Annotated in this window: 217 protein-coding genes, 1 tRNA gene and 2 pseudogenes (1 of these 220 running past the window's edge); 116 read left to right on the top strand and 104 right to left on the bottom strand. The window is 64.5% G+C overall.

What is annotated here, in order from left to right; genetic code table 11:
- A protein-coding gene (locus GLR48_RS01375) for an EAL domain-containing protein (RefSeq protein WP_237058029.1) crosses the window boundary here: on the top strand, nt 1-77 show its end. Its footprint begins 2668 nt before the window's first position; only the last 77 of its 2745 coding nucleotides appear in the window; its start codon lies off the left edge, out of view; its stop codon occupies nt 75-77.
- Nucleotides 78-89: 12 nt separating this feature from the next.
- On the opposite strand, the gene GLR48_RS01370 is transcribed toward GLR48_RS01375, so the two are convergent.
- Nucleotides 90-677 carry a hypothetical protein gene (locus GLR48_RS01370; protein ID WP_237058028.1) on the bottom strand — a complete coding sequence of 196 codons (588 nt, stop codon included), beginning with the start codon at nt 675-677 and terminating at the stop codon, nt 90-92.
- Nucleotides 678-1195: 518 nt separating this feature from the next.
- Here GLR48_RS01370 and GLR48_RS01365 point away from each other — a divergent pair.
- Together GLR48_RS01365 and GLR48_RS01360 are read left to right on the top strand one after the other, a co-directional pair.
- Nucleotides 1196-3394: a retron system putative HNH endonuclease gene (locus GLR48_RS01365; RefSeq protein WP_237058027.1), complete on the top strand. Its 2199-nt coding sequence runs from the start codon at nt 1196-1198 to the stop codon at nt 3392-3394.
- A gap of 730 nt (nt 3395-4124) precedes the next feature.
- Nucleotides 4125-4313 carry a hypothetical protein gene (locus GLR48_RS01360; protein ID WP_237058026.1) on the top strand — a complete coding sequence of 63 codons (189 nt, stop codon included), beginning with the start codon at nt 4125-4127 and terminating at the stop codon, nt 4311-4313.
- 87 nt (nt 4314-4400) lie between these two features.
- Here GLR48_RS01360 and GLR48_RS01355 read toward each other — a convergent pair whose 3' ends face one another.
- The 5 genes and pseudogenes from GLR48_RS01355 to GLR48_RS01335 form a co-directional block, all read right to left on the bottom strand.
- Nucleotides 4401-6245 (bottom strand): ATP-dependent nuclease, encoded by a 1845-nt coding sequence (locus GLR48_RS01355; RefSeq protein WP_237058025.1) that lies wholly within the window; start codon nt 6243-6245, stop codon nt 4401-4403.
- Nucleotides 6246-6254: 9 nt separating this feature from the next.
- Nucleotides 6255-7016, bottom strand: coding sequence for a hypothetical protein (locus GLR48_RS01350; RefSeq protein ID WP_237058024.1), 762 nt, complete (start codon nt 7014-7016; stop codon nt 6255-6257).
- Nucleotides 7017-7276: 260 nt separating this feature from the next.
- A complete protein-coding gene (gene istB, locus GLR48_RS01345; RefSeq protein ID WP_237058022.1) occupies nt 7277-8071 on the bottom strand; it encodes an IS21-like element helper ATPase IstB in 795 nt (264 codons plus the stop codon).
- Nucleotides 8061-9593, bottom strand: a complete 1533-nt coding sequence (istA, locus tag GLR48_RS01340; RefSeq protein WP_237058020.1) for an IS21 family transposase — start codon at nt 9591-9593, stop codon at nt 8061-8063. The genes istB and istA overlap by 11 nt, the downstream gene beginning before the upstream one ends.
- 119 nt (nt 9594-9712) lie before the next feature.
- Nucleotides 9713-10663 (bottom strand): annotated as a pseudogene (locus GLR48_RS01335) (DEAD/DEAH box helicase family protein); the annotation flags it as partial.
- Nucleotides 10664-10899: 236 nt separating this feature from the next.
- On the opposite strand from GLR48_RS01335, the gene GLR48_RS01330 reads away from it, so the two are divergent.
- Together GLR48_RS01330 and GLR48_RS26025 are read left to right on the top strand one after the other, a co-directional pair.
- A complete protein-coding gene (locus tag GLR48_RS01330; RefSeq protein ID WP_237058016.1) occupies nt 10900-11469 on the top strand; it encodes a recombinase family protein in 570 nt (189 codons plus the stop codon).
- Nucleotides 11470-11774: 305 nt separating this feature from the next.
- Entirely contained in the window at nt 11775-11993 is a 219-nt protein-coding gene (locus GLR48_RS26025; protein WP_442915824.1) for an ATP-binding protein, read from the top strand.
- A 146-nt stretch (nt 11994-12139) separates the two neighbouring features.
- Here GLR48_RS26025 and GLR48_RS01320 read toward each other — a convergent pair whose 3' ends face one another.
- The 10 genes from GLR48_RS01320 to GLR48_RS01275 form a co-directional block, all read right to left on the bottom strand.
- Complete coding sequence (locus GLR48_RS01320) at nt 12140-13702, bottom strand: tyrosine-type recombinase/integrase (RefSeq protein WP_237058014.1); 1563 nt, start codon at nt 13700-13702, stop codon at nt 12140-12142.
- A gap of 78 nt (nt 13703-13780) precedes the next feature.
- The gene (locus tag GLR48_RS01315; RefSeq protein WP_237058012.1) at nt 13781-13993 is read right to left on the bottom strand and encodes a MerR family transcriptional regulator; all 213 of its coding nucleotides are present in this window, start codon (nt 13991-13993) and stop codon (nt 13781-13783) included.
- Between the two features lie 91 nt (nt 13994-14084).
- Entirely contained in the window at nt 14085-14735 is a 651-nt protein-coding gene (locus GLR48_RS01310; RefSeq protein WP_237058010.1) for a hypothetical protein, read from the bottom strand.
- 14 nt (nt 14736-14749) lie between these two features.
- On the bottom strand, nt 14750-15889 hold the full coding sequence (locus GLR48_RS01305) for a tyrosine-type recombinase/integrase (RefSeq protein WP_237058008.1): 1140 nt from the start codon (nt 15887-15889) through the stop codon (nt 14750-14752).
- Nucleotides 15890-16071: 182 nt separating this feature from the next.
- Nucleotides 16072-16161, bottom strand: a tRNA-Ser gene (locus GLR48_RS01300).
- Nucleotides 16162-16590: 429 nt separating this feature from the next.
- Nucleotides 16591-17358 (bottom strand): hypothetical protein, encoded by a 768-nt coding sequence (locus tag GLR48_RS01295; RefSeq protein WP_237058006.1) that lies wholly within the window; start codon nt 17356-17358, stop codon nt 16591-16593.
- Entirely contained in the window at nt 17355-19310 is a 1956-nt protein-coding gene (locus GLR48_RS01290) for a DNA gyrase/topoisomerase IV subunit B (RefSeq protein ID WP_237058004.1), read from the bottom strand. Before GLR48_RS01290 ends, GLR48_RS01295 begins: the two co-directional genes overlap by 4 nt.
- A gap of 59 nt (nt 19311-19369) precedes the next feature.
- Nucleotides 19370-19744 (bottom strand): type II toxin-antitoxin system death-on-curing family toxin, encoded by a 375-nt coding sequence (locus tag GLR48_RS01285; RefSeq protein ID WP_237058003.1) that lies wholly within the window; start codon nt 19742-19744, stop codon nt 19370-19372.
- A complete protein-coding gene (locus GLR48_RS01280; protein ID WP_237058001.1) occupies nt 19741-19989 on the bottom strand; it encodes a hypothetical protein in 249 nt (82 codons plus the stop codon). The genes GLR48_RS01285 and GLR48_RS01280 overlap by 4 nt, the downstream gene beginning before the upstream one ends.
- A 60-nt stretch (nt 19990-20049) precedes the next feature.
- On the bottom strand, nt 20050-21333 hold the full coding sequence (locus GLR48_RS01275; protein WP_336886609.1) for an alpha/beta hydrolase family protein: 1284 nt from the start codon (nt 21331-21333) through the stop codon (nt 20050-20052).
- Nucleotides 21334-21419: 86 nt separating this feature from the next.
- Between GLR48_RS01275 and GLR48_RS01270 the strand changes: the two genes are divergently transcribed.
- From GLR48_RS01270 to GLR48_RS01255, 4 genes are all read left to right on the top strand, one after another.
- Nucleotides 21420-22370, top strand: coding sequence for a D-2-hydroxyacid dehydrogenase family protein (locus tag GLR48_RS01270; protein WP_237057999.1), 951 nt, complete (start codon nt 21420-21422; stop codon nt 22368-22370).
- Between the two features lie 12 nt (nt 22371-22382).
- Entirely contained in the window at nt 22383-23267 is an 885-nt protein-coding gene (locus tag GLR48_RS01265) for an NAD-dependent epimerase/dehydratase family protein (protein WP_237057997.1), read from the top strand.
- Between the two features lie 137 nt (nt 23268-23404).
- On the top strand, nt 23405-24778 hold the full coding sequence (locus tag GLR48_RS01260) for an MATE family efflux transporter (protein WP_237057996.1): 1374 nt from the start codon (nt 23405-23407) through the stop codon (nt 24776-24778).
- Between the two features lie 18 nt (nt 24779-24796).
- Nucleotides 24797-25405: a DedA family protein gene (locus GLR48_RS01255; protein ID WP_237057995.1), complete on the top strand. Its 609-nt coding sequence runs from the start codon at nt 24797-24799 to the stop codon at nt 25403-25405.
- Here the strand turns inward: GLR48_RS01255 and GLR48_RS01250 are convergent.
- Both GLR48_RS01250 and GLR48_RS01245 read right to left on the bottom strand, forming a co-directional pair.
- Nucleotides 25402-25827 carry a hypothetical protein gene (locus tag GLR48_RS01250; RefSeq protein ID WP_237057994.1) on the bottom strand — a complete coding sequence of 142 codons (426 nt, stop codon included), beginning with the start codon at nt 25825-25827 and terminating at the stop codon, nt 25402-25404. The genes GLR48_RS01255 and GLR48_RS01250 overlap by 4 nt on opposite strands.
- Before the next feature lie 62 nt (nt 25828-25889).
- The gene (locus tag GLR48_RS01245; protein WP_237064288.1) at nt 25890-27092 is read right to left on the bottom strand and encodes a pyridoxal phosphate-dependent aminotransferase; all 1203 of its coding nucleotides are present in this window, start codon (nt 27090-27092) and stop codon (nt 25890-25892) included.
- A gap of 81 nt (nt 27093-27173) precedes the next feature.
- Here GLR48_RS01245 and GLR48_RS01240 point away from each other — a divergent pair, with 81 nt between their 5' ends.
- From GLR48_RS01240 to GLR48_RS01230, 3 genes are read left to right on the top strand one after another with little or no spacing between them, the layout of a single operon-like run.
- Entirely contained in the window at nt 27174-27560 is a 387-nt protein-coding gene (locus tag GLR48_RS01240) for a helix-turn-helix domain-containing protein (RefSeq protein ID WP_237057993.1), read from the top strand.
- 2 nt (nt 27561-27562) lie between these two features.
- Nucleotides 27563-27838, top strand: coding sequence for a succinate dehydrogenase assembly factor 2 (locus tag GLR48_RS01235; protein ID WP_237057992.1), 276 nt, complete (start codon nt 27563-27565; stop codon nt 27836-27838).
- Between the two features lie 58 nt (nt 27839-27896).
- Entirely contained in the window at nt 27897-28418 is a 522-nt protein-coding gene (locus tag GLR48_RS01230; RefSeq protein ID WP_237057991.1) for a MarR family winged helix-turn-helix transcriptional regulator, read from the top strand.
- Here GLR48_RS01230 and GLR48_RS01225 read toward each other — a convergent pair.
- The 5 genes from GLR48_RS01225 to GLR48_RS01205 are packed head-to-tail and all read right to left on the bottom strand — an operon-like array spanning nt 28412 to nt 32775.
- On the bottom strand, nt 28412-29125 hold the full coding sequence (locus GLR48_RS01225; protein WP_237064286.1) for a DUF1194 domain-containing protein: 714 nt from the start codon (nt 29123-29125) through the stop codon (nt 28412-28414). The genes GLR48_RS01230 and GLR48_RS01225 overlap by 7 nt on opposite strands.
- Entirely contained in the window at nt 29122-29826 is a 705-nt protein-coding gene (locus GLR48_RS01220; RefSeq protein ID WP_237057989.1) for a DUF1194 domain-containing protein, read from the bottom strand. Before GLR48_RS01220 ends, GLR48_RS01225 begins: the two co-directional genes overlap by 4 nt.
- A gap of 1 nt (nt 29827) precedes the next feature.
- Nucleotides 29828-30250: a VOC family protein gene (locus tag GLR48_RS01215; RefSeq protein ID WP_237057987.1), complete on the bottom strand. Its 423-nt coding sequence runs from the start codon at nt 30248-30250 to the stop codon at nt 29828-29830.
- A 60-nt stretch (nt 30251-30310) separates the two neighbouring features.
- Entirely contained in the window at nt 30311-31732 is a 1422-nt protein-coding gene (locus GLR48_RS01210) for a surface lipoprotein assembly modifier (protein ID WP_237057985.1), read from the bottom strand.
- Complete coding sequence (locus tag GLR48_RS01205) at nt 31729-32775, bottom strand: hypothetical protein (RefSeq protein WP_237057983.1); 1047 nt, start codon at nt 32773-32775, stop codon at nt 31729-31731. The genes GLR48_RS01210 and GLR48_RS01205 overlap by 4 nt, the downstream gene beginning before the upstream one ends.
- A 176-nt stretch (nt 32776-32951) precedes the next feature.
- Between GLR48_RS01205 and thyX the strand changes: the two genes are divergently transcribed.
- Nucleotides 32952-33875, top strand: a complete 924-nt coding sequence (gene thyX / locus GLR48_RS01200; protein ID WP_237057982.1) for an FAD-dependent thymidylate synthase — start codon at nt 32952-32954, stop codon at nt 33873-33875.
- A 122-nt stretch (nt 33876-33997) separates the two neighbouring features.
- Nucleotides 33998-34810, top strand: coding sequence for a GIY-YIG nuclease family protein (locus GLR48_RS01195; protein ID WP_237057981.1), 813 nt, complete (start codon nt 33998-34000; stop codon nt 34808-34810).
- A 36-nt stretch (nt 34811-34846) separates the two neighbouring features.
- On the opposite strand, the gene GLR48_RS01190 is transcribed toward GLR48_RS01195, so the two are convergent.
- A complete protein-coding gene (locus GLR48_RS01190; protein ID WP_237057980.1) occupies nt 34847-35053 on the bottom strand; it encodes a cold-shock protein in 207 nt (68 codons plus the stop codon).
- A 137-nt stretch (nt 35054-35190) separates the two neighbouring features.
- Between GLR48_RS01190 and GLR48_RS01185 the strand changes: the two genes are divergently transcribed.
- Nucleotides 35191-35514 carry an arsenate reductase family protein gene (locus GLR48_RS01185; protein ID WP_237057979.1) on the top strand — a complete coding sequence of 108 codons (324 nt, stop codon included), beginning with the start codon at nt 35191-35193 and terminating at the stop codon, nt 35512-35514.
- A 69-nt stretch (nt 35515-35583) separates the two neighbouring features.
- On the opposite strand, the gene thrS is transcribed toward GLR48_RS01185, so the two are convergent.
- Nucleotides 35584-37536, bottom strand: coding sequence for a threonine--tRNA ligase (gene thrS, locus GLR48_RS01180; RefSeq protein WP_237057978.1), 1953 nt, complete (start codon nt 37534-37536; stop codon nt 35584-35586).
- A gap of 199 nt (nt 37537-37735) precedes the next feature.
- Between thrS and GLR48_RS01175 the strand changes: the two genes are divergently transcribed.
- The 5 genes from GLR48_RS01175 to GLR48_RS01155 all read left to right on the top strand — a co-directional run bounded on the left by GLR48_RS01175 (nt 37736) and on the right by GLR48_RS01155 (nt 42228).
- The gene (locus GLR48_RS01175) at nt 37736-37972 is read left to right on the top strand and encodes a hypothetical protein (protein ID WP_237057977.1); all 237 of its coding nucleotides are present in this window, start codon (nt 37736-37738) and stop codon (nt 37970-37972) included.
- Nucleotides 37959-39251 carry an MFS transporter gene (locus GLR48_RS01170; RefSeq protein WP_237057975.1) on the top strand — a complete coding sequence of 431 codons (1293 nt, stop codon included), beginning with the start codon at nt 37959-37961 and terminating at the stop codon, nt 39249-39251. Before GLR48_RS01175 ends, GLR48_RS01170 begins: the two co-directional genes overlap by 14 nt.
- On the top strand, nt 39244-39990 hold the full coding sequence (locus GLR48_RS01165) for an alpha/beta fold hydrolase (RefSeq protein ID WP_237057973.1): 747 nt from the start codon (nt 39244-39246) through the stop codon (nt 39988-39990). Before GLR48_RS01170 ends, GLR48_RS01165 begins: the two co-directional genes overlap by 8 nt.
- Nucleotides 39991-40093: 103 nt before the next feature.
- Nucleotides 40094-41440, top strand: coding sequence for an MFS transporter (locus GLR48_RS01160; protein ID WP_237057971.1), 1347 nt, complete (start codon nt 40094-40096; stop codon nt 41438-41440).
- A 74-nt stretch (nt 41441-41514) separates the two neighbouring features.
- The gene (locus GLR48_RS01155) at nt 41515-42228 is read left to right on the top strand and encodes an alpha/beta fold hydrolase (RefSeq protein ID WP_237057969.1); all 714 of its coding nucleotides are present in this window, start codon (nt 41515-41517) and stop codon (nt 42226-42228) included.
- Between the two features lie 448 nt (nt 42229-42676).
- On the opposite strand, the pseudogene phaZ reads toward GLR48_RS01155, so the two are convergent.
- Nucleotides 42677-43981 (bottom strand): annotated as a pseudogene (phaZ, locus tag GLR48_RS01150) (polyhydroxyalkanoate depolymerase); the annotation flags it as partial.
- Nucleotides 43982-44049: 68 nt separating this feature from the next.
- Here phaZ and GLR48_RS01145 point away from each other — a divergent pair.
- From GLR48_RS01145 to GLR48_RS01130, 4 genes are all read left to right on the top strand, one after another.
- Nucleotides 44050-45846, top strand: a complete 1797-nt coding sequence (locus GLR48_RS01145; RefSeq protein WP_237057967.1) for a PHA/PHB synthase family protein — start codon at nt 44050-44052, stop codon at nt 45844-45846.
- 171 nt (nt 45847-46017) lie between these two features.
- Nucleotides 46018-46467 carry a Phasin gene (locus GLR48_RS01140; protein ID WP_237057965.1) on the top strand — a complete coding sequence of 150 codons (450 nt, stop codon included), beginning with the start codon at nt 46018-46020 and terminating at the stop codon, nt 46465-46467.
- Nucleotides 46468-46604: 137 nt separating this feature from the next.
- Nucleotides 46605-47150 (top strand): polyhydroxyalkanoate synthesis repressor PhaR, encoded by a 546-nt coding sequence (gene phaR / locus GLR48_RS01135; protein WP_237057963.1) that lies wholly within the window; start codon nt 46605-46607, stop codon nt 47148-47150.
- Between the two features lie 12 nt (nt 47151-47162).
- The gene (locus GLR48_RS01130) at nt 47163-48341 is read left to right on the top strand and encodes a hypothetical protein (protein WP_237057961.1); all 1179 of its coding nucleotides are present in this window, start codon (nt 47163-47165) and stop codon (nt 48339-48341) included.
- Nucleotides 48342-48345: 4 nt separating this feature from the next.
- On the opposite strand, the gene GLR48_RS01125 is transcribed toward GLR48_RS01130, so the two are convergent.
- From GLR48_RS01125 to rlmJ, 10 genes are all read right to left on the bottom strand, one after another.
- Nucleotides 48346-49650, bottom strand: coding sequence for an NAD(P)/FAD-dependent oxidoreductase (locus GLR48_RS01125; RefSeq protein WP_237057959.1), 1305 nt, complete (start codon nt 49648-49650; stop codon nt 48346-48348).
- Nucleotides 49647-49769 (bottom strand): hypothetical protein, encoded by a 123-nt coding sequence (locus GLR48_RS25620; protein WP_272911357.1) that lies wholly within the window; start codon nt 49767-49769, stop codon nt 49647-49649. The genes GLR48_RS01125 and GLR48_RS25620 overlap by 4 nt, the downstream gene beginning before the upstream one ends.
- Nucleotides 49762-51114 (bottom strand): glutamine synthetase family protein, encoded by a 1353-nt coding sequence (locus GLR48_RS01120; protein ID WP_237057957.1) that lies wholly within the window; start codon nt 51112-51114, stop codon nt 49762-49764. The genes GLR48_RS25620 and GLR48_RS01120 overlap by 8 nt, the downstream gene beginning before the upstream one ends.
- Nucleotides 51111-51794, bottom strand: a complete 684-nt coding sequence (locus tag GLR48_RS01115; RefSeq protein ID WP_237057955.1) for a type 1 glutamine amidotransferase — start codon at nt 51792-51794, stop codon at nt 51111-51113. The genes GLR48_RS01120 and GLR48_RS01115 overlap by 4 nt, the downstream gene beginning before the upstream one ends.
- Before the next feature lie 68 nt (nt 51795-51862).
- The gene (locus GLR48_RS01110) at nt 51863-52669 is read right to left on the bottom strand and encodes an ABC transporter permease (RefSeq protein ID WP_237057953.1); all 807 of its coding nucleotides are present in this window, start codon (nt 52667-52669) and stop codon (nt 51863-51865) included.
- The gene (locus GLR48_RS01105; RefSeq protein ID WP_237064285.1) at nt 52666-53550 is read right to left on the bottom strand and encodes an ABC transporter permease; all 885 of its coding nucleotides are present in this window, start codon (nt 53548-53550) and stop codon (nt 52666-52668) included. The genes GLR48_RS01110 and GLR48_RS01105 overlap by 4 nt, the downstream gene beginning before the upstream one ends.
- Before the next feature lie 89 nt (nt 53551-53639).
- Nucleotides 53640-54362 (bottom strand): transporter substrate-binding domain-containing protein, encoded by a 723-nt coding sequence (locus GLR48_RS01100; protein ID WP_237057952.1) that lies wholly within the window; start codon nt 54360-54362, stop codon nt 53640-53642.
- Between the two features lie 103 nt (nt 54363-54465).
- On the bottom strand, nt 54466-55245 hold the full coding sequence (locus tag GLR48_RS01095) for an ABC transporter ATP-binding protein (RefSeq protein ID WP_237057951.1): 780 nt from the start codon (nt 55243-55245) through the stop codon (nt 54466-54468).
- Between the two features lie 55 nt (nt 55246-55300).
- A complete protein-coding gene (locus GLR48_RS01090; RefSeq protein WP_237057950.1) occupies nt 55301-55735 on the bottom strand; it encodes a tellurite resistance TerB family protein in 435 nt (144 codons plus the stop codon).
- Nucleotides 55736-55780: 45 nt separating this feature from the next.
- Nucleotides 55781-56563 (bottom strand): 23S rRNA (adenine(2030)-N(6))-methyltransferase RlmJ, encoded by a 783-nt coding sequence (gene rlmJ, locus GLR48_RS01085; RefSeq protein ID WP_237057949.1) that lies wholly within the window; start codon nt 56561-56563, stop codon nt 55781-55783.
- A gap of 104 nt (nt 56564-56667) precedes the next feature.
- Here rlmJ and GLR48_RS01080 point away from each other — a divergent pair, with 104 nt between their 5' ends.
- On the top strand, nt 56668-57450 hold the full coding sequence (locus tag GLR48_RS01080; RefSeq protein WP_237057948.1) for a MipA/OmpV family protein: 783 nt from the start codon (nt 56668-56670) through the stop codon (nt 57448-57450).
- 136 nt (nt 57451-57586) lie between these two features.
- On the opposite strand, the gene GLR48_RS01075 is transcribed toward GLR48_RS01080, so the two are convergent.
- Both GLR48_RS01075 and secG read right to left on the bottom strand, forming a co-directional pair.
- The gene (locus tag GLR48_RS01075; RefSeq protein ID WP_237057947.1) at nt 57587-59230 is read right to left on the bottom strand and encodes a CTP synthase; all 1644 of its coding nucleotides are present in this window, start codon (nt 59228-59230) and stop codon (nt 57587-57589) included.
- Between the two features lie 164 nt (nt 59231-59394).
- Nucleotides 59395-59997 (bottom strand): preprotein translocase subunit SecG, encoded by a 603-nt coding sequence (gene secG / locus GLR48_RS01070; protein ID WP_237057946.1) that lies wholly within the window; start codon nt 59995-59997, stop codon nt 59395-59397.
- Nucleotides 59998-60245: 248 nt separating this feature from the next.
- Here secG and GLR48_RS01065 point away from each other — a divergent pair, with 248 nt between their 5' ends.
- On the top strand, nt 60246-61541 hold the full coding sequence (locus tag GLR48_RS01065; protein ID WP_237057944.1) for an adenylosuccinate synthase: 1296 nt from the start codon (nt 60246-60248) through the stop codon (nt 61539-61541).
- Nucleotides 61538-61777 carry a DUF2842 domain-containing protein gene (locus tag GLR48_RS01060; RefSeq protein WP_237057942.1) on the top strand — a complete coding sequence of 80 codons (240 nt, stop codon included), beginning with the start codon at nt 61538-61540 and terminating at the stop codon, nt 61775-61777. The genes GLR48_RS01065 and GLR48_RS01060 overlap by 4 nt, the downstream gene beginning before the upstream one ends.
- Before the next feature lie 71 nt (nt 61778-61848).
- Here GLR48_RS01060 and GLR48_RS01055 read toward each other — a convergent pair whose 3' ends face one another.
- Nucleotides 61849-64437, bottom strand: coding sequence for a hypothetical protein (locus tag GLR48_RS01055; protein ID WP_237057940.1), 2589 nt, complete (start codon nt 64435-64437; stop codon nt 61849-61851).
- Between the two features lie 139 nt (nt 64438-64576).
- Here GLR48_RS01055 and GLR48_RS01050 point away from each other — a divergent pair, with 139 nt between their 5' ends.
- Nucleotides 64577-65239: a thiamine diphosphokinase gene (locus GLR48_RS01050; protein WP_237057938.1), complete on the top strand. Its 663-nt coding sequence runs from the start codon at nt 64577-64579 to the stop codon at nt 65237-65239.
- Here the strand turns inward: GLR48_RS01050 and GLR48_RS01045 are convergent.
- The 6 genes from GLR48_RS01045 to GLR48_RS01020 are packed head-to-tail and all read right to left on the bottom strand — an operon-like array spanning nt 65154 to nt 70810.
- A complete protein-coding gene (locus tag GLR48_RS01045) occupies nt 65154-66089 on the bottom strand; it encodes a DMT family transporter (protein WP_237057936.1) in 936 nt (311 codons plus the stop codon). The two genes, GLR48_RS01050 and GLR48_RS01045, sit on opposite strands and share 86 nt — an antisense overlap.
- The gene (locus GLR48_RS01040) at nt 66086-67060 is read right to left on the bottom strand and encodes a DMT family transporter (RefSeq protein WP_336886608.1); all 975 of its coding nucleotides are present in this window, start codon (nt 67058-67060) and stop codon (nt 66086-66088) included. Before GLR48_RS01040 ends, GLR48_RS01045 begins: the two co-directional genes overlap by 4 nt.
- Nucleotides 67061-67099: 39 nt before the next feature.
- A complete protein-coding gene (locus GLR48_RS01035; protein ID WP_237057934.1) occupies nt 67100-68473 on the bottom strand; it encodes an L-serine ammonia-lyase in 1374 nt (457 codons plus the stop codon).
- Nucleotides 68473-69141: a glutathione S-transferase family protein gene (locus GLR48_RS01030; RefSeq protein ID WP_237057932.1), complete on the bottom strand. Its 669-nt coding sequence runs from the start codon at nt 69139-69141 to the stop codon at nt 68473-68475. The genes GLR48_RS01035 and GLR48_RS01030 overlap by 1 nt, the downstream gene beginning before the upstream one ends.
- A gap of 53 nt (nt 69142-69194) precedes the next feature.
- Nucleotides 69195-69713: an isoprenylcysteine carboxyl methyltransferase family protein gene (locus tag GLR48_RS01025; protein ID WP_237057930.1), complete on the bottom strand. Its 519-nt coding sequence runs from the start codon at nt 69711-69713 to the stop codon at nt 69195-69197.
- A complete protein-coding gene (locus tag GLR48_RS01020; RefSeq protein WP_237057928.1) occupies nt 69710-70810 on the bottom strand; it encodes a type III polyketide synthase in 1101 nt (366 codons plus the stop codon). The genes GLR48_RS01025 and GLR48_RS01020 overlap by 4 nt, the downstream gene beginning before the upstream one ends.
- 155 nt (nt 70811-70965) lie before the next feature.
- Between GLR48_RS01020 and rpiA the strand changes: the two genes are divergently transcribed.
- From rpiA to GLR48_RS00990, 6 genes are all read left to right on the top strand, one after another.
- On the top strand, nt 70966-71754 hold the full coding sequence (gene rpiA / locus GLR48_RS01015) for a ribose-5-phosphate isomerase RpiA (RefSeq protein ID WP_237057925.1): 789 nt from the start codon (nt 70966-70968) through the stop codon (nt 71752-71754).
- Nucleotides 71755-71842: 88 nt separating this feature from the next.
- Nucleotides 71843-73144: an Nramp family divalent metal transporter gene (locus tag GLR48_RS01010; protein ID WP_237057923.1), complete on the top strand. Its 1302-nt coding sequence runs from the start codon at nt 71843-71845 to the stop codon at nt 73142-73144.
- Nucleotides 73145-73236: 92 nt separating this feature from the next.
- Complete coding sequence (locus tag GLR48_RS01005; RefSeq protein WP_237057921.1) at nt 73237-74733, top strand: FAD-dependent oxidoreductase; 1497 nt, start codon at nt 73237-73239, stop codon at nt 74731-74733.
- 76 nt (nt 74734-74809) lie between these two features.
- Nucleotides 74810-75982, top strand: a complete 1173-nt coding sequence (gene hflK, locus GLR48_RS01000) for an FtsH protease activity modulator HflK (protein ID WP_237057919.1) — start codon at nt 74810-74812, stop codon at nt 75980-75982.
- The gene (gene hflC / locus GLR48_RS00995; protein WP_237057917.1) at nt 75982-77028 is read left to right on the top strand and encodes a protease modulator HflC; all 1047 of its coding nucleotides are present in this window, start codon (nt 75982-75984) and stop codon (nt 77026-77028) included. The genes hflK and hflC overlap by 1 nt, the downstream gene beginning before the upstream one ends.
- Before the next feature lie 199 nt (nt 77029-77227).
- Nucleotides 77228-78811, top strand: a complete 1584-nt coding sequence (locus GLR48_RS00990) for a Do family serine endopeptidase (RefSeq protein ID WP_442915735.1) — start codon at nt 77228-77230, stop codon at nt 78809-78811.
- Nucleotides 78812-78861: 50 nt separating this feature from the next.
- Here GLR48_RS00990 and GLR48_RS00985 read toward each other — a convergent pair whose 3' ends face one another.
- The gene (locus tag GLR48_RS00985; protein WP_237057915.1) at nt 78862-79371 is read right to left on the bottom strand and encodes a peptidoglycan-binding domain-containing protein; all 510 of its coding nucleotides are present in this window, start codon (nt 79369-79371) and stop codon (nt 78862-78864) included.
- A 142-nt stretch (nt 79372-79513) separates the two neighbouring features.
- Here GLR48_RS00985 and GLR48_RS00980 point away from each other — a divergent pair, with 142 nt between their 5' ends.
- Nucleotides 79514-79837: a 2Fe-2S iron-sulfur cluster-binding protein gene (locus GLR48_RS00980; RefSeq protein WP_237057913.1), complete on the top strand. Its 324-nt coding sequence runs from the start codon at nt 79514-79516 to the stop codon at nt 79835-79837.
- Nucleotides 79837-80610, top strand: a complete 774-nt coding sequence (locus tag GLR48_RS00975; protein ID WP_237057911.1) for an FG-GAP-like repeat-containing protein — start codon at nt 79837-79839, stop codon at nt 80608-80610. The genes GLR48_RS00980 and GLR48_RS00975 overlap by 1 nt, the downstream gene beginning before the upstream one ends.
- A gap of 69 nt (nt 80611-80679) precedes the next feature.
- On the opposite strand, the gene cobS is transcribed toward GLR48_RS00975, so the two are convergent.
- Nucleotides 80680-81447: an adenosylcobinamide-GDP ribazoletransferase gene (cobS, locus tag GLR48_RS00970; protein WP_237057909.1), complete on the bottom strand. Its 768-nt coding sequence runs from the start codon at nt 81445-81447 to the stop codon at nt 80680-80682.
- An 80-nt stretch (nt 81448-81527) separates the two neighbouring features.
- On the opposite strand from cobS, the gene cobT reads away from it, so the two are divergent.
- On the top strand, nt 81528-82541 hold the full coding sequence (gene cobT, locus GLR48_RS00965) for a nicotinate-nucleotide--dimethylbenzimidazole phosphoribosyltransferase (protein ID WP_237057907.1): 1014 nt from the start codon (nt 81528-81530) through the stop codon (nt 82539-82541).
- Here the strand turns inward: cobT and GLR48_RS00960 are convergent.
- Nucleotides 82538-84457, bottom strand: coding sequence for a monovalent cation:proton antiporter-2 (CPA2) family protein (locus GLR48_RS00960; RefSeq protein ID WP_237057905.1), 1920 nt, complete (start codon nt 84455-84457; stop codon nt 82538-82540). The two genes, cobT and GLR48_RS00960, sit on opposite strands and share 4 nt — an antisense overlap.
- Nucleotides 84458-84544: 87 nt before the next feature.
- On the bottom strand, nt 84545-87388 hold the full coding sequence (locus GLR48_RS00955; RefSeq protein ID WP_237057903.1) for a hypothetical protein: 2844 nt from the start codon (nt 87386-87388) through the stop codon (nt 84545-84547).
- Nucleotides 87389-87534: 146 nt separating this feature from the next.
- Here GLR48_RS00955 and GLR48_RS00950 point away from each other — a divergent pair, with 146 nt between their 5' ends.
- A complete protein-coding gene (locus tag GLR48_RS00950; RefSeq protein WP_237057901.1) occupies nt 87535-88233 on the top strand; it encodes an SIMPL domain-containing protein in 699 nt (232 codons plus the stop codon).
- Nucleotides 88234-88275: 42 nt separating this feature from the next.
- Here GLR48_RS00950 and GLR48_RS00945 read toward each other — a convergent pair whose 3' ends face one another.
- Nucleotides 88276-89568: an O-acetylhomoserine aminocarboxypropyltransferase/cysteine synthase family protein gene (locus GLR48_RS00945; protein ID WP_237057899.1), complete on the bottom strand. Its 1293-nt coding sequence runs from the start codon at nt 89566-89568 to the stop codon at nt 88276-88278.
- 78 nt (nt 89569-89646) lie between these two features.
- Here GLR48_RS00945 and GLR48_RS00940 point away from each other — a divergent pair, with 78 nt between their 5' ends.
- Nucleotides 89647-90060 carry a VOC family protein gene (locus tag GLR48_RS00940; RefSeq protein WP_237057897.1) on the top strand — a complete coding sequence of 138 codons (414 nt, stop codon included), beginning with the start codon at nt 89647-89649 and terminating at the stop codon, nt 90058-90060.
- An 87-nt stretch (nt 90061-90147) separates the two neighbouring features.
- Here the strand turns inward: GLR48_RS00940 and GLR48_RS00935 are convergent, their stop codons facing one another.
- The 4 genes from GLR48_RS00935 to GLR48_RS00920 form a co-directional block, all read right to left on the bottom strand.
- Entirely contained in the window at nt 90148-91149 is a 1002-nt protein-coding gene (locus GLR48_RS00935) for a hypothetical protein (protein ID WP_237057894.1), read from the bottom strand.
- 112 nt (nt 91150-91261) lie between these two features.
- Nucleotides 91262-91774 (bottom strand): gluconokinase, encoded by a 513-nt coding sequence (locus tag GLR48_RS00930; protein ID WP_237057892.1) that lies wholly within the window; start codon nt 91772-91774, stop codon nt 91262-91264.
- Nucleotides 91771-92538 (bottom strand): SDR family oxidoreductase, encoded by a 768-nt coding sequence (locus GLR48_RS00925; protein WP_237057890.1) that lies wholly within the window; start codon nt 92536-92538, stop codon nt 91771-91773. Before GLR48_RS00925 ends, GLR48_RS00930 begins: the two co-directional genes overlap by 4 nt.
- Complete coding sequence (locus GLR48_RS00920) at nt 92535-93440, bottom strand: NAD(P)-dependent oxidoreductase (protein WP_237057888.1); 906 nt, start codon at nt 93438-93440, stop codon at nt 92535-92537. Before GLR48_RS00920 ends, GLR48_RS00925 begins: the two co-directional genes overlap by 4 nt.
- Nucleotides 93441-93788: 348 nt before the next feature.
- Between GLR48_RS00920 and fnrL the strand changes: the two genes are divergently transcribed.
- The 9 genes from fnrL to ccoS all read left to right on the top strand — a co-directional run bounded on the left by fnrL (nt 93789) and on the right by ccoS (nt 102320).
- On the top strand, nt 93789-94511 hold the full coding sequence (gene fnrL, locus GLR48_RS00915; RefSeq protein WP_237057886.1) for a transcriptional regulator FnrL: 723 nt from the start codon (nt 93789-93791) through the stop codon (nt 94509-94511).
- A 120-nt stretch (nt 94512-94631) separates the two neighbouring features.
- On the top strand, nt 94632-96242 hold the full coding sequence (ccoN, locus tag GLR48_RS00910) for a cytochrome-c oxidase, cbb3-type subunit I (RefSeq protein ID WP_237057884.1): 1611 nt from the start codon (nt 94632-94634) through the stop codon (nt 96240-96242).
- Between the two features lie 11 nt (nt 96243-96253).
- Nucleotides 96254-96979: a cytochrome-c oxidase, cbb3-type subunit II gene (ccoO, locus tag GLR48_RS00905; RefSeq protein ID WP_237057882.1), complete on the top strand. Its 726-nt coding sequence runs from the start codon at nt 96254-96256 to the stop codon at nt 96977-96979.
- Between the two features lie 9 nt (nt 96980-96988).
- Nucleotides 96989-97219, top strand: a complete 231-nt coding sequence (locus GLR48_RS00900) for a cbb3-type cytochrome c oxidase subunit 3 (RefSeq protein WP_237057880.1) — start codon at nt 96989-96991, stop codon at nt 97217-97219.
- Nucleotides 97212-98075, top strand: coding sequence for a cytochrome-c oxidase, cbb3-type subunit III (gene ccoP / locus GLR48_RS00895; protein ID WP_237057878.1), 864 nt, complete (start codon nt 97212-97214; stop codon nt 98073-98075). Before GLR48_RS00900 ends, ccoP begins: the two co-directional genes overlap by 8 nt.
- Nucleotides 98076-98147: 72 nt before the next feature.
- Nucleotides 98148-99602 carry a cytochrome c oxidase accessory protein CcoG gene (gene ccoG, locus GLR48_RS00890; RefSeq protein WP_237057876.1) on the top strand — a complete coding sequence of 485 codons (1455 nt, stop codon included), beginning with the start codon at nt 98148-98150 and terminating at the stop codon, nt 99600-99602.
- Nucleotides 99599-100054, top strand: coding sequence for a FixH family protein (locus GLR48_RS00885; protein ID WP_237057875.1), 456 nt, complete (start codon nt 99599-99601; stop codon nt 100052-100054). The genes ccoG and GLR48_RS00885 overlap by 4 nt, the downstream gene beginning before the upstream one ends.
- Entirely contained in the window at nt 100051-102156 is a 2106-nt protein-coding gene (locus GLR48_RS00880) for a heavy metal translocating P-type ATPase (protein ID WP_237057873.1), read from the top strand. The genes GLR48_RS00885 and GLR48_RS00880 overlap by 4 nt, the downstream gene beginning before the upstream one ends.
- Nucleotides 102153-102320, top strand: a complete 168-nt coding sequence (gene ccoS / locus GLR48_RS00875; protein ID WP_237057871.1) for a cbb3-type cytochrome oxidase assembly protein CcoS — start codon at nt 102153-102155, stop codon at nt 102318-102320. Before GLR48_RS00880 ends, ccoS begins: the two co-directional genes overlap by 4 nt.
- A 2-nt stretch (nt 102321-102322) precedes the next feature.
- On the opposite strand, the gene GLR48_RS00870 is transcribed toward ccoS, so the two are convergent.
- Both GLR48_RS00870 and GLR48_RS00865 read right to left on the bottom strand, forming a co-directional pair.
- Nucleotides 102323-103240 carry a sugar kinase gene (locus GLR48_RS00870; protein ID WP_237057869.1) on the bottom strand — a complete coding sequence of 306 codons (918 nt, stop codon included), beginning with the start codon at nt 103238-103240 and terminating at the stop codon, nt 102323-102325.
- Nucleotides 103237-103962 (bottom strand): GntR family transcriptional regulator, encoded by a 726-nt coding sequence (locus GLR48_RS00865; protein WP_237057867.1) that lies wholly within the window; start codon nt 103960-103962, stop codon nt 103237-103239. Before GLR48_RS00865 ends, GLR48_RS00870 begins: the two co-directional genes overlap by 4 nt.
- A gap of 134 nt (nt 103963-104096) precedes the next feature.
- On the opposite strand from GLR48_RS00865, the gene uxaC reads away from it, so the two are divergent.
- From uxaC to GLR48_RS00800, 13 genes are all read left to right on the top strand, one after another.
- Nucleotides 104097-105503 (top strand): glucuronate isomerase, encoded by a 1407-nt coding sequence (gene uxaC, locus GLR48_RS00860; RefSeq protein WP_237057865.1) that lies wholly within the window; start codon nt 104097-104099, stop codon nt 105501-105503.
- A 28-nt stretch (nt 105504-105531) separates the two neighbouring features.
- On the top strand, nt 105532-106512 hold the full coding sequence (locus GLR48_RS00855) for a TRAP transporter substrate-binding protein (protein ID WP_237057863.1): 981 nt from the start codon (nt 105532-105534) through the stop codon (nt 106510-106512).
- Nucleotides 106513-106573: 61 nt separating this feature from the next.
- Entirely contained in the window at nt 106574-107098 is a 525-nt protein-coding gene (locus GLR48_RS00850; RefSeq protein ID WP_237057861.1) for a TRAP transporter small permease, read from the top strand.
- Nucleotides 107099-108379: a TRAP transporter large permease gene (locus GLR48_RS00845; RefSeq protein WP_237057859.1), complete on the top strand. Its 1281-nt coding sequence runs from the start codon at nt 107099-107101 to the stop codon at nt 108377-108379.
- A gap of 10 nt (nt 108380-108389) precedes the next feature.
- Nucleotides 108390-108695 carry a cupin domain-containing protein gene (locus GLR48_RS00840; RefSeq protein WP_237057857.1) on the top strand — a complete coding sequence of 102 codons (306 nt, stop codon included), beginning with the start codon at nt 108390-108392 and terminating at the stop codon, nt 108693-108695.
- Nucleotides 108696-108711: 16 nt separating this feature from the next.
- Entirely contained in the window at nt 108712-109536 is an 825-nt protein-coding gene (gene kduI / locus GLR48_RS00835; protein WP_237057855.1) for a 5-dehydro-4-deoxy-D-glucuronate isomerase, read from the top strand.
- Complete coding sequence (gene kduD, locus GLR48_RS00830; RefSeq protein WP_336886607.1) at nt 109533-110273, top strand: 2-dehydro-3-deoxy-D-gluconate 5-dehydrogenase KduD; 741 nt, start codon at nt 109533-109535, stop codon at nt 110271-110273. Before kduI ends, kduD begins: the two co-directional genes overlap by 4 nt.
- Complete coding sequence (locus GLR48_RS00825) at nt 110251-111684, top strand: mannitol dehydrogenase family protein (protein ID WP_237057854.1); 1434 nt, start codon at nt 110251-110253, stop codon at nt 111682-111684. Before kduD ends, GLR48_RS00825 begins: the two co-directional genes overlap by 23 nt.
- A complete protein-coding gene (uxuA, locus tag GLR48_RS00820; RefSeq protein ID WP_237057852.1) occupies nt 111681-112865 on the top strand; it encodes a mannonate dehydratase in 1185 nt (394 codons plus the stop codon). Before GLR48_RS00825 ends, uxuA begins: the two co-directional genes overlap by 4 nt.
- Nucleotides 112858-114381 carry a UxaA family hydrolase gene (locus GLR48_RS00815; RefSeq protein WP_237057850.1) on the top strand — a complete coding sequence of 508 codons (1524 nt, stop codon included), beginning with the start codon at nt 112858-112860 and terminating at the stop codon, nt 114379-114381. Before uxuA ends, GLR48_RS00815 begins: the two co-directional genes overlap by 8 nt.
- Before the next feature lie 121 nt (nt 114382-114502).
- Nucleotides 114503-114964: a MaoC family dehydratase gene (locus tag GLR48_RS00810; RefSeq protein WP_237057848.1), complete on the top strand. Its 462-nt coding sequence runs from the start codon at nt 114503-114505 to the stop codon at nt 114962-114964.
- Nucleotides 114965-115007: 43 nt separating this feature from the next.
- On the top strand, nt 115008-115799 hold the full coding sequence (locus GLR48_RS00805) for an IclR family transcriptional regulator (RefSeq protein WP_237057847.1): 792 nt from the start codon (nt 115008-115010) through the stop codon (nt 115797-115799).
- 3 nt (nt 115800-115802) lie between these two features.
- Nucleotides 115803-116222 (top strand): PaaI family thioesterase, encoded by a 420-nt coding sequence (locus GLR48_RS00800; protein ID WP_237057846.1) that lies wholly within the window; start codon nt 115803-115805, stop codon nt 116220-116222.
- On the opposite strand, the gene GLR48_RS00795 is transcribed toward GLR48_RS00800, so the two are convergent.
- From GLR48_RS00795 to GLR48_RS00785, 3 genes are read right to left on the bottom strand one after another with little or no spacing between them, the layout of a single operon-like run.
- The gene (locus GLR48_RS00795) at nt 116210-117268 is read right to left on the bottom strand and encodes an acyl-CoA dehydrogenase family protein (RefSeq protein ID WP_237057845.1); all 1059 of its coding nucleotides are present in this window, start codon (nt 117266-117268) and stop codon (nt 116210-116212) included. The genes GLR48_RS00800 and GLR48_RS00795 overlap by 13 nt on opposite strands.
- 1 nt (nt 117269) lies before the next feature.
- Nucleotides 117270-118457 carry an acyl-CoA dehydrogenase family protein gene (locus GLR48_RS00790; protein WP_237057844.1) on the bottom strand — a complete coding sequence of 396 codons (1188 nt, stop codon included), beginning with the start codon at nt 118455-118457 and terminating at the stop codon, nt 117270-117272.
- Between the two features lies 1 nt (nt 118458).
- Nucleotides 118459-120537 carry a 3-hydroxyacyl-CoA dehydrogenase NAD-binding domain-containing protein gene (locus GLR48_RS00785; protein WP_237057843.1) on the bottom strand — a complete coding sequence of 693 codons (2079 nt, stop codon included), beginning with the start codon at nt 120535-120537 and terminating at the stop codon, nt 118459-118461.
- Between the two features lie 162 nt (nt 120538-120699).
- Here GLR48_RS00785 and GLR48_RS00780 point away from each other — a divergent pair, with 162 nt between their 5' ends.
- The 4 genes from GLR48_RS00780 to GLR48_RS25915 are packed head-to-tail and all read left to right on the top strand — an operon-like array spanning nt 120700 to nt 125820.
- Nucleotides 120700-122226 (top strand): class I adenylate-forming enzyme family protein, encoded by a 1527-nt coding sequence (locus tag GLR48_RS00780; RefSeq protein ID WP_237064277.1) that lies wholly within the window; start codon nt 120700-120702, stop codon nt 122224-122226.
- On the top strand, nt 122223-122585 hold the full coding sequence (locus tag GLR48_RS00775) for a Zn-ribbon domain-containing OB-fold protein (protein WP_237057842.1): 363 nt from the start codon (nt 122223-122225) through the stop codon (nt 122583-122585). Before GLR48_RS00780 ends, GLR48_RS00775 begins: the two co-directional genes overlap by 4 nt.
- 2 nt (nt 122586-122587) lie before the next feature.
- Entirely contained in the window at nt 122588-123739 is a 1152-nt protein-coding gene (locus tag GLR48_RS00770; protein ID WP_237057840.1) for an acetyl-CoA acetyltransferase, read from the top strand.
- Nucleotides 123736-125820, top strand: a complete 2085-nt coding sequence (locus tag GLR48_RS25915) for an acetate--CoA ligase family protein (protein ID WP_237057838.1) — start codon at nt 123736-123738, stop codon at nt 125818-125820. Before GLR48_RS00770 ends, GLR48_RS25915 begins: the two co-directional genes overlap by 4 nt.
- A 52-nt stretch (nt 125821-125872) precedes the next feature.
- Here the strand turns inward: GLR48_RS25915 and GLR48_RS00760 are convergent, their stop codons facing one another.
- Entirely contained in the window at nt 125873-127060 is a 1188-nt protein-coding gene (locus tag GLR48_RS00760; protein WP_237057836.1) for a CaiB/BaiF CoA transferase family protein, read from the bottom strand.
- A 135-nt stretch (nt 127061-127195) separates the two neighbouring features.
- Between GLR48_RS00760 and GLR48_RS00755 the strand changes: the two genes are divergently transcribed.
- From GLR48_RS00755 to GLR48_RS00745, 3 genes are read left to right on the top strand one after another with little or no spacing between them, the layout of a single operon-like run.
- A complete protein-coding gene (locus GLR48_RS00755; RefSeq protein ID WP_237057834.1) occupies nt 127196-127792 on the top strand; it encodes a TRAP transporter small permease subunit in 597 nt (198 codons plus the stop codon).
- A 5-nt stretch (nt 127793-127797) separates the two neighbouring features.
- The gene (locus GLR48_RS00750) at nt 127798-129099 is read left to right on the top strand and encodes a TRAP transporter large permease (protein ID WP_442915823.1); all 1302 of its coding nucleotides are present in this window, start codon (nt 127798-127800) and stop codon (nt 129097-129099) included.
- A 3-nt stretch (nt 129100-129102) separates the two neighbouring features.
- Nucleotides 129103-129864 carry an enoyl-CoA hydratase/isomerase family protein gene (locus tag GLR48_RS00745; RefSeq protein ID WP_237057830.1) on the top strand — a complete coding sequence of 254 codons (762 nt, stop codon included), beginning with the start codon at nt 129103-129105 and terminating at the stop codon, nt 129862-129864.
- Here the strand turns inward: GLR48_RS00745 and GLR48_RS00740 are convergent.
- Nucleotides 129861-131036 carry an acyl-CoA dehydrogenase family protein gene (locus GLR48_RS00740; protein ID WP_237057827.1) on the bottom strand — a complete coding sequence of 392 codons (1176 nt, stop codon included), beginning with the start codon at nt 131034-131036 and terminating at the stop codon, nt 129861-129863. The genes GLR48_RS00745 and GLR48_RS00740 overlap by 4 nt on opposite strands.
- A gap of 102 nt (nt 131037-131138) precedes the next feature.
- Here GLR48_RS00740 and GLR48_RS00735 point away from each other — a divergent pair, with 102 nt between their 5' ends.
- Entirely contained in the window at nt 131139-132239 is a 1101-nt protein-coding gene (locus GLR48_RS00735) for a C4-dicarboxylate TRAP transporter substrate-binding protein (RefSeq protein ID WP_237057825.1), read from the top strand.
- An 89-nt stretch (nt 132240-132328) separates the two neighbouring features.
- Here the strand turns inward: GLR48_RS00735 and GLR48_RS00730 are convergent, their stop codons facing one another.
- From GLR48_RS00730 to GLR48_RS00655, 16 genes are all read right to left on the bottom strand, one after another.
- Nucleotides 132329-134947: an AAA family ATPase gene (locus GLR48_RS00730; protein WP_237057823.1), complete on the bottom strand. Its 2619-nt coding sequence runs from the start codon at nt 134945-134947 to the stop codon at nt 132329-132331.
- Nucleotides 134944-136074, bottom strand: a complete 1131-nt coding sequence (locus GLR48_RS00725; protein WP_237057821.1) for a metallophosphoesterase family protein — start codon at nt 136072-136074, stop codon at nt 134944-134946. The genes GLR48_RS00730 and GLR48_RS00725 overlap by 4 nt, the downstream gene beginning before the upstream one ends.
- Nucleotides 136075-136225: 151 nt before the next feature.
- Entirely contained in the window at nt 136226-138625 is a 2400-nt protein-coding gene (locus tag GLR48_RS00720; protein ID WP_237057819.1) for a ligase-associated DNA damage response DEXH box helicase, read from the bottom strand.
- Nucleotides 138626-138664: 39 nt separating this feature from the next.
- Nucleotides 138665-139975: an ATPase gene (locus GLR48_RS00715; protein WP_237057817.1), complete on the bottom strand. Its 1311-nt coding sequence runs from the start codon at nt 139973-139975 to the stop codon at nt 138665-138667.
- 115 nt (nt 139976-140090) lie between these two features.
- Nucleotides 140091-140540, bottom strand: a complete 450-nt coding sequence (locus tag GLR48_RS00710) for a prepilin peptidase (protein WP_442915822.1) — start codon at nt 140538-140540, stop codon at nt 140091-140093.
- Between the two features lie 49 nt (nt 140541-140589).
- Entirely contained in the window at nt 140590-141435 is an 846-nt protein-coding gene (locus GLR48_RS00705) for a tetratricopeptide repeat protein (RefSeq protein ID WP_237057813.1), read from the bottom strand.
- A 29-nt stretch (nt 141436-141464) separates the two neighbouring features.
- Complete coding sequence (locus GLR48_RS00700; RefSeq protein ID WP_237057811.1) at nt 141465-142022, bottom strand: tetratricopeptide repeat protein; 558 nt, start codon at nt 142020-142022, stop codon at nt 141465-141467.
- A gap of 4 nt (nt 142023-142026) precedes the next feature.
- Nucleotides 142027-143010 (bottom strand): type II secretion system F family protein, encoded by a 984-nt coding sequence (locus tag GLR48_RS00695; RefSeq protein ID WP_237057809.1) that lies wholly within the window; start codon nt 143008-143010, stop codon nt 142027-142029.
- A 9-nt stretch (nt 143011-143019) separates the two neighbouring features.
- Complete coding sequence (locus GLR48_RS00690; protein WP_237057807.1) at nt 143020-143985, bottom strand: type II secretion system F family protein; 966 nt, start codon at nt 143983-143985, stop codon at nt 143020-143022.
- A 6-nt stretch (nt 143986-143991) separates the two neighbouring features.
- Nucleotides 143992-145452, bottom strand: a complete 1461-nt coding sequence (locus GLR48_RS00685; protein ID WP_237057805.1) for a CpaF family protein — start codon at nt 145450-145452, stop codon at nt 143992-143994.
- Nucleotides 145453-145467: 15 nt separating this feature from the next.
- The gene (locus tag GLR48_RS00680; protein WP_237057803.1) at nt 145468-146715 is read right to left on the bottom strand and encodes an AAA family ATPase; all 1248 of its coding nucleotides are present in this window, start codon (nt 146713-146715) and stop codon (nt 145468-145470) included.
- A gap of 251 nt (nt 146716-146966) precedes the next feature.
- Nucleotides 146967-147587, bottom strand: a complete 621-nt coding sequence (locus GLR48_RS00675; protein ID WP_237057801.1) for an OmpA family protein — start codon at nt 147585-147587, stop codon at nt 146967-146969.
- Nucleotides 147588-147616: 29 nt separating this feature from the next.
- Nucleotides 147617-149038 (bottom strand): type II and III secretion system protein family protein, encoded by a 1422-nt coding sequence (locus tag GLR48_RS00670; RefSeq protein WP_237057799.1) that lies wholly within the window; start codon nt 149036-149038, stop codon nt 147617-147619.
- A 221-nt stretch (nt 149039-149259) separates the two neighbouring features.
- Nucleotides 149260-150126: a Flp pilus assembly protein CpaB gene (cpaB, locus tag GLR48_RS00665; RefSeq protein ID WP_237057797.1), complete on the bottom strand. Its 867-nt coding sequence runs from the start codon at nt 150124-150126 to the stop codon at nt 149260-149262.
- Nucleotides 150127-150198: 72 nt separating this feature from the next.
- The gene (locus tag GLR48_RS00660) at nt 150199-150381 is read right to left on the bottom strand and encodes a Flp family type IVb pilin (protein WP_237057795.1); all 183 of its coding nucleotides are present in this window, start codon (nt 150379-150381) and stop codon (nt 150199-150201) included.
- Nucleotides 150382-150528: 147 nt separating this feature from the next.
- Nucleotides 150529-150705 (bottom strand): Flp family type IVb pilin, encoded by a 177-nt coding sequence (locus GLR48_RS00655; protein WP_237057794.1) that lies wholly within the window; start codon nt 150703-150705, stop codon nt 150529-150531.
- A 353-nt stretch (nt 150706-151058) separates the two neighbouring features.
- Here GLR48_RS00655 and GLR48_RS00650 point away from each other — a divergent pair, with 353 nt between their 5' ends.
- Entirely contained in the window at nt 151059-151889 is an 831-nt protein-coding gene (locus tag GLR48_RS00650) for a lytic transglycosylase domain-containing protein (protein ID WP_442915734.1), read from the top strand.
- Here the strand turns inward: GLR48_RS00650 and GLR48_RS00645 are convergent.
- The 6 genes from GLR48_RS00645 to tldD form a co-directional block, all read right to left on the bottom strand.
- Nucleotides 151886-152173: a GNAT family N-acetyltransferase gene (locus tag GLR48_RS00645; protein ID WP_237057792.1), complete on the bottom strand. Its 288-nt coding sequence runs from the start codon at nt 152171-152173 to the stop codon at nt 151886-151888. The genes GLR48_RS00650 and GLR48_RS00645 overlap by 4 nt on opposite strands.
- A complete protein-coding gene (locus GLR48_RS00640; protein ID WP_237057790.1) occupies nt 152163-152792 on the bottom strand; it encodes a 3-oxoacid CoA-transferase subunit B in 630 nt (209 codons plus the stop codon). Before GLR48_RS00640 ends, GLR48_RS00645 begins: the two co-directional genes overlap by 11 nt.
- Entirely contained in the window at nt 152792-153496 is a 705-nt protein-coding gene (locus GLR48_RS00635) for a CoA transferase subunit A (RefSeq protein WP_237057788.1), read from the bottom strand. Before GLR48_RS00635 ends, GLR48_RS00640 begins: the two co-directional genes overlap by 1 nt.
- 80 nt (nt 153497-153576) lie before the next feature.
- Nucleotides 153577-156294 carry a type I DNA topoisomerase gene (topA, locus tag GLR48_RS00630; RefSeq protein WP_237057787.1) on the bottom strand — a complete coding sequence of 906 codons (2718 nt, stop codon included), beginning with the start codon at nt 156292-156294 and terminating at the stop codon, nt 153577-153579.
- 155 nt (nt 156295-156449) lie between these two features.
- The gene (gene dprA, locus GLR48_RS00625) at nt 156450-157508 is read right to left on the bottom strand and encodes a DNA-processing protein DprA (RefSeq protein ID WP_237057785.1); all 1059 of its coding nucleotides are present in this window, start codon (nt 157506-157508) and stop codon (nt 156450-156452) included.
- 160 nt (nt 157509-157668) lie between these two features.
- Nucleotides 157669-159087, bottom strand: a complete 1419-nt coding sequence (gene tldD / locus GLR48_RS00620) for a metalloprotease TldD (protein ID WP_237057783.1) — start codon at nt 159085-159087, stop codon at nt 157669-157671.
- A 209-nt stretch (nt 159088-159296) separates the two neighbouring features.
- On the opposite strand from tldD, the gene coxB reads away from it, so the two are divergent.
- From coxB to GLR48_RS00565, 11 genes are all read left to right on the top strand, one after another.
- On the top strand, nt 159297-160127 hold the full coding sequence (gene coxB, locus GLR48_RS00615; RefSeq protein ID WP_237057781.1) for a cytochrome c oxidase subunit II: 831 nt from the start codon (nt 159297-159299) through the stop codon (nt 160125-160127).
- 93 nt (nt 160128-160220) lie between these two features.
- A complete protein-coding gene (gene cyoE / locus GLR48_RS00610; protein ID WP_237057779.1) occupies nt 160221-161165 on the top strand; it encodes a heme o synthase in 945 nt (314 codons plus the stop codon).
- 2 nt (nt 161166-161167) lie between these two features.
- Complete coding sequence (locus GLR48_RS00605; RefSeq protein WP_237057777.1) at nt 161168-161401, top strand: hypothetical protein; 234 nt, start codon at nt 161168-161170, stop codon at nt 161399-161401.
- Nucleotides 161401-162012, top strand: coding sequence for a cytochrome c oxidase assembly protein (locus GLR48_RS00600; protein WP_237057775.1), 612 nt, complete (start codon nt 161401-161403; stop codon nt 162010-162012). Before GLR48_RS00605 ends, GLR48_RS00600 begins: the two co-directional genes overlap by 1 nt.
- Nucleotides 162013-162045: 33 nt before the next feature.
- A complete protein-coding gene (locus GLR48_RS00595) occupies nt 162046-162846 on the top strand; it encodes a cytochrome c oxidase subunit 3 (protein WP_237057773.1) in 801 nt (266 codons plus the stop codon).
- A 124-nt stretch (nt 162847-162970) separates the two neighbouring features.
- Entirely contained in the window at nt 162971-163645 is a 675-nt protein-coding gene (locus GLR48_RS00590; protein ID WP_237057772.1) for an SURF1 family protein, read from the top strand.
- Nucleotide 163646: 1 nt separating this feature from the next.
- A complete protein-coding gene (thrC, locus tag GLR48_RS00585) occupies nt 163647-165032 on the top strand; it encodes a threonine synthase (RefSeq protein ID WP_237057770.1) in 1386 nt (461 codons plus the stop codon).
- Entirely contained in the window at nt 165029-166291 is a 1263-nt protein-coding gene (locus GLR48_RS00580) for a M16 family metallopeptidase (protein WP_237057768.1), read from the top strand. The genes thrC and GLR48_RS00580 overlap by 4 nt, the downstream gene beginning before the upstream one ends.
- Nucleotides 166291-166875, top strand: a complete 585-nt coding sequence (locus GLR48_RS00575) for a GNAT family N-acetyltransferase (protein ID WP_237057766.1) — start codon at nt 166291-166293, stop codon at nt 166873-166875. The genes GLR48_RS00580 and GLR48_RS00575 overlap by 1 nt, the downstream gene beginning before the upstream one ends.
- Before the next feature lie 66 nt (nt 166876-166941).
- The gene (locus tag GLR48_RS00570; protein WP_237057764.1) at nt 166942-167835 is read left to right on the top strand and encodes an alpha/beta fold hydrolase; all 894 of its coding nucleotides are present in this window, start codon (nt 166942-166944) and stop codon (nt 167833-167835) included.
- A 78-nt stretch (nt 167836-167913) separates the two neighbouring features.
- The gene (locus tag GLR48_RS00565; protein WP_237057762.1) at nt 167914-169335 is read left to right on the top strand and encodes an FAD-binding oxidoreductase; all 1422 of its coding nucleotides are present in this window, start codon (nt 167914-167916) and stop codon (nt 169333-169335) included.
- A gap of 173 nt (nt 169336-169508) precedes the next feature.
- Here the strand turns inward: GLR48_RS00565 and GLR48_RS00560 are convergent, their stop codons facing one another.
- Together GLR48_RS00560 and GLR48_RS00555 are read right to left on the bottom strand one after the other, a co-directional pair.
- A complete protein-coding gene (locus GLR48_RS00560; protein WP_237057760.1) occupies nt 169509-170039 on the bottom strand; it encodes an adenine phosphoribosyltransferase in 531 nt (176 codons plus the stop codon).
- Nucleotides 170036-170929, bottom strand: a complete 894-nt coding sequence (locus tag GLR48_RS00555) for an S-methyl-5'-thioadenosine phosphorylase (RefSeq protein WP_442915821.1) — start codon at nt 170927-170929, stop codon at nt 170036-170038. Before GLR48_RS00555 ends, GLR48_RS00560 begins: the two co-directional genes overlap by 4 nt.
- Before the next feature lie 115 nt (nt 170930-171044).
- Between GLR48_RS00555 and GLR48_RS00550 the strand changes: the two genes are divergently transcribed.
- The 4 genes from GLR48_RS00550 (at nt 171045) to GLR48_RS00535 (ending at nt 175323) form a co-directional block, all read left to right on the top strand.
- Nucleotides 171045-172664, top strand: coding sequence for a SulP family inorganic anion transporter (locus tag GLR48_RS00550; RefSeq protein ID WP_237057756.1), 1620 nt, complete (start codon nt 171045-171047; stop codon nt 172662-172664).
- Between the two features lie 119 nt (nt 172665-172783).
- A complete protein-coding gene (locus GLR48_RS00545; protein ID WP_237057754.1) occupies nt 172784-173782 on the top strand; it encodes an ABC transporter substrate-binding protein in 999 nt (332 codons plus the stop codon).
- Nucleotides 173783-173785: 3 nt separating this feature from the next.
- The gene (locus tag GLR48_RS00540; RefSeq protein WP_237057752.1) at nt 173786-174568 is read left to right on the top strand and encodes an ABC transporter ATP-binding protein; all 783 of its coding nucleotides are present in this window, start codon (nt 173786-173788) and stop codon (nt 174566-174568) included.
- Nucleotides 174565-175323: an ABC transporter permease gene (locus GLR48_RS00535; protein WP_237057750.1), complete on the top strand. Its 759-nt coding sequence runs from the start codon at nt 174565-174567 to the stop codon at nt 175321-175323. Before GLR48_RS00540 ends, GLR48_RS00535 begins: the two co-directional genes overlap by 4 nt.
- Here GLR48_RS00535 and GLR48_RS00530 read toward each other — a convergent pair.
- Nucleotides 175320-175940, bottom strand: coding sequence for a flavin reductase family protein (locus tag GLR48_RS00530; RefSeq protein WP_237057749.1), 621 nt, complete (start codon nt 175938-175940; stop codon nt 175320-175322). The genes GLR48_RS00535 and GLR48_RS00530 overlap by 4 nt on opposite strands.
- Before the next feature lie 74 nt (nt 175941-176014).
- Between GLR48_RS00530 and GLR48_RS00525 the strand changes: the two genes are divergently transcribed.
- On the top strand, nt 176015-176506 hold the full coding sequence (locus GLR48_RS00525) for a GNAT family N-acetyltransferase (protein ID WP_237057747.1): 492 nt from the start codon (nt 176015-176017) through the stop codon (nt 176504-176506).
- 54 nt (nt 176507-176560) lie between these two features.
- Nucleotides 176561-177349 (top strand): EcsC family protein, encoded by a 789-nt coding sequence (locus tag GLR48_RS00520; protein ID WP_237057745.1) that lies wholly within the window; start codon nt 176561-176563, stop codon nt 177347-177349.
- Here the strand turns inward: GLR48_RS00520 and ptsP are convergent.
- On the bottom strand, nt 177325-179589 hold the full coding sequence (ptsP, locus tag GLR48_RS00515; protein ID WP_237057743.1) for a phosphoenolpyruvate--protein phosphotransferase: 2265 nt from the start codon (nt 179587-179589) through the stop codon (nt 177325-177327). The genes GLR48_RS00520 and ptsP overlap by 25 nt on opposite strands.
- A gap of 451 nt (nt 179590-180040) precedes the next feature.
- On the opposite strand from ptsP, the gene GLR48_RS00510 reads away from it, so the two are divergent.
- The 4 genes from GLR48_RS00510 to GLR48_RS00500 all read left to right on the top strand — a co-directional run bounded on the left by GLR48_RS00510 (nt 180041) and on the right by GLR48_RS00500 (nt 183948).
- The gene (locus GLR48_RS00510; RefSeq protein WP_237057741.1) at nt 180041-181492 is read left to right on the top strand and encodes a hypothetical protein; all 1452 of its coding nucleotides are present in this window, start codon (nt 180041-180043) and stop codon (nt 181490-181492) included.
- 334 nt (nt 181493-181826) lie between these two features.
- On the top strand, nt 181827-181961 hold the full coding sequence (locus tag GLR48_RS25605) for a hypothetical protein (protein WP_272911355.1): 135 nt from the start codon (nt 181827-181829) through the stop codon (nt 181959-181961).
- Nucleotides 181962-182830: 869 nt separating this feature from the next.
- Nucleotides 182831-183340 (top strand): plastocyanin/azurin family copper-binding protein, encoded by a 510-nt coding sequence (locus tag GLR48_RS00505; protein ID WP_237057739.1) that lies wholly within the window; start codon nt 182831-182833, stop codon nt 183338-183340.
- A 221-nt stretch (nt 183341-183561) separates the two neighbouring features.
- A complete protein-coding gene (locus tag GLR48_RS00500) occupies nt 183562-183948 on the top strand; it encodes a DUF302 domain-containing protein (protein WP_237057738.1) in 387 nt (128 codons plus the stop codon).
- A 571-nt stretch (nt 183949-184519) separates the two neighbouring features.
- On the opposite strand, the gene GLR48_RS00495 is transcribed toward GLR48_RS00500, so the two are convergent.
- Nucleotides 184520-185035 carry a hypothetical protein gene (locus tag GLR48_RS00495; RefSeq protein WP_237057736.1) on the bottom strand — a complete coding sequence of 172 codons (516 nt, stop codon included), beginning with the start codon at nt 185033-185035 and terminating at the stop codon, nt 184520-184522.
- An 87-nt stretch (nt 185036-185122) separates the two neighbouring features.
- Here GLR48_RS00495 and GLR48_RS00490 point away from each other — a divergent pair.
- Nucleotides 185123-186275 (top strand): IS3 family transposase gene (locus tag GLR48_RS00490; protein WP_442915733.1). Its coding sequence is split into 2 segments (ribosomal slippage): nt 185123-185391 and nt 185390-186275, totalling 1155 coding nucleotides; the frame shifts between segments, so codons are not numbered across the junction.
- Between the two features lie 61 nt (nt 186276-186336).
- Here the strand turns inward: GLR48_RS00490 and GLR48_RS00485 are convergent.
- Entirely contained in the window at nt 186337-188604 is a 2268-nt protein-coding gene (locus tag GLR48_RS00485; RefSeq protein ID WP_237057732.1) for an adenosylcobalamin-dependent ribonucleoside-diphosphate reductase, read from the bottom strand.
- Between the two features lie 136 nt (nt 188605-188740).
- Between GLR48_RS00485 and GLR48_RS00480 the strand changes: the two genes are divergently transcribed.
- Both GLR48_RS00480 and GLR48_RS00475 read left to right on the top strand, forming a co-directional pair.
- Nucleotides 188741-189172: a DUF1489 family protein gene (locus tag GLR48_RS00480; RefSeq protein WP_237057730.1), complete on the top strand. Its 432-nt coding sequence runs from the start codon at nt 188741-188743 to the stop codon at nt 189170-189172.
- A gap of 170 nt (nt 189173-189342) precedes the next feature.
- Nucleotides 189343-190902: an AMP-binding protein gene (locus GLR48_RS00475; protein WP_237057729.1), complete on the top strand. Its 1560-nt coding sequence runs from the start codon at nt 189343-189345 to the stop codon at nt 190900-190902.
- Nucleotides 190903-190921: 19 nt separating this feature from the next.
- Here the strand turns inward: GLR48_RS00475 and GLR48_RS00470 are convergent, their stop codons facing one another.
- Nucleotides 190922-192895: a bifunctional DedA family/phosphatase PAP2 family protein gene (locus GLR48_RS00470; RefSeq protein WP_237057727.1), complete on the bottom strand. Its 1974-nt coding sequence runs from the start codon at nt 192893-192895 to the stop codon at nt 190922-190924.
- Nucleotides 192896-193226: 331 nt separating this feature from the next.
- Here GLR48_RS00470 and GLR48_RS00465 point away from each other — a divergent pair, with 331 nt between their 5' ends.
- Nucleotides 193227-195434: an OmpA family protein gene (locus tag GLR48_RS00465; RefSeq protein WP_237057725.1), complete on the top strand. Its 2208-nt coding sequence runs from the start codon at nt 193227-193229 to the stop codon at nt 195432-195434.
- Nucleotides 195435-195884: 450 nt separating this feature from the next.
- On the opposite strand, the gene infC is transcribed toward GLR48_RS00465, so the two are convergent.
- Complete coding sequence (gene infC, locus GLR48_RS00460) at nt 195885-196400, bottom strand: translation initiation factor IF-3 (protein ID WP_237057723.1); 516 nt, start codon at nt 196398-196400, stop codon at nt 195885-195887.
- 224 nt (nt 196401-196624) lie between these two features.
- Between infC and GLR48_RS00455 the strand changes: the two genes are divergently transcribed.
- Nucleotides 196625-197359, top strand: coding sequence for a hypothetical protein (locus tag GLR48_RS00455; protein WP_237057721.1), 735 nt, complete (start codon nt 196625-196627; stop codon nt 197357-197359).
- A 90-nt stretch (nt 197360-197449) separates the two neighbouring features.
- On the opposite strand, the gene GLR48_RS00450 is transcribed toward GLR48_RS00455, so the two are convergent.
- From GLR48_RS00450 to cysG, 7 genes are all read right to left on the bottom strand, one after another.
- Nucleotides 197450-197800, bottom strand: coding sequence for a nuclear transport factor 2 family protein (locus tag GLR48_RS00450; RefSeq protein WP_237057719.1), 351 nt, complete (start codon nt 197798-197800; stop codon nt 197450-197452).
- A gap of 149 nt (nt 197801-197949) precedes the next feature.
- Nucleotides 197950-198792 carry a ferredoxin--NADP reductase gene (locus GLR48_RS00445; protein ID WP_237057717.1) on the bottom strand — a complete coding sequence of 281 codons (843 nt, stop codon included), beginning with the start codon at nt 198790-198792 and terminating at the stop codon, nt 197950-197952.
- Between the two features lie 59 nt (nt 198793-198851).
- The gene (locus GLR48_RS00440; protein WP_237057715.1) at nt 198852-199259 is read right to left on the bottom strand and encodes a DUF934 domain-containing protein; all 408 of its coding nucleotides are present in this window, start codon (nt 199257-199259) and stop codon (nt 198852-198854) included.
- Between the two features lie 49 nt (nt 199260-199308).
- Nucleotides 199309-200049, bottom strand: a complete 741-nt coding sequence (locus tag GLR48_RS00435; RefSeq protein WP_237057713.1) for a phosphoadenylyl-sulfate reductase — start codon at nt 200047-200049, stop codon at nt 199309-199311.
- The gene (locus GLR48_RS00430) at nt 200039-201709 is read right to left on the bottom strand and encodes a nitrite/sulfite reductase (RefSeq protein WP_237057712.1); all 1671 of its coding nucleotides are present in this window, start codon (nt 201707-201709) and stop codon (nt 200039-200041) included. The genes GLR48_RS00435 and GLR48_RS00430 overlap by 11 nt, the downstream gene beginning before the upstream one ends.
- Nucleotide 201710: 1 nt before the next feature.
- Nucleotides 201711-202010, bottom strand: a complete 300-nt coding sequence (locus GLR48_RS00425; RefSeq protein ID WP_237057710.1) for a DUF2849 domain-containing protein — start codon at nt 202008-202010, stop codon at nt 201711-201713.
- Entirely contained in the window at nt 202010-203407 is a 1398-nt protein-coding gene (gene cysG / locus GLR48_RS00420) for a siroheme synthase CysG (protein ID WP_237057708.1), read from the bottom strand. The genes GLR48_RS00425 and cysG overlap by 1 nt, the downstream gene beginning before the upstream one ends.
- A gap of 136 nt (nt 203408-203543) precedes the next feature.
- Here cysG and GLR48_RS00415 point away from each other — a divergent pair, with 136 nt between their 5' ends.
- Nucleotides 203544-204005: an Lrp/AsnC family transcriptional regulator gene (locus tag GLR48_RS00415; RefSeq protein ID WP_237057706.1), complete on the top strand. Its 462-nt coding sequence runs from the start codon at nt 203544-203546 to the stop codon at nt 204003-204005.
- A 27-nt stretch (nt 204006-204032) separates the two neighbouring features.
- Here GLR48_RS00415 and GLR48_RS00410 read toward each other — a convergent pair whose 3' ends face one another.
- Nucleotides 204033-205202 carry a cytochrome P450 gene (locus GLR48_RS00410; RefSeq protein ID WP_237057704.1) on the bottom strand — a complete coding sequence of 390 codons (1170 nt, stop codon included), beginning with the start codon at nt 205200-205202 and terminating at the stop codon, nt 204033-204035.
- Between the two features lie 175 nt (nt 205203-205377).
- Here GLR48_RS00410 and GLR48_RS00405 point away from each other — a divergent pair, with 175 nt between their 5' ends.
- From GLR48_RS00405 to GLR48_RS00375, 7 genes are all read left to right on the top strand, one after another.
- Nucleotides 205378-206229, top strand: a complete 852-nt coding sequence (locus tag GLR48_RS00405; protein ID WP_237057703.1) for a cobalamin B12-binding domain-containing protein — start codon at nt 205378-205380, stop codon at nt 206227-206229.
- Between the two features lie 153 nt (nt 206230-206382).
- A complete protein-coding gene (locus GLR48_RS00400) occupies nt 206383-207393 on the top strand; it encodes a DctP family TRAP transporter solute-binding subunit (protein ID WP_272911354.1) in 1011 nt (336 codons plus the stop codon).
- Between the two features lie 101 nt (nt 207394-207494).
- Entirely contained in the window at nt 207495-208208 is a 714-nt protein-coding gene (locus tag GLR48_RS00395) for a TRAP transporter small permease (protein ID WP_237057701.1), read from the top strand.
- 3 nt (nt 208209-208211) lie between these two features.
- Entirely contained in the window at nt 208212-209633 is a 1422-nt protein-coding gene (locus tag GLR48_RS00390) for a TRAP transporter large permease (RefSeq protein ID WP_237057700.1), read from the top strand.
- Nucleotides 209634-209844: 211 nt separating this feature from the next.
- Entirely contained in the window at nt 209845-210624 is a 780-nt protein-coding gene (locus tag GLR48_RS00385) for a transglutaminase-like domain-containing protein (RefSeq protein ID WP_237057698.1), read from the top strand.
- Nucleotides 210625-210768: 144 nt separating this feature from the next.
- Nucleotides 210769-211230, top strand: coding sequence for a methylated-DNA--[protein]-cysteine S-methyltransferase (locus GLR48_RS00380; protein ID WP_237057696.1), 462 nt, complete (start codon nt 210769-210771; stop codon nt 211228-211230).
- Entirely contained in the window at nt 211227-212063 is an 837-nt protein-coding gene (locus tag GLR48_RS00375) for a DMT family transporter (RefSeq protein WP_237057694.1), read from the top strand. The genes GLR48_RS00380 and GLR48_RS00375 overlap by 4 nt, the downstream gene beginning before the upstream one ends.
- Here the strand turns inward: GLR48_RS00375 and GLR48_RS00370 are convergent.
- The 3 genes from GLR48_RS00370 to GLR48_RS00360 form a co-directional block, all read right to left on the bottom strand.
- Entirely contained in the window at nt 212060-212755 is a 696-nt protein-coding gene (locus GLR48_RS00370; protein WP_237057692.1) for a CDP-alcohol phosphatidyltransferase family protein, read from the bottom strand. The two genes, GLR48_RS00375 and GLR48_RS00370, sit on opposite strands and share 4 nt — an antisense overlap.
- Before the next feature lie 188 nt (nt 212756-212943).
- Nucleotides 212944-213858, bottom strand: a complete 915-nt coding sequence (locus tag GLR48_RS00365; protein WP_237057690.1) for a tyrosine recombinase XerC — start codon at nt 213856-213858, stop codon at nt 212944-212946.
- Nucleotides 213855-214571, bottom strand: coding sequence for a DUF484 family protein (locus GLR48_RS00360; protein WP_237057688.1), 717 nt, complete (start codon nt 214569-214571; stop codon nt 213855-213857). Before GLR48_RS00360 ends, GLR48_RS00365 begins: the two co-directional genes overlap by 4 nt.
- 231 nt (nt 214572-214802) lie before the next feature.
- Here GLR48_RS00360 and GLR48_RS00355 point away from each other — a divergent pair, with 231 nt between their 5' ends.
- A complete protein-coding gene (locus tag GLR48_RS00355; protein WP_237057686.1) occupies nt 214803-216995 on the top strand; it encodes a primosomal protein N' in 2193 nt (730 codons plus the stop codon).
- Nucleotides 216996-217224: 229 nt separating this feature from the next.
- On the opposite strand, the gene GLR48_RS00350 is transcribed toward GLR48_RS00355, so the two are convergent.
- The gene (locus GLR48_RS00350; protein WP_237057684.1) at nt 217225-218424 is read right to left on the bottom strand and encodes an MFS transporter; all 1200 of its coding nucleotides are present in this window, start codon (nt 218422-218424) and stop codon (nt 217225-217227) included.
- Nucleotides 218425-218576: 152 nt separating this feature from the next.
- On the opposite strand from GLR48_RS00350, the gene msrA reads away from it, so the two are divergent.
- The 3 genes from msrA (at nt 218577) to GLR48_RS00335 (ending at nt 220627) form a co-directional block, all read left to right on the top strand.
- Nucleotides 218577-219224 carry a peptide-methionine (S)-S-oxide reductase MsrA gene (msrA, locus tag GLR48_RS00345; protein ID WP_237057682.1) on the top strand — a complete coding sequence of 216 codons (648 nt, stop codon included), beginning with the start codon at nt 218577-218579 and terminating at the stop codon, nt 219222-219224.
- 97 nt (nt 219225-219321) lie between these two features.
- Nucleotides 219322-220188 carry a 50S ribosomal protein L11 methyltransferase gene (locus GLR48_RS00340; protein WP_237057680.1) on the top strand — a complete coding sequence of 289 codons (867 nt, stop codon included), beginning with the start codon at nt 219322-219324 and terminating at the stop codon, nt 220186-220188.
- A gap of 94 nt (nt 220189-220282) precedes the next feature.
- Nucleotides 220283-220627 (top strand): hypothetical protein, encoded by a 345-nt coding sequence (locus GLR48_RS00335; RefSeq protein WP_237057678.1) that lies wholly within the window; start codon nt 220283-220285, stop codon nt 220625-220627.
- A gap of 108 nt (nt 220628-220735) precedes the next feature.
- Here the strand turns inward: GLR48_RS00335 and GLR48_RS00330 are convergent, their stop codons facing one another.
- Nucleotides 220736-220948 (bottom strand): DUF1127 domain-containing protein, encoded by a 213-nt coding sequence (locus GLR48_RS00330; RefSeq protein WP_237057676.1) that lies wholly within the window; start codon nt 220946-220948, stop codon nt 220736-220738.
- A 295-nt stretch (nt 220949-221243) separates the two neighbouring features.
- On the opposite strand from GLR48_RS00330, the gene ruvC reads away from it, so the two are divergent.
- The 8 genes from ruvC to GLR48_RS00290 all read left to right on the top strand — a co-directional run bounded on the left by ruvC (nt 221244) and on the right by GLR48_RS00290 (nt 226961).
- A complete protein-coding gene (ruvC, locus tag GLR48_RS00325; RefSeq protein ID WP_237064271.1) occupies nt 221244-221762 on the top strand; it encodes a crossover junction endodeoxyribonuclease RuvC in 519 nt (172 codons plus the stop codon).
- Nucleotides 221759-222409, top strand: coding sequence for a Holliday junction branch migration protein RuvA (ruvA, locus tag GLR48_RS00320; protein ID WP_237057674.1), 651 nt, complete (start codon nt 221759-221761; stop codon nt 222407-222409). Before ruvC ends, ruvA begins: the two co-directional genes overlap by 4 nt.
- Before the next feature lie 9 nt (nt 222410-222418).
- The gene (gene ruvB / locus GLR48_RS00315) at nt 222419-223438 is read left to right on the top strand and encodes a Holliday junction branch migration DNA helicase RuvB (protein ID WP_237057672.1); all 1020 of its coding nucleotides are present in this window, start codon (nt 222419-222421) and stop codon (nt 223436-223438) included.
- 110 nt (nt 223439-223548) lie between these two features.
- On the top strand, nt 223549-224178 hold the full coding sequence (locus GLR48_RS00310; protein ID WP_442915732.1) for a hypothetical protein: 630 nt from the start codon (nt 223549-223551) through the stop codon (nt 224176-224178).
- Nucleotides 224175-224564 carry a tol-pal system-associated acyl-CoA thioesterase gene (gene ybgC, locus GLR48_RS00305; protein ID WP_237057670.1) on the top strand — a complete coding sequence of 130 codons (390 nt, stop codon included), beginning with the start codon at nt 224175-224177 and terminating at the stop codon, nt 224562-224564. Before GLR48_RS00310 ends, ybgC begins: the two co-directional genes overlap by 4 nt.
- Nucleotides 224565-224681: 117 nt before the next feature.
- The gene (tolQ, locus tag GLR48_RS00300; RefSeq protein ID WP_237057668.1) at nt 224682-225356 is read left to right on the top strand and encodes a protein TolQ; all 675 of its coding nucleotides are present in this window, start codon (nt 224682-224684) and stop codon (nt 225354-225356) included.
- Between the two features lie 3 nt (nt 225357-225359).
- Nucleotides 225360-225827: a protein TolR gene (gene tolR / locus GLR48_RS00295; RefSeq protein WP_237057667.1), complete on the top strand. Its 468-nt coding sequence runs from the start codon at nt 225360-225362 to the stop codon at nt 225825-225827.
- A gap of 3 nt (nt 225828-225830) precedes the next feature.
- The gene (locus GLR48_RS00290) at nt 225831-226961 is read left to right on the top strand and encodes an energy transducer TonB (RefSeq protein WP_237057666.1); all 1131 of its coding nucleotides are present in this window, start codon (nt 225831-225833) and stop codon (nt 226959-226961) included.
- Nucleotides 226962-227005: the final 44 nt, after the last annotated feature.

Below are 227005 nucleotides of genomic sequence, written 5' to 3'. Positions count from 1 at the left end.
TCCAAGGCTATTTTTTCGGCAAGCCACAGGCACTGGATGATATTCTAAGGGGTCTTTCCCTGCCCATTTCAGCTTAATCGCGCGCTCGGTCAGTGCGCGTGGGCGTCTTCTCCGCGTGCCATCATCATATGATGTTCGCGATGATGATCCTGGCTTGCCATAAGTCCGAAGAACCCCAGCCCCCTGATGCGCGCCACGACGGCGGGATCATCGCTCGTCACGCGAAGCTCCACTCCGTTTTTCGCATCGACCGCCGCGACGGTCCAACGGTCGTCCTGCGCCAGCTGGGCCGCGTGTGCGGGCACCATCCGGCGGAGCGTGGCGACTGTGTCGGCATCTCCCGTCGCCATCGCGGAAAGGCCGTCCGGCAGTTCTGTCTCTTCCACAATCGTGTCCGACACCAGGCGGTCCATATCAACCAGATGTGCTCTCAGCCCTGCCAGATCAACCCGGCTCCAGTCTGTGTCAGGATCGGCTTCCAGCACCCGCACGACCTCGGACAGGGCGGCGAAAGCCCCTTGTCCCGGTTCGGTCAGGATCGTGTCTGGAAGCGGCCGGTCTTCAGAATGCATCCCGTGATCCATGCCGACCCCGTGGCCGGCGTGTGGTGTCTGGGCCGCCGCGAAGGCCGTTCCACCAAGGAGCGCTGTAACGGTCAAGATGATCTTCGTTTTCATTCTCTTCCCTCGCAGACATCGAGAACATTCGATCGGACGGTAATCCGCCCGTTTTGAACGGGACATGGTCATAGAACCTACGCAGCCATCTTCACTGCGGACGTGATGCCACCGATGCCCATGTTCGGGCGGTCGTTGTTGTATGTCCATAGCCACTGTGTGGCAAAGGGGTGGGCCTCGATGCCCTGAAAACAGGTACATTCAACAAGGATTGAAAGCAGAGGATTTGAGGGGGTCTGGCGGAGACGAAGTCCGCGCCTTAAAAACCTCAAGTATCAGTTGTTAAAAGAATTTTATAATATATGAATTTTTCATACCACACTTTGTACCTCACCTAAAATATATCGTCGCCAAGTGGTCAGGGGTGTCGTGATTGCGACTAAAGATAAGATTGGGGCCCGTCATCCCATTACGGACTTCAGTCATGGTTGTATCTTCTCTACGTTTCCTGGAAAGGTTGAGAAGCAGTGCTTATTTTTAGCGCGGATTGCCTCCCCCCATCCTAACCCAAGAGAAAAATGCTTAAAATTTATCGTAGTGAGCCGCCAAGTCAGTTCCTAAAGCTGGTTGAGCGTCCTAAAGAAGAGCTTTTTGATTGGGCCCGCAGAACCGAGAGCGAGCGACAACAAAGGCGCGCGCCTATTCGCGCCGACCTGTTTCACAGGGAAGATGTGCACTCGCAGATTGCGAATGAATTCGACCATAAGTGCGCATTTTGCGAATGCCATTTGGGCAATGAGGGTGGAGTTGACCACTTTCGCCCAAAGAGCCTCTATCCATGGCTTTCCTATGAATGGGAAAATCTTTTTTACGTTTGCCGCAACTGCAACAATAAAAAGAGCAATTTATTTCCACTGAAAGGCAAGCACGCACCGTTTTTGGCAACGTTAGAAGACGCCCGGGCGATCGAAAAACCCCTACTGATTGATCCAACATTTGAATATCCTGGCCAGCACCTTACTTTTTTGAGTTCCGGCTTGATAACTCCTCGTAGCAACTCCCAAAAGGGTCTCGCAACGATCAATACCCTTCAGCTTAACAGAGAAAGCTGGGTCTTGGATCGGCAAAAATTTTGCGAAAAGTCTTTGGACATATGGAAGCGCTCGCTTGAGGGAAACCCGACCTATCCGGAAGGTTTTTTAGTAAGTGGCGAATTTTTGGCTTGCCAGCACTGGGCTATCGCTCGATCAATCGCTGAATTTAAGAAGCTGCCGACATCCAAGGTGACTGGGCGCGACTTAATAAACGAACTAAAGATGCTCATTGCTAATTCAGACGAGGCTCTCCGCTCTCGGTTGACTGGCGCAATATTAGATGTCCAAATGACCGACAAGGGAAAGAGTTCGGTTTTTCTGAATACTTCGCGAAATGCGTTGGTCAAGTATCGAGCTAGTGTACCTGACACTCAAGAGTCCGATTCATTTGAAGCAACCACTGAAGCGACAGAGTACTTTGCACGCGATAACGTCTCATCAATCCAGATTGCGAACTTTAAAGCAATTGAAAAACTTGCCATCAATATGCCCCTAAAGCGCGGTGAAAGGGCGGGTGCGCCTTGCATGTTATTGCTCGGGGAAAATGCTGTTGGTAAATCCTCATTTCTCTTGGGTGTTGGCCTAGCCCTACTTGGATCCAAGGCTATTGAGAAACTAGATCTGCCGTACGGTAGCCTTGCTAGAAGTGTGAGCAAAGATATTTGGGACCAGTGGGGAACGGAGGCCATCGAGGTGAAACTAGAATTTCATAACGAAAGGCAGCCTGCTGTCTTTTCCTTCGATCCTGTTTCTAAGAAGCTTGGAGGTACATCGCCTCAGACTGCGATTGTCTTAGGATATGGCCCTCACCGCTTTTTTTCTGCTGCTAAAAGTGCCCGCAAAAAGAGCTCAGCAGAAAGGCTGAGAAGCCTCTTCGATCCATCAAAACCCTTACCTGACCCAACAGATTGGCTTAGTAAACTCGAGGGCGCCAAGTTCAACGCCGTTGCCCGAACAATACGGACAATTCTTCCAATTGGAGATGACGACGACCTCGTCAATGATCCCCAGTCCGGAATTTGTGTTCGTGCCGACGGTCAAATGACGCCAGTGTCGAGGCTAAGCGAAGGCTATCGTTCCGTTTTTGCGATGACTGCTGATATCTGCCGTGCCTTGCTTGAGCACTGGACGGATCTCGAAGATGCTCGAGCAGTTGTCTTGATCGATGAGATCGACACCCACCTTCACCCTCGTTGGAAGTTGCAGGTCATGTCCTCGCTTAGAAGAGCGTTGCCTAAAGTTCAGTTCATTGTGACTAGCCATGACCCCCTCTGTGTTCGCGGCATGGACGATGGTGAAGTTGTCGTTTTGTATCGTGATGAAGCTGGACGGGTTTCTCAGATGATAGACCTCCCCGACGTTTCGGGAATGGGAGCGGAACAGCTGCTAAATTCTGAGTACTTCGGTCTAGCGAGTACTCTTGATGCAGACATACACATGGGTATTGCACGCATTTCATCGGATGGCGGGGACGTTCGAGGCGGTTCGCTCGGAGAAGAAACCGACCAACTTATTTCTCGGCTAACTGTAGGTGACAGCGCCACAGCTCAGATAATACAAGAGGCGCTACTGCAATATCTTAGGGGCAGAGAAAAGCCGGTGGGAAGCTTGTCTCAAACAGCTCGTGCTAAAGCCGTTGCTGCGGTGGCAAACGCTCTGCGTTCAGCCAAAAGCGAGCGCTAAATTGCGAAAACTTGATCGCACAATAGTCCCTGCTCCTGAATGCTTAACCACTCCGAGTGTAGCCGTTCAAAATGAGCGGCGTGCAGCTCAAACCTACTACTCTAATCGGATACCATGGTTAGCTGAGTATCGAGCTCATCCTTTCAATTCATATCGGAATCAACAAATAAAGTCAGCCTTATGGGACTTGGCAGGAGGTAATTGCGCTTATTGCGAAAGTAAGATCAATGCGACTGGCGCGGCACAAATAGAACACTACCGGCCCAAAGGCAAAGTTGAAGGCGTCCCAGATCATTCAGGCTACTGGTGGCTTGCCTCGGACTGGGAGAATTTGCTCCCGACATGCCGAGACTGCAATCAGGGTATTAGGCAACATTTAGTCACTGAGAACATGACACGAGAAGAAGTAATCAAACTGAAAGCAACGCCTGCAAAAAAACTTTTGGGTAAGGCCAGCCACTTCGAAATCCTTGGGCCAAGAGCAAATAGCGTTGCATGCAGTCTAGACGACGAGAATCCCTTACTTATAGACCCCTGCAGACAAGATCCAACTTTGGAGCTCGACTGGAATGCGTTCGAGGAGCTACCAATCATTAGACCTCGAATTTCGGCGGGGAGCCCAAGTGCTTATGGCAGCTACACAATTAATACTTGCGCCTTGAACAGAGCTGACCTTGTTCTGGACAGAGTTTCGGTCCGAAGACCGTTGCGGGCCATAAGGACTCGCGTGATGACTGAATTGGAAAGTTGGGATGGAGAAGGGGAAATCCCAACATCTATAACGGCCCGAATTGAATGCTTGAACGAGTTCGTTCACCCAGAACAAATCTATGTGGGGATGGTCGAAGCCTTCATCGATGCTTTTTTACTTGAGCTTGAGCAGTGGTTAGCGGATCGGGGTCTCGATCCGATAGACTAGCCAACAAGCGCTGAGCGGGGCTGGATTCAATTTACACTTTTCACCCCCTGAAGGCTAAATTTCGACCCGACGAGATTTCGGTCAACTCTAGCCGATTTTCTCAAGTATGAAATCAAAGACGGGTCGCGTTGGTTCGAATGCGTCAGGCTGCAAGGCGGTAACTACGTCCTTCGCAAAGGTTGCCTTGTGGCCCTTGAAGCGCTGGCAATTGCCGGGGCGCGTCGGATCGATTTCAAAATGCGCGCCTACTCCAGGAGCGTCACGAAAAAGCAGCTCGATAGGAAAACTTGACTTGCTCTTATAATGCTCACCGGTGGCTGTGTTCACAACTTGTCCATAGCAGCTATGCTGCTCGGAAACCGGCAACATCAGGTTGTAGCCGTCCACTCCATTCCGCTTCTTTGTCAAACAACGCGAAACATTGTCTTGAATAAATTGACTGTGGTTCATGTTCCATTCGTTGTAAGCTTCATCCCAGTCATACAACGCAAAAATAATGCGCCCCTGATTGTTCTGGTAAAACTCGTCGCTTCGCATCAAGCGGCCAAGTGTTGTGCAGCCAAATGCACTTAAAATCTCGAAGGGCCGGTTCGCATCCACTCCATACAACTTGCGCCAAGCCGTTTCGAAGATGATTTCTTCCGTAACTCCCTCAACCATGAGTACTGGCCCATTGGTGTTCTTGAGATTGTGATAGATGTTGAGGCGCGCCTCACGCTCACTAAACGTAATTAGCCCTGCCGAGAGTGACTGAACTATAGCCGCCTTATCACGTTGCACCGCCGAGACGTTGCCATCCGCAATTTCAAAAAGCCGTATCTGCGGCTCATTGGCCTCGACGATCGTCGAAGCGCTGTGACTGCTAAGCAGAACGTGATTGGTCCGGGCTGCCTCGGTGGCGGCAATGTCTTCCACCTGCTTGAGAAAGCTAAACTGCCACTCCGGGTGCAGAAAGGAGTCTGGTTCATCGAGGAGCGTGATGCAGTTGCGATCTTTGAAGAATTCGGTGATCGCGAAGATGTAGATGGATTGGAACTGACCGTCGCTGAAATCGCCGACAAGGATCGGCCTTCCGTCGCCTAAGCCGATCGGAATGGACAAGCCCTCGAACATGCCGAGTGTTTTCAGGTTGTCAAATTGGCGGAAAAGATCAGACGATGATGCATCTTCAAACTCTTCACGGAAAAGCGCGAGGTTTATGCCGATAGTATACCGATCTTGCCCACGATCGTAAATCGAGTCTCGCGTGAACTCGCCCCTAACACAGTTGAGCAGCCTTTCAACTAATACGAGTGATTGGCCCTTCGCCCCCCATAGGAACGAAGCCACATCGCCGACTTCGACGTCGCTGTGCTTAAACCTGGGCGGCGAAAGCCGAAGCGTGACGGTTTCAGACGTGACTTCGATCCCTAGCTTCTCGCAGATGTAGCGGCGGGCCGCGCAATCGTCAGGCTGCATCAACAGGATCGAAAGAAGCATTTCCTTGTACCCTGCGCCGATGCTGATGAATTCTCGCGCCTCCTCCCCGGTCCACTTGCGATTGCGGCGGGCGTAGGCCCGGGCGTATTTATCAACTGTGGACGTGATCGTGTCGCTGTGGCCCGAATAGTAGATGATTACGTTGTCGGGGGTCAGCGCGTCGACAATCTTCGAACGGTTCGTACCATTGACTTGCATCTGGCCGTCTTCACGGCGAACGCGCACATCTTCGCCATCGATCTCGTAGGTAATGTCAAAATCAAAACCGATCTCGCTGCGCCGCTTGGTCGAGGCGAAGACGAAGTTGAAGACCTCCACCAACGCCTCGAAGAAGTTGGACTTCCCCGTCCCGTTCTTCCCGACGAAGATGTCGAGGAAGCTTTCGCCATCGAAGGTAAGCGTGAAGTCGCGAAGGTTCTTATACTCGCTGATCCAGACAGATTTTAGGCGCATAGTTTTCCCTTATGTCTTCACGAAAGTCAGTTGGGCGTCGACGATGAAATAGGCGAGGATCGAGGCTTGGGCTTCGAGCGGTTGGTCACGGATCATTTGGCGGACAGGATCGCGGGGGGCACGCTTCTTTTTTAAGTACTCAACTGTCTTTTCAAGCAGATGCCGGTTCTCTGTCGCACTTCGCGCGCGCTCGCCAACAGTCGGAAGCCAGCTATCAAAGCTCCGAAACTTTCGTTCAAACTGATGCGGTTCTCTGGAATACACGTAACCGAAGCCATCGTTCGGCTTGAAGCTGACATGATGATCCTTCGTGTCATCCGGCAGAACGATCTCATTTGGGGCGAACATCGCTGAAGCCTGCGACACAACCGTCCCGGCGCTATAGGCGTCCGAGAATTCCTTGGGCGTGTGAACCTGGCTGGTCACGTAGAACACAGCATTGCCAAGCGCTTCGAGCCCTTGCAGCGCCTTGTGCTGGCGGTACTTGCCATTCTTGTGCAGGTTCATGCGATAGACTTTCGGGTCCGCGTAGAGGCCGTCCTGTATCTCGCGTGCATTGTTGCGCACCAGAACGTAGGAGCGCTTCAGCTGGATAAAGACCGGCGTTGATCCATCGAGGGTGACCTCGACATCATAGCCTTTCGTTGCCTCGGCACCCTGGCTGATGAAGTCAGGGGCCTTGGGGAACCTACCGCCAAGCACGTAATTTTGTTCCAGCTCGCGCAGGAAAGCGAAGCCGAAGGTTAACTCTGTGAAATCAGGCCAGGGCATGGGAAACACTCTCGCAAAGCAGAGAGGTTGAGGTAACTTGGCTAAGGCTTTTGTGCTCGCAGCACCGGACAGATTTTAAATGCATGTTTTCTCAATGAATTTTGGAGGTAAGTGTGTCAGCCAAGGCAAAGTTTATCGTGTTGCTGTCATCGATCCGCTGGGCAAGACGGTCGCAAAGCTCAAATAGTGTTGATTTCCACCCAGAAGTGACCCGGGTTTTCCATCGAGAACTGACCCACCTTGATGTTATGTTTCAGTGGTCAGGCTTGGGTCAAGACATCGTTGTCCTCCCTTTTTTTCCGGGCCGCGACGGCGGCGCTGGCCTTGAAGCGGAAGCTGTCGTTGCCGGTCTCTATGATGTGGCAGCGATGGGTCAGGCGATCGAGGAGCGCCGTTGTCATCTTGGGGTCCCCAAAGACGGTCGCCCATTCGCTGAAGCTCAGGTTCGTGGTGATGACGACACTGGTGCGCTCGTAGAGTTTGCTCAGCAGATGGAAGAGCAGCGCGCCGCCTGATGCACTGAACGGCAGGTAGCCAAGTTCGTCCAGGATCACGAGATCCAGTCGGACGAGGCTTTCGGCAAGCTGTCCGGCTTTACCTTTGGCCTTCTCCTGTTCGAGCGTGTTGACGAGCTCGATGGTCGAGAAGAAGCGAACCTTGCGGCGGTGATGCTCGACAGCCTGCACGCCGAGGGCTGTCGCGACATGCGTTTTGCCGGTGCCGGGGCCCCCGATCAGCACGACGTTCTGGGCACCGTCCATGAAGTCGCCGCGATGAAGTTGGCGCACCGTGGCCTCGTTGATCTCACTGGCCGCAAAGTCGAAGCCGGACAGGTCCTTATAAGCGGGGAAGCGAGCGGCCTTCATGTGGTAGGCAATGGACCGGACCTCACGTTCTGCGACCTCAGCCTTCAACAACTGGGCGAGCATCGGCACCGCGGCATCAAAGGCGGGTGCGCCTTGTTCCATGAGGTCTGTCACGGCTTGCGCCATCCCGTGCATCTTCAGACTGCGGAGCATGATGATGATGGCACCGCTGGCAGGATCATGACGCATGGCGGCCTCCGGCGGTCCGGGCCCGCAGGCCGTCATAGCGTTCGACATTGGCCTTTGGCTCGCGGCGCAGAGCAAGGGCCTGTGGCGTGTCGATGTCCGGCCCACCAATCGTCTTTCCGTCGATCAGACGGTGCAGAAGGTTCAGCACATGGGTCTTGGTTGCGACGCCCTCAGCCAAGGCCATTTCCACGGCGACCAACACAGCCTGTTCATCGTGATGGAGGACCAACGCCAGGATATCGACGATCTCGCGATCACCGCCTGGCTTGCGCAGCATGAGGTCTTGCAGCTGCTTGAAGGCCGGAGGGAATTCCGCAAAGGGCGCACCGTTCCGCAATGCACCGGGCTTGCGGTGAAGGACGGCCAGGTAATGCCGCCAATCGTAGATCGTGCGTGGTGGGAGTTGGTGGCTGCGCTGGATCACCCGCACATGCTCGCACAGGATCTGACCCTCGGCGGCGACCACCAGACGTTCGGGATAGACCCGCAAGCTCACCGGGCGATTGGCAAATGATGCCGGGACGCTGTAGCGATTGCGCTCAAAGCTGATCAGGCAGGTCGGCGACACCCGCTTGCTCAGTTCGACAAAGCCATCGAAGGCGGGTGGCAATGGCATCAGCGCAGCTTGTTCTGTGGCCCAGACGTCAGCAACGCTCCCCGGTAATGATGCGTGCGGGATCTCGCCCCATAATGCCACACACTGCTGTTCCAGCCAATCGTTCAGGGCCGCCAGATCAAAGAAGTCCGGCATGGGTTGCCACAGTCGGTGTCGGGAATCCTGCACGTTCTTCTCGACCTGTCCCTTCTCCCAGCCTGCGGCCGGATTGCAGAACGCTGGCTCAAATACGTAGTGGTTTGCCATCGCAAGGAACCGCATGTTGACCTGCCGGTCCTTCCCGCGGCCGACGCGGTCAACCGCCGTCTTCATGTTGTCGTAGATGCCGCGCTCCGGGACTCCGCCGAAGACCCGGAATCCGTGCCAGTGAGCATCGAATAGCATCTCGTGCGTTTGCAGCAGATATGCCCGGACCAGAAAGGCCCGGCTATGCGACAGCTTGATGTGGGCAACCTGGAGCTTGGTGCGCTCGCCACCGAGAACTGCAAAATCCTCGCTCCAATCGAACTGGAATGCCTCGCCCGGCCGAAACAACAGGGGAACAAAGGTGCCGCGCCCTGTCGTCTGCTGATCTCGCTGCCGATCGGCCCGCCAGTCACGCGCAAACGCCGCGACCCGGCCGTAGGACCCATCGAATCCCAAAACCACCAGATCCGCGTGCATCTGCTTCAACGTCCGCCGCTGCTTGCGCGACTTGCCGGCCTCCGTCTTCAGCCAGCCGGCCAACTTCTCAGCGAACGGATCGAGCTTGCTCTGCCGCTCCGGCGTCGCGAACTGCGGCTCGATCGTGCCTGCATTCAGATACTTCTTGATCGTATTACGTGACATCCCGGTCCGCCGCGCAATCTCGCGCAGGGGCAACTTCTCACGCAAAGCCATACGTCGGATGATATTCAAAAGTCCCATGTGTATCACTCCAATGTCCCCCGTTGCGCATGCCGCTGGGGGAAGGGTCACATGGGTCAATTCTCAATGGAAATTATGCCGCTACCCGGGTCACTTCTGGGTGGAAATCAACAACCTTTGAAATACTCTAGAATCTCACGCCACTCCGAGTTTTCAGATGCGCTTCCGCGATGACACTCATCTACGACGATCAAATCAAAGAAGTCTGGAGAAACGGTCTTGAACGTCTTGTCTCTTTTCTCACGGCCCGTGAGTGACTGGTATAGACCCAAGTGTATTTCGTAAGACGGATCAATTTGCCGACTTCCAATTTTGGTCATTACTGAACCAAAGGGCTTAAAGTCATTCACAAGAGTCTGATCAATAAGAATGTTACGATCAGCCAAAAACAAAATGCGCTTTGCTGCACCAGCCTTCCAAAGCCGCCAAATGATCTGAAAGGTCGTGTAGGTTTTGCCGGTTCCGGTCGCCATTACCAACAGCACTCTATTCTTGCCCTTGGCGACTGCTTCAATGGTACGGTTGATCGCCTCGGCCTGATAATACCTCGGCTCTTTGCCCGACCCGTCATCATGGTAAGGCTCCATGAGCAAGGTTTGCTCACTATCTTCAATGCCGCGAAACGATTTATAACGTGCCCAGAGGGTTTGGGGGTCTGGAAACGCCGTCAAAGAAAGCGATGTCTCAATGTCTTCGCCGGAGCCTGGGTGCTTGTTGTGTTGTTCGAAACCATCTCCATTTGAACTAAAAGCCGTTGGAATCTGCATGATTTCGGCGTAGCCGAGCGCCTGCTGCATCCCGTGTCCTATAGAATGGTTGTTGTCTTTGGCCTCCAATACAGCCACGGGAAGAGACGGCTCCCAAGATAGGACATAATCAGCAAATTTCTTTTTCTTCTTGTTGCGGGAAGACATGTTACCGCGGACGATGATTGGCCCAGGTGTTAATGTCACTTCTCGCCTAATCTGGGTAAACTGATCCCAGCCTGCGCTCCTCAACGCAGGAGAAATGTAAAGATCACACACGTCAGACTCACTGAGCTTTTTCTTTTCTTCGAGCGACAATGACATCGAGCAATCATTCTCCAGATCAAATTTGCTACTTTTAGAGCCCCAATGGCTATACATGGATCGTCTAGCCGCGACAGGGAGGATGCAAGGAGTTTTGCTTCAATAGCGAATACAAGACGTCCGAAAAGGTCTACCCAAAACAGACACTATCAAACCATCCCGGATGTGTCTCTTTAGACTTGTTTTTGGTTTTATAGACGGTATTCTAAAAAGGTCTAGAGCCATAGGAGAAGTAAGTGTCAGTTGTTGGGTATCGTCGCGTTAGCACAGAAGACCAAAACTTAGATCGGCAAGACCTTGGAACATTGGATAAATTGTTCGAGGAAAAATTGTCAGGCAAGAATGTCAAGGATCGCCCAGCGCTCAACGCCTTGATGGATTGGGTCAGAGAGGGTGACTCAGTTTTGGTACATTCAATTGACCGCCTAGCTCGTGATCTAAGAGACCTACAAACTATCATCCAAAGTCTAAACGATAAGGGTGTGACGATTACCTTCAAGTCTGAAAGCCTGACATTCTCTGCAAGTTCAGACGATGCATTCGCAAAGTTGCAGCTACAGATGATGGGGGCCTTTGCTGAATTTGAGAGAAACATCATCCGCAAGCGTCAAGCAGAGGGGATTGCGAAGGCTAAGGCAAAAGGTCTCTATAAGGGACGACCCAAGACCGTAGATGATGCAAGGGTCAAAGAGCTTAACCTTGCAGGCATGGGGGCGACTGCCATCGCGAAAGAATTAGGGATTGGCCGAGCCACTGTCTACAAATCACTCAGTGCACAGGCTGCTGGTGTCGCACTTGGATCTTGAGGATAAGCACCACAGCCACCCGCTTTGCGCATTGAGCCAAAGGCCGATGTCGAACGCCGTGATGGCCTGCGGGCCCGGACCGCAGGTTGCCGCCATGCGTCATGGTCCTGCCAGCGGTGCCATCGTCATGCTCCGCAGTCTAAAGATGCAAGGGATGGCTCAAGCCGCCACCGACCTCATGGAACGCCATTGGTCCGAATGACAATGGCGAGCGCTCTCCAGCTTTCGACCCCGTGGTGCCAATCCCCGCCCAGTTACTGAAGGCCGAAGTGGCCGAGCAGGGGGTCCGGTGCATCGCCGATCACATGAAGGCTGCCCGCTTCCCGGCTTGTAATGATCTGTCCGGCTTCGACTTTGCGGCCAGTGAGATCAACGTGGCGACGGTGCGCCAACTTCATAAGCGCGATTTCATGGACGGCTCACAGAACGTAGTTCTGATCGGCGGACCCGGCACCGGCAAAACGCTTGTCGCGACAGGCCCCAGATTTGATCTAACGATGAAGTCGCCACTTCACTATAGTTAGGCCGCACAGCGCTTTGATTTACCGCCCACCAGCGCCAAAAAGCATCATCCCGATAGACCAAAAGCCAACCGTGCGTAACAATTAAACTGGACTACCCGATGGGGGGCGCCTTAGGAACTGCGGGTAAACTCTGTTCTTTAAGGCCTTTAATTTTCGTTTATAAAATTCAAGAGGCCATCGAATAGTGCGATTTTATCCTCATCAGTTAACTGTTTCCGTTTACTTATTTTAGCCTCCCCCATTTCCTCGAATAGTTCGTAACGCCTTTCATCTGACAACTTCCCGTAGTGTCTTTCGGTGGTTGCTTCATTCTCATGCCCCAATGCGTCGCTCCAAGCTTTGCGCTGTATGCTCGTCAGCGGTCGGCGATCACGCTCAAAAGCAAGAGTATGTTTCGCACTGTGAGGCGAATATTTCTGTTCGACTGCACGGCAGGCAATTCTAAATGCCTCAGCGACTGCATGCGGTGTTGCCATTGGCTCAATCAGTACACGACCAGTTGCGCTGATAGACCTTGGTGAGCCGAGCCACATTTCGCTTGGAAACAGGGCATCCCCATCATGGCAGCCCAGCGCTCGTAGTGAGGCCACCCAGCGCTGCACCTCTTCTTTGAAGCCGTCAGCGATCGGAAACCAATTTACGATATTGCTCTTACCGTTTTTAGCGCGCACGACCGTGGCATCCTGAACAATGACCTTCCGTTCCGCATCAAAGTGGCAAAGCCTTAACGATACAATCGTCTCTGCCCGCAGTCCTCCCAGGAAGGCAATTGCAAAGATCGCGCGGGCCCTTCGGTGCATGATCGATTTCGACGGCATGGCAGACAGAAGAGCCTCCGCTTCATCCAAGTCCGGATAGGCTTTGCTAGGTCGAGGCAGAGCCGCTGCATACGCGGCTTTTGGCAACTTCAGATAGTCAGGCAAATCTCGCTGCAATCGCTTATGCCCATCCTGCTTCAGAAGCCAGATCAAGAAGTCTGCCAGATGAGAGGCGGTGTGTGATACCGTAGATTGTGATTTTGCGGTGTCATCCCGTGCCACCAGACACTGCTTCAGATAGTCACGAACCTTTGCGATATCTCTCGTCGTTAACTGATCGAATGCCTTTCCCCCCATGAGCTCTTCACCAAGACGGATAGCGGCAAGGTGACGATCGATCGTCTTCTCGGAGTGTCGACCAGCATAGGTTTGCCATCTGTAGATGATCCGGTCGTTGATCAGCGAAAGCCGCGAGAGATCAATTTCCGACTTGCTCCCAATACCACCGGGGACTGCCCCCTTTTCTTCGTGTCGCGAGTCCACGGGCGTATTTGGATTGGTAAGACCCGCAAAATAGTCTCGATCAGCTTGGGAAGAGATCTTCATGACCGACACGTCGCAGTCCGAACAACGACCCGAGAACATGTGCGTACCTTTACCGACAATCATACTTTCGACGGTTGCAGCATCTGGGAACACGGCCGCGTTACAAGATCCGCACTTGAACTCACCGGGCCGCAGTTGGGTCGATTTTCGCATCCGTCTCTCTTCATGGAAGGCCGTAACGACAGCGCCGCGGAACACGTAAGGTTTTTTACTATCCGAAGGCTGAAGTCCTGCCTTGACCCAGTTTGAGATCGTATTTGGGTCCACTTTGTAGGTGCCCCGCAGGTCCTCTACGGTGTAAACACGGTTCTTTTTGAGGCGAACTCCTTTGTAGGACCGGCTCATGCTAGGCCACCACGCAGGTCGGGTTCGTGCTGCCCGCATGTAGCCCGTGTACAAAGCTAGCGCTCAACATGATCCGCATCACGGAGCGCTCATCTTGCCGGGGTCAATCTTGCGGGCTTCCGCCCAGGCATTCAGATCGCACCCGCGATAGATGATCTTGCGGCCAAGTTTGTAATACGCAGGTCCAAAACCCTTGTGCCGCCACTGCGCTAGCTTGTCCCGATCAGCAATGATTTCAAGCTCAGCATCTGCTAACAAGTAGTTTCGATCGTTCTCAAACAATCCTGACATGGTTGGATCTCCTTTCGTCGCGCTCAATTACGACGGATGGATGCCAAGCTAATTGATTGGATTCAGCTCCCCGATTTACAAATCGGGGAGGTCATGTCATTGAAATATATGAAAACTTAATTTGATCGTCTGGGTTCACGTAGGGTTTGGTGGTCCCCTTGGGGCCGTTTTCACTCAAGACGCGGCGAAATTCCTCTGCCATATAAAGCACGTTAATTTCGTCTTGCGGATTATCTTCACAGAAATCCAGCGCCATGCCTAAATGGACAACACCACGGTAGGTGCTCCAGATTTTCCGCAAAACGTCTTTGTCCTTCGCACCGCTGATGTTGTGCTGCCTAGCATCTATCTCAACCTGCTGCAGGATGCCGGCCTCAGTATGAAGACCCGCAAATTTGTTATCCAAGATAGAGAGGACCACCAGCTTTCCGACTTGCTCAGCCACGTTCAGCTTTCGCTCGTTTTTCTTCTCGTACCTCTGAATCGTTTGCGCTGCCTCAAAGCCTGCATCGTGGCTACGGCTCGATGTTTTTGCGACTTGAAGTAAACTAGCAGAATATCGCGGATCGTTCAGATTGATGTGCCTGTCACCGCTAAAAAGAGATTCTATTGCGCTCGCTCTCACATCGTATTTCACGTTTTCGATGGCACGAAGACGTTCCTCAAGTGTCTCTTCTGACAACGCCACTCTAAGCATTTCCACGCACAGCAATTCCGGCTCATAAATCGTGACTTCGATCATTTCCAACCTCCGCGCTAGACGCCACCAACTAAAAAGTTTGACCATTCATTCATCAACATGCGCCGTTTGTCCAAGAGGTCGGATCGCGCGTATGCGCGCTCGACATTCGTTCCAACACGGTGAGAAAGACTCATCTCTGCAATCTCACGCGGAGCGCTGGCGACTTCGGCTGCCCAGTCGCGGAACGTCGACCTAAAGCCATGCACGGTAATGCCTTCGGCATCCATCCGTCGCAGGAGCATAAGCATTGACATGTTCGACAGTGGCCGATGACGTTTTTGACCCTCAAAGACATACTCTGACTGCAACACCCTTAATGGCTCAAGGATCGATAGCATTTCACTTGTCAGCGGAACGCGATGCTCTTCCCCGGTTTTCATCCGGTCCTCAGGGCAAGACCATAGCTGCTGATCGAAGTCGATTTCATCCCAACGCATCCCAAGGACCTCGTTCGTCCGCGAACCGGTCAGACACGTAAACCTCAATGCATTTGCAGACATCGCATCGCGTGATTTCAGGTCCGCATAGAAAGTGGGAAGTTCCTGCCAGCGCATCGCCTTGTGATGCTTCGGCTTGGCTTTGACCTTCGGCAAAACCTGAGCATCCTTGATGGCTGTCACAGGATTTTCGCCAGACCGGAAACCTTTCGACCGCGCGACATCCAAAACTGTTTTGATCCGTTGTGCGAGCTGTTTCGCCGTTTCATGTTTTTCAGTCCAGATGGGCGACAGGCACATCAACACTTCTGGCTGGTTGATGCTGTCGATCGGCATGCGGCCAATCTTAGGAAAGGCGTAGTCACGCAACGTATTGATCCATTGCTGCCCATGTTTTGCGTTTTTCCACGTCGGCATGCGCGCCAGATGAACCTGCTGCGCGACGTCCTCAAAAGTTGGGATCTCGCGTTTCGCGTTAAAGCGAGGATTCAGCCCTTGCTGCGCCATGCGGCGATATTCTAGCGCCCGGTCGCGGGCCTGATTCAGAGTAACGAGGTCCGCACCTCCCAAACCAAAGTCTGTTCGCAGCGGCGCACCCATCTTATTTTTCTGGCCCTTTACCGTGACACGGACGATCCATCGGCGGGCACCGGATGGATCGACGACCAGATAAAGTCCGTTGCCGTCCCCGTGCCGCCCAGCGCCGAGGTTTTCCACCAGTTTCCTTGTAAGCTTACCGGACAGCGCCACAATTCATACCACCATTCATACCACGCAAGGAACGAATATCAGCACAATCGAAAGAAATCCAGAACGACCTTCAAACCCCACAAGCATCAGTAAGCAAAGCAAAAAGGGCCGCCCAAGGCGACCCAACTAAGACGATCATAAAGGTGGTCTGGCGGAGACGAAGGGATTCGAACCCTCGATACCGTTTCCGGTATGCGCCCTTAGCAGGGGCGTGCCTTCGACCACTCGGCCACGTCTCCGCCGACGGGTATAACCGCGCAAACGCCCGATAGACAAGGCGGAATGCGCAAGGGCGGGCAGAATGTCGGTGGAGGACCCAAGTGCTTGAAATGGCCATGAAAGTGCGAGGGGTGCGAGGGTCATGGGCGAGGTCTGGTCGTGGCCCCGCGTGCGCATCTTGAAAACACGGCAGCCCTGAGGCGTCTTTGGGACACTCTGCGGGGGCGCATGGTGACGCACCGCTCCGGCTTTGTGCCGGTCTAAGGTGACGTCTTCGCGGGCAGTTATGTGGCGGTGAAGGCCGGGTCCGGCCAGCCGATCATGACCAGCGTGCCGATGGTGGATTTGCTGGCGTATCTGGCGGGGGTGCAGGGGTGACGAAAAGTGTTTCCGCAGACAGTTGAAACCAAAGTGCTCAATCTTTGTTTGATATTCTACGAGGGCTCGTTTTATCGAAATTTCGGAAAGTGATCTTCAATGTATAAATAGGGTTCTTCAATTGCTGCCTTTAACAACTTTCCGGTGCAATCAACGCGACAGTTTTTAAGGTCTTTGTCGGTGATGCGACCTGCTTCGTGGTCGATAAGGGCCATGCTATAGGAAATTGTAATATCTTGTATTACCTTTCTTCGTTGGTGCAGTTCAAATCTATCTAAAATTTTTGATGGCGTATTTCTCAATATTCTTCCTATCTCATCATTCATCCGTTTGATTTCATCAAGAAACCATATTTTTGTTTCGGTTATGTGAGATTTAAATATTTTCCAATTTGGACGTGAGGGTTGGCAGGAATTACAAAAATGGTCTCGCTCTACCTCGCCTCGAAACTCAACAAACTCGCTAAACTCATTGTATAAAACTGTAAAGTTGACGCTGTGATTGGTGATGTGTGCAATTTGTTTGGAACGCCACGTCATCAAATATTCATGGTAACTACGCTTTTCTGTGCCCTTCGGGCCAAAAATTTCTTGTGCGGTGTGAAGGCCAGTTCCATGATTTGATCGGTCGTTAGAATTGAATATGCTGGCGTATGCGATTAATATGCTGTCGGTTGTAGGTTTTAAAAAATCTTTGACATCACTCCTTTCTTCTAGTAAACGAATCAAATGTTCACTTCGCAATAATTGATCATAAGCTTGGTGGCTTGCAATCAAGCGTTTAGCTAATTTTGATGTCTGCCCTGTCGCGTTTGGATCAATTTTTCTTAGATTAATCAAACATCCAACTCCTCCACAAACCGCGCATTCTCCTGAATATAGGCAAACCGCAATTCCGGCTTCTTGCCCATCAGGCGCTCGACCAGGTCGCCGGTCTCTCCGGGTTCCTCGTCGGCGACGGTGACGCGGATCAGTTTGCGGGTGGCGGGGTCCATGGTGGTGGATTTGAGGTCGGCGGCGTCCATCTCTCCGAGACCCTTGAAGCGTTGCAGGTCGATCTTGCCCTTGCCGCCAAGGCCTTTTTCCAGCACCCGGTCCTTTTCGGCGTCGTCAGAGACATAGACGCGCTTGGCCCCTTGGGTCAGGCGATACAGGGGCGGGCAGGCGAGGTAGAGGTGGCCCGCGTCGATCAGGGGCCGCATCTGGGTGAAGAAGAAGGTCATCAGCAGGGACGCGATATGCGCGCCGTCGACGTCGGCGTCGGTCATGATGATGATCTTGTCATAGCGCAGATCGTCGAGGTTGAAGCGTGTGCCCATGCCGACGCCCAGTGCCTCGCACAGGTCCGAGATCTCCTGATTGGTGGTCAGCTTGCCGGAGGCAGCACCCAGCACGTTCAGGATCTTGCCCTTGAGCGGCAGCAGCGCCTGCGTCTTGCGGTCGCGGGCGCCCTTGCCGGAGCCGCCGGCGGAATCGCCCTCGACGATGAAGAGTTCCGTGCCCTCGCGGGTCTTGTTGGTGCAGTCGGTCAGCTTGCCGGGCAGGCGCAGTTTCTTGGTCGCGGTCTTGCGGGCGGTTTCCTTTTCCTGCTTGCGGCGCAGACGCTCTTCGGCCCGCAGGACAAGGAAATCAAGGATCGCACCGGCGGATTTCGTGTCCGCCGCCAGCCAGTTGTCGAAGTGGTCGCGCACGGCGGCGTCCACCATGCGCTGTGCGTCGACGGTCGCCAGACGATCCTTGGTCTGGCCCACGAATTCCGGTTCGCGGATGAAGCAGCTGACCAGCGCACAGCCGCCCGCGGTCAGATCCTCGCGCGTGATGTTGCCCGCCTTGCGGTTGTTGGTCAGGTCGCCGTAGGCCTTGATCCCTTTCAGGATTGCGGACCAGAACCCGGCCTCGTGCGTGCCGCCTTCGGGGGTGGGGACCGTGTTGCAGTAGGACTGGATGAAGCCGTCGCGGGCGGGGGTCCAGTTGATCGCCCATTCGACCTTGCCCGGCACGCCGAACTTTTCGACAAAGCTGACGGTCCCGGCAAAGGGTGCGTCCGCATAGGTGGTCGATCCGCCCAGCGTTTCATTCAGGTAATCCGACAGGCCGCCGGGGAATTTGAAGGTGGCGGTGGTGGGCGTTTCGCCGTCGTCGATTTCCGTCTTCCAGCGGATTTCGACACCGCTGAACAGATAAGCCTTGGACCGCGCCATCTTGAACAGGCGGCCGGGTTTCAGTTGCAGCCCGCCGAAGATCTGTTCGTCCGGGTGGAAGGTGACGGAGGTGCCGCGCCGGTTGGGGGCGGCGCCGATCTTTTCCAGCTTGCCCTGCGGGACGCCGCGCGAAAACTCCATCGCGAAGAGCTCCTTGTTCTGCGCGACCTCCACCCGCAAATGATCGGACAGGGCGTTGACGACCGAGGAGCCGACGCCGTGCAGGCCGCCGGAGGTGGCATAGCTGTCGCCGGAAAACTTGCCGCCCGCGTTCAGGGTGCAGAACACGATCTCCAGCGCGGATTTGGTCGGGTCCTTTGGGTGCGGCCCGATGGGAATGCCGCGCCCGTTGTCGACGACGGTGACATGGCCGTTGGCGTGGAGGCTGACCTCGATCCATGTGGCGTGGCCCGCAACGGCCTCGTCCATGGAGTTGTCGATGATCTCGGCCACCATGTGGTGCAGGGCGCGGTCGTCCTTGCCGCCGATGTACATGCCGGGGCGCAGGCGGACGTGTTCCATGTCCTCCAGCACCTGAATGGACGACGCGCTGTATGAATCGGGGGCGCCCCCGGAAAGGAGATCGGACATATGCTGCTCTTCACTGGTTTGCGCCATTGTGGCAGGGCCGGCGGGCCGGGGCAATCGGTTCAGACCTGCTGACGCAACCACGTGGCGAAATCATCCTCGGTCAGGTGCCCTTGGGCCAGACGAATGATCTGGTCGCCGATGTCCGTGGGCTGCCAGTCGATCTCGATTCCATTGAGGTCGAGGCAGACGTCCATCACCTGATGGGCTGTCCGTTTATTGCCGTCATTGAAGCAATGCCCCTGCGCCACGGCCGTCGCATAGGCCGCGGCAAGGTCGAAGACATCAACGATCATGCCATAAGCCAGCCGATTTTCCACACGCGACAAAGCCCCGTCGAGGGACTTGTCCTTTGCGCGCCCCTGCAGTTCGCCGGGGTTCAGAACGGAATCGTGGATGACGTCGACCAGTGCGACGGTCAGAAGCTGAAAGGTCATTTGTCTTTCAGATAATCCAGCACCGGCTTGTTGACCTTGCGGCGCTTGGCGAGCGAGGCCAAAATCTCCGCTTCCGTCGCATAGCGCGGTTCGTCCTGAAGCGTTGCTTCCTCGGGCACGAGGTAGGCCACGCACTTGCTGTTCTTCATCACGGCCACGGGCTTGCCGCCGGACCGTTCCAGCACTTTATGCGGTTCGCGCAGTTCGGTCATGGTGCAGATGTGGTTGGTGTGCAGGCGTGTCATGGCGCAACCTCTGTGGATGTGTATCGAAATATATACTCCGATACACATCCTGACAAGGTGTTACTGCCCCGCGGCCTTCGTCTCGAACATCAGGCCGACGGCGGTGCGGTTCTGGAAACCGGTCCAGTAGGTGTTCTCGGCCGTCGGTTTGCCCGCATCGTCCACGGCCCAGACACCGTCGGACGCATTGGGCGTCAGATCGAAATACTGCGCCATGTCGCGGCCCTTCAGGTTCTGGTCGACCCAGGCGGTCAGGAAGTGCTGTGAGATGTTGTTCATCCGCACGTTGTCCCAGACCGGATCGGCGTAATGCTCGAAGGGGGCGAAGCCCAGTTCCTCGTTCATCGCGTAGCCTTCCTGCGGCGCGGGCATCGGGGCGCCGGCGTTGTGGTTGGCATCGACGTAGGTCAGCAGGTGGCGGTCGCTGTTCACCGTCCCGTCAAAGATCCCGCGGATCGCGTCGTAGCCCGCCACATCGTCGATAGAGCCTGCGATCAGCAGTAGCGGCTTGGTGATGCCCGCCAGCCCGTCCGCGTCCCAGAACCCGGTGTTGTTGCCCCAGGGGGCGAACGCGGCGAAGGCCTTGATACGGTCGTCGGCCAGTTGCGCATGGGTGTCGGTGCCCATCACGTTACGCTCCAGCAGGCGCTCCGGCGGGCCGTATTTGCCATCGACGATGGATTCGGTGACACCCGCGCCCGCGAGGATCAGCGCGCCGTAACCGCCCATCGAATAGCCGATGACGGCGGTGTTGGTGGCATCGGTCATCGCGCCAAGGTCGCCGTCCAGCGCCTCCATCTGGTCGATGACGAACTTCTGGTCCCAGGGGCGGTTGTAAAGGGTGGAGCCGAAGGCGCCCTTGTTGTCGTAGGTGCTGTCGGTGTGGTCGATGCTGGCCACGACATAGCCTTTGGACGCCAGGTTTTCCGCCAGTGGCGACATCAGCCAGCGGTTGCCGGGATAGCCGTGGCTGATGACGACGAGGGGAAAGGTCTCTCCGGTCAGGGGGGCGGCGTCGGGCACGGCCTGACCCTGCAGCGGAACCTCTGTCGTGCCGTCCCGCAGGATGGCTGTATAGGTGCCGCCGGGGGTGGTGCCCTCTGCCGCAGGATACCAGACTTCGACCGTCAGGGGGCGGTCATAGGTGGGAATGTCACCCTCTGCTGTGGTGTTCACGACGTCGACCTGATCGGGGTTCGTGAAGGTCATGCTTTGCACGCCAACGGTGTAATCGCCGTAGGGGGCCAGTTCCGGCGCATCGGGGCGGATCACGTCGATGCGATTTTCGGCCATAGCGGGCAGGGCGGTCAGCGCCATCAGGGCGGTTGGCAGGATGCGTTTCACGTAGGGTCTCCTCCAAGACAGGGATGTGACCTTGTGGCCACGGGCAGTTGCCGCAATAGATAGACCGCAACCGGAAGAGGGACACAATGAAGATTGCGATACTCGACGACTACGCCCGCGCGGCGCTGCGGCTGGCCGACTGGGACGGGCTGGGCGAGGTGACGGTCTTCTCCGATACCATCACGGGCGATGCCCTGCGCGCGCGGCTGCTGCCGTTCGACGTGCTGTGCCTGATGCGCGAGCGCACGCCGCTGGACGCGGATCTGATCGCGGCGCTGCCCAACCTGCGCCTGATCGTGACCTCGGGTCCGCGTAACGCCAGCATCGACCCGGATGCCGCGCGGGCAGCCGGCCTCACGGTTTGCGGCACCGAAAGCCGCAAGACCACGACGTCGGAACTCGCCACGCTGATGATGCTGGCCCTGAACCGGCGCCTGCTGCCAGAGGTCGCGTCCCTGCACGACACCGGCTGGCAAAGCGGCCTTGGCCGCGACGTGGCCGGGCTGACGCTGGGCCTGATCGGTCTGGGCAATATCGGCGCGCAGATGGTCACGATCGGCAAGGCGCTGGGCATGGGGGTGGTCGCCTGGTCACCCAACCTGACCGACGCGCGCTGTGCCGCGCTAGGCGTGGGACGGATGGACAGCCTGCCCGACCTGATGGCACGCGCCGATGTCGTGTCGGTCCACATGGTCCTGTCGGACCGCAGCCGGGGTCTGGTGGATGCGGCAGCCTTTGCCGCCGCCCGCCCCGGTCAGGTCTTCATCAACACCTCGCGCGGGCCGCTGATGGACACTGCCGCCCTGCTGGACGGTCTGCGCCGGGGCAGGCCCGCGATGGCGGGTCTCGACGTCTTCGATGTCGAACCGCTGCCGCTGGACGACCCCCTGCGCGATGCGGATCTGCTCGCCTCGGGGCGGCTTTTACTGACGCCGCATCTTGGCTATGCAACCGAAGCCACGTTCCGCCTGTTCTACACCCAGACCGTCGATGCGATCCGGGCCTTTCAGGCCGGCGCGCCGATCAGAGAACTTTGAAAGGATCTTTCCATGCGTATCTTCTTCACCGGGGGCAGTGGCAAGGCCGGGCAATACGCGGTCAAGCACCTGCGCGACCTCGGCCATGACGTGACCAACATCGACCTCGACGCGCCCGCCGACGGCCGAAGCCTGCGGGTCGACCTGACCGACGCCGGGCAGGTGGCCAGCGCCATGCAGGCCTACGCCGATTTCGACGAGCTGGAACCCGGCACCGGGATCCCCCGCTACGACGCCGTCGTCCACTTTGCCGCGATCCCGCGCATCATGCTGGTCCCCGACAACGAGACCTTCCGCATCAACACCCTGTCGACCTACAACGTGATCGACGCCGCGGTGAAGGCAGGCGTGCCCAAGATCATCTTCGCCAGCTCCGAGACGACCTACGGCATCTGCTTTCACGACGGCGAGAAGAAGCCCGAATACATCCCCGTCGACGAAGACCACCCGACAGTGCCACAGGACAGCTACGCCATGTCCAAGGTCTGCAACGAGGCCACGGCCCGCAGCTTTCAGGCCCGGTCCGGCAGCGACATCTACGGGCTGCGGATCAACAACGTGATCGAGCCGGATGAATACGCGGAAAACTTCCCCGATTTCATCGCCCATCCCGAAAAGCGTCGCCGCAACATCTTTGCCTACATCGACGCGCGCGATCTGGCACAGATGGTGGAACGCTGCCTGGCCACCGACGGTCTGGGCTACGAGGTCTTCAATGTCTCGAACGACGACATGAGCGTGGACCTGACCACGGATCAGGTCATCGACCGCTTCTACCAAGGCGTCGAGAAGCGCCGCTCCATGGGCGAGACCGAGACCTTCTACGACAACACCAAAGCCAAGCGCATGGTGGGCTTTGCCCCGCAGCACAGCTGGCGCGATGTGCTGAAGGACTGACCCCCCTTCTTCTGGTCGAAAATACTTCGGGGTGCGGGGCAGAGCCCCGCGCCGATTTTTCGACGAAAAATCGGAGCGGCGCCCGTCACGCGCGCCGCGACTGGACCCGGTCGCCGTTCGCGCTTAAAGCCATCGCCATGACACAGCCCGCACAGACCTACGCCCAGCATTTCAGGGCCGTCCTGACACTGGGCGTGCCGCTGATGCTGTCGAACCTCGCGCAGTTCGCCATCCACATCACCGATACGCTGATGCTGGGCTGGTACAACGTGACGGCGCTGGCGGCGGCGACGCTGGCGACAAGCCTCTACTTCGTGATCTTCATCGTCGGCGCGGGCTTTGCCCAGGCCGTGACGCCCGTCGTGGCCTCTGCGGCAGAGACCGGCGACATCAAGACCGCGCGCCGCGCGACCCGCATGGCGGTCTGGCTGTCGATCTTCTACGGCGCGCTCGTCGCCACACCGTTCTTTGTTGCAGAGCCGATCCTGCTGGCGATCGGGCAGACACCGGCGGTGGCGGCGGCGGGTGCGGATTACCTGTGGATCATCGTGCTGGGGATCATCCCGGCGCTGATCGTCATGGTGCTGAAAGCCTTCCTCGTGGCTCTCGAGCTGACCGCGATGATCCTGTGGTCGACCGTCGTGGCCGCCATCCTGAACATCGCGCTGAACTACGTCCTGATCTTCGGCAACTTCGGCGCGCCGGAACTTGGCATTCAGGGCGCGGCCATCGCGTCGGTCACGATGCAGGTCGCCACCGTCGTCGTGCTGGTGATCTACATCCTGCGCCGCCTGCCGCAGTACCAGCTGCTGCGCAATCCGTTCCGCCCGGACCCGCAGGTCATGGCCCGCGTGTTCCGCCTTGGCCTGCCGATCGGTGTGACCTCGCTGGCCGAAGGCGGGCTGTTCACCGCCTCCGCCATCATGATGGGCTGGATCGGAGAGATCCCGCTCGCCGCCCACGGCATCGCCCTCCAGCTGGCCAGTCTGACCTTCATGGTGCACATCGCGCTCAGCCAGTCCGCCACGGTGCGGGCCGGGCGGGCCGTGGGCCGGCGCGATGCTGTCGGTCTGCGGCGCGGCGGGATCGCGGCCACGGCGATGTCGGGCTGCTTCGTGGCGGTCACGATCTTTGTCTTCCTCGTCTTCCCCGGCCCCCTGATTGGCGTCTTCATCGACACGACCTCTCCGGTCCGCGGAGAGATCCTGACGCTCGGCACGCAACTGCTGGCACTGGCCGCGCTGTTCCAGCTGGTCGATGCGGCACAGGTCATGGCGTTGGGTCTTTTGCGGGGGGTGCAGGACACCGCCGTGCCGATGGTGATCGCTGCGATCAGCTATTGGGTGATCGCGATCCCGGCGAGCTATCTGCTCGCCTTCACCTTTGGCTACGGGCCGCAGGGGCTGTGGCTGGGCCTTGTGATCGGTCTGACGTTTGCCGCCGCGGCGCTGACGTTGCGGTTCTGGACCGGCGCGCAAAGACATTTCGTGCCGCAAGGAACCGCCGCCTGACCCGGCGGGTTGGATTGCATGTTCGATTTCATTACCAACCTGATCGACACGATGGGCGCGCTGGGCGTGGGCATCGTCATGTTTCTGGAAAACGTCTTTCCGCCGATCCCGTCGGAACTGGTGATGCCGCTGGCAGGCTTCAGCGCCGCTCAGGGGCGCCTGTCGCTGGTTGCGATCTTCGTGATGGGCACGCTTGGCTCGGTGCTCGGCGCGTGGCTGTGGTACGAGGTCGGGCGCAGGCTGGGGCGCGAGCGGCTGCAACGGTTCATCGGGACATACGGCGTCTGGCTGACCCTCAGCCAGGAGGACGTGCGCCGGTCAATCGAATGGTTCAACCGCCACGACAAGAGTGCCACGTTCTTTGGCCGCATGATTCCCGGCGTGCGGACCCTGATCTCGGTCCCCGCCGGTCTGGCCGAGATGGAGATGTGGCGCTTTCTGGTCTACACGACAGCGGGCAGCGCGCTGTGGAACGTGGCCCTGATCGCGTCCGGCTATATCCTTGAATCGCAGTACGAGCGGGTACAAACATACCTGAACCCCGTGACCAACGTCATTCTGGGTGCCATTCTTGTCGCCTATATCTACCGGGTGGTGCGTCAGCTTTTGCGGCGGCGTCACGCCTAGTCTTCGGCCGCAGCGGCGCGGTCTGACGCCATCAGGCGGTCCGCCTTCTTGCGAACCAGCACCGTGCGCAGGTCATGCATGGCAAGCAGCAAGGCATCCGTCACGTCGTCAAGCTGCGCGTCGGTCGCCTTGGCCTGCACCCATTGGGTCGTGATGTTCAGGTAATCGACCGCCCGGTGAATGTCGTCGATGTCGCGTCGGGCCAGAACGACCACGCGCTCGTCCAGCCACGCCTGAATCGCGGCGATGTCTTCCTCCGTCAGGACACGGTCGCCCTGCGGCTTCACCTCGCCGTTGCGGACGTTGACGATGGCCAGCTGGTCCATCTCGATCCGGCGCTGCCGGTTTTCGGTGTCGACGCGGAACACGGCAGCGCCATTCTCGCGGATGCGAAAATAGTAGTCTGGCAGGTCACTTCCCATGCATCCGGTCCCCTTTGATCAGCACGATAGCGATCCGTGTTCGGCAGACAAGGCCGCGGAGTCTATCGCAGACCCTCGCAGAAGGTCTTGATCCGCGCGCAGGCCTCGGCCAGCGCCGTATCGGACGTCGCATAGCTGATGCGGAAGTGCGGGCTGAGGCCGAAGGCCGCGCCAAAGACCACGGCGACGCCGGTCTCATTCAGCAGGGCCGACGCAAAGGCCTCGTCGTCCGTGATTGCGGCACCGCCTGCGCTGGTCTTGCCGATGCAATCCTTGATTGAGGGGTAGACGTAGAACGCGCCTTCCGGCCGGGGGCACTGGATGCCGGGGCAATCGTTCAGCGCATCGACGACCAGATCGCGGCGGCGGACGAACATGGCGTTGTTGGGCTTCAGGAACGCTTGCGTGCCGTTCAGGGCCTCGACCGCGGCCCACTGGCTGATCGTGCAGGGGTTCGACGTGGACTGCGACTGCACCTTGCGCATCGCCTTGATCAGGGGTTCCGGCCCCGCGGCATAGCCGATCCGCCAGCCGGTCATGGCATAGGCCTTGCTGACGCCGTTCACGGTCAGGGTCCGGTCGTAAAGCTTCGGTTCGACCTCTGCGGGCGTGCAAAAGGTGAACGTGCCGTAGGCCAGATGTTCGTACATGTCATCTGTCATCACCCAGACGTGGGGATGCTTCAGCAGCACGTCGGTCAGGGCGCGCAACTCGTCCCAGCTGTAACCCGCGCCGGTGGGGTTCGACGGAGAGTTGAACAGGAACCACTTGGTCTGCGGCGTGATCGCGGCCTCCAGCTGGTCGGCGGTGATCTTGTAGCCACGCTCCAGCGCGCCTTCGATGAAGACGGGCGTGCCACCGCCCAGCAGGACCATGTCGGGATAGCTGACCCAGTAGGGGGCGGGGATGATGACCTCGTCGCCGGGGTTCAGGGTCGCCATGAAGGCGTTGTACAGGACCTGCTTGCCCCCCGTGCCGACGCTGACCTGCGCGGGGATGTAGTCGAGGTTGTTGTCGCGCTTGAACTTGGCGCAGATCGCCTGCTTCAGCTCGGGAATGCCGTCGACGGCGGTGTATTTCGTCTTGCCCTCGTGGATCGCCTGCACGGCCGCCGCCTTGATGTTGTCGGGTGTGTCGAAATCCGGCTCTCCGGCGCCGAGGCCGATGATGTCGCGGCCCTGCGCCTTCAGTTCCGCAGCGCGGGTGGTGACGGCGATGGTGGGGGACGGTTTGACGCGGTCAAGGGTCGCAGAGAGGAAGGTCATGGGGGTCATCCGGTGGCCAAGGGCTTTGGTCTGTGTCATAGGATGCCCGACCGCCCCCACGCAAGCGATCAGGAGAATACGATGCCCGATTCCGACTGGTACAGCGACGATGCCGCCACCTTTGGCGACCGTCTGACGGCAGCGCGCGAAGCCGCAGGCCTGACGACAGAGGACCTGGCCACGCGCCTTGGTGTCAAGATCACCACGCTGGAGGCCTGGGAGCACGATGTGAAGGAGCCGCGCGCCAACCGTCTGCAGATGCTGGCTGGCATGCTGGGCGTCAGCCTGACGTGGCTGCTGACCGGGCAGGGCGACGGGCTAGCGCCCCCGTCGGAGGATCCGGCCACGGACGCCGATGCCCGCGCGCTGTTGGCGGACCTGCGCGACCTGCGCCTGTCCATCTCTGCCAGCGCCGACCGGTTGGCCCGCCTTGAAAAACGCCTGCGTGAAAAGTTGAAGGACGCCTGAGCATGGAAACGGTCGAAATTGCGCGCAAGCGTCTGGTGATGCGGTCGATGCGCCGCGGGATCAAGGAAATGGACCTGATCCTGTCGGATTTCGCCCGCCGCCGGTTGGACGACTACGACGCCGCCGCCCTCGCCACCTACGAGGCGCTGCTGGAAGAAAGCGATCTGGACATCTATCACTGGGTCAGCGGGCAAAGTGCGGCGCCGGATCGGTTTGCCCCCTTGGTCGCGGATATTGCTGCCGGTGCGACGGGTCTGACACGACCGCACGCAACTTAACCGAATTTTTGACAATTTGCGTCAGTGTCCATTTCAGACAGTCGAAATGGAGACGGCAATGACCTTGCACGCCAACCTGAAACCCACCGTCGATGTGGCTCCCGCATCGGCCGCGAACACGGCCTTCATGGCCACCTATCTGGACACGCTGCTGCTGGTCGAACGGCTGCACCGCCTGCTGCTGGACGTCATCAAGGATGAATTCGAACGGGTCGGGGTGCTGGAAATCAACCCGGTGCAAGCCCTGCTGCTGTTCAACGTCGGCAACAACGAGGTGACGGCGGGCGAGCTGAAATCGCGCGGCTACTACCAGGGCAGCAACGTCAGCTACAACCTCAAGAAGCTCGTCGACAACGGCTACATGCACCATGAACGGTCGGAAATCGACCGCCGGTCGGTGCGGGTGCGCCTGACGCAAAAGGGGCGCGACATCCGAAAAATCGTGTCGGACCTGTTCGCGACCCATGCCGAAGGGTTGCTGTCGCGCGGTGTCGTGGACCAGCAGGGGATCGAGGATATCACCGGATCCCTGCGCCGGGTCGAGCGCTACTGGACGGAACAGATCCGCTATATCTACTGACGGCGCGGCGGGGTGGCATCCGACAGGGCCAGACTTTGCAGCTCTCGCATCAACTTGCGTTCCATCGCGGTGGCGTAGTCGTCAAAGCCTGCGGCAGTTTCGACGAAAGCCGATGGCCCCCGGATGACGAAGGCCCTGAAATAGGCGGCAAGCGCGTCGCTGTCGCCGGTCGTGCCGCCCGGTTGCGGTGCTGTACCGATGGTCAGCCCGTTCACCGTGACGCCCCGTGGCGTGCGGCTGGCGGGGATGTCCTGCGGGCGCGGGCCGGTGTTGGCGATGCCGTCGCCGGACAGGTCCAGTGTGCGGGTCCAGCAATCCGGCTGCGCCTCCAGCATGGTGAAGCCCGCCAGCAGGGCGGATCCCAGCGCCGTTGTCTGGTCCTGCGCGGTGCGCGGGGCGGTGCGGATGCGGGTGCGTGCGGCCTCCAGCGCTGCGGCATCGGTGATCGCTGTCCACGGCAGGATGACCGTCTGGGCGGCAGGCCCGCTCCATTCATAGATGGTCAGGCGCACGGGGGCATCCGGTTGCTGCAGCAGCGCCGCGCGAACCTGGTCCGACCCCAGCGCCTGCGCCAGCCCGTCGCGCTGCTGCCGGTACTCTGCGGCATCGACAGAGCCGGAGATATCGAGCCCCAGCGCCAGCGCCTGACGGCAGGCCGCCCGTGCCGGAGGGGCCGCCAGACACAGGATCAGGCACAAGCGAATCATCCCCGCGGCAGGCATGCGGGCAGGCCGCCCAGCATCGGCGCGCCCAGTTCCCGGATCAGCTTGCGGCGCATGGCCTCGGCGTAATCGTCGAAATGGGATGCGATTTCGATGAAAGCGGCAGGGCCGTGGATGACATGATCGCGGTAATAGGGGATCAGCCCGACCTCGCCCGCGACGTCCGCTGCGTTCACGACCAGACCGTTCACCGTCACATCGTCGAAGGGAAAGGCGGTATAGGCTTCCTCGGGACCGAAGCCTTCGTTGTTGATGCCGTCGCCGGCCACATCGACGGTCTGGAATAGGCAGGCGGGGGCCGTCTGCAACAGCCCCGCCGCATAGCCCAGCGCATAGCCGAGGGCCGTGGGGAAATCGTTATGACTGCGGCGGCTTGTGGCGATGCGCTGCGACAGGGCCGTCAGATCCGCGGGTGACCGGATCAGGGTCCAGTCCGCCAGTTGTGCCTGGTTGTAGCGGCCAGACCATTCAAAGACGTTCAGTGCCACGGGATCGTCGGTGGCAAAGAAGGCCTCCATCACCGCGGGGTCGATCAGCGCGCGGGCAAGGCCCTGCCGCTGCAGCGCATCCTCTGTCGCGTCGACCGAGGAGGACACATCCATCGCAAGGACCAGCGCCAAGCGGCACGCCTGCGCGGGGTGCGCCAGAAAGACGCCGCCCAGCAGACATGCCACCCGGCTCCACATCCTACCAGTGACCGGTGTTTTCCATGCTGGCCCACGGCTCTTGGGGGGCCTTGCGCTCGCCTTTTTGCAGCAGCTCGACCGAGACATTGTCGGGCGACCGCACAAAGGCCATCCAGCCGTCACGTGGCGGGCGGTTGATCGTCACGCCATTGTCCATCAGGTGCTGGCACAGGGCGTAAATGTCGTCGGTCTCGTAGGCGAGGTGGCCGAAGTGACGGCTGTCGGACGGCAGCCCGTCGTCGCCGTCCCAGTTGTAAGTTAGCTCGACCGGGCACTCTTCGTTACCGGGAGCGGCCATGAAGACCAGAGAGAAACGTCCACCCTCGTTGTCGGTGCGGCGGGTTTCTTCCAGCCCCAGCAGGCGGAAGAAATCCATCGTCTTTTTAAGGTCCTTCACGCGAACCATCGTGTGCAGATATTTCATCGTTTGTCCTTTCTGTCGTCTTGGCGCAGGACCTAGCGTGGTCAGACCCTGCGCCAAGGTTCAGAACGAAGACTGGATATCGAACCCGAGGTTGACGTAGTCGCGGTCAAACAGGCCCACGTCGCTGTCGGTGCGGCTGGCTTCGATTTTCAACACCGGTTGAAACCCGTAGTATTCGATCTGCGTGATCTGGGCCGCGACGCGTGCCGATGTCGTCCGGTCCACCCGCGCGCCGCCGGCGATCGCGGATTTGTCGAAAGTGCGTTCCTCGTAATCCACCCCGAAGCCCAGCAACAGGCCTGCGAAAGGTGCGGCGCGGTCGTAGTTGACGCCGGTACGGACCGAATCGTAGTTCCGCTCGCCATTGTCGGAGGTGCTGTTGCGCAAGGAGCCGAAGACCGAGACGCTGTCGCCATTGCCGAACAGGTGTCGCTGGCTGATGCCGTAGCTTTTCGAAATCGTCTCATCCACCGCGTCGCGGCCGATGCGCTTTTCGGCCTCGAACGACAAGGTCACCAGATCGACGGGACTGACGATGAAGTCCTGACGGACGCCAGCGCTGACGAACCGCTCGTAAGCCGCGCCGCCATACCAGTTTTGCCCGACAGTCAGGTCGAACGTCGTGGGCCGCAGATCGTCGGTGAACTTGCGCCGGTGAATCAGACCGAAAGAGAGGGTCGAAAAAGCGTAGTCGCTGCCCGTGATCGCCAGCAGGCGGTCGCGGGTTTCGGGGTCGCGCGCAGCACGGGCCCCGTCCTGCAGGCTGCGTTCTGCGTCGCCGCTCAGGGTATAGGTCGTGTGCCGGGCTTGCAGCTGCAAGTAGGTCGCGGCGCGTGCGTTCGCCTGGGTGCGATAGGTTGCCGTGCCGCCGATGTTGTACGCCAGACCCGAGAGCGCCTGCGCGTCGGGGCTGAGGTCGAACGGCAGGTCGAAGCCGAACAATGCAGACGTGTCGTTGACGCTGCCGTTGTTGACGTTGCTGGTGGGGCTGATGCCGAAGGTCAACGACAGCGACAGTGGGTTGCGGTCGCGCAGAAAGGCATAGTCTTCCGCGATGGACTGGTCGGAGGCGGCGTCCGGCGCGTATTGGCTGGCACGGCGCAGCCAGAACTGGGCCCGGGTGTCGTTATTCTGTTCGGCATGGCCACGTGCGACCAGACGCGCTGCGACATAGCGCGGGGCGGGGTCGTCGGTCAGCCCGTAGGCGCGGCTGGCCAGATCGACGGCACGCGCAGGGTCGTTGGTGCCAAGCGCCGCCTGCGCGCCGAAAACCAGCGCCGTGACGTCGGAAGGATCGCGCGCCAGCAAGGCGGCGGTCACATCGCCAGCGGCGGCGGGCCGGTTGTCGCGCAACAGGTCTTGCGCCAGTGCGCGCATCTGGTTGGCGGTCAGCGTCGCGGCGTCGGGTATCACCTGTGCGCCGAGTGTCATCGGCGCACAGACCAGCAGCGCGCTCAGCGCCATGGATAGGAAACGTGTCATCGTGTCAGGATGCTGCCGCCGGTTTCCTGGGCCTGCACGCCTCCGAACCGCGGATCGGCCGATTCGATCCGGATGATGCCGACAACCTCGCCGCCGTTTCCGCTTGTCGTGTCGCCCGCGATGATCCCGGTATACGTGCCGGTCTCGTATTCCTCTTCGGCGCCATCGGCGTTTCTGAGGGTCGAAAAGACGTTGGACGTGATCTCGCCGTTTGCGGTCAGTGACGGTGCACCTTCCTGAATGACCCAGCGGATATCCGGCAGCTTCAGATCCTTCTCGCCGGTGCCCAATTGAATCTGGTTCCCCTTGTCATCGAAGGCCTGGCGGTTCGAAATCAGGCCCTTGACCGCGTCATTGGCGTTGAAGTCCTCGAAATCGATGTCCAGCCTCATGTCGCCGGTCGTATATTCAAGACCAGTGCGGTTGTCGAAAACCCGCATCCCGGCGTATTTCCCGCTAAAGGTCGCCTGACCCGTCTCGGGCAGGACCACGCCGCCGTTGCGTTCGTAGACATAGCCGCCGTAACCGAAGGGCACATAGCCACCCGTCCGGACAATGGCGAAACTGGTGCGCGGCTCGCCGTCCACCTGTCGACCGCTGACGCCGTACATCGCGCGGTAGGGCACGATCTGGCCGACCTGCTGGCCGGTCAGAAAGTCGTCGGTGACCTCGTCGGCGGCAAAGATGCGCGTGCCGTTCAGCGTCGGTACAGCCGTGTCACGCTGATAGACATTGGCGCCGTCAAAGCCGACGTTATCCACCGTGAACGTATCTTGCGCGCTGTTGTAGGACACTTCCGTCACAAGGCCGCCGCTGGCGCTGTCAGGCGATTCGAACCGGAAGATACCGTCGTTGACGTTCGGGTTGTCGGTGCCCGGCGGAAGTGCGCCATCGGTCGTGATGCCGCCACCGTCACCGATCGTGTCGCCGGTTGTCGTGACCGGCGTCGTGACCGGGTTGCCGCTTTCGTCAAAGAATGGGTTGCCGTCGCCGCAGGCGGTCAGAAGGGCCAGGGCCGAAACCGCTGTCAAAATGCGTTTCATGTGGGACTAATCCTGCTCAAGATGCTTTTGCTTTGCCGCGATCCTTTCGCAGCCCCCGCGCTCCTGTCAACGTCCCTTGGTCCGCACGCGCGATTTGCTCTGCCCGTCGTGGAGGAATTGCCACGCCCCGCGCCCGCCGTTAGGGTCGCGCGAAAGACACCGTCAGGGGAAAACCGATGTCCGTTACGCCAGAACAACAGGCCGAAATCGACGCGCTGCGCAGCCAGACACAGCCCACCCTGCGCGCCGTGTCCGAAGGCGCCGAGGCCCATCTTTACAAGGTGCACCCGGTGCTGGATCACGGCTTTGTCCGGCTGATCGACTACATGGGCGACGACGCCGCGATCTGTCAGGCCGCCCGCGTGTCCTATGGCCGCGGCACCAAATCCGTGCAGAACGACGAAGGGCTGATCCGCTACCTGATGCGGCACTGGCACTCCACCCCGTTCGAGATGTGCGAGATCAAGCTGCACGTCAAACTGCCCGTCTTCGTGGCGCGTCAGTGGATCCGGCACCGGACCGCCAACGTCAACGAATACTCTGCCCGCTACTCGATCCTCGACCGGGAATTCTACATCCCCGACCCCTCTCAGCTTGCGGCGCAAAGCACCATCAACAATCAGGGCCGGGGGGCCGCCCTGACGCCCGACGAATCCGCCCGCGTGCTGGAGATCCTCAAGGGCGACGCCGCCCAGACCTATGACCACTACGCCGAGATGATCGGCGAAGAAGGCCCCGATGGCGCGCCAAAGCAGGGGCTTGCCCGCGAACTCGCCCGCATGAACCTGCCCGCGAACATCTATACCCAGTGGTACTGGAAGGTGGACCTGCACAACCTGTTCCACTTCCTGCGCCTGCGCGCCGACGCCCACGCGCAATACGAGATCCGCGTCTACGCCGACGCGATCTGCAACATCGTCGCCGACTGGGTCCCCGCCGCCTACGGCGCCTTTGCCGACTATCGTCTGGGCGGGGCGGTGCTGTCCGCCAAGGGTCTGGTCTGCCTGCAACGCATGCTGAAGGGCGAGACGGTCACGCAGGAGACCTCCGGCATGAGCAAGGGAGAATGGCGGGAGTTTGAGGGAGTTTTGGCAGAGTGACAAAAGGTCGGTCTGTTAAACTCTATCTCGTCGATGGGACAGCCAGCGGAATCCTGACCGCTGAGATCATGAATTGGACCGGCCACGTTCTTGCTGCGCCTAGGACGAGGCTAGAGGATGTCTTGCTGCGTAGCGAATTAAAAAGGACAGGCGTTTACTTCTTGTTCGGACCTGATGACGAAGGATCAGATTTAGGAAAAGTCTATATTGGTGAAGGCGATGAGCTAGGAAAGAGGCTCTATCAGCACAATAAAGATAAGGATTTTTGGGAAAGATTCATAGCTGTAACGAGTAAAGATTTAAACCTAACGAAAGCGCATGTTCGTTATTTGGAGGGCCGCTTGTTGGCAATACTCGCAGCAGCAAAGAAAGTAAAAATTGCCAACAAAGATATGCCAACCTTCGATTTACTACCAGAGGCCGATATTTCTGATATGGAGGCGTTTCTGTCGGAAATTCAGTTGGTGCTTCCAGTTGTTGGCGCAGAATTTCTCAAAAAACCTGTCGAAAGCCAGTCCTCAAAGTTTGCTTGGGTGGACAACGAATTGTCCCTAGTTCCGCCGGCCGATTTGGTTAGCGAGACTTTCATCGTCGCAAATTCTCAAAAAGGTATTCAAGCGAGAGCTAGAGAAATTGGTAGTGAGTTTGTTGTATTAGCTGGATCAATAGGTTCATTAACTGAAAAAGTATCATTTCACGAGAGGCAGAAAGCCGCGCGTGAGGACGCTTTTGAAACAGGACTGTGCAGCAAGATTGATACCAAAACCTTTCAACTCAACGAAGATATGGCGTTCACAAGCCCCAGCGCAGCGTCGGTCTTCTTGTTTGGAACGGCTCGCAATGGTCGAACTGATTGGACTATTGAGGGGAGTGGAATAATGTACGGTGCATGGAAAGATGGAAAGATTGAAAACAAGCTCTCCAGCGCTCTATGATTTTGTCCATTTCGATGAATAATTGAAAATCCTCACTCAAATCTTCTCCAACTCCCCCGCCATCTGCCGCCCGTCACGCCCCTCGATCAGCTCATAGCCAATCGGCTGATCGTCGGCCAAGCCGGTCAGCCCCGACCGTTCCACGGCAGAGATGTGGACGAAGACGTCAGGCCCGCCCGCGTCGGGGGCGATGAAGCCGAAGCCTTTGGATGTATTGAACCATTTCACTTTTCCGGTCGGCATTGCAGTCTCCGTGTCTCTGATGTGTTGCGGGCGTTCACCCTTTCCCAATCAGATTTGAGCACCACCTTGAAAAAGGCAAATCAACCGCGGGCCAAAAACCGCGAAAGATAAAACCAGTTTACCCAAGGACACCCCTCATGCGCATTTTCAGCCTGAAATCCTGCGATACCTGCAAGAAAGCCATCAAGGCCCTGCGCGACGCAGGCAAGGATCCCGAGGTCATCGACGTCCGCGCCGATGGCATCAGCGACGCTGACCTCGACAGCATCATCGCCCAGTTCGACGAGGCCGCGATCAACAAGTCCTCGACCACGTGGCGCAACATGGACGAGACGGAAAAGACCATGCCGATCAAGTCCTTGCTGACCATGTATCCGACGCTGATGAAACGTCCGGTGATCCAGAACGGCGACGTCTGGACCATCGGCTGGAAGGAAGACGCGCAGGCGGCCCACCTTTAAGACATCGTTTGCTTTAAAAAATGGTGAACGGCGGCCCGTCTGTGACGGGCCGCCGATCCTCCCCGCGGGTCAGGCCTGGCGCTGGTCCGGCGGCGTGGCCTGACCGGCCAGTTCCGCCACGATCTCGTCCAGCGCCATGACCTTGGTCTGCTGCTCGCCCAGACGGCGGACGGATGCGGTCCGCTCCTCCACCTCGCGGCCCCCCAGCGCCAGAATGACCGGCACCTTCCCGACAGAATGTTCGCGGACCTTGTAGTTGATCTTCTCGTTGCGCGTATCCGCCTCGGCCCGGATACCGCGGGCTTTCAAGGCCGCGACGACCTCGTGGGCATAGTCGTCCGCATCCGACACGATGGTCGCCACCACGACCTGACGCGGCGCCAGCCAGAACGGCAGCTTGCCCGCGTGCTCCTCGATCAGGATGCCGATGAACCGCTCGAACGACCCCAGCACGGCGCGGTGCAGCATGACCGGGCGATGCTTGGCCCCGTCCTGTGCGACATAGTTCGCGTCCAGCCGGTCGGGCAGGTTCGGGTCCACCTGCAAGGTGCCACACTGCCACTCCCGCCCGATGGCGTCGGTCAGCGTGAACTCCAGCTTGGGACCATAGAACGCCCCTTCGCCCGGCAGCAGGGTAAAGTCATAGCCCGCCGCCTTGCAGGCGTCGCCAAGGGCGGCTTCGACCCGGTCCCAGCTCTCCTCCGACCCGATCCGCTTCTCGGGGCGGGTGGACAGCTTGATCGTCCAGTTGTCGAACCCAAGGTCGGCATAGACCGAGGCGAGCAGCTTGATGAACTTCTCGGTCTCGGCCACGATCTGGTCGTCGGTGCAGAAGATGTGGCCGTCGTCCTGCGTGAAGCCCCGCACCCGCATGATGCCGTGCAACGCGCCCGACGGCTCATACCGGTTGCAGGACCCGAATTCGGACATCCGCAGGGGCAGATCACGATAGGATTTCAGACCCTGATTGAAGATCTGCACGTGGCAGGGGCAGTTCATCGGCTTCAGCGCGTTGACCGTCTTCTCGCGGGCGTGGTCCTCGTCGACCTCCACGATGAACATGTGGTCCTGATAGTTGTCCCAGTGGCCGGATTTTTCCCACAGAACGCGGTTCACGACCTGAGGAGTGTTGACTTCCACATAACCGTCTGTGCGCTGCTTGCGCCGCATGTAGTCCTGCAGCTGCGTGTAGATCGTCCAGCCGTTGGGGTGCCAGAAGACCTGACCGGGGGCCTCTTCCTGCATGTGATACAGGTCCATCTCGCGGCCCAGCTTGCGGTGGTCGCGCTTGGCGGCTTCCTCCAGCATGTGCAGGTGGGCCTTGAGGTCTTCCTTGTTCGTGAAGGCGACCCCGTAGATGCGTTGCAGCATGGCGCGGTCGCTGTCACCGCGCCAGTAGGCGCCGGCGATGGACATCAGCTTGAAGCCGTCGGCGGGGACCTGACCGGTGTTCTGCAGGTGCGGACCCCGGCAGAGGTCCTGCCAGTCGCCGTGCCAGTACATGCGCAGCGGCTCGTCGCCGGGAATGCTCTCGATCAGCTCGACCTTGTAGGGCTCGCCACGGTCCTTGTAGTACTGGACAGCCTTCGGACGGTCCCAGATTTCCGTGCGGACGTCATCGCGCTTGTTGATGATCTCCTTCATCTTCTTTTCGATGGAGGAGAGGTCTTCGGGTGTGAAGGGTTCCTTGCGGTCGAAGTCGTAGTACCAGCCGTCCTTGATCACCGGGCCGATCGTGACCTGCGTGTCGGGCCAGATCTCTTGCACCGCACGCGCCATGATGTGGGCGAGGTCGTGACGGACCAGTTCCAGCGCGGGGGCGGGATCCTTCATCGTGTTGATGGCGATCTGTGCGTCGGCGTCGATGGGCCACTGCAGGTCCCAGTGCTGGCCGTTCACGGTCGCGCTGATCGCTTTCTTGCGGAGGGAGGAGGAGATGTCGGCGGCGACGTCAGCGGCGGTCACGCCTGCATCGTAGCTGCGCGCATTGCCATCGGGGAAGGTCAGGGAGATCTGGGCCATGTGAGGCTCCTCGTCATTTTGGCGCCCACGGAACGCCCGGTTGCGGGATATGTGAGCCGCATCCATGCCGTGCGGCCCGCGGGCGGTCAAGGGGCGGCGGGTGGAATGCGGCGACCCCGCGCTTGACGGAACCGGGGGGCGGGGTAGATATTGGTCAGGTCTCCGTCCGGACACCCATCCCGCATCGTCAGAGGTTCCCATGCCGCATTTCAACCGCTCGTTTGAACTGACCATCGCCGACATCGACCTGATCGAATCGTCCCTGCGCGAAACCGGGCGCGCCCTGGCCGACGCCCGCATCGACGCCGCCGCCACGGATCCAGCGGGGCTGCCTGATCTGGACGCGCGGATCCGGCGGGTGAACAAGCTGCTGGGCCGGTTGCACAACCAGAAGACCTTCTTCCGCCCGACCGCCGGAACCTATGTCGGCGGCTGACGGACCGGGACTGACCGACGCGCTGTTCCGGCGTGTCGTCGATGATCCGGACAGCGACGGCGGCCTGCCGGAGGCTGCGCGCGCCGTCGAGCCGGGGAGTTTCCTGCGGCATGTCGCGGCACTGTCCGCCAGCAAGATCGCGGACGGTCTGATCGACCCCAAGCTGGTGCTGAGCTGGTTGTTGACCCATGTGGGTGCCGGCCCGTTCTGGGTCGGGCTGCTGGTGCCGGTGCGCGAAAGCGGGGCGCTGCTGCCGCAACTGTTGACGACGCCCTGGATCACCGCGGCCCCGGTGCGCAAGTGGTTCTGGGCCGGCGGATCGGCGGTGCAGGGGATCTGCGCCGGGGCGATTGCCTTGGCCGGGCTGACCCTGTCGGGGGCCACGGCGGGGGCGGTGATCGTGGCGCTGCTGAGCGTGCTGGCGCTGGCGCGGTCGGTCTGTTCGGCCAGCTACAAGGACGTACTGGGCAAGACCGTGGGCAAATCGCGCCGCGGCACGGCGACGGGTTTTGCCAGTTCCGCCGCCGCCGCACTGGTCATCGTCTTTGCGCTGGTGCTGCTGTCGGGGCTGGCAGAGCGGTTCGTCGTGGTCACAGCAGCGCTGCTGCTGGCGGCGGCGTTCTGGCTGATCGCGGCGGCGGTCATGGCGACGCTGGCAGAGGTGCGGTCGGACGCCGGCGAGGTTGCGGGGGTTGGCTGGGGGCAGTTCAGGCTATTGCGGGACGATCCGCAACTGGCACGCTTCATCGTGGTGCGCAGTCTGCTGGTCGGCACGGCGCTGGCGCCGCCCTATTTCCTGCTGCTGCGGCCCGATACGGCGCTGAACCAGCTGGGGGCGCTGGTGCTCGCCTCTGCTGTGGCGTCGCTGGTGTCGGCTTATGTCTGGGGGCGGCTGTCGGACCGGTCGTCGCGCCGGGTGCTGATGTATGCCGGACTGGCCGGGGGCGCTGTGCTGTCGCTGGTTGTCGCGCTGGCGCTGACGGGCTGGGTCACGGTGACGGGCGTCATCCCCGTGGCGCTGTTCGGACTGATGATCGCCTATCAGGGCGTGCGGCTGGGGCGGTCGACGCATCTTGTGGACATGGCCGAAGGCGACGACCGTGCGCCCTATACCGCGCTGTCGAACACCATCGTGGGGTTGGTCTTGATCGTGGCGGGCGGCCTGTTCGCGGCCGTGGGAGAGGTCTCGGTGCCTCTTGTCATCGCCCTCTTTGCCGTGATGTGCTGGGCGGCGGCGGCGCTGGCCGTGGGCTTGGACGAGGTGCAGAGCGATGGCTGAGATGTTGGAGACGCCGCAGGGGCGGCGGATTGCCTATCACCGGACCGATGGGGCGGGGCCGACGGTCGTGTTCCTTGGCGGGTTCAAGTCCGACATGGGCGGCACCAAGGCCGTGCATCTGGAGGCCTGGGCGCAGGCACACGGCCGCGCCTTTGTGCGGTTCGACTATTCGGGACACGGCGAAAGCAGCGGACGGTTCGAGGACGGGGCCATCGGCGACTGGTTTGCCGATGCGCAGGCGGTGATGGAGATGGTTCCGGGGCCGCTGGTGCTGGTGGGATCGTCCATGGGGGGCTGGATATCGCTGCTTTGCGCGCGGGCGATGCCGGAGCGGATCACCGGGCTGGTGACGGTGGCCGCGGCGCCGGATTTCACCGAGGACAGCATGTGGGCCGGGTTCGATGTCACGCAGAAGGCGATGCTGGAGCGGGAGGGGCAGGTGGCGCTGCCGTCGGAGTATGGCGATCCCTATATCATCACGCGGCGGCTGATCGCGGACGGGCGCGATCATCTGGTGCTGCGCGCGGCCCTGCCTTTGGCCTGCCCGGTGCGGTGTCTGCAGGGGACGGCGGATGCCGATGTGGATGTCGCCGTGGCGCTGCGGCTGCTGGATCACGCGACGGGGCCGGATATCCGACTGACGCTGGTGAAGGACGCGGATCACCGGTTTTCGACGCCCGCATGCCTCGATCTGATCGTGACGGCGGTTGCGGACGTGCTGGACCTTATCCGCGGGTAACACGCGCGGATCGTTGAGGTTTCCTCAATCCATTTCTGGGCGCCGCTATTTGATGTGCGGCGGCGGGCGCATCGCCTAGGGTGGCGGTGGGGGAGCATTTTGCATGGCATTGACGAAGGGGCAGATGGCGGGCTGGGGGCTGGCGGACTTGGGCGTGAACGTCTTTGTCGTGGTCAAGCAGCTGCTGGTGTTCACCTATCTGACAACCTACCTCGGCGTGCCGCCGGGGATCGCGGGGCTGGTCACCTTCGCGGTGCTGGCCTTTGACGTCGTGACGGACCCCATCGTGGGATATCTGTCGGACCGCAACACCAGTCGCTGGGGGCGGCGCGCACCCTGGATCGCGGTCGGTGCGGTACTGCTGGCGGTGTCGATCGTCGCGATGTTCGCGGTGCCCGCGGGCATGGCGTGGCAGGCCAATGCGCTGTGGGTGCTGGTGTTCTTTGCCGCGGCCTCTGTCGGGTTCACCTTCGTCGCGATCCCCTATGGCGCGATGGCGGGCGAGATGACGCAGGACCCGGGCGAGCGGTCGACGATGATGGCGTTCCGGATGACCTTTGCCTCGCTCGGCCTGCTGACGGCGGGGGCGCTGGTGCCGGCGCTGGCGGGGGACAGTCGGGCGGGATACGCGCGGGCGGTGCTGATCGTGGCGCCTGTGGTCGTGGTGACGATCTGGGGGATGCTCTGGGCCGTGCGCCGCGCACCACGGATTGCAACGCCCGCGACCGAAGGGTTCGGCACCGTGTTGCGGCTGGTGCTGGGGAACCGGGCCTTTGCGGTGCTGGTGGTGCTGTACGGCGTGCTGACGCTGGGCGTCGCGCTGATCGCGGCGGGGCTGCAACTGGCCGCGCTTGCCCTGATCGGGGATGCGGGCGGGCCGCTGTCGGGGCTGACGGGCGCGCTGGGCGTGTTTTCGACACTTTTCGCGGCGTTTATCCTGGGGTCGGTCGTGTCGCAGTTTCCGTGGGTCCGCGCGTCGGCCCGGTGGGGCAAGGTGACGGCGCTGATGGGCGGGCTGGCGCTTTATGTCGTGGTGCTGATCTGCGTCTGGGCCAGCCTGCCTGCGACGGGTGTGACCGTGATTGCGGGGCTGTTCGTGTTGGCGGGCGTGGCGAACGGGGCGTATCAGCAGATCCCCTGGGCGATGTATCCGGACCTGATGGACGTGACCCGCGCGCGGCAGGGCACCGCGATCGAGGGTGCGTTCAGCGCGGTCTGGCTGTTCGGCCAGAAGGTGGCGAATGCGCTGGCACCACTGCTGCTGGGGGTGATCCTGCAGGCGGCGGGGTGGCAGGCATCCGCCAGCGGGATCGTCGCGCAAAGCCCGCAGGCGCTGGCGGCATTGCGAGTGGCGCTGACGCTGGTGCCGGCCATCATCTTTTTGGCGGGCATGGCCGGGATATGGCTGATGTACCGCCCGTTGGCGCGCGGGGTGGCAAGCCATCGCTAGGGGCGGGTGCCTGCGGTTGCACCGCGCCGCAGGGCCTGCCATCTAGGGTGAAACCAAAGGGACTGGACCACGACATGACGCGCGAACCGCTGGTGCTGATCCCACCGATGCTGTGCGATGCCCGCGTCTTTGGCCCTCTGACGGCGGCCCTGTCGCCGCAGCATCCGATCTGCATCATGCCGACGACCGGGGCAGAGCGGATCGAAGAGATGGCGAGCTGCATCCTTGACTGGGCACCGCCGAAATTCGCCCTGCTGGGACTGTCGATGGGCGGCACGGTGGCGTTGGAGGTGATCCGCCGCGCGCCGACCCGCGTGACGCGGATCGCGCTGATGGACTGCACGTCGCAAGCCGAAACGCCGCAGGCCGCCGCCGCGCGCGAGCCGCTGATCGTGGCGGCGCGGGCCGGTCGGTTTGCCGATGTCGTGGCACAGGAGATGCCGGCGCATTGTCTGGCGGACGGGCCGCGCCGTCGCGCTGTGCTGGACCTGCTGGAAACGATGGCGCGGGCGATCGGGCCGGTGGCCTATGTGGCGCAGGCCCGCGCGATGCAACGGCGGCGGGACCAGTCCGCGACATTGCGCCAGATCCGGCAGCCGACGTTGGTCGTCTGCGGGGCAGAGGATCCGATCTGGCCGGTGCGCCGGCATGAATTCATGGCGGAAATGGTGCCCTATGCGCGGATGGAGGTCATCGCGGGGGCGGGGCATCTGCCGCCGCTGGAGCAGCCGCAGCGGACGGTCGAGGTGATCCGCGCCTTCATGCAGCAACCCGTGGTGCTGCGTTAGGCGACCCGGCCCGCGCGGGGCCGGATCATCCGCAAGATCAGGCCTTGTCGGTGCCGGTCTTTTTGACCATGGCGGTGACGTTGTTGGGCGCAGTCTGCTGTTTGTCCTTGCCAGTCACGTCTACCGGTGCAGCATCGGCCTTGGGCGCCGACGCGGTGTTGTCCGCAGGTTTGGTTGACGCTGGCGCGTTTGCCGCGGTCTTGGGCGCCTCGGTCGGCGTGTTGGCCGCCTTCGGGGCTTCGGCAGGCTTTGGTGCGTCGGCGGGGGTTGCTGCGGCCTTCGGCGCCTCGGTTGCCTTGGCGACGGCCTTGGGGGCCTCGGCAGATTTTGCCTCTTGCTGTGGCGCATCGGCGGTCTTGGCTGCGGCCTTCGATGCTGCGGCCGCTTTGGCAGGGGCAGGCTGCTCTTTCGTCTTGGCCTTTGCCGTGGCGGCTTTCGTCTTGGCAGGCGCCGCCGCTGTCTTGGCCGCTGGCTTTGCAGCTTTGGTCAACTCAGGGGCGGGCTTTTCGGCCGTCGCGGGCGCGTCGGAATTGGCGTCGATGAAGGCCAGCACGAGGGGCCGGATGTTCTTGCGCCACTTGGCCCCGGCGAAGATGCCGTAGTGACCGGCGCCCGGTTCAAGGTGTGCGGCTTTCTTGCTGTCCGGCAGCCCGGTCATCAGGGCCAGCGCGGCAAGGCATTGGCCGGGGGCAGAGATGTCGTCCTTCTCGCCTTCGACCACCTTGACGGCGACGGTCGTGATGGCGCCGATGTCGACCTTTTTGCCGGCGACGGTAAAGTCGTTGCGGGCGATGTCGCGGTTCTTGAACACGCGTTCCACGGTCGAGAGGTAGAATTCCGCGGGCATGTCCATGACGGCAAGGTATTCGTCATAGAATTCGTTATGCTTGTCGTGGTCCGACGCCTCGCCCTTGGCGGTCGCGATGATCTGGTCGCGGAACGCCTTGGTGTGCAGTTCGTTGTTCATCGAGATGAAGGACGACAGTTGCAGCAGGCCAGGATAGACCTTGCGGCCCACTCCCTTGAACTTGAAGCCGACGCGCTGGATCATCGACCCTTCGAGCTGGCCCATGGTGACGGAATGGCCAAAGTCGGTCACGGCGGTCGGGTTGGCATCGGGGTCGATGGGGCCGCCGATCAGGGTCATCGACCGGGGCTGGGCGCTGGGGTCTTCGGCGGCCAGGTAGGCCACGGCAGCCAGCGTCAGCGGGGCGGGCTGGCAGACGGCGATGACGTGCAGGTCGGCGCCCAGTTCCTTCATGAAGTCGACGAGGTAGAGCGTCGAATCCTCGATGTCGAACTTGCCGGCGCTGACGGGAATGTCGCGGGCGTTGTGCCAGTCGGTCGTGTAGACTTCGCAATCGGGCAGCAGCGAGATCACGGTCTTCTTGACCAGCGTGGCATAGTGGCCGGACATCGGTGCGACCAGCAGGACGCGGCGAGGTTTGGGCGCGCGGCCGCCGACCTTGAAGTGGATCAGGTTGCCGAAGGGCTTTTCCAGCACCGTCTTGATATGCACGTTGTGGTCGGTGCCATCGGCGGCGGTCTGGACGGGAATGTTCCAGTCGGGTTTCACGACCATGCGGGAAAAGGCGCGTTCCGTCACGGTGCCCCAGGCCCCCAGCCATTCCATGAACGGGTTCGCCGTCATCGACATCATGGGATAGGCGGCCATGGCGCGGGCGGTGGAACCGAGCCACTGGTTCGTGTTACGCATGCTTTCCATCATGTCGTAGGTCATCATATACTTCATGTTGGAACGCTCCTGATGTGGTCGCGCAATAAATGCTGCAACTGCGAAGGTAGGACGGGGGGATCGATATGACAACCAATGATATTGTCGGACCGGAAACGGACCGTAAAAATCTTGACAATCTCGAAAAAAACATGGCGAGAGTCGATGTGTTGACGCAGCGTCTGGTTGTGGCGCTGTCGAAGGGACGGCAGGTGCCGCCAGCGCTGCAAGGGCCGAGCCAGGAGCTTTATGCAAAGGCGGCAGGAGCTTACTGGGCCGAGATGATCAATAATCCGGCCAAGCTGATCGAACATCAGCTGTCGTTCTGGTCCAAATCGGTGACACATTTTGTTGAAGCGCAGGCGTTGTTGGCGCAGGGCAAGATTGCCGCACCAGAGGACAAGACGCCCGACGACCGCCGCTTTAGCCACGCCTTGTGGAAGACGAATCCGTATTTCAACTTCGTCAAGCAGCAGTACATGATCAATGCAGAGGCGATCACGCAGGCGATCGAGGATGTCGATACGCTGGACGAGGCCGAAAAGAAGCGTCTGCGCTACTTTGGCCAACAGATTGTGGACCTGTTCAGCCCGACGAACTTTCTGGCGACCAACCCCGAGGCGCTGAGCCTGGCGGTGGAAACCGAAGGCGAATCGCTGGTGAAGGGGCTGGAAAATCTGGTCCGTGACCTAGAGGCGAACGACGGCGATCTGGTGGTGACGCTGGCGGACAAGGATGCCTTTACCGTGGGCGAGAATCTGGCCACGACGCCGGGCAAGGTCGTGTTTCGCAACCACATGTTCGAGCTGATCCAGTACACGCCGACGACGGAGAAGGTTCACGCCGTGCCGCTGCTGATCTTTCCGCCATGGATCAACAAATTCTACATCCTCGACCTGAAGCCCGAGAATTCGCTGATCAAGTGGATCGTCGATCAGGGCTATTCCCTGTTCGTCGTATCCTGGGTCAATCCCGATGCGAGCTACGCTGACACGACGATGACCGATTACATCGAGGACGGATTCCTGCGCGCCATTCAGGCGGTGAAGGAGATCTGCGACGTGCCGCAGGTGAATGCGATCGGCTATTGCATCGCGGGCACGACGCTGTCGCTGACGCTGGCGCTGATGAAACAGCGTGATGACAGTTCGGTCAAGGCGGCGACGCTGTTCACGGCGCTGACCGACTTTTCCGACCGGGGCGAGGTTGGCGTCTTTCTGGACGAAGATTTCGTCGGCGGGATCGAGCGCGAGGTGGAGGCCACGGGAACCCTCGACAGCTATTACATGTCCCGCACCTTCAGTTTCCTGCGGTCCAACGACCTGATCTATGGTCCCGCGATCAAAAGCTACATGATGGGCAAGGCGCCGCCGGCGTTCGATCTGCTGTACTGGAACGGCGACGCCACCAACCTGCCGGGTAAGATGGCGCAGCAGTATCTGCGCGGGCTATGTCAGGACGACCGGTTCGCGACCGAAGGCTTCGATGTGGCCGGAACGACGGTGCAGATTGCCGAAGTGACGGTGCCGATCTGTGCCGTGGCCTGCGAGACGGACCATATTGCCGCCTGGAAAAGCAGCTTTCGCGGGGTGCAGAAGATGGGGTCAAAGGACAAGACCTTCATCCTGTCGGGGTCGGGACATATTGCCGGTATCGTCAATCCGCCGGCAAAGAAGAAGTATGGCCACTGGACACACCCGGATCTGTCGCTTGATCCCGACGCATGGAAGGCCGCGGCGGACAAGCAGGATGGCAGCTGGTGGCCGATGTGGGAGGGGTGGCTGGCGCCGAAATCGGGCAAGATGATTCCCGCTCGAACGCCGGGCACGGCACAATATCCGGTCCTGTGCGATGCGCCCGGAACCTATGTTATCGGACATTGAAGTCGCACACCTTAAAATTGTATTGCGGAATCAGGGCGTTGTTCGGGGTGCAAAAATTCATGCTGCACCGCAGAAAAAGGGTTGAAATGCTGCGGTGCAGCATGTAAGTAGAGGTCAGACAAAACAAGACGGTTGAACCCTCTGCCGTCACATAACGCAAAGGACTATACCATGGCCAAGACCCAAGATTTCACCACTGTTTTCAAAGACATGATGGGCTCGTTCCCGGTTGACACCAAGTCGATGGAAGACGCCTACAAGTCGCAGACCACGCTGGCCGAGAAGCTGTCGACCGTGTCCCTGTCGGCCGCTCAGGAATCCGCACAGCTGTCCGCCAAGTGGGCACAGGATACCCTGACCAAGATGCAGGACATGACTAAAGCCAAGTCCGAGCCTGCCGATTATGCCAAGTCGATGACCGACTTCGTGTCCGCGACCTCCGAATCCGCAGCCGAGCACATGGCCGCCTTCGCCGAGATCGCGAAGAAGGTCCAGACGCAGACGCTGGAACTGATGATGGCCGCTGGCAAGGACATGTCCGAGGACATGACCGCCGCCGCGAAGAAGGCGCAGGACGAAATGACCAACGCCGCCAAGAAGGCCACCACCGCAGCCAAGTAAGCGGATCGGTTTGACGAGTAGACACGGCGCGTCCCCCTACAAAGGGGGCGCGCCTTTTGCGTTGCAGGGTTTGGCTTGTCTATCGTGCACTTGCGGCATAGCATCGCTGCACTGCATCATGCTTGGGAGGGCATATCGTGGCCGCCACCGACAAACCGCTGCTGATCAAGCGCTACGCCAGCCGCCGTCTTTATAACACGGAAACCAGCGACTACGTCACGCTGGAGGATATCGCCAAGTTCATCCGCGCGGGGCGCGAGGTGCAGATCGTCGACCTCAAGACCGGCGATGATCTGACGCGGCAATACCTGCTGCAGATCATTGCGGAACACGAAAGCCGTGGCGAAAGCGTGCTGGGCGTCGATCTTTTGACCGACCTCGTGCGCAGCTATACCAGTCAGGCCGCATCGGTCGTGCCGCAATTCCTGACCGCCAGCTTCGAGATGCTGCGCGATGGGCAGAGCAAGGCGATGGAGAACATGTCCAAGACGAACCCGCTGCTGAACATGCCGGGTTTCGACGCCATGCGGACGCAGCAAGCGGCCTTCTTCAAGGCGATGACCGGTGGCATGATCCCCGGCGTGTCGCGCGAGCCGAGCGCACAGAAGCCTGCCGATGATCTGGAAACGATCAAGGCGCAACTGGCCGAGATGCAGGACAAGCTGTCCAAGCTGGGCAAGTAAGGTCACCCCGACATGGTGCTGAACATCGCCGTCATCGCCGCTGTCGTGGCGGTGGCGCTTTTGCTGTTGTGGCCCCGCGTGTCCGCCGCACCGCTGTGGCGGGCCACGACGACGCCCCTGGCGTCGATCATCGGCAGCGGATTTCTGGTGCTGGGGCCGTTGCTGGGCGCGTCCTACGGCATCTGGGCGATCGCGGTGATGGCGCTGTTGAACGCGGTGGCCTGGTGTTTCGGTGCCGCAATCCGGCAAAGCATCGCGGACCCGCGCCCGTCGCCGCAGCTGGATCAGGTGGCCTCTGTCGTGCTGGCCTTCGCCTATGTGATCTCGGTCGCCTATTACCTGAACCTGTTCGGCGCCTTCGGGGTCAGCCTGACGCCGTTCGACACCACGCTCGCCGCGCGGGGTGTCACGACGGCGGTCTATCTGCTGATCCTGACCGTCGGCTGGACCAAGGGGTTTTCGGCGCTGGAACGGATGGAGCAGGTGTCCGTCGGCGTGAAGCTTGCGATCATTGCGGGGCTACTGGTGGGACTGGCGCTGGCCTTTGCCAGCACGGCAGGCACGGGTGCGCTGATCGTCAACCCGCCGACGCTGACCGCATGGCCCGCAATCACGCTCGCCTTCGGTCTGATCGTGACCGTGCAGGGGTTCGAGACGTCCCGGTTTCTGGGCGACAGCTACAGCCCCGCGATGCGGATCCGGTCGATGAAGCTGGCGCAGCTGACGGCGACGGCGATCTACATGGTTTATATCGTGCTGCTGGTGCCGCTGTTTCCGGCGTCGGATTACACGATCTCTGAAACCGCGATCATCGACCTGATGGTCGAAGTCGCCCCTGTGCTGCCGCTGCTGCTGGTCGCGGCGGCGCTGGCGGCGCAGTTCAGCGCGGCGGTGGCGGATACCAGCGGGTCGGGCGGTTTGCTGAAAGAAGTCTCGCGCGGGCGGATCGCGCCGCGGATGGGATATGCGCTGCTGGTGACGGCGGGAATCGTGATGACCTGGACGATGGACGTGTTTCAGATCATCGCCTACGCCAGCCGCGCCTTTGCGCTGTATTACACGATTCAGGCCGTTGTTGCCGCGCAGACCTCGTGGGGCCGGGGGCGCAGGCGGCGCGCTGCGGGCTGGGCTGCGCTGGCGGTACTGGGTGCGCTGATCGTCCTGTTGGGCCGCGCGGCAGAGGGCGGCTGATCGGTCAGACGCCCAGACGGTCGCGCAGGGCATACCATGTCATGGCCAGCGTCAGCAGCGGGGCGCGGAACCGCGCACCGCCCGGAAAGTTCGGGACCGGCAGCTTGGCCATCACGTCGAAGCGGTCGGTCTGGCCGATGATCGCCTCGGCCATGACGCGCCCGGCGAAGCCGGACAGGGCCACGCCGTGGCCCGAAAAGCCAGCACCCGACAGGATCCCGGCAGAGACGCGCTGCAGCGCGGGCAGGCGGGTCATGGTGATGCCCAGCGTGCCGCCCCAGACGTGGTCCAGCCGGACATGCGCCAGTTGCGGGAACAGGGACACCATCCGCGCATGCAGCGCACCCGAGATATCGGCAGGATAGCCGAGCGAGTAACTCTCGCGGCCGCCGAACAGCAGGCGGCGATCCTCTGACAGGCGGAAGTAGTTCACGACGAATTTGGCGTCGGCGACGGCGACGTCGCGGGTCAATATCTGATCCGCCAGATCGCCCAGCGGTTCGGTGGCCCCGATGAAGGAATTGATCGGCATCACCCGTGCCGCGACAGTGCGGTTCAGGTCGGGCAGATAGCCGTTGCCGGCAAGGATGACGTGATCCGCCACGACGTGGCCGCGTCCGGTCTGCACCTTGACCGGCGTGCCTTTGCTGACGTGGTGAACCTCTGACCCCTCGTGAATGATGACGCCCGCCGCCTCTGCTGCGGCAGCCAGGCCCACGGCATAGCGCAGCGGGTGGATATGGGCGGCGCCCATGTCCAGCCAGCCGCCGGCGTAGGCCTCCGTATTGACGACATCGCGCAGCCCGGCGCGGTCCAGCAGCGTGATCTTGTCATAGCCGTAGGTGCGCGAGACGTAGTTCGCCTCGGCGTGCAGGGCGCGGCATTCGCCGTCCTTGTAGGTGCCGAAGGCCACGCCGGGGGTCCAGCGCGCCTGTGGCGCATGGGTGGTCAGAAGATCGTGGAGGTCGGATTTGGCCTGCTCTGCCGCGTCCCACAGCGCGCGGGCGGGACCGTTGCCGAGCTTTTTCGCAAGGTCGATCTGATGCCAGTTGTAACCCGATCCGACCTGCCCGCCGTTGCGCCCGGACGCGCCAAAGCCCGCGCGGTGCGCGTCCAGGACGATGACCTTGCGCCCCGCCTGTGCCAGTCGCAGGGCCGCCGTCAGCCCGGTATAGCCTGCCCCGACGATGCAGACGTCCGCGGTGTGCCGCCCGCGCAGGTCGCGGCGTTGCGGGGGCAGGTCGGTGGTGGCGGCGTACCAGCTGTCGGGGTATTGGCCGGGGGCGTCGTTGCGATAGAGCGGGTTCATTCGGTCACCGTCACAGGCTGCACGTCCTCCCATGTGCGTTGCACGGCCATCGCAAGTGCGCCGAGGCAGAACACGAAGCCGAGCGCCACCAGCACATTTCGTTTCAGCCGGTCAGACATTCAAAAGCAGATGTTCGCGTTCCCATGGGCTGATGACCTGCAGGAACTCGTTGTATTCCGCGTGTTTCACGATCGAATAGACGCGGGCGAATTCCTCGCCCAGCACCGCGTGAATGGCCTTGGCCCCGTCGAAAAGTTCGAGGGCGGCATAGAGGCCCTGCGGGATTTCATCCTCCGAGGTATAGGCGTCGCCCCGGAACCGCTTGTCGGGCCAGATTTCGTTCTTCATGCCGAGGTAGCCGCAGGCGAGCGATGCCGCGATGCAGAGATAAGGGTTGCAGTCCATGCCCGCGAGGCGATTTTCCACGCGCCGCGCCTCTGGCGGGCTGATCGGGATGCGGATGCCGGTCGTGCGGTTGTCGCGGCCCCATTCGAGGTTGATCGGGGCGGCGTGGTCGCGGACGTAGCGGCGGAAAGAGTTCACGTAGGGGGCAATGACGGCGATCACCGACGGCATGTGTTCCTGCAAGCCGCCGATGAAGTGGAAGAAGTCGTCCGTCTCTCCACCTTGCGGACCGGTAAAGATGTTGCGACCCTTGGCGTCCAGCACAGAGTGGTGGACGTGCATGGCGCTGCCCGGCTCGCCCTCGATCGGTTTGGCCATGAAGGTGGCGGTGCAATTGTGCTTCAGGGCCGCCTCGCGCAGCAGGCGCTTGAAGAAAAAGACCTCGTCCGCGAGTTTCACCGGGTCGCCGTGGCGCAGGTTAATTTCCAGCTGTCCTGCGCCGCCTTCCTGCGTGATGCCGTCGATCTCGATCCCCTGAATCTCGGCGTATTCGTAGATGTCGTCGATGACAGGGCCGTAGTCGTCCACGGCGGACATGGAATAGGCCTGACGCGCGGCGGCGGGGCGGCCGGTGCGGCCCATCATCGGCTCGATCGGCTTGGCGGGGTCGATGTTGCGCCCCACCAGGTAGAATTCCATTTCCGGCGCCACGACGGGTGTCCAGCCTTCGGCTTTGTAGAGGTCGCAGACGCGTTTGAGCACGTTGCGCGGGCTGCATCCGATGGGGCGCCCCTTCTGGTCAAAGGCGTCGTGGATGATCTGCAGGGTGCCGTCCTTGGTCCAGGGGGCGGCGGTCGCGGTGGACAGGTCCGGGCGCAGGATCATGTCGGGTTCGAGGAAGCCTTCGGGGCCCGCGGCCTCGCCCCATTCACCGGTGATGGTCTGGAAGAAGATCGAATTGGGCAGGTGGAAATGTGGCTGCTTGTCCCACTTGGCGGCGGGGACGGCCTTGCCGCGGGCGATGCCGGGTAGGTCGGCGATGACGCATTCGACCTCGTCCAGACGGTTGTTTTCAAGGTAAAGGCGCGCGGCTTCGGGGATTTCGTCAACCCAGCTCATGCGATGCTCCGCGTCTTGAAGAACCGGGCCATCTGGTCGGCGACGCGGGTGTTGTCGATGGGTTCGTGCTGCACCGCACGGGCGGCGGCCAGCAGGGGGTCGGGCACCACACCCTCGCCCCGCTCGTCGCCAAGGCGCTTGGTAAAGGCGTTCTCGAACTCCGGGTGGGCCTGCACGGTGAACACGCGGTCGCCGTAGACGAGGGCGGCGTTGCGGCAAAAATCATTGGTGGCGACGACGGTGGCATCCTGTGGCGCCTGCGTCACCTGATCCTGATGCCAGGCGTTCAGGGCGACGGTTTCGCCCTGCCAGTCGTAGGTTTGCCGACCGACAGCCCAGCCGTTGGGGAACTTCTCAACGCGGCCGCCAAGGGCCTGTGCGATGATCTGATGGCCGAAGCAGATGCCGACCATGGGCACGGATGCGGCGTAGGCGTCGCGGATGAAGGTCTCCAGCGGCGCGATGAAGGGGTGGTCTTCGTAGGCGCCATGCTTTGATCCGGTCAGCAGCCAGCCGTCGGCGGCGTGGACGTCGTCGGGAAAGACCATGTCGACCACGTCGTATGTGACGAAGTCGAAGCCCTGATCGCCAAGGAGTCGCTTGAACAGATCCGCGTAGTCGCCCGTCTCAGGCCGCATCGCGTCTGGCGCGTGCCCGGTCTGCAAAATTCCGATTTTCATGGATCACCTGCTGTTGATGAGGCGCAATCTAGGACGGTGGCGCGGCCGGGGCAACCCGGCCCCCTTGGCTATCGGATGATCTGCGGTCTGATCCGCAGCTTCTTGCGCGCTTCAGAGGGCAGGTGGCGGTTCAGGCGGGCATTGATGGCACCGAAGATCGTGATGACCGTCAGCGTCAGGATGATGAAATAGCCCGCGAGGATCGGGTAGGGGATGAAGGGGTTGAAGGTCTTATCGGCAAAGTAACTTGCGTAATAGAGCGCATCGCCCCGTTGCTGCAGCGCCGGAAAGCCCGAAAAGAAGACCAGCGTCGTGGCGTGGAACAGAAAGATCGCTTCGTTCGTGTAGGCGGGCCAGGCGAGGCGCAGCATGGTGGGCCAGATCACCCGGCGGAACCGCGACCAGCCGGACAGGCCGTAAGCGTCCGCAGCCTCTGTATCGCCCTTGGGGATCGAGAGGAGCGCGCCGTAGAAGATCTCGGCCGAATAGGCGGCGGTGTTGAAGAAGAGCACGACCAGCGCCCCCGCCCAGGCGGAGGTGAAGAGGCCGAAGGCGGGAATGGCCCCCTTCAGCGACAGGAACAGGAAGTACGCGAAGAAGAACTGGATGAAGAGCGGCGAGCCGCGGAAGATGAAGATGAACCAGTCGGCGGGCTTGCGCAGCAGGGCATGGCGCGAGGCCTTGCCCAAGGCCAATGCGGTCGCCAGCAGGAAGCCGGCGGCGAGGGCGAGGATGCCGAAGTAGATGTTCCAGATCATGCCCGAGCCAATCAGCGTGAACTGCTGGCAGAGCGTGAAATCCGCGCGCGGCAGCAACCGTTCGCCGATGCCGAGGCTGCGCAACCCGTAGTCCGCGATGGTCTGGATGCAGCTCATGCGGCGGCCTTGCGCTGCGCTTCACCGCCCGCGGTGGCCTGACCGCGGGTCAGGCGCGCCATGATGCGCGAGAGGACGGCTTCGGATGCCTTAGTCAGTGCCAGATAGAAGATCAGCAGGGCGAGGAAATACCACATGCGCCAGTCGCTATGGGGATAGTCGGTGAAGTTGGGTGTCTTCGTGCCGCCCAGTTCGCGCGCCCAGTAGACGATATCCTCGACCCCCAGCAGAAACAGCAGCGGGGTGGCCTTGATCAGCACCATCCAGAGGTTCGACAGGCCGGGCAGGGCGTAGACCCACATCTGCGGCACGAGGATGCGGCGATTGACCTGACGGCGCGACATGCCGTAGGCCTCTGCCGTTTCCAGCTGGCCGCGGGGGACGGCGCGCATCGCGCCGAACATGACGTTGGCGGCGAAGGCGCCGAAGACGATGGAAAAGGTCAGCACGGCAAGGCCGAATCCGTAGGTCTCGTGCACCCATTGTGCGGCGTTGCCAAGCGGCATCTTGGCCTGCGGACAGACGACGAAGTCGTTGCCCTGCCGCACGGGTTCGGTCCAGTCGGGGCAGAGCACCTTTTGCCGCAGGTATTCGATCGCCTGATCGAGGGCGATGACGAAGAAGAGGAAGAAGGCGATATCCGGCACGCCGCGCACGACGGCCATGTAGGTTTTGCCAAACCAGCGCAGGGGTGCCACCCGGCTGCGGGCGGCATTGGCCGCGCCGAAGCCCAGCAACAGCGCCAGCGGTGCGGTGATCGCCAGAAGCAGCAGCACGGTGCCCACGGACCAGTAGATCCCCATGTGCTTGCCCGTCGTCAGGTAGCAGGAGAGCCATGTCAGGCCAGACAGGCTGGCCGGGTCTGCGCAATAGCTGAAAATCGGCGGAATCCCTGGCTGATGTCTTTTGCGTTTATCTTGTCAGATGAAGGGGATGCGCCGCGCATCAGTTGAAGCGCGGCGCAGCTGGTTTAGAACGGCGCGGAACCGGGCAGCATTTCGGTGATCAGCGTGTTCAGGCTGCCGTCGTCCTTCATGGACTGGATGGCGGTGTCGAATTTCGCCTTCAGTTCCGCGTCGGTCTGGCGCAGGCCCAGACCGATGCCGCCGCCGATCAGCACGTCGTCGCCGGCGAAATCGAGGTCGGCTTCGGCCTCGGCGATGGGCACGAGGTAGGCCTTGTCGGCCAGCACGGCGTCAGCCTCGCCGTTGCGGACGGCAGAAACGGCTTCCTCGGGGGTCGCGAATTCCAGCAGGGTCGCGTCGGGCATGTCGGCGGCGACGTAGCCGGCCTGAATCGTGCCGGTCTGGGCGGCGATGATGCCGGTCGACAGGTCAGCATCGGCGTTCATGGCGACGAAGGCGCTGGGGTCGGGCTGAGTGTAGGGGTCGGAGAAGGCGATGACCTCTTGCCGTTCCGGCGTGATCGACATGCCGGCCATGATGACGTCGTAGTTACCGGAGACGAGGTTCGGGATGATGCTGTCCCAGTCGTTGGTGACCCAGGTGCAGGTCAGCGCGGCCCGCTTGCACAGCTCGTCGCCCAGCACACGCTCGAACCCGTCGACCTCGCCCGCGTCATTGATGAAGTTGTACGGAGGGTAGGCGCCCTCGGTCCCCATGCGGACCACGTCCTGCGCCATGGCGGACCCGGCAAGCAGCGACAGGGCTGCGGCGGTCAGTATCAGTTTCATCTCGGTCGTCTCCCGTTGGATAGGCCGGCGTTGCGGCCCCGTTGATCGGCAGAGGGTTATGCGAAAAGCCGCCGATGGCAAGGGTCGGCGGGCTGACGTTGCGTCAGGCCGGGACCGTGGCCGAGAGGAACCCGCGCAGGCGGTCGGTCTGCGGGTTGGTGAAGAGGTCGGCGGGGGCGCCTTCCTCCTCAATCACGCCTTGATGCAGAAAGACGACGTGGTCGCTGACATCCTGCGCCATGCGCATGTCATGGGTCACGATCAGCATGGTGCGGCCTTCTTCGGCCAGCGCCTTGATGACGCGGACGACCTCTTGTTCCAGTTCCGGGTCAAGGGCGGAGGTCGGTTCGTCGAACAGAAGCGCCTTGGGTTCCATGCAAAGCGCGCGGGCGATTGCCGCCCTTTGTTGCTGGCCGCCCGATAATTGGGCGGGATAGGCATCGGCCTTGTCACCTATCCCGACCTTGTCGAGGTAGCGGCGGGCGGCATCGGCAACCTCGGCCCGGTCGCGTTTGAGGACCGTCAGCGGCGCCTCCATCACGTTCTGCAGGATCGTCATATGCGCCCAGAGGTTGAACTGCTGGAAGACCATCGACAGGTTCGTGCGGATACGGATCATCTGGGCGTGGTCGGCGGGGCGGCGGTTCAGGCCCTCGCCCTTCCATTTGACGGGTTCGCCGTCAAAGAGGATATCGCCCTGCTGGCTGTCTTCCAGCAGGTTGGCGCAGCGCAGCAGGGTGGATTTACCGGACCCGGAGGAGCCGATGAGCGAGACGACGTGGCCCGCGGGGGCAGTGATGTCGACGCCCTTGAGGACCTCGAGCGAGCCGTATGCCTTGTGCAGGTTGCGGATCGCGATGACGGGAGGCTTTGCTGTGTTCATGGGGCCGAATTAGGCCGCAGAACGCAGGCGATTGCAACGGGGTCCGTGCGGGGGATCAGGCCTGAGCCTCGATCCGGCGGCGGATGGCGTTGCTGTCCTGATCGGTCACGCCCAGCATCGGGGCGACCATGCGCATGATGCTGTCTTCCTGTGCGTCACGCTCGCCATCGGCCAGCACGATCTGCCACATCGCCTCGATCACCGACAGGCGGTGGTCGTAGTCGACGGCGTCCTTGATCGCGCGGGTAAAGCGGACGGTGTCGGGGGCTTGGGATTCCAGTTCCTCGCACTGCTGGCGCAGGTCGGCGGCGTCGGTGAGGCCATAGCGGTGGCAGAGCACCGCCTCGATCCGCTGTTTCTCGATCGGTTCGTAGCGACCGTCGGCGCGGGCGAGCCGGACCAGCAGGGCACCCAGTGCCAGACGCGCATCGGCGTCGGGCATCCGGTCGGGGGCGGGGGCGGCCATGCGCCGAAGGAGATCTGCAAACATGGGCTTGTTATAGGGCTGCGGACCCGCCGCGGAAAGGGCGGGCGGTCAGGTCTGCGGTTCCACCTGCGCAAAAAGCCGTGACAGGGCATTGGCCTCGTCCACGAAGCCGTAGGGCGGGTTGACGACGAAAAGGCCGGACCCGACCATGCCGTGACCCGGCCGGGCGGGCGGGAAGTTCACGGTGTGAGAGATGGCATCGGGAAACTGCCGGTGCAGGACGCGCAGCATCGGTTTGTGCCGGGCGTCGGTCAGGACCGGATACCACAGCGCCAGCACACCCACGGGCCAGCGGCGATGCAGCTTGCGCAGGAATTCGGGCACCTCGTCGTAGTCCGCCTTCACCTCCCAGCTGGGATCGCAGAGCAGCAGGCCCCGGCGCGGGTCCGGCGGGCAGCGGGACAGGGCCATCGCAAGGCCGTCGGTCTGCGTCACGGTGACGCCGGGCAGGGCGGTGCGCAGGGCCTCCGCCTCGGCGGGGTGCAGTTCGGCGAGGGTGACCTCGTCCTCGAACCGGAGCGTATCGAGCGCGATCTGCGGGCTGCCGGGATACGCGTGACGGCCGTGAAGGCTGCGCGTCTTGGCAAGCGCGCGGGCGTAGGGGTGATCGGGCGCGAACCAGCCCGCGGCGAGCGCGATCCCCTGCGCGGCCTCGCCGGTCTTGGCGGACTCGACCCCCGACAGGTCATAGAGCGCGCGACCGGCGTGGGTTTCGAGATAGGACAGGGGCTTGGGCTTCTGGATCATGTAGTCCAGCATCCACGCCAGCAGGGCGTGCTTGTGGACGTCGGCCATGTTGCCCGCGTGATAGGCGTGTTGATATGATAGCATCACTCTGCCCTAACCTTCTTTGCCTGCGCCGTGAAGCCTTGCCGGGCGGATCATTGTTGTTAGGGTCGGCACAAATTACATCCAACCTCCGGAAAGTCAGATCCATGTCCTTTTCCCGCCTGCTGCCCGCGGCTTTTGTCGCGGCGTTTCTGCCCGTTGCGGCCTTTGCGCAGAACACCTTCTCGATCGGCCTCGGCCCGCAGATCCAGCCCGGCTATTTCGGGTCGTCCGACTACGAGACCGGGATCGGCGGCAGCTTCGACATTCAGGAGCTGAACGTCGGGCCGCTGCATTTCGGTTCGGCCGACGGGGTGGAGCCGATGGGTTTCGGCTTTACCGGGTCGCTGGGGTTCATCAACGAGCGCAACGGGTCGAAGTACAAGGAACTGGCCGGCACCGATCCGATCGATGCAGCCATCGAACTGGGCGGCGGTGTCACCTACACGGCGCGGAACTACTACCTGTTCGCCGTGGCGCGCTATGGCGTGACCGGTCATTCGGCGCTGGTCGGTGACGTGGGGGCGGACGCGATCTTTCATCCGTCGCGCCAGCTGGAGCTGCGTGTCGGCCCGCGTCTGTCGTTCGGCGATGACGATTTCGCGCAACAGTATTTTGGCGTGACCGCAACCGAGGCCGTGCGCGCCAAGGCGGCAGGATCGCGTCTGAGCCAGTTCACGCCGGTCGGCGGATACAGCGCCGCTGGCGGTCTGCTGGGGCAGGGGATCGAAGCCTCTGCCGTTTATGACTTCACCCCCGACTGGTCGATGAAGGCACTGGTGCGCTACGACAAGTTCGTCAACGATGCGGAAAACAGCCCGATCGTGCGTCAGGGCAAGGATTCGATGACCTCTGCCGGTCTGGTGATCACGCGGCGCTTCAGCTTCTGAACACTGTTCAAGACAGACAAAAAGGCGCGTCCGGGTCCGGGCGCGCCTTTTTTGTGTCTGGCGGGGGCCTGTGTCGCGGGGGCTTTGCCCCCGCACCCCCAAAGTATTTTCGACCAGAAGAAGGTGGGGCGCGTGTCTAGACCAGGCGGCTGTTTTCCACGGCGGCGCGGACGAAGTCTGCGAAAAGGGGATGCGGGGCGAAGGGTTTCGACTTCAGCTCCGGATGGAACTGGACGCCGATGAACCACGGGTGGTTGGTCCATTCGACGATTTCCGGCAGCTTGCCGTCCGGCGACATGCCGGTAAAGCACAGGCCGGTCGCCTCCAGCTTTTCGCGGTACTTGGTGTCGACCTCGTAGCGGTGGCGGTGGCGTTCCTCGATCGTGGTGGTGCCGTAAACCTCGGCGACCTTGGAGCCTTCGCGCAGGATCGCATCGTAGGCGCCGAGGCGCATGGTGCCGCCCTTGGCGTCGTCGGCCTTGCGCGCGACGGTCTGGTTGCCCTGCACCCATTCCTTGAGGTGGTAGACGACCGGCTCGAACCGGCGGCTGCCGGATTCGTGGTCGAATTCCTCTGACCCGGCGGTGGTCAGGCCCGCGACGTTGCGCGCGGCCTCGATCACAGCCATCTGCATGCCGAGGCAGATGCCGAGGTAGGGCACGCCCTTTTCGCGGGCGAATTGCGCGGCCTTGATCTTGCCTTCGGTGCCGCGTTCGCCAAAGCCGCCGGGCACGAGGATCGCGTGGAAACCTTCGAGGTAGGGGGCGGCATCCTCGCGGTCGAAGAGTTCGGCGTCGACCCATTCGATCTTGACCTTGACCCGGTTCGCCATGCCCCCGTGGGTCAGCGCTTCTGCGATGGATTTGTAGGCGTCTTCCAGCTGCGTGTATTTGCCGACGATGGCGACGCTGACCTGACCTTCGGGGTTATGGATGCGGTCGGCGACGTCGTGCCAGACGGCAAGGTTCGGCGCGGGGGCGGGCGAGATGTTGAAGGCGTCGAGCACCGCCTGATCCAGACCCTGTGCGTGGTAGGCCAGCGGCGCCTCGTAGATCGACTTGAGGTCGTAGGCGGCGATCACGGCGTCCTTGCGGACGTTGCAGAACAGGCCGATCTTTTCACGCTCGCGTTCCGGGATCGGATGTTCCGACCGGCAGACGAGGATGTCGGGCGCGAGGCCGATGCTGCGCAGCTCCTTGACCGAGTGCTGCGTCGGCTTGGTCTTCAACTCGCCGCTGGCGGCGAGGTAGGGCAGCAGCGTCAGGTGCATGAAGATGCACTGGCCGCGCGGCTTATCCTGCGCGAACTGGCGGATCGCCTCGAAGAAGGGCAGGCCCTCGATGTCGCCGACGGTGCCGCCGATTTCGCAGAGCATGAAATCGACCTCGTCCTCACCGATGCGGATGAAGTCCTTGATCTCGTTCGTGACGTGGGGAATGACCTGGATCGTCTTGCCGAGGTAGTCGCCGCGGCGTTCCTTTTCCAGCACCGTGGAATAGACGCGGCCGGAGCTGATCGAATCGCTCATGCGCGCCGCGACGCCGGTGAAGCGTTCGTAGTGGCCAAGGTCGAGGTCGGTTTCCGCGCCGTCGTCGGTCACGAAGACCTCGCCATGCTCGAACGGTGACATCGTGCCGGGGTCGACGTTCAGGTAAGGGTCCAGCTTGCGCAGGCGGACCGTATAGCCGCGCGCCTGCAGCAGGGCGCCAAGGGCGGCAGAGGCCAGCCCCTTGCCCAAAGAGGACACAACCCCGCCCGTGATGAAGATGAAACGTGCCATGGTAAGGCCCCCGTGCGTGTCAGAATTGCAGACCGGCGACCCCCTTGGGATCGCAATATCACGGGATTTGAGAATAGCCGGAAATGGCCACCCAGCGCAACCCGTGACGCAAGATCATGATGTGCCGCGCGGCTGCGCGGCAACGTATTGTGGGACGTGCGGCCTCAGTTCCCCGCAGGAGTCTGCGGCGCGTCGCCAGTGGCCGGGACATCTGCGGCAGGCGTATCGGTGGCGGGCGTCGTGTCAGCCGGGGCTGCGGGTGCCGGCGTTTCCGCGGCAGGCTGGGGCGCATCGGCGGCCGGTGCGGGGACTGTCGTGGTCGGCGCAGCCTCTGGCGCGGGAGCAGCGGTGTCAGCGGCGGGGGCGGTCGCGTCAGCCGCGGGCGTCTTCGCGGCGGGTGCGGCGTCGTTGCCGCCCGGCGTCAATGATGCATCGTTGGCCGGTGGGGGCAGCAGGTCGTTGCCCAGACCCGGTGTCGCGGGCTGCGCGGGATCAGAGACCGGCGCGTCCTGCAGGCGGTCGACGACAGATGCACCGGCGGCGTTTTCAGCGGCAATGATCGTCAGCGCGATCGACGTGGCGATGAACCCCAGCGCGAGGATCCAGGTGACCTTGCCCATCGCGGTCGGCGCGGGTCTGCTGCCCGTCGCACCACCGCCGCCGCCCACGCCCAGACCGCCGCCTTCGGACCGCTGCAGCAGCACGGTGCCGATCAGCGTCAGCGCGAGAATCAGGTGGATGACGAGGACGACATTTTCGTATTGCATGACGAAGGGGCCTGCGGGTTGCCTGCGGTTCGGCGCTGTCTATGCCGAAGGCCCCCATGCCGCAACCCCAAAGCACGGCGCGTAAGGGGCAGGCTGTCAACGGCAGAATCGCGGCGCGTCGGGGGGGAAGCGTCGCGCGGCCCGTCGCTTTGCCGCCCTCTGGTGCGGCGGGACATGTTTTTCGGTTTCAAGACACTGCCCATCCGCATATAGCGGTCAACGGAAATTCCGGCAGAGGACCTGATATCATGGCAAACGTTGTCGTCGTCGGCGCCCAGTGGGGCGACGAGGGAAAAGGCAAGATCGTCGATTGGCTGAGCGAGCGGGCCGACGTCGTCGCCCGCTTTCAGGGGGGCCACAACGCCGGCCACACGCTGGTCATCGACGGCACCGTCTACAAGCTGCACGCCCTGCCGTCGGGCGTCGTGCGCGGCGGCAAGCTGAGCGTGATCGGCAACGGCGTCGTCCTTGATCCCTGGCACCTGCTGAAAGAGATCGAGACGATCCGCGCCCAGGGCGTCGAGATCACGCCCGAGACGCTGATGATCGCGGAAAACACGCCGCTGATCCTGCCGTTCCACGGCGAGCTGGACCGCGCCCGCGAAAATCAGGCGGACGTCGCCAAGATCGGCACCACCGGGCGCGGCATCGGGCCATGTTACGAGGACAAGGTCGGTCGCCGTGTGATCCGCGTGGCCGATCTGGCCGACGCGGCGACGCTGGAACTGCGCGTCGACCGCGCGCTTGTCCACCACGATGCGCTGCGCCGGGGCCTTGGCCTTGATCCCATCGACCGGGATGACCTGCTGGCGCAACTGCGCGCGGTGGCACCCGCCATTCTGGAATACGCAGCACCCGTCTGGAAGGTGCTGAACGACAAGCGCAAGGAAGGCAAACGCATCCTGTTCGAGGGCGCGCAGGGCGCGCTGCTGGATATCGACTTCGGCACCTATCCCTTCGTGACGTCCTCCAACGTCATCGCAGGGCAGGCCGCGACGGGCACCGGCGTCGGGCCGGGGGCCATCGATTTTGTCCTCGGCATCGTGAAGGCCTATACCACGCGCGTCGGCGAAGGCCCGTTTCCGACAGAGTTGCTGGACGAAGACGGCGAGAAGCTGGGCCAGCGCGGCCATGAATTCGGCACCACCACCGGGCGCAAGCGCCGCTGCGGCTGGTTCGATGCAGCGCTGGTGCGGCAGACCTGTGCGACCTCTGGCGTGTCCGGCATCTCGCTGACCAAGCTTGATGTGCTGGACGGGTTCGAGACGCTGAAGATCTGCACCGGCTACGATCTGGACGGCACGGTGCTGGATTACCTGCCGACCGCCGCCGACCAACAGGCGCGCTGCACGCCGATCTACGAGGAAATGCCCGGTTGGTCGGAATCGACCGAAGGCGCGCGGTCGTGGAACGACCTGCCCGCGCAGGCGATCAAATACGTCCGCCGGATCGAGGAACTGATCGACTGCCCGGTGGCACTGGTCTCGACCTCGCCGGAGCGGGAGGACACGATCCTTGTCACCGATCCGTTCGCGGCGCGATGAACGGCTGGTTCGCGAACCTCAGCTACAAGGCGCGCAAGCGGTGGGCACTGCTGATTCTGGTGATCGGCCTGCCCGCCTACATCGTGGTCGCGGTCACCATCACCTCGACGCTGGACCGCCCGTCGATCTGGCTGGAACTGGCGATCTATGTCGGGCTTGGCATCCTGTGGGCCTGGCCGTTTCGCAGCATCTTTCGCGGGATCGGTCAGGCCGATCCCGATGATCGCGAAGACTGAACGCGGCGCCAGATGTGAAAAAGGCGACGGGTGTGAACCCGTCGCCTTTTTTCGTTTTGATCTTGGGCCTGTCAGCCCCCGGCGGCCATCGCATCCGGCTTGAACCGGGTCCGGTGCGACACGGCAAAGCGACCGTTGCGGACCCGTTCGATCCGGCCCTGCCGCAGCAGGGTGCCAAAGGACCGCAGACCATCTTCGCGGCTGAAATCCTGGGCCACCGTCTGTTTGACCTTCTGCATGATGTGCGGGCGAGAGAAATCTTCCGATCCCTCGACGAAGGCCGTGTAGGCGGCCGCTGCTTCCAGCAGGTCCTGCAGGCTGGTCGCACCCATCTGTTCGGCGAATTCGGCAAAGTTGCCGGTGTCGCTGGCGGGCGCCTCAGCCGCGGGGGTCGCGATGCGCCGGGGCTGCACCGATTCGGCGGGCGCCGTATCGCCCAGATCGATGCGCTGGCTCGCCACCAGCTTCAGCGGGCCGGGGCGCTGACGCTCGGACCGGTCGGGTGCTGCCTCGGGGCGCGGGGCGCGGCGCGGCTGGACGACCTTTTGCAGGTCGTCGCGGAACACCTCTTCGGTGGCTGTGCGGTCGGTGCCGGCCTCGCCCAACTGGCGCGCCGCTTCTGTCGCGGCGACGGCGGCCTTGAGGTGGGCGATGGCGTTGCGGCGGCGGCTGGCGTTGGGATCGGCCAGTTCGTCGTCGGCCTGGGACATGATCCGCGACATTTCCGCCTCTGACGTGTCGGGCAGGGGGTCGCGGCGCGGTTTGGACTGTTCGTCCGCAGCCGGTGCAAGGGGGGCCGGCGCGTCGGTTGCTTCTGCCGGTGCCGGTTGAGGTGCCTGTTCGGCATCCTGCTCCGCGACCAAGGACGCCAGTTCCCGTTGCAGATCCGCTTCGTCATCCTCGGACAGGGTGCTTTCGATGGCCTCGGGGTCGAAGTCGATCATGTCGCCAGCCCCGTCGCGCGCTGCGACGGAGTCCGCGAAATCGTCGGCAACCGCAGTCTTTGCACCATCGGCGTGCGCAGAAGCCTCGGCAGACGGGTTTGGCGCCTCCGGGATCGCTTCGTCCGTGGCAGCGGTGGCAGGGATTGCCGTGACGGTGTCGTCGGTGTCAGCCGTGGTGACAGGCGCCTCAGCCGCGGGCTGGATGTCGGGGTCGCGGGGGCGCCGGGTGATACGCAGGATCCGGCCGCGCGGTGCCGCTGGCGGCGCAATCGGCGCAGGTTCCTTTGTCGCGGCCGCGACCGGGGCGGGCGCAGGCACTGCGCTGTCCGTCTGGCGTGCGGCGGTGTTGTCGGTCGGTGCCTGCTCCTTTTGGGTCTGGCGCAGGCCGGCCCGTTCGAGGTTGCGCAACACGGCTGAAATCTGATCGTCGGTTTCATCCGTCGGCGCGGTTGCTGCCGTCTTGTCTGCTTCGGCGTCAGCCGGTGCCGCGACAGATGCGTCTTGATCTGGCGCCTGAGAGGAGGCCGCGTCTGTGGCGGGACCCGCAGGCGACGGGCCCGCGTCAGCCAGAGTTGTTGCGATCAGGCCGTCGTCGGACTGGGTCGCATCCTGTGCTTCGCTGTCGGCGTCGCCAGTGTCAGTGTCAGTGTCAGTGTCAGTGTCAGTGTCAGTTTGAGTGTCGGTGTCGGGCGAGTCCTGCCCCCCGAAGACGGCCATGGCGCGCGCAATCGCGCTGTCCAACTCTGCATCCGAACGCTCTGCGTCGCTGGCCACAGCCACGGATGCGGACGTGTCGGTCTGGTCCTGCGAATCCTCGGCCGTCTCCGGTGCCTCAACGGAAGAGATCGGTGCGGTCGGAGGTTCTGCATCGGCATGCAGATCGAGATCCATCGTCTCGTCGCTGGCATCCGTCGTCACGTCCAGGTCTTCGGCGTAGGTGGCGGGCGTGGTCAGGGGCACACCGCCGACCACCGCCCGAATCCGCTGCAGCTTTGCCGCGACGCTGTCGGCATCGGGATGGGCTGGCACGGTTGCGCGGTAGGGGGGGGTGTCGTCCGACGGGCCGGTGCCGGTGATGTCCGGTTGTTTCTGCACAGCGGGCGCCATGCGCGTGTCCTGGTTATTGTCGGCGCGATCGGGATCTTGCATGACGTCCCGCGCGCGGTTGGCCGCTTGCGCCATGGATGGCCCGTTCACGGGGGGGCGCGGTGCAGGCGGCATGACCGGTGCGGCGTCAAGGACAGACGCTATGTCCGCGTCGTCCGACGCATCATTGTCGGCAGCGTCCGACATGTCTGCCTCGGCGACCGCAGCGGCATTGGCTGGCCGCAGCAGATCCTGCACCTGCGGTTCGGCCTGCTCTTCGACCTCGTCCTCGGCCTGTGGCTGCGGTGCCTGCTTCCGGGTCTGCGGGAACGTGACCCGTTCGGAAACCTGTGGCGCAGCGACCGCAGGCGCGGGGTCGCTGGCGCGCAGGACGATCCCGGTGGTGCTGCTGCGCATTTCGACCCGGCGCGAGATTTCGCGTTCCGCGATCCGCGTCAGCATTTCGGCATCTGGCGTGGGCGGTTCTGCCCCGAAATAACGGTCACCCGCGGCCAGATCACGGAAATACTCCGCAATCGCTTTCATCGTCGAGAAGGAATCATCGAATCCCTCCAGCGTGCACGAGAAAGTGCCATAGGAAACGGTGAGAATCTTGCTCGACTCAACCATGATTTCGCTCGCTTTCTGCCAGTCCAAGTGAAACCGTGTTTACCAGCAATTGGTTCGCAAAGCGGCACCGACAGGCGGTCGCGACGGGTTGATTTTGTGTCCCTTTCAAGGAATGTCGCCCAAAAAGGGACAATACCCCATGATTCAGCCGATTGTTCACGCTGCGACTCCTGTCACGCTGCTTGGTGGTGCCGATATAGACGCACACGACCTTAACATGTGCCTAAGCTTTGCGCCAACGGTCGTGGCCGCCGACGGTGGCGCGGATCATGCGCTGCGGGCCGGGCTGCGGCCGGCCGCCGTGATCGGCGACATGGATTCGCTGACCCCTGCGGCGCGTGCCGCTTTCGGTACCATCATGCATCCGGTGGCCGAACAGGATACCACGGATTTCGAAAAGTGTCTGACCCGGATCACAGCACCGTTGATCATGGCGGCGGGGTTTCTGGGGGGGCGGCTGGATCACACGCTGTCGACGCTGGGCGTCCTCGCACGGTTGCGGGCCTGGCATGTGGTGCTGGTCTCGCGGTGGGACGTCTGCGTGCTGTTGCCGCAGGGCGACAGCGTCTGGCCGGTGGCAGAGGGGCTGCCGCTGGGCCTGCTGCCACTGGGACAGGCGCGCGTCAGCAGTCAGGGACTGCGCTGGGACCTGGACGACCGTGCCATGGCGCCGGACGGACTGGTCAGCAGTTCCAACGCAGTTGCCGCCAGCCCGGTCAGATTGCAGGTGGCAGGCCCGGTGCTGCTGACCCTGTCACCACAGGCGGCACGGGTCGTGACAGACGTCGTTCGCGGGCGATGACGTAAAGCCCTGCGGCGACCGTGATGACGATGCCGAGGGCGGCGAGGCCATTGGGCAGTTCGCGGAACATCAGCCAGCCGATGGCGGTGCCGAACGGAATCTCCAGATACTGCATCGGTGCGAGGGTTGCGGCTGGCGCGAGGCGCAGGCTGGCGGTCATCATCAGTTGCGCCGCTGTGCCCATGACCCCCATGACCGCCAGCAGCAGCGCGTCAGACGCGGCGGCGGGCAGTGTGGTCAGGCTGCGGTCGGGGACCAGTAGGACGGCAAGGGCGATCAGAAGGCTCGCCTGCCAGCCGCTGATCGCCTGCATCCGCACCGGCCCCAGACGGCGCGAAATGTGCCGCGTGACCAGCATGAAGCCGGCAAAGCAGACCGCGACCCCCAGCGGCAGAAGGGCCGCCGCACCGACCGCGACAAAGTTCGGCTGGATCACCAGCATCGTGCCGACAAAGCCCACGCCACAGGCGCTGAGCCGGTGCGGCCCCACGGTTTCGCCCAGCAGCGCCCAGCCCAGCAGCAGCGCGATGAAGGGCATGACGAAGGCGATCGCCAGCGCATCCGCCAGCGGCAGCACCCGCAGCGCCGCGAACATCAGGCCCATGCCGCCAATGTGCAGCAGGGTGCGCAGGGCGATCAGGGCGCGGGTGCCGCGCGGGGCGCGCAAACTTTCGCCTTGCCACAGCGCCGCGGCGCCGAGGATGGCGGCCTGCGTGACGAAGCGCGACAGCATCAGGATCAGCAGGCCGGTGCCGGTGCCCAGAAGCTTGGCCATGCCGTCGCCCAAGGGGGCGAGCACGCAGAACCCCAGCATCAGCAGGATCCCGGCGAACGGGCGGTCGCCCGTCACGGTGCGCTGTCCGGCTGCACGTCGCGCGGTGTCAGGTTCTGGGGCGTCAGGCCCACGGCAATCGCCAGCGTCGCCGGCTGCCGCGCCGTATGGCGCTCTCTCGCGATGATATAAAGGCCGGAGGCTACGATGACCGCGATCCCGGTCCATGTCAGGGCATCGGGGAAATCGCCGAAGATGGTGTAGCCCAAGGCGACCGCGCTGACGATTTCGAGGTAATGCAGCGGCGCCAGCGTCGCGGCGGGCGCGGCGCGCAGGGCATAGGTCATCATCAGGTGGGCCACGGCAGAGGCCGCGCCTACCCCCGCCAGCCAAGCCCAGGCGAGGCCCTGCGGCAGCACTGGCGACAGGGTCGGCCAGTCGCGGCCCGCAGCGATCAGCATGACCGGCAGGCACAGCGCCATCGCAACGGTCGAGGTGTGGAACTGCATCGCCACCGGGTGCATGCGCCGCGACAGGCTGCGCGTGACCAGCATGTAGAGCGCGAAGGACAGCGCGGTGCCGAGCGGGAACAGCGCCATCGGGCCGAAGGCCGCGAGGCTGGGCCGGATCACCAGTAGCGATCCGGCGAACCCCACGGCGCAGGCGGCGATCCGGCGCGGACCGACGGGGTCGGCAAAGATCAGGTGGCCGAGGATCAGCAACAGGAACGGCTCGACAAAGGCGATGGCGAGGGCGTCGGCCATCGGCATCACCGTCAGCGCCGCGACGAAGCAATAGGTCGAGGCAATCAGGCAAAGCGCGCGGGCGACCAGCGCGCGGCCGGCCCCGCGGGGCAGCCGGACCGACTGCCCCAGCGCCAGGCAGACCGGCGCCATCAGGGCGGCCTGCACGATGAAGCGCGCCGTGGTGATCTGGCCCACGGGCAGCGACTGGGCCGCCAGCTTGGACGCAGCATCGATCAGGGGCGCCGTCGCGCAGAACCCCAGCATCAGCACGATGCCCGGAAGGATGCGATCGGCAGGCGTCACGGGCGCACTCCGTGTTTTCGCGGGGAATTCGCCAGGGGATCAGCAGTTGGGGACATTGACCGCCAGCCCGCCAAGGGATGTTTCCTTGTATTTCTCGCTCATGTCGGCGCCCGTCTGGCGCATCGTCTCGATCGCGGCGTCCAGCGGCACCAGATGCACGCCGTCACCCCGCAAGGCGAGGCTGGCGGCCGAGACGGCCTTGATGCAGCCCAGACCGTTACGCTCGATGCAGGGCACCTGCACCAGACCGCGGACCGGGTCGCAGGTCATGCCAAGGTGATGCTCCAGCGCGATCTCTGCCGCGTTCTCGATCTGCGCGGGACTGCCGCCCAGCACCGCGCAAAGCCCTGCGGCGGCCATGGCGGCGGCAGAACCGACCTCGGCCTGGCAGCCGCATTCGGCACCGGAGATGCTGGCGTTGAACTTGATCAATCCGCCGATGGCGGCGGCGGTCAGCAGGAAATCGGGGATTTTCGAGGGGGCCGCGCCGGGCACGTGGTCCAGCCAGTAGCGGATCGTGGCCGGCAGGACACCTGCGGCACCGTTGGTGGGGGCGGTAACCACCTGACCGCCGGCGGCGTTTTCCTCGTTCACGGCCATGGCGTAGGCGGACATCCAGTCGTTGATCGTATGGGGGGCGGGCTGGTTCAGACCACGCTCTGCCAGCAGCGCCTGATGGATGCCGTGGGCGCGGCGGCGCACGTTCAGACCGCCGGGCAGGGTGCCCGTCGCTGCCAGTCCCCGGTCGATGCAGGCGTTCATCACCGCCCAGATCCGGGTCAGCCCCGCGTCCACATCTGTCGCGCGGCGGCGGCTGAGTTCGTTTTCACGCTTGAGCGTGGCAATGCTTTTGCCTGAGGTTTGCGCCATGTCCAGCATCTGTGCCGCGGTTCGGAAGGGCCAGGGCACCGGCGGGCCGTCGTCGGTGTCGCGCCCTGCGGCGAGTTCGTCCGCGGTCAGCACGAAGCCACCGCCGACGGAATAGTAAGTCACCTGGGTGACCGTATCGCCCTGTGCATCCAGCCCCTTGAATATCAGGCCATTCGCGTGACCGGGCAGGGCAGGGCCGTAGTCGAACAGCAGATCGTCCTTCGGATCGAAGCGCAGGGGCAGCAGGCCGTCCGGTGCAATCTCGTGCTGCGTCCTGATGGCCTCCAGCGCCGCCTCGGCGCGGGCGGCGTCATAGTCGTCGGCCCGCTGACCGGCGAGGCCGAGCATCACCGCGCGGTCTGTCGCATGGCCGATGCCGGTGAACGCAAGGCTGCCGTGCAGACTGGCGCGGACCCGCGCCACCGCGAAAGGCTGCGCGCGCAGGTGATCGAGGAACCGTGCGGCGGCGACCATCGGGCCGATGGTGTGTGACGACGACGGACCGACGCCGACCTTGAACATATCGAAGACGGACAGGAACATCAGGTGGCACTTCCTTCGGGCGGGTCCGGCAGGACGGGGGCGGAAAAGGGTGTGGGCCCAAGGCCTTCGGCGCGGGCGGCACGCAGCGCCGGTGCGCTTTCCTCGAACACCTGCGCGAAACGGTGCAGGCGGGGCCAGTGCCTGAGGTCATACCAGTCGGTCGGCCCGCCATAAAGTGCGGGCCAGCGCAGCAGAGGCGCCAGATAGCACATGTGCAGCACGTGGTCCGGCACCCAGTGCCTTTCCAGCAGGTCGAGGTGCGTAGCGGCGCGGTGCCGCGCGGCATGGCGCAGGCTGGCGGGGGCTGCGGGCAGATATTGCTCTGGATAAAAGAGGGTGCGCAGCGTCGCATGCAGCGTGTTCGATAGCCAGAACAGCCATGACAGGGCCTGACCCCGTGCAGCATCGTCCGGGGCGGGACACAGGCTGCCCGGATGCCGGTCGGCCAGCCAAAGCAGGATGGCGCCCGTCTCGAATATGGGACCGGAGGGTGTTTCCAGCGCCGGGATCAGACCCGCAGGATTAAGGGCAAGATAATCCGGGTCTCGTTGCGCGTTGCGGGTCCGGTCGACCAGGACAGTCGAGTAGTCCTGCCCCGCAAATTCCAGCGCAAGGCGCACGCAAAGCGAGGCGTTGTCGGGCGCGTAATGCAGGCGAAGGGATTCCATGTCCGCACCCTAGCGACGATGCAGGGCGGCGTCAGTCCGAAAGCGCCGCCTGATCAGACGCGGGCGGCATCCGTCGCGTGACGGCCCTTGCCGCGCAAGGCGCCGTCTTCGACCCCGATCCGGTGATAAAGCATCGCGGCATTCAACAGCGTGAACACGACGGCGACCCATGTCAGGCCCAGCACCAGCGGGGCCACGATGATCTCGGCCACGACAAGGGTGTAGTTCGGGTGCGGGATGAAACGGAACGGCCCGCGTGCAACCAGCGGTTCGTCGATGACGATGATGCGCGTGGTCCAGCGCGACCCCAACGTGCCGAGGATCCAGACCCGGAACACCTGCAGCACCGCGTAGACGGCGAGCCAGCCCATGTGCAGCGGCTGCGACCAGCCGAAGAGGATCAGCGCCAGCACCCATGCGGTGTGCAGCGCGACCATGACCGGATAATGACCCGCACCCACCTCGCGCGCACCGCGGGCCAGCAGCCGCGCGGTATTGCGGCGGGCGATGAGGAGTTCGCTGAGCCGTTGCACGACGAGGAACGCGAGGAACAGCGCCGTGCCCATCGTCATGCGGTCACCGTCATCGGCAGCAAGGATGCGGTAAAGCCGGGGCCAAGTGCGCAGAGCGCCAGCTTGCCGGTCTGCCCTGCCGCAAGCACGCGCTGCAGCACGAAAAGTGCTGTCGGTGCGGACATGTTGCCGAAGTCGCGCAAGACGCTGCGTTCGGCGTCCAGTGCGCCGGGGGTCAGATCCATCGTGGCCTCGATCGCCTCGACGACCTTGGCGCCGCCGGGATGACAGACGAACCGGTCGATCTGACCCAGCTGCAATCCGGCCTCGGCCAGCATCGACGTGACGGCGGGGCGGAATTCATCCGTCACGAAACTTGGAATGGACCGGTCGAAGATCACGCCAAGGCCCGTATCGTCGACGTCCCAGCCCATGATGGGCAGGGTGTCCGGGAACAGGTGTTCGTGACCCTCGTGCAGGATCACCTCTCCGCCTTCGCCCGTCCCGCCACCAATGACGGCAGCGGCCGCCCCGTCACCGAACAGGACCGTTGCGATCACGTCAGCCTTTTGCAGGCGGTCCGCCCGGAACGACAAAGAGCAGGCCTCGACCGCGACCATCAGGACGATGCTGCCGGGATCGGCGGCGGCCAGACGGCGCGCAATCGACAGGCCCGAGGTGCCGCCGGCACAGCCCAGACCGAAGACCGGCACCCGCCGCACGTCACGGCGGAAACCCATGGCGCGGTGCGCCTGCGCTTCGAGTGTCGGGGTGGCGATACCGGTGGACGAGATCGTGACAATGGTATCGACCTGATCCGCGGTGAGGCCAGCAGCGTTCAGCGCATCCGTGGCGGCGGCGATGAACAGCGCCGTGGCGCCTTTCATGTAGGCCGCGCCGCGTTCCGCCCAGCCGTGATCGGCGGCAAACCACTCCAGCGGCATCACGCTATAGCGACGCTCGACCCCGGCATTCTGAAAGGCGGGCACCAGCTTTTCGAAAAAGGGATATTTCGGCGCAAGCAGGGCACGGGCCTGAGTCAGGACGTCTTCCTGCGTCAGCACATGGGCGGGCAGTGCCGTACCGATGCCCTTGAGAACGGTGGTGGACCGCGTGCCCGAAAGCGTGCGGTCCTGTGGGGAAACCTGTTGTAACATGGAAATGACCTCTTGGGCGGTAAAGACAGAACGCTGCGGATGCGCTGCGGGTTCCGCTCCACAGGTTGCGGTGGTCTGAGGGGAGACGACATTTCCCCCTCGCCTGCATCCGGCGCAGGACCTATAACGCCCGCGTCATGTAAAGGAGCCAGCCCATGCCCGCCGATCTGTCCCCCATCGACAAGGCCAAGTTCGTCGCCGCGCGCCGCGCCTGCGATTACGTCGAATCCGGCATGAAACTTGGCCTTGGCACCGGGTCCACCGCCGCCTGGCTGGTCCGGTGCCTGGGCGAAATGGTGCGCGATGACGGGTTGCGGATCAAGGGCGTGCCGACCTCGACCCGGACCGCCGAACTGGCGCGCGACGTGGGCATCGAGGTGATTTCGTTGGACGAGGCGAAGTGGCTGGATCTGACCATCGACGGTGCGGATGAATTCGACGGCGCGCTGAACCTGATCAAGGGTGGCGGCGGTGCGCTGTTGCAGGAAAAGATCGTGGCGACGGCCAGCGACCGCATGATCGTGATTGCCGACGTGTCCAAGAAGGTCGAGACGCTGGGCGCCTTCCCGCTGCCGATCGAGGTGATCCCCTTCGGCTGGCAAACCTCCAAGGTGCTGGTCGAAGAGGCGCTGATCGGCCTTGACGTGATGGGATCGACCTCGACCCTGCGGATGAACGGCCAGACGCCTTTCGTCACGGACGAGGGCAATCATATTCTGGACCTGCACCTGAACCGCATCGGCAATGCGCGGCAGTTGGCTCTGGTGCTGAACCAGATCCCCGGCGTGGTGGAAAACGGATTGTTCATCGATATCTGCGATATCGTGGTGACCGGTTACGCCGATGGCCGGGTCGAGGTCCACGACATCAACAAGGGCGAGACCGACGAGACGCGGTACGACTTTCTTGACGGTGATAACCTGTTCGCCGATCTGGGCGACTGACAGCCATTCCATCTGCGCACTGGACGGGGGCGGGAACGCGGCGCATATGGTGCTGCGAACCATTCTCATTCCAAGGTGCGCCACCGACATGTCCACGCCCAGTTCTTCCCTGACTGACCGCACGTCGCAGCGCATGGCCGACGTGCTGGCGGGGCGTCTGAAAGGGCCGCGGTCGTGGCTGGTGTTCGCGGGGCCTGCGGTGATCGCCTCGGTCGCCTATATGGACCCCGGCAACTATGCGACGAACATTCAGGCAGGGGCGGGCTATGGCTATGCCCTGCTGTGGGTTGTGGTCATGGCGAACCTTGTGGCGATGCTGTTCCAGGCGCTGTCGGCGCGGCTGGGGATCGTCACGGGCAAGAACCTGGCAGAGCATTGCCGCGACGGGTTCTCGCGCCCGACGGTCCTGTTCATGTGGATCGTGTCGGAAATCGCGGCCATGGCAACCGATCTGGCAGAGTTTCTGGGCGGGGCCATCGGGCTGGCCTTGCTGTTCAACCTGCCGCTGATGGTCGGCATGGGGATTACGGCCATCGTGACCTATGCGCTGCTGCTGGTGGAAAACCGCGGCTTTCGCCCGATGGAACTGCTGGTGGGCACGCTCGTGGGCGTGATCGGCCTGTGCTATCTGGCCGAGCTTCTGATCGCGCCGATTGCCTGGGGCGAGGCGGCGCGGGGGGCCGTGTTGCCGCAGATGCCGGATCTTGCGGCGCTGACGATCTCTGTCGGAATCATCGGGGCGACGGTCATGCCGCATGCGATCTATCTGCATTCCGGCCTGACGCAGCAGCGGGTCAAGATCCACAACGACGTCGAACGCGCCAAGGTGCTGCGCTTTTCCAATATCGAGGTCGTGGTGGCCCTTGCCGTCGCGGGCATGATCAACATCGCGATGGTAATGATGGCGGCATCGGCCTTTCACGCGGGCAACCCCGAAGTGGCCGAGATCGAGACCGCCTATCACACGCTGACGCCGCTGCTGGGCGGCGCTGCCGCGGCGGCCTTCTTGATCAGCCTGATCGCGTCCGGCGTCTCGTCCAGTGTCGTCGGGACCATGGCGGGGCAGATGATCATGCAGGGCTTCATCCGCATGAACATCCCGCTGCTGGTGCGGCGGATCGTCACCATGGCGCCGGCCTTCATCGTGGTCGCGATGGGGGTCAATGTCACCTCTGCGCTGGTGGCAAGTCAGGTCGTGCTGTCCATCGCCCTGCCGATCCCGATGATCGCGCTGATCATCTTCACCTCGCGCCGCAGTGTCATGGGGGATTTCGTGACCGGACCGGTGTTGCGCACGCTGGCCATTGCGGCCTCGGCCGTGGTGCTGACGTTGAATTTCGTCCTGCTGGCCGATGTCGCGGGGCTGCCGATCCCGTTTCTGAAAGGCTGATCCGCAGCCGTCACGTTTGTGCAAGGGGCGTTGGCCTTTCCGATCCGTTGCGGCTAGGTTGCCGCAGGATTTTGCTGCAACGGGGCCTTTTGATGTCTTTCGACTACGATCTTTTTGTCATCGGTGGCGGGTCCGGCGGCGTGCGGGCCGCGCGCATGGCAGCCGAGACGGGCGCCAAGGTCGGTCTGGCCGAGGAAAGCCGCATGGGCGGCACCTGTGTCATCCGGGGCTGCGTGCCTAAGAAGCTGATGGTCTACGCGTCAAGCTATGCCGAGCGTGTAGAAGAGGCGCAGGGCTATGGCTGGGACGCGACGCTGGGCGATTTCGACTGGAACCGGTTCCGCACAAAGTTGCATAAGGAACTGGACCGGCTTGAACAGGTCTATCGCAACCTGCTCGATGGCTCTGGCGTGGATATCCACGACTGCCGCGCCGTCCTGCAGGATGCGCATACGGTGCAGGTTGGTGACGGCAAGACCGTGACCGCCAAGCACATCCTGATCGCGACCGGCGGCCACCCGACCCGGCCCGAGATGGAAAACTGCGATCTGGGGATCGTGTCCAACGATATGTTCCTGTTGGAAAAGCTGCCTGAGACGCTGCTGATTATCGGTGGGGGCTACATCGCCTGCGAATTTGCCTGCATCATGGCGGGGCTGGGCGTGAAGGTGACGGTCTATCATCGGGGCGCCCAGATCCTGAAAGGTTTCGACGACGAGGCGCGCGGCTTGCTGGCGGAATCCATGCGTCACCGGGGGATCGACCTGCACACGGGCACAACCGTGACAGAGCTTTGCCCTGCAGGCGAGGCCCCGCGCGGGCCGATGCCTACAGGGTCCGACGCCGCCGCCGGTGCAGAGCCTGCCGCGACGATGGGCGCGCCGGCCGGCGAGACGAATGCCTTGGCCAGCAACCCCAAGAGCTTTACCGATGGGCGCGCCGCCGGTCCGATCTGGACGCGGGCCACGAATGGCGACGAAAAGGTCTTCGATTACGTCCTGTTCGCCACGGGCCGCGCGCCCAACACCGACAACCTTGGTCTTGATGCCGCAGGCGTGGACCTTGGCCGACACAAGGAAATCGTGGTCGATGAGTTCAGCCAGACCAACGTGCCCTCGATCTATGCCATCGGCGACGTGACCGACCGGGTTCAGCTGACGCCCGTGGCGATCCGCGAGGGGATGGCCTTTGTCGAGACCGTCTTCAAGGGAAACCCGACGCCGGTGGATCACGCGCTGATTGCCAGCGCCGTCTTTACACAGCCGGAACTTGGCACCGTGGGAGAGACGGAAGACGATGCCACCAGCCGGGGCGAGAGTGTCGAGATCTATTCCACCGCATTCCGCCCGATGCAGACGGCCTTCCTCGATACGCCGCAGCGTGTGCTGATGAAGCTGATCGTCAGCACCGAGACCCGCAAGGTTCTGGGGTGTCACATCGTCGCGGACCATGCGGGCGAGATGATCCAGATGGCGGCCATCGCGATCAAGATGGGTGCGACGAAAGAGGATTTCGACCGCACCTGTGCGGTCCATCCCACCATGGCCGAAGAGCTGGTCACGATGCGCAAGCCGGTGCGCACAACTTGAATTTTCGGGGCGGTGTCCCGATCTGCATATGAACGGGTCCGAACAGGATCGTAACATCAAGGAAGACTGACACACGATGGCAGGCAACAACGGGGGCCCCTGGGGGGGCGGCGGCGACGACAACCGGGGTGACAAGAACGGCGGCAAGACACCGCCACCACGGCCACCCCGCCGACCGGGCGAGGGGCCTCAGATTCCCGAAATCGACGAGTTGATGAACCGGGGCCGCGAACAGCTGCGCGTCCTGATGGGCGGTCGCGGTGGCGGGACCGGATCGAACGGCACGGGCGGCGGCGGTGGTCCGCGCCTGACGCGCGGGACCGTGGGTCTTGGCGTGCTGGCGGTCGTCGTGGCCTGGGTCGTGGCGTCGGTCTATACGGTCAAGCCCGAGGAACAATCGGTCGAACTGCTGCTGGGCGACTACATGTCCACCAACGGGCCGGGCCTGAATTTCGCACCCTGGCCTTTCGTGACGCGCGAAGTGATGCCGGTCACGTCCGAACGGTCCATCGACATCGGCACCAGCCGGTCGGGCATGGACGCGGGGCTGATGCTGACGGGTGACGAGAATATCGTGGACATCGATTTTCAGGTGGTCTGGAACATCAACGATCCGCAGAAATTCCTGTTCAACCTCGCCGATCCCGAACAGACGATCGAGGCTGTGTCGGAATCCGTGATGCGCGAGATCATCGCCCAAAGCCAGCTGGCGCCGATCCTGAACCGCGACCGCGGTTCGATCGCAGAGCGTCTGAAGAGCGAGATCCAGAGCACGCTGGACAGCTACGAATCCGGTGTGAACATCGTGCGTGTGAACTTCGACAAGGCCGACCCGCCAGAGCCCGTTATCGCGTCCTTCCGCAAGGTGCAGGACGCCGAGCAGGAGCGTGACCGGTTGCAGAACGTCGCCGATGCCTATGCCAACCGGGTCGAAGCCGAAGCCCGCGGTCAGGCTGCCCAGACCATCGAGCAGGCCGAAGGCTACCGCGCGCAGGTCGTGAACGAGGCTGCCGGTGAGGCGAGCCGCTTCTCTGCCGTGTTGACGGAATACGCGAAGGCACCGGATGTGACGCGCAAGCGGCTTTATCTGGAAACCATGGAAAAAGTGCTGGGAGAGTTGGACATCATCCTGCTTGACGAAAGCCAGGGCGGGCAGGGCGTCGTGCCCTATCTGCCGCTGAACCAGCTGGGCGGAAACACCCAGCGCAATGCGCCGGCTGCGGCACCTGCGAACGGAGGGACGAACTGATGCGGAAATCCATTTATCTGCTGCCGGCTCTGCTGGTCGTCATTGTGATCGCCATCTCCTCGGTCTTCATCGTGGACGAGCGTGAAAAGGCGCTGGTCCTGCAATTCGGCCAGATCGTGAAGGTGAAGGAAGAGCCGGGCCTTGGGTTCAAGATCCCGTTCATCCAGAACGTCGTGACCTACGACGACCGGATCCTGTCGCGCGACCTTGACCCGCTGGAGGTCACGCCGTCGGATGATCGTCGTCTGGTTGTCGACGCCTTCGCCCGCTACCGGATCGTTGATGTGCGCCAGTTCCGGCAGGCTGTCGGTGCGGGTGGCGAAGAAGTCGCGGCCCGTCGTCTGGACGGCATCCTGCGCGACACGACCCGCAACGTGCTGGGCACCGTGGCGTCCAACGACATCCTGTCGACGGACCGTGCGGCGCTGATGCTGCGCATCCGCAACAACGCCATCTCCGAAGCGCGGGGACTGGGGCTGGAGGTCATCGACGTGCGGCTGAAGCGCACGGACCTGCCGCCGGAAAACCTGAATGCGACCTACGAGCGGATGATCGCGGAACGTGACCGCGAGGCCGCAGACGAGGTTGCGCGCGGTAACGAGGCCGCCCAGCGGACCCGTGCCGCCGCCGACCGCACCGTGGTGGAGCTGACCTCTGACGCCCAGCGTCAGGCCGACATCACCCGCGGTGAGGCGGACGCCGAGCGTAACGGCATCTTCGCCGAAGCCTTTGGCGCTGACCCGGAGTTCTTTGCCTTCTACCGGTCGATGACGGCGTACGAGCGGTTCGCCGCACAGGGCCGGTCGTCGATGGTGCTGAGCCCAGATTCAGAGTTCTTCAACTATCTGCAGTCCGATCAGGGACAGACCGCCAATCAGGCCAGAGCGGCGGCGGCGTCCGCCCCGGCCGCACCGGCGGCGACACCCGCCCCTGCGGCTGCACCGGAAGCCTCTGCCGCGCCTGCTGCCCCAGCGGCGCCCGCTGACACAGAGGCGGCGGCCGAACCGGCACCTGCCGATGCAGGCGCGCCGGCCCCCGTGAACTGATCCCTGATCGGTCGTACATCATAAAAAGGGCCGGCGTTCGCGCCGGCCCTTTCCGTTGACGGGGCATGATCCCGCCTGTTTCGAGGCAAAAGGTCACGTTCCGTTCAGCTTCTGCATTCAGACTTTGCGTTGCCGGTTTTGCAGCCTAGGTTCAGGTCAAAGCAGCGCCAACGCGTCAATCATCCAAGGAGTCCGCCCCGTGAGGTCACAGGCAAAAGTCCAACATCGCGCCGATCCCCGCCCCATCCTGACCGGTCTGGCGCTGACGACAGCGCTTGTGCTGGCGCAGGCCCTGCCGGGTCACGCGCAGGTCAACCCCGAGACGACGACCGCAGATACGACACAGGCCCTGCCCGGGGCCGTCGCCGGCCGTCCGCTGACCTTTGCCGATCTTGCCGCACAGGTCAGCCCTTCGGTGGTGAACATCACGACCTCGACGACTGTGGCGGGTCGCGAAGGGCCGCAGGGCATCGTGCCCGATGGCTCTCCGTTCGAGGATTTCTTCAACGACCTGCAGAACGGCCCCGGTGGCCAGCCGCGCCGGTCGAGTGCGCTGGGCTCCGGCTTCGTGATCTCGGCTGACGGCTATATCGTGACGAACAACCACGTCATCGAAGGCGCCGACGAGATCGAGATCGAGTTCTTTCCGGGCGACGGCCAACCGGCGGAACAACTGCCGGCGACGCTGGTCGGCACGGATACCAACACGGATATCGCGCTGCTGAAGGTCGAATACGACAGCCCGCTGCAATTCGTGGAATTCGGCAACAGTAACGCCACCGGCGCGCGCGTCGGCGACTGGGTGCTGGCGATGGGCAACCCGCTGGGGCAAGGATTCTCGGTCAGTGCGGGCATCGTGTCGGCGCGCAACCGGGCGCTGTCGGGCACCTATGACGATTACATCCAGACCGACGCCGCAATCAACCGCGGCAACTCTGGCGGGCCGCTGTTCAACATGGACGGCGAAGTCATCGGCGTGAACACCGCGATCCTGTCGCCGAACGGCGGGTCGATCGGCATCGGTTTCGCCATGTCGTCCGCGGTCGTGTCGAACGTCGTCGATCAGTTGCGCGAGTTCGGGGAAACCCGCCGCGGCTGGCTGGGCGTGCGCATTCAGGACGTGACGCCGGACATGGTCAGCGCCATCGACGGTCTGGACAGCGCGCGCGGCGCGTTGATTACCGACGTCCCCCCCGGCCCGGCAGAGGATGCGGGCCTGCTGTCTGGCGACGTGATCCTGTCCTACGACGGCACCGAAGTCACCGACACGCGCGAACTGGTGCGGATGGTCGGCAACTCTGCCGTCGGCGCCAAGATCCCGATGCAGGTCCTGCGCAACGGTGACGAGACCATGATCGATGTGACCTTGGGCCGCCGCGAGACCGACGAGGCCACGGCCTTCCCGGCCTCTGATACGGGCCCGGCACCAGAGGACGCCACGCAGGAGATGCTGGGACTGACCGTCTCTCCGGTCACGCCTGATCTGGCAGAGCAATACGGTCTGGACGACCGGGCCGGTCTGGTCATAACCGCCGTCGATCCGGCGTCCGACGCCGGTGCCAAGGGTCTGGCAGAAGGCGACCTGATCACCGATGCGGGTCAGGAGCCCGTCACCACGCCGGAAGAGTTGCAGGCGCGAATCGACAATGCGGCCGAGGCGGGTCAGACCTCCTTGCTGCTGCTGGTGCGGCGCGACGGCAATCCGCGGTTCCTCGCGCTGGCGCTGGGCGATGCGGGTGACGCAGGTCCGGCCGAACCGGATGGCAGCACGGATCAGAACTGATCCGTCGCGATCATCACACACGCCGTCCCTGCGGGGGCGGCGTTGTCGTGTCAGCCGCGCGGCACGGCCAGAATGCCAAGAGTCCGTGCAGCCGCGACACCCAGCAGCGGACTGTCGATGCCCTCTGCACGCTGGAACATCTGAACCGCAAGACTCGTCGCCTCGTCGTATCGGCCCGTGATCGGCCCACTATAGCTGCGCCGGATCAGCAGGGCGCGTTGCAGGCTGGACACGAAGGCGATTGTGTAGACGGGGGGACAGACCGTTTCGAACCGCCGACCGGGGCCGGTCGAGACGGTTTGCGGGCGCGAGACGTTGCGGAAGACCGGCGGGCTGGTGACGCTGCCGTCTGCGGCGCGCACGGCGGGGACGACCTCGATCAGCTCATTGACGATATCGGTGCGCGTCGGCCCTGCAGCGGTGGCAAAGCAGCGTCCGTTCACATCGGTCTCGATCTCTCCCAACGAGACGACGATTTCCGCAGGGGCCACGGCGTTGCCCGAGGGCTGCGCCGTGCAGGCGGCAAGGGCCAGCGGCAGGACTTTGATCAGGTGGCGCATCGGATCTCCTCTGCCGCAAGGATTAGCGGGCGTGCGCTGGCAGCGATAGAGGACGGTCGCGCGGCAGGGGGATTTGTGACTGGCAGGACGCAACCATCTTCTTTAGAACACTTTTCAACCCGAAGGCACAAAGGAACATCGGATGGCCAAGATCACCTACGTCGAGCATGGCGGCAAGGAGCACGTTGTCGAGGTCAAGACCGGCATGACGGTCATGGAAGGGGCGCGTGACAACGGCATCCCGGGGATCGAGGCCGACTGCGGCGGCGCCTGCGCCTGTTCGACATGCCACGTCTACGTCGACCCGTCCTGGGTGGACAAGCTGCCCGCCAAGGACGCGATGGAGGAGGACATGCTGGATTTCGCCTACAAGCCCGATCCGGCCCGTTCCCGCCTGACCTGCCAGCTGAAGGTCAGCGATGATCTGGACGGTCTGCGCGTGCAGATGCCCGAAAAGCAGATCTGATGTGGTACGCGGTCGCCGCAGGTCTGCTGGCCTGTCTGGCGACCGGGGCTGCCGCCTGCAACGCGCCCCGGGCTGCTGTGGTGGGCGAGGTCGCAGTTGCAGGCGGCTCCGCCCTTGTGACGCGGGCGTGGTACGCCGATCCGACGACTGACTATGACCATGCCATTTTCGGGCGCGCAACGACGGCGCAGGTCTTGCGTGCCGAGGTTGCTGGTGCAGATGGATGCCTCATCCTGACCGCAGCCGCAGGCGACGGACATGTGTTCGAGGATACCGCGCCCCGGATCGTCGATCTGGACGGCGACGGTCGCGCCGAGGTGATCGCGGTGCGCACCAGCCTGACGCAAGGCGCGCAGCTTGCGCTTTACGGGGTGCGTGGTGACGCATTGGCGGTGCTGGCAACGACGCCCTACATCGGTCAGGCGCGTCGCTGGCTGGCCCCCGTCGGGGGCGGTGACATCGACGGCGATGGCCGGATCGAGGTCGCCTATATCGACCGCCCGCATCTGGACCGCGTCATGCGGGTCTGGCGGTTTGACGGTGCCGCGCTGACCGAAGTCTACCGCATCCCCGGACTGACCAATCACCGGATCGGCGATCCTGTCATCAGCGGTGGCTTTCGGACCTGCGGCGGGGTGACCGAAACGGTGACGGCGGATGCAGGCTGGACCCGGGTGATGGCCACACGGATCGTGGGCGGGCGTGCGGTGATGCGTGATCTGGGGCCGATGGGGCAGGGTGCCTTTGCGGCGGCGTTGCGCTGCGGCGGATAGGCGGCTGGGGGCGCTGCCCCCGGGCTGCGCCCTCCCCCGAAGTATTTTCGACCAGAAGAAAGGGGTCTGTCAGATGAGCGCTGCGAGGGTCAGCAGCGTCGTGATCTCTGCGATCTGCTGGGCAGCGCCAAGGATGTCGCCGGTCTGGCCGCCGATCTTGGCCCGGGCCATCTGGGCCCAGAGTGTCGTGGTGAGGGTGATCGCAAGAATGACGGGCACGGCCGCGAGGCCGAGGCCCGCCGCGGCAATACAGGCCGACAGCACGATGGCCAGCGCGAGGGTGCCGCCACCGGGGCGGCCGACGCTGCGGCCCAGCCCGCCGTCGCGCGCGGGCGGCAACGCGCGGGCGAGGGCCACCATCGGCACGCGGCTGATCGCACCTGTTGCGAGTGCCACGGCCCAGAGCGGCTGGTGGGCTGCAAGAAGCAGCGCCCAGAGCTGCCACCGCAGCAGCAGGGCGAGGCCGAGGGCCAGCACGCCGTAGGTGCCGATCTGGCTGTCTTTCATGATGGCGAGGCGGCGGGCGCTGTCCCAGCCGCCCCAGAGGCCGTCGGCGCTGTCGGCCAACCCGTCTTCGTGCATGGCACCGGTCACGGCGATCTGGGTCGCGATCAGGATCAGCGCCGCGATGGCGGGCGGCAGGCCGGTCCAGAGGACGAGGCTTGCCATAAGGGCAGCCAGCGCGTTGACGCAGACACCCGCCAGCGGCCAGGCCCAGGCGGCGCGGGCGCCGCGCGCGACGGCGCGGGCGGTATCGACGCGTATCGGCAGGCGCGTCAGCAGCCCGAGCGATGCGGCAAGGTCGGCGGGCACCGCGAGGGCTTTGTCATCGGGCACGACGGACGGTCCTGTGCAGGGGTTTTCATTTTGCTTCTTCTGGTTAGACATGACGCGACAGAACCGCAACGAGGACCATGATGACCGCGCCTTTTACCAGCCTGCCCACATTTCGTGAGACTTTGGCGGCGGCCGCCGGACCGGACGGCGCGGCAGGTGCCGCGGCTGCCGCGCGCAACGGCCAGTTGACGAAGCCGCAGGGCTCGCTTGGGCGGCTGGAGGATCTGGCGGTCTGGATCGCGGGCTGGCAAGGGTCGGACCGGCCCCGCATCACCGCGCCACAGATCGTCATCTTTGCGGGCAATCACGGGGTCTGCGCGCAGGGGATTTCGGCATTTCCGGCCGAGGTGACGGCGCAGATGGTCGGCAACTTTCAGGCGGGGGGCGCGGCCATCAACCAGCTGGCACAGACCTGCGGCGCGCGGCTGGACGTGGTGCCGCTGGATCTGGACCGGCCGACGCAGGATTTCACGCAAGGGCCTGCGATGACCGAGGCCGAGGTCGTGTCCGCCCTGACTGCCGGCTGGGATGCGGTCCAGCCCGACACCGACCTGCTGGTGGTGGGCGAAATGGGGATCGGCAACACGACGGCGGCGGCGGCCATGGCGCTGGCCCTGTTCGGCGGAGAGGCCGCCGACTGGACCGGGCGCGGCACCGGCGTCGACGATGCGGGGCTGGCGCGCAAGACGGATGCGGTGACGCGCGGCGTGGCGCTGCATGGGGAAGCGACGGATCCGCTGGAGGTCCTGCGCTGTCTCGGCGGGCGCGAGATCGCGGCGATGGCCGGGGCCATGGCACGGGCGCGGGTCGACGGCATTCCGGTGATCCTTGACGGGTTCATTTGCTGTGCCGCCGCCGCCGTGCTGGCGCAGGCCGTGCCGGGGTCGCTGGATCATTCGGTGGCCGGTCACCAGAGCGCCGAGGCCGCCCACGCACGGTTGCTGACGGCACTGGACAAGGCGCCGCTGCTGTCGCTGGGTCTGCGTCTTGGCGAAGGATCGGGGGCCGCACTGGCGATCGGCATCGTGCAGGCCGCAGTCAATTGCCAGTCCGGCATGATGACCTTTGCCGAGGCGGCGGTCAGCGCGGGCTAGCGGCTGTTGTTCGAGGTATCGCCGGGGCGGCGGGGTAGCAGGCGTTCCTTCTCCTCCTCCTCGCGGTTCTGGACGCGCGATGCGAGGGCGGTTTCAAGGTCGTTGTCCAATTGTCGCGCGCGGGCGACATAGGCCGGGTTGTCGGCCACGGCGACGCCGGGCTTCCACAGCTCGGCCAGTTCGCGCACCATGTCGCGGTCGGAGTGGTAGAACATGGTCTCGGCCTCTGCCGCCTCGAAATCGGTCAGCCCGAGATTTTCCAGGGCATAGCGGCCGGCGCGGAGCGAGCTGTCGAACATCTCGCGGACAATGTCGTCGGCGCCGGCGGCGTAGAGTTCGTAGACATGCACCCGGTCGCGGGCGCGGGCGATGATGTGGATGTCCGGGCGCACCTTGCGCACGTAAGCCACGAGCCGCGTGGCGGTGTCTTTGTCGTCGAGGGCCACCATCATGACGCGCGCATCGTCGATGCCCGCGGCGGCCAGCAGGTCGGGCCGGGTGGGATCGCCAAAGAAGCCGCGATAGCCGAAGCGGCGCATCATCTGCACGGCGGACAGGTCGTTGTCGATGACGACGGTGGAAAAGCCCGCCGACTGGATCAGGCGGTTGGCCATCTGGCCGAAGCGGCCGATGCCTGCGATGATGACGGCGCCCTGTTCGTCGACCTCGTCGTGTTCGTGATCCTCCGCCTCGTCCATGCGGTGGGTCAGCCAGTCGAAGCCGATGAACAGCAAGGGCGTGATCAGCATGGTCAGCGCAATCACCAGCAGCAGCATCTCTGACAGGCTGCCCGGCAGCACGCCTTGCTGTGACGAAAACGAGATCAGCACGAAGCCGAATTCGCCGGCCTGCGCGAGGCCGAGGGTAAAGAGCCAGCGGTCCTTGCCCTTCATCTTGAAGAGGAGCGACAGGGCGAAGAGCACCGCACCCTTGATGATGATGATGCCGACGACATAGGACGCCACCCGCACCGGCTGGGCGGCCAGCAGGGCAAAGTTGATCCCGGCGCCCACCGTGATGAAGAAGAGGCCCAGCAACAGGCCCTTGAAGGGTTCGAGGTCGCTTTCCAGCTCGTGCCGGAATTCGGAGTTCGCCAGTACGACGCCTGCAAGGAACGTGCCAAGCGCGGGCGACAGGCCGACCATCCCCATCAGCACGGCAATCGCGACCACCATCAGCAGGGCAAGGGCGGTGTACATTTCCCGCAGCTTGGCCTGATGGATATAGCGGAATACCGGTCGTGTCAGGTAGACGCCCGCCAGAACCACGGCGGCAACGGCCCCGATGGTGACCAGCGTGACGCCCCAGCCGGGCAACCCGTCGACCAGCGACAGGGCGGTATGGCCGTCGTCGAGGCTCGTGCGCTGCAAGGATCCGTCCGGGGCGATGGTCAGGCGGTTGCCGGCAACGGCAAGCAGCGGCAACAGGGCCAGCATCGGAATGACCGCGATATCCTGCGTCAGCAGGACCGAGAAGATGGATCGCCCGCCGCTGGTCTGCATCAACCCCTTTTCCGATAGGGTCTGCAACACGATGGCGGTGGACGACAGGGCCATGATCAGACCGATCGCCAGCGAGGTCTGCAGCGTGTAGCCCAACGCCATGCCCGCACCGGTCACGATGGCGGTGGTCAGCACGATCTGCAGCCCGCCAAGCCCGATCAGCCGGTCACGCATGTCCCACAGGGCGCGCGGCTCCAGCTCCAGCCCGATCAGGAACAGCATCATCACGACACCGAATTCCGCGAAATGCTGGATGTCCTTTGCCTCTGTCCCGACCAGACCGGTCAGCGGGCCGATGACGATGCCGGCCGCAAGATAGCCCAGCACCGACCCCAGTCCCAGACGCGCAGCAAAGGGCACCGCGATGACAGCGGCGCCCAGATAGATCGTGGCTTGCAGCAGAAAGGTTTCCATTACCACTCTATCGCAACGTGGCCTGCTTTACGCAATGGCACGGCGATCACGGATGGTTTCCGAACCGACATGAGGCGGCGGTGCGGGTCAGCCCGGAAGGGTCAGGGCATAGGTCTTGCCGCGCTTGACGAAATTCAGCGCAGTGTCGCCGATCGCAGTGACCTGACCGCCGTCGAGGCGGCTGCCCACCTCGACCTTGACGTAGCGACCGTTGCCAAGACGCACGAGGGCGCGGCGGGCGTTCGGTTTGCCGTAGACGCCGACGAGGTTCATCTGCCGCATGTTCATCGCCTTGTCGATGGTGGCGGCGCGGGCGACGCCTCCGGGGACATTGCCGCTGGGGGCGACGATGGTCGGCGGGGAAGGCGTGGCGGCGACGGCCGCGGTGCGCGTCGGCGCGGCAGGAGCGGCGACGGCTGGCGGCGGAGCGACGGTCCGCGTCCGGGCAACGACCTGGGCAAAGTTGCGCGGACGCGGGGCCGGGCGGGGAATGATGCTGACCGCAAGAGCGGTCCGGTTCGTGAAGCTGGACCGGGGTGCGGCGGCGGCAATGGCAGCGGCGACGGCAGAAATGTCGGCGACCGGGGTCGGTGCGACCTCTTCGGGCGTCGTCTCTTGCGTGGCGGGGGGTGCAATGCCGGCGGGGCGCAGCACCGGGCGGGTCCCGGTGTAGGCGGCGATGGCGACGGCGGCCGGCGGGATAAGGCTCGCAGGCCGCAGCTTGGGGCGTGTGCCGGTATAGGGCGGCAGCGGGGCAGCGTTCGCCGCAGCGCTTGTCGCCGGGGCCGCGGATTGCGGGCGCAGCACGGGGCGGATCGGCGGGGCTGCAGTGGCCGCCTGCGCCGGTATGGCTGTCGCTGCCAGACCGGCGGGTCGTGCGACCGGTGCGACAGGCGGTGTCACGGCCGCAGCGGGAGGTGCATTCGGCGTGCCGGGCCGGATCACCGGGCGCAGGTCCGGAGCGCCGGCAAAGACCACGGCGCCTTGTGGCGTGACCGTGCCCTCCGGCGTCGCAAGGATATTGCCGCGTGCGTCACGCTCGAACGTATCATTCGGGCCGGGCGGGATCGGCTGTGCCGCGATCAGGGCGTCGGGCTCTGCCGCAGCCAGGGTCGGCATCAGCGGTTGCGGCACGACCGGCGGTGCGGCCACCACGGCGATCGGTCCGACCCCTTCCAGCGTGGCGCTGCGCGGTGTCACCGCGATGCGCGGGGCGCGCTGATAGACGCCGGTCGCGGCATAGATGCGGTTCGCCTCGTCCGGGGTCAGCACCCGACCGGCAGGCGCGCGCGCTGCGCTGACGGGTTGCACCTCGGTCACGGTGGGTTGGTCTGCGACAGTGGCCGGTGCCACCGCAGCTGTGATCACGGGTTCTGCCACTGGGGCAGCATCCGTTACGGCGGGCTGCGGGCTGGCGGCCGCAGCTATCTGCACCGCGTCAGAGGGTATGAGGTCCGATGCGGCAACCGCGTCGTCGGTGGCCGATCCCCGGAACCAGCCCGCAATGCCGCCCGGCGGCAGGGTAGAGGCCCAAAGGCCGATCAGCAGCAGGACGACCAGCAGGATCGCCGTCAGGATCAGGCCCAGGAACCGGGGTTTGCCGCGGGGGGTGCTTAAGGCCGGGGGCACTGTCGTGGGACTGGCCGCCGGGATCCGCGTCTTGCGGTCTGCGGCGACCATCGGGGCGACGTCCGGCACGCGGGCAGTCGGGGCGGGGGAAACCGGAGCGGGGGTCTGCGGCGGTGCCGCCGCAGCGGTCAGGGCCGACACCGGCGCATCGCTTTGCGTGGTGGCCCGCAGGGCCGGGGTCGCGGCCGCGCGCGCCTTGCCGACCAGTGGCGGCGGCGGTTCCTTGCGGCGGGTGAACGACGGCTCTGTGTCCGGCGCGGGGACGGATCGCGCTTCCGGCGTGCCGGCCACCGCCGGGGCGGAGGTGCGAGAGGGCACATCCGGTGTGATGCGTTGTTTCCGGTCAAGTGCCGCGGGTGTTGCTGCGGGGTTGGTCGCGATCCCGCCTTGACCGCCAGAGGGCATGCCGGCGCCTGCCACGCGGGCTCTGACCGCCGTTATTGTGGGCGCAGCCTGCTGGCTGGCCGTTTCGGCCTTGTCCATCGCCTCGCGCAGTCTTGCGGGCGCAACGCAGCCGGGCAGGGCTGCCGCTGCCATGGCGGTGTCCGGCTTCGCACCCTGTGCCGCGCCCTTCAGCGCCGGGGCAGCGACCTTGCTCCGAGAGGCAAAGACGGGTGTGTCGTCTTTGCGCGGTACCTCTGCCGCATCACCGTCGGGCGCTTTGGCCACGGGGCCGGCCATGGCCACCGGCGCGGCTTCGGTCTGTGGTTCCACCTCTGGCGGGGTCGCATCCGCCGTCGCAGACGCATTGCGAGCCTCCGGCCTCTTCGCGGGTTCAGCCGGAAGGCGTACCGTGCCGGTCTGCCGGACGGGCCGGTCGTCCCGCACGGCCCCGGACTCGCCCAAGGCAGTCAGAAAGACTTCGGTCGCAAAGGTGCCCGGTTCCGGCACGGCGACGCAGGCCACGGGATCAAAGCCGTGCTCCCGGGCAAAGGTCTCGGCCTCGTCCAGCGTCTCGCGCGCGACCGCGGCGATATGGGTCTGGCCGCCGTTGCGGGTGAAATCGATCACGAGTTCGTCAAGCGTATAGGGCGTCGTGCCTTCAAGGGCCGTTTCGACGTCGGACTGGCTGGCCTGATCCGTGTCCAGCGACATGAACCGGATCTGGTCGCCGGGGATCACCAGCTTAGTCCGCAAGCCATCCGGCGCGATCCGCACGGCGGTCCGCCGCAGGTCGGCAAGTGCTGCTTTCAGGTCTGGGACGTCCAGCGGGACCTCGCCCACAAGGTGCCAGCCATCTGGCACCCGCTGCAGCAAGGCGATACCGTCGAACGAGAGCGAGAGAGCAAAATTGGGTATCATCGAATGGCCATCTGTCCCTGCGCTGCGCGGGAAACATCCTGTTTCCCATTGCAGCAGGCTAGCGCAGAATCCTGCGGGGGCCAAGGCGTTCGCAATCCCGGTGGCGTGTGCTCGCCTGTTTTCAACAGACCAGAGAGATCGACACCATGAGACCCCAGATACCAGCAGCCCTGCTTCTATGCGCCCTTGCGGCCCCTGTTGCGGCACAGGAAGCGACCACTGACGCCGCATTGACCGTCAGCGGGACCGGCGAAGTCGCCGTTGCCCCGGACATGGCCCGCATCTCTCTGGGCGTGCTGGCGCAGGCCGATACGGCTGCGGACGCCGTGCGCGCGATGAGCGCCGACATGGAAAAGGTGATGGCCAGCCTGACGGCTGCGGGTATCAGCGCCGACGACGTTCAGACCAGTGGCCTGCGGGTCGATGTGCAGCAAACCTACGACGAGGCGACCCAGTCGTCGCGTGTGACGGGCTATACCGCCGTCACTGACGTCAATGTGAACGTGATGGATCTGTCGACGCTGGGTCAGACCCTTGATGCGGTCGTGCAGGAAGGCGCCAACCAGATGAACGGCCTGACCTTCGATCTGAAGGATCGCAAGCCCGCGCTGGACGAGGCCCGCCGCGCGGCGGTGGCCGACGCGATGGACAAGGCGCAGCTTTACGCGCAGGCCGCCGCCGTGACACTGGGTCCGATCACGATGCTGACCGAAGGCGGCAACACCGGCGGCGCGCCGCAGCCGATGATGCGCATGGCGATGGACAGCGTCGAAAAGGTGCCGGTCGCGGCCGGTCAGATCACGATCAATGCAGATGTGACCATCACCTACGGCCTGACCGACTGATCCGGGTCTGCGGGGCGGGTCAGCGACACGCCCCGCAACAGATCAGGCGACGGCCTTGGCCAGCGCCTGATCCAGATCGGCGATCAGGTCGTCGGCATCCTCGATCCCGATGCTGACGCGTACGATTTCCGGTGCCGCCCCCGCTGCGCGCTGCTGGTTTTCCTGCAACTGCCGGTGCGTGGTCGAGGCGGGGTGGATGATCAGACTGCGCGTGTCGCCAAGGTTGGCCACGTGGCTGAAGATCTCCAGCCCGTCGATCAGCTTCATGCAGGCGGCATAGCCACCCTTCACCGCAAATGTGAACAGGCCACCCGCCCCCTTGGGGCAGACGGTCTTGACCCGGTCGTAGTACTTGCTGCTTTCCAGCCCGGCATAGGTGACGAAGTCGATGCGATCGTCCGCCTCCAGCCACTTGGCGATCTTCACGGCGTTTTCCACGTGGCGCGCCATGCGCAGCGACAGCGTCTCGATCCCCATCAGGGTGTAATGCGCACCCTGCGGATTCATCGTCATGCCCAGATCGCGCAACCCGATGGCGATACCGTGAAAGGTGAAGGCGAGCGGGCCGAAGGTCTCTGCGAATTTCAAGCCGTGATAGGCGGGCTCCGGCTCGCTCAGGGACGGGAACTTGCCCGACGCGGCCCAGTCGAACTTGCCCGAATCGACGACGCAGCCGCCCGTGACGGTGCCGTTGCCGGTCAGGTATTTCGTCGTCGAATGGACGACCAGCGTCGCCCCATGCTCGATCGGGCGGCACAGGTACGGGGTTGCCGTCGTGTTGTCGATGATCAGCGGAATGCCTGCCGCATCGGCGATATCGGCAATCGCGCGCACGTCCATGATATAGCCGCCGGGATTGGCGATCGCCTCCCCAAAGATCGCCTGCGTGTCGTCCGTGATAGCGGCCTTCACCGCCTCCAGATCGTCGAAGTCCACGAAGGTCGCTGACCAGCCAAAGCGCTTAATCGTCTGGGTGAACTGCGTGACCGTCCCGCCATAGAGCCGGGTCGAGGCCACGATGTTCTTGCCCGGCGCCATCAGCGGGAACAGCGCCATCAGTTGTGCCGCGTGACCCGACGAACAGCAGACAGCATCCGCGCCGCCTTCCAGCGTGGCGATGCGTTCCTGCAACGCAGCCACGGTGGGGTTGGTCAGCCGCGAATAGATGTAGCCGACCTCCTGCAGGTTGAAGAGCGCTGCCGCATGGTCCGCATCGCGGAACACATAGGCGGTCGTCTGATAGATCGGGACCTGCCGCGCGCCGGTCGCGGGATCGGGCCGCGCCCCCGCGTGGATCTGAAGTGTGTCGAAGCCGTAGCTGGGGCCGTCGGTCATGTGTCTCTCTCCCTTTGAAAAGCCGCCTGAACGGTTTAGGTCTTTCCGGACCGCCACTCAACGCCCAAGGACCGCGCCATGCCACACCCCTTCCATTTCGCCTATCACGTCACCGATCTGGACGTGGCGCGGGAATTCTACACCGGCGCACTCGGCGCCACCGAAGGGCGCTCGACCGACACTTGGGTCGATTTCGACTTCTTCGGTCACCAGCTCTCGCTGCATCTGGGCGAACCCTTCGCAAACGCGCCGACGGGCAAGGTCGGCGATCACATGGTGCCGATGCCGCACTTCGGCGTCGTCCTCCCGCTGGAAGACTGGACCGTCCTCGCGGGCCGGTTGGAAGAGCGTCAGACCGATTTCATTCTCGCCCCTTCCGTCCGGTTCAAGGGCGAGCCGGGCGAGCAATGGACGATGTTCTTCCGCGACCCTTCTGGCAATCCGATCGAGATCAAGGGCTTCGCCGACGACGCCGCGATCTTCGCGCACTGACGCCGGCCGCCCCGTCTTCTTCTGGTCAGAAATACTTCGGGGTCCGGGGCAGAGCCCCGCAGCGACGCCAGCCCCGAGGCGCGCACCTTACCGGGTCCAGAACCCCGCCGACTTAATCTGGTTGCGGATCTGGCTTTCCTTGGGCGGCAGGTCGTTGCGGTCGAACATCGCCCGCACCTTCTGCCCGCGCCCCTGATAGATCATCCGCTTGAAGGCATCATGGCCCTTCAGGTGCTTCTTGATCTTGTTGGGGGCCGTCACCGTCTCCATGACCTGCACCGCGTGATCGCTTTCGCGGGCATAGAACAGCGGCAGCACCCGGTAATGGCAGGTCACATCGCCGTCCAGTCCCGACAGGTCCGGTCCGGGCCGCCCGCCGCCCAGCGCATGAATCACCAGCGGCAGCACGATCTGGTCCAGCCAGGGGTCCAGCGACTGGATCACCAGTGCCTCCGGCGTGTCGTCGCGCACGGACAGGGCGTAGTCCAGAAACAGCCGGTGAAACGCGACCGGATCGGCACCAAAGAACCAGCCGGCGTTGAAGTAAAGGTAGCGCTGCCAGTATTCGTCCGGGTGCGACAGATCGAGGCTGCTGGCGAAATCCAGTCCGAACCGGTCGTAAAGCGCCTTCCAGATCGCGGTATATCCCGGCCAGTACAACTCTTCCTGTGGCCACGTCCCCTCGCGTTTCATCGAGGCGGCGGGGCGGTCGAGATCGAACGGCACCTTGGAAAGATCACCCGTCACCAGCGTATCGGTGTCGAAAAACACAAAGGGCTCGCCCGCGGGCAACACCGTCAGCCCCTCGATCTTGTTGCCGTAGGGATAGCCGCTGCCGAAGGCGGTCGACATGAAGGGGCGGACCTGTGCACCCAATTCTGTCAGTGCGTCACGGAAAGCCGCATCCATCCGCGGGTCCTCATCCCAAAGGGGGCCGGGCTGAGGTTCGGCGACAAAGACCTTGCCAGCGAAATCCGGGGACATTTCGCGCAAGGATGCCATGAACAGCAAGGCCTCGTGCTGAAGGCGGCCACCCTGACCGACGATCATGATGTTGAAGGCCGCATTACCGGCCTGCGCCTGTGTCATGATCCGTCGTCCCGTTTAAACTTCACCCGAGTCTAACCAACAGCGCGTGGGCTGACCAGAACCGATCTGGCAACGCTGTGTTGATGCCCTTACCTTGCGTCGCGCCGAGACGTCACTGAGACTTTTCCAGAGGGTCCGTAAACCGAATCGTCGTCAGAAACCGGGTCACGATCATGTCGACCGGCTGGTCGATCGACACGATGACGGCATCCTCGTCCGAACCGGGTCGTTCCAGTGTGGCAAGCTGGCTGTCCAGCAGTGACAGCGGCATGAAATGGCGGTGGCGGTGCGCCATGCGGTCGGCCAGAACCTCTCGGGTGCCGTCCAGATGCAGAAAGGTGACCGGTTGTCGCGCCTGCCGCACGATCAGGTCACGATAGCTGCGTTTGAGGGCTGAACAGGCGATGACGATCCCACCGGGCCGCAAACGATCCCCGACAGAGGCGAGCCATGGCCAGCGGTCGTCATCGGTCAGCGCAGCACCCCGGGCCATCTTGGCGATATTGGCCGGCGGGTGCAGCGCGTCACCGTCCACATAGGTGGCGCCGGTCCGCTGGGCCAAGGCGGCAGCGACCGTGCTCTTGCCGCAGCCAGAGACGCCCATGACCACGCATCGCAAGTTCACAGCGAGACCGTGATGCCGCCGTCGACAAAGACGGTCGTGCCGTTGACGAAGGACGATGCCGCCGACGACAGGAAGATCGCGGCGCCGACCAGTTCCTCGACCTGGCCCCAGCGGCCCGCGGGCGTGCGTTTCGTCAGCCAGTCGTTGAAGGAGGGATCGTCCATCAACGCGCGGTTCAGCGGTGTTTCAAAATATCCCGGCGCGATGGCGTTGCATTGCAGGCCGTGGCGCGCCCAGTCGGTCGCCATGCCCTTGGTCAGGTTGGCCACGGCCCCCTTGGTCGCCGTATAGGGGGCGATGCCGGGGCGGGCGAGGGCGGTCTGCACGCTGGCGATATTGACGATCTTGCCCGCCCCGCGCGCGATCATGTGCCGCGCCACCGCCTGACCCACGTGAAAGACCGATGCGACATTGGTCTGCAACAGACGCTCGAAGGCGTCGGCGGGGAAATCCTCCAGCGGGGCGCGGTATTGCATGCCCGCGTTGTTGATCAGGACGTCGATGGCACCTGTCTCGGCCTCGAACCCGTCGATGGCGCTGCGCACCGCGTCGTGGTTCGTCACGTCAAAGGACAACGTGTCCACGACGGCGCCCGTCGCGCGCAGGGTGGCCGCGGCTGCGGCGAGCGTGGTCGCATTGCGCCCGTTCAGCACCACGGCGGCGCCGGCGTCGGCCAGCCCCTTTGCCAATGCGGCCCCGATCCCCTGCGACGATCCTGTGATCAGCACCCGCTTGCCCGTCAGATCGAAAAGTGTCGTGCTCATGCGTCGTCCTTTCGCGCAGTTCTGTCGTTCAGACCTTCGAGGTGCAGCAAAATCCCGCTGTGGTCGGTGTCGCCATGCCCCTGACCGACGAAGTCCCGAAAGGCCGCGTGCACCGCTTCGGTCAGCGGCAGCGTCAGGTCGGCGCTGCCAGAGAGGGCTGCGACGGCATCCAGGTCCTTGAGGTGCAGGCGGGACGGACCGCCGGGGGCAAAGTCGCGGGCGATCATGCGCCCGCCGTGCAGATCAAGGATGCGGCTTTCGGCAAAGCCGCCGCGGATCGCGTCGCGGAACTTGCCGCGGTCGGCGCCACCGGCCTGCACGAGGATCATCGCCTCGGCCACGGCGGCGATGGTGATGGCGACGATCTGCTGGTTCGCCAGCTTGCAGACCTGTCCGGCCCCGGGCGGCCCCACGTGGGTCAATCGGCCGAGTGCGGCCATGACCGGAGCGATCCGGTCGATCACGGTGGCATCGCCACCGGCCATCAGCGCCAGCGTGCCCGCCTCCGCGCCAGCGACGCCGCCCGAGACGGGGCAGTCGACATGGGCAATGTGCATGTCTTCCAGCCGCTGGGCGTGATCCCGCGCCAGGGGCGGCGCGATCGAGGAGGTATCGATGACGACCGCACCGGCGGTCATGGCCGCGGCAGCACCCTGCGCGAACAACACATCCGCCACGGCGGCCCCGTCCGACAGCATGGTGAACACGATCTCTGCACCGGCTGCGGCCTCTGCCGGGGTGGCTGCGACACGGGCCCCGTCATCGGCGAGCGCCCGCGTCTTTTCGGCCGAGCGGTTCCAGACCGTCACGCTATGGCCGGCCGCCAGCAGACGGCGCACCATCGGCGCGCCCATCAGGCCCGTGCCAAGGAATGCGATCCTGATCGCCGTATCTTCGGTCATGGCCGGTCGTCCCTTCCCCTGATATGGGGGCGGGCGGCCGTTGTCCCGCGCGGCGCGCGTTCTGCCGGGGCACTGGTCGGATGATGCAAGACATGCTCCTCGTCGGATCCGGGGCGGACAGGTTGCCCGTGGTCGGGTGTCACGATTGCCCGGCTGTCTGAAAACTGCAAGGCTAGGCGGGTGCCGCTGACAGCGACGAGCCCGGCGGCAACCCCCCGCGTCCGATCAAGGCGTGCCGGTCGATCTGGGGTCGCCCCGATTCTTTCCGTTCATGGGGTGTCGTCATCGAGGCCGCAAAATGTTAAAAGGGTCCAGATCAGTCGTCTTTGATCGAGATCAGGAACTTTTATGAAAATGGCCGACATGAAGACGTGCAACGCCTGCCCGATCCGGCACAGGGCTGTCTGCGCGCATTGCGACCCGGCCGAATTGCTGCTGCTGGAAGGCATGAAAACCTACCGGACCTATGTCGCGGGCGACACGATCCTGTGGCGTGGAGAGCCGCTGACCTTCGTGGCCTCGCTGGTCGGGGGGGTCGCCAGCCTGTCGCGGACGCTGGAGGACGGACGGACGCAGACCGTGGGCCTGCTGCTGCCGTCGGACTTCATCGGGCGGCCCGGGCGGGCGCAGATCGACTTTGACGTGATCGCCATGACCAACGTCACGCTGTGCTGCTTTGCCAGAGAGCCGTTCGAACGGTTGATCGCTGAGACGCCACACGTCGCCCAGCGCTTGTTGGAACTGGCGCTGGACGAGCTGGATGCGGCGCGCGACTGGATGCTGCTGCTGGGCCGCAAGACCGCGCGCGAAAAGGTCGCGACCTTCGTGTCGATGGTTGTGCGCCGGTCCCGGATCGCCGGACCGGTGGATGCGGATGCCCCGGTCCACCTGCCGATGACGCGGGACCAGATCGCCAACTACCTAGGCCTGACGCTGGAAACCGTCAGTCGCCAGTTCAGCGCGATGAAGAAGGACGGCATCCTCGATGCCTCCGCGCGCAGCCGGATGATCGTCCTCGACCCGTCCCGCCTGAAGGCCGCGACGGGTGACGACGCGGAAGGTGCACTCTGATCGTGATTATCACGCGGTGTTGATCCAGATCAACGTCGTGCCATCCCGGGCCGCGTAACCCCTCGTTGATTGGACCGGCCGTGCCATGCCGCGCGCGCCGCCACGACGAGGGATGCGACAATGAACTACGTGAAGCTGACGCTGCTGGGATGCGTGATCCTGCTGGCGGCGCTGGGGGCCAACTGGGCAAGGGATCTGGCCTATCAGGTCCATGCCGTCCTTGTGATGGGGGTTGCGACATACCTCTTCTGGCGCGTCCTGCGCCAGACGGACGAGGCGTCCGCCCCCGCCGCACCGATGGGTGAATACAACGACGGCGTCATCCGCGCCGGGGTGATCGCCACGGCGTTCTGGGGCATCGCGGGGTTCCTTGTCGGCACCTTCATCGCGTTCCAGCTGGCCTACCCCTCGCTGAACTTCGACTGGGCGCAGCCCTACGCCAACTTTGGCCGGTTGCGGCCGCTGCACACCAGCGCCGTGATCTTTGCCTTCGGTGGCAACGCCCTGATCTGCACGTCCTTCTACGTCGTCCAGCGCACCAGCGCCGTGCGCCTCTGGGGCGGCAAATCCGCGTGGTTCGTGTTCTGGGGCTATCAGCTGTTCATCGTGCTGGCGGCAACCGGCTACCTTTTGGGATCGACCCAATCCAAGGAATACGCGGAACCGGAATGGTATACCGACCTGTGGCTGACGGTCGTCTGGCTGACCTATCTGGCGGTGTTCCTCGGCACCATCGTGCGCCGCAAGGAAAAGCACATCTACGTCGCGAACTGGTTCTACCTCGCCTTCATCGTGACCGTCGCGATGCTGCACGTGGTCAACAACCTCAGCATCCCGGTCAGCATCTGGGGCAGCAAGTCCGTGCAGGTCTTTTCCGGCGTGCAGGATGCGATGACCCAGTGGTGGTATGGCCACAACGCCGTCGGATTCTTCCTGACCGCAGGCTTTCTTGGCATGATGTATTACTTCGTGCCAAAGCAGGCAGAGCGTCCGATCTACAGCTATAAGCTGTCGATCATCCACTTCTGGGCGCTGATCTTCCTCTATATCTGGGCCGGTCCGCACCACCTGCATTACACGGCGCTGCCCGACTGGGCCGCGACGCTGGGCATGGTCTTCTCCATCGTGCTCTGGATGCCAAGCTGGGGCGGCATGATCAACGGTCTGATGACCCTGCAGGGCGCCTGGGACAAGCTGCGCACCGATCCCATCATGCGGATGTTCGTGCTGAGCCTGGGGTTCTACGGCATGTCGACGTTCGAGGGGCCGATGATGTCGATCCGCGCGGTCAACTCGCTGTCGCATTATACCGACTGGACCATCGGCCACGTCCATTCCGGCGCGCTGGGCTGGAACGGCATGATCACCTTCGCCTGCCTTTATTATCTGACGCCACGCCTCTGGGGCCGCACGGAAATGCATTCCGTCCGCGCGATCAGCTGGCACTTCTGGCTCGCGACGCTGGGCATCGTGCTCTACGCCTCGTCCATGTGGGTGTCGGGCATCATGGAAGGCCTGATGTGGCGCGAGGTCGATGACCAGGGGTTCCTCGTCAATGCCTTCGCAGACACCGTCGCCGCGAAATACCCGATGTATGTCGTGCGGTCCCTGGGTGGCGTGATGTTCCTGTCGGGCGCGCTGATCATGGTCTGGAACATGTGGATGACGATCCGCGCCGGGCGTCCCGTCACCACCGCCACACCGGCCCGCTACGCCGTTGCGGCTGAATAAGGATCACGACCATGTCCATTCTCGACAAACACGCGATTCTTGAAAAAAGCCCGACGCTGCTGCTGGCGGCGTCGCTGCTGGTGGTCAGCATCGGCGGCATCGTGGAAATTGCACCGCTCTTCTGGCTGGAAAACACCATCGAGACGGTCGAGGGCGTGCGCCCCTATTCCCCGCTGGAGCTGACGGGCCGCGATATCTATGTCCGCGAAGGCTGCTATGTCTGCCACAGCCAGATGATCCGGCCCATGCGCGACGAGGTGGAGCGGTACGGCCACTATTCCCTGGCCGCCGAGTCCATGTATGACCACCCGTTCCAGTGGGGGTCCAAACGGACCGGCCCGGACCTTGCCCGCGTCGGGGCGCGCTATTCGAACGCATGGCATGTCGATCACCTGAGCGATCCGCAATCGGTCGTGCCCGAAAGCGTCATGCCGCAATACGCCTTTCTGGCCCGCACCCCGATCAGTGGCGAATACGTCGACGACCTGATGAAGACCCACCGTTTCGTCGGTGTCCCCTACACGGACGAGGACATCGCCCGGGCGCATCAGGACTTCCGCGCGCAGGCCGACCCCGAGGCAGATACCGCCGACCTGCTGGCTCGCTATCCCGGCGCCGCCGTCGCCAACTTCGACGGCCAGCCGGGGGTCACCGAGATGGATGCCCTGATTTCATACCTGCAGGTCCTTGGCACGATGGTCGACTTCTCGACCTTCGTGCCGGACCCCAGCCGCTAGGAGGCGCTGATGCACACCTATACCTTCCTGCGCCAGCTGGCCGACAGCTGGGTGCTGCTGGCGATGTTCGGCTTCTTCGCGGCCGCGGGCATCTGGGCCTATCTGCCCGGCCAACGCCGGGCGCGCGAAGACGCGAGCCTGATCCCGTTCCGCAACGATCCAGCCCCCAAGACCTGCGCCGGCACCTGCGAAACCTGTGCCTGCAGCGCCGACACCGGAAAGGCCCAGCCCCATGACTGACAAGCAGATCGACAAGGAAACCGGGGTCGAGACGACCGGACACAGCTGGGACGGCATTCAGGAGTTGAACAACCCGCTGCCGCGCTGGTGGCTCTGGACGCTTTATGCCTGCATCGTCTGGGCGATCGGCTATACGGTGCTTTATCCCGCATGGCCGATGATCCATGGCGCGACACCCGGCCTGCTGGGCTGGTCCACCCGCGCCAACATTGCCACCGACATCGCGGCGCACGAGGCGGCGAACGCCACGCTGACCGCGGATCTTGTGGCCGCCGATCTTGCGACCCTGACGCCGGGGGATCCGTTGCAGCGCTACGCGGTGGCCCGCGGTGCCGCTGTGTTTCGCGCGAATTGCAGCCAGTGCCACGGGTCCGGTGCGGCGGGGGCCAAGGGCTATCCCAACCTGCTGGATGACGACTGGCTGTGGGGCGGCGACATCACCGCCGTCGCCTATACGGTCGGCCACGGCGTGCGCAACGACAGCGACCCCGACGCCCGCTGGTCCCAGATGCCCGCCTTCGGCGAGATCCTCAGCAAGCCAGAGATCGCCTCTGTCGTGGCCTACGTCGGCAGCCTGTCGGACCCTGCGGTCGATCCTGCCACCGTCACGGCGGGGGCCACGGTCTTTTCCGAAAACTGCGCCGCCTGTCACGGCGACAATGCCAAAGGCAACCGCGACATGGGCGCCCCGAACCTGACCGATGCGATCTGGCTGTATGGTGGCGACCCCGCGACACTGACCGAGACAGTCAGCAAGGCCCGATTCGGTGTCATGCCCGCCTGGGGCCAGCGCCTTTCGGACGCCGATGTCGCCGCGGTTGCGGTATATGTCCACGGGCTTGGCGGCGGAGAGTGACGCCCGGTTGATCCAGATCAACGCAGGGCCCGCATCCGCCGCCTAGACGCGGGGCGAAAGCATAGGTCCATCATGTCTACGACATCCCTTTACGCCGCCCGCGAACCCATTTTTCCCAAGCGGGTTTCCGGCCCGTTCCGACGCCTGAAATGGTGGATCATGGCGCTGACGCTTGGCATCTACTACCTCATGCCCTGGCTGCGCTGGGACTGCGGCCCGCACCTGCCCGATCAGGCGGTGCTGGTCGATCTGGCGCACCGGCGGTTCTATTTCTTCTGGATCGAGATCTGGCCGCACGAGTTCTACTTCGTGGCAGGCCTGCTGATCATGGCGGGGCTGGGGTTGTTCCTGTTCACCTCGGCGCTGGGCCGGGTTTGGTGCGGTTACACCTGCCCGCAGACCGTCTGGACCGACCTGTTCATTCTGGTCGAACGCTGGATCGAAGGCGACCGCAACGCCCGCGTCCGCCTGCACCACGCGACATGGAGCGCGCACAAGGCATGGCTCCGTTCGGTCAAATGGACGGTCTGGCTGGGCATCGCGCTGGCAACCGGGGGCGCCTGGGTCTTCTATTTCACCGATGCGCCGACGCTGATGATGGACCTGCTGAACGGGTCAGCGCATCCCGCGGCCTATATCACCATCGCGATCCTGACGGCGACCACCTTCGTGTTTGGCGGGTTCATGCGCGAACAGGTCTGTATCTACATGTGCCCCTGGCCCCGCATCCAGTCCGCGATGATGGACCCCGACACCCTGACCGTCGCCTACCGCGACTGGCGAGGAGAGCCGCGCGGCAAGGGCCGGCGCGAGACACCCGATCTGGCGCAGGCCCTGCACGCGGGCACCGACCCGGTGGCCGCCAAGGGCGACTGCATCGACTGCATGGCCTGCGTGAACGTCTGCCCGATGGGCATCGACATCCGCGAGGGGCAGCAGATGGAATGCATCACCTGTGCCCTGTGCATCGACGCCTGCGACGACGTGATGGACCGCATCGGCAAGCCGCGCGGATTGATCGACTACATGGCCCTGACGGACGAGCCGCGCGAGCGGGCGGGCAAGCCGCCGCGGCCCGTCTGGCAGCACATCCTGCGGCCGCGGACGATCGTCTACACGCTGCTGTGGGCCGCGATCGGGGCAGGGCTGGTCTATGCCCTGTTCATCCGCTCCGATATCGAGCTGACGGTCAGTCCGGTCCGCAATCCCACCTATGTCGTGCAATCCGATGGGGCGGTGCGCAACATCTACGACGTGCGCCTGCGCAACAAGTCCGGCGACGCGCGGCAGTTCCACCTGAGCCTGAGCGCTGACACCCCTCTGACCATCGCCGTCGAAGGGGCCGACGCCGCACAGAACGTCGACGTCCCCGCCGACACCACGGTCATGAGCCGCGTCTACGTCACCGCCGCCCCGGGCGATCCGGCGGCCACGGCCCATACCACGCCGCTGCGCCTCTGGGTCGAGGATACCGCGACGACGCACCGGGCCAGCCACGCCACCACCTTCAACGGGAGGGTCCAATGACCCGAGAGATCACCGGCTGGCACGTTTTGACCGGCTTCATCATGGCCTTCGGCGTCATCATCGCCGTGAACCTGACGCTGGCCTATCAGGCGGTGCATACCTTTCCGGGGCTGGAGGTCGACAACTCCTACGTCGCCAGCCAGACCTTCGACGCGGACCGTGACGCGCAGGTGGCGCTGGGGTGGGACGTCTCGGCCACGATCCACGGCGACCGGCTGGCGCTGCGCATCCTCGAACAGGGCAGGCCCATCGCGCCGGTGATCGAATCCGCGATTTTTGGCCGTGCGACCAGCGTGCAGCGCGACCAGACGCCGGATTTCAAATTCGACGGCGCGGCGCTTGTCGCCACGGTCGCCGATGGCGGCGGCGGCAACTGGAACCTGCGCATCAAGGCGCGCAGCGCGGACGGCACCCTGTTCCAGCAAAGGATCGTCGTGAAGGTCCTGCCATGATGTCCGGCTGCCCCGCCTGCGCCGCGGCCCCGATGGCGCTGGACACGGCGCAGGGTCCGGCGCTGCAATTCTCTGTCCCCGGCGTCCATTGCGCCGCCTGTATCGGCCAGATCGAGCGCGGTCTGGCGCATCTGAACGGCATCGCCTCGGTCCGGGTGAACCTGTCGATGAAGCGGCTGTCGGTGACCGGTCGCGTCGCACCCGCTGCCGTGCTGGGTGCCGTGACCGGGCTGGGGTTCGAGGTCTATCCGCTGGATGCCGCATCTCTTGATGCCGGTCGCGACGACGTAGGCCGGACGCTGCTGGTGCGGCTGGCGGTCGCTGGATTTGCCATGATGAACGTCATGCTGCTGTCCGTCGCCGTCTGGGCCGGGGCGGCGGGTGCGACGCGGGACATGTTCCACATGATCTCTGCCGCCATTGCCCTGCCGGCGGTGGCCTACGCGGGGCAGCCGTTCTTCGTCTCGGCCCTCTCGGCGCTGCGGGCGGGGCGTCTGAACATGGACGTGCCGATCTCGCTCGCGATCCTGCTGGCATCGGCCATGTCTCTGTTCGAGACGTTTCAGGGCGGCACCCACGCCTATTTCGACGCGGCCCTGTCGCTGACGTTCTTCCTGCTGATCGGGCGCTACATGGATCACCGCACCCGCAGCGCCGCCCGGTCCGCTGCGCGCGAGCTGACTGCGCTTGAGGTGCAGACCGCCGAGCGGCTGATCGGCGATGTCACCGAAACGGTCGCCGTCACGGCACTGGCCGCCGGCGATCTGATCCTTGTTCCGTCAGGCGCGCGGGTGGCGGTGGACGGTCTGCTCGAATCGGACGGCGCGCTGCTGGACCGGTCCTTTCTGACCGGCGAAAGTGCTGCCGTCACCCTGCGCCACGGCGCGACCCTGCACGCGGGAGAGGTCAACCTCGCCGCGCCGCTGCGGGTGCGCGCCCTGTCGGTGGGTGCCGACACATCGCTGCGCCGGATGGCCGCCATGGTGGAAACCGCCGAGAATGCACGCAACGGCTATACCGCGCTGGCCGATAGGGCGGCGCGGATCTATGCGCCTGCGGTGCACGGCCTCGCGCTGCTGGCTTTCGCGGGCTGGATGATCGCCACGGGCGATCTGCGCCTGTCGCTGAACATCGCGATTTCGGTCCTGATCATTACCTGCCCCTGCGCGCTGGGCCTTGCGGTGCCCGCCGTGTCCACCGCCGCCATCAGCCGCCTGTTCGCCGCAGGCTTTCTGGTGCGCCACGCCACGGCACTTGAACGGCTGGCCGAGGTGACCTGTATCGTCTTCGACAAGACCGGCACCCTGACCCGCCCCGCCGTCGCCCTGCCAGCGGGGATGACCGCAGCAGAGAAAACCATCGCCAAGGCGCTGGCTCAGGCGTCGCACCACCCGGTGTCGCGGGCGCTGCTGACGGTGCTTGCCGATACGCCGGCGGCGCAGGTCACGGACATCCGCGAACTGCCGGGCGAGGGCATGATCGGGCGCCTTGACGGTGCTGTCGTGCGTCTGGGCCGGGATCCCTTCACCGGGCAGTTCGCCCTGACGGTGGGTGACGCCGCACCGGTGGGCTTGGCGTTGTCAGAGGCGCTGCGGCCCGGTGTGGTCGACGCGCTGGCGCACCTTGATCTGCCGTCAGAGATCGTGACCGGCGACGCGGACGCGCCCGCATCGGCGCTGGCCGCGCGCCTGTCGCTGCCCGTCACCTTCCGTGCGACGCCCGCCGACAAGCTGAGACGGGTGCATGCGCTGACCGCTGCAGGCGCACGCGTGCTGATGGTGGGCGACGGCCTGAACGACACGGCAGCACTGGCCGCAGCCCATGCCTCTATCGCGCCCTCCACGGCGCTTGAGGCGTCGCGCAATGCCGCCGACATCGTGGTACTGAGCGAAAGCCTTGCGGATCTGCCGCTGGTCTTGCAGGTCGCGCGGGCGACGCGGCGGCTGTCGCAGCAGAACTTCGCCATTGCGGCGCTGTACAACGCGGTGGCGATCCCCGTTGCACTGTCAGGCTTTGCGACGCCGCTGGCGGCAGCACTGGCGATGTCGGCCTCGTCGCTGACCGTTCTGCTGAACGCGCAGCGCATGCGGTGGGTGCGATGAACATCCTGCTGATCCTGATCCCCGTCTCGCTGGTGCTGGGGGGGCTGGGCCTTGCGGGGTTCATCTGGACGGTCCGGTCCAGTCAGTACGACGACGACAGCGGCAACGCCCTGCGCATCTTTCTGGACGATGATCCAGAGCCGGACGCCGACGAGCGGACCTGACTCTACTGCGGCAGGGTGGCCGTCGGGGTCATCAGCGCGCCACGGGTCTGGATCACCTGTGCCGCGAGCTTTGCCGCAAAGGCCATCGCGTCCGCCACGCCCGCACCATTCTGGCGCGCGGCAAGGTAGCCCGCGTTGAAGCTGTCGCCCGCTGCTGTGGTGTCGATGACCTGCGCAACCTGCACCGGCTGGACCTCCGTTCGGGCACCGTCGCACAGGGCCAGCATCGTACCCGCGCCATTCTTGACGATGACCTCTGACGCGCCGGCCTGCGCATAGCGCGCGGCCGTGGCTGCGGGATCCGTGTCGCCGAACCACGCCGCCTCGTCCTCGTGCGACGGCAGCACGGTATCGCTGACCGCCGCCGCCTGCATCACCGCCTGCGTCATCGTCGCCGTGTCGTCCCACAGCCGCGGCCGCAGGTTGGGATCGAACACGACCCGGCCACCCTGCGACCGGAAGGCGGCCAGCCGGTCCAGCAGGCGCGCGCGGTCAGGCTTTGGCAGAATCGCTAGCGTGATCCCCGAAAAATAGGCGGTCGCCATGCCTGCCAATGCCAAATCCAGCACGGCCGCATCGGCGGCCAACGTGCGGGCCGCACTTTGCCCGCGCCAATAGCTGAAGCTGCGCTCGCCCTCGGTCAGCTGGATCAGGTACAGGCCGACGGTCCGGTCCGTCCTGCGCTGCACGTGGCCCGTCTCGATCCCGGCCTGCCCCAGAAAAGCGACCATCCGGTCCGACACGGCATCCGTGCCGACCGCCGTGAAATAGGACACTGCCAGCCCCTGCGGCAGAAGCCGGCGCAGATACCACGCCGTGTTCAGTGTATCGCCGGCGTAGCCCATGCGATAGTCGCCCGCGCCGGGAAGGGGGGCCATCTCGACCATGCATTCGCCGATGCTGAGGAAACCCCCGGTCATGATGCGTCGTCCGTGAACCAGCTGTGATTCTCGGCCTTGATCTGGTCGATCAATCCCCTGATCCGGCTGAGGTGTTCGCGCAGCAGCGCGATGGCGGCGTCGCTGTCGCGGCGGGTGATCGCGTCAAGGATGCGGATGTGTTCCTGCAACGCCATCTTCTGCGACGCGGTGCTGAGGGACAGCATCCGCACCCGGTCCATGTGGGCCTTGCTTTCGTGGATCAGATCCCAGGCGAAACCCACGCCGGAGCGTTCGCAGATCTCGCGGTGGAACCTGTCGTCGAGGGTGTGGAAATCGCTGCGCGCATCGCGACTGATCGCCTCGGCCTGTCGGTCGATCAGGTGCTGCAGCGCTTCCAGATCCGGTGCGGTCAGCGTCTCGCAGGCCATTTTGAAGGTTTCGGCCTCCAGCGCCGTGCGGATGAACTTGGCCCGCAGGATCGCGGCCTCCGAGATCAGGCTGACGGTCGTGGCGCGCTGCGGGCGGATGTTCAGAAAGCCCAGCTTTGACAGACGGTAGAAGGCATCGCGGACCGGCTGGCGAGAGACGCCCATCTGCTGGGCGACCTCGACCTCCGACATCTTGCTGCCGGGCGGCAGGTCGAGTGACAGGATGTGCCGTTGCAGCAGGTCGAACACCTGATCCGTAACCGACGGGCGGGGCGCGTCCTCTAGGGCCGGCAGCGACAGGGACGTCCCCGGCATCTGTTGTACGAACGTCATCCTCACCCTCCCGGCTGCGATCAGCGCTTCTTACCTTAGACTACCGCAGACACAAATAAAAAACTAGCATATTAGTTTTCTAGTTGTTAGCTTGACGCCGTGGCGAACAGAATCGCCACGGGGGGACGACGCCGATGCCGATACTGGACGATGACCGACTGCTGGGTAACGATGCCGGCCTGCGTGCCGTGGCGCGGGACCTGTACGAAGGCATCCGCGATCTGCCGATCATCAGTCCGCACGGCCACACAGACCCGCGCTGGTTTGCGGAAAACAACGCTTTCCCCGATCCCGCCCAGCTGTTTGTGACGCCTGATCACTACGTCTTTCGCATGCTGCACAGCCAGGGCATCCCGCTGGAGGACCTTGGCGTGCCCCGCGCCGACGGCGGATCGATCGAGGCGGATCCTCGCAAGATCTGGCGCCTTTTCGCGCAGAATTTTCATCTGTTCCGGGGCACGCCGTCCCGCATGTGGCTGGATCATGCGTTTCAGGACGTCTTCGGCGTCAAGGAAAGGCTGTCCGCCGCCAACGCTGACGCGGTCTATGACCAGATCGACGCGCAACTGAAGACCGACGCCTTCCGGCCCAGGTCCCTGTTCGAGCGGTTCAATATCGAGGCGATCTCGACCACCGAATCCGCCATCGACGACCTGAAATGGCACCGGATGATCCGCGACAGCGGCTGGACCGGCAAGGTCGTGACCGCCTATCGCCCTGACGCCGTGGTCGACCCGGAATTCGCGGGCTTCGCCGACAACGTGGCCAAGATGGGAAAGATGGCGGGCGAGGATACCGCGACCTGGACCGGATACTTGGCCGCGCACCGCAACCGGCGCGATTACTTCAAGTCTTTCGGCGCGACCTCCAGCGATCACGGCCATCCCACGGCGCGGACCGAAGACCTGCCGCAGGACGTGGCGGCGCGCCTGTTCGACAAGGCGCTGCAGGGCACCTGCACCGCGGACGAGGCCGATGCCTTTCGCGGTCACATGCTGACGGAAATGGCGCGGATGTCGCTGGATGACGGTCTGGTCCTGCAGATCCATCCGGGATCGTTCCGCAATCACTCGGACACCGTCGCGGCCCGCTTTGGCCGCGACAAGGGCTACGATATCCCGACCCGCACCGATTACGTCCACGCATTGAAACCGCTGCTGGACGCCGTGGGTCACCGTGCCGACCTGTCGGTCATCCTGTTCACGCTGGACGAAAGCACCTATGCCCGCGAGCTTGCTCCGCTGGCTGGCGTCTATCCCTGCCTGCGCCTTGGTCCGCCTTGGTGGTTCCACGACAGCCCCGAGGGGATGCTGCGGTTCCGCCAGATGGCGACAGAAACGGCGGGCTTTTACAACACGGTCGGGTTCAACGACGACACCCGTGCCTTCTGCTCGATCCCGGCGCGGCACGACGTCGCCCGCCGCGTCGACTGCGCCTTCCTCGCCACGCTCATCGCCTCCGGGCGACTGGACGCGGACGAGGCGCCCGAGGTTGCAAAAGACCTCGCCTACCGGTTGGCAAAACAGGCCTACCGGCTTTGACCACGACCATTTCCAGGGAGGAAATTAAATGACACTGAAGACATCTCTGATCGCGGCCCTGCTGGGCAGCGCCGCCATGGCCACCGCCGCCACCGCCTGCGAGACGACGCTGCGGTCGTCGGACACCCACCCCGAAGGCTACCCGACCGTGGTCGCCGTGCAGGAAATGGGCAAACTGCTGGAGGAACGCACCGACGGCCGCCTGTGCATCGAGGTCTTCGCCTCGGCGCAGCTGGGCGAGGAAAAGGACACCATCGAGCAGACGCAGTTCGGCGTCATCGACATGAACCGCGTCTCGCTCGGGCCGTTCAACAATATCATCGAAGAAACGCAAGTGCCGTCGCTGCCCTATATCTTCCGGTCGGTCGATCACATGCACAAGGTCATGGACGGCCCCGTGGGTGAGCAGATTCTGGACGCTTTTTCCGACCATGATCTGGTCGGTCTGGCTTTCTTCGACGGCGGCTCGCGCAGCTTTTACAACTCTGAAAAGCCGATCAATTCCGTGGCCGACCTGGCCGGCATGAAGTTCCGCGTCATGCAGTCGGACATGTTCGTCGACATGGTCGGCGCACTGGGCGCGAACGCGACCCCGATGCCTTACGGCGAGGTCTATTCCAGCATCCAGACCGGCGTCATCGACGGGGCCGAGAACAACTGGCCGTCCTACGATTCCTCGGGTCACTTCGAGGTCGCCAAGTACTACACGATGGACGAACACCTGATCGTGCCGGAAGTGCTGGTGATGTCCAAGACCAGCTTCGAAAAGCTGAGCGCGGAAGATCAGGCGGTCGTGCGTCAGGCTGCCAAGGACGTCGTGCCCGTCATGCGTGATCTCTGGGCCGCCAGCGAGAAGGAATCCGAGGAGAAGGTGCGCGCCGCCGGTGCCGAGATCGTCACGGATATCGACAAGCAGCCGTTCATCGACGCGATGAAGCCGGTCTACGACAAGTACGTCACGTCCGACAAACTCAAGCAGATGGTCGCGGACATTCAGGCGACTGAATAAGCGCCACGCCCCCGCCCGGGATCATCCGGGCGGGGGTCTTCACGGTGTCGGGGGACATATCTTGGAACGTTTCATGTTGCGGGTGGCCGACCTGACGGGTGGACTCGCGCGTCTGGCCCTGTGGGTCGCCGGTGTCGGGCTGGTGCTGATGACCGCCTTCATCGCGGCTCAGGTCTTTTGGCGCTATGTGCTGAACGACAGCATCATCTGGACAGAGCCTGCGTCCGTGATGATCATGGGCTGGTTCATCTTTCTGGGCGCCGCCGTCGGCATCCGCGAGGGCTACCATTTGTCCTTCGACGTGCTGCTTTATCTGATCCCGCACAAGGGCAAGATGGTGCTCTATTCCATTTCCGACGTTGCGGTCGCGGCGTTCGGGGCGGGTATGGCCTGGTTCGGCTGGTCGCTCGCCGCCAAGGCCGCCAACAACGTCATGCCATCGCTCGGCATCTCGGACGCCTGGAGCTTCATTCCCGTCATCCTTGGCGGCATCCTCGTCGTTCTGTTCTCGGTCGAGCGGATCGCCCGCCGCGCCGCAGGTCTGCCCACCGCCCGTTTCGGCGAAGACACGGAAGAAGCCGCTTAAATGGAACTTTACGTCCTCTTTGGCACCTTCGTGGTGCTGCTGCTGATCGGCACGCCGGTCGCCTTCTGTCTTGGCGTCTCAAGTTTTGCGACCGTCGCCTATCTGGGCCTGCCGCCCGTCGTGGTGTTCCAGCGCCTGAACTCGGGCGTGTCCGTCTTTGCCCTGATGGCGATCCCGTTCTTCATCTTTGCCGGCGATCTGATGGTGCGCGGCGATATCGCCCGCAGGCTGGTGGCCCTCGCCGGAGCCTTCGTCGGCCATTTCCGTGGCGGGCTGGGGCAGGTCAACGTGCTGTCGTCGGTGATGTTCGGCGGTGTTTCCGGCTCTGCCGCCGCCGATGCGAGTGCGGTCGGCGGCCTGATGGTGCCGCAGATGAAGGAACGTGGATACGACGTCGACTACGCCGTCAATATCACCGTCGTAAGCTCGATCATCGCGCTGCTGCTGCCGCCGTCGCACAACATGATCATCTATTCGATCTCGGCGGGCGGTCGCATTTCCATCGCCGACCTCTTTACGGCCGGAATCCTGCCGGGCCTGTTGCTGGCCCTGTCGCTGATGATTGCCGCCTGGTGGGTCGCGGTGAAAAAGGGCTATCCGGTCCAGCCGTTTCAAGGATTTGCGATGATGGGCACGCTTTTCGTGTCCGCCGCCCCCGGCCTGATCCTTGTCGCCATCATCTTTGGCGGCGTCCGGTCCGGCGTCTTCACCGCGTCTGAATCGTCAAACATCGCCGTGGTCTATGCGCTGCTGGTGACGTTTTTCGTCTACCGCACCCTGTCCTTCCACGACTTTGTCGAGGCGACGATGGCTGCGGTCCGCACCACCGCCATGGTGCTGCTGGTCATTGGCTGCGCGGCCTCGTTTGGCTGGCTGCTGGCCTATACCAAGGTGCCGGTCATGATGATCGAGGCGATGCAGGGTGTCAGCGACAACCCCATCGTGATCCTGCTGCTGCTGAACCTGATCCTGCTGATCCTCGGCACCTTCATGGACATGTCGCCGCTGATCGTCATCACGACGCCGATCTTTCTGCCCGTCGCACAGGCGTTTGGCGTTGATCCGGTCCACTTTGGCGTGATCCTGATCCTGAACCTTGGCATCGGGTTGTGCACGCCACCGGTCGGCGCGGTGCTTTTCGTCGGTTGCGCCGTGGGACGGATCCCCGTCTGGACCGCCGTGCGTTCGATCTGGCCGTTCTATGGTGCGGCCTTCGCGACCCTGATGCTGGTCACCTATATCCCCGGCCTGTCGCTCTGGCTGCCGTCGCTGTTTCACTAAGGAGGTTTCGATGCCCCACCCGGTCGTTCCCGCCGATCCCGGCGTCACCCGTCAGGTGCTGGCTGAAACCCCAGACATGATGACCGTCGCCTTCCGGTTCGAGGAAGGTGCCGAGGGCCGTCTGCACGACCATCGTCACGTGCAGGCCACCTATGTCGAGGCGGGGCGCTTCACCTTCCACATGGCGGGCAAGGATTATGACCTTGGCCCCGGCGACAGCCTGATCATCCCCAGCCACGTTACCCACGGCTGCATCTGCCGCGCGGCCGGCACCCTGATCGACACCTTCACGCCCCGGCGTGACGATTTCCTCTGACCCGAAAGAAGACCCAATGCTGACCACACAGACCCGCTATGCCATCGACCCCGCGACCGCCAGGACGCTGGATACCGATCAGCTGCGCGACCATTTCCACGTGGACGGGTTGTTCGCCGACGGCCAGATCAAGCTGATCTACAGCCACTATGACCGCCTTATTCTGGGCTCCGCCGTACCGGGCAGCGGCACCCTGACGCTGGACCGGGTGGAGGAGACTGGCACCGCCACCTTCCTCGAACGCCGCGAGATGGCCGTGCTGAACGTGGGCGACACCGGCACCGTGACCGTCGGTGGCGCGTCGCATACGCTAGAGAAGGGCGAGGTCGTCTATATCGGCATGGGCGCCGGACCCGTTAACTTCGCGGGCGCGGGACGCTTCTACATCCTGTCGGCCCCCGCACACCGCACCTGTCCGACCCGCCTGATCAAGCTGTCGGATGCGCGCCGGGTCGAGATGGGGTCGCCGGAGACCGCAAACGAACGCGTGATCCTGCAATTCCTGCACCCCGAAGTCGCCGAGTCCTGCCAGCTGCTGATGGGCTACACGCAGTTCGCCGAAGGCTCTGTCTGGAACACCATGCCCGCCCACACCCACGACCGCCGGATGGAGGCATATCTCTATTTCGACATGCCCAGCCAGACCCGCGTGTTCCACATCATGGGCGAGCCGACCCAGACCCGCCACATCGTCATGGCGAACGAAGAGGCCGTGATCAGCCCGCCGTGGTCCGTCCATGCAGGGGCCGGCACCGGGTCCTATACCTTCTGCTGGACGATGGCGGGCGACAACGTCGATTTCACCGACATGGATATGATCCCGATGGAGGCGCTGCGGTGAGCATGTTCTCTCTGACAGGACACCGTGCGCTGGTGACCGGGGCCAATACCGGCATCGGTCAGGCCATTGCGGTCGGTCTGGCCCAGGCGGGAGCGCAGGTCATCTGTGCCGGCCGCCGCACCTGTGATGAAACGGTCGCGATGATCGAGGCCGAGGGCGGCACCGCGTCGCAGGTCGCGGTCGATTTTGCCGATCCGATGGCGGGGCAGGGATTGTTCACCGGCGAACCCATCGACATTCTGATCAACAACGCGGGCATCATCCGCCGCAGCGATGCCGTGGACTTTACCGAATCCGACTGGGACGACGTCATGGACGTGAACCTCAAGGCGCTGTTCTTTACCACGCAGGCCTTTGCGAAGGCCGTGTTCGCGCGCGGCGCACAGGGCCGCGTCGTCAACATCGCCTCGCTTCTGTCGTTTCAGGGCGGCATTCGCGTCCCCAGCTACACCGCGTCGAAACACGGCGTCGCTGGCCTGACCAAGCTGCTGGCCAACGAATGGGCCGCCAAGGGCATCAACGTGAACGCCATAGCCCCCGGCTATATCGAGACGAACAACACCGAGGCCCTGCGCGCCGACGCGTCCCGCAACGCGGCCATCCTCGACCGGATTCCCGCCGGTCGTTGGGGGCAGGCGTCCGATATCGCCGGGGCCGCGGTCTACCTCTGCACCCCTGCAAGCGCCTATATCCACGGCGCGATCCTCAACGTTGATGGAGGCTGGCTTGCCCGCTGATCGCCTGACCCGCCCTGATTCACCGCGTCCCGCCACAGGCATCGTCCACTTGGGCCTCGGCGCCTTCTTTCGCGCCTTCGGTTGCGTCTATTTCGTCGACGCGATGCAGGCGTCCGGTGGCGACTGGGGCATCGTCGGCGTCAGCCTGCGCAGCCCCGACACCCGCGACGCCCTGCAACCGCAGGACTGGGCCTATACCTCTGTCACCCTGACGCCGGACGGGCCGCAGACGCGGATCATCGACGTGCTGAACGACGTGCTGGTGGCGCCAGAGGATCCAGAGGCGGTTCTGGCCGCGATGGCCGATCCGGGGGTCAGGATCGTGTCCCTGACGGTGACCGAGAAGGGCTATTGCCATAACCCGGCCACCGGTGCGCTGAACCCCGATCATCCGGATATCGTGAAGGATCTGAACAATGATGTGCCGTGCTCCGCGCCGGGCTACCTCGTGCGGGCGCTGCAACGCCGTCGGGCGGCGGGCGAGCCGCCTTTCACGGTGCTGACCTGCGACAACCTGCCCGATAACGGGGCGCTTGTGCGCGGTGTGGTGCTTGACCTTGCCCGCCGGATCGACCCGGCGCTTGCCGACTGGATCGCGGACCACGGCAAATTCCCCGCCACGATGGTCGATCGCATCACCCCCGCCACGACGGAGGCCGACATCGAGACCGTGGAGACGCTGATTGGCCGCCGCGACGCGGCCCCCGTGATGCACGAACCCTTTCGCCAGTGGGCGGTGCAGGATGATTTCGTGAACGGCGACCGCCCCGATCTTGCCGCCGCCGGCGCGCAGATGGTCGACAACGTCACCGCCTTCGAGGACATGAAGCTGCGGATGCTGAACGGCACCCATTCGGCGCTGGCCTACCTTGGTTACCTTGCGGGGCACGCCACGATTTCGGACACCGTCGCGGACCCGGTCTTTGCCACCTACGTCCGCCAGTGCTGGGCCGAGATCATGCCCGCCGTGACAGCACCCGAGGGCGTCAGCCTGCCCGACTACGCCGATGCCCTGTTCGATCGTTACGCCAACCCCGCGATCCGCCACCGGACCTGGCAGATCGCGATGGATGGCAGCCAGAAGCTGCCGCAGCGCCTGCTCGGCACCCTGCGCGAGAACATCGCGGCGGGGCGCGAGAGCCCGGCGCTCTGCCTCGCCGTGGCGGGCTGGATGCGCTATGTCAGCGGCACCGACGAAAACGGAGAGATCATCGACGTGCGCGATCCGCTGGCCGACCTGCTGCGGGAAACGGCGACCGATGCCGCCCCCGGCACCGTGACGGCGCTGCTGTCGCTGGAACAGATCTTCCCCGCCGATATCGCCGCCCATCTGGCCGCCCCCGTGATGCAGGCCGCAAGCCTGCTCTGGTCCAAGGGCGCCCGCGCCGCTGCCGCAGAGGTGACGTCATGATCGAAAGCTGGCGCTGGTATGGCGACCTTGACGCGATCACGCTTGACGAAGTCGCGCAGACCGGCGCGCGCGGCATCGTCACGGCGCTACACGAAATCCCCTATGGTGAAGTCTGGCCGACCGAGGCCGTCGCCGCCCGCAAGGCCCGCGTCACGGACGCGGGGTTCGACTGGGTCGTGGTGGAAAGTCTGCCGATCCACGAAAACATCAAGCGGGGCGAAGGTGACCTGACGACGCTCTTCGCCAATTACCGACAGTCGATGGCCAATCTGGCAGCGAACGGCATCACCACGATCTGCTACAACTTCATGCCGCTCTTGGACTGGACCCGCACGGACCTGACCGCCCCCGCCTGCGGCGGCGGCACCTGCCTGCGGTTCGAGGCGACGCGGATGGCTGCCTTCGAGGTCCATATGCTGAGCCGCAGAGAGGCCGAGGCGGATTACAGCCCCGAGGTGCTGAACAAGGCCGCCGCCTGGTATCAACAGGCCAGCGAGGCCGACCGCGATGCGCTGCTGGCCTCGATCATGGCGGGTTTGCCGGGCGCCTTCGACCGCTACGATATCCCGGGCCTGCGCCGCGCACTGGACAGCTACGCCGGCATCGACCGTGCCACCCTGCGGGCGCATTACAAGCGTTTCCTGGAGGAGGTCATTCCCACAGCCACGGACCTTGGCATGCGGTTCTGCGTCCATCCCGACGATCCGCCCCGCGACATTCTGGGCCTGCCGCGTATCGTCTCGAACGCGGACGACATCGCGTGGATCATGGACGCGGTGGACGGCCCCGCCAATGGACTGACCCTGTGTGCAGGATCGCTGGGCGCAAACCCGGTCAACGACGTGCCCGCGATCGCCGCGCGCTTTGCCGACCGCATCCACTTTGCCCATCTGCGCAACGTCGCAAAAGACCCCGACGGATCGTTCGAGGAGGCGGCGCATCTGGACGGCGATACCGATATGGTCGCCCTCTGCCGCGTGTTGCTGGACGAGGAAGCGCGCCGCCGGTCCGAGGGGCGCGCCGATCACAGGATTCCCTTCCGCCCGGATCACGGCCACCATATTCTGTCGGACCTCGACCGGACGCTGATCCCCGGATACCCCCTCATCGGCCGTCTGCGGGGGCTGGCCGAACTTCGCGGCGTATTCCGCGCGCTGTCCCACGAAAGCCATCATGTCTGACCCCCTGATCCTGCATCCCGCCGACAGTGTCGCCGTACTGACCGAACGTGCACCCGCGGGGTCTGATCCCCTGCGCCTTGGCGCGCCGCTGGGCAAACCCGTAGCCCCCGGCCACAAGATCGCCCGGCGCGCGCTGACGGCGGGGCAGCCGGTGTTGAAGTTCGGCCAGATCATCGGCACCGCCACGACCGACATCGCGGCGGGCGATCACGTCCATACGCATAACTGCGCCTTCTCGGCCCACGATCAGAACTATGCCGTCGGCGTGGATCTGGACGCCGCACGCGCCGCGATCCCGCAGCGCGACGCGCTGACATTTCAAGGCTACCTGCGCGCCGATGGGCGTGTCGGCACCCGCAACTACATCGCGCTGGTCGCGACCGTGAACTGTTCCGCCACCGTGATCCGCAAGGCGGCGAGCGAGATCGAGGCCTCTGGCCTACTGGCCGATCACCCGACAATCGACGGGATTGTCGCACTGGCGCATGGCACAGGCTGCGGCATGGATCAGGACGGGCCGGGATTCGCGATCCTCGACCGTGTGCTCTGGGGACATGCGACGCATCCGAACGTGGGTGCCACGGTCTTTGTCGGGCTGGGGTGTGAGGCGATGCAGATCGCGCGCATGCAGTCGCATTTCGGCGATGCGGGCACCGACAGGTTTCATGCGCTGACCATTCAGGGCACCGGCGGCACCCGCGCCACCATCGACGCGATCAAGGCGCATGTAACCGCGATCCTGCCACAGGTCGCCGCCGCGCGCCGCACACCGCAACCGATGAGTGCGCTGCGCGTCGCATTGCAATGCGGCGGATCGGATGGCTTTTCCTCGATCACCGCGAACCCGGCACTTGGCGTCGCGTCTGACCTGTTGGTGGCGCAGGGGGCAACCGCCATTCTGGCTGAAACGCCAGAGATCTATGGTGCCGAACAACTGCTGCTGCGCCGCGCCGCCAGCGCCGCCGTGGGCGACAAGCTGATCGCGCAGATCCGCTGGTGGGAACACTATACCGCCATGAACGGTGGTTCGATGGACAATAACCCCAGCCCCGGCAACAAGCAGGGCGGGATCACGACGATCCTTGAAAAATCGCTGGGTGCGGCGGCCAAGGGCGGTGCGACCCCGCTGACCGCCGTCTACGACTACGCCGAACAGGTGACCGAGCCCGGTTTCGTCTTCATGGACACGCCCGGCTACGATCCGGTGTCGGCGACAGGTCAGATTGCGGGCGGGGCACAGATCGTCGTCTTCACCACGGGGCGCGGGTCGGCCTTCGGATCAAAACCTGCGCCGACGATCAAGCTGGCCACATCCGATGCCCTCTATGCCCAGATGCCGGACGACATGGACATGACGACGGGCGACATCGTGACCAAGGGCGTCAGCATCGCCGCCAAGGGGCAGGAAATCTTTGACATGATCCGCGCGGCAGCCTCCGGTCAGGTGACGAAGTCCGAGGCGCTGGGATTGGGCGACAACGAATTCGTGCCTTGGCAGGTCGGCTGCACGATGTAGCACCTGCGATCCCGCAGGATCGCCGCGCCAATCAACGCCGATCGGTCGCAGGGTCACAGAGCGGTGGCGGGTTGCGTGTCGTTTGCGAAACTCTATTCTGCACAGCGAAGCAGGAGTGGCCATGGATCTGACACTGACCCAAATGACGTCGCTTGTCGGCAAGGAGGTTGGCTTGTCCGCGTGGCACCGGATCGACCAGCCGCTGATCGACGCCTTTGCCAAGGTCAGCGGCGACACCCAGTTCATCCACACCGATCCCGGCCGGGCCGCCGCCACGCCCTTTGGCGGGACCATCGCGCACGGCTTTCTGACCGTCTCGCTCCTCAGCACCATGGCCGCCGAGGCGCAGCCGCAGCTGGCGGGTCTGCGGATGAGCGTCAATTACGGCTTCGACCGGTTGCGGTTCATCTCTCCGGTCCCCGTCGACAGCGACATCCGCGCGCGGTTTGCTTTGGCCGCACTTGACGAACGGCAGCCGGGTGAAGTGACGGTCGCGTGGGACGTCACGGTGGAAATCCGGGGGCAGGACAAGCCCGCGCTGATTGCGCGCTGGCTTAATCGTCGCTATCTGGACGCCGCCTGATGGCATGTTGCCCGGCGACAACCCCGCGCGCGAAGGAACGACGATGACCGTCATCGATGACGACTCCGACCGCAATTTCGTGACGGCGCTGTCGCGCGGCCTCGATGTGCTGCGCTGCTTTCGTCCGCATGAACAAAGCCTGTCGAACACCGACATCGCGCAGCGGACCGGTCTGCCGAAACCGACGGTGACGCGGCTGACCTACACGCTGTGCCAGCTTGGCTACCTCGTGCATTCCGACAGCACCGGGTTCTACCGTCTGGGCGCGGGCGTGCTGCAACTGGGCTATGGCGTGCTGGCGGGCGTCGACATGGCGGACCGCGCGCGGGCCGTGATGCGGGAACTGGCGCAGGGCGGACCGAACCAGAACGTCAACGTGGCCTTCGGCGAACGGCATCGGCTGACGATGGTCTATACGGCAGTGCAGCGCACGACCCAGAACATCGCCCTGTCGATGACGGTGGGCGCGCGGCTGCCGCTGTTCCGGTCTGCCATCGGGCGCGCCGCCCTTGCCGCCATGACCGAGGCCGAGCATGACCGTCTGTTGCAAGACGCAGCGACCGAGGGGCGCGAGGATATGGTCGCGATCCGCGCGGGTCTGAAGGCCGCCTGCGCCGAATACAAGGCACAGGGGTTCGTGACGTCTTTCGGGGCTTGGCGCGAGCAGATCAACGGGATCGCGGTGCCGATCTGGTCCCTGAACGGCGACCGCTTGTATGCGATGAACATCGGTGCGCCGACCTTTCTGGCCAGCGAGGCGGAATTGCGTGACGTCTACGGTCCCAAGCTGGTCGCCGCCGCCCGCGGCCTGTCGGATTTTCCAAAGGAGGTTTGACTGATGTCGGACACCAAACGCCCGGATCTGATCGAGGATCCCTATCCCATGCAGCGCCTGATCGGCTTTCACATGGTCGACTGGTCCGAAGGCTACGCCCGGTTCGAGCTGCCCCTGCGGGCCGAGCTGATGAATCGTTACGGCATCCCGCACGGCGGGCTTTACGCCGTGCTGCTGGATACGGTGCTGGGCTATGCCGGGTCATTCACCGGCGATGCGGTGCGCAAACAGATGGTCATGACCCTGTCGCTGACCACGAACTTTCTGTCGCGCCCGTCCGGCAAGGTGCTGTTCGGTGAAGGCCGCCGCACCGGTGGCGGCAAATCCACCTATTTCGCCGAAGGCACAGTCACGGACGAGACCGGCGTGCTGGTCGCGACCGGGTCCGGCACATTCCGCTATCGCAAGGGTCAGACCGCCTGAAGGTCGGCCATCACACGCTTGAGGTGGTGGTCCGTGTCGCCCAGCTGCGCGTCGATCATCACCAGCCGCTTGGCGTAATGTGACACCGGCGCCTCCCACGTCATGGCGATGCCGCCGTGCATCTGGATCGCCTCTTCGGCCACGTGTTGGGCCACCCGCCCGCACAGGTGCTTGCACATGGACACGGTGCGCGATTGTTGGTCCGTTCCCATCCGGCTGGCGGCGAGGATCACGATGGACCGGGCCTGCGCAATTTCAGTCACCAGCTCCACCGTGCGGTGCTGCAATGCCTGATTGCTGCCGATGGGCCGCCCGAACTGGCGCCGTTGCTTGAGGTAATCGACAAGCATCGCGAGCGTCGCCTCCATCGCCCCCAGCGCCTCTGCCGACAGGGCCAGCGCGCCGGCGTCCAGCGCGTCCTGCACCGCCGCTGCCGCATCGGCGATCAGCAACCGGGCGGGGGTGGCGTCCAGAACGACTTCGGCTGCACCGCCGCCGTCGATCATGGCGTAAGGGATGATCTGCGCCTCCGTGGCGGCAACCTCGTAAAGCGAAAGCCTGTCGCCGTCGCGGGCCACGACGAGGATCGCCGCCGCCACCTGACCGCCGTAGACGACGCTCTTGTGCCCGGTCAGGGTGCCATTGCGTGCGGTCGTCTCGATCTCGGCCAGATCCCAGCTGACCAGCTCGCAGATGGCGAAGGCATAGGTCACGGCGCCTGACAGCAGCGGTTCCAGATCGGCGCCCGCGTGGGTCAGCAGCCGCGCGGCCATCAGCGCAGGCAAAACCGGTTCGGGGCACAGGGCGGCACCCAGCGCTTCGAACACCGTCGCGATGTCGAACCCGCCGCCGCCAAATCCGCCCTGTGCCGGACCTGCAAGGGCGTAGAGCGCGCCCAGTTCCACCAGTTTCGTCCAGAGGGCCGGGCTGTGAAAGGGGGCGGTATAGGCTGCAGCAGCGCGGGTCTTGGGGTCGCAGGCATCGGCCAGCAGGCGCGACAGGCTGTCGGACAGCATGCGTCGATCGTCGGTCTGTTCGAAATTCATCTCAAAGTCCCAGCATCGCTTTTGCCAGAATGTTCTTCTGGATTTCGTTGGACCCGCCGTAGATCGACATCTTGCGGTTGTTGAAATATTCCGCCGCGTTCCCGGCCTGATCGGCGGGGACGAGGGCTGCGTTGCCCGCCAGATCCTCTGACGGAAAGGGTGCCGCCGCGGGCCCCAGCGCGCGGCGCGCCAGATCGTTCAGCGCCTGCCGCACCTCCACCCCCTTGATCTTGAGGATCGAGCTTTCGACACCCGGCGCACCGGCGGTCTGACCGGCCACGACCAGCCGCAGGTTGGTGATCTTCATCGCCTCCAGTTCGACCTCGATCCGCGCCAGACGGGCGGCGAACAGCGCATCGTCGATCAGCCGCCGCCCCGACCGGCGCGGCGTGCGGGCAAAGGCCAGCAGGCTCTCGAACGCCTGCGTCGAAAAGCCGACGCCCGCGATGTTGTTTCGCTCGTGCGTCAGCAGGTATTTGGCGATCGTCCACCCCTGATTTTCTGCGCCGACAAGATTGGCGACCGGCACACGCACGTCGGTCAGAAAGACCTCGTTGACCTCGTATCCGCCTTCGATCAGGCGGATCGGACGCACTTCGACCCCCGGTGTCTTCATGTCGATCAGCAGAAAACTGATGGCTTCCTGCGGCTTGCCATCGGGCTTGGTCCGCACAAGGCAGAAGATCCAGTCGGCATGTTGACCAAGTGTCGTCCAGGTCTTCTGGCCGTTGACGATATAGGCGTCACCGTCGCGCACCGCTTTCGTCTTCAGTCCCGCAAGGTCGGACCCGGCCCCCGGTTCGGAATATCCCTGGCACCACCAATCAGTCCCGTCGAGGATGCGGGGCAGGTAGTGGTCGCGCTGATCTTGCGTGCCGAACTTGAAAAGGACCGGCGCCAGCATCGCGATGCCGAAGGGCACAAGGCGCGGTGCGGACGCGCGGGCGGCCTCCTCATCGAAGATATGTTTCTGCACCGGCGTCCAGCCCGCGCCGCCATATGCCGCGGGCCAGCTGGGGGCCAGCCAACCGCGCGCGTTCAGGGCGGCGTGATAGCCCTCCATATCCTGCTTGGTCAGGGTCCGTCCTTCGCGGACCTTGGCGGCGGTGTCCTGTGACAGATCGTTTGCCATGAAGGTGCGGACCTCGGCGCGGAACGCCTCTTCTGCGGGAGTAAAGCGCAGGTCCATGTCAGGCCTCGGCGTTCAGGTCGGCAAATGTGGTGCCGTCGTCCGCCATGCGCTGCAGCAGCGGCGGCACCTGCCAGTAATGTGGATCGTCCCGCGCGTAGGTTTCGATGCGCTGGACCAGCGTGGCCGCGCCGATGGTGTCGGCATAGTGCATCGGCCCGCCCCGCCAGCGCGGAAAGCCGTAACCGAACAGAAACGTCGCATCGATGTCGATGGGACGTTGGGCGATGCCGTCTTCGACCACGCGGGTGGCCTCGACGATCATCGCTGTCATGTAGCGGTCGACGATCTCGGCGTCCGGTATGGCGCGCGGCGTGATGCCATGATCGTTGCGGACCGTGGCGATGATGGTCGCCACGCCCGGGTTCGTGGGGGCAGGTTTCTGACTGTGATCGTAATAGCCCATGCCGGTCTTGCGCCCCAGCCAGCCGGCCTCGGCGATGCGGTCGGGCACGGCGCTGTAACGCTCGGCGGCAGGCCGGTCGGGCGCGCGGCGCTTGCGGGTGGCGTAACCGATATCGAGGCCGGACAGATCGTTCGCCCGGAACGGTCCCATGGCCCAGCCGAATCCTTCCAGTGCGTCGTCGATCTGTTCCGGGCTGGCCCCGTCCAGCACGAGGTAATCGGCCGCCTTGCGGTAATGCGTCAGGATGCGGTTCCCGATGAACCCGTCGCAGACCCCGGCCCGCACGGCCACCTTCTTCAGCTTGGCCGCCAGGGCAAAGCCGGTCGCCACGACCTCGGGTGCGGTCTTGTCCGCGACCACCACCTCCAGCAGTTTCATGATGTGTGCGGGGGAAAAGAAGTGCAGGCCGATGACATCCTGTGGCCGCGCCGTCGCCGCGGCGATCCGGTCGATGTCCAGATAGGATGTGTTCGTCGCCAGCACTGCGCCCGGTTTGCAGATCGCATCAAGCTGGGTGAACAGGTCGATCTTCACGCCCATGTCCTCGAAGGCCGCCTCGATCACCAGATCGACGTCGTCGAAATCTCCCAGCACGGTCGACGCGGACAGGCGATGTTCCGCATCCGTCCGCCCGTCCGCTTTCATCTTGCCGCGCTTCACCGCACCGTCGAGGTTCGACAGGATCGTCTGCCGCCCCCGCGCCAGCGCGTCTGCATCCCGTTCGTTCAGCCGCACCCGCAGGCCCGCCATCAGGCAGGCCGTCGCGATGCCGCTGCCCATGGTGCCGCCGCCGATGATCCCGACGCTGGCCACGCTGCGCGGGGTGGCGTCGCGTTCCGGGATCTTGGCCACGGCCCGTTCGGCAAAGAACACATGGATCAACCCCGCCCGCTGCGGGGAGTCGAGGCAATCGCGGAACAGCGCGCGCTCGATGTCCATCCCGTCAAGGATCGGGCGATCACAGGCGGCAATCGCCTCCACGCATTTCAGCGGGGAATAAAGGTGCGGCGCCTGCGCCTGCACGGCGGCCTTGGCTGCGGCGATCTGCTGCGGATCGACGTTCACAGCGATCTGGCCCACGGTGCGGACGGGCAGGGTGCCGGCGCGGACCTCCTCTGCCATCGCAAGTGCCACGTCGCGCGGTTCGCCGTCAGTCAGCCGGTCCAGCAGCCCCATCGCCAGCGCCTCGGGTCCCTGGATATGCCGCCCGGTGGTGATCATCTCGATCGCGGCGGGCACGCCGGTCAGGCGCGGCGCGCGTTGGGTGCCGCCCGCGCCGGGCAGGATACCCAGCGTCACCTCTGGCAGACCGACACGGACGCGGCCGACGCCGACGCGGGCCTGCGCGCCGAGGGCGATTTCAAGGCCGCCCCCCAGCGCCACGCCGTGCTGGATCGCGATCACCGGGGTCGCGATCTCTTCCATCCGGTTGATGATCGTCGGCAGGATCGGGGCCTGCGGCGTGCGCCCGAATTCGCGGATGTCGGCCCCGGCGACAAAGCTGCGGCCTTTGCCATAAAGGGCGATCACGTCGATGTCGGGATCGGCGGCGGCGCGTTCCAGACAGTCTTGAAACGCTTGCCGCAAGGCGTGCGACGCTGCGTTGACGGGCGGATTGTCGAAGGCAATCAGCCCCGTCCTGCCGACCTTTTCCAATGTCACGACCTTCGCCATGGAACCCTCCTGATTTGCGAAATATCATTCCGCTGTGCGAACAGCTAAGGCCGGCCGATGCGGCCTGTCAAGCGAGCGACCGCTTGACGCCCCGGCGCGCGGACGGCATGGTTCCGCTATGCGAACGTTTGTTTCACAGATCTGGGAGGGGTCCGCGTGAACATGGACATGCCCCGAATCGTGCCGGTCGATGTGCCCGGCCCCGATCCCGTCGATCTGCCCAGCCTCGTGCGACAGCATGGCGCTGACCGTCCCGACCATCCCGCCATCGTTGCGGGCGACGACATCACGACATGGAGCGATCTTGCGGCGGCGATGGACCGCGTGGCGGGGCACCTGATCCGCCTTGGCCTGCGCCCCAACGAGGTCGTCGCCAGCCTTGGCGGTGTGACGCCGCAGCACCTCGCGCTTTACCTCGGCACACTGGCGGCGGGCGGCACCTTCGCGCCGATGATGATCTCGGCCACGCCGCAGATCGTGGCGGGGCTGGTCACGAATTGCCAGGCGCGCCTGATCTTCGCCGATGCGGCAGGGCAGGCGGCGCGGGGCGACGTGCAGGCGCAGCCACTCGGCAGCCTGCTGACGGATAGTGCCGACACGGACCCCGGCTCGCTGCCCGCCATCGCACCGACCGACGGGTTCGACATCATCTACAGCTCTGGCACCACCGGCGCGCCCAAGGGGATCATGCACGACCACCGCTTTCGCGGGCGACAGCGGGCGCGCATGGCGGGCTTTGGCTTCGACCATGCCATGCGGCTGCTGGTCTCCACTCCGGTCTATTCCAACACGACGCTGGCGGCCCTGCTGCCGATGCTGGCGGCGGGCGGCACGGCGGTGCTGATGCCCAAGTTCGACGCGGGTGTCTGGCTGGCCTTGGCGGAAAAACACTGCATCACCCACGCCATGTGCGTGCCCGTGCAGTGGCGCAGGCTTCTGGCGCACCCGGATTTCGACCGCACCGACCTCGGCGCCTTCATCATCAAGCTGTCCACCAGTGCCCCCCTGACCGCCGATCTGGGCCAAGAGCTGCTGGCGCGCTTTCCCGGACGGATGGTGAACATCTACGGCATGACCGAAGGCGGCGTCGGTTGCCTGATGGATCTGACGGCCCATCCCGACCGGCTGGACACCGTGGGACAGGTCGCGGCCGGCGGCAACCTGATGACCCTTGGCCCCGACGACACCCCCCTGCCGCAGGGCGAGGTCGGAGAGATCGTGGGCCGCGCCGTCACCATGATGACCGGCTATTGCAACGCGCCCGACCTGACCCGAAAGGCCTTGTGGACCGACGCGGCGGGCGTGCACTGGATGCGCTCCGGCGACATGGGGCGTGTGGATGCAGACGGGTTCCTGCACGTCATGGACCGCACCAAGGACATGATCAATTCCGGCGGATTCAACGTCTTTGCAGTCGATCTGGAAGCCGCACTCCTGTCGCATCCGGCGGTGGCCGAGGCTGCGGTCATCGCCGTGCCCAGTGCCGACTGGGGCGAGACACCGCTCGCCTACGTCGTGCTGCGCGATGCGACTGATCCCGAGATGCTGCGCACCCACGCCAACGCCCGCCTCGGCAAGACCCAGCGGATCAGCCGCGTCATCGTGACCGAAGCGTTGCCCCGCAGCGAGATCGGCAAGATCCTCAAACGTGAACTGCGCGCCCCCCACTGGCCCAAGGAGAAACCATGACCCCCGACACCCACTTTAAAGAGGGCCTTGCCGCCGGAGAAATCCGCCTTCAGCGCTGCGCCGCCTGCGATACCCATATCTTCTTTCCCCGCGTCCTGTGCCCCGCCTGTCACGGCACCGACCTGACGTGGGTCACGGCCAGCGGCGCGGGCGAGGTCTATACCTTTACCACCGTCCGTCAGCGACCGGAGCGTGGCGGCGACTACAACGTCGCCATGGTGGAACTGGCCGAAGGCGTGCGGATGATGACCCGCGTGGACGGCGATCCGCAGGCGGTCAAAGTCGGCATGCCTGTCACCGCCTACGTCGGCGACATCGACGGCACACCCGCGGTGCTGTGCCGCAAATCGGAGGCATGAGCATGGATCACGCATTGCGCGGCAAGTCGGCCATCGTGGGCCTTGGCGTCGCCGGTCTGGGCGAGGCGCCGGGATACACCAGCTGGGACATCATGGCGCAATCGGCACAGGCGGCGCTGGCCGACGCCGGACTGGCGCTGAAGGACGTGGATGGTCTGTTCTGCGCCATGATGGAGGATTCGATGCCCGTCCTGATGGCGGCGGAATACCTCGGCATCAGGCCCCGCCACGTCGACGGCACGCTGACCGGCGGATCGTCATTCGTGAATTATCTGGCAAGTGCGACGGCAGCACTGGACGCGGGCCTCTGCGACGTGGCGCTGGTCTGCTACGGCAGCAACCAGCGCACGGCGTCGGGCAAGCTGGTCACGGCATCCCGACTGCCACCGTTCGAGGCCCCCTACAAACCGCGCTACCCGGTGTCAGGCTACGCCATGGCGGCGCAGCGGCACATGCACCAGTATGGCACGACCCGCGAACAACTGGCCGACGTGGCCGTTGCCGCACGCGGCTGGGCCAGCCACAACCCGCAGGCCTTCATGCGCGACCCAATTACGCGCGGCGACGTGCTGGCGGCACGCATGGTCAGCGATCCGCTGGGCAAGCTTGACTGCTGCCTTGTGACAGATGGCGGCGGTGCGATTGTGCTGACACGGGCGGACCGGGCGAAGGATCACGCGAAGACGCCCGTCTATGTCCTTGGGGCTGCGGCGGAATCGACGCACCGGCAAATCAGCCAGATGCCAGACTTCACCGTCACCGCAGCGCGCGAAAGCGGCAAGCGGGCCTTTGCCATGGCCGGGGTCAAGCCGTCGGATATCGACGTGCTGCAACTCTACGATGCCTTCACGATCAACATCATCCTGTTCCTTGAAGACCTCGGCTACTGCGCCAAGGGCGAAGGCGGCGCCTTTGTCGAGGGCGGCCGGATCGCGCCGGGGGGCGCGCTGCCGGTCAATACTTATGGCGGCGGGCTGTCCTGCACCCATCCGGGGATGCTGGGCATCTTCACGATCATCGAGGCGGCCCACCAGATCAGGGGCACGGCACCGGGGCTGCAACTGGACGGCGTCGATCTGGCGCTGGCCCATGGCAATGGCGGCGTGCTGTCCAGTCAGGTCACGGCCATTCTGGGGTCGGAGGCGACCCTGTGACCTTTGATGCGCCGCGCTTCATCCGCGATGTGTTCCAGCCCGAAAGCTTCGCAATCCTCGGCGCCTCTGACGATCCGACGCGGATCGGGGGGCGGCCGCTCGCTTATACGCGCGAGCGGTTTGCGGGGCCGATCTATCCGGTCAACCCGACCCGCGACACGGTGCAGGGGCTGCCCGCCTACGCCAGCATCGCCGACATTCCCGGGCCGGTCGATTTCGTCCTGATCGCGGTGCCTGCGGCGCGCGTGGAACAGGCGGTGCGCGACTGTGCCGCCAAGGGCGTGCGCTGCTGCCTGATCTTCAGCTCTGGCTTTGCCGAGGTGGGCGACATGGCCGCGCAAGAGAGGCTTCTGGCGATCGCGCGCCCTGCGGGGCTGCGTATTCTGGGACCGAACTGCCTTGGCCTGTTCGACGCGGCCCAGGGGTTCTTCCCGACCTTCACGGCCACACTGGACCGGGGCCTGCCCGACGGCGGCCACGTCGGCGTCGTGTGTCAGTCGGGGGCCTACGGCAGCCATATCGCCTACCTCAACCGTCTGCGCGGCATGGGCGTCGGGCGGATGCTGACGACGGGCAACGAAAGCGACATCTCGGTCGCCGAAGGGATCCACGCACTGGCCCACGACGACGCGACGGGCTGCATCCTCGCCTACGCCGAAGGCGTGCGTGACGGTCCCGCCTTCCGGCAGGCGCTGGAGGCCGCGCGCCTGAACCGCAAACCCGTCGCCATCATGAAGGTTGGCCGGTCCGAGATCGGGGCAGCGGCAGCGGCATCGCACACCGCATCGCTGGCGGGCGAGGATGCGGTTTTCGACGCGATCCTGCGCCAGCACGGCGCCTTTCGCGCCCGCACGACCGACGACCTGATCGACATCGCTGTGGCCACGCGGGCGCGGATTTACCCTGTGGGGCGGCGTCTGGGGATCGTCACGATCTCTGGCGGGGCGGGCGTGCTGATGGCCGATGCGGCAGCAGATCATGGACTGGAGGTGCCGCCGATGCCGCAGGCGGCACAGGATGCCTTGCGCGCAGCACTGCCCTTTGCCAACCCGGTCAACCCGGTGGACGTGACCGCGCAGGTCTTCAACGACCTGCCGCTGATCCGCACGAACATGGACCTGATGCTGGGGCAGGGCGGCTACGACAGTATCGTGGCCTTCTTCACCTCGCTGGCCGGATCGGCCAGTCTGTCCGGCCCCCTGCGCGACGCGCTGGCAGGATCGCTGACAGAGCATCCGGGGGCGCTGATCGCCCTGTCGATCATCGCGCCGCCCGAGGTGGTGGCGGACTACGAGGACGCCGGCTTTGTTGTCTTCGAGGATCCCAGCCGCGCCGTCGCGGCGCTGGCAGCCCTGTCCGATTTCGGCGCGGCCTTTGCGCGGGAAGGCATCGCCGCTGCCGTGCCTGCGGCCGATACGACACTGTCAGGCGCGATGACGGAACACGCCGCCAAGGCCGTGCTGGCCGACGCGGGCCTGCCTGTTCTGCCAGAGGTGCTGGCAGGCGACAGCGCCGGGGCCGTCGCGGCGGCGGAGGCGATGGGGTATCCGGTGGTGCTGAAAATCGTCTCGGCGCAGATCACCCACAAGACCGAAATCGGCGGCGTCGCGCTGGATTTACGCGATGAAGACGCGGTTGCCGCGGCGGCAGAGGGCATCTTTTCGCGGGCGGCGGCGGCACACCCGGACGCGGTCATCGACGGCCTTCTGGTGGCGCCCATGGCCCCGGCCGGGGTCGAGATGATCCTTGGCATCCAGCGCGACCCGGTCTTCGGCCCGGTCGTCATGTGCGGGCTGGGCGGCATCTTTGCCGAGGTCATGCGCGACGTGACATTCCGGGCGGCTCCGATTGATTTTGCAGAGGCGGAGCGCATGATCGGTGAGTTGAAGGGGCAGGCGGTGCTGGACGGGGTGCGCGGGCGGCCCGGCGGCGACCGGACGGCGCTGGCGCAGGCCTTGGTGGACCTGTCGCGCTTCGCTGCCGCCCACGCGGCGGATCTGGAGACCTGCGACATCAATCCCTTCGTGCTGCACGAGCGGGGCGGCGTGGCGCTGGACGCGGTGATCGTCGGCGCGGGGTGAGGCGGCGGGACGCCTCCGGCGGGGGAGTATTTGGGAAAAAGCGAGGACCGGGTCAGGGAGGTGCGGCGACCGCGGCACCCGCGGTGAGCATGGCGTCGATCTGAGTGTCGCTGTAGCCGTGATCGGACAGGACCGCGCGGGTGTCCTGGCCAAAGCGGGGCGGGGTGCGCGCGAACTGCGCGGGCGTGCGCGAGAGTTTCACGGGGTTGCCCGCACCGCGATAGTCGCCGATCTGAACCACCATGTCGCGGTGCAGGGTGTGGGCGGCGGTGAAGACATCCTCGACCGTGTTGACCCGGCCTGCGGGAACGCCTGCCTCCATCAGCTGCCGGGTGATCGCGTTGGCGTCATGCGGGGCCAGGAGCGCCACGAGGCGGGTGCGCATCGCGTCGATATTGGCCAGCCGGTCGGCGTTGGTGGCATAGGCGGGTTCTGTCGCAAAGCTAGGGTCGCCCAGGATCGCGCAGAGCTTGCGCCACTGGCCGTCGTTGCCGCAGCCGATGAAGATCTTGTCCGCGCCGCAGTCGAACATGTCGTAGGGGACGACGTTGGCGTGCTGGTTGCCGGACCGCCCCGCGACGGTGCCGGACATGAAGTAGTTGGCGGAATGGGGGAAAAGTAGGCTGCAGGCAACGTCGTAGAGGCTCGCCTCGACGAACTGGCCGCGGCCGGAGGTCTGACGCTCGAAGGCGGCGGCCATGATGCCGAAGGCGAGGCTCATGCCGGTGGCGATGTCCACCAGGGGCACGCCCATGCGCAGGGGCCCGTCGCCGCGGGCACCGTTGACGCTCATCAATCCGGCCTGCGCCTGCACGATCGCGTCGTAGCCGGGCAGACCGCCCAGCGGCCCGTCGGCGCCGAAACTCGACAGGCGGGCGTGGATCAGGCGGGGGTAGCGGGCGGACAGGGTATCATAGCCGATGCCCCATTTTTCCAGCGTGCCGGTCTTGAAGTTCTCGATCAGCACGTCCGCCTCGGCCAGCAGGCGGTGCAAGATCTCGCGCCCCTCCTGAAGCCGCAGGTCCAGGGCAATCCCGCGTTTCGAGCGGTTCACGCCGATGAAATAGCTTGATGCGCCATCCTTGAAAGGCGGTCCCCAACCGCGCGTCTCGTCGCCCTGCGGCGGTTCGATCTTGATGACCTCCGCCCCGTGATCGCCCAGCCATTGGCTGCAGAACGGCCCACCCAGTACCCGTGTGCAGTCGATCACCTTGAGGCCATTGAGTGCGCCAGTCGTCATCGTCATCTCCCCGATTGACCCGCAGGAAGGGCGACCGTAAGGTCGATTCATCTGCGAAACTCAATTTCATTTTTGCAGATCGCGTAGCGGTCGTGAAGTCTGTTTCGTGTGGGATGGCCTTGGGAGGGGCAGGACATGACGGATATCCGCAAGCCGGAGGCGCTGGGCCGCGTTGATCGCGTGCTGCTGCGTCTGATCGACGCCCTGAGTGCGGCCCTGATGATCGTGGCCAGTATCGCGCTGATGCTGATGATGGTGCATGTGACCGTCGATGTCGTGGGCAAGTTCGTGTTTCACCGTCCCGTGCCGATGACGCTCGAGATGGTGTCTAACTACTACATGGTCGCCGTCGTGTTCCTGCCTTTTGCGGCGGTCGAGCGGATGAACGGCAACATCCATGTCGAGCTGATCTATGCCCTGCTGCCGCGTGTCGCGCGGCGGCTGCTGGACCTGATCAGCTACGTGCTGTTCGCAGCGCTGCTCTATCTGCTGACGACCAGCAGCTGGGCGGTCGCCGTCAAGAAATACAACGTCGGAGAGTTCATCATGGGCAGTTACGCGGTGCCGATCTGGCCGTCGCGGTTCCTGCTGCCGGTGGGCACGGCGCTGGCGCTGGCGCTGGTCGTGGTGCGGATCGGGCGGACGGCGCTGTTGCTGGTGCGGGCCGATCTGGACAAGATTGACGACATGCCGAGCGGCCCTGCCGACCCGGTCGGAGGGACCAACCTGTGATGGATCTGGCCAAGGAAACCGTCGGTTTCATCGGGATTTTCGTGCTGCTGGCAATGATCTTTCTGCGGGTGCCCGTCGGCGTGGCGCTGGCAAGCGTGTCGGTCGGCGGCATTTTCATCATCATGGGCGAGCGACCGGCGATCGGGATGCTGTCGTCGATCCCCTATGACTTTACCGCGCATTGGACGCTGTCGAGCATCCCGATGTTCTTGTTCATGGGCTACCTGTGCTACCATGCCGGGCTGACGACGGGTCTGTTCCGGCTGGCGCGGCTGTGGTTGTCGTGGCTGCCGGGTGGCTTGTCCGTGGCCTCGATCCAGGGGTCGGCGCTGTTCGCCGCCGTGACCGGTTCGTCGCTGGCCTGCACCGCCGCCATGGGACGGATCGCCGTGCCCGAGATGCTGAAGGCGGGTTACGACAAGGGGCTGGCCACCGGCACCGTCGCCGCCGCAGGCACCATCGGGTCGATGATCCCGCCGTCGATCCTGCTGATCATCTACGGCATCTTTGTCGAACAAAGCATTGCGGCCCTGTTCATCGGCGCGCTGATCCCGGGCATCCTGACCGCGGTCCTGTATTCCGTCATGGTCGTCGTGCGCTGCTGGCTGAAACCGTCGCTGGCGCCCCCCGTGCACGAGGATGTCACATGGGGCGAGCGGTTCGCGGCCTTCGGCGACACCTGGCCCGTCATCGTGCTGGTGGTCGGCGTGTTTGGCGGCCTCTTCAGCGGGGTCTTTACCCCGACCGAGGCCGGGTCCGTGGGCGCGGCCCTCGCGTTCCTGATCGGTCTGCTCAAGCGGGCGCTGTCATGGCCCGTGCTGAAGGAAGCGATCGGAGAGACCCTGCGCACCACCGCCTCGATCTTTCTGATCGCCATCGGCGCGCAGTTGCTGACGCGGTTCTTTGCCCTTGCCGGGACGACGCAGATCATCGCGGACTGGATCGGCAACCCGGAGTATTCGCAGCTTCAGGTCATCCTGATCATCAGCGTGATCCTGATCCTGCTGGGGATGCTGCTGGATCCCATTGGCATCATGCTGCTGACGATCCCGATCCTGCTGCCGGTGCTGGAGGCGCGCGACATCAACCTGATCTGGTTCGGCGTGCTGATGGCCAAGTTCCTCGAGATCGGGTTCATCACGCCACCCGTGGGCCTCAACGTCTTTGTCGTGAAGGGGATCGTGGGCGACCTTGTCCCGATCCACAAGATCTTCTCGGGCATTGCGTGGTTCGTGGTGATGGACTTCTTCCTGATCGCGGCGCTGATCGCGTTTCCGCAGATCATCCTCTGGCTGCCGGGGCTTTGACCGATGCTGATTGAAACGAAACGGGACGGGCGCACGGTCGTCGTGACCCTGAACGACCCGGACCGGCGTAACGCCCTGTCGCCGGACATGCGGGCGCAGATGGTGACGGCCCTCGACCCCGTCATGCTGGACCGGGACGTGCGGGCGGTGGTGCTGGTGGGGCAGGGCGATCACTTCTGCGCCGGTGGCGATCTGAAATCGATGAAGTCGGGCGATCCGATCTATGCGCGCACGCGGATGATGATCACCGCGCGGCTGGTGCGCCTGCTGGCGGCCGGGCCGGTGCCGGTCATTGCGGCGGTCGAGGGGGCGGCCTTTGGCGCTGGCCTGTCGCTGGCGGCACTTGCGGACATCAACATCGTCAGCCGCACGGCGACCTTCGGGGCCGTCTTCGGCAAGGTCGGCCTGATGGCCGACGTGGGCCTGCTCTGGGCGCTGCCGAACCGGATCGGGGCGGCGCGGGCCAAGCGGTTCCTGCTGCAGAACACGGTCGTCAAGGCGGACGCGGCCCCTGACGGGCTTGTTGATCACCTGTGCGAACCGGGACAGGCGCTGGACCGCGCGATGGAGATCGCGGCGGGTTTTGCGCATCAGGCCCCGTTGCCGCTTGCCGCAACAAAATCCGCCTTTGCCCAGATGGCCGATTTCGACCGCGCCCTGGCGCTGGAAGCGGACTTGCAGGGGTTTCTCATGGCCTCTGACGATCACGCCGAAGGGCGGGCCGCGTTTTTTGACAAGCGCGACCCGGTGTTCAAGGGCGCCTAGCGGCGCTGATCGAACCGGCGCCCCACCAGCGTCGCCGCGATGTTGATCTTCTGGATGTCGATGGCGCCGCCCGCGATGCCCCAGCCCCAGGCGTCGCGGAACCGCTGCTCCATCCCGTAATCGCTGTGATAGCCGTAGCCGCCCATGACCTGCACGCCGTGGCCGGTCACCTCGCGCACCATCTCGTTGGCAAAGCATTTCGCAAGGCTCGCGTCCATCACCGACGGGAAACCGTCGACGCCCGCGACGGCACGGTGGATCAACAGGCGCGCGGCCTCGGTGCGCAATTGCATGTCGGCCAGCTTCATCTGCACCGCCTGAAAATCGACCAGCGGCTTGCCGAAGGCCTGGCGTTCGCCGGTGTAATCCAGCGCCTGATCCAGCGCGCCCGCCGCCAGCCCCAAGGACATGGTGGCATTGCCGCAGCGTTCCAGATTGAACGCCCCCATCAGGTCACCGAAGCCGCCCGCAGGGACGAGGATATTCTCGACCGGTAACCGCACGTTGTCGAAATGCATGTCGGCCGAGGGGATGCCGCGGAACCCCATCAGCGTCTCGGGCGCGCCAAAGGTGAAACCGGGCGTGTCCTTTTCCACAAAGACCGCCCCGATGCCCCTCGCGCCGGGCGCGTCCGACAAACGGCAGAACACGACATAGGCACCGGAATGGCCCGCACCGGAACACCAGCGCTTCGTGCCGTTCAGCACGACCGTATCGCCCTCGACCACAGCGCGGGTGCGCAGGTCGGTCAGGGCGGTGCCGGCGTCGGGCTCTGACATCGAAATCGCGACCAGAACCTTGCCCTGCACGGACGCGCGCACGACGCGGTCCGCCAGCGCGGGCGCGCCATAGGCCTGCACGATGCGGACCGGCCCGACGGAAGCCTCGAACACCGGAAAGGCGACGGCGCTGGACACCTTGGCGAACTCCTCCAGCACGATCAGCGCATCAAGGTGTGTCAGGCCCAGCCCGCCGAAGGATTCCGGCGTGTTGATACCCAGAAACCCCATCTCGGCGTAGGCCTGCAGCATATCGTGGGGGACGGGCGTATTCGTTGCCTCGCAGTGTTTCGCCACGCCGGGCAATTCGCGCTGCGCAAAGCTGCGCGCGCCGTCCTGCAACGCGCGCTGATCGTCGGAAAGGCTGAAATCCACGTCAAAACTCCACCACATGAGGGATTCTTCTGGACATTGAACACCGCCCCCGCCCAAAATGAAACGGTGTTTCGCAAATTTGCGTGGCGGAGACCGCCAAAACTCTGGGAGGAGACAGACATGAAATTCACGAGCATCGTGGCCCTTGCAATTGCCTTGGGCGGCAGCGTGCAGGCGCAGGACATGACCATCAGCCAGTGGACCGGACCCAAGCACCCGGTCGCCGTCGGCTACGCCCCCTTCATCGCCAAGCTCACCGAGAACGGCTTCAACGTGCAGCAGTTCGAAGGCGGCGCGCTGCTGGGCGCCACACCTGCACTGGCGGGTCTTGGCGACGGCATCGCGGACATGGGCATGCTGGCGCTGACCTATTTCCCCGCGGAACTGCCCAACGCCCAGCTGGTCGCAGACATGGGACTGGCCACACCCAACAACCTTGCGGCCATGGGGGCCGCCATCGAATACAACCTGCTGAATTGCCCGGAATGCCTCGACGAGTTCAAGGCGCAGAACGTGCTTTACCTCGGGACCTATTCGACGGCCCCCTATACCATTATTTCCAACGTGCCGATCCGCGCGACCGCCGATCTGGCGGGCAAGAAGGTCCGCGTGCCGGGCAGCCTGTGGTCCCGCTGGGCGCAGAAGGTCGGCGCGATCGAAGTCAACGTTCCCAGCTCCGAGATGTTCGAGGGTCTGGACAAGGGCGCACTGGACGTGGCCATTCAGGCCCCCGGTGCCTTCCAGTCCTACCAGCTTTGGGATGCGGCGAAGTTCGTGACGACGCTGAACCTTGGCACCTATCATTCGCTGTCGCTGATGACGACGAACCGCGACTGGTGGGCGGGTCTGACCGACGAACAGCGCAAGCTGATCACGAGTCAGGCCGCGCAGGTCTCGGTCGATTCAACCATCGCCTATACCAATGCGGATACCGAGGCGTTGGCCCAGCTTGACGAACACGGCGTCGAACTGATCGAACCCTCTGCCGAAATGAATGCCGACAAGGATGCCTTCGTCGCCGAGGATCTGCCGATCATCGTCACCAACGCCGAAAGCGCTTACGGCGTCACGGATGCGCAGGCGAAGGTCGACACGTTTCAAGGCCTGATCGACAAATGGGCCGCCATCGTCGAGGAAACCGGCGGCGACCGCGACGCAATGATCGCGCGCCTGAACAGCGACGTTTTCGACAAGCTGCCCGCAGACTACGGCATGAACTGAACCAGCCGTCTGATCGGCGGGAAAGGCGGCCCGACGTGGCCGCCTTTTTCGTGTCCGGCGCGTGCCCTTGCCAGAGCACAGGTCGCGATTCAGGCGGTCAGCGCGCCTTCCACCGCGTCGGATGACAACCGCAACCGGGCACCGCCCAGATCGCGGAACGCGCGCTGGCGGCAGCTGAGGACGATGATCTGCAGATCGCCAGCCTGCCGGTGCAGGGCGTCGAACATGCGCTCGATCCGGTCGTCGTCGGTAAAGACCAGCGCATCGTCCAGCAGCACCGGCGCATGCCGCCCGTCGCGGGTCAACATGCGGGCAAAGGCAAGCCGCACCAGCAACGCGATCTGTTCCTGCGTGCCCCCCGACAGGATGTCGAGCGGTTCGGTCTGTCCGTTGCGGATCAGCGATTCCGGCAGCAGCGTGTCCTGCGTCCATGTCAGTTCCGCATCGGGCCAGAGCAGGTGCAGCAGCGGCTTCAGCTCTGCCGCGACGGGGGCGAAGTATTTTTCCCGCGCAGCAACCCGCGCCGCGGTCAGGGCGGATTCGAGGCGTTGCAGCACGGCGACCTCATGGCCGTAGCGGGCGAGCGTCGCCTCGGCGGCGATCAGTGCCGCTTCGCATTCCGCCAGTCGTTCCTCGACCGCGTCGCCGGACCCGCTGGCGATACGTTCGTCAAGCCGCGCGATCTCGGGCCGCAGGCGCGCGATTTCGGCGCGGGCAGCCTCATCCACCGACCGCGCCCGGGCCAGAGTTGCCGCAGCCGCCGCCAGATCCGGCGCGTGGCGGGTCTGTTCGGCGTGAACCGCTTCGGCAGCATCAAGGGCCGTCGTGGCCTGCGTCACCGCCTCTGTCAGCTGCGCCAGCGTCGTGTCATCGAATCCCTTCAGGCCGGCAACGGCGCGGGTCACGCGGTCCTGTCCTGCGGCAAACTCCGCCTCTGCCTTCGCGGCACTTTCGCGGGCGCGGGACATCGCTTCTGCTGCGGCGCGCTGTGCCGTCTGCGCCGCCGTCTGCCCGGCGCGGGCCTCGTGCAACGCATCCTCGACGGCCTGCGGATCAAGAGCCTCTTCCGCCGCGACGGGCGCGGGAATGGCCGCCAACGCCTCGCGCAGAGGGTCGATGCCATCGGGTGCCAGCCCGTCAAGACGCGCCCGCGCCTCGCCAGCCCGGGTGGCCGCATACGTGCGCGCCTCGGCTGCGCTATGCGCGGCGGCGACATCGGGCAGGTCGAAAGCGGCGAGCGCCCGGGCCAGCGCACGGTCGGCCTGTTCCACGGCGTCGCTGTCGGGGGCCGCTGCGCCGGGCCTGACCGCGATCTCGCCCAGACCGGCGACCGACAGGATGGCCCCGCGCGAGATCGCATAGGCGGTGCCGTCCGCAAGGGCCGTGCCATCCATCCGCACCCGGTCGTGCGGATCCGCCGCATAGGACACGACGATCTGCACCGCCATCGCGTCGCGCGTAGCCCGCGCGGTCGCCAATGCTGTCGCCAGCCGGTCGATCTGTTGCACCGCCGCCCGGTCGGGGCCGGTCTGCGCCGCGGCGGCATGCGCCTCGATCACGCTGCGGGCGGCTTCGGCATCGGCGATGCGCTGCGCAAGGTCCGCCCGGCGCGCGGCCCCGTCACGCGCGGCGCGCTGCCGTTCCACATGCCGCTGCGCCGTCTCGGCCACTGTCAGGGCAGTCTGCGCTTGCCCCAGCGCGGTTTCCGCGCGGTCCAACCCGTCGCGGGCCGCCGCAAGGGTCTCCTGCGCCGCAGCCCGTGCTGCGGTCGCCGCCGCAGCCTGCCGGGTCGCCTCGTCCTGTTCAGCCTGCGCCCGCTGCAGCGCATCGCGCCGCGCCAGGGCGGCGGTCAGGGCAAGGCGGGCGGCGGTAACCTTGCGCGCTGCGGTCTCTGTCAGTTCAGCGTGGCGTTCGGCCACGCGGTGCGCCTCGGTCGCGGCGTCCAGCCGGTCCTTGCGGATCGTGGCGGCGTCCGGGGCCTCGACCTCTGCCAGCGCACGCCGCTTCTGCTTGCGATCGTCAAGGGCGGCATGCAACGCCGCCGCCGTTGCGGTCAGATCCACCTGCTGCGCCAGCAGCGCATCCACCTGATCGGAGGCCGCGCGCCACGGCCCGCCAGCCTTCTTCTGCCCGGTCCCGGTGGCAAGCTTCGCCAATTCCTCTTTGCAGCGGGCCAAGGCTGCATCCATGCGCCGCCCGCCGGTCATCGCCTCGACCTCGTCCGAGACAGACGACATCAGGTCGCGCCGGGCCTCCAACGCTGCCGCCTGTTCGCGCTGCGATCCCGCTGTCAATCCTGTCAGGCCCTGACGCACCCAGACGAGCCCCGACGGCCCCCCCGACGTCGCACCGACCAGTTGCGCAATCCATGCCTCGGCCGCGTCGGCCTGGGCGATCAGGACGCCGGCGCAGTGGACCGTCGCCTGTGCCTTCGATGTCCAGCGCTTGGCGATGACAAAGCGACCGTCGGGCGTTTCGACCTCGACCGTGACCTCTGGCGCGCCGCCCGCGTGGGGCTTCAGCGCCTTGATCTCGCGGTCGTTGGCGCCGTGCGCCTTGAAGAACACCGCGTGGATCGCGTCGAACAGGGTCGACTTGCCATGCTCGTTCGGCTCGCTCAGCACGTTAAGCCCGTCACCGATGCCGCTGACGCCCGTGGGCACGGTGAACCGGCGCACGTTGTTGAGGGTGATGGCGCGCAGTTTCATACCGCGTCCTCCTTTACGATGGCATAAAGCCGGGCCAGCGCATCGGCCGAGACGTCGCGCGCCTCTTGCGCCAGCGTGTCGTCCTCGGCCTCCGCCTTCAGGCTGTCGGCGGCCAGACGCAGCGCACCGCCACGGTCGATCTCGTCCAGATCGGCCAGATCGTATTGCGTCCGCAGCGTGTCGGTGCGCAGGTCGAAATGCGCGAACTCCGGGCCGATGCGGTCGGCAGCGCGGCGCAGGGCGACCTGATCCGGCAGACCCGCCCGGCCCGTGGCATGGACCCGCAGCAGCACGTCACGCCGCGCCGCTGTCGGCAGCACGGCGGCCAGCGCCGCCGTGGCGTCAGCCCCGGGCGTCAGGTCCACGGTCAGGTCCTGCCACAGGAGGGCACCGGTCGTGACCTCCTCGACCCCCGGCGGCACCCCCGGTCCGTCAAGCGTCACGGCCAGGCAGACGCCGCGCTGGCCATGCTTGAACCGGTCCTGTTCGGGGCTGCCGGAATAATGGACGCGCGGCCCGATCTGCACCCGACCGTGCCAGTCGCCCAGCGCCAGATAATCCAGTCGGGCGGTCCGGTCCCGGTCGGGCGGGATATTGGCGCCCGCATCGGTGAAATCCGTGACACCGCCATGGGCCAGCCCGATCCGCAGGCTGCCGTCGTCCGATGGCATGGTGGTCAGCGCCTCGGTCGGATCGACGCCAGAGGACCGCCAGACGACCGGGCAGGGCAGCAAGGTCGCCGCCGGCGACAGGCTGATCGCGCCGGCGGTGGTGATGCAGTGCAAGTTATCGGGGCCGTCCTGCCGGATCATGTCCCACAGCGGCTCTGCCTCGCGCAGGTTGTCGTGGTTGCCCGGCAGCAGCCACCAGCGGATCGACGGGTCGTCTGCCATCGCAGCCAGCGCCTGCCGCACCACGCTGAGCGACGGGGTGGGTGTGTCGAAGGTATCGCCCGCCACTAGGATGTCCGTCGCGCCGTGGTCCCGCGCCGCCTGCGCAATCCGGCCAATCGCCCCGTGCCGCGCCTCGCGCAGGCGGCCGCGGATGCTGCCGTCGGCGGGTTCGGGGATGTTTGCGAACCGGGTGCCAAGGTGCAGGTCCGAGGTATGGATGAAACGAAACGACATGAAAGATTCCTTGGGTGCAACATCGGGGCGGCACGCGGTCGGGACAGGGTGCGCTGCATTGTGATGCCTCTGCGCCGCGTTGCAACCGGTTATCGGACACGGGGCAACACCCCATTCGCCCTTTGACTGCGCCATCGGTGCGCGCGTCGGTTCACAGCGCGGACAGCCCCGCCTCTTCCATCAGGCGGGCGGCGGCGTCTTCCATCAGGCGCTCGCGTCCGGCACCGGCGATGGGGACGCGGCCCGCCTCCAGCAGCATGGGCGCGGCAAGGGGGCTGACGCGGGGCAGGATGACGTGATCGACGCGGCCCGCGGTGCGGGTCAGCATTTCTTCGACCCGGCCGAAATCGACGAGGCCGCGCAGCGCCTCTTCGCGGGTGACCTGCATGATCAGGTGGTCGGGGTCGTATTTTGCCAGCGTGTCGTAAAGGATGTCAGAGGAAAACGTCGCCTGACGCCCCGACGTGCGCGCCTGCGGCAGGTTCCGCTGGATCAGCCCCGCGATCGTGGCCGAAGCGCGAAAGGTCCGTTTCATCACGGCGTTGCCCGCCAGCCAGTCGGCGAAACCGTCGTGCAGGGCATCCTTGTCGAACAGTGGCGCGGGATCGTCCACCGGGGTCAGACCCCAGACCAGCGTGGCGTAGTCGGTCGAGACGAAGCCGAGGGGGTTGAGGCCCAGTTCCTCCATCCGCTTGGTCAGCAGCAGGCCGAGGGTCTGTTGCGCATTGCGCCCCGCAAAACCGTAGAAACAGGTGTGCGCGCGGCCGTCGTGGGGGAAGGATTCCACGAGGATCCGGTCGGCCTCCGGCAATTTCGACCACGCGCGCTGCAGGTGCAGCCATTCGGCGGTGTGCATCGGCAGGTCGGGCCAGTCGTCCTGCCGGAACATCCGCAAGATACGCTGGGATAGCTGCGTGGAGGTGGCGAATTTCGTCCCCATGAAGGTCGCGATCTTGGGCGTCTTGTCGGCGCGACGGGTGACCTGAACCGACATCTCTTTCATGGATTCGTAGCGGACGATTTCGCCGCCGATCAGGAAGGTGTCGCCGGGGGTCAGGGTTGCGGCAAAGGATTCCTCGATCTCGCCCAACGGTTTGAACCCGCCCTTGAGGCGGACCTTCAGCGTGTCGGTATCCTGAATGGTGCCGATGTTCATCCGCAGGTCACGCGTGGCGCGGGGATCGCGCAGGTGCCAGAGGCCGTCGCGCAACTGCAGGCGTTTCCAGCGGTCGTAAGCGGCGAGGGCGTAGCCCCCGGTCGCGCAGAAATCGAGGCAGGCGTCGAAGCTGTCGCGTGTCAGGGTGCTGTAGGCGCCGACGGTGCGGACCTCGGCGTAAAGGTCATCCGCCGCAAACGGCCCGGCGCAGGCGCGGATCAGGATATGCTGGCACAGCACGTCGCGCGGGCCGGGGCCGGGGGGATCGCCGTCGAGTTCATGGTCACGGGCGGCCTGCAAGGCGGCAACGCATTCGACGACCTCGAACCGGTTGGCGGGGACCAGCAACGCCTTTGACGGCGCGTTGTAGCGGTGATTGGCACGGCCGATGCGCTGGATCAGGCGCTTGACGTTCTTCGGCGCGCCGACCTGAATCACCAGATCCACATCGCCCCAGTCGATGCCCAGATCAAGCGACCCGGTGCAGACGATGGCCCTGAGCGTCCCCGCCACCATCGCCGCCTCGACCCGCTGGCGCTGGTCGCGGTCAAGGCTGCCGTGGTGGATGCCGATCGGCAGGTCGGTGTCGTTGGCGAGCCAGAGGTTGCGAAAGAAGATCTCGGCCTGCGCGCGGGTGTTGTGAAAGATCAGCGTGGTCTTGTGCTGTTTCACCTGCTCCAGCACGGCGGGAATGGCGTATTTCGCGCCACCCCCGGCCCAGGGCGGACGTTCTTGCGTCACCAGCATGGAAATGTCGGGATTGGGTCCGGGATCGGCGTAGAGGATTTCGCAAGGGTCGGGATGACAGGCGAGGCCGCTTGCGATGCGGGCCGGGTTTTCGACGGTGGCGGACAGGCCGACGCGGCGCAGGCCGGGGGCCATCGCCTGCACACGGGACAGGGCCAGCATCAACTGGTCGCCGCGCTTGCTCTCGGCCAGCGCGTGGATCTCGTCGACGATGATGCGCTGCACGCCCGCGAACATGCGTGGCGCATCCTCGTAGGAGGTCAGCAGGGCCAGGCTTTCCGGCGTCGTCAGCAGGATATGCGGCGGGTCGGCGCGCTGGCGCTTTTTCTGGGTGGCAGAGGTGTCGCCGGTGCGATCCTCGATACGGATCGGCAGTCCCATGTCGGTGACGGGGGTCGTCAGGTTGCGCTTGATGTCGGCGGCCAGCGCCTTGAGCGGCGAGACGTAGAGGGTGTGCAGGCCGGTGTGGGTGCCGGCCGCCAGTTCCGCCAGCGTCGGCAGGAAACCCGCCAGCGTCTTGCCACCGCCCGTGGGGGCGATCAACAGCAGGGCAGGGGCATCGCTGCGGTCCAGCATCGCCTGCTGGTGCGGGTGAATGGACCAGCCGCGTGCGGCAAACCAATCGGCAATGACGGGGGGCAGATCCATGTCCCTGAAGTGGGCCGCGGACCTGTCTTGGTCAAGCGCTCAGCGGACGATCTCTTCATCCTTGACGAACATGTTGGCCCAGGCGCGGTCCATCATCGCCGGATTCATCTGGTAGGGGATGCCTTCGAAGTCGCAGATCGAAATCATCTGGTCGATCAGGAACACCGGCTGGTAGTTCGCATAGACGTTGTCGATCGTCGGATAGAGGTTGTTCAGCAGGTGGATCAGCGTGGCTTCGTCCAGCGGCATCTTCTTCTTGCGCGCCACAAGGGCGAAGATCTTGAGGAAGTCGGCCTGGCTTGGCCCGTCGATCTTGATCTTGAAGAAGATCCGCCGCAGCGCCGCCTGGTCGAAGATCGCGTTGGGATGAAAGTTGGTCGAGAAGATGACGAGCGTGTCGAAGGGCACCTCGAACTTCTCGCCCGACTGCAGGGCGAGGATATCCTTGCTTTCCTCCAGCGGGACGATCCAGCGGTTCACGAGGCTTTGTGGCGGTTCCGCCTGACGGCCAAGGTCGTCGACGATGAAGATGCCACCGGTCGATTTCATCTGCAGCGGCGCCTGATAGGTGCGCGCGACGGGGTTGTAGACAAGGTCCAGCATGTCAAGCGACAGCTCGCCGCCGGTGATGACGGTGGGGCGTTCGCAGCGGACGTAACGGGTGTCGAACCGACCCGTCGTGCGGCGCAGGGAATTGGGGTCCTGTTCGTCGTCTTCGGCCGCGGCATGGACGATGGGGTCATAGACGGTGATCACCTGACCGGAATATTCGATGGCGCGGGGCACATAGATCTTGTCCCCCAGTGCATCGCGGATTCCGTTGGAGATCGATGATTTGCCGTTGCCCGGAGGCCCATACATCAGGATCGAGCGTCCCGATGATACGGCAGGGCCAAGGTTCGAGATCAGCGAGGGCGGCAGGATCAGGTGACCCATCGCCGTCGTCAGCTGGTCGCGGGTGATCTGGATATTCCGGATCGACTGGCGCTTGATCTGCTCGCGGTAAACGTCGAGCGGCACCGGCATGGCGCCATAATATTCGGACTGGGCCAGCGCCTCGTTCGCGCGCTTGCGGCCGGCGTCGGTCAGCTGATAGCCCATTTCCGTGTTACCGGACGAGGAAAGACTGCCCGTCGCCTCCAGCAGCAGCTGGCTGCGGGCAAGGTCCATCAGTTCCTGTGTGACGTTGACCGGCAGGCAGATGGCCTTGGACAATTGCGTCACCAGAGTCAGGTTCATGCGGAACATGGTCTTGATCAGGATGTCGCGCATCATCGGCAGGGGCAGGGCCATACCGTCCAGCGTTCGGGGGCTCGGCGGGGCCAGAACCCCGGTGCTTTGCATGTTCAAAAGATCGCCCCCTGACAAACTGCGGGTGGATCGACCCTCCCGTCAGATGCCGGTATGCGGGGGGTTTATGGCGAAATGATGGACAAGCGGTTTCCCAATCGCGACTTTTGCCGCATCACAACCCGCCGTGCGCCGCCAGTGCCAGATAGGCGACGAGGGTCATCGACAAGGGCAGCCCCATCGGAAACCGGCGACCCGAGGTCCAGCTGGCCCAGTCGGGTGCCATCCGGCGCAGGGGCGTCATCCGGGCGATGCGGTGCAGCGCCCAGCCCAGCAGCAGCGACAGGCCGAAGAGGTAAAGGACGATGCTCGCATCCCCCAGTGCGATCATCGGGGCCGCTGCGGCTGCAAATTTCGCGTCACCCGCGCCGACGCCGCCCACCGCATTCAAGATGATGCCGATCACCAGCACGACGGCCAGATGCGCGTAGCCCCACAGGTATGTCTGAAACGGCAGGGCGATCAGGCCCAGCAACGCGTAACCGGCAAAAAGCGTGACGACGGCGGCATTGGTGATCTTCATCCGCGACAGGTCGGTATAGGCGACCCACAACCCGACAGGCACGGCGATCAGCAGGAACCACCATGCGGCGGATGCAGGCAGGGCCATGAGGTCAGGCCTCTTCCAGCGCGCGCAGGGACCGGACCGCCTCTTCGAAATGCTGGGGATGAGTCTCAATCGCGTCTTTCAGCAGGCCCTTGCCGGTGCTGATGTCGTTCTGCTTGATCGCCGTCAGCGCCATCGTGTACAGCAGCTGCGCCCGTTCGGTCTGGTTCATCGGGATGACCGGCAGGTCGTATTTGCGCTGGGCGCCGCGTGCCAGAACAAGGTTGTTCTTGGCCGTAAACAGGGTGCTGTCCTGCCGCAGGGCGTCGATGAACAGACGCTCTGCCCCCGGATAATCGCCGCGCGTCAGCTTGGAATAGCCCCAGTTGTTCAGCGTGCTGGCGGGTGTCGTGGTCAGACCCACCGCGGTTTGATAAAAACTGTCCGACTTCGTCCACTGCTGCTTGCTGTCGGCGATCATCGCCTCCAGCTTGTAGCGGTTATAGGTCTCATGAGTGGGCGGGACGGTGTTGAGCGTGGCGGCCGCGGCGTCCCACTGGTTCGACCGGATCTGCGCATCGGCCAGATCCACCCGGTCATCAAGGTTGGCGGCGGGATTGGCGACCACGGTCTGCCAGGCGGCGACGGCCTCTGTCGTGCGGCTGGCGCGGATCAGGGATTTCGCAAGACCGCGTTGCAGATCGACCCGGCCCGGTTCGTTCGCCAGGGCACCGCTGAAATACTTCACGGCCTCGTCCGGGTCGCCCACGGTCATCATGACATCGTTCAGGTTCGATCCATCGACGGCGTTGATGTCCTGCATCGCGCGCTGCACTTCGGCATCGCCGTTGTGGCTGCCGCAGGCGGACAAGACCAGCGTGCCGGCCAGACAAAGAATAACGGTGTGGCGCATGGGTGTGCGTCCTTTCCTGCTGCTGCCTCTCAGAGCGGTTCGATGGTGTCCCCATCGGCCCGCCGGACCAGTTCAACGTTCTGGTTCTCTTGTGCAGGATCGTAGATAACGGCGTCGCGTTTGGATAGCGCCAAGCGCAAGTTCTCTCTGATCTGGTCAGAATTCCCGTTATCCGTGGCATATGCGCGACGGAAAACTTCGGCCGCTTCGGCAAAATCGCCCTTTTCCATCAGCAGGACCCCCAGATTGTTCCAGGCGGGCGGGAAATCGGGGGCCTCTTTCGCGGCCCGGCGCAGCAGACCCTCGGCCTGACCCAGACGCCCCAGGCGCAGGTTCGCGGACCCCAGTGCGGACAGGGTATCGACGTTCAGGCCCTGCTGGGCGGCGGCGCGGGTATAGGCATCCAGCGCCAGTTCGTATTCGCCGGCGGCCATCAGGCGATGGCCGACGATCAGGCCATCTGTGTCGGCCTTGCCGGCCAGACCGGGGGCATAGACACCGTCGCCGGATGCAAGCTGGCCGCCCGGTGAACAGGCGGCCAATGCAAGCGTGAAGGCGACAGAAAGGCCGAGGCCATTTGAGATCATCAGTTCAGTTTCCGGTGCCCATCATCTGGGTGATACCATAGATCGAGGGTCCGATCAGGATCATCAAAAGCGGCGGCACGGTCAACATCATCGTGGCCAGTGTCATCTTTGTCGGCAGCTTGTTGGCGGCCTCTTCGGCCCGCATCACGCGCTTGTCGCGCATTTCCGCGGCATAGACCCGCAACGCCTCGGCGATCGAGGTGCCGAACTGCTGGCTCTGGATCAGCACGGTCGTAAAGCTCGAGATATCCTGCACCCCGCAGCGTTCCGACATGTCGCGCAGCACGGCCTCCTTGCCCTTGCCGGCTTTCATTTCCTGACTGACGGTCTCGAATTCCAGCGCAAGATCGGGAAAGCCGGATTTCAGCTCGCGTGCGACCCGCAGGATCGACTGGTCCAGGGACTGACCCGCTTCCACGCAGACCAGCATCATGTCGAGGCTGTCGGGAAAGCCGTTGATGATCGCCTCCTTGCGGCCAGCGACCCGGCGCGTCACCCAGTATTTGGGCAGCATGTAGCCGACGCAGCCCGGCCCCAGCAGCATGATCATCATATTCTGCGATGTCACGTCGCCTTGCTGCATCTTCAGCAGGGCGTAAAGCCCGCCAAGCACCAGCCCGAGGATCCCCAGTGCAAACTGTGAGAAGTGAAAAATCCGCACGGAATTCTTGGATTTGTAGCCCGCCTGCAGCAGCTTCAGCTTTGCCGCAGAATATTCTTCCGCATCCTGAGGTTCCAGAAAGTTGGCGAATTTCTCCAGCTTGTCCTTGCTGCTGGGAGCGCGCAGCCGTTCTGCCTTGCCCGCGGCCTTCGGCGCCTGCCCCCGGTTGGCCGCCTTCAGCCGGTCAAGGGGATCGTCGGGACGTTTCATGACCGTCGGCAAGGTGATCAGGATCAGAAGGACACCCAGCAAACCGATCAGCATGACGCCGCCGAACGGTCCAAGCATATCGGTGATCATGGCGTTGATGTCAGAGAAGATATTCATGACTGGACCTTAAACCTTGATGTTCACAAGAGCGCGCATGACGATCAGGTTCAGCACGAGGAACCCCGCCACAACCAGACAGGCCGGGATGAAGATCGGCTTGTCCATGATGTCGTCGAAGTAGTTCGGCTGGATCATGTTGATGACGACCAAGGCACCGATGGGAAAGCCGGACAAGAGCTTGCCGGACCATTTCGCCTCGGCCGTGATGGCCTTGACCCGGCGGAACAGCCGGAACCGTGACCGGATCACCTTGGCCAGACCGTCCAGAATTTCGGCCAGGTTGCCGCCAGAGGTCTGCTGGATCGTCACGGCGACGGCCAGAAACCGCAGGTCCTGCATGTCGAGCCGTTCGGCCATGGCCTTCAGCGTCTCGCCCATGTCGCGGCCATAGGCGGCCTCGTCGGCGATGACACCCATCTCGGTGCCCAGCGGATCGGCGATTTCCTTGGCGACGATCTGCACCGCGGATGAAAACGGGTGACCCACGCGCAGGGACCGGACCATCAGCTCGACGGCCTCCGGCAATTGTTCCTCGAACAGGGACATGCGCTTGTTGGCCTTGCCGCTGATCCAGACGTATACGCCGCCGATCCCCATGCCTACGGCAATCACGCTGCGCGTCGGCAGGGCGACGGCGGTCATCACGGTCAGCGCGGCGAAGGCCAGCACGCTGACACCCGCCATGACCATCAGCAGCTGGGGCGGTGTAAAGGCAATGTTCGCGCGCTGGGCCTTGCCCGCGAGGATGGAATAGATCGGGATGCTCTGCGATTTCATGTGCTGGGTCATCTCCTTGCGGAGTTGTTCCAGCACCTGTTCGCGGTTGCCGCCCTTTTCCAGCAGCTCCAAACGGCGGTTCACCTTGCCGTTCTGGCTGATCGATTTGCCGAACAGCACAAGATAGGCACCCTGCACCAGCGCGATGACGGACACGAAAATGACGATATAGATGATCGGCTGGGCGGAAATCATGGCGTGCTACTCCGCAACGAGGGGTTCGAAGATCTGTGGCGGCAGGTCGTAGCCCCACAGTTTGAAACGGTCCGAGAAGTGGCTGCGCACGCCCGTGGCCGTGAAATGGCCGATGATCTTGTTTTCCGGCGTCAGGCCGATACGCTGGAACTTGAAGATTTCCTGCATCGAGATGACATCGCCTTCCATTCCAGTGATCTCGGTGATCGAGGTCATGCGGCGCGAGCCGTCCTGCAGACGGCTGGCCTGCACGATCAGGTTCACAGCCGAGGATATCTGCGATCGCATCGCCTTGATCGGCATTTCGATGCCGGCCATGGCGATCATGTTTTCCAGACGCGAGACGCCGTCACGGGCAGAGTTCGCGTGGATTGTCGTCATGGATCCGTCGTGGCCCGTGTTCATGGCCTGCAACATGTCGATGACTTCTTCGCCCCGCGTCTCGCCCACGATGATCCGGTCCGGGCGCATCCGCAGCGCGTTCTTCAGGCAGTCGCGCTGACTGACGGCGCCCTTGCCCTCGACGTTGGGCGGGCGGCTTTCCATCCGGCCGACGTGAACCTGCTGCAGCTGAAGTTCGGCCGTATCCTCGATCGTCAGGATGCGTTCGTCGTTCGCGATGAAGGATGACAGGGCGTTCAGCGTGGTCGTCTTGCCCGAACCCGTACCGCCAGAGACGATGACGTTCAGGCGGGTCGCGACGGCGGCTTGCAGATAGGCGGCCATCTCCTCGGAAAAGGCCCCGAAACGGACCAGATCGTCGATCCCCAACTTGTCCTTTTTGAACTTCCGGATCGACACGAGGCTGCCGTCCACGGCAATCGGGCCGACCATGGCGTTGAAACGCGACCCGTCAGCCAGACGGGCGTCGACGTAAGGATTGCTTTCATCGACGCGACGCCCCACGGCGGACACGATCTTGTCGATGATCCGCAGCAGGTGCTTTTCGTCCTTGAACGTGATGTCGGTCAGTTCCAGCTTGCCGGCGCGTTCTACAAAGATCTGCCGCGGACCGTTCACCAGAATATCGTTGACCGTATCGTCCTTCAGCAGCACTTCCAGCGGGCCAAGGCCCGTCACCTCGAAGAACAGATCCTGCGCCAGGGTGGTGCGTTCTTCCCGGTTCAGGACGATCCCCATCTCTTCCAACGTCTCGTTGGCGATGGCATTGATCTCGTTGCGCAGATCCGCCTCGCTGGCGTTTTCAAGGGCCGCGAGGTTCAGGTTGTCCAGCAGCGCCTTGTGCAGCTCCAGCTTGATTTCGCCCAGCCGCTCCTTGCGCTTCTTGTCGCGGTCGGCGGGGGCCACCTCCGCGCCACGCCCGGGCATCGCCTTCATCAGCGATTTGCGCGGGCTCTCCTCGACGGCGGGCACGGCGGCCAAGACCGGATTTGATGGCGTCAGAGTGCTGGGGCGTGCGCCGGGCGTCGGCGCACCGTCTCCGGGCTTCTTGTACTTGGAGAACATGGCAGACCCTTTCCCTTAACCCTTAGCTTCGGCGTGTTCGGCCTGATTGACCGCGTGGACGGACGCCGCGAGTTTCGCGATTTCCTTGCGCATGGCGTTCTTGGGCGCGTTCACGGCCAGTGGCGTGCCGTGATCGCAGGTCTGGGCGACCTGCTTGCCACCATCCGGCAGCTGCACCTCGATCGAGATCCCGAGGCTCTCGCCCAGCCGCTTCACGCGGGCCTTGCCGGACAGATCCGTGAACCCGGGGGCGCGGTTCAACACAAAGCGCAGCTTGTCGAACGGCAGGTCTTCGGACTGCAGCGCACGTTTCAGGCGCAGCGTGTTCTGCGCCGACCGCATGTCGAGCTCCAGCGTGGCGAAGTAGACATGCGCCGCCTCCAGCACGGTCTGGGACCATTCGACCATGGTCGAGGGCATGTCGATGATCACGTAGTCAAAGTTCGTGCGCGCCATTTCCAGCACGCGGGCCACATCCGCGCCGCTGATCAGATCAAGCGGGATCATGTCTGTGGGCGCGGTCAGCACGTGTAGTTTCTGGTCGTAGGACAGCAGCGCCTGCATGAATGACGTGCTGTCCATCGAATCCGTGTCCGACAGCAGTTCCAGCACCGCTTCGCGGCGGGGCAGATCCAGATAGGTCGATGCGGTGCCGAATTGCAGGTCCAGATCCAGCAGGCAGACGCGCGGCGGCGTCGCCTTGTCGGCCAGCACCAGTTCCCAGGCGAGGTTCACGGCCAGCGTGGTGGCACCGGTCCCGCCGGCCATGCCATGCACCGCGATCACGACGCCGTCATGGGTGCCGGTCGGCTTCAGCTTGTTTTCCAGCTCGGGGGCGATCGGGATTTCGGCTGCGGGGGTCTGCACACGTTCGATGGCATTGGCCAGCTCGTTTTCCGGCAGGGGGTAGGGCACGAACTCGTCGCCCCCTTCACGCAACAGCTTGTGCAGCGCGCCGGGGCTGACATCCTCGGTGATCAGGATCACCTTGATATCGCGCCGTTTGGCGGCACCGATGATCGCGGCGATCTGCTCCAAATTGTCTTCGTCCGCTTGATCCATGGCAACGGCCAGGAACTCCAGCTCTGATGCCTCTGGCTGTCGCAGAAAGGTCATGGCATCCGTGAAGCTCAGGTCGCCCCAGCGTTCGCCAAGGGCGGCTTCCATGTCCTCGATCAGCAGATCAAAAATCTGCACGTCGCGGCTGACGGTGCAGGCGATCAGGGCCGGGCTTTCGGATCTCAGAACTGCAGTGCTACTCATACCGGACGTCCTCTACATGTGGGCGCCGCGCGGGGAGGGTGTGAGGCTCTGTCAGGGGCCCATCACGATCACCCGGTGCTTTCGCCCTGTCTGCATCTTGCAGAACAAGGCTTGCCCGTTGATCCGGTTGTGCCGTCTAATCATGTCGAGATTGGGACGAAATCCGTGTGATTGTGCGGTTTGGCACAACGATAGGACGGACGGGGTCGCACTGTCGACGCGCATCGCATGATGCGCGCCGCACTCCGCAATTACTGTGCGGCGCCAGCCGTCTGCGACTCAGAGATCGTGGCAGTCGGCGCCGCGCTGGTCACGTATTCACGAAAGATGACTTCCGCATACTTGCCGTTCAGCAGCATCGGCGCGCCCTTCACGAAGCCAGACACCTCGGTCACGGCGCGGCGGTTCTGGCGTTCGGGACCGGGGGTCGCAATCACTGGACGCGTCTCGCCGTAGGACACCAGCGCCTCCAGCCGGGACCGGCTGATGCCCTGAGTGGATAGATAGGACACGATGGCATTGGCGCGGGCCAGCCCCAGCCGCTTGTTGTAGGCGGCAGAGCCCACCAGATCGGTGAAGCCATAGACCCGGAACCGGATTTCCGGAAACTGACGGATCCAGTTGGCCTGGACGGCCAGCACCGATTGTGCGGTGGCGTCCAGCTCGGCAGAGTTGAAGGCGAATGTGACGGTGCTGTCGACCTCCGACGCAAAACGCGCGCCAAGTTGGGACGTCGCACCGGTCATCGCCGCCTCGTTTGCGGCGGTGGCATTGCCGAAGGCCGGGTCAAGGTACGCCGTCCCTGCGGCGTCACGCGCCATGCCCGCCTCTTGTGCGCAGCCCATCAGTGTCAGGGCGGCGGCTGTCGTCATCAAAAAGGTCTTCATCGCGGCAGCCCCCGTCATTCCATCACATAGCCGTAAGAGCCGCTGAAGTCCTGTCGTGCGACTTCACCAGCGCCACCAGCCTTTGGCGCATTCGACGCGGCGACGCGGCCAAACAGGAACAGATCCTTTTCCGATGGCGGCTGCACGCGGTCGGTCGGCAGCGCCAGCGCCTGACCACGGGTCGGTGTGACCAGATGCGGTGTCACGATGATGACAAGCTCTGTCTGGCGGCGGCTGTATTCGACGCTGCGGAACAGGGCGCCCAGCACGGGCACATCGCCCAGCCACGGCACCTGACCGTTCAGATCGGTAAAGTCGTCGGACAAAAGGCCCGCGATGGCAAAGCTTTCGCCGTCGCGCATTTCCACCGTGGTCGAGGTTTCCCGCCGCCGGAAGGCGTTCACGGTAAAGCCGTTCGCGGTGAAACCGTTGGCCGGATCGATCGAAGACACCGCTGCCATCAGTTCGAGGTTGATGATGTCGCCGTCGACGACGCGCGGCACGAATGTCAGCTCCACGCCGAAAGGCTTGAATTCGACCGAAATCTGGCCGCCGTCCTGCGCCACGGGCACGGGATATTCGCCACCGGCCAGAAACTTGGCTTCTTGCCCCGACAGGGCGGTCAGGTTCGGCTCTGCCAACGTGCGCACCACGCCACGGGATTCCAGCGCTTCCAGCAGGATGCCGACCTCCAGCCCGCCGGCGTTGAAGCCGAAGAGGAAGGCGCCGTTATTGGCATTGGTAGCAGGGGTGGAGCCATTGAATGTATTGCCGATGGCGCCGGACGTGACCAGTCCGCCGGTGCCGCCGCTGGTGCCAAGATTGCCGTTCAACGCCGTGCCCTGCGCCGCGACGGATGACGACAGCGACTTGCTGACGCTGCGCTGCATTTCGGCAAAACGGACCTTCAGCATGACCTGCTGGGTGCCGCCGACGCTCATCAGGTTGGATACCCGCTCGGGGGCATAGCGCTCGGCCAGTTCCAGCGCGCGGTCCAGACGGGCCGTGCTGCTGACGGTGCCCGACAGCACGATGCCGTTGTTGGCGGTGCGGACCTCGATCGGCTCGCCCGGCAGGATCTGTTCCAGCCGCTCCTTGAATTCCGCGATGTCAGGCGTGACCTGCACCTCGACGTTGCTGATCAGGCGGCCATCGGCGCCCAGGATCGTCATCGTCGTGCGCCCCGGCTCTTTGCCCAGCAGATAGATCGTCCGGTCCGACAGGGACGAGATGTCTGCAATGCCCGGGTTGGCGATTGAAATTTCGGTGAAGGGTTCGTCGCTTTCCACAACGATGGCGCGGTTCATCGGAACGGCCAGTGGTGCGGATGACGTGCCGGTCACGACGCGCAGCGTCTCTGCCTGCACGGGCGCCGTTGCCGCAAAAACCAACATCAGGCTCGCCACAGCGGCCTTCATGAATCTGTCATAGCTCATTGTGACCTGCCTCTCCGATCACGCGTCAGCGGAAATTATTTTCCGTCATTGCGACCACCATGACCATGTCCGCTGATTATTGCAAGAATCAATGGTTTGCGGGCTATGATTGATGTGGACATCGGGCAACACGTCCGATTTTCAGGCGCCGCAAGCAAGTCGGGCCGCGCGTTTCCGGCGGCCCTGACATTCCATGTTTTATAGGGTTAGACTGATCTGGATCAGTTGGTGCAGGCGATTTCCATCTGCACCTTCTCGGTGCCGCGGCGCACGGTCGTATAGCAGCTTTGCGGGGCAGCGGGGGCCGCGACAGGGACGTCAGCGACGATGACCGGAGCAACGGGCGGCTCTGGCAGGGTGATGGCCTGTTCGCCATCCGCCACCACGTTCACAGCCGAGTCCGATCCCACCAGCGACAGGCTCAGCTTGCCTTCGGCTTGGGCCTGGGCCAGTCGCGCGACGTCGTCGACGCTGACCTGAACGGTCACGGTGCTGGGGATCGCGGTGTCGATCTTGTTGCGGTCAGTGCTCTGGTCGATGGCGATCAATTCGATCGAGCTGCCGATCAGATGGGTTTCATCCTGATTGTTTTTCTGGCCCACGTTTCCGGTCCAATAGATGTCCACCCGGTTGCCCGGCCGCAAGAAGCTGGATACCGCCGTCGACCCATCGACGCCGATCGTGAAGGCCCGCATCATCGGACGCAACTGCTGCGTGATGCTGGCGATTTGCCCCTGTGGCGTGACGTTCGTGGCAAGCACGACCTCGTTCACCTCCATCGGGCGCAGGACGCTGCGGGACTGGTCCAAACCTTCCGGAAACAGCTCTTCCATGGTGGCGAAGGTGCCTTCCGGCAGGAAATCCTTGGCATACTTGACGGTTGTGACGTCTTCTGCAGTCAGCGTGTCGCCAAATGCGAGCGCCTTGGATACGGCCAGCACGTCAATGGTTTCGACGACCTGCGCCGCGCGTTCGCGTTCCGCGATCAGGGCACTTTCGGTGTCGGCCACATAGCCCTTGACCATGTAGACGGCAAACCCCGCCAGTGCCATGCCAAGAACCAGAACCAAACTGAAAACTGAGCGCATGAAGTCATTCCCGTTGTTGAAGCTGCGTGAAATCCGGTCAAGTCAGTGTGCCGGATGTCTGTATCGAAAGTCTTACGGATTTGTCGGTGGTGTCGCCAAACTGGCTGCGATCGCGTTGGATTTACTCTCGACGCTTGGTTTTACGGCAAGGCCTGCCACAACTCCCAGACCGACGATCGCGGCCGTCAGGACCACCCAGTCCACGGTCACGGCCCCATCGCCGGATTTCAGAAAAGAATTCAAAAAAGCCTGCATGATCTATTCCTTGTGTCGTCCCTTGCCGTCGGTCTTGGCATGGCATTGGGGCAATGTTGCGGCGGGCGCGCGGTCATTTCGGACAGCGTCAGAACGCAAAGGGCCGCGTCATATTCTGACGCGGCCCAGAACATCCCTGCGGATGACTTAGTTGGTCGTTTTCGTCATCTCGGACGAGATCGCAGCTGTCTTGGCCGTGATTGAAGAGCTCATCGTCGTGCCGACCAGCAGGCCGAGTGCCACGATGGCAGCTGTCAGCACGACCCAGTCAACCGTCACGGCACCGTCTTCGTCGTTGCGGAAGTTTTTGATGAAGTTCAGCATGTATATTCCCTCCTCAGGGTATCGCTTGTGTTTGGTATCCTTTGCCGGATCGTAGCGCGCCGGCCTCTTAGTGGCCCGCTCCCCGTCTTGGATGTCCTTATATAGCTGGTCGATTGCGTCCTAAATTTGGCTGGTTTCGTGCGTTTTTGGGCGCAGTCAAATAATCCGGTAATTTTCAAGTAACCTGCTGTAATTAAATGTCTTTAATTATGAAAGAAGAACCGTTGACCATTTGCGACGTTGCCTGATTGCGTCGAATACTGGCGAAATTGCCGGATTGTGCACGCCAGCGTAGCAACGCCGCCCGTGACCTGCCACGATGACCGCAAAACAAGTGTCGAGCAGGACGCACCATGATGACGATGACCAGAGGCCTTGCAACGGTCGGGCTGTGCCTCTTCGCAGCCGTTGCACAGGGCGAGGACCGGCTGCAGCCGGATTTCACCTTCAAGCGTGTCGGCGTGCCGAAGGCGCAGGGATCGCGCATCACGGTGCAGGTCGATCCGACCGCGACACCGGCCACCCTGCGGCCCAGCGCTCCGCGCCCGGTGGCTACGCCGGACGGGGCCATCGCCCTTGCCCCGCAACCCTCCGGCCTGGACTGGTTCTGGTCCACGATCTCGCCTGATCTGGCGGCCATGGGGCCGGGACGGCTGCAGCAGGCGCTGGGCGTCATCGCAGAGCCGCCCAGCGGCAAGTCGGTGCCGACCCCGCGGTTGCAGACCCTGCAGGACATCGCCGCCCTCCACGGGATCGAGATCCTGAAGGCCACGGTCGGCACCAAGGTCAGCCCGGCGCTGGTGCTGGCGCTGATCAGTGTGGAAAGTGCGGGCAACGCGCAGGCGGTCAGCCGGTCCGGCGCGCAGGGGCTGATGCAGCTGATGCCCGACACCGCCGCGCGGTTCCGCGTGGCCGACAGCCTGTCGCCAGCGCAGAACATCAAGGGCGGCGTGGCCTACCTCGACTGGTTGATGAACAAGTTCAACGATGACCCGATTCTGGTGCTGGCGGGCTATAACGCCGGCGAAGGGTCCGTGCGCGATGCCAAGGGTGTGCCGCCGTTCCCCGAAACCCGCGGCTATGTGCCAAAGGTGCTGGCCGCCTTTGCGGTGGCGCGGGGCCTGTGCCTGACACCGCCGGAACTGGTGTCCGACGGCTGCGTGTTTGCGGTCAACCGGTCCTAGACCGCGAAGACGTCCGCCCATTCCGGATGCTTGCGCCGCTGGGCGTTCACGAAGGGGCAAAGCGGCACGATCCGGTAGCCCTTCTCGCGGGCGTCCGCGATGAAGGCGTCCAGCATCATCACGCCGATCCCTTCGCCCTCGTGACCGGGGGCGACTTCGGTATGATCGGCGATGACCTGTTCGGGCGACAGGATCGAATAGGTCATCTCGCTAATGCCATTGCCATGGTCGATGAACCAGCGGCCCTTGCTGCCGCTGGTCTTGTGCTGGACCTCAGGCGACAATCGTCGCCTCTGTCGCGTCGCGCAACTCCTGTTCGGTCACGCCGTCGGCGGTCTCGACGATCCGCAGACCGCCTTCGACGACATCCATCACGCCCAGGTTCGTGATGATCCGGTCCACCACGGCGGCCCCGGTCAGGGGCAGGGTGCAGGACTTCAGCACCTTCGACTCGCCATGCTTGTTGGCGTGGTCCATGACGACGACGACACGCTGCACGCCGGCGACAAGGTCCATCGCCCCGCCCATGCCCTTGACCAGCTTGCCGGGGATCATCCAGTTCGCGAGGTCGCCATTCTCGGCCACTTCCATCGCACCCAGGATCGCCATGGCGATCTTGCCGCCGCGGATCATGCCAAAGGACGTCGCACTGTCAAAGAACGCGGTCTGCGGCAATTCGGTGATCGTCTGCTTGCCGGCGTTGATCAGGTCGGCGTCTTCCTCGCCCTCGATCGGGAAGGCGCCCATGCCCAGCATCCCGTTTTCAGACTGCAGGGTCACCTCGACCCCCTCGGGGATGTAGTTGCTGACCATGGTCGGAATCCCGATGCCAAGGTTCACATACCAGCCGTCCTGCAGTTCCTGCGCGGCCCGAGCGGCCATCTGATTGCGATCCCAAGCCATTATGCGGACTCCTTCTTGCGCGTCGTGCGCTGTTCGATTCGCTTTTCGTGGTCACCCTGAATGATGCGATGGACATAGACGCCGGGCAGGTGGATCTCGTCACCGCCAAGGCTGCCGGTCGGCACGATCTCTTCGACCTCGACCACGCAGACCTTGCCGCACATGGCGGCAGGCGGGTTAAAGTTGCGGGCCGTCTTGCGGAACACGAGGTTGCCGGTGGCGTCCGCCTTCCACGCCTTCACGATGGCAAGGTCCGCCACGATGCCGCGTTCAAGGATATAGGTCTGCCCGTCGAAATCCTTGTGTTCCTTGCCTTCGGCGATCTGCGTGCCGACGCCGGTCTTGGTGTAGAAGCCGGGAATCCCGGCACCGCCAGCGCGCATCCGCTCGGCCAGCGTGCCTTGCGGGTTGAATTCGACCTCCAGCTCTCCGGCCAGATACTGGCGCATGAATTCGGCGTTCTCGCCCACGTAAGAGGAGATCATCTTCTTGACCTGCTTGGTCTGCAGCAGGATGCCGATGCCGAAATCGTCCACGCCTGCGTTGTTGGATGCAAAGGTCAGACCTTTCACGCCCGATTCCTTGATGGCGCCCAACAGCAGTTCGGGGATGCCGCACAGGCCAAAGCCTCCCGCGGCGATCAGCATGTCATCGGTCAGCAGACCGTCCAGTGCCTCGGCGGCAGAGCTATAGACTTTCTTCATCTCGCACCCTCAAAAATGAATTGCCCGGCGAACCTGCAAGGCGCACCGGGCAATGTCAATCTGATGACGCCGGGCAGCGGCTATTCGAAGACGTCGCCGTCATCGGTTTCCACAGGCTTGGCCTTGGCCGCAGTCGTCTTGGTCACGGTCTTCTTGGCCGCAGCTGTCTTGGCCGCCGGCTTTTTTGCGGCGGGCTTCGTCGGAGCTTTGGCGGCGCTGGTTGCGGCCGGCTTTTTCGCGGCGGCTTTCTTCGGGGCGGCCTTCTTCTTGGCGCCGGGCTTGGGCTTGCCCGCTTTCGCGGCCCGCTCGTCCAGCAGATCGACGGCCTGCGCCAGGGTCAGATCCTCGGGTGTCACCGTGTCGGGGATCGTCGCGTTCAGCTTGTCCCACTTCACGTAAGGCCCGTATTTGCCGTCATAGATGTTGACGGGGCCACCGGCCTGCGGGTGGTCGCCCAATTCACGCAGGGCCACGGCGGCCTTGCCGCGGCTGCCACGGCTGGCGACCTTTTCGGCCAGAAGCTGCACCGCGTGGTTCATGCCCACGGTCCAGACATCCTCCAACCCTTCAAGGTTGGCATTCGTGCCGCCACGATCCGAAGTCGTCTCGGCGTGTTTCAGATAGGGGCCGTAGCGCCCGATGTTGGCCCAGACGTTCACGCCGTCCTCGGGGTGGGGGCCGATCAGGCGGGGCAGAGCCAGCAGGCGGACGGCCTGTTCCAACTCGACCTCCTCCGGCTCCCACGCGGCAGGGACCGACTGGCGGGGCGGCTTGGGGTTTTCTTCGGTCGCGGCACCGCGCTGGGCGAAGGGACCGAAGCGGCCTTTGAAGATGCGGATCTCGTCGCCCATGTCCTCGCCCAGCAGCTTGCCGTCCGGCGGAATCGCGGATTTTTCCGCCTCGGGGTCGGGCGGACCGAAGGGCCGGGTATAGCGGCATTCAGGATAGTTCGAACAGCCGATGAAGGCGCCGCCGGACCGCGCCGTTCGCATCGACAGACGCCCCTGACCGCAGTTCGGGCACAGCCGCGGATCGGTGCCGTCGCCGGGATCGGGGAACAGGTGCGGTTCCAGCACCTCGTTGATCTTGTCCAGCACCTCGCCGATCCGCAGGTCAGCGGTTTCGGCAATGGCGGCGGAAAAGTCGCGCCAAAAGCGTTCCAGCAGCTTCTTGTAGTCCGCATCGCCCGCGCTGACCTTGTCGAGCTGGTCTTCGAGGTCCGCGGTGAAGTCGTATTCGACATAGCGGTGGAAGTAGTTCGACAGGAAGGCCGTCACCAGCCGCCCCTTGTCCTGCGGGATCAGGCGGTTCTTGTCCTTTTCGACATAACCGCGATCCTGAATCGTCGTGACGATCGACGCATAGGTCGACGGGCGCCCGATGCCGAGCTCTTCCATCCGTTTGACCAGTGTCGCCTCGGTGTAGCGGGGCGGGGGCTGGGTAAAGTGCTGCTCGGAGTCGACGGACTGCTTCTTCGCGGCCTCGCCGTTCTCGATCTGCGGCAGGCGCTTGCTGTCTTCGTCCTCGGTATCGTCGCGACCTTCCTCGTAGACGCGCAGAAAGCCGTCGAACAGCATGACCTGCCCGTTGGCGCGCAGCATGACCTGACCGTCCTTGCTGCCCACATCCACTGTCGTCCGCTCCATCCGGGCGGCTTCCATCTGGCTGGCCAGCGTGCGCTTCCAGATCAGATCGTAGAGCTTGCGCTGGTCGCTGTCCTTGATGTCGGCCTGTGACGCATCGACCATCATGTCGGTCGGGCGGACGCATTCGTGCGCTTCCTGCGCATTCTTGGCCTTGTTCTTGTAAACCCGCGGCTCCTTCGGGACATACTTGTCACCAAACTTCGACTTGATCGCGTCGCGCGCACCGGTCACCGCCTCTGGTGCCATGTCGATGCCATCGGTCCGCATGTAGGTGATCAGGCCGGCTTCATACAGCCGCTGGGCCACGCTCATGCACTGCTTGGCCCCCATGCCGAACTTGCGGCTGGCCTCTTGCTGCAGGGTTGAGGTCATGAAGGGCGGCGAGGGGTTGCGCGACGCGGGCTTGGCTTCGACGCTTTGCACGCCCAGGTCACGGGAATTGATCGCCTGCACGGCCATTTCGGCCTGCGTCGCGTTCGACAGGTCGAACTTGTCCAGCCGCTTGCCGCCCAGCACGGTCAGCCGCGCCTCGTATTCCACGCCGCGGGGGTTCTGCAGGATCGCCTTGACGGTCCAGTATTCCTGATTGCGGAACGCCTCGATTTCCATCTCGCGCTCGACGATGATCCGCAGGGTGACGGATTGCACGCGACCGGCGGATTTCGCACCGGGCAGCTTGCGCCACAGCACGGGCGACAGGTTGAAGCCCACGAGGTAGTCCAGCGCGCGGCGGGCGAGGTAGGCATCGACCAGCGGCATGTCGACCTGACGCGGGTTCTTCATCGCCTCGGTCACGGCGGATTTGGTGATCGCGTTGAACACGACGCGGCTGGCGGTCTGGATCTTCAGCCCGCGCTTGTTGTTCAGCTCTTCCTGCAGGTGCCACGAAATCGCCTCGCCCTCGCGGTCGGGGTCTGTGGCGAGGATCAGGTTCGGGTCTTCCTTCAGGGCGTCGACGATCGCCTTGATGTGTTTCTTGCTGTCGGCCGCGACCTCCCAGATCATGGAAAAGTCGTCGTCTGGCAGCACCGATCCGTTCTTGGGCGGCAGGTCGCGGATGTGGCCGTAGGACGCCAGCACCGTATAGTCGCTGCCCAGATACTTGTTGATCGTCTTGGCTTTCGCCGGGGATTCGACAACGACGACGGGCATGGGAAAACCTTGCTTTGACTGGGGCGCACACTGGCCGCGCAACATGGGCGGCTTGGCCCTAAGTTGTCAATGCAGACCGGCTTCGCCAGTCCGAAGATCGGACTTTCCGCGTAACGCACTGAATTGCATGACGGATTTTTTTAGGTTCGGCGCTGTCAACTGACCCGTGACAGCAGACCGCCCGCCGATCGGGCGATCCGACCGTCCAGTTCGAGGTCGATCAGCACCGGCGCGACCAGCGGTGAGGGGCTGCCCAGATCGCGGATCAACTGATCCTCTGCCACAGGCGAGGCTCCCAGCCGATCGAGGATCTGGTTATGCAATGCCGCCGCTTCCTGCAGGGTGCGGCGCGGTGCCGGGGGCTGGTCCGGAATCGTCAGCGGCAGGGGGGCTGCGGGCCGGGCGCCCAATGCCTCGATCACGTCGGCGGCGGATCGCACCAGTTGCGCGCCGTCGCGGATCAGCATGTTGCACCCGGCGGCGCGGGCATCGAACGGATGACCCGGCACCGCCAGCACGTCGCGGTGCTGATCCAGCGCGTCGCGGGCGGTGATCAGGCTGCCGGATTTGGCGGCGGCCTCGACCACGATGACGGCGCGGGACAGGCCCGCAATGATGCGGTTGCGCGCCGGAAAGTGCCGCGCCTGCGGTTGCAGACCCATGGGCATTTCCGACAGGCGCAGGCCCTGTGCCGCGATCAGATGGGCCAGATCGGTATTTTCGACAGGATAGATGACATCGACGCCGCCCGCCTGCACCGCCACCGTGCCGCCGGCCAGTGCGGCGTGGTGGGCAGCGGCATCGATCCCGCGCGCCAGCCCGGACACGACGACATACCCCGCGGCGGTCAGATCGCTGGCCAGGGCCTTCGCCATCCGGGTCCCCAGCGACGAGGCATTGCGCGCGCCCACCATGGCGATCATCGGGCGGTGCAGCAGGTCCACGCGTCCCAGCGCCCACAGCAAAGGCGGTGCGTCGGACAGATCGTCGATCGCCGGAGGCCAGTCAGGATCGCCCTGCATCAGCAGGCGTGCCCCCGCGGCGTGACCGGCCTTCATCTCTGCAATGACGACACCTGCGGGACAGATTTCATAATCAGCGACGCCAGCCGCAGCCGCGATGGCCGGCAGGGCCGCAAGCGCCCCGTCGGCGGACCCATGTTCGGCAATCAGCCGACGGTAGGTCGCAGGTCCGACACGACGGGATCGCAGCAAGCGAAGGTTCTGGAACCTGGGGTCATCCCGGGGGGATTTTTGGTGAGTGGTCGGGTGAAAAGCCACGTCTGAACCAAACCTTCGCCTTGCTGCACCCTCAGTCTAGAATCGCAATCCTTAATCAAAGCTGAATCAAAACAGCCGCATCGCGAAAATAACGTCAGGCCGATCCGCCGACCGTCAGGCCGCCGATCAGCAGGCTGGGTTGGCCGACGCCCACCGGCACCCACTGACCGGCCTTGCCGCAGTTGCCGATACCCGGATCCAGCGCCAGATCGTTGCCGATCCCGCGGATCTGCCGCAGGGCCGTCGCTCCGTCGCCGATCAGCGTGGCGCCCTTGATCGGGCGGCCCACGACGCCGTCCTTCACGCGGTAGGCTTCGGTGCAGGAAAAGACGAACTTGCCGTTCGTAATGTCGACCTGACCGCCACCGAATCCCACGGCATAGATCCCGTCCTTCAGATCCGCCACGAGGGACGCGGGCGCGGTGTCGCCGGCCAGCATGTAGGTGTTCGTCATGCGCGGCATCGGTGCATGGGCATAGGATTCGCGCCGCCCGTTGCCGGTGGGCGCGACCCCCATCAGCCGTGCGTTCTGCCGGTCCTGCATGTAGCCGACCAGCACGCCATCCTCGATCAGTACATTCTTCGCCGACGGTGTGCCCTCGTCGTCCACGGTGATCGACCCGCGGCGGTCGGGAATCGTGCCATCATCCAGCACGGTGACGCCCTTGGCTGCGATCTGCTGACCCATCAGACCGGCAAAGGCGCTGCTGCCCTTGCGGTTGAAATCGCCCTCCAACCCGTGGCCGATCGCCTCGTGCAGCAGGATGCCGGGCCAGCCCGGGCCGAGGACGACGTCCATCACGCCGGCGGGCGCCGGTTCCGCGTCAAGGTTGACGAGGGCGATGCGCAGCGCCTCGCGGGCGACGCCCTGCCAGTGCGCGGTGTCGATCAGACCGATGAGAGAGGCGCGACCGCCGCCGCCCATGCTGCCGCTTTCGCGCTGGCCGTCCTGTTCGACGATGATGCTGATGTTGATCCGGCTCATCGGGCGGACGTCCGTGACCATCGTGCCTTCGGGGCGCAGGATCACGACCTCTTGCTGGGACGCGCCAAGGGATGCGCTGACCTGCACCACGCGGGGATCAAGGTCGCGGGCAAAGGCGTCGATCTGGCGCAACAGGTCGATCTTTGCCGGAAAGCTGGCCTCGGCCACAGGGTCCACGTCGCTGTAAAGCTTGACGTTGGTCCCCTGCGGACCGGGCGCCATCGTGCCACCGCCGTCACCCACCGCCAGACGCGCGGTGCCGACCGCGCGGCGCAGCGCCGCCTCGTCGATCGTCGTGGCATGGGCATAGCCCGCCCGCTCGCCGCGAACCGCGCGCAGGCCGAATCCTTCGGAGGCGTCGTAGTTGGCGGTCTTGACCCGACCATCGTCCAGCACAAGGCTTTCGGACCGGCGGCGTTCGATGAACAATTCGCCGTCGTCGGCGCCCAGCGTCGCCTCTCTTAGCAGGGCAAGGGCCGTGTCCTGATCCAAATGCGTGTCAAAAGGGCGAAATCGGTCGTCTGTCATGGCGGCGCATCCTTGGGATCGGGACGTGATGACCACAGACCTGCGCCAAAGCGTCCCTTTGCCGCAATCGTGGTTCTTGAGTTGTCCTTCAGGATATGGGACACGCACGGCAGGATACAACGGGATTGTGCGACGGCCGTCATGGCACCGACGTCGCACCGTCGTCACGCCGCAGGGCAAAACCCGGCGCGAGATCATAAGGGAATGACATGCGACTGAGCAATTTCGCCAAGACTGCCTGGACCACCATGGGTCTGATACTGGCCGGTGCCACGGCCCGCGCGCAGGACGTGAATGTGGAGCTGCCCGTCATCGGCGCACCGCATCCGGGCGGAATCGGCTTTCAGGAAGCGGCGACCAGCATCGCGCGCGACGTGCACTGGCTGGATGGCATGCTGCTGTGGATCATCACCGCGATCACGCTGTTCGTCACCGGTCTGATGATCTGGGTCTTCATCAAGTATAACCACAAGTCGAACCCCAAGCCCGCTGGCTTCACGCACAACAGCCCGCTGGAAATCGCATGGACGGTCGTGCCGATCATCATTCTGGTTTTCATCGGCGCCTTCTCTCTGCCCGTGCTGTTCAACCAGCAGGAAATCCCCGACGGCGACATCACGATCAAGGTGACGGGCTACCAGTGGTACTGGGGCTACGAATACGTCGACGAAGGCGTTGCATTCGATTCGTTCATGCTGGCACCGGACGAGCTGGCCGACTACGGCTACAGCGACGACCTTTATAAGCTGGCGACCGATCAGGCGATCATCCTGCCGGTCGGCAAGACCGTCGTGATGCAGCTGACCGGTGCTGACGTGATCCACTCCTGGACCGTCCCGGCCTTCGGGGTCAAGCAGGATGCCGTGCCGGGCCGTCTGGCGCAGCTTTGGTTCAACCCGGACAAGGAAGGCATCTACTTCGGTCAGTGCTCCGAGCTGTGCGGCAAGGATCATGCATTCATGCCGATCACGGTCAAGGTTGTCAGCCAAGAGGTCTATGACGCCTGGCTGGTCGAGGCGAAGGCACAGAACGGCGTCTGATCGCCGTCGATCCGCAAGGATGACTGAAACAGGGTCCGATCCGGCACAGGCCGGGTCGCGACGATCTTTTCCGAGCTGCCGAAGGCGCGAACCATGTCTGACATGAGCCTGCACGAAACCACACCGGACACCGTCTACGAGACGCAGATGGGCGATTACTTTGCCCTGCTTAAGCCGCGCGTGATGTCGCTGGTCGTGTTCACGGCGCTTGTCGGCCTGCTGGTCGCACCCGTTCCCGTGCATCCCTTCATCGGCTTCGTCGCCATCCTGTGCATCGCGGTCGGGGCAGGGGCCTCTGGTGCGCTGAACATGTGGTGGGACGCCGACATCGACGCCCGCATGCGCCGCACCGCGAAACGCCCGATCCCGGATGGCCGCGTCCAGCCGGGCGAGGCGCTGGGTCTGGGCCTTGCCCTCTCTTTCTTCTCTGTCCTGCTGATGGGTCTGGCGACGAATGCGGTCGCGACAGCATTGCTGGCCTTCACGATCTTCTTCTACGCCGTGGTCTATTCCATGTGGCTCAAGCGCGCGACGCCGCAGAACATCGTGATCGGCGGGGCGGCGGGTGCCTTCCCTCCGATGATCGGCTGGGCGGTGGCGACGGGTGGGGTCAGCATCGAATCGGTGCTGATGTTCGGCCTGATCTTCATGTGGACGCCGCCGCACTTCTGGGCTTTGGCGCTGTTCGTCAAGACCGACTACGGCGACGCCGGCGTGCCGATGCTGACCGAAACTCATGGCCGCCGCGTCACCCGCAACCACGTGCTGGCCTACTGCCTGCCGCTGGTCGCCGTGGCGCTGGGCCTTGGCTTCACCTCGATCGGCGGGCCGGTCTATCTGGCGGTCGCGGTCGTCTTCAACGCCTGGTTCCTGAAAGGCTGCTATGACATCTGGCGCCGGGACGAGGTGCAGGCCGAGGCGGACAAATACAAGGTCGAGATCAAGACCTTCAAGGTGTCGCTCTACTACCTTTTCGCGCATTTTGGTGCCCTCCTGATCGAGGCCGCCCTGCGCGCCAATCACATCGGAGGCCTTTGAACATGGCAATCCAGGTCGAACATGAAATCCACACCCGCCGCCGGGGCCGCAACATTGGCGTCGGCCTGCTGCTGCTGGGCTTCATCAGCATCGTCTTCGGCCTGACCGTGGTCAAGGTCCTGCAACTGGGCAACCTGCGCAGCTTCGAGACCTTCGATCACGTCGTGCGGCCCCAGATCTTGCCGGAAAACATGACGACGCCCACACCAGAGGTCGCACCGGAGGCATCGAACTGATGTTGTTTCCGCGTCTCAAGGGTCCGAACCGTACGCTCGTGCAGCTTGTCGGTGTCGTCGTGCTGATGGGCGGCCTCGCCTGGGCATCGGTGCCGTTCTATTCATGGTTCTGCAAGGTGACCGGCTTCGGCGGCATCACCAATGTGGCAGAGGCCGGATCGGACACGATCCTCGACCAAACCATCAAGATCCGCTTCGACGCCTCCGTCGACCGCGACATGCCGTGGACCTTCAAACCGGTGCAGCGCGAGATGACGCTGCGCATCGGTGAAACCGGGCTGGCGTTCTATGAGGCGCACAATCCGACCGACCGCGTCATCGCGGGGCAGGCCGCCTATAACGTGACGCCCTACGAGGCGGGCGGTTTCTTCGACAAGATCGAATGTTTCTGCTTTACCGAACAGGTTCTGCAACCGGGAGAGACGGTGCAGATGCCCGTCAGTTTCTACGTCGATCCGGCCATCGTGAATGACCGCGACGCAAAGTATGCCCATACGATCACACTCGGTTATACTTTCTATGAAATCGATCTGCCCGAAGGCAGCCAGCAGGCCGCTGTCGATGCTAATCTTTTGACAACCGACCCCGCCCCCGCCATAGACAGCAACTAAAGACAGCGACCAGCCTCAGGGAACAAACGAGACATGGCCCACGAAAAGAACCACGACTTTCACATCCTTCCGCCGTCCATCTGGCCGCTTGCCGGATCGCTGGGTGCCTTCATCATGCTGTTCGGCGCCGTCCTGTGGATGCACGAACACGGCCCCTACGCCTTCTTCGTCGGTCTGGCACTGGTGCTTTACACGATGTACGCGTGGTGGTCCGAAGTCGTGACCGAAAGCCAGGTCGGTGATCACACGCCCGTCGTGCGGATCGGCCTGCGCTACGGCTTCATCATGTTCATCATGTCCGAAGTCATGTTCTTCGCCGCATGGTTCTGGTCGTTCTTCAAGAACGCCATGTATCCCCTTGGCCCGAACTATCCCGCCGTCGACGGCGTCTGGCCCCCCGTCGGGATCGAGACGTTTGATCCGTGGCACCTGCCGCTGATCAACACGCTGATTCTGCTGTGCTCCGGTGCCGCCGCGACCTGGGCGCACCATGCTCTGGTCCACGAAAACAACCGTCAGGACATGAAATGGGGCCTGATGCTGGCCGTGGCGCTGGGTGCACTCTTCACCGTGTTCCAGGCCTATGAATACTCCCACGCGGCCTTCGGCCTTGCGGGCAACGTCTACGGTGCGAACTTCTTCATGGCGACGGGCTTTCACGGCTTTCACGTGATCATCGGCACGATCTTCCTGCTGGTCTGCCTGTTCCGCGTCTACGCTGGCCACTTCACCCCGGAAAAGCACGTGGGCTTCGAAGCCGCCGCTTGGTACTGGCACTTCGTCGACGTCGTCTGGCTGTTCCTCTTCGCGTCGATCTACATCTGGGGCGGTTGATCCTTTCCAATGCCACGTCAAAAAGGCGGCCCCAACGGGTCGCCTTTTTTGTATCCGCCGCCACCTTCACCCTGCCGGGCAAACCGGATAAGGCAACACGGTCTGACCAAAGGTTGATCCCGCCATGCTGCGTCGCATCTTCTTTCCCCTGCTGATGGGTGTCGTCGGTTGCTCTGTGCTGATCGCGTTGGGCGTCTGGCAGGTCCAGCGGCTGGCGTGGAAGACCGAGATTCTCGATCAGATCACCGCGACGATCGTGGCCCCCCCGGTGCCGCTGCCGGACGACGCCGACCCTGTCGCGGATGAATATCTACCGGTCGTGGCGACCGGCCATGTCACCGGGCAAACCCTCTCGGTCCTTGTCAGCACCGCCGAGAACGGGGCCGGTTACCGCACGATCACCGGCTTTCGCACCGATGATGGCCGGGACATCGTGCTCGACCTCGGGTTCCTCAGCCTTGACGATCGCGGCACAGCGCTTCCGACCGGCGATCTGACGGTCACCGGCAATCTGCTGTGGCCCGACGAGACGGACAGCTGGACCCCGGCCCCGGACGAAAAGACCGGCATCTGGTTCGCCCGCGACCTGCCCGCCATGGCAGCGGTACTGGATGCCCAGCCCCTGCTGCTGGTCGCCCGCCGAATCGATCCGGCCAGCCCGACCGTGCCGATGCCTGTCGGCATTCAGGGCATCCCCAACGACCACCTCGGTTATGCCATCACATGGTTCATGCTGGCCATTGGTTGGGCGCTGATGACCGGCCTGCTGATCTATCGCACGACCCGAAAGGACGCCTGACATGCGCTACATCTCGACCCGGGGGCAAGCCCCGAGCCTGAGTTTCGAGGATACGATGCTGACCGGCCTCGCCCGCGACGGCGGCCTCTATGTGCCTGACAGCATTCCGACGCTGACGCCCGACCAGATCGCCGCGATGGCGGGCCAGTCCTACGAAGACGTGGCCTTTACCGTGATGCGCCCCTTCATCGGCGACACCTTCACGGACGCGGAATTTCGCGACCTGATCGCACGCGCCTACGCAGGCTTCGGCCACGCCGCCCGCGCGCCGTTGGTGCAACTGGACGCGAACCATTTCCTGCTGGAACTGTTCCACGGCCCGACGCTGGCGTTCAAGGACTTCGCTATGCAGCTGATCGGGCAGATGTTTCAGGCGGCCCTTGCCCGGTCCGGCAACCGGGTGACCATCGTGGGTGCGACCTCCGGTGACACCGGATCGGCCGCGATCGAGGCGTTCCGGGGGCTGGAGGCCGTCGATGTCTTCATCCTCTACCCCCACGGCCGCGTCAGCGAGGTGCAGCGCCGCCAGATGACGACTCCGACCGAATCCAACGTCCACGCCATCGCCGTCGACGGCGATTTCGACGGCTGTCAGGCGCTGGTCAAGGACATGTTCAACGATTTCGCCTTCCGCGAGGACGTGCGGCTGGCCGGTGTGAACTCGATCAACTGGGGCAGGGTGCTGGCGCAGGTCGTCTATTACTTCACCGCCGCCGTCTCGCTCGGCGCGCCGCACCGCAAGATCAGCTTTACCGTGCCGACCGGCAACTTCGGTGACATCTTCGCAGGCTATATCGCCAAGCAAATGGGCCTGCCGATCGACCAGCTGATCGTGGCGACCAACAGCAACGACATCCTGCACCGCACGCTGGAAACCGGGGCCTATACCAAGGACTCCGTCACGCCGACCATCAGCCCGTCGATGGACATTCAGGTGTCGTCGAATTTTGAGCGTGCCCTGTTCTACGCCTACGGTCAGGACGGCGCCGCCGTTGCCAGCCAGATGGATGATCTGAAAAAGGGCGGTTTCACGATTTCCCAAGGGGCCATCGACGCCCTGCGCGACACCTACGCCTCTGGCCGGGTGTCGGAACAGGAAACCGCCGACACCATCACGCGCTATCTGGCAGAGCATGGCGAGCTTTTGTGTCCGCACACCGCCGTCGGCGCCCACGTGGGCGAGCAGCATCTGGGCACCGTCCCGATGGTCACCCTCGCCACCGCGCATCCGGCCAAGTTTCCGGCAGCGGTCGAGCGGGCGACGGGCATCCACCCCCCCTTGCCCCCGCGCATGGCGGACCTGTATGACCGCCCGGAACGGATCACGCGCAGCGCGGGCGACCTTGTCGCGATCCAGAACATCATCAGGGACCGGATCAAGACTTGACCATCGAACTGCACACATTGTCGAACGGCTTTCGCGTCGTCACCGAACACATGCCGGGGCTGGCCAGCGCGTCCGTCGGAATCTGGGTGAACGCCGGTGGCCGCCACGAGGAAGAAGCCCAGAACGGCATCGCGCATTTTCTGGAACACATGGCCTTCAAGGGCACCGATACCCGCACGTCCCTGCAGATCGCCGAGGCGATCGAGGACGTGGGCGGCTATATCAACGCCTATACCAGTCGCGAGGCGACGGCCTATTACGCACGCGTGCTGGAATCGGACGTCGGTCTGGGACTGGACGTCATCGCCGATATCCTGCTGAATCCCTTGTTCGAGGACCACGAGATCGAGACCGAGCGCGGTGTCATCCTGCAAGAGATCGGTCAGGCGCTGGACACCCCCGACGACATCATCTTCGACTGGCTGCAAGAGGTGGCCTATCCGGATCAGCCCATCGGCCGCACCATTCTTGGACCAGAAGAGCGTGTCGAGAAGTTCACCCGAGACGACCTGACCGGCTTCGTCGGTACGCACTACGGCCCGAACCAGATGATCCTCGCCGCCGCCGGGGCCGTCGATCACGACGCGTTGGTGGCGCAGGCGGAAAAGCTCTTCGGCCATCTGCCGGCACGTCCCCGTGACGGTTTGATCGTCCCTGCGAAATTCGTTGGTGGTGAGCGGCGCGAGAACAAGAAGCTGGAACAGGTGCATTTCGCGCTGGCCTTCGAAGGCCCCGATTACCGCGATCCCGCGATCTATACGGCGCAGATCTACGCCACGGCCCTCGGCGGCGGCATGTCCTCGCGCCTGTTTCAGGAAATCCGTGAAAAGCGCGGCCTCTGCTACACGATCTTCGCGCAGGCCGGCGCCTACGAGGATACCGGTCTGACCACGATCTATGCCGGCACCAGCGCCGAAGAGATCGAGGAATTGGCCAACGTCACGATGGACGAGATGAAGCGCGCCGCCGATGACATGACCGCCGCCGAAGTCGCCCGCGCCCGCGCCCAGATGAAGGCCGGTCTTTTGATGGGGCTGGAAAGCCCCTCGAACCGGGCAGAGCGTCTGGCCCGTCTTCTGGCGATCTGGGACCGCATCCCGACCGTCGCCGAAACGGTGGAAAGCATTGACGCCGTCACCACCGGCGACGTCAAGGATTTCGCCATCCGCACGGCACAGGCCGGCGCCGCGCTGACGCTTTACGGCCCCGCCGATGCTGCCCCCTCGCTCGAGGCGCTGCGCGCACGTCTGGTCGCCTGATGCTGGGGCGGGGGCGCAAGGTCCGGCTGGAAACCGAACGCCTGACCCTGCGCCTGCCGCTTCACGCGGACTACCGCCCCTGGTGCGCCCTGCGGCAGGACAGCCGCGATTTCCTGCAACCGTGGGAGCCGACCTGGGCCCCCGACCATTTCAGCCGCAAGTCGTTCACCAACCGGGTCTACTGGTCGCAGCGGTCCGTGCAGACCGGCAGCGGCGTGCCGCTGTTCCTGATCCGGCGCAGCGACAGCGCCCTCGTGGGGGCGATCACGCTGGACAACATCCGCCGCGGCCCGGCACAGGCCGGCACGACCGGTTACTGGATCGGCCAGCCCTTCGCGCGCCAGGGCTACATGCGCGAGGCGATCAAGGCGCTGGTGCATTACGCCTTCACCACGCTGGACCTCAGCCGGATCGAGGCGGGGTGCCTGCCTGAAAACACCCCCTCGCGCCGGTTGCTGGAACAATGCGGCTATAAATACGAGGGTGTCGCCCAAAGCTATCTGCAGATCGACGGACGCTGGCGCAACCACGTCCTGTTCGCGAACCTGCGCAGCGACCGGCGCGGTCGCACGGACGTGGGCTAGGCGACCGGCCACCGATGGCGCAGGCCGTGCCTTGACCGGGCGGGCCGTTCACTGAAGGTATCGCGCATGCGTTTGTTGTTCATCCTGTTGTTGTGCGCCGGGTGCAGTCCGGCCCTGCTGAAGACCCGCGGTGCGGATGACCCGATGATCTATGACGCGGCCAAGGTGCCTCAGGCCGACCGCGTCGCGATCTTCATCCCCGGCGCGCTGTCCTCCATTGCCGTTTTCAAGGAAACCGCCGACTGGGAGGAGGACGGTTTTGCCCGCGCCTTCTATCGCTATCCCGGTCTGGACGGCCTGCCCGTCGATCACCGGCTGGACCCCACCACGGCGGCGGCAGAGGTCGCGGCCTTCGCCAACACCCTGCACGCCAGCGAGGTCACGCTGGTCGGCTATTCCACCGGTGCGCTGATCGCCCTGCAGGCCGCACCGCAGATCGATCCGTCGCATCATGTCCGTGTCGCCGCCATGTCGCCCGCCGTCGAACACGCAGGCGGGTTCCGCACGATCCTGCGCGGCGCGCGGGATGTCATGCGCGCTGTCACTGCGACCCGGTCGGTGGCCAAGACCAAGGTCTGGCCCCGCTTCTGGGCGGGCCTGCTGTTCGGCCCCGACGCGCTGGAGGCCCCCGTGCCCTCGAAGGAGTTGCAGGAGGCCGTGGTCGCGGGATCGAAGATCAACGTGCCGCTCAGCACGCAGACGGCGATCGCCCACACGCTTGCCCTGCCGGGGTGGCGGTTGCCCGATGACCTTGATCTGACCGGCATCCCGGTCAGTTTCTTCATCGGTCTGAACGATCCCGTCTTCTCGACCGCGCAGACGACCGACTTTTCACGCAAGATCGGGGGCGTGCCGATCCTGGGTTATCCGGGGCAGGGACATCTGCTGTTCTTCACCCGGCCAGACGTCTTCGACGACATCAAGGACTTCGCCCTGGGGCGGCCACCGCGCCTGCGCTGACGCGCATTGGCGGGCGCTTTGCGCTGGACAGCCCGGGTCGTCCGCTTACCTTTGCCCGGACCCCAGACAGGAGCCGCCATGTTCACCGCCGCCACGCCCGACACCTTGGCCGACCTGCGCGCCAGCCTGCCGGACGACAGCTTTCGCACCGATACCGCCCCCTACCTGACAGAGCCGCGCGGCCGGTGGGCCGGGGCCGGTGTCGTCGTGGCGCCGCGCGACACGGATCAGGTGGCGCGGATCGTCGGCTACTGCAACGACCGGCGCATCGCCGTCGTCCCCTACGGCGGTGGCACTGGCCTTGTCGGCGGTCAGTTAATGAATGACGGTGTCGCACCGCTGGTGCTTTCGCTGGAACGGATGACCGCGATCCGCGCCACCTATCCCAGCGAATCTGTACTGGTGGCCGAGGCGGGCGCGATCCTCGCGGATGTCCAACGGGCCGCAGCGGACATGGGCCGCCTGTTCCCGCTGTCGCTGGCCTCCGAAGGGTCGGCGCGGATCGGTGGTCTGCTGTCCACCAACGCGGGCGGCGTCAACGTGCTGCGCTACGGCAATGCCCGCGCCCAGTGTCTGGGGCTGGAGGTCGTGCGCCCCGACGGCACGATCTGGCACGGGCTGAGCCGCCTGCGCAAGGACAACACCGGCTACGACCTGCGCGACCTGATGATCGGGGCGGAAGGCACGCTGGGCATCATCACCGCCGCCGCCTTGCGCCTCGTGCCGCAACCGGCGGGCGTCGGCGCCGCGATGCTGGCGGTGCCGTCGCCCGCGGCGGCCCTCGACCTGCTGGCGCTGGCGCAGGACCGTCTGGGCGACGGCATTTCCGCGTTCGAGATCATTCACCGCCAGGGCCTCGACTTCCTGACCGAGGTGGGTCCGGAGTTCAGGGCGCCCTTTGCCGAGACGCCCGACTGGATGGTTCTGATCGACATCGGCATGCCCGCCGGGCTTGACCCCGATGCGGCGCTGGAGGCGGTCTTCGAGGCTGCGGCAGAGGCCGGTCTTGTGACGGACGGGATCATCGCGCGGTCCGGCGCCGACCGCGACGCCCTGTGGCACATCCGCGAAAGCATCCCCGAGGCGAACCGCCGGATCGGGTCGATTTCCTCGCACGACATCTCTCTGCCCCTCAGCCAGGTGCCCGACTTCATCGTCGAAGGCGGCAAGCGGCTGGCGCGGATCGGGGATTTCCGGATCAACTGCTTCGGCCACCTTGGCGACGGCAACCTGCATTACAACGTCTTTCCGCAGCAAGGCCGGTCGCGCGCCGATCACGAGGATCAGCGCGCGGCGATCAAGGGCTGCGTGCATGACCTGACCGACGAGATGGGCGGGTCCGTCAGCGCCGAACACGGCATCGGGCGGCTGAAGGTCGATGACCTTGAACGCTACGGCGATCCGGCGAAACTTGCGATGATGCGGGCGATCAAGACCGCCCTCGACCCCAACGGCATCATGAATCCCGGTGCGGTCCTGCGGAATTTAACCAATGATTAGGGTTTCTGGCATTTAACCGGGGGCAGAGAGACGGCGAAACGCCGATCTCCCTCCCGGGTCAGAAGACCTCATGCTGCGGCCCTCGAAGGGGGTCTTGCCGGAAAATCCGGCGCAGCGGTCTGCGGATCCTGTCGCGGCGGCGTGGTCCTGAACGGTCTCCGCCGCCGCAGCGATCAATGACCGTCGTAGGCGCACAGGGCGTGGACATCCATGCCAAGCTTTTCCAGCTTGGCCCGTCCGCCCAGTTCCGGCAGGTCGATGATGAAGGCACAGCCGGTCACGACGGCACCCAGCCGCTCGATCAGCTTGATGCCCGCCTCTGCCGTGCCGCCGGTGGCAAGAAGGTCGTCGACCATCAGGACGCGTTCGCCCGGCTGCAGGGCGTCGTCGTGGATTTCGACGATCGCCTCGCCGTATTCCAGCGTATAGGCCTGTTCGATCGTTTTCGCGGGCAGCTTGCCCTTCTTGCGGATCGGCACGAAGCCGACGGACAGCTGGTGCGCAATGGCACCGCCAAGGATGAAGCCGCGCGCCTCCAGCCCCACGACACGGTCGATGGGCTGGCCTGCGTAGGGATGCAGCAACTGGTCGATCGCCATGCGGAAACCGCGGGCATCGGCAAACAGCGTCGTCACGTCGCGGAACATGATCCCCGCGTGCGGAAAGTCGGGGATCGTGCGGATATAGTCCTGAACGGTTTTCATGTGGGGTCCTTCGGTGTCAGCACGCGGCCCGCGACCGCGTCCAGTTTGGCCACCAGCGCAGGGTCGCGCCGGTCGGGGGATGTCATGATGCCGTGGGTCAGCGCCGTGGCGCAGCCGCCTGCGCAACCCTGTGGCAGGGACCGGGCCAGCGCCATGACCATGTCGCGGGCCTTGGTCCCGTTGCCCTGCAGCGTCGCAATCACGTTAGACACATCGACCGCCCCGTGATCCGGGTGCCAGCTGTCGTAATCGGTGATCATCGCGACAGAGGCATAGTGCAGCTCTGCCTCGCGGGCCAGCTTTGCCTCTGGCATGTTGGTCATGCCGATCACGTCGCAGCCCCAGCTGCGGTACATCAGGCTTTCGGCGCGGGTCGAAAACTGCGGGCCTTCCATCGCAAGGTAGGTGCCGCCGTCGTGCATGGTGATGCCGGCGCTGCGCCCGGCCGCGACACAGGCGGCAGACAGGTCCGGGCAGACCGGGTGGGCGACGCTGACATGCGCCACGCAGCCGGTCCCGAAAAAGCTTTTGTCACGCGCAAAGGTGCGGTCGATGAACTGGTCCACCACGACGAAATCGCCGGGCGCCATGTCTTCTCGGAATGACCCGCAGGCGCTGATGCTGACAAGGTGCGTCACACCCAGCCGCTTCATCGCGTCGATATTGGCGCGGTAGGGAACGGTGGTGGGGCTGTGGATGTGGCCGCGCCCATGACGCGGCAGAAAGGCCAGCGGCACACCGTCCAGCGTGCCGGTCAGGATGGCGTCCGACGGCGCGCCCCAAGGGCTGTCCAAGTCTGTCCAGGTCGCATCCGCAAGGCCCGGAACATCATACAGTCCCGATCCGCCGATGATGCCAAATCTGCTTTGCACACATGCCTCCGTCTGCATCATCGCTTTGTGACGCCTGCGACGCGGCGGCGCAACCGTTCAGGGCGGGCAGGGGTGACATTTGGCCGTCCCTGCCTTAGGGCCGCTGCAACACATTGCAAAACAGGATCACCCGATGGCCAAACGCGCCCTTCTGGCGAATTTCGCCGACAGCATCGCCCTTACGGACCCTAGCGCGCCCCTGAACGCCGGCCGCCTGAGGATCGAGCTGCTGTCTGGTCTGACCGTGGCGCTGGCGCTGGTGCCAGAGGCCGTGGCCTTCGCCTTTGTCGCGGGCGTGCCGCCGCTGGTCGGGCTTTACGCGGCCTTCATCGTGGGGCTGATCACCGCGCTGATCGGCGGGCGGCCGGGCATGATCTCGGGGGCGACGGGTGCGCTTGCGGTCGTGATGGTAAGCCTTGTGGCTCAGCATGGCGTCGAATACCTGTTTGCGACCGTTGTCCTGATGGGATTGATCCAGATCGTCATCGGCGTCATGCGCTGGGGCAAGTTCATCCGCCTCGTCCCGCATCCGGTGATGCTGGGCTTCGTCAACGGTCTGGCGATCGTCATCTTTCTGGCGCAACTCGGCCAGTTCAAGGTGCCGGGCAGCGGCGAGGTCTCGGGCCACGGCGTCGGCGGCGGCGCATGGTTGTCAGGCGCCCCCCTGATCTGGATGCTGGCGCTGACCGGCCTGACCATGTTCATCATCTGGGCCGCACCAAAGGTCACGAACCTCATCCCCGCGCCGCTCGCTGGCATCGGCATCGTCGCGGCCATCGTGATCGTCTTCGGCATCGACGTGCCGGTGGTGGGCGACCTTGCCTCGATCGAAGGCACGCTGCCGCCCTTCCACCTGCCGATGGTCCCGCTGACGTGGGAGACGTTCCAGATCATCGGGCCCTATGCCGTGATCCTGGCCGCCATCGGCCTGATCGAAAGCCTGCTGACCCTGAACCTGGTGTCGGAAATGACGAACCAGCGGGGCGGCGCCAGCCAGGAGTGCATCGCGCAGGGCGTCGCGAACACCGTCACGGGCTTCTTTGGCGGCATGGGCGGCTGTGCGATGATCGGGCAAAGCATGATCAACGTCAAATCCGGCGGCCGCACCCGCATCGCCGGGATCGCGGCGGCGCTGTTCCTGCTGGCGTTCATCCTCTTCGCCTCTGGCCTCATCGCGCAGATCCCGCTGGCCGCATTGGTGGGCGTCATGTTCATGGTCGTGATCGGCACCTTTGCGTGGAACAGCTTCAGCATCCTGCGCAAGGTGCCGCGGACCGACGCCGTGGTCATCGTGCTGGTAACGGCCGTGACCGTGGCGACGGATCTTGCGACCGCCGTGCTGGTCGGGGTCGTCGTCTCGGCGCTGGCCTACGCCTGGAATAACGCGACCCGCATCCACGCCAAGACCTACACCACGCCCGAGGGCGCCAAGGTCTATCAGATCCAGGGGCCGCTGTTCTTCGGCTCTGCCGAGGGCTTCAACGAGCTGTTTCAAGTCGACACCGACCCGTCGCTGGTGATCGTCGATTTCGACGGCAGCCGCGTTGTTGACCAATCCGCGCTTGCGGCGATCGAGGCGGTCGCCGGCAAATACGAAGATGCCGGCAAGGCGATTCAGCTGCGCCACCTGTCGCGGGACTGCCACCGTCTGCTGTCCAAGGCCGGGCACCTGATGGTCGACAGCGACGACGACCCCGATTACGCGCTGGCCGTCGACTATGGGGTGCGGACCGGTGTGCTTGGCGGACACTGACGCCTGAAATTCAGGCAGTTGCTCGGAAACGGGGCGCCCCGCCGCGTTTCCGACTCGCCAAACAAGGCCCCACCTTCGATACTTCCTGAAGTGTATGAAACCGACGGGGACCCGCCATCATGTTCTATCGCACCTTTGCCGCGGCCGTCCTGCTGGCCTCGGCCGCGCAGGCACAGACCAATCTGCCCTTCGCGCTGGACTGGAAGTTCGAAGGACCAGCAGCACCCTATTTCGCCGCCATCGACAACGGCCACTTCTCTGACGCGGGTCTGAACGTGACGATCGAGGCGGGGAACGGATCGCTCGACGCGATCCCGAAGGTGGCGACAGGGGCCTTTCCGGTGGGCTTTGCCGACATCAACAGCCTGATCAAGTTCCTCGACCAGAACCCCGGCGCGCCGGTGATCGCGGCGATGATGGTCTATGACAAGCCGCCCTTTGCCGTGATCGGCCGCAAATCGCTGGGGATCAGCGATCCTCAATCGCTGCAAGGCAAGGTGCTGGGCGCACCGCCCCCCGACGGCGCATGGGCGCAGTTCCCGATCTTTGCCGCGGAAAACGGCCTCGACATGTCCCAGATCACCGTCGAACCCGTCGGTTTCCCGACCCGCGAACCGATGCTGGCCGAAGGCAACGTCGCCGCGATCACCGGCTTTTCTTTCACGTCCTATCTGAACGCCGCCCGCCTTGGTGTGCCAGAGGATGATCTGGTCACCTTGCTGATGGCCGACTACGGCGTCGACCTTTACGGCAACGCCGTGATCGTGAACACCGACTTTGCCAAGGCCAACCCGGACATCATCAAGGGCTTTCTCAAAGCCATCGCGATGGGCTGGTCTGACGCCATCGCCGACCCCGCCGCCGTCATTCCGATGCTGATGGAACGCAACCCGGCGGCCGATGCGGAACTGGAACAGCGCCGCCTGGAACTCTCGATCCGCGACAACGTCGACACCGACTGGGTCAAGGCGAACGGCTTCGGCGGCATCGACCAGGCGCGCTTGGAAAGCAGCCTCGATCAGATCGCCACGACCTACGATTTCGTCATGCCGCCCGACCCATCCGTCTACTTCACAAGCGACTACCTGCCCGAGGGCGGGTTCAAGCTGGCCGACTAAACCGTGGACGCCCTCATCGACATCAAGGGCGTGCGGCACGCCTACCGTACCGCATCCGGCCCCTTGCCGGTCCTGAACGGCCTTGATGTGCAGGTGCCCGAAGGCGGCTTCGTCGCCGTCGTTGGCCCGTCCGGCTGCGGCAAGTCCACGCTGACGCGGCTGGTGGCAGGCCTGCTGATCCCCGACGAAGGCACGGTCAGCGTGCATGGCAAGCGCATCACCGGGCCGCGCAGCAACGTCGGCATGGCGTTCCAGAACCCCGTGCTGCTGGAATGGCGCACGATCCTTGAAAACGTCATGCTGCCGCTCGAAATCGTGCCCAGCAAGCTGACCAAGGCCGAAGGTCAGGCCCGCGCCCGCAAACTGCTGGCCTTGGTCGGGCTGGAGGGGTTCGAGGCCAAGCGCCCCTCCGAACTCTCCGGCGGCATGAAGCAGCGCGCATCGCTTTGCCGTGCATTGATTCACCAGCCAGAGGTGTTGATCCTCGACGAACCCTTCGGCGCGCTCGATGCCTTCACGCGCGAAGACCTCTGGCAGACGATGCACAACGTGAAGGCCGAAGAGCCGTTTACCGGCGTCCTGATCACTCACGACCTGCGCGAATCGATCTTCCTCGCCGATCAGGTGGTCGTGCTGTCCGGGCGGCCAGCAAAGACGCAATTCGTCATGGACATCCCCGACACCGGCGTGCGGACCCTGGACGATCTTTACACGCCCATCGCGGCCGAACGCCTGAACATCCTGCGCCACCAGATCGAAGTGGCCCAAGGCCGGGTGGCCGCATGAAGGCGCGTCAGGTTCTTGTCCCGCTTGGCGCCGTCGTCATCTTTCTGGTGCTGTGGGAGGCGCTCGTCTGGGTCATGGGCTGGCCGAACTACAAGATGGCAAGCCCCTCCGACCTGATCCCGGCCTACGAAAAGTACTGGAACCTGTTCCTGATCATGGGCTGGCAGACGCTGTGGCGGACCATCGTGGGGCTGGTGCTGGCGGTCATCTTCGGCGTGGCGCTGGGCATGGTCATGGGCTTTTCGCGCACCATGCGCGACGCGCTCTATCCGCTGCTGGTGGGCTTCAACGCCGTGCCGAAGGCAACCGTCGTGCCCATCGTGGCGCTGATGTTTGTCGGCTGGCACGATTTCAACACGGTGCTGATCGCCTTCATGATCAGCTTCTTTCCCATCGCCGTGTCGGTCAGCATCGGCCTGTCCACACTGGAACCCGAATACCGCGACATCCTGCGGTCACTTGGCGCCTCGCAATCCCAGGTCTTCTGGAAGATCGCCCTGCCCAAGACGCTGCCCGAATTCTTCGGCGCGCTGAAGGTCTCGGTCACGCTCGCCTTCATCGGCACCAACCTGATGGAAATCGTCTCGCCCCATGGCCGTGGCCTTGGGGCGCTGTTCGATTCGGGCAAGACCAACTCCGACTACCCGCTGATGTTCGCGGTTCTGATCGCCTTGGCGTTCCTCGGCATCGTGCTTTATTACATCGTCGTGGCGCTGGAAAAGATATTTGCCGGCTGGGCCGACCGGACGGTCTAGGCCTCTCCCGGCCGCTTCAGGCTGTAGACGTCGGTCACCGTGGCAAAGTCGCGGTAACCAAGGCGCGACACCGGATTGAACGACAGCACGTCAAAGACACCGTCCTTGATGCAGTCGTCGGACAGGCGGATGCCCACGACCTCTCCGATCACCATGAAATTATGCTCGCCCTCCAGCGTCACGATCTGGGTCATGCGGCATTCCAGCGTGGCGGGGGCCGCTGTCACGAAACCGCAGTCGATGCTCTCGCACTGCCCCTTGTCGAGGCCGGTCAGCGCGAACTCGTCGGTCTCCTTCTCCCATGGGCCAGAGCTGTGGTTCATCACGTCGCGCAGGGCGTGGCTGACGACGTTGACAGCAAAGACGCCGGTCTCGCGGATATTGGCGACGCTGTCCTTGGTGCCGTCGCGGTCGGGCTTCGCGCCAGTGCTGGCGAACATGACCTGCGGCGGGAAATACGACACGGCGTTGAAAAAGGAATAGGGGGCAAGGTTGTCCGACCCGTCAGACCCGCGGGTCGAAATCCAGCCGATGGGGCGGGGGGTGACGATGGCGTTGAACGGGTTGTGCGGCAGGCCGTGGCCGGCCCCTGTCTTGCGGTCTGGTCGATAGAACATGGGTTTCGTCCCTTTTATCCGGTCGCCCAGACAGGTAGCCTGCGGGCAACGGGCAGGCCAGCAGAAAGACTTCGATGGATATCACGACCGCACGGGAAAAGCCGGGGGACTGGTGGGAGGTCGAAGCGCTTTATGACACCTGTTTCGCGCCGGGCCGCACGGCCCTGTCGTCCTACCGCCTGCGCGACGGTGTCGATCCGATCGAACAATTGTGCATCGTGGCCCGCGACGGCGCCGGGCAGATCGCGGGGGCCATTCGCAACTGGCCCGTGCGCGTGGGCGATGCGCAGGTCATCCTGCTGGGCCCCGTCGCCGTCCACCCGACGCATCAGGGCGAAGGCATCGCCGCCCTGCTGATCTGGCGCTGCCTCGAGGTCGCGGCCAAGGGCGGCTGGCCGCGCATCATGCTGGTCGGCGACGCGCCCTATTACGGCCGCTTCGGGTTCGAGAAGCTGGAAGGCGTCACCATGCCGCCGCCCACGAACCCCGACCGCGTGCTGGGAATCGCCCTGCGCAAGGGCGGCTGGGACGGCGTGACCGGCGACGTGGTGCGCGCGCACGATTGAAAACGGCGTGGTCCTGCATATCTTTGACCTGACCCGAACCACAGCAGGCCCGCCATGACCGAAACCGATGCCCAGATCGCCGACCTGCTGCCTCTGACGCCAGAGGATCATGCGCAGATCATCGCCTTGGCCAAACGGCAGCGCCGGGCGAACGGTCTGCTGATGCGCGCGATCAACTTCGTCGGCACGCAGGTCGAGGATACGCTGAAGCTGTTGCCCAAGGGTGCGCGCGGCCAGATCGACGCCGCCGCCCGCAGTGCGCTGACCCAAAGCTACGAGGTCGCGTCGCGGTCACGCTCCGGCGCGCTGGGGCAGGCGATCAATACCGACCGGATGCACAAGGTCATGGCGACCCTGTCGGGCGCCATCGGCGGCTTCGGTGGCTTGCCCACGGCACTCGCGGAACTGCCCGTAGCGACCACGATGATCTTTCGCGCGGTGCAGGGCGTCGCGGCCCAGTATGGCGAGGATCCGTCCGACCCCGAAACGCGGCTGCAGGCGCTGGCCGTCTTCGGCGCCGGCGGCGACGCCAGGGACGGGATCGACACCTCTTTCATCGGGGCGCGGCTGGGGCTGTCGGGGGCTGCGGTGCAGACGCTGATCGGCAAGGTCGCGCCGCGGTTTGCCACCGTGCTGACCCAGAAACTGGCGACGCAGGCGGTGCCTTTGCTGGGGGCCGCGGCGGGGGCAAGCACGAACTACGCCTTCACCCAGTATTACGTCGAAATGGCGCACGTCCACTTCGGTCTGCGCCGCATGGCGCGGCTGCACGGCGAGGATGCCGTCCTCGACGTGTTTCACGCAGCCCTGCTGGGCGGTCAGGTCCCGGTGCGTGACGCCTGATGGTTTTCCACCAGCCAGGCATTGATGATCTCGCGGATATCCTGTTCGCCAGCGGCCAGCGCCTCTGACACCGCTTCGCCCGCCTTCTGCAGATCGACCTGACGCAGCAGGTGCTTGACCGGCCCCACGGACGCGGGTCGCATCGACAGGCTGCGGAATCCGATGGCCGACAGGACCATCGCCTCCAGCGGTCGGCCCGCGTCTTCGCCGCAGAACGACAGTGGGGTGCCCGCTGCATTGCAGCGCGCCACGATGGTCTGCAAAAAGCTCAGGAAACTGCCGTTCAGCGTGTCATAGCGGCGCCGCACCAGCTCGTTCTCGCGGTCGGCGGCATAGAAGAACTGTTTCAGATCGTTGCCCCCGATCGAAATAAAATCGACCTCTTTGAAGAACGCATCCGGCGCATAGGCCAGCGAGGGCGTTTCCAGCATGGCACCGACTTCCAGCTTGGACGGCAGGGGATTGCCCAGCCGCAGCTCGCGCGCGATCGCCTTGTCCAGTTCGGCCTTGGCCGCGCGAAATTCCGTGTGCAGCGTGATGAACGGGAACATGACCGCCAGCGGCCCGCCGTTGGCGGCGCGGATCAGCGCCTGTAACTGCATCCGCAGGATGCCCGGCTTGTCGAGGCCGACGCGGATCGCGCGCCAGCCCATCGCGGGGTTGGGCTCCTCGATGGCCTTCATATAGGGCAGCACCTTGTCTGACCCGATGTCCAGCGTGCGGAACGCGATCCTCTTGCCCTGTGCGGCAGCCATGACGCGGGCATAGAGCGCCGACAATTCCTGCCGCTTGGGCATCTGGCTGCGGATCAGGAACTGCAGCTCCGTCCGGAACAGGCCGACGCCTTCGGCGCCCGATGACGGCAATGACGGCAGGTCCGCCATCAGACCGGCGTTCATGTGCAGGGCGATCGTCGTGCCGCACAGCGCCGTCGCGGGCAGGTCGCGCAGACTGGCATAGCGTTCCTGCGCTCGCGTCTGCATCGCCAGCTTGTCGCCAAAGGCATTGCGCACGCTTTCGTCGGGGCGCAGATGCACCACGCCCTGTTCGCCGTCGACCAGAATGGTGTCGCCGTTCAGCGCCTCGGTCGTGATGCCCTTGGCATTGATGACCAGCGGGATCGCCCAGGCACGCGCCACGATGGTCGCATGGCTGCCGACAGAGCCTTCTTCCAGCACGATGCCGCGCAGCGCCTTGCCATAGTCCAGCAGTTCGCCGGGGCCGATGTTCTTGGCGATCAGGATCGGGTTTTCCGGCATCTCGGCGCCGGTATTCTTGCCCTGACCCGTCAGGATCCGCAGCAAGCGGTTCGACAGATCGTCCAGATCGTGCAACCGTTCGCGCATATAGGCGTCTTCGGCCTGACCCAGACGCGACCGCGCCAGCGATTGCTCTTTCTCGACCGCCGCCTCGGCGGACAGGCCGGTGGTCACGTCCGCCTCCATCCGGCGCATCCAACTGCGGGAATTGGCGAACATGCGGTAGGCCTCGAAGACTTCGACCTGATCGGGCGACATGGCCCGGTTGGACGACAACAGGTCATCGACGGTCGTGCGCAGGGTGTCCACCGCGGCGCGCAGACGCTCCAGCTCCGTGTCCGGATCGTCGGAAATCGGGTTGGTCACGACGACGCGCGGCTCGTGCAGGTAGACGTGGCCGGAACTGGCGCCTTCCTGACCGATCATGCCGCGAAACAGGACCGGCTGCTGGTGGCGCGCCGACAGGGCGGCGCCTTCGCCGACGAATGCGCCCAACTCCGTCATCTCGGCCAGCACCATGGCCACGACTTCCAGCGCATAGACCTCGTCCGTCGTAAAGGCGCGCGCGTCCTTCGACTGCACGACCAGCACGCCCAGCGCGTCACCCAGCCGCTGGATCGGCACGCCGCAGAACGAGGAATAGCGCTCCTCCCCCGTCTCCGGCATATAACGGAACCCCTTGGCCGACGGCGCATCGGCGGCATTCACCACCTGCCGGGTGCGCGCGACGCGGCCCACCAGACCCTCGCCCAGCCGCATCCGCGTCTGGTGCACGGATTCCGCCTGCAGACCTTCGGTCGCGCACAGTTCCAGCGTATCCGCATCGCGGAACAGGTAGATCGAGCAGACTTCGGTCTGCATCGAGGTCGCAATCAGTTCGACGATCCGGTCCAGTCGCTCCTGACCGGCCGAATCCTCTGCCAGCGCCCGGCGCAACCGGCCAAGCAGCTTGCGGCTTTCGGTTTCGATCTTGTCGGACATGCTTCCCCCAAGGACGTGGTCTGCCCACCCTTAGGCGCTTTTGGATCGAAAGGGGAGGGTGAATGCAGCGCCGCGCCTGCCCGTAATGCACTCTGCGGTTGCGTCAGTGCAAAGGTGTCCGGCACTTAAGCAGATCTTTACGCCACCGCGCGCAAGGTGGACCACATCGCCGCGCCCAAAGAAGATTGCCCATGTGCGCCCACATCGGCCACACCGCAGCTGCCCGCAATCCCCTGACCCGCCCATGACCCGCGCCCGCGCCCTGTGACGGCATGGCCCCCGAATCCGGCCGCATGGCCGATACGGGACGGGTGGACAAGCCGCGTGACCTGATCGACAAATGGTCAGGCATCTGACGGCGACCGGGCAGCATGCACCAGCGCCCGTGCATGGCGCAGCCGCGCGGCCGGGACCACAACACTAGGCGGCTGCAGGCCGAAGCAAGGCAGACATGGCGACCCAGACAACGGACGACGTCATCGTCACGCCACGGGCGGTGCCTCCGGGCGGATTTGCCATCTGCGGTGCAGTGCTTCTGGCGGCGGGCTTTCTGACCTACATCGCCTCCGTCGTCTTCGGATCGCCGCCGCTGGCCACGGTCGCGGCCGCGTTGATCCTCGTCTTCATCCTGATGAACCTCGGCCGTGCGTCGTTGATCGTGCGGTCCTTTGCGATCGTCGCAGGCCTGATCGCCGTCTGGGGCCTTGCCGCACACAGCCTGACGATCCCGGATCTGACGGTCGCCGGGGGACGCGTGTCCTTTCTGACCTCGATCCTCATCGCGCTAATCTTCCTGCGGCTCGTCGCCGCCCGCGATCCTGCGTTTCAGGCGGCGGGGGCGTTTCTGGCCAACCAGCCACCGTCGCGCCGCTATGTCTCGCTTGGCATCGGGGGCAACCTCTTCGGCGTCTTGCTGAACCTCGGCGGCCTTGGCCTGCTGATCGAGATGACGCTGGCCGGCCAGCGGCGGCTGGAATCCCAAAGCGCCGTCAGTCCCGCTGTCCATGACGTGCGCGAACGCCGGATCGTCACTGCCATCGTCCGCGGGTTCGCGACCATCGCCTTCTGGTCGCCCTTCGGCATCGCCCTCAACACGTTGCTGCTGATCTTCACCGAGGTGCACTGGCGCGACGCCGCCCCCTGGGGGCTGGGCTTTGCGGCCCTGTTTCTGATCGTCGGCGGTCTGATGGACATCATCGAACGCCGCCTGTTCCCGATCTTTCCCAAGCCGGTCGCCGTGCCCCCCGCGCCCGGCGACGGGCTGGGCCTGCTGGCCGTGCTGGGGCATCTGGTCGGGCTGGCGCTTCTTGTCATCACCGGCGACCATCTGCTGCCGTTCTCGTTCCAGCAGGTGCTGGTTGGCGTCGTGCCGGTCTATGCCGTGATCTGGTCGGTGATCCGCAGCGGGGCGCGCGGCCCCGTCCAGCTGATCCGCGATTTCACGGCCAACGCCCCCCGCTACGTCAATGAAATCGGCGTCTTCGCCTTGGCGGGCCTGATCGGCGCCTTGCTGGTGGCCCTCGTGCCGCAACACGCGCTTGATCCCGTGCTGGGCGCGATCGTCGCCTGGGGTGGCCCGGTCGCGCTGGCTCTGGCCCTCGCCTGGGTCACCTTGCTCGCTGCCATGCTGGGCCTGCACCCGATCATTTCCGTCGTGATCCTGGCAGAGTTCATGGTCCGCACGCCGCTGATTTCGCAGCAGACGGCCTTGCTGTCGCTGCTCACGGGATGGACCTTGACGGTCTGCCTGGCCCCACTGGCGACAACGGCGACCTATGTCGGTGCGATCCTCGACCGCAGCACGCTGACGGTCAGCCTGCGCTGGAACGGCCTGTTCGGCGCCATCACGCTGGCCCTGGCGTCGGGCATTCTGGTGCTGGGCATCACCGGCGGGTGGTTCTGACCGGACACGGGCGGCAGGCGGTGGACCCTGTCCTGCGACCCCGCGCGCCGTGGCCTGTGGCCCAAGCCGACCCATCTTGCCTTGGCCCGCAGCGACCGCAGCGTCGCGGGGTCAGCCGTCCTCCAACACTGACCGGCCTGCGCAGGACAACCAAATGTAAGGCGTACGGCCGCAGTGATCAAACCAGTGCTGGCATTCGGGGCACGGATGGGATGATGTCACCTCATGGCCCTTCGCTCGGGGAGGGCGTGACCTGCGTGCCAACGCCGGGATGTCCGAGGGAGACCCGTGTCGGTCGGGACGACCGGCGACAGCCCAAGCAAGGATCATCATCATGTCAAAAGGCGACAAACAGCGCGGCAGCAAGGAAGCCAAGAAACCCAAGAAGGAAGCGGTGAAGGTTCTGGCCACCGCCGACTTCAACAAGGGCAAGACCCCGCTGAACATCAGTGACAAGAAGAAAAAATAAAGCGCAGCGGCGTCGGGCGAGGCGGGGGATCATGCCGCGGACGCCCGGCGCCGTGTCGTCTGAACAAGAGGGAAGCCCGGTGCTGCGTCGCGTCTGGGCTGGCCCCTTCGTGGAGAGAGCGACCGTTCTTTGACAGCGGTCTTTCACATCAGGCGCCCCGTTGATCTTTTTTCGGCTGGAATAAGTCTTTGATCGCTCTGCTGATCTTCAACACGACGAGGTTTGAGGAGGGCCATGCCCAAGCAACACGTCCCTTAGGTCACGGCACAGGTGGCGCTGAAGGGCGAGGGTTGGCGGGCCCGGGTCCACGTCACCCTGAACAACGGTCAGGAACCTGCATGCCAAGATCGGATAAAAGGGCCGCTGGAGGGGCGCCAGCAGATACGCCACCGCTTCGCACACCACGGCCTACGGTCCGAAACAAAACGTCCGAACCCCTTTTGCAAAAGAAAACTCAGGCTTGCAGCGGGACGTGGGGAGGGGTTGCACCGCTATCGGTCCGCGGTCTCTGCCGTAGGTATCGACGAGCTGAACGAGGTTACCTCTCGGTTCGGACCGCCTGACATCATGAACAGCCCGTCTCAGGGTTTGTAGATTAGTGAATCTGGGATATCGGTCCAAGCAAGGTGCTTTGCTGCCCACCATCGGCGGTGGACGGCGCATCGAAAATCGCGGCAACGCAACCCGATGAGCAGGGGCCGCCCAAAGCTTGAAAGGCGCCACATCCTGTCCAAGGCAAGTGCAGCATCTGACGGATCGCGTCACCGGACATTTAATGCCGCCGCATTGATCGACATCAACGCCAGACCGCCCCGCAACGCCTACGCTGATGATCTGGCATGCCGCCAGTTTCGCATTGGAGTGAAGATATGTCTTACAGCAGACGCAGTGTCGTGGCCTTGCTTGCCTGTGGCATGACCGCACTGACGGTCGGGCCTGCCCTTGCGGGCGGGACGACCATTCAGGTCTCGCTCTGGGACAAGGGCGGCGCATCGATGAACATGATGGGTGGCACAAATCCCATGGGCATGGGGATGATGGGCGCGGACATGTCCATGGTCACGATGGGGATCACCGCCGATGTAACCGAGGTTCCCGCAGGCGAGGTGACCTTTCAGGTCGTCAACGACTCCAAGGACATGATCCACGAAATGGTTCTGGCCCCTGTCGCTGACGTGACAACGCCCATGCCTTACGACGCCGATCTGCAAAGGGTTGACGAGGATGCGGCCGGGGATCTGGGGGAAGTGGCAGAGCTGGACACCGGCCAGTCCGGCGCACTGACCCTCATGCTGAAGCCCGGCACCTATATCCTCTACTGCAACATTCCGGGCCACTACGCGGCGGGCATGTGGACGCTTCTGACGGTCACGGCGTGATGCGGTTTTGCCCGCATCTGCATAGCCATGACCCTGCCAGTGGCCCCCACGCGCGGGATCGCGGCACATCTGAAAGGACGGCGCGATGATGCACGATTATGGCATGGGCTTTGGCACGGGGTATGGGCTGATCATGATGCTCGTGCTTGCCGTTGTGGCCGCCTTCGTGGTCGTGGCATTGCTGAAATACATCAAGAAATGACGCCTGAAGGAGACACGCTTTGACCTATACGATCAACCGGATCATCACCGGATCCAGCTTTGACGAGGTGGATACCCGCACGCGCAAGGCGCTCTCTGACGCGGGGTTCGGCATCCTGACGGAAATCGACGTCGCGGCGACCATGAAGAAGAAGCTCGACGTCGCCATGCCGGCCTATCTCATCCTCGGGGCCTGCAACCCGAAGATGGCCCATCAGGCGATCGGGATAGAGCCGCGTGTGGGGGCCATGCTGCCGTGCAACGTCATTCTGCGTGCCATAGATGGCGGTGTCGAGGTCAGCGCCATCGACCCCGTCATGTCGATGCAGGCGATCGACAACGCAGCGCTGCACGCCGTCGCAGGACAGGTGCGCGACCTGCTGAAGCAGGCTGTCGCGGCGATCTGAGACTGCGGAACGCAGGTATTCCCCCAGCGGCTTCGGGTCGGTGGCCCTTGCGCGTCACGTCGCAGCCGTTCCCGGACATGAAAAGCGCTGAGCACGCTGTAGCCTTTTTCAAGGCGCAGTCTGGTCGGCACCCAGAGAGCCTTGGTCACGTTTTTTTAGGCGCCGCCTCGATCATGCCGAGACTCTCTATTGGTCGCTGCCGGGAATGTCTCGGTGTCGGTCAAAGTAGGCAATGGACACGAACTGCTGGTCAAATGGCCATCTGAACAGGTCAGATGGCCAAGTCATGGTGGTCGCTTTGTGAAATGAAGCGACCAGCACTATTTGTCCATCGGCCGCCTCTAAGTGACTGATTTATGATAGCATGAAACCTTGGAAATCTGCCATTTTGGCCATTTGACAACTAATTCGTGTCCATTCGGATCACGGGCCTCAAATACACGATTCACAGTGATGCCATAACGCAATTTTTCGGATTGATCAAAAGAGAAAGGCCGCTCGAAAGCGGTCTCATATCAGATATTTGAAGTTTTTTTGGACTCTCCCGCAGAAGCCGCGGCTAGGGCTTACCTTAATCGGTCTCCATTTCGGGAATGTTCGACGCCCGATACAAATAGATGCCGATCTCCGCATAGGGAACAACCGTGCGAACCCGGGCTCGCTTCAGCTGAGAGATCACTACATTCTTCGGCAGGTCATACATGTTTGCAATGCGAACATCCGTTGTGAATTCGGACACAAACGCGGCAACGGTCTCGCCGGTGAACCTGTGGATGCGATGACATGTATTCGGGCTTTCAATAACAAGCGGATTGAGGCGAGGCCCCTCGTGACGCTCTGCCAGAGCCCATCCCGATGCTCTTGGAATTTTGAGGGAGCCGAACGCCTGGAACGCCGACATACCTGCCAGAACAGCACGAGATCGCGCGCGGACTTCGACGGGGTCGACGGGGTCGACGAGGATTGACGAACAACCATGCACCTTGGTCAATCGCGCAACGTTTTCCAGAAAGCCACCAAGAATGAGGTGCACAATTTCGACGCACAACAGCTTTGCTTTTTCAGCCGCCTTCGCAATTGGGACCATACCGATGTGAGGTGCCCCCCGAAAACTGGACACTGACGTAAGCTCTGAATTGCTGTCTGCTGATCTTCACCACGAAGGAGATCGAAGATGACGAAACGAAAGCAACATGCCCCTGAGTTCAAGGCGAGGGTGGCGCTTGAGGCGTTGAAAGGTGAGGCGACCGTGTCGGAACTGGCGAGCCGGTTCGGGGTGCATCCGACGATGATCAACCAATGGAAACGTGCGCTGCTGGACGGCGCGTCTGGTGTCTTCGAACGTGGCGGCCGCAAGGCACCCGTCGTTGATGAAGACCAGGTCAGGGACTTGCATGCCAAGATCGGAGAGCTGGCTGTGGCCAACTCTTTTTGGAAAGAAAGCTCAAACCTTGGGGCGGGAAGTGAGGCGCAGCATGGTCGAGCGCGACCATCCGGACCTGTCGATTGGCCAGCAGTGCGCGCTTCTGTCGATACCGCGGTCGTCGTTTTATTACATGCCGCAGGGTGAGACGGAGCAGAACCTCGCGCTGATGCGGCTGATCGACGTGCAATTCCTGGAGACGCCCTTCTTCGGCGTTCGCCAGATGACGTGGCACCTGCGCAACGAGGGACACGCGGTGAACGAGAAGCGCATCCGTCGGCTTATGCGCCTGATTGGTTTGATGCCAATCTACCAGAAACCCAACACCAGCAAGCCGGCGAATGGGCACAAGACCTATCCCTACCTCTTGCGCGGGCTGCGCGTAGAGCGGCCCAATCAGGTTTGGTGCGTGGACATCACCTACCTGCCGATGCGCAGAGGGTTTCTTTATCTGGTGGCGATCATGGACTGGCACACCCGAATGGTTCTGGCCTGGCGGATCTCGAACACGCTGGACGCCGACTTCTGCGTCGACGCGCTGAACGAGGCAATCTATCGGTTCGGGCCACCTGACATCATGAACAGCGATCAGGGATCGCAGTTCACATCGTTTGCCTGGACAGATCGCCTGCGGCGGTCGTGCGTCCGCATATCGATGGATGGCAAGGGCCGCTACTTGGACAAAATCTTCATCGAGCGTCTGTGGCGCACGCTGAAATACGAGTGCGTCTACCTTCACGCCTGGGAGGCCGGGTCTCAGGCCCGCGCAGGTGTCAGGCAATGGATGGAGTTCTACAATCACCGCCGCCCGCACAAAGCCCTTGGCGGCCAATCCCCAGCGGTGGTCTACTCACGGCAAATCGAAGCAACGCAACCCGATCAGCAGGAGCAGATCAGAGCTTGAAAAGCGCCAGATACTGTCCAAGGGAAGGGGAGCACCTCAGTTCATTAAAGCGGCTGCCTGTTCAGCCGCACTTGGAAAACCCGCAGCTGCCGCATGTCATGCAGCCTTCGACCATGCGCAGATCATAGCTGCCGCAGGACCCGCAGGCCTTGCCGCGCGGGGCGCCTGTCAGGTTGATCACATCCGCCTGAGGATCGGTCTTCAATCCCTCGCCCTCGCCCGACAGGAACCCGGTGGCAACCATGTGCTTTTCGATCACGCCGCCGATCGCCGCCAGAATGGACGGCACGTATTTGCCCTGCATCCAGGCCCCGCCGCGCGGATCAAAGACGGCCTTCAGTTCTTCCACGACAAAGGTCACGTCCCCCCCGCGCCGGAACACGGCCGAGATCATCCGTGTTAGCGCCACGGTCCAGGCGAAATGCTCCATGTTCTTGGAGTTGATGAAGACCTCGAACGGCCGCCGATGCCCCGCCACCACCAGATCGTTGACAGTGATATAGATGGCGTGCTCAGAGTCGTGCCACTTCAGCTTGTAGGTCGCGCCCTCCAGCTCCGTCGGGCGGTCCAGCGGTTCGGTCATGTAGACGACCTCGGCGGTCTCGCCATCGGTCTTGACCTGCACCGGCTTGTCGTCGGACACGCTCAACACCGATCCGGTGACAGCGTTGGGGCGGTAGGTCGTGCAGCCTTTGCAGCCCTGATCCCAGGCGGCCATGTAGACCTCCTTGAAATCGTCGAAAGAGATGTCTTCCGGGCAGTTGATCGTCTTCGAGATCGACGAGTCGATCCACTTCTGCGCCGCGGCCTGCATGCGGACATGCTCCAGCGGCGCGAGGGTCTGCGCGTTGACGAAATAGTCGGGCAGGGGGGTATCACCCTTCAGGTCGCGCCACATCTGCACGGCGTAATCGACGACCTCCTCCTCGGTCCGCGACCCGTCCTTCTGCAACACCTTGCGGGTATAGGCATAGGCAAAGACCGGTTCGATCCCGCTCGACACGTTGCCCGCGTAAAGGCTGATCGTCCCGGTGGGCGCGATCGAGGTCAGCAGCGCATTGCGGATGCCGTGCTCACGGATCGCGTCGCGCACATCGTCATCCATGTCCTGCATCGCACCGGAGGCGAGGAACGCCTCTGCATCGAACAGCGGAAACGCGCCCTTCTCCTTGGCCAAATCGACCGAGGCCAGATAGGCGGCGCGGGCGATCGCGTGCATCCAATCGTCCGTCTGCCGCGCCGCTTCCTCGGACCCATAGCGCAACCCGACCATCAGCAGCGCATCGGCCAGTCCGGTCACGCCCAGACCGATCCGCCGCTTGGCGCGCGCCTCCTGCGCCTGCGCCTCCAGCGGGAATTGGCTGGCATCGACGACGTTGTCCATCATCCGCACGGCGGTTGCGACCAGATCGGTCAGCGCTGCCTGATCCAGACCGGCCTTTGGCCCAAACGGGTCCGCGACCATGCGTGCCATGTTGATCGATCCCAGCAGGCAGGCGCCGTAGGGCGGCAGGGGCTGCTCGCCGCAGGGATTCGTCGCGGCGATGGTCTCGCAATAGCTCAGGTTGTTGGCCTTGTTGATCCGGTCGATGAAGATCACGCCGGGCTCTGCGACCTCGTAGGTGGACTTCATGATCGCGTCCCACAGGTCGCGTGCCTTGACGGTACGATAGGTCGTGCCGCCGAACACCAGATCCCAGTCCTTGTCGCCCTTCACGGCGTCCATGAACGGATCGGTGATCAGCACCGACATGTTGAACATCCGCAGGCGGGCGGCGTCATGCTTGGCGGTGATGAAATCCTCCACGTCCGGGTGGTCGCAGCGCATCGTCGCCATCATCGCGCCGCGGCGCGACCCGGCCGACATGATCGTGCGGCACATCGCGTCCCAGACATCCATGAACGACAGCGGGCCCGACGCATCCGCCGCCACCCCGTGCACCGCCGATCCCTTGGGCCGGATGGTGCTGAAATCATAGCCGATCCCGCCGCCCTGCTGCATGGTCAGCGCGGCCTCTTTCAACATGTCGAAAATGCCGCCCATGCTGTCTGGCACGGTCCCCATGACGAAGCAGTTGAACAGCGTCACCTGCCGCGCCGTGCCGGCCCCTGCTGTGATCCGGCCGGCGGGCAGGTATTTGAAATCCTCCAGCGCCGCATAGAACGTCTCTTCCCAGGCCTTCGGATCCTTTTCGACCACGGCCAGCGACCGCGCGATCCGGCGCCATGTGTCCTCGACGGTCACATCCTTCGGCGTGCCATCCGCATCTTTAAAGCGATACTTCATATCCCAGATCTGCTCGGCAATGGGGGCACTGAAACGGGTCATCTGGGCAATCCTTGAGGTATGGAATCGGGAAGGTTAAGGAGGTTCTGTCTAAGGCTGCCACTTGGCGTTGGCAATCGTCGGACTAGTTTCTTTTCTGACAAAGTGACGCAGTCACCACCACATCTGGGGCGATGCATTGGGAAACCACATAAATCTGGTAAAATTATCCGTCGGGACCGAGTCGATCGACGACATGCTGACGTGGCAGCGGCAGCGGTCGCAACAGGTCAAGGACGGTCAGTATTACCACGTCACTCGCATGTGGCCCAAGCGCGAGGCTGAATTGCTGGACGGCGGCAGCATCTACTGGGTCATCAAGGGTGTCATCCAGTGCCGCCAGCGTATCGTAGCTTTGCGCGAAATCATCGGTCAGGACGAAATCCGCCGCTGCGGCCTCGTTCTGGCACCGGAGATCATCCGCACCGCCTCTACCCCGAAAAAGGCGTTTCAGGGCTGGCGCTACCTCGCCCCCGCCGACGCCCCCCGCGACCTGACCGGCAGCCAGAGCCAGGAGGACGCCCTCCCCCCAGACCTGCAAAAGGCGCTCGCTGCGATCGGTGTGCTCTGATCCGCAGGCATCCGGGCCAGCGCCCCTGCCAATGGCTCTCCCGCGTCCTCGCTTTTTTCGAAAATACTCCCCCCGGAGGGTCCGGCCCCGGCCCCGGCCCTGACGTTGCGTCATAGACGGTGACAGCCGCCGCGCGCCGTTGCACACTCCGCCCCAAGAGGAGAACCACCATGACCATATTCGAAAGCCCCTTCGATCCCATCGTCCTGCGCGACATCTCGATCACCGACCGCGTGTTCGAAGGCCTGCGCGACCGCCCGGACGAGGTCGTCCTGACCGACGGCCCCACGGGCCGCAGCCTGACGGCCACAGAGTTCATGGACCAGGTCGAAGCTCTCGCGGGCGGCCTGACGGCGCGCGGCTTCGGCGCGGGCCACACCGTGGCGCTGATGGCGCCCAACTGCCCGGAATACTGCGTGGTCTTTCATGCCGTGGCCTACGCCGGCGGCACCATCACCACGATCAACCCGACCTACACGGAATCAGAAGTCCGCCACCAGTTGCAGGACAGTCAGGCCGAATTCCTGATCACCGTCCCGGCCTTCCTCGACACCGCCCGCGCGGCGATCTCCGACACCTCGGTCGTCGACCTCGCCACCATCGGTCAGGCCCCCGACACGCTGGAACTGGCCGACCTGATGGGAGAGCCGCTGTCGCATCAGGTCGCGGTGGATTTCGACGCCCACACGGTCGTTCTGCCCTATTCCTCCGGCACCACCGGGCTGCCCAAGGGCGTCATGCTCTCGCACCGCAACCTCGTGGTCAACGTCGACCAGATCATCGACGGCGCTGGCTTTCATCGCGGAGAGACCGCCGCCGCCTTCCTGCCGTTCTTTCACATCTACGGCATGACCGTCCTGATGAACGTCCACCTCGCAGGCGGCGGCGCGCTCGTGACGCTGCCGCGCTTCGATCTGGAACTGTTTTTGCGCATCAGTCAGGACTACAAATCGAAACGCATGTGGATCGTGCCGCCTGTGGCTCTGGCACTGGCGAAACACCCGATGGTCGATCAATTCGACCTCTCCGCACTCGAACAGATCTTCACCGGTGCCGCCCCCCTCGGGGCCGACCTGTCGAACGCCGTGGGCAAACGCCTGAACTGCGTCTCGCTGCAGGGCTACGGCATGACCGAACTTTCGCCCGTCAGCCACCTGTCCCCGATCGAGGATTCCAAGCCCGGCGCGTCGGGCCTTGCCGCCCCCAACGTGCAATGCCGGATCGTGAACATCGAAACCGGCGAAGACATGGGCGTGGGCGAGGAAGGCGAGCTCTGGATCAAGGGTCCGAACGTCATGCAGGGCTATCTCAACAACGCCAAGGCCACGGCAGAGACGATTGTCGAGGATGGCTGGCTGCGCACCGGCGATATCTCCTACATCGACGCAGACGGCCAGATGTTCGTCGTCGACCGCCTCAAGGAACTGATCAAATACAAGGGCTTTCAGGTCGCCCCGGCAGAGCTGGAGGCGACGATCGTCAGCATGGACGGTGTCACCGACGCCGCCGTGATCGGCCTCCCGGACCCCGAGGCGGGCGAAATTCCCATGGCCTTCGTCGTGCGGACGGACACCGGCCCGGACGCCGCCGCGATCAAGGCGCATCTGGAAAAGTGCCTGTCGTCCTACAAGCAGGTGCACCGGATCGACTTCGTCGACACGATTCCGAAATCCGCCTCCGGCAAGATCCTGCGCCGCTTCCTGCGCGACAAGATCAAGGCAGAGGGCTGACGCCGCACCGCACCGGCGGTCAGGGCTGCACCACCTGCAGCCCGGCCGCCGCCAGCACGTCACGCACCTGCGCCAGTGCGGTCGCGGTCGCATCATCTGGCGCGCGCACCGGATCGTCGGTCATGGTCCAGTCCAGCGGATCCTCCGCCGTCAGGTTGCCGACATAGATCATGGCCCCCTCGGGCGTCCGGCGAAGGCTGTCCCAGAACCGCAGGTGCAACCGCAGGCCGTCCGCCGTCTCCTCCGGCCACGCAAACCCCAGCGCACTGGGCCGGTTGTCCCAGAAGGTCGGCACGACCAGCGGCTGGGGCAGGGGGCTGCCGGTCCAGTCCGCCAGCCCGGCCTGCGCCAGCTGCCACAGGCTGGGCCGCGGTGCATCCTGCCAGCCCGCGCCGGTCAGTGCCGTCGTCAGCGCCTCCGCGTCGGGCGTTTCAACGATCAGCTCGATCAACTGTCGCGCCGTGCCCGACAGGGCCTCGGTGTCCCGCGTCAGATCGGGACCGGCCAGCACGTCCGACAGGGTGGCGATGACCGTCGTAGGACGGTCGATAGGCGTATTCATCGGGCTGACGGTCCGCGTCGCGATCACGATCGCCGCGACCGCCGCCACGGTCATGCACAGCGCCGCACCCCACCGTCGCAGCGCCGTCGGGGATCGTTTGTCGCGCCGCCGCCGCCACTCGCAGAACGCGATACCAAGGATCAGCCACAGCCCGCCGACAAGATAGCCGTTCAGCACGTCAGAGACGTAATGCTCCACCAGATACACCCGGCTCAGCCCGATCAGGACGACGGTCGTCGCCGCCAGAAAACCCGCGATGCCCGCAGGCAACAGCCGCAGCCGCCACGCCAGATAGAACAGCATCGCCCAGACCGCGACAGCACCCGCCGCATGTCCGCTTGGAAAACTGCCAGAGGTTTCGGTGTAATACCCCAGATCCGACCGGGGCCGGGCAAAGAATCCCTTCAGCAGCGTCACCGTGATCTGGTTCCCCGCCGCCGCGATCCACATGCCCCCCAGCAGGTCGTACCGGCGCAGCACCAGCAGCGCCAGCGTCGCACCGGCCAGCATCGGCAGCACGCCGTGACGGCCGCCAACCTCGGTGATCCAGCCCAGCACCGCGATCACCCGGTCGTCGCGGATCGCATACAGCAGGTTGGCAATCCGGGTATCCGACGTGACAGTCCCCCGCGCGCCCAGAAAATCCGTGACAGAGGCGACATAGGCGCCCACGACATAGATCAGCAGCACCCCCAGCACCGTCGCCGTCAGGCCCAGAAACCGCTCGGTCCCGAACCGTGCGGCAAAGAACCCGGACCACCGCGGATGACGGTCGATCAGGGCCCGCACACGCAGGCTCCGTCCTGTCCGAAGCGCGACGGCCCGGATCACCCGCGCCACGTCGGGCCAGACCCGACCGATGCGGCGCAGCACCACAAAAATCGTCAGCAGGATGGCGGTCAGAATGACAGCCAGCACCACCAGACGCGGGGCCGCGGCCCCCAGCGCGCCCAAGACCCGCCCCAAGGTCATCCCAGCCAATACCGCGACCAGCGCAAAACCTGCGGCCGACAGCCCGCTCCATCCCATGACGCGCAGGACTGATCCCCCCATCCGCCCGGCCCCGAACGGCACAAAGGCAAAGGTGCCGTGCGACAGCCGCCCACGGATCAGACCGGGGCCCCCCTGCGTGGCCCATTGCAGTCCGGCCCTGGTGCGCAGGTTCACATCGGCCCCCCGCACCAGCCGTCCGATCAGGTAACTCACTCCGCAGCCGGCCCATGACCCCAGCGCCACGCTCCACACCAGCGCCGCCGGATCGACGTAACCGCGCTGGGCCAGCACGCCGGCCGCGACCACGATCGCTGTCAGCGGGACGCAGAACCCGATCAGCACCACCGCATGCGCAAGGGCCAGCAAGGCCATGAAAGCATAAAGCCCGGAGCCTAGGACACTCCACGCGGGTAAAAGATGGCTGAAAAGATCCGGCATGGGCCTGTTCTATGGCGACCCCGCGCGAAGTTGCAACACTGGAACCTGTCCCGGTGCGCGCCCGTCCCCAAAGCGGTCCGCAACTCAAGGCAGATTGCGTCGTCGCCGCGCAAGGACTGCGCCCGTCCGGCCACGCAGCATGCGGCACATCGCCGTCGGTCCCGCGCAGGCTGTCTACGGGCATCATCCGGCGCGACCCCGCGTCCATGGCCGGCCCCGCACCGGCAGGTTTCCGCTCATGATCGCTTTGTGGCCGGAACGTCCTGTACCGGCCCAAGGTTTCATATTCAACCATCTGCGCCGGCCCTCGGCGCGCTCTCGGAGGAATACCATGCGTCTGTCACTGAAATCCACGACCTCGCTCGTGCTGTCGCTGTCGTTGGCGACCCCTGTCTTCGCACAGGACGCACAACCCTTTCCCTGCGTCACCGGCGACGGCCAGACCGTCAATGACGCCAGCCAGTTCTCGACGGCCCTGATCACCGGCCTCGCGACGCAAGCCGTCGCGACCCCCGGTGGCGATGCCCCCACCTGCAACGCCGACGCCTACGCGCAGGCCCTGACGGAAGGCGGCGATCCCCTGGCCGCCGCCCTCGCGACCGCATCCGCTGAAACCAAGGCGGTCCTGATCCCCGAGGACGCCAGCGCCACGGCGACCGCCGAGGTCGCCGCCGGTCCCGCCCCAGCCGATCAAGCCGTCGCTGATCCAGCCGCTGCTGACCAAGCTGCAGCCGATCAAGCTGCTGCGGATCAAGCAGTCGCCGATCAGGCCGCAGCCGACCAAGCGGCTGCTGACAAAGCCGCTGCCGATCAGTCAGCCGCCGATCAAGCCGCTGCTGACCAAGCCGCTGCCGATCAGGCCGCCGCCGACCAAGCAGCAGCTGACCAAGCCGTAGCCGATCAAGCAGCCGCCGACCAAGCCGCAGCTGACCAAGCAGCAGCCGATCAAGCCGCTGCCGATCAGGCCGCAGCCGATCAGGCCGCTGCCGACAAAGCCGCTGCCGATCAAGCAGCCGCCGCTCAAGCCGTGACGGATCAGCCTGCCGCCGATCAGGCAGCACCCGCTGCTGACGCAACCACTTCGGCTGACGCGACCACGGCGCCTGCCGCAGACGCCAGCACCTCTGCGGATGCGGCCACCGCACTCGCCGCTGATACGGCGACCGACGACGCCGCCGCCGCTGCCGCAGCGATTGCAGCACAGTCGGGCGATGCAGCGACTGCCGACGCCACAGCGACGCCAGAGACCACCACAACCGAAGCCGCACCCGCCGACGCGGCCCCGACCTCGACCATCGAAACCGACACGACCGCCGAAACCTCCACCCCCCCGGCGGCACCCACGACGACCGAGGCCGCACCCGCCACCGCTGACACCACGGCAACTGCCGAGGTTCAGCCCGCACCGCTGACCGCCGAAGAACAGGCCGCCCGCGATGCCGAACGTCAGGCCGCGCGCGAATCCTCTGCCGCCGCCACGGCGACTAGCGCAGACCTCGCGAACGATCCCGCCGTCGTGACCGAAGAGGTCACACAGCAAGGCGTGCGTTCCGCCAGTCAGGATTTCGCGACATCCGTGACCGGTGACACCACGACCACGACCACCACGGGCGATGCCCCCGTCACCGCCGAAAACACCGACAAGGGCGGCCTGTCGACCTTCGAAAAGGCGCTGGTCCTCGGTCTCGGCGCCGTGGCTGTCGGCGCGATCCTCAAGAATGGCGACAAGGTCGTGTCGAACTCCGGCGACCGCGTTGTCGTGCAGCGTGACGGAGAGTTGCGCGTGCTGAAGAACGACGACGTCCTGCTGCGCCAGCCCGGCGCGCAAGTGGCGACGCGCACCTTCGACGACGGCTCGACCCTGACGACCGTCACCCGTGAGGACAACAGCGTCGTGACCACGATCCGCGCCGCCGACGGCACCGTGCTGCGCCGCAGCCTGACCCGCGCCGACGGCACCGACGTCGCCCTGATCGACGATCTGGACAACACGACGCCCGTCGTGATCTCCAGCCTGCCGCCCGTCCCGCAGGAAACGGTCTCGACCTCCTCGGTCGCCCTGTCCGATCAGGCAGCGCTTCAGGCCGCGCTGACCGCCAGCCTGCGCGCCGACACCGGCCGCACCTACTCGCTGGAACAGGTCCGTGACATCCGCGAGGTCCGTGCCTTGGCCCCGCAGGTCGAACTGGCCGCGATCACGTTTGAGACCGGCTCTGCCGCGATCCAGCAAAGCCAGGCGGACGAGTTGGCCTCGCTCGGCGGTGCGATCCGTCAGATCGTCGCCAACGACCCCTCTGCCGTCTTCCTGGTCGAGGGTCACACGGACGCCGTGGGTGATGCGGGCTACAACCTCGCCCTCTCCGACCGTCGCGCCGAATCCGTCGCACTGGCGCTGTCGCAGTACTTTCAGGTGCCGCCGGAAAACCTTGTTACCCAAGGCTATGGCGAGCAGTTCCTGAAGGTGAACACGCAGACCGGCGAACGCGCCAACCGCCGCGCCGCCGTGCGCAACATCTCGGAACTGCTCAGCAACAGCTAAGTTGACCGACATGACAATAAAGGCCCGCGTCATCCGACGCGGGCCTTTTGCGTTATGCGCCGGGGGGGCTGGCGCGGACTCGGTCGCATCGGCACTTCTCCACCGTCCCCCCGCCCGATCCTGCAAGGACCGCATCGACACGCCCGGTATGATCATGATCCGCGTCGACGCGGACCGCAGCAATGACTGGGACGGAAACGAGCAGGGCGAGGTCAGGCCCTGAGCCATCGTCGGCCCTTTACAGGGCGACCGACAGGCGGAAATGCAAAAAGCCCCGAGGTTCACCTCGGAGCTTTTTGTCGGCTCAATCGCTGAAATAGACAGATTACTTAGGCAGCGGCCCGATCAGCATGACCATCTGGCGGCCTTCCCCGGGGTTTGCTTGCAAACACCGTCCAAGCGGCAGGCGTTTGCTTGCAAATGCCGAGAGCGGGGCCAGCCAAGACGACCTTACTTTGGCAGGGGCCCGATCAGCATGACCATCTGGCGGCCTTCCATCTTGGGAAAGTTCTCCACCTTGCCGTGCTCCTTGGTGTCCTCGGCCACCCGCTCCAGCAGTTGACGTCCCAATTCCTGGTGCGCCATCTCGCGTCCCCGGAAGCGCAGGGTGATCTTCACCTTGTCGCCGCCTTCAAGGAACTTGTAGACGTTGCGCATCTTCACATCGTAATCGTTGCTGTCCGTGTTCGGACGGAACTTGATTTCCTTGATCTCGATGATCTTCTGCTTCTTGCGGGCTTCGTTCTCTTTCTTCTGCGTCTCGTACTTGTACTTGCCGAAGTCCATGATCTTGCAGACGGGCGGCGACGCATTGGGCGAGATCTCGACCAGGTCGAGGCCTGCCTCTTCTGCCATCTGCATCGCCCGCTCGGGGCTCACGACACCCACGTTTTCGCCTTCCGCACCGATCAGGCGGATATCACCGCCGCGGATGCGTTCGTTGATGCGGGGGCCGGTCTCACGCACCGGGGGTGCGTTGTGGGGTCTGCGTCCTATGGTCTTGATCCTTTGATCATTGAAATGGGTGATCGGAACCTAATCCTATGGACCGGTCTCTTCAAGCCGCAAATCGGGGCTTTCCCGGCGGAAAAGGGGCGAAGGCCGCCGCATTGTCTTGACGCGGGGGCAGGGGGACCGCATCTGAACGGGGAACGCGGCAATTGAGGCCGCCGGATCGAGAGGAGACTTCCATGCGCGCCACCGTCATCATCGTGATCGCCGCGATTCTGGGCTATTTCGGCTATCAATACGCCGTCAACGGACGCGACCCGCACGCCATCGTGGTCGGCACGGATGCCGCATCGCCCGCGTCCGACACCGCAGCGCCGGAAGCAGACACCGCCGCCGCCGATACCGCCGCCGCAGACGCTGCCGCCGCCGCGACCGATGCCGCCGATACAGCCACTGCAGCGGCACAGGATGCCGCCACCGCGACCGGTGAAGCCGCGACAGAGGCTGCAGACGCCGCCGCCGCCGCCGCCGAGACGGCAGAGACCGAGGCCGCGACCGCCGTCGATAACATGGCCAAGGCCGATGACACCGAAAGCACCGCCGCCGCAGCCGAGGCTGCCGGTGCCGCAGGTGCGGCCGCCGAGGCCGCCGACGACGCCGCAGCGACCGTCGCGGCCCCCGACGCATCCACCGCGACCGAGGCCCCCACCGCCGGCGGCTCCGTCGCCGCATCGGTCGACGCCAGTGGCACGATGACCGCCGGCGCGAGTGCCGAGTCCGCCGCCGACGTGGCGCTGCCGACCCTGCTGACGACCGAAGGCTTCAACGCCGAGGCCGTCATCGCGCGGATCGACGACAGCGATCTGTCCGTGGTGCAAAAGACGACACTGACCGCCGCCGTGCGCGCCGCGCAGTCCAACCCCGACCTGCTGCCCGCCACCCTGACCCGCCTGCGCGAGGCGATGGGCCTCTGATCCGGGCCGACAGCCTTTAACATCAAGGGCCGCGTCTGCATGACGCGGCCCTTTTTCGATCCGCTCGGGCGGCACGCCAAACTGCGCACGTCAAATCGTCACCCTGCGATGACAGGCCGACGCCTGATGGATCATGCCGTCGCTGTCGAAATGCAGCGTCTCGATCGCCAGCACGCCGTGCTGGTTGCGATATGTGATGGCCAGCATTTCGTGTCCGTCAAAGACATCCTGCACCTCGAACCGCAAGTCGGGCTGCCGGTCCAGGGCCGCGGCCCAATAGCGGCGCAGCGCCGCCCGTCCCCTGACCTCGCCGGCCCCCGTGATCGGGATCGCCTTTGTCGAACGGAACACGACGTCGTCGCGGTAATGAATCAGGATGGCGTCCAGATCATGGCTGTTCCAGGCGTCCTGCCATCCGGCAACAAAAACCTTGCTGTCCATGTCCGGCCCCCATGATGTGTCAGTGATGCTGACATTATTGAAGGTCTCCGAATCTTGCGCAAGACGTCAGATGAGGGCAATCTGCGCGCGATGAAAAAAGGCGCGCCCGGCTTGCGGACACGCCCTCATTTCGCAAGAATATCATGCCGTCAGCCGACGAAAGCCTTCTCGATCACGAACTCGCCCGGTTCCGAATTGGCGCCCTCGTGCAGGCCAGCGGCTTCCATCAGGGCGGCGATATCCTTGTTGAAGGCCAGGCTCCCGCAGACCATCGCACGGTCCGTCGCGGGGTTCAGCGGCGGCACGCCAAGGTCACTGAACATCTCGCCATTTTCGATCAACTTCGTGATCCGCCCCATCTTCGCGCTCTTTTCGCGCGTCGTCGTGGGATAATACCGGATCTTGTCCAGATTCTCCTGCCCCAGCAGCTCGATCATCATCGGATCGGCCTTGATCTCGGCGATCAGGTTCGCCCCGTAGGTCAGCTCCGCGACATCGCGGCAGGTGTGGGTGACGATGACCTCGTCGTAATTCTCATAGGTCTCCGGCTCGCGCAGCAGCGACGCGAAAGGCGCGAATCCGGTCCCGGTGGAAAAGAAATAGATCCGCTTGCCCGGCAGAAGCGCGTCGTGGACCAGCGTGCCCACGGGCTTCGGCTTCAGGATGATCTGGTCGCCCACGGTGATGTGCTGCAGCTTGCTGGTCAGCGGCCCGTCCTCAACCTTGATCGAATAGAACTCCAGCTCCTCGTCCCAGCTAGGCGAGGCGATGGAATAGGCGCGCAGCAGCGGCTTCCGCTTGCCCGTCTCGGGGTGGGGATCACCCATCAGGCCGATCATCACGAATTCGCCGGACCGGAACCGCAGGCTTGCGGGCCGGGTCACGCGGAACGAAAACAGCCGGTCCGTGTAATGGGTCACGGCGGTCACGGTCTGCGCATCGGGCAGCACGGGCTGGGCGGCGGTATCGGTCACGGGGCGTTGCTCTGTCATGTCATTCATCGCGGCGGTTGTGACGCCACGCCTCTGTTTCGTCAAGGAAAGGGGGGAAATCAGCCGCGCATCCGCGCGAGGTAATCATGCGCCCGCCAGTCGGCGCGGGCCAGCCACTGGTCTTCGGGTTGCCGCGCGGCCAGATCGGCACTTATCTCGACCTCGTCGAACCCGGACCGCCGCGCCATCGCATACTGGTCGGCGATCACATGGCCATGGGCGCGCAACCGGCCCTGATACCCCGCCCGCCGCAAGATCGCGGCCAGCGTAAACCCGCGCCCGTCCGAGAAGCTGGGAAAGGCGATCCGGATCATCGGCGCCTGCATCACGGTCCGCACGGCGTCGGGTGCGGCGTCCGACGGCACATCCACCGCCCCCGGCACCTCCAGCGCCACGTCGTCCAACTCCACGAAGTCACCGTCGAAATCATCGGCGGCAAAGCCTGCATCGGTCACAATCACGCTCATCGTTGCGTCCTCCGGGGGCGCATGCCCCTGTTCATCTGGCAATTCAAACTCATCCGGCTTGGCGCTCCGGCGCCGGGATCCGGACCATCTTGCCGTTCACGAAATGGATCCCGCATTCGGTCTTCTCCTGATTGCGCCAACGCCCGGCGCGCGGGTCCTCGCCCGGTGCCACCCGCGTCGTGCAAGGCGCACAGCCGATCGAGGGATACCCCTGTGCCACCAGCGGATGCCGCGGCAGACGGTTCTCGGTCATGTAATCCTGCACGTCGCTCCGGTCCCAGTGCGCCAGCGGGTTCACCTTCAGGTGCGTCCCGTCGGCCTCGAAGAACGGCAGCGCGGCCCGCTTGCCGCCCTGATACTGCTTGCGCCCGGTGATCCAGCCGTCAAAGGGCATCAGCGCCCGCTGCAGCGGCACGGTCTTGCGCAGCGCACAGCAGCTGTCCGGGTCCGCCAGATGCAGCAGCCCCTCGTTGTCCTGTGCGAACACCTCTTGGCGGTCGGGGTGCAGCACGCGCACGTCGCGCAGATGCAGCCGTTCAGCCACCTCCATCTGATAGGTCAGTGTTTCCGCGAACAGCATCTCGGTGTCCAGAAACAGCACCGGCGTATTGCGGTCGATCATCGACACCAGATGCAGCAGCGCCACGGATTCAGCACCAAAGGAACTGACCAGCGCCAACTGTCCCACATCCGGGTCCTTCAGCGCCCGTTCCAGCACCGCATGGGCCGAATGATGCTTGTACGCATCGTTCAGCGCAGCGGCGCGGCCTTGCAAATCGTCAAGCGGCATCGCGCTTGTCCTCCTTGTCCGGGTACAGGACGGCCTTGAACGGCTCCATCCCAAGGCGGCGGAACGCCTGAAGGAACGTCTCTTCGGGGTCAGACCGCAAATCAAGGTAGCCCAGCACCAGCCGTTCCACCGCCGGCAGGATCTCGTCCGCACTGAAACCGGGTCCGGCGCGTTCGCCGATCGCCGCATCCTCGGTCCCGTCGCCGCCCAGCGTTACCTGATAATTCTCGACCCCCGCGCGATCCAGGCCCAGGATGCCGATATGCCCCACATGGTGATGCCCGCAGGCATTGATGCAGCCAGAGATCTTGATCTTCAGCGGCCCCACATCATGCTCCAGCTTCAGCGCGTCGAACCGCACCGCGATCTGCTGGGCAATCGGGATCGACCGCGCCGTCGCCAGCGCGCAGTAATCCATGCCGGGGCAGGCGATGATGTCGGAAATCAACCCGATGTTCGCCGTGGCCAGATCGGCAGCGCGCAGCGCCTGATAGACGTCCGGCAGATCGCCCTTCGCCACGTGCGGCAGGATCACGTTCTGCTCGTGGCTGATCCGCAGCTCGTCGTGGCCAAAGCGTTCGGCCAGATCGGCCAGCACCCGCATCTGATCGGCAGAGGCATCGCCGGGCGTTGCGCCCTGCTTTTTCAGCGACACGCTGACGATGGCGTAATCCGGGTTCTTGTGGGCCGAAAGGTTGGTATCGGACCAGCTGCGGAACGCCGGGTTCGCCGCCCGCGCCGCGTCATAAGCGGCCAGAGACGTCTCGGCATAGACCGGCGGCGCAAAGGCCTGCGTGATCTCGGCCAGCAGCGCCTGATCGACGCCGGTGAACAGCGGCCTGATCCGGGCAAAGCGCTCCTCGACCCGCGCGCGGATATCGTCGATCCCGTGCTCGTGGACGGTGATCTTGATGCGCGCCTTGTACTTGTTGTCGCGCCGGCCCAGCAGGTTCCACACCGAAACAATGGCCTCGCAATAGGGCAGCAGGTCGGCCTCGGCCACGAAGGGGCTGATTTCCTTGCCGATCATCGGCGTCCGGCCAAGGCCGCCGCCGACCAGCACGCGGAACCCGCGCTTGCCGTTGCTCTCGATCACCTGCAACCCGATGTCATGGGCCGCGATCACGGCGCGGTCATGGGCCGCCCCCGTCACGGCAATCTTGAACTTGCGCGGTAGGAACTGGAACTCCGGGTGATCGGTAGACCACTGGCGCAGCAGCTCGGCATAGGGGCGGGGGTCCGCCACTTCATCCGCTGCGGCGCCCGCGAAATGGTCCGCCGTCACGTTGCGGATCGTGTTGCCGCTGGTCTGGATCGCGTGCATTTCCACATCGGCCAGCGCCTCAAGGATATCGGGCACATCGGGCAGCTTCGGCCAGTTGTATTGGATATTCTGCCGGGTGGTGAAATGGCCGTAGCCCTTGTCAAAGCGCTCCGCGATCATCGCAAGCTGGCGCATCTGGCCGCCGTTCAGCGTGCCATAGGGGATCGCCACGCGCAGCATGTAGGCGTGCAGCTGCAGGTACAAACCGTTCATCAGGCGCAGCGGCTTGAACTCGTCCTCGGTCAGACTGCCGTCCACACGCCGTTCCACCTGTCCGCGGAACTGCTTGACCCGTTCGCGCACGAAGGCTTCGTCGAAATCATTGTAGCTGTACATGTTACTGCTCTGCCTGCTTGCCGTGGAAATAGTTGGACGGCCCGCGCGTGCGGAAGTCCTCGCGAAAATGCGTGGGCTCCGGGCCATTGTCGGTCGCCACCGCATCGGCCAGATAGGCCCCCGCGATCTCGTCCTGCCGCCATTGCGCTTCCATCAGGCGCAGGTCCGCATGCGCCTCGTCGGTCAGCAGCTCCGCCTCCGCGATGTCGCGGGTCCAGCGGTCGTCCTCGGTCAGCCAGACCGCGTCGCCCTCCAGCAGCGCATTCGCCGTGACGACCTTGGGTGTGAATGCTTTCGCCATCAGGCAAACTCCTCGATTTTCATGGTCTGCGAGGCGGCCACCGCATCGCGCGGGGCCAGTCCCAGAAAGGTCAGGGCAGGGCCGGTCAGGCCCGCTTCGGTCAGTGTCGGCTCAAGCTCCGCCAGCGTCGTCGCCAGCACGCGCTGGCTCAACCGCGACGCGTTCTCGATCACCGTCACCGGGGTCGCGGGATCGGCGCCGTGCATCAGCAGCCGCCCTTGGATGAACCGCGCCGCCCGCTTGCCCATGTAGATCGCTGCAACCTCGCCCGGCCGCGCCAGCACCCGCCAGTCATGGTCGGCAAACCCCTTGGTGTCGTGCCCGGTCATGAACCGGACCGAGGCGTTGCGCCCGCGCTGCGTCAGGCTCTGCCCGATGCTCGCCACAGCTGCACTCGCCGCCGTGATCCCCGGCACGATCCGCCACGAAATCCCGGCCGCTTCCAGCGCGTCGATCTCCTCGTCCAGCCGGCCAAAGACCGTCGGATCGCCGGATTTCAGCCGCACGACATGTGCACCCTTCAGTGCATGTTCCACGATCAACGCGTCAATGTCGGCCTGCGCCATCGACGTGCCAAAGCCTTCTTTTCCTGCGTCGATCATCACCGCCTCGCGCCGCGCCAGTTCCAATATCTCGCGGCTCACCAGCCGGTCGTAAATCACCACATCCGCCACATCCAAGGCACTGCGCGCCTTCAGCGTCAGCAAGTCCGGATCGCCCGGACCGGCCCCGACCAGATCGACGTGCCCGGCCTTCTCGGTCGCGTGCAGAGTCTCGTCCAGCAACCGCTCCAGCGCGGGGACGACAGCCGCTTCTCCACCGGCCTCGACCGCCTGCGGCCCGACCTGGTCATAGAACGCCGCCCAGAAATTGCGCCGCTTCACGCCCATGGGCAACACGTCCGCCGCCGCGCGAAAGGTCTTGCCGATCCGCGCCAGCAGACCCAGCCCTGCGGGCAGCCGCTCTTCCAGATCGCGCTTGATCCGCCGCGCCAGCACCGGTGCGGCCCCTTCGGTGCCGATCGCGATGACGACTGGGTCGCGGTCGACGATGGCGGGGGTGATGAACTGGCTGTCGGCCAGATTGTCCACGATATTGACCCGCGCCCCGTCGCGGTGCGCCAGTGCGGCCACCCGCGCGTCCTCGACATCGTCCTCGTTCGCAGCATAGAACAGCACGGCACAAATCGCATCGCCCGGCTCCATCGCGCGCGCGATCAGCGTCAGACGCCCCGCGGCGGCCCAGCGATGGATCTCGGGTGCTGCCTCCGCCGCCACCACGGTCACATGCGCCGTCGTCTTCAGGATCAGCCGCAGCTTGGCCAATGCGGCCTCACCGCCGCCGGACACCACGATCCGCCGCCCCGCGACCGCCATGAAGACTGGAAAATGATCCATACCGAAGGCTCCCTTACTGCCCTTCAATATAGAACATTGTTCTGGTTTTTGACTACGGGTGCCGCTAGATAAGAACAAGCGTTCCTCGCCGGTCCGGCAAACGCACCAACATTCCAGCGCCTCGGGGAAAACCGAAATGACAGTCCGCATCGACGACACAGACCGGAAGATTCTCGCAGCCCTGCAGCGCGATGCCAGCCAGTCCCTCGACGACATCGCCGCCGAAGTCGGCTCTTCCAAGACGCCTGTCTGGAATCGCATCCGCAAGCTGCGCACAGCGGGCGTCATCGGCCAGACCACCGTGGTCCTCGACGCCGAGGCGCTGGGGTTCGACGCCTGCTTCTTCGTGCTGATCCGCACCAGCGAACACGACAGCGACTGGCAACAGCGCTTCCTTAAAGCCCTGAAATCCCGGCCAGAGGTGCAGGAGGCGCACCGCCTCGCCGGCGACATCGACTACATCCTCAAGGTCCGCGTCGCCAACGCCCGCGCCTACGACACCTTCTACCAGGCCCTGATTTCAGAGGTGAAGGTCCACAACGTCACCGCACTCCTCTCGATGGAGGAGATCAAGTCCACCATCGCACTGCCGCTCTGACCCCACCCCCGCTCATCCTCGCTTTTTTCAAAATACTCCCCCGCGGGAGGCGTCCCGCACCATCAACCGCTCCAGCCCATGGAAATGATAGACGTCCGCATAAACCGGGCGCTCCGCCAGTGCCAACGCCGGGCACCTCTCCCACAGCACCTCCAGCGCGATCTGCAATTCCATCCGCGCCAGCGGCGCGCCGACGCAGAAATGCACGCCGCCGCCAAAGGCCACATGAGCCGGCCCCGCGCGGTCGGGATCAAAAACCTCCGGGCGGTCCCAGACCGCCGCATCCCGGTTCGCAGACCCCAGCAGGCAGGCGATCCGGTCGCCGCGCCGGAACTCCGCGCCCGCGACCGTGCAATCCTGATGCACCCAGCGCGTGAACATGTGCAGCGGCGGATCGAACCGCATGACCTCCTCGACCGCCGCCGCATCAGACCGCTGCAGGCCCGTCGCCAGCATCGTGGCGACGCCGTTGCCCAGCGTATGCACCGTGGCCTCGTGGCCCGCGTTCAGCAGCAGGATACAGGTGCTGATCAACTCCGCCTCCGACATCTCGGCCGCGATCAGGGTCGACATCAGGTCGTCCCGCGGCTTGCGGCGCTTTGTCGCCAGATGGTCGCGCAGGAAGGCGGTGAAATCCGCCGTCGCCGCCTCGGCCCCGGCCATGATGTCGGCCGTCAAGCGCGCCTGATACATCGTCACCATGGCATTGGACCAGCGCAGCAGGTCCGCCGCCGCCGCCTCGGGCACGCCCAGCAGCCGCGCGATGGTGATGACCGGCACGGGCCGCGCATAGACCGCCAGCAGGTCGACGTCGCCCGCGGGAAACCGGTCGATCAGATCATGGCACAGCGCCCGGATCCCCGGCGCCAGACCGGCGATGCTGCGGCTGGTGAACGACCGCAGCACCGCACCCCGCAGCCGCGCGTGATCGGCGCCGTCCCGTTCCAGCATCGAATGCGCCTCGACCGCATCGAACCCGGCGCGCGCCGGATCGGCCGCTGGGGCAAGCTCGCCCGGCACCTGACGCCCCATGCGCCGGTCGCGCAGCACGGCGCTGACCGTGGCGTGATCGGTGGCGCAGGCCATGTCGTAATCGGTCCACCGGACCAGCGGTCCCATCGCCCGCATGCGCGCATAAGTTGCATAGGGATTCTGCACAAAGGCGGGGTCGGTCGGCGACTGGACAAAGGTCTGCATGGGCGCCACCTTGGGGCCTGCGATGTTCCGCCGCAAGATGGGTTGCGACGTTCTGACGCAGCCTCCCTTCCGATTGTAGTGCTAGCCTATGCATACGATCGGATACCGAAGAGTCGCCGCCACGCTCTTTCAACGGGATCCGGTCGGGGGGGAACACCAGAACGGGGGCTGTCATATGGCACGCCAGCAGCGCGAAAATGACGACCTTGATCAGGTGGCCTGGGCGCAGGCCCATCTGCAATTCGAAAAACTCCAGACCCATCTGCCCGAAACCGCCGTCAGCAATGTCGCAAGGGAAGTCGTCCGCCGCCTCGCCTTCCGCCTGCCGCGCTACGGCGAAGGCACCGACGGCCCCAGCCAGGGTGACATCGTCCGCTTCTGCAGCACCCTGACCGCGACCAACGACGAATCCGCCGAACGGTTCATCCGCAACCTGCGTCGCGCCGGCAGTTCCGCCCATACGATCTATCTGTCCTACATCGCCGCCGCCGCCCGTCATCTGGGCGCGCAATGGGAAGAGGACGAGATTTCCTTTGCCGAGGTCACGATGGCCTCGGGCCGTCTGTTCCGGATCATCCGGGGGTTGCGCTATGTTCTGGACCGCGACGGCCCGCAGGGCGAAGACACCCGTCGCATCCTGCTGGCCGTCCTGCCCGGCGATTCCCATACGCTGGCCAGTGAAATGGCTGCCGACCTCTTTCGCCGCGACGGGTGGGAGGTCGACCTTGCCGTGGGCGAGGATCACGACAGCATCGTGGCGCGCGCGGACACGACCCGCTTTGCAGCCGTCGTGATCGTGGCCAACGCGATCCGCGATCTGGAAACCCTGACGCGTCTGGTGATCGGCCTGCGCATCGTCGCCCCCGTCGCGCCCTTCGTGCTGGCGGGCAAGATCCTCGATGCGCCCGATGTGGCCGAAATGTGCGGCGCCGATGCGGAAATCACCAGTCTGGACACCGCCGCCGCCCGCCTGCGCGCCATCACCGGCATGCCGCCGCGCGATGATGCGGCCGCCTCATCCACCTAAGCGTGCAGAGCCTTCTCTGGCGCAACGGAATTGCGCGACAATGTGATCCTGCGCATCAAAAGCGCCTTGCCTGACCTGCCCAATGGTGTAGGACGGTTCAACCATTTCGGCATCCGACCGAAACCCCATAATCGATCTCTGGGAGGAGACAGCATGACTTTCCTGAAAACCGCAGCCTTTGCGGCCGCGATGTCCATTGCGGCGACCGCGACACTGGCACAGGGTGCGGGTTGCGACGCCGGCGAGACCGTCGTCAAGTTCAGCCACGTCACCAACACCGACAAGCACCCCAAGGGCATCGCCGCCCAGCTGCTGATGGACCGCATCAACGAAGAGATGAACGGCACCATGTGCATGGAGGTCTTCCCGAACTCCACGCTCTACACCGACGAGCAGGTCATTGAGGCGCTGCTGCGCGGTGACGTGCAACTGGCCGCACCGTCCCTGTCGCTGTTCGAATCGATCACCAAGGCCTACCGCCTGTTCGACCTGCCCTTCATGTTCAAGAACATCGATGCCGTCGACGCCTTCCAGGCCTCCGACACCGGTCAGGGAATGCTCGACATGATGCAGCGTCGCGGCCTGCAGGGTCTGGGCTACTGGCACAACGGCATGAAGCAGATCTCGGCCAACAAGCCGCTGATCGAACCCACCGACGCCAACGGCCTCAAGTTCCGCGTGCAGCCCTCCGACGTGCTGGTCGCACAGTTCCAGGCGCTGGGCGCATCCCCACAGCCGATGGCCTTCTCAGAGGTCTACGGCGCGCTGCAGACCGGTGTCGTCGACGGTCAGGAAAACACCTGGTCCAACATCTACGGCCAGAAGTTCTTCGAGGTGCAGGACGGCATCACCGAGACCAACCACGGCATCATCGACTACATGGTCGTGACCTCCACCGACTTCCTCGACAGCCTTGACCCTGCGGTGAAGGACCAGTTCCTGACCATCCTCGACGAAGTGACGACGGAACGGAACGCCGCCGTGACGCAAGTCGACCTCGAGGCGCGTCAGGCGATCCTCGATGCGGGCAGCAAGATCGTGGAACTGACACCCGAACAGCGTCAGGACTGGGTCGACGTGATGATGCCCGTCTGGACGCAGTTCGCTGACGAAGTCGGTCAAGAGAACATCGACGCCGCCCAGAAGATCAACGAAAGCATGTAATCCGCGCGCAGGTCGGGCGTCCGTCGCCGGACCTGCGGCACCCTTCACGGCCCGGACTTCCGTCCGGGCCGTTTCACCATTCCATCAGCGGGGCAGGGCAGATGAGCCAGCATTACGAGGCGCGGGGACCGGTCGGGGCCCTTGTCAACGGCATCGAGGAAACCATCATCTCGGCCCTGCTGGGCGTGATGACCCTTCTAACCTTCGTGAACGTGGTCCTGCGCTACGGCTTCAACCACTCCATCATCTGGAGCCTCGAAGTCGTGCTGACCCTCTTCGCCTGGCTCGTGCTATTCGGCATCGCCTACGCCTTCAAGGTCACCTCACATCTGGGCGTCGATGCCGTCACCAACATCCTGTCGCCCGGTCCGCGCAAGACCGTGGCGCTGATCGCGGGCGTGCTCTGCATCGCCTACGCGCTGCTGTTCCTCAAAGGCGCTTACGATTACTGGGCGCCCTTCGCCGACCTGCCGCCGACCTCGGGCCGCTGGTTTCCCACCGGTTTCGACATGTCCGCCCGCAGCCAAAGCTATTTCGAGACTGACCAGATCCCGATCCCGTTCGAATGGTTCAAGACCTGGCTCGAAACCACGTTCAACTCCTACGAACAGGGCGGCCAGATCCTGACCGACGAATATTCCAAGATGCCGCGTCTGGTGCCCTACACCATGTTGCCTGTCGCCGCCGTGCTGATCCTGTTCCGCATCGTGCAGGCCGTCTGGCGCATCTGGACCGACCGGTCGCCGAGCCTGATCGTCTCACACGAAGCCGAAGACGCCGTGGCCGAGGCCGCCCTTCTGAACAGGGATAACTGATCCATGGAAGTCCTCCTTCTTTTCGTTCTGATCATCGGCTTTCTGCTGATCGGCATGCCCATCGCCGTGTCGCTGGGCCTCGCCTCGATCCTGTTCCAGCTCTGGTTCTCCGAAACCTCGCTCGCCGCCGTGGCGCAGGCGATCTATCAGGCGATGGCCGGGCACTACACGCTGCTGGCGATCCCGTTCTTCATCCTGGCCTCCAGCTTCATGTCGACGGGCGGCGTGGCCAAGCGCATCATCCGCTTCGCCATCGCCTGCGTCGGCCACCTGCAGGGTGGCCTCGCCATCGCGGGCGTTCTGGCCTGCATGATCTTTGCCGCCCTCTCCGGATCAAGCCCCGCCACCGTGGTCGCCATCGGCTCCATCGTGATCGCGGCGATGACCAAGGCAGGCTATACCAAGGATTTCGCCGCCGGCGTCATCTGTAACGCAGGCACGCTCGGTATCCTGATCCCGCCGTCCATCGTCATGGTCGTCTACGCCTCTGCCACCGACGTCAGCGTCGGGCGCATGTTCCTCGCGGGCGTCATCCCCGGCCTGCTCGCCGGTGTCATGCTGATGATCACGATCTACGTCATGGCCAAGGTCAAGAACATGCCCGCAGGCGAATGGGCCGGCTGGGCCGAGGTCGGCGACAGCTTCCGCGACGCACTCTGGGGGCTTGGCCTGATCGTCATCATCATGGGCGGCATCTACGGCCACCCTTGGATCAGCCTGCAGCCCTTCGGCATCTACTGGAAAGGCGGCGCCTTCACCCCGACCGAGGCCGCGGCCGTCGCCGCCGTCTACGCCTTCTTCGTGGCCTCCTTCATCTACCGCGACATGGGACCTCTGGCGGGCACCGATGGCCGCCGCCCGCTGCCGCTGTGGCGCAAGCCGGTGGCGATCGTCACGGCCTTCTTCCACCGCGACACCCGCGCGACCCTGTTCGAATCCGCCAAGCTGACCGTCACCCTGATGTTCATCATCGCCAACGCGCTGATCCTCAAACAGGTGCTGACCGACCAGCAGGTGCCGCAGCACATCGCCAACGCGATGCTGGGCGCGGGCCTCACGCCGATCACCTTCCTGATCGTGGTCAACGTGATCCTGCTGATCGGTGGCCAGTTCATGGAACCCTCGGGCCTGATCGTCATCGTGGCACCGCTGGTCTTCCCGATCGCGATCCAGCTGGGCATCGACCCGATCCACCTTGGCATCATCATGGTGGTGAACATGGAAATCGGGATGATCACACCGCCCGTCGGCCTGAACCTCTTCGTCACATCGGGTGTGGCGAATATGCCGATGATGGCCGTCGTGCGCGCGGCCCTGCCGTTCCTCGCCGTGCTCTTCGTGTTCCTCATCATGATCACCTACATCCCGATCCTGTCGACCTACCTGCCCAACTCGGTCATGGGACCGGAAACGATCATCAAGTAGCAAAAGGGCGCGGCCCCGCCCCCGGGCGCCGCGCCCTGCGTTCACTTGGCCCTTTCAACACCCGGCCGCGGCAGACCCTCCCTTCAACCGGCGGGACATCGCCGTATCGCCATGGCGCGGGGGAACTCTTGGCCCTCTGCGGTGTTTGCGACCGTCCGCATGACGCGACGCAAAAGGGCGGCATGGACCGGCCCCGTTAAAGGATGACCCCATGATACTTCAGATCGGCGTGCAGCTGCACTACGCGGTGCAATCCGCCACGGACATCATCCTGCAGATCACCGTGCCCAGTTTTGCCGACCAGCGCGTGATCCACGAGGAAATCGTGATCAGCGACACGCTCCACCGCGCCACCGTCTCGGCCGAGGAAGGTCTGGGTGAGCGGACGCTGGTGCGGGTCGAGAAGGACTTCGAATGCAATTACACCGCCCGTGTCGCGGTCGACCGCCCGGCGCTGGACATCGCCCTGCTGCCTGCGGTTCCGCCGCACCAGCTGCCCAGCGATGCGATCCGCTACCTGATGCCCTCGCGCTATTGTCAATCGGACGAGCTGCAGAATTTCGTCGCCGCCGAATTCGGTGACAGCAGCGGCGGCGCGCGCATCGCCCAGATGCGCGACTGGATCTTCGAGCGGTTTCAATACGTTCCGGGGTCCAGCAATGCCCAGACCACGGCCCTCGATACCTTCGTGCAGCGTCAGGGCGTCTGCCGCGACTACGCCCATGTGATGATCGCACTCGCCCGCGCCTCGGCCATCCCCGCGCGCTTCGTCAGCGTCTACGCGCCCTACGTCACCCCGCAGGATTTCCATGCGGTGGCAGAGGTTTACCTCGACGGCACATGGCACCTCGTCGATGCGACGGGCATGGCCGCCGCCAACCAGATCGCCCGCATCGGCGTCGGTCTCGACGCGGCAGAGGTCTCTTTCTTCTCCAGCTTCGGCCCGGTCAGCCTGCAGACCCAGTCGGTGCAGGTCACGGTCGACCAGTAAGCCAGACACGATGGCGGGCCACGGCCTGCCATCGTGGATTGCCTGATGTCACGGCTTCGACATACAAGGGCCCGACACCGTGGCGGCCCTGCAGGGAAACATCCCGAAACAGGCTGCGCCACGGCACAGACCGGACCCCGCCAGATGCCCGCCGCGCCGCACAGCCTTTACGACAGCCCCCTTGGCCCGCTCGGTGCCGATGCGTCGGACGATGGCATCATCCGCCTGTGCTGGGGACCGGGCACGCTGACGTATGGCCCGCTGGCCGACCGGCTGGGGACGGAACTCGCCGCCTATTTCGCGGGTACGCTGACCCGGTTTACCGTGCCGCTCTGCATCACGGGCACGCCGTTCCAGCGCGCCTTCCTGACCGCACTGACAGACATCCCCTACGGCGAGACCCGCACCTATGGCGACCTTGCCGCCACGCTGGGCGTCAGCGCGCAGGCGATCGGTCAGGCCTGCGGGGCCAACCCGATCCCGATCGTGATTCCCTGTCACCGGGTGCTGGGCGCGCAGGGGCTTGGCGGGTTTTCCGGTCCCCGCGGGATCGAGGACAAGGTCGCCCTGCTGCGGCTGGAAGGGGCGGCGGGTCTGCTGATATGACATGGGCGGTCTTTCTTGCGGTGCTGGCGGCGGCAGTGCTGCACGCGGTCTGGAACGCGCTGATCCGCAGCGGGACGGACAAGCAGACCGCCATGCTGGTCCTGACGCTGGGCAATGCGCTGACCGGCCTCTGCGTCGTCGCCACGCGACCTTGGCCCGGGGCAGAGGTCTGGGTCTGGATTGCGGCCTCCGGCATGATCCACACGGCCTATCAACTCTTCCTTGCCTATGCCTACGAACAGGGCGACCTGTCCCGCGTCTATCCCCTGGCCCGAGGCGGCGCGCCGATGATCGTTCTCGCGGTCAGCCTGATCGCGGCCCTCGACCCCGTGACGGGGACCGAGGTGGCGGGCGTCCTGCTGCTGGGCGCGGGGCTGGCGGTCATGGCGCGGGGCGTCTTCACCAGCGGCGAAAGCCGCCGGATGCTGCCCTTCGCCGCAGGCTCTGCCTGTGCGACGGCCGCCTACACGCTGACCGACGGGATCGGGGCGCGGATCGGCGGCGATCCGGTGGGCTACACCGGCTGGCTGCTCATCGCGGCAGCGGTCTTCTACGTGCCGGTCATCCTCGGGCTGCGGGGCCGGGCGGTGGTGCCGCGCGCGGGCCGGGTCTGGGGCATCGGACTGGTGGCGGGGGCCTGCTCGTTCGCGGCCTACGGCATCGTCGTCTGGGCCATGACGCAGGCGCCCATCGCCCTTGTCGCCGCCCTGCGCGAGACGTCGATCCTGTTTGCCGTCCTGATCGGCTGGCGCTTCTTCAAAGAGGTCATGGGCCGCCAGAAGGCCATCGCCGCCCTGCTGATCGTGGCGGGTGTGGTGCTGACGCGGCTCTAGCCCTCGCGCCCGTAGACGACCTGCTGTGCGGCCCCCGCCAGCGTCAGGTAGACCGAGGTCACGATCAGACCGTAATGCGCCCATGAGCCTGTATCGAAATTCACCCAGGCCGCCCAGCCGGCGAAGACGACCCATCCCAGCGCCATCGGCAGGGTCACGGCCTGCCAGCGCTGCGTGCGGACCGGGTGGACGAATTTCACCGGCACGAACATGGTGACAGCCAGCACCGCAACCAGTCCCAGACAGACCCACCAGTCCGGCCGGATCGCGAACAGCACCAGCACCAGCATGTTCCAGCATCCCGGAAAGCCGGAAAAGCTGTAGTCCGTCGTCTTCATCCGGGTGTCGGCGAAATACATCGCTGAAGCATAGGTGATGATGATGATCGCGGCCCAGCCCGACCAGCCATCCATCAGGCCGGAGCCGTAGAGCGCGTAGGCCGGGATGAAGACATAGGTCAGGTAGTCGATGATCAGGTCGAGCAGCACGCCGTCGAATTCCGCGGCGTTGGTGCCCACATCGTAGCGCCGCGCCAGCGGGCCGTCGATCCCGTCCACGAAGAAGGCGACGACGAGCCACAGGAACATCAACGCCCATTCGTGATCCACCGCCGCCAGCATGGCCAGCATCGCAAAGACGGCCCCCGTGGCGGTCAGCAGGTGAACGGCGAGAGCCTTCTGGGAGATCGTCATCGGGGCGCTTTCGGCTGGGGTTCCGCGCAGGTTACGGGCGGTCGCACGGGTTGTGAAGGCTGGAGCCTCCGGCGGGAGTATTTTTCGAAAAAGCGAGGAAGACGCGGCGACCTGTGGGCGGAGGCCCCGGCAATCATTCGGACAGGGTCCCGACTGTGCGCTGGGGGGCCTTTTGCGACGGAAGGGGGTTACGCGCGCGGGTGGGCCGCGTCGTAGACCTCCATCAGGCGGGCGGCGTCGACGGAGGTATAGGCCTGCGTCGTGGACAGGCTGGCGTGGCCCAGCAGTTCCTGAATGCTGCGCAGATCGCCGCCGGCGGTCAGCAGGTGCGTGGCAAAGCTGTGGCGCATGGCGTGCGGTGTGGCGGTGGCGGGCAGGCCGAGTTGCAGGCGCGACATCTCCATCACCTTCTGGATGGCGCGCGGATTCAGGGCGCCGCCGCGCACGCCGCGGAACAGCGGGCCGCCGTCGGTCAGATCGTGCGGGCACACTGCGACATAGGCCGCGACGGCGGCGCGGGCGGCGGGGATGACGGGAACCATGCGGTCCTTGCCGCCCTTGCCGGTGATCCGCAGGGTCGCGGGCAGGGGGCTTTGCCGGGTGGTGAGCGAGAGCGCCTCGGAAATCCGCAGCCCGCAGCCGTAGAGCACCGTGACGACAGCAGTGTCGCGGGCGGCGACCCAGGGCTCGCTCGCCTGACATTCGACGCGGTCGATCATCGCGCGGGCGGCGGGTTCTTCCAGCGGGCGGGGAAGCTTTTTCGTGAACTTCGGGCTGCGGATCGTCAGCACGGCGGTCGGCTCGAACCCTTCGCGGTCCGACAGCCAGCGGTAGAACGTCTTGACGGCCGAGAGGCTGCGGGCCAGCGACCGCGCGCCCACGCCGCGGCCGCGTTCGTGGGCCATCCAGGCGCGCATGTCGCCCGTCGTGATACGCGCGAGCGGGCCGAGGCCCACCGCGTCGCCGTGGTGGACCTGCATGAACGCCATGAAGCCCATGACATCGGCGCGGTAGGCGGTGATCGTGTTGTCGGCCGCGTCGTTCAGCGCGGCGCAGTGATCCAGCCAGCCGTTCAGCGCATCGGTCAGCTGGGGCGCGATCATGTGCCCGCCGTCAGCCAGCGGCGCATGCTACGCTCGAACACGCCGCCGAAGAAGGTCAGCAGGTCGGTGCCCTGCTGCGGGGTGAACAGATGCGGATCCTCTGATCCCATGACCAGCATGCCGGGCAGGCGGCCGGTGCCGAGGTCGAGCTTCAGGCAGGCCTCGGAGCGGACGTAGTCGGATTTCTCGCCGTAGACTTCGGCGCCGTGGTTCTGGACCTGGCGCAGGGTGACGGCGCGCACGGGGATGTCGCGGTCGCGGCTGATGTAGCTGTCGCAGAAGCCGGGGCGCCCGACGCTGAGGACTTCGCCCAGCTGGCGGATCGCGGGATCGTCGCCGTCGGACTCACTTTCCAGCACGAGGCGCATCACGTCAACGCGCAGGGTGTCGGCTACCTCGCCGGCGAGGTCGCGCAGGAAAGTCTCGAACCGGGTCGCGTCCATCAGGCGCAGCACGGCGCGGTGGACCTGGTTGGTGCCAGCGAGGTTTTCGTAGGCGGCGGCGATGACGCTGCGGTGGGTGTCTTCCAGCCGATCGAGGCGGGATTCCAGACGCTCCATCGCGATGCCGCGCAGATCGACGATATTGCCGCCCATGGCGCTGTCGTTGGCGCCGACGAGGGCGCGCATGATGTCCTGATCCTCCAGCAGAAGTTCAGGGTCCGCAATGATGCGGTCGCGGACGGAGGTATCCATCAGGGGTGTGCTGCTCATGTGCCTGCTCTTGTTTGTTTTGTGAAAGGCTAGCAGGTCTATTGCCTGATTTCGCCCTGAAAGTGTCGGTGTCGTGCAAGGGGTCGTGTCTGTTGCTGCTGTGGCCCAGTTGTTAACGGCGCTGGCGCGGGCCGGGCTTGGGTTGAAAAACTTCGGCTGTCGCGGCGCCCTACGGGTTGGCGTTCGGATGCGGGGAGTCTACCTGAGGGGTGAAACCCTGAAAAGGCCGATATGGCGCAATCGCATTTCACTGAAGGCGAACTGGTCGGTGTCCTGACGACGCAACCGCTGGGGCGCGTGCTGGATTACAAGGCGCCCGAAGGCGGCTGCTTTACCGGTGCCTTTGTCGAGGTGCCTTTGGGGCCGCGGCGGATCCTTGGCGTGGTCTGGGGGCCGGGGGCGGGCGATTTCGACTATGCCAAGGTCCGGCCGGTCCTGCGTGTGCTGGACGTGGCGCCCATGCGCGACGATATGCGCACGTTCCTGAGCCGCGCGGCTGACTATACCCTGACACCGCTTGACGCGATGCTGCGGCTGGCGACGCGGTCGCCGGGGATGGGTGACGCGCCGGGCACGCGAAAGGTCTATCGTCTGGGCGCGTCGGAACCGGACCGGATGACGGACGCGCGCCGGGCCGTGCTGGAGGTGTTGCGGGACTACGGCGGGCTGTCGTTCACGCTGAAGGAACTGGCCGAGATGGCGGGGGTCGGCACCTCGGTCGTCAAGGGGATGGTCAAGCTGGGGGCGGTATCCGAGGAGGACGCGCCGCGCGACACCGCCTATCCGAAGCTGGACCCGGGTCACGGCGGTAAAGAACTGACACCCGATCAGGCGGCGGGGGCTGCGGTGCTGGCCACGGCGGTGGCGTCCGGTGTTTACGGCACGACGCTGCTGAAGGGTGTGACCGGATCCGGCAAGACTGAGGTCTATCTGGAGGCGGTTGCCGCCTGCCTGCGGGCCGGGCGGCAGGCGCTGGTGCTGCTGCCGGAGATCGCGCTGACGGGCGAATTCCTCGACCGGGTCGAGGCGCGGTTCGGGCAACGCCCCGCCGAGTGGCATTCCGGCGTGACCCAGACGGAACGGCGGCGCTGTTGGCGGATGGTGGGGCAGGGGGATGCGGACCTTGTCGTGGGGGCGCGGTCGGCGCTGTTTCTGCCCTACCGCGATCTGGGGCTGATCGTCGTCGATGAGGAGCACGACACGTCCTACAAGCAGGAGGACGGGGTGTTGTATAACGCCCGCGACATGGCGGTGCTGCGGGCGGCGGGCTGTGGCGCGCAAGTGGTGCTGGCCAGTGCAACGCCGAGCCTTGAGAGCTGGGCCAATGTGGAGGCGGGCAAGTATCGCAGGCTGGAACTGACGTCCCGGTTCGGGGCGGCGGTGATGCCGAAGATGAGCGCTATCGACATGCGGGCCGAGGATTTGCCGGGCGGGCGCTGGGTGTCGCCGACCCTGCGCGCGGCGATGCGCGACCGACTGGAGAAGGGGGAGCAGAGCCTCGTGTTCCTGAACCGGCGCGGGTATGCGCCGGTGACCCTGTGCCGGGCCTGCGGGCACCAGATCGGCTGCGACGACTGCGACGCGCGCATGGTGGAGCACCGGTTCCTGAAGCGGCTGATGTGCCACCAATGCGGTGCCACGAAGCCGATGCCCACGGTCTGTCCCCATTGTCAGGTCGAGGGTAAGTTGAGCGCCGTCGGCCCGGGCGTCGAGCGGATGGGCGAAGAGGTGCAGGCGCTGTTCCCAGAGGCGCGGGTGGCGGTGCTGAGCTCGGACCTTTATGGCTCTGCCCGCGCGATGAAGGCGCATATCGCAGAGATTGCGGCGGGCGGTACGGACATCATCATCGGCACGCAGCTGGTGGCGAAGGGGCACAACTTTCCCAAGCTGACGCTGGTGGGCGTGATCGATGCGGACCTTGGATTGCAGGGATCGGACCTGCGCGCGGCGGAGCGGACGTTTCAGCTGATGCGGCAGGTGGCGGGACGTGCGGGCCGGGCGGAGGCGCCCGGCGAGGCGCTGTTGCAGACCTATCAGCCGGAACATGCGGTGATCCGGTCGATCGTGGCCGGCGACGAGGAGGCGTTCTGGGCCGCCGAGGCCGCCGAGCGCCGCGCGGCAGGCGTGCCGCCTTACGGTCGCATGGCGGGGATCGTGCTGTCGTCCACGAATGTGCAGGAGGTCTTTGATCTGGGCACGGCGATGGCGCGGCAGGACGGACCGTTGCGGCGGATCGGGGCGCAGGTGTTCGGCCCGGCACCCGCACCCATCGCGCGGATCCGGGGGCGGCACCGGGTACGGTTGCTGGTGAAGGCCGAGAAGAGCGCGCCGTTGCAGGCCGCACTGGCGGAATGGGCGGCGCAGTTCAGGCTGCGGGGTGATCTACGGATGGCGATCGATATCGATCCGCAAAGCTTTTACTGACGGGCGAAATACATTTCAAACATCAAATGTTTCGCATGCGATACATATTATGTCATTTTGAACGGTTTTTTAACGGGTGCGGGCTGAGGATGAGGGCAGGACGCAACGGCAGATGAGGTCCTGTGACAGCAGTGAAAATGCAGCAGGACGGTGAGACGACGCTGTTCGGGCTAGCGCCCGAAGGCGCCCCGCCTACCGTCCCCTGCGGCCTCGGTCAGTTTGGGCGGGGTCAGGAGGTGCGGGGTTCCTCGATCTTGGGCAGGAACCAGATGAGCAGGCCCGCGAGCGGCAGGAAGGCGCAGATGCGGTAGACCGACTGCACGCCGTAGCTTTCGGCCAGCACGCCGAGGATCGCGGCGGCGACACCGCCGAGGCCGAAGTTCAGCCCGTAGAAGAGGCCGCCGATCAGGCCGATGCGATCGGGCAGCAAGTCCATCGCGTAGATCAGGATCGCGGCGAAGGCGCTGGCCATGATCAGGTTGATCATCACCGTCAGCACGCCGGTCCAGAAGAGGTCGGCGTAGGGCAGGATGAGGGTGAGCGGCAGCGGGCCGAGGACCGAGAACCAGATGATCCGGCGGCGTCCGATCCGGTCGCCGACGATGCCGCCGATCAGCACACCGACGGCGGCGGCGAGCAGGAAGACGAAGAGCATCATCTGGCTGGCGGGGATCGAGAGGCCGAAGCGGTCGATCAGGTAGAAGGTGTAGAAGGAGCGGAAGCTTTCGCCGTAGGTGTTCTTGGTGAACATCAGGAAGGTGAGCACGACCAGGCTGATCGCGATGGTGCGGGTGCCGTGGCTGGGTGTGGCATGGGTTGCGCCCTGGCTGGCGCGGCGGGCGGCGAAGGCGGCGCTGATGCTGCGCTGCTGGCTGCCGATCCAGGCCAGAAGCAGCATCGCCAGCAGGGCGAAGACGGCGAAGGCCGCAAGGCTGGGCTGGCCCCAGGGCACGATGATCAGGGCCGCGGCGACGGGACCGAGCGCGCCGCCGGCCTGTCCACCGACCTGGAAGATGCCCTGGGCGAGGCCCTGGCGGGAGCCTGCGGCGTAGCGGGCCATGCGCGTCGCCTCGGGGTGGAAGATGGACGACCCGACGCCGATCAGCGCCACGGAGGCGAGGATCATTGCGTAGCTTTGCGCGAAGGCGAGGCAGACGAGGCCCGAGAGGGTGAACATCATGCCCGCGACGGGCGAATAGGGGGCGGGGCGCTTGTCGGTGATCAGGCCGACGACCGGTTGCAGCAGGGCCCCCGCGATCTGGAACGTCAGGGTGATCATGCCGATCTGCACGAAGTCGAGGGCGTAGCTTTCCTTGAGGATCGGGTAAGCTGCAGGGATCAGGGATTGCATCATGTCGTTCAGCAAGTGCGACACACCCAGCATCACGAGAACGGTGAGGTGGGTGCCGGTACGCGACGTGATCGTCATGGAACTGTCCTGCGGATGGGTGGGCGTCGTGCCACAGTTGGTCACACCCGCGTGACGGTCGCAAGGGGACCTGCGACAAAGGCGTGTTGCGGCGTGGCATTGCGGTGAAGAACGCCTATATTGTGCCTGCACCCCGAACAGGAGATTTTCACATGTTCTTCATGTCCCGCGCCGAATCAGAGATGGTCACCCCCGAGAATGCCCTGAAGGGCCGCGATCAGGCGATCCCGACCGAAAAGATGCACTTTGTCCTCGATACGCCGATCCACGATGTTCCCGCAGGGCACGCGGTCGCGATCTTCGGGATGGGCTGTTTCTGGGGCGTCGAGCGGATGTTCTGGAAGCTGGACGGTGTCACGACGACCGCCGTCGGCTATGCCGGGGGCTATACGCCGAACCCCACCTATGAAGAGGTCTGCAGCGGCAAGACCGGCCATAACGAGGTCGTGCGCGTCGTCTATGATCCTGCGAAGATCGGCTATGACGACCTGCTGCAGGTTTTCTGGGAAGGTCACGATCCGACCCAGGGCATGCGGCAGGGCAACGATGCGGGCACGCAGTACCGGTCCGGCATCTATGCTACCACGGCCGACCAGTTGGCGGCGGCAGAGGCCAGCAAGCAGACGTTCCAGCCGCGCCTGACGGCGGCCGGTTATGGTGCCATCACGAGCGAGATCAAGGATGCGCCTGCGTTCTACTTTGCCGAAGGCTATCACCAGCAGTATCTGGCGAAGAACCCCAACGGCTATTGCGGGATCGGTGGCACCGGCGTCACCTGCCCGATCGGCGTGAACGCCTGACCCATGACAAGGCCCCGGCGGGACACGCCGGGGCCTTTCGCATTTGACGCCTTGCCCGCTTGCGCCTAACTGGCGCCAAGGACAGGAGACAGGCGCCATGACAACCTATACCGCATTGACGACGACGATGGGACGCGAGGTGGCCGAAGGGCTGGCCGCCGCACTTGAGGCGTTGCAGCCGGAGCCCACGGGCATCGGCGTCTTCGAGGTCGAGGACGGGTCCGGCCTGTTCGAGGTGGCCGCCTATTTCACCGACCCGCCGGACCGGGCGGGGCTGGCGGTGCTGGCGATGGTGCATGGGGTCAAGGACTTCAACGTCTCTGACGTGCCGGACGAGGATTGGGTCGCCAAGGTACGGCGCGATCTGCCGCCCGTCGATGCGGGGCGCTTTTTTGTCTATGGCAGCCACGATGCGGACAAGGTGCCGGCTGGGCGCGTGCCGTTGCTGATCGAGGCCGCGATGGCCTTTGGCACCGGGCATCACGGCACGACGCTGGGCTGTCTGCTGGCCTTCGACCGCATGGTCGAGGCAGGGTTCGTGCCGCAAAACGTCATCGATGTAGGCTGCGGGACAGCGGTGCTGGCGATGGCGGCTGCGCATGTCAGTCCGAACGTCGTGCTGGCGTCGGACATCGACCCCACGGCGGTCGAGGTCGCGACGGTCAACGTGGCGGCGAACGGGCTGGAGGGCCGGGTGCGCTGCGTCGTGGCGGCGGGCTTTGACGCTGGGGAACTTGCGGCGGCGGCGCCTTTCGATCTGGTCTTTGCCAATATCCTGAAAGGGCCGCTGATCGCGCTGGCGGACGACATGGCGCGGGCCACGCAAACGGGTGGCACAGCGATTCTGTCGGGGATTCTGAACGAACAGGCGGACGCGGTGTCAGAGGTTTATGCACGCGCCGGGTTCAATGAGGTGCGTCGCGACAGCATTGTTGACTGGACGACGCTAACCCTGACCAAATAAGGCGAAAATCGGTACCGAATTGCGGCGTGCCTTGAAATTGCCACAATTCGACGACAGTTTTAGTCCCGAGAGGTGGGGGCCTCTGGAGACTGTCATGGCACTTGAGCACAAGCCTTTTGAACTTCGCATTGGACGGATCATGCGGCACCGGCGCAAGCTGGCCGGCGGCTACGATCTGATTTTGAACGGAGACAACCTGATCGTGCCGTGTCCGCACGCCGCGACGCTGGCATTTCCGTGGCGTGGCCTCTGCCTTGCGCTGGTGGTGGGTCTGGGGTTCAAGGCCCTGCTGATGGCGACATTCGATGCGCCGACCTACACCGAGAAGCTGACCATGCTGGCCGAAGGACGCCCGCTGGAGCGGGCCGGTGCCTGGGTCATGCAGCCGGATCCGGCCTCGATCGCCGTGGCGCGGGTGATCCGGCTGGTGCAGGGTTAAGGTCCGCGCGCGGTCGCGGGGATCGCGCTGGCGCAGGACTGGACATGGAAATGCCGCGCCGGAGTGATCCGGGCGCGGCATTTGTCTGTGTCGGTCGCAGGGCTGGCCTTAGCGGCGCAGGCCACCCGAGGCGACGTCGTTGATGTCGCCGTAGGACAGGCCGATGTCGTCGAGTTCACGGGCGGACAGCTGGGACAGTGACTTGCGCGTGATGCGCGCGTCGTTCCAGGCCCCCAGACGGGAGACGAGGGCGGTAAAGAGGCCGGACGTCATGCCGCCGGTCAGGGCGGGGTTCATGCGGGTCGAGTTAAGCGATGCCATGGAATGGCTCCTGAAAAATATATTTGCCGCGATCCGCGGCGATTGCGGTGATGACTGCCACCTAGCCACCCGACCGCGCGACCACTACCCCCGATAAATGCACACCTCTTATGCGTTTTTAGAATGCCATGAAAAAAGGCATTTGGCGCGATTTGTGGGCGTCGGAACCGGCGTGCCGCATGTCGCGAACCGGCGTCAATTGTGGCGATACGGTGGCGCAGGCCACGGGGCGCTTGGTTTGCGTTCGCGTTTTGTGCTAACGCTGGCGCAATCACAAGAAAAGAACGAGGGCGAGATGCGGGTGTTGGGGATCGATCCGGGGTTGCGGAACATGGGGTGGGGCGTCGTGGATGTGCAGGGCAGCCGGATTGCCCATGTCGCGAACGGCATCTGCCACGGGCTGGGCGACAATCTGGCCGAGCGGTTGCTGGTCCTGTATCAGGGCCTGAGCGCCGTGATGATCGCGCACCAGCCGGACCGGGCGGCGGTAGAGCAGACCTTTGTCAACAAGGACGCTGTCGGTACGCTGAAGCTGGGGCAGGCGCGGGGGATCGCCCTGCTGGTCGTCGCACAGGCGGGGATCGAGGTCGGCGAATACGCCCCCAACGCGGTCAAGAAGGCGGTGGTCGGTGTCGGCCACGCGGCCAAGGCGCAGATCGACCACATGGTGCGGCTGCAACTGCCCGGCGTCGTGCTGGCGGGGCCGGATGCGGCGGATGCGCTGGCGATTGCCATCTGCCATGCGCACCATCTGCAATCGGCGGGGCATCTGAACAAGGCGCTGGCGAAGGCCGCGGCAAAGGTCGCGTCGTGATCGGGCGGATTGCGGGGCGGCTGGACTACCGGGCCGCCGATCATGTGCTGATCGACGTGCGGGGCGTGGGGTATCTGGTCTATATCAGCGACCGGACCATGGCGGCCCTGCCGGGGAATGGCGAGGCGGTGGCCCTGTATACCGATCTGCTGGTGCGCGAGGATAACCTGCAATTGTTCGGCTTCACCTCTCTGGTGGAAAAGGAATGGCACCGGTTGCTGATGGGCGTGCAGGGGATCGGGGCGAAGGCCTCTCTGGCGATTTTGGGCGCCCTGGGGCCGGAGGGGGTGTCGAAGGCGATCGCACTTGGCGACTGGCATGCGCTGGCCAAGGCCAAGGGTGTCGGGCCGAAGATCGCGCAGCGCGCGGCGATCGAGCTGAAGAACAAGGCGCCGAGCGTGATGGCGATGGGCGGCGGCGAGGTCGACGCCGACGACGTGGTGATCGAGGAGGACGCGCCGGTGGCAAAGCCGCGTCGCGCTGCGGTCAAACCCAACCCGGCGCAGGGCGAGGCGTTGTCGGCGCTGGTGAACCTCGGCTATGCGCCATCGGACGCGGCGGCGGCGGTGGCCGAGGCGATGACGCCGGGGGCGGCGACGGGCGAGGTCATCCGGGCCGCCTTGAAGCTGCTGGCGCCAAAGGGGTAAGGCTGGGGCATGTCAGATATCGACCCCACATTGCGGCCCGAACCGCTGCCCGAGGATGGCGACCGCGCCCTGCGCCCGCAGACGCTGGAGGCCTTCATCGGGCAGGCCGAGGCGCGGGCGAACCTGCGCGTCTTCATCGAGAGCGCGAAGATGCGCAAGGACGCGATGGATCACGTGCTGTTTCACGGCCCCCCCGGTTTGGGCAAGACGACGCTGGCGCAGATCATGGCGCGCGAGTTGGGGGTCGGGTTCCGCATGACCTCTGGCCCGGTGCTGGCGCGGGCGGGGGATCTGGCCGCGATCCTGACCAATCTGGAACCCAACGACGTGCTGTTCATCGACGAAATCCACCGTCTGAACCCGGCGGTGGAGGAGGTGCTGTATCCCGCGCTGGAGGATTTCGCGCTGGATCTGGTGATCGGCGAGGGGCCTGCGGCGCGCACCGTGCGGATCGAATTGCAGCCGTTCACGCTGGTCGGTGCGACGACGCGGATGGGGCTGCTGACCACGCCGCTGCGCGACCGCTTCGGCATCCCGGTGCGGCTGGAGTTCTATTCGGAAAGTGAGTTGCACGAGATCGTCACCCGCGGCGCGCGCCTGATGGGCGCGCCTGCGACCGTTGACGGCGCCGCCGAGATCGCGCGCCGGGCGCGTGGGACGCCGCGCATCGCCGGGCGTCTGCTGCGCCGGGTCGTGGATTTCGCGCTTGTCGAGGGCGACGGGACCGTGGACCGCGCGATTGCGGACCGGGCGCTGACCCGGATGGGGGTCGATGATCTGGGGCTGGACAACGCCGACCGGCGCTATCTGCGGCTGATCGCCGAGAGCTATGGCGGCGGGCCGGTGGGGGTCGAGACATTGAGTGCTGCGCTGAGCGAGAGCCGGGATTCGCTGGAGGATGTGATCGAGCCTTATCTGTTGCAGAAGGGATTGATCCAGAGGACGCCGCGCGGGCGGATGCTGGCGCGGGACGCCTGGCGGCATCTGGGGCTGGATGCGCCACGGCGCGAGAGTGATCTGTTTGACTGAGGCTGGAGCCTTTGGCGGGTGTTCATGCGGCCAAATGAAGGGCGATGGCGCCTTTGCGTGATGGTCGACCCTCCGGGGGTAGTATTTTGGAAAAAGCGAGGACGGGCGCGGTGACGATCGGGGCGGAAGAGGTGGCGGCGAAGTTCACGCGGGGGGACGGGTCGTACCTGTGTGCGCGCTGGGGGCGGCCGATCGTGCCGGTGGTCTTTGGCGTGGACGATGCGACGCTGGCGGTCTTCAAGGGCGCGATCGAGGCGGTCGTGGCGCTGGCCGGGCACAGGATGGCCGAGACGGACTGGGAGCTGGGCGCGAACCTGATGGTGTTCTTCTGCCGGGACTGGGCGGAGCTTGTGGAGGTGCCGCATCTGGACCGGCTGGTGCCGGACTTGGGGCCTTTGGTCGAACGCTTGCAGGGGGCGGAGGCCAATCAGTACCGCATCTTCCGGTTCGACGAAGGCGGCGCGATCAAGGCCTGTTTCGTGTTTCTGCGGATGGATGCGCATCTGGCGGCGGTGAGTGCCGATACGCTGGCGTTGTCACAGGCGGTGCAGACGATCGTGTTGTGGTCGGACCGGGCGTTCATGGACGCCTCGCCCCTGGCGCTGCTGGGCGGGGCGGCGGTGATCCGGCCCGAGGTCGCGGGGATCGTGCGGGCGGTCTATGACCCGGTGCTGCCCGGCGTGGCGCGGGACGCGAGCCATGCGCTGCGGGTGGCGGCGCGGGTGGGGCGGATGCAATGAGCCATGAAACTTTGGTGCGTGTCTATTACGAGGACACCGACATGGGCGGGATCGTCTATTACGCCAATTATCTGAAGTATATCGAGCGGGGCCGGTCGGAGCTGGTCGAGGCGCTGGGGATGAACCAGATCGAGATGCGCGATGTCGCGGGCATCGTCTTTGTCGTCACGCGCGTCGTGGCGGATTATCTGGCCCCCGCGCGGCTGGACGACCGGTTGGTGGTGCATACGGCGCACCGGGCGCAGAGCGCGGTGCGCTGGGTCTTTGACCAGGAGGTGCGGCGCGGGGCGCAGGTGCTGTTCCGGGCCGAGGTCACGGCGGTCTGCATGACGCTGGACGGGCGCCCCGTGCGGCTACCGGCGGCGCTGCGGGGGGGGCCGCTCTAGCGGGTGACCGCCGGCTTGGCGAAATCGTGTGCGGAATGACGTTGGCGTTTGGTGCGGCATGGGCTAGAATCATGCCCAATCAGATCGCGCAAGCGGCCAAACGTCAGAGCAGGCACCATGGAAACAGTCACCGACATCACGATGTGGTCGATGTTCGCCAACGCGACCATCCTCGTGAAACTCGTCATGTTCATGCTGATCGGCGCCAGCATCTGGTGCTGGTCGATCATCGTCGACAAGACGATCCAGTATCGCAAGGCCCGCGCTGCGGCCGAGCAGTTCGATCATGCCTTCTGGAGCGGCGAGCCGCTGGATCAGCTGTTCGATCAGGTGGGCGCGGCCCCGCGGGGGGCGGCCGAGGTGATTTTTGCCGCGGGCATGACCGAATGGCGCCGCAGCCACCGGCAGGACGGTGATCTGATCGCGGGCGCGCAGGCGCGGATCGACCGCAGCATGGACGTGGCCATCGCCAAGGAGGCCGCCAAGCTGCAGAAGGGTCTGGCCGTGCTGGCGACGACCGGGTCCGTGGCGCCCTACGTCGGTCTGTTCGGCACTGTCTTCGGCATCATGAACGCCTTCATCGAGATCGCGCAGGCGCAGAACACTAACCTTGCCGTCGTCGCACCGGGCATTGCCGAGGCGCTGCTGGCGACGGGTCTGGGCCTGATGGCGGCCATTCCGGCGGTCATCTTCTATAACAAGCTGAGCGCGGATGCGGACCGGATCGTCGCGGGCTACGAGGCCTTTGCCGACGAATTCAGCACCATCCTGTCGCGCCAGCTGGACGCCTGAGCCATGGCCGAGGCGGGCAACAGGCGGGGGCGGCGGCGGGGCCGGGCGCAGCCCATGGCGGAAATCAACATCACGCCCTTCGTGGACGTCATGCTGGTGCTGCTGATCATCTTCATGGTCGCGGCCCCCTTGATGACTGTGGGCGTGCCGGTGGACCTGCCCAAGACGGCGGCGAGCGCGCTGCCATCGGACGAGGAAGAGCCGCTGACCGTGACGATCAAGGCCGACGGGAGCCTCGCGATCCAGACGACCGACACGCCGGAGGCCGATCTGATCACGCGCCTGCAGGCCATCGCGGCAGAGCGGACCAGCGACCGGATCTTCTTGCGCGCGGACGGGACCAACGCCTGGAACCGCGTGGCAGAGGTCATGGGCGCGCTGAATGCGGCGGGCTTTTCCAACATCGGCCTTGTGACGGATATCGGGGGGTCGACTTTGACGGGGTCTGGCCTGTCGGGGTCGGGCAACTAGGGCATGCAACGGACGACGGGCACATATGTCTCGGCGGCAGGACATCTGGCGCTGCTGGTCTGGCTGATCGCAGGCTGGGGGTTCAACGCGGAGCCGCTGCCGTTCGAGGTCAGCGAGGTGTCCGTCGTCAGTTCCGATGAATATGCGGCCATCGTGGCGGCCACGACGCCCGACCCGACAGAGGCACCACCCGAAGCCCCCGCGGCACCCGCCGCCGAAGCCGCGCCAGAGGTGCCGGTGCAGGAGGAGGCCGCGGCGCCGCCGCCGCCGCCTGACGTGGTGCAGCCGCCCACGCCTGATCTGCCGCCGCCGCCCGCACCAGAGCCGCCGGACCCGGTACCTGTGATCAGCGACGCGCCCGCCAGTCCCGGTCCCCCGGCCGAAGAGGTCGTGGCGGCCCCCAACCTGACCGAAAGCCCGCGTCCGGTGCCGCGGCCCGCGCAGCGGATCACGCCGGACCCGGTGGCCCCGCCGCCGCCCGATGCGGCACCTGCGGATGTGGCACAGGAGCAGGCCAGCCCCGATGCGGCCCCGGATGCGCCCGTGGTCGAGCAGGCGCAGGAACAGACCGCCCCCGAAGAGGCCGCGACCGAGATCGTGACCGAGGCCGAAACGCCGCAGGGCCGTCTGACGGAAATTCCGCGCCCCAAGACGCGGCCCAACCGTCCGACGCCTACCCCGGCACCGGAAGTCGAGACCGAGACCGCCGAGGCGCCGACGCCGCAGGTCGATGACGCCGCCGTGCAGGCGGCGCTGGAGGCCGCTGCGGCGGCGGCCGCCCCGCCCGCGCAGGCGGCGAACGTGCCGCAAGGGCCGCCCCTGACCGGGTCGGAACGCGAAGGCTTTCGCGTGGCGGTGAACCGGTGCTGGAACGTCGACCCCGGATCGCAGGCGGCGCGGGTGACGATGACGGTGGGCTTTTCGCTGGGACAGGACGGCAAGGTGAACAGCGACGTGCGGCAGGTGGCGGCCAGTGGCGGCGACGATGCGGCGACGCGGATCGCCTATGACGCGGCGCGGCGCGCGATCCTGCGGTGTCAGGGCACCGGCGGTTATGACCTGCCGGCGGACAAATACAGCGAGTGGCAGGATGTGGAGATCACATTCGACCCTTCTGGCATGCGGTTGCGGTAGAGCGGCGAAAGATCGCCGGTCGGGCGTAGCAAGACGGATGCGCA

The sequence above is a fragment of the Loktanella sp. M215 genome, assembly GCF_021735925.1.
Lineage (GTDB): Bacteria > Pseudomonadota > Alphaproteobacteria > Rhodobacterales > Rhodobacteraceae > Loktanella.
Note: the sequence above shows the minus strand (reverse complement) of the source record. Positions and strands in the feature narration are given on the sequence as shown.

Coding starts and splice junctions, on each gene's coding strand:
- GLR48_RS01370 (WP_237058028.1), bottom strand. CDS start 677: ATGAAAACGAAGATCATCTTGACCGTTACAGCGCTCCTTGGTGGAACG.
- GLR48_RS01365 (WP_237058027.1), top strand. CDS start 1,196: ATGCTTAAAATTTATCGTAGTGAGCCGCCAAGTCAGTTCCTAAAGCTG.
- GLR48_RS01360 (WP_237058026.1), top strand. CDS start 4,125: ATGACTGAATTGGAAAGTTGGGATGGAGAAGGGGAAATCCCAACATCT.
- GLR48_RS01355 (WP_237058025.1), bottom strand. CDS start 6,245: ATGCGCCTAAAATCTGTCTGGATCAGCGAGTATAAGAACCTTCGCGAC.
- GLR48_RS01350 (WP_237058024.1), bottom strand. CDS start 7,016: ATGCCCTGGCCTGATTTCACAGAGTTAACCTTCGGCTTCGCTTTCCTG.
- istB (WP_237058022.1), bottom strand. CDS start 8,071: ATGCGTCATGATCCTGCCAGCGGTGCCATCATCATCATGCTCCGCAGT.
- istA (WP_237058020.1), bottom strand. CDS start 9,593: ATGGGACTTTTGAATATCATCCGACGTATGGCTTTGCGTGAGAAGTTG.
- GLR48_RS26025 (WP_442915824.1), top strand. CDS start 11,775: ATGAAGGCTGCCCGCTTCCCGGCTTGTAATGATCTGTCCGGCTTCGAC.
- GLR48_RS01320 (WP_237058014.1), bottom strand. CDS start 13,702: ATGAGCCGGTCCTACAAAGGAGTTCGCCTCAAAAAGAACCGTGTTTAC.
- GLR48_RS01315 (WP_237058012.1), bottom strand. CDS start 13,993: ATGTCAGGATTGTTTGAGAACGATCGAAACTACTTGTTAGCAGATGCT.
- GLR48_RS01310 (WP_237058010.1), bottom strand. CDS start 14,735: ATGATCGAAGTCACGATTTATGAGCCGGAATTGCTGTGCGTGGAAATG.
- GLR48_RS01290 (WP_237058004.1), bottom strand. CDS start 19,310: ATGTCCGATCTCCTTTCCGGGGGCGCCCCCGATTCATACAGCGCGTCG.
- GLR48_RS01285 (WP_237058003.1), bottom strand. CDS start 19,744: ATGACCTTTCAGCTTCTGACCGTCGCACTGGTCGACGTCATCCACGAT.
- GLR48_RS01280 (WP_237058001.1), bottom strand. CDS start 19,989: ATGACACGCCTGCACACCAACCACATCTGCACCATGACCGAACTGCGC.
- GLR48_RS01270 (WP_237057999.1), top strand. CDS start 21,420: ATGAAGATTGCGATACTCGACGACTACGCCCGCGCGGCGCTGCGGCTG.
- GLR48_RS01265 (WP_237057997.1), top strand. CDS start 22,383: ATGCGTATCTTCTTCACCGGGGGCAGTGGCAAGGCCGGGCAATACGCG.
- GLR48_RS01260 (WP_237057996.1), top strand. CDS start 23,405: ATGACACAGCCCGCACAGACCTACGCCCAGCATTTCAGGGCCGTCCTG.
- GLR48_RS01255 (WP_237057995.1), top strand. CDS start 24,797: ATGTTCGATTTCATTACCAACCTGATCGACACGATGGGCGCGCTGGGC.
- GLR48_RS01250 (WP_237057994.1), bottom strand. CDS start 25,827: ATGGGAAGTGACCTGCCAGACTACTATTTTCGCATCCGCGAGAATGGC.
- GLR48_RS01245 (WP_237064288.1), bottom strand. CDS start 27,092: ATGACCTTCCTCTCTGCGACCCTTGACCGCGTCAAACCGTCCCCCACC.
- GLR48_RS01240 (WP_237057993.1), top strand. CDS start 27,174: ATGCCCGATTCCGACTGGTACAGCGACGATGCCGCCACCTTTGGCGAC.
- GLR48_RS01235 (WP_237057992.1), top strand. CDS start 27,563: ATGGAAACGGTCGAAATTGCGCGCAAGCGTCTGGTGATGCGGTCGATG.
- GLR48_RS01230 (WP_237057991.1), top strand. CDS start 27,897: ATGACCTTGCACGCCAACCTGAAACCCACCGTCGATGTGGCTCCCGCA.
- GLR48_RS01225 (WP_237064286.1), bottom strand. CDS start 29,125: ATGATTCGCTTGTGCCTGATCCTGTGTCTGGCGGCCCCTCCGGCACGG.
- GLR48_RS01220 (WP_237057989.1), bottom strand. CDS start 29,826: ATGTGGAGCCGGGTGGCATGTCTGCTGGGCGGCGTCTTTCTGGCGCAC.
- GLR48_RS01215 (WP_237057987.1), bottom strand. CDS start 30,250: ATGAAATATCTGCACACGATGGTTCGCGTGAAGGACCTTAAAAAGACG.
- GLR48_RS01210 (WP_237057985.1), bottom strand. CDS start 31,732: ATGACACGTTTCCTATCCATGGCGCTGAGCGCGCTGCTGGTCTGTGCG.
- GLR48_RS01205 (WP_237057983.1), bottom strand. CDS start 32,775: ATGAAACGCATTTTGACAGCGGTTTCGGCCCTGGCCCTTCTGACCGCC.
- thyX (WP_237057982.1), top strand. CDS start 32,952: ATGTCCGTTACGCCAGAACAACAGGCCGAAATCGACGCGCTGCGCAGC.
- GLR48_RS01190 (WP_237057980.1), bottom strand. CDS start 35,053: ATGCCGACCGGAAAAGTGAAATGGTTCAATACATCCAAAGGCTTCGGC.
- GLR48_RS01185 (WP_237057979.1), top strand. CDS start 35,191: ATGCGCATTTTCAGCCTGAAATCCTGCGATACCTGCAAGAAAGCCATC.
- thrS (WP_237057978.1), bottom strand. CDS start 37,536: ATGGCCCAGATCTCCCTGACCTTCCCCGATGGCAATGCGCGCAGCTAC.
- GLR48_RS01175 (WP_237057977.1), top strand. CDS start 37,736: ATGCCGCATTTCAACCGCTCGTTTGAACTGACCATCGCCGACATCGAC.
- GLR48_RS01170 (WP_237057975.1), top strand. CDS start 37,959: ATGTCGGCGGCTGACGGACCGGGACTGACCGACGCGCTGTTCCGGCGT.
- GLR48_RS01165 (WP_237057973.1), top strand. CDS start 39,244: ATGGCTGAGATGTTGGAGACGCCGCAGGGGCGGCGGATTGCCTATCAC.
- GLR48_RS01160 (WP_237057971.1), top strand. CDS start 40,094: ATGGCATTGACGAAGGGGCAGATGGCGGGCTGGGGGCTGGCGGACTTG.
- GLR48_RS01155 (WP_237057969.1), top strand. CDS start 41,515: ATGACGCGCGAACCGCTGGTGCTGATCCCACCGATGCTGTGCGATGCC.
- GLR48_RS01145 (WP_237057967.1), top strand. CDS start 44,050: ATGACAACCAATGATATTGTCGGACCGGAAACGGACCGTAAAAATCTT.
- GLR48_RS01140 (WP_237057965.1), top strand. CDS start 46,018: ATGGCCAAGACCCAAGATTTCACCACTGTTTTCAAAGACATGATGGGC.
- GLR48_RS01130 (WP_237057961.1), top strand. CDS start 47,163: ATGGTGCTGAACATCGCCGTCATCGCCGCTGTCGTGGCGGTGGCGCTT.
- GLR48_RS01125 (WP_237057959.1), bottom strand. CDS start 49,650: ATGAACCCGCTCTATCGCAACGACGCCCCCGGCCAATACCCCGACAGC.
- GLR48_RS25620 (WP_272911357.1), bottom strand. CDS start 49,769: ATGTCTGACCGGCTGAAACGAAATGTGCTGGTGGCGCTCGGCTTCGTG.
- GLR48_RS01120 (WP_237057957.1), bottom strand. CDS start 51,114: ATGAGCTGGGTTGACGAAATCCCCGAAGCCGCGCGCCTTTACCTTGAA.
- GLR48_RS01115 (WP_237057955.1), bottom strand. CDS start 51,794: ATGAAAATCGGAATTTTGCAGACCGGGCACGCGCCAGACGCGATGCGG.
- GLR48_RS01110 (WP_237057953.1), bottom strand. CDS start 52,669: ATGAGCTGCATCCAGACCATCGCGGACTACGGGTTGCGCAGCCTCGGC.
- GLR48_RS01100 (WP_237057952.1), bottom strand. CDS start 54,362: ATGAAACTGATACTGACCGCCGCAGCCCTGTCGCTGCTTGCCGGGTCC.
- GLR48_RS01095 (WP_237057951.1), bottom strand. CDS start 55,245: ATGAACACAGCAAAGCCTCCCGTCATCGCGATCCGCAACCTGCACAAG.
- GLR48_RS01090 (WP_237057950.1), bottom strand. CDS start 55,735: ATGTTTGCAGATCTCCTTCGGCGCATGGCCGCCCCCGCCCCCGACCGG.
- rlmJ (WP_237057949.1), bottom strand. CDS start 56,563: ATGCTATCATATCAACACGCCTATCACGCGGGCAACATGGCCGACGTC.
- GLR48_RS01080 (WP_237057948.1), top strand. CDS start 56,668: ATGTCCTTTTCCCGCCTGCTGCCCGCGGCTTTTGTCGCGGCGTTTCTG.
- GLR48_RS01075 (WP_237057947.1), bottom strand. CDS start 59,230: ATGGCACGTTTCATCTTCATCACGGGCGGGGTTGTGTCCTCTTTGGGC.
- secG (WP_237057946.1), bottom strand. CDS start 59,997: ATGCAATACGAAAATGTCGTCCTCGTCATCCACCTGATTCTCGCGCTG.
- GLR48_RS01065 (WP_237057944.1), top strand. CDS start 60,246: ATGGCAAACGTTGTCGTCGTCGGCGCCCAGTGGGGCGACGAGGGAAAA.
- GLR48_RS01060 (WP_237057942.1), top strand. CDS start 61,538: ATGAACGGCTGGTTCGCGAACCTCAGCTACAAGGCGCGCAAGCGGTGG.
- GLR48_RS01055 (WP_237057940.1), bottom strand. CDS start 64,437: ATGGTTGAGTCGAGCAAGATTCTCACCGTTTCCTATGGCACTTTCTCG.
- GLR48_RS01050 (WP_237057938.1), top strand. CDS start 64,577: ATGATTCAGCCGATTGTTCACGCTGCGACTCCTGTCACGCTGCTTGGT.
- GLR48_RS01035 (WP_237057934.1), bottom strand. CDS start 68,473: ATGTTCCTGTCCGTCTTCGATATGTTCAAGGTCGGCGTCGGTCCGTCG.
- GLR48_RS01030 (WP_237057932.1), bottom strand. CDS start 69,141: ATGGAATCCCTTCGCCTGCATTACGCGCCCGACAACGCCTCGCTTTGC.
- GLR48_RS01025 (WP_237057930.1), bottom strand. CDS start 69,713: ATGACGATGGGCACGGCGCTGTTCCTCGCGTTCCTCGTCGTGCAACGG.
- GLR48_RS01020 (WP_237057928.1), bottom strand. CDS start 70,810: ATGTTACAACAGGTTTCCCCACAGGACCGCACGCTTTCGGGCACGCGG.
- rpiA (WP_237057925.1), top strand. CDS start 70,966: ATGCCCGCCGATCTGTCCCCCATCGACAAGGCCAAGTTCGTCGCCGCG.
- GLR48_RS01010 (WP_237057923.1), top strand. CDS start 71,843: ATGTCCACGCCCAGTTCTTCCCTGACTGACCGCACGTCGCAGCGCATG.
- GLR48_RS01005 (WP_237057921.1), top strand. CDS start 73,237: ATGTCTTTCGACTACGATCTTTTTGTCATCGGTGGCGGGTCCGGCGGC.
- hflK (WP_237057919.1), top strand. CDS start 74,810: ATGGCAGGCAACAACGGGGGCCCCTGGGGGGGCGGCGGCGACGACAAC.
- hflC (WP_237057917.1), top strand. CDS start 75,982: ATGCGGAAATCCATTTATCTGCTGCCGGCTCTGCTGGTCGTCATTGTG.
- GLR48_RS00985 (WP_237057915.1), bottom strand. CDS start 79,371: ATGCGCCACCTGATCAAAGTCCTGCCGCTGGCCCTTGCCGCCTGCACG.
- GLR48_RS00980 (WP_237057913.1), top strand. CDS start 79,514: ATGGCCAAGATCACCTACGTCGAGCATGGCGGCAAGGAGCACGTTGTC.
- GLR48_RS00975 (WP_237057911.1), top strand. CDS start 79,837: ATGTGGTACGCGGTCGCCGCAGGTCTGCTGGCCTGTCTGGCGACCGGG.
- cobT (WP_237057907.1), top strand. CDS start 81,528: ATGACCGCGCCTTTTACCAGCCTGCCCACATTTCGTGAGACTTTGGCG.
- GLR48_RS00960 (WP_237057905.1), bottom strand. CDS start 84,457: ATGGAAACCTTTCTGCTGCAAGCCACGATCTATCTGGGCGCCGCTGTC.
- GLR48_RS00955 (WP_237057903.1), bottom strand. CDS start 87,388: ATGATACCCAATTTTGCTCTCTCGCTCTCGTTCGACGGTATCGCCTTG.
- GLR48_RS00950 (WP_237057901.1), top strand. CDS start 87,535: ATGAGACCCCAGATACCAGCAGCCCTGCTTCTATGCGCCCTTGCGGCC.
- GLR48_RS00945 (WP_237057899.1), bottom strand. CDS start 89,568: ATGACCGACGGCCCCAGCTACGGCTTCGACACACTTCAGATCCACGCG.
- GLR48_RS00940 (WP_237057897.1), top strand. CDS start 89,647: ATGCCACACCCCTTCCATTTCGCCTATCACGTCACCGATCTGGACGTG.
- GLR48_RS00935 (WP_237057894.1), bottom strand. CDS start 91,149: ATGACACAGGCGCAGGCCGGTAATGCGGCCTTCAACATCATGATCGTC.
- GLR48_RS00925 (WP_237057890.1), bottom strand. CDS start 92,538: ATGAGCACGACACTTTTCGATCTGACGGGCAAGCGGGTGCTGATCACA.
- GLR48_RS00920 (WP_237057888.1), bottom strand. CDS start 93,440: ATGACCGAAGATACGGCGATCAGGATCGCATTCCTTGGCACGGGCCTG.
- fnrL (WP_237057886.1), top strand. CDS start 93,789: ATGAAAATGGCCGACATGAAGACGTGCAACGCCTGCCCGATCCGGCAC.
- ccoN (WP_237057884.1), top strand. CDS start 94,632: ATGAACTACGTGAAGCTGACGCTGCTGGGATGCGTGATCCTGCTGGCG.
- ccoO (WP_237057882.1), top strand. CDS start 96,254: ATGTCCATTCTCGACAAACACGCGATTCTTGAAAAAAGCCCGACGCTG.
- GLR48_RS00900 (WP_237057880.1), top strand. CDS start 96,989: ATGCACACCTATACCTTCCTGCGCCAGCTGGCCGACAGCTGGGTGCTG.
- ccoP (WP_237057878.1), top strand. CDS start 97,212: ATGACTGACAAGCAGATCGACAAGGAAACCGGGGTCGAGACGACCGGA.
- ccoG (WP_237057876.1), top strand. CDS start 98,148: ATGTCTACGACATCCCTTTACGCCGCCCGCGAACCCATTTTTCCCAAG.
- GLR48_RS00885 (WP_237057875.1), top strand. CDS start 99,599: ATGACCCGAGAGATCACCGGCTGGCACGTTTTGACCGGCTTCATCATG.
- GLR48_RS00880 (WP_237057873.1), top strand. CDS start 100,051: ATGATGTCCGGCTGCCCCGCCTGCGCCGCGGCCCCGATGGCGCTGGAC.
- ccoS (WP_237057871.1), top strand. CDS start 102,153: ATGAACATCCTGCTGATCCTGATCCCCGTCTCGCTGGTGCTGGGGGGG.
- GLR48_RS00870 (WP_237057869.1), bottom strand. CDS start 103,240: ATGACCGGGGGTTTCCTCAGCATCGGCGAATGCATGGTCGAGATGGCC.
- GLR48_RS00865 (WP_237057867.1), bottom strand. CDS start 103,962: ATGACGTTCGTACAACAGATGCCGGGGACGTCCCTGTCGCTGCCGGCC.
- uxaC (WP_237057865.1), top strand. CDS start 104,097: ATGCCGATACTGGACGATGACCGACTGCTGGGTAACGATGCCGGCCTG.
- GLR48_RS00855 (WP_237057863.1), top strand. CDS start 105,532: ATGACACTGAAGACATCTCTGATCGCGGCCCTGCTGGGCAGCGCCGCC.
- GLR48_RS00845 (WP_237057859.1), top strand. CDS start 107,099: ATGGAACTTTACGTCCTCTTTGGCACCTTCGTGGTGCTGCTGCTGATC.
- GLR48_RS00840 (WP_237057857.1), top strand. CDS start 108,390: ATGCCCCACCCGGTCGTTCCCGCCGATCCCGGCGTCACCCGTCAGGTG.
- kduI (WP_237057855.1), top strand. CDS start 108,712: ATGCTGACCACACAGACCCGCTATGCCATCGACCCCGCGACCGCCAGG.
- GLR48_RS00825 (WP_237057854.1), top strand. CDS start 110,251: ATGGAGGCTGGCTTGCCCGCTGATCGCCTGACCCGCCCTGATTCACCG.
- uxuA (WP_237057852.1), top strand. CDS start 111,681: ATGATCGAAAGCTGGCGCTGGTATGGCGACCTTGACGCGATCACGCTT.
- GLR48_RS00815 (WP_237057850.1), top strand. CDS start 112,858: ATGTCTGACCCCCTGATCCTGCATCCCGCCGACAGTGTCGCCGTACTG.
- GLR48_RS00810 (WP_237057848.1), top strand. CDS start 114,503: ATGGATCTGACACTGACCCAAATGACGTCGCTTGTCGGCAAGGAGGTT.
- GLR48_RS00805 (WP_237057847.1), top strand. CDS start 115,008: ATGACCGTCATCGATGACGACTCCGACCGCAATTTCGTGACGGCGCTG.
- GLR48_RS00800 (WP_237057846.1), top strand. CDS start 115,803: ATGTCGGACACCAAACGCCCGGATCTGATCGAGGATCCCTATCCCATG.
- GLR48_RS00795 (WP_237057845.1), bottom strand. CDS start 117,268: ATGAATTTCGAACAGACCGACGATCGACGCATGCTGTCCGACAGCCTG.
- GLR48_RS00790 (WP_237057844.1), bottom strand. CDS start 118,457: ATGGACCTGCGCTTTACTCCCGCAGAAGAGGCGTTCCGCGCCGAGGTC.
- GLR48_RS00785 (WP_237057843.1), bottom strand. CDS start 120,537: ATGGCGAAGGTCGTGACATTGGAAAAGGTCGGCAGGACGGGGCTGATT.
- GLR48_RS00780 (WP_237064277.1), top strand. CDS start 120,700: ATGGACATGCCCCGAATCGTGCCGGTCGATGTGCCCGGCCCCGATCCC.
- GLR48_RS00775 (WP_237057842.1), top strand. CDS start 122,223: ATGACCCCCGACACCCACTTTAAAGAGGGCCTTGCCGCCGGAGAAATC.
- GLR48_RS00770 (WP_237057840.1), top strand. CDS start 122,588: ATGGATCACGCATTGCGCGGCAAGTCGGCCATCGTGGGCCTTGGCGTC.
- GLR48_RS00760 (WP_237057836.1), bottom strand. CDS start 127,060: ATGACGACTGGCGCACTCAATGGCCTCAAGGTGATCGACTGCACACGG.
- GLR48_RS00755 (WP_237057834.1), top strand. CDS start 127,196: ATGACGGATATCCGCAAGCCGGAGGCGCTGGGCCGCGTTGATCGCGTG.
- GLR48_RS00745 (WP_237057830.1), top strand. CDS start 129,103: ATGCTGATTGAAACGAAACGGGACGGGCGCACGGTCGTCGTGACCCTG.
- GLR48_RS00740 (WP_237057827.1), bottom strand. CDS start 131,036: ATGTGGTGGAGTTTTGACGTGGATTTCAGCCTTTCCGACGATCAGCGC.
- GLR48_RS00735 (WP_237057825.1), top strand. CDS start 131,139: ATGAAATTCACGAGCATCGTGGCCCTTGCAATTGCCTTGGGCGGCAGC.
- GLR48_RS00730 (WP_237057823.1), bottom strand. CDS start 134,947: ATGAAACTGCGCGCCATCACCCTCAACAACGTGCGCCGGTTCACCGTG.
- GLR48_RS00725 (WP_237057821.1), bottom strand. CDS start 136,074: ATGTCGTTTCGTTTCATCCATACCTCGGACCTGCACCTTGGCACCCGG.
- GLR48_RS00720 (WP_237057819.1), bottom strand. CDS start 138,625: ATGGATCTGCCCCCCGTCATTGCCGATTGGTTTGCCGCACGCGGCTGG.
- GLR48_RS00705 (WP_237057813.1), bottom strand. CDS start 141,435: ATGCGCCACACCGTTATTCTTTGTCTGGCCGGCACGCTGGTCTTGTCC.
- GLR48_RS00700 (WP_237057811.1), bottom strand. CDS start 142,022: ATGATCTCAAATGGCCTCGGCCTTTCTGTCGCCTTCACGCTTGCATTG.
- GLR48_RS00695 (WP_237057809.1), bottom strand. CDS start 143,010: ATGAATATCTTCTCTGACATCAACGCCATGATCACCGATATGCTTGGA.
- GLR48_RS00690 (WP_237057807.1), bottom strand. CDS start 143,985: ATGATTTCCGCCCAGCCGATCATCTATATCGTCATTTTCGTGTCCGTC.
- GLR48_RS00685 (WP_237057805.1), bottom strand. CDS start 145,452: ATGTTCTCCAAGTACAAGAAGCCCGGAGACGGTGCGCCGACGCCCGGC.
- GLR48_RS00680 (WP_237057803.1), bottom strand. CDS start 146,715: ATGAGTAGCACTGCAGTTCTGAGATCCGAAAGCCCGGCCCTGATCGCC.
- GLR48_RS00675 (WP_237057801.1), bottom strand. CDS start 147,587: ATGACGACAGCCGCCGCCCTGACACTGATGGGCTGCGCACAAGAGGCG.
- GLR48_RS00670 (WP_237057799.1), bottom strand. CDS start 149,038: ATGAGCTATGACAGATTCATGAAGGCCGCTGTGGCGAGCCTGATGTTG.
- cpaB (WP_237057797.1), bottom strand. CDS start 150,126: ATGCGCTCAGTTTTCAGTTTGGTTCTGGTTCTTGGCATGGCACTGGCG.
- GLR48_RS00660 (WP_237057795.1), bottom strand. CDS start 150,381: ATGCAGGCTTTTTTGAATTCTTTTCTGAAATCCGGCGATGGGGCCGTG.
- GLR48_RS00655 (WP_237057794.1), bottom strand. CDS start 150,705: ATGCTGAACTTCATCAAAAACTTCCGCAACGACGAAGACGGTGCCGTG.
- GLR48_RS00650 (WP_442915734.1), top strand. CDS start 151,059: ATGATGACGATGACCAGAGGCCTTGCAACGGTCGGGCTGTGCCTCTTC.
- GLR48_RS00640 (WP_237057790.1), bottom strand. CDS start 152,792: ATGGCTTGGGATCGCAATCAGATGGCCGCTCGGGCCGCGCAGGAACTG.
- GLR48_RS00635 (WP_237057788.1), bottom strand. CDS start 153,496: ATGAAGAAAGTCTATAGCTCTGCCGCCGAGGCACTGGACGGTCTGCTG.
- topA (WP_237057787.1), bottom strand. CDS start 156,294: ATGCCCGTCGTCGTTGTCGAATCCCCGGCGAAAGCCAAGACGATCAAC.
- tldD (WP_237057783.1), bottom strand. CDS start 159,087: ATGACAGACGACCGATTTCGCCCTTTTGACACGCATTTGGATCAGGAC.
- coxB (WP_237057781.1), top strand. CDS start 159,297: ATGCGACTGAGCAATTTCGCCAAGACTGCCTGGACCACCATGGGTCTG.
- cyoE (WP_237057779.1), top strand. CDS start 160,221: ATGTCTGACATGAGCCTGCACGAAACCACACCGGACACCGTCTACGAG.
- GLR48_RS00605 (WP_237057777.1), top strand. CDS start 161,168: ATGGCAATCCAGGTCGAACATGAAATCCACACCCGCCGCCGGGGCCGC.
- GLR48_RS00600 (WP_237057775.1), top strand. CDS start 161,401: ATGTTGTTTCCGCGTCTCAAGGGTCCGAACCGTACGCTCGTGCAGCTT.
- GLR48_RS00595 (WP_237057773.1), top strand. CDS start 162,046: ATGGCCCACGAAAAGAACCACGACTTTCACATCCTTCCGCCGTCCATC.
- GLR48_RS00590 (WP_237057772.1), top strand. CDS start 162,971: ATGCTGCGTCGCATCTTCTTTCCCCTGCTGATGGGTGTCGTCGGTTGC.
- thrC (WP_237057770.1), top strand. CDS start 163,647: ATGCGCTACATCTCGACCCGGGGGCAAGCCCCGAGCCTGAGTTTCGAG.
- GLR48_RS00575 (WP_237057766.1), top strand. CDS start 166,291: ATGCTGGGGCGGGGGCGCAAGGTCCGGCTGGAAACCGAACGCCTGACC.
- GLR48_RS00570 (WP_237057764.1), top strand. CDS start 166,942: ATGCGTTTGTTGTTCATCCTGTTGTTGTGCGCCGGGTGCAGTCCGGCC.
- GLR48_RS00565 (WP_237057762.1), top strand. CDS start 167,914: ATGTTCACCGCCGCCACGCCCGACACCTTGGCCGACCTGCGCGCCAGC.
- GLR48_RS00560 (WP_237057760.1), bottom strand. CDS start 170,039: ATGAAAACCGTTCAGGACTATATCCGCACGATCCCCGACTTTCCGCAC.
- GLR48_RS00555 (WP_442915821.1), bottom strand. CDS start 170,929: ATGCAGACGGAGGCATGTGTGCAAAGCAGATTTGGCATCATCGGCGGA.
- GLR48_RS00550 (WP_237057756.1), top strand. CDS start 171,045: ATGGCCAAACGCGCCCTTCTGGCGAATTTCGCCGACAGCATCGCCCTT.
- GLR48_RS00545 (WP_237057754.1), top strand. CDS start 172,784: ATGTTCTATCGCACCTTTGCCGCGGCCGTCCTGCTGGCCTCGGCCGCG.
- GLR48_RS00535 (WP_237057750.1), top strand. CDS start 174,565: ATGAAGGCGCGTCAGGTTCTTGTCCCGCTTGGCGCCGTCGTCATCTTT.
- GLR48_RS00530 (WP_237057749.1), bottom strand. CDS start 175,940: ATGTTCTATCGACCAGACCGCAAGACAGGGGCCGGCCACGGCCTGCCG.
- GLR48_RS00525 (WP_237057747.1), top strand. CDS start 176,015: ATGGATATCACGACCGCACGGGAAAAGCCGGGGGACTGGTGGGAGGTC.
- GLR48_RS00520 (WP_237057745.1), top strand. CDS start 176,561: ATGACCGAAACCGATGCCCAGATCGCCGACCTGCTGCCTCTGACGCCA.
- ptsP (WP_237057743.1), bottom strand. CDS start 179,589: ATGTCCGACAAGATCGAAACCGAAAGCCGCAAGCTGCTTGGCCGGTTG.
- GLR48_RS00510 (WP_237057741.1), top strand. CDS start 180,041: ATGGCGACCCAGACAACGGACGACGTCATCGTCACGCCACGGGCGGTG.
- GLR48_RS25605 (WP_272911355.1), top strand. CDS start 181,827: ATGTCAAAAGGCGACAAACAGCGCGGCAGCAAGGAAGCCAAGAAACCC.
- GLR48_RS00505 (WP_237057739.1), top strand. CDS start 182,831: ATGTCTTACAGCAGACGCAGTGTCGTGGCCTTGCTTGCCTGTGGCATG.
- GLR48_RS00495 (WP_237057736.1), bottom strand. CDS start 185,035: ATGGTCCCAATTGCGAAGGCGGCTGAAAAAGCAAAGCTGTTGTGCGTC.
- GLR48_RS00485 (WP_237057732.1), bottom strand. CDS start 188,604: ATGACCCGTTTCAGTGCCCCCATTGCCGAGCAGATCTGGGATATGAAG.
- GLR48_RS00475 (WP_237057729.1), top strand. CDS start 189,343: ATGACCATATTCGAAAGCCCCTTCGATCCCATCGTCCTGCGCGACATC.
- GLR48_RS00470 (WP_237057727.1), bottom strand. CDS start 192,895: ATGCCGGATCTTTTCAGCCATCTTTTACCCGCGTGGAGTGTCCTAGGC.
- GLR48_RS00465 (WP_237057725.1), top strand. CDS start 193,227: ATGCGTCTGTCACTGAAATCCACGACCTCGCTCGTGCTGTCGCTGTCG.
- GLR48_RS00455 (WP_237057721.1), top strand. CDS start 196,625: ATGCGCGCCACCGTCATCATCGTGATCGCCGCGATTCTGGGCTATTTC.
- GLR48_RS00450 (WP_237057719.1), bottom strand. CDS start 197,800: ATGGACAGCAAGGTTTTTGTTGCCGGATGGCAGGACGCCTGGAACAGC.
- GLR48_RS00445 (WP_237057717.1), bottom strand. CDS start 198,792: ATGACAGAGCAACGCCCCGTGACCGATACCGCCGCCCAGCCCGTGCTG.
- GLR48_RS00440 (WP_237057715.1), bottom strand. CDS start 199,259: ATGAGCGTGATTGTGACCGATGCAGGCTTTGCCGCCGATGATTTCGAC.
- GLR48_RS00435 (WP_237057713.1), bottom strand. CDS start 200,049: ATGCCGCTTGACGATTTGCAAGGCCGCGCCGCTGCGCTGAACGATGCG.
- GLR48_RS00430 (WP_237057712.1), bottom strand. CDS start 201,709: ATGTACAGCTACAATGATTTCGACGAAGCCTTCGTGCGCGAACGGGTC.
- GLR48_RS00425 (WP_237057710.1), bottom strand. CDS start 202,010: ATGGCGAAAGCATTCACACCCAAGGTCGTCACGGCGAATGCGCTGCTG.
- cysG (WP_237057708.1), bottom strand. CDS start 203,407: ATGGATCATTTTCCAGTCTTCATGGCGGTCGCGGGGCGGCGGATCGTG.
- GLR48_RS00415 (WP_237057706.1), top strand. CDS start 203,544: ATGACAGTCCGCATCGACGACACAGACCGGAAGATTCTCGCAGCCCTG.
- GLR48_RS00410 (WP_237057704.1), bottom strand. CDS start 205,202: ATGCAGACCTTTGTCCAGTCGCCGACCGACCCCGCCTTTGTGCAGAAT.
- GLR48_RS00405 (WP_237057703.1), top strand. CDS start 205,378: ATGGCACGCCAGCAGCGCGAAAATGACGACCTTGATCAGGTGGCCTGG.
- GLR48_RS00400 (WP_272911354.1), top strand. CDS start 206,383: ATGACTTTCCTGAAAACCGCAGCCTTTGCGGCCGCGATGTCCATTGCG.
- GLR48_RS00395 (WP_237057701.1), top strand. CDS start 207,495: ATGAGCCAGCATTACGAGGCGCGGGGACCGGTCGGGGCCCTTGTCAAC.
- GLR48_RS00390 (WP_237057700.1), top strand. CDS start 208,212: ATGGAAGTCCTCCTTCTTTTCGTTCTGATCATCGGCTTTCTGCTGATC.
- GLR48_RS00385 (WP_237057698.1), top strand. CDS start 209,845: ATGATACTTCAGATCGGCGTGCAGCTGCACTACGCGGTGCAATCCGCC.
- GLR48_RS00380 (WP_237057696.1), top strand. CDS start 210,769: ATGCCCGCCGCGCCGCACAGCCTTTACGACAGCCCCCTTGGCCCGCTC.
- GLR48_RS00375 (WP_237057694.1), top strand. CDS start 211,227: ATGACATGGGCGGTCTTTCTTGCGGTGCTGGCGGCGGCAGTGCTGCAC.
- GLR48_RS00370 (WP_237057692.1), bottom strand. CDS start 212,755: ATGACGATCTCCCAGAAGGCTCTCGCCGTTCACCTGCTGACCGCCACG.
- GLR48_RS00365 (WP_237057690.1), bottom strand. CDS start 213,858: ATGATCGCGCCCCAGCTGACCGATGCGCTGAACGGCTGGCTGGATCAC.
- GLR48_RS00360 (WP_237057688.1), bottom strand. CDS start 214,571: ATGAGCAGCACACCCCTGATGGATACCTCCGTCCGCGACCGCATCATT.
- GLR48_RS00355 (WP_237057686.1), top strand. CDS start 214,803: ATGGCGCAATCGCATTTCACTGAAGGCGAACTGGTCGGTGTCCTGACG.
- GLR48_RS00350 (WP_237057684.1), bottom strand. CDS start 218,424: ATGACGATCACGTCGCGTACCGGCACCCACCTCACCGTTCTCGTGATG.
- msrA (WP_237057682.1), top strand. CDS start 218,577: ATGTTCTTCATGTCCCGCGCCGAATCAGAGATGGTCACCCCCGAGAAT.
- GLR48_RS00340 (WP_237057680.1), top strand. CDS start 219,322: ATGACAACCTATACCGCATTGACGACGACGATGGGACGCGAGGTGGCC.
- GLR48_RS00335 (WP_237057678.1), top strand. CDS start 220,283: ATGGCACTTGAGCACAAGCCTTTTGAACTTCGCATTGGACGGATCATG.
- GLR48_RS00330 (WP_237057676.1), bottom strand. CDS start 220,948: ATGGCATCGCTTAACTCGACCCGCATGAACCCCGCCCTGACCGGCGGC.
- ruvC (WP_237064271.1), top strand. CDS start 221,244: ATGCGGGTGTTGGGGATCGATCCGGGGTTGCGGAACATGGGGTGGGGC.
- ruvB (WP_237057672.1), top strand. CDS start 222,419: ATGTCAGATATCGACCCCACATTGCGGCCCGAACCGCTGCCCGAGGAT.
- ybgC (WP_237057670.1), top strand. CDS start 224,175: ATGAGCCATGAAACTTTGGTGCGTGTCTATTACGAGGACACCGACATG.
- tolQ (WP_237057668.1), top strand. CDS start 224,682: ATGGAAACAGTCACCGACATCACGATGTGGTCGATGTTCGCCAACGCG.
- tolR (WP_237057667.1), top strand. CDS start 225,360: ATGGCCGAGGCGGGCAACAGGCGGGGGCGGCGGCGGGGCCGGGCGCAG.
- GLR48_RS00290 (WP_237057666.1), top strand. CDS start 225,831: ATGCAACGGACGACGGGCACATATGTCTCGGCGGCAGGACATCTGGCG.